The following is a 226,622-nucleotide window of genomic DNA, read 5'->3' as shown; positions in this document are numbered from 1 at the left end:
GGCTGATCGAGGTCGGCAGTTTCCAGCCATGGCGGGCATAGAGGTCCGGAGCGTCAGGGAAATAGCGCGCAATCACGCTGGCCGCGTCCAGTTTCAAGGCCGCGCAGTCTTTTCGTGAAAAGGGTGTCGGCGCAGAGGCGATATAGATTCCAAATCCGAGCTCCGGTGCTTTTGCAAGGGCCGCGACATGCGCTCGGGCTGCATCCTCGACGCTTAGCCGCCGGTTCAGGAATTCATTGGCTTTCAGATTGTCCGGCGGCGGGTCTCTCAGCGTATCATCATCTTCGGGGAAGAAGCGCGAGGTGCGCAGGACAAGGCAGGCAAGGCCCGTATTCAGATGGATGTCCCGGCAGAGATTTTCGGCTGCCAGCTTGGTTGCACCATAGATGTTGCGGGGTGCGAGCGGGGTATGGCGCTCGTCGATCCATACGGCGTGATCGGCCTCTTCTGACCGGATCGCCTGCGAGATCATCAGCGAGGTCGTCGAGGTAAAGACAAACCGGTCGTGGCCTGCTTCCACGGCAGCTTCCAGAAGGTTCAGCGTGCCGGTGACATTGACGTCCACAAAAGCCTGACGGGGGAAGCGCGCAATATCAGGTTTGTGCAGGGCTCCGCCATGAAGGATCGCCTCTATGCCATGTCGTGCCATCACCTGGTCGACAAAGGTGCGGTTGGCGACCGTGCCGATCTCGTGTGTAAAAGGACCGGGCGCAACGTCGAGGCCAACGACCTCATGGCCTTCTGCAGCCAGCATCGGCGCGAGATGACGCCCAAGCCAGCCGGTAGAGCCCGTCAGAAGCAGGCGCATCTGTCGATCATTCCGCCGCCACGACTTCGGTCTGCGCCGCCAGCCACGCATCGATATCCTGCAGTGCTTTCACCGCCTGCGCCTGCTTCTTGGCGCGGCCCTTGGCCTTGCCCTTGAGGCGTTTGCCGGTCTCGGGGTCGGTCTTTGCGACCGTGCCCGGCTCAGGGTCAGGGAAGAGGCCGAAATTGATGTTCATCGGCTGGAAGGTCTGCTTGCCTTCGAGGTGGCCGCCCGTGATGTGCGCGATGAGCGACCCCAGCGCGGTGGTCTCCGGCGGTTGGGTAAGCTCACGCCCAAGCCGTTCAGCCGCTGCAAAGCGTCCGGCCAGCAGCCCCATCGCCGCGCTCTCGACATAGCCTTCCACGCCCGTCACCTGCCCGGCAAAGCGAAGGCGCGGCATCGACTTCATGCGCAGCTGCTCATCCAGCAGCTTGGGCGAGTTCAGGAACGTATTGCGGTGGATACCGCCAAGCCGGGCGAACTGGGCGTTCTCCAGCCCCGGGATCATCCGGAAGATATCGGCCTGCGCGCCGTATTTAAGCTTGGTCTGGAAGCCGACCATGTTCCACAGTGTGCCGAGCGCATTGTCCTGGCGTAGCTGCACCACAGCGTGGGATTTCACATCCGGATCATGCGGATTGGTGAGGCCCACCGGCTTCATCGGCCCGAAGCGCAGCGTTTCGCGCCCGCGTTCCGCCATCACCTCGATCGGCAGGCAGCCCTCGAAATAGGGGGTGTCCTTTTCCCAGTCCTTGAACTCGGTCTTCTCGCCCGCGATCAGCGCGTCGATGAAGGCGTTGTACTGCTCTTCATTCATGGCGCAATTGATGTAAGCCGCCGTGTCGCCGCCGGGTCCGGGCTTGTCATAGCGGCTCTGGCGCCAGGCCTTGTCCATGTCGATGCTGTCGAAATAGACGATCGGCGCGATGGCATCGAAGAAGGCGAGGTCCTCTTCGCCCGTATGCGTGCGGATCGCATCGGCAAGATTCATCGAAGTCAGCGGCCCCGTCGCGATAATCACGCTATCCCAGTCCTCTGGCGGAATGCCGTCGATCTCTTCGCGCACAATGGTGACGTTCGGATGCGCTTCCAGCGTTGCCGTCACATCCTCGGAAAATCCTTCCCGGTCCACCGCGAGTGCGCTGCCAGCGGGAACCTGGTGCTTCCCGCCCTTCGTGATGATGAGGCCGTTCGCGCGGCGCATTTCTTCATGGAGAACGCCGACCGCATTGGACGTGTGATCGTCCGAGCGGAACGAGTTCGAACAGACCAGCTCGGCGAGCTTGTCGGTCTGGTGGGCCTCGGTGCCGCGAGTGCCGCGCATCTCGTGGATAATGACGGGCACGCCCATTTCAGCCGCCTGCCAGGCGGCTTCGGACCCGGCCATGCCGCCGCCAATGATGTGGATCGGTTTGATGCTCATGACCCGCGATGTGGCGCGCCGGGCAAGACCGGTCAACCCATTTAAAGCTTGCAGATCAGCCCGCGATCGGGGCTGACCTCACCTGCAACACTGTCCGCCCACGCCGCGTCGATCGCCTGTTTGCCGGTTACGGTCTCCGGCGTCACGAATTTTCGTGAGACTGGATAGAAAGCCACCATCGCCTCGCGCGTCATCTCGGCCAATGTCTCAGGGCCGAGTGCCTTGGCGCGTTCGGCGGCATAAGTCGGCACAAAGAAGAACTCCGGCTGCGGGCCTTGCAGGTCGTCAGTTGGCGTGCGGTCGCTCTCCCAGTCGGTCATGCCGATCACCATGCTGCGCGTGAGCGCCTTGCCGCAGGCCTTGTGAATGGCAGCCGTCAGGGCAGGGCGCCCGGTGAAGTCGACATAGGCCGCCGGTGCCTCTGGCGATAGCGCGCTGGCCTCATCATAGGTCATGACCGTTGAGTAGAGCCCGGAGGCCTTCACGAAGTCAGCGTTTCCCGGGGATGTGAGACCTATGGTCGTGACACCGGCCTGTTGCAGCCCGTGCGCTGTCGCGAGCGCGGTCTTGGATGACGCGCTGGAGATGATCACTGTCTTCGGCGGCGTTTCCGCGCTCATCAGGCTGTCCACGATCATCCAGCCGGTCATATAGAGCGGCCGGAACAGCATCTGTTCGGCTTCGCGGTCTGCGACGTAGAGGGGATCGGTATGCGTGAAGAGGTAGGTACTGTAGATTGGTGCGAGGTCCTGCCTGTGCGGGGCGCCGTCAGAAAAGCCGGACTTACCCACCCGGACCGGCTGCACCGTCAGCTCGCTTGAGATCGGGAAGTAGCCATAGACACGGCGCCCGACGTCAATACCGTCCACATTGGATGCCGTAATTGTGGCGAAGCCCCAGACTGGCACGCGGCCCCAGGCCGGGTCATCTGCAGGGAAGAAATTCCAGTAATGCATGGGCGGCCCGCCAAAGGTCGCATAGGTCACATTGTTGGCGGTCAGGGCAAAAGCGTCGAGTGTCAGCCTGACCTCTCCCTCGCCGGCGTCTGCATCGCGTGAGACCCATTTGGTGTTGCGGATATTGTCCTTCGAAATCCAGTGCTGGTCGCCCATCCTGTTCCCTCCTGCCTTGGTCGCTTTTTGTGGAGGCTACAGTAAGGCCAGCCCGCGGCATAGTAAGCAGATGGCCGTGAACCCGGGCTGGATTGCGGTTGCCGTTTCGCTAAGAGGGGCGGATGACGACACAAGACAATCCGGATACGACGCTGGACCCCGAAGACTGGGACACCTTTCGCAAACGCGCCCATGCCATGCTGGACCATGCCATCGACAAGATGGAGGGCGCGCGCGAAGGCCGGGTCTGGACGCCGATGCCTGACGCGCTGAAGGCCCGGCTGCAGGAGCCGCTTCCTCCGACAGGTGCGCCCGGAATGCGGGTTGATGAGGCAATCCGCTCCCTGATGCCTTATGGCCCGGGCAACACCCACCCACGCTTCTTCGGCTGGGTTCATGGCTCCGGTACGCCGTCAGACATGATCGCTGAAATCGCAGCGGCGGCCATGAACGTGAATGCAGGCGGGCGCGACCAGGTCGCGCTCTATGTCGAGCGTCAACTGGTGCAATGGGTGCGGCAGCTGTTCGGCTTTCCCGAAACCGCCAGTGGCCTGACTGTCTCCGGTACATCCATGGCCACGATACTTGCCTTGAAAGCCGCCCGCGATGTCGCGCTCGACTTCCGGTCGCGAGAGCAGGGTGTGTCTGGCAGCCAGCTTGTCGCTTATGCCTCCGCCGAAACACACGCCTGCGTGGCCCGCGCTTTCGACATGCTGGGCCTCGGCAGCGATGCCCTGCGCAGGGTCCCGACGGATGACGCGCTGCGCATGTCCACCGATGCGCTCGAGACCGCGATTGGCGAAGATCGCGCCGCCGGGCGTCAGCCTTTCGCACTGGTCGGTACAGCTGGAACCGTCAACACAGGCGCGATTGATCCGCTCAACGCGCTGGCCGACATCGCCACTGAACACGGCTTGTGGTTCCACATCGATGCCGCCTTCGGCGCCAGCGGCATGCTCAGCCCCGTGCTGCGCCCTCGTTTCTCGGGGCTGGAACGTGCCCATTCGGTCGCCTTCGACTTCCACAAATGGATGCACGTGAATTACGATGCGGGGTTTGTCCTGGTCCGTGATGAGGAAGCCCACCGCCGGGCATTCTCGATGCGGCCGGATTATCTGCAGCACAATGAGCGCGGCCTTGCTGCCGGGTTTCCATGGGCCGTCGATTACGGACCGGAACTCTCGCGCGGCTTCCGGGCGCTCAAGGTGTGGGCGCACCTTATGGAGCACGGACCGGAAAAGATCGGCGCCAGCGTGACCCGCAATGTCGAGCAGGTGCGCTATCTCGCGGAGCGCGTGGACGAGGCCCAGGAACTCGAACGCCTGGCACCGGTCGAGACCAGCATCTGCTGTTTCCGTCACACGGCATGGGAAGGGGCAAGCGGTGCCGAGATTGACCGCCTGAATGACGAGATCGTGGTGCGGCTTCAGGAAGAGGGTATCGCTGCGCCTTCGACCACGAGAATAGGCGGGAAGCTCGCCATCCGCGTGAATATCACAAATCACCGAACGCAATTGTCTGATGTCGATATGTTGCTCGAGGAGATACGTCGCTGTGGACGAGACCTTTCGCGTGGAAACCAGAGGTAATGCGGGCACCCTGCTGACAAAGCTGGTCTTTTGGCCGTTGCCGCCTTGGCAGCCAGCCATTACGTCCTCTGCCATGACAAGCTCATTCAACACTTCTCCGGCCGATATTCTGGAAAAACTCATTGATCGTTGCCTCAAGGCAGGGGCGACCGACGCCGATTGCAGCCTGGGCGTTTCGGAAGGCGTCAGCGTCGATGTGCGCGATGGCAAGCTTGAAAATGTCGAGCGCTCCGAGGCACAGGGCATTTCGTTGCGTGTCCTGTTCGGCCAGCGTCAGGCGCACGTCTCGGGTTCGGACCTCTCTGATGAGGCCATCACGGCCATGGCGGAACGCTGTGTGGCGATGGCGAAGGCTGTGCCCGAAGACAAATATGCCGGCCTCGCCCCGGCCGAACTTCTGGCCAAGGACCCGCCGGAACTGGATCTGGAAGGGGATGGCGAAATCCCCCTGGAGAGGTTGGAATCCGACGCGGTTGCGGCGGAGGCAGCGGCGCTGGGGGTCGAGGGCGTCAAGACAGTCGCCGGATGCGGCAATGGCTGGAGCCGGAGCGAGCGCTGGGTGGCGGCCTCGAACGGTTTTGCCTCCTATCTCTCCGGCGGGTCCACAGGTCTCGGCCTTGCCGCCGTGGCCGAGCGTGACGGCGCGATGGAGCGCGACCATGACAGCTGGACCGTCCGCAAGATGGCTGACCGGCCAGGTCCCGATGAGATCGGCCGCACCGCCGGCGAGCGGGCTGTCGCGCGCCTCGGACCGCGCAAGGTGAAGACCCAGAAGGGCGTGGTGCTGTATGACAAGCGCGTCGCCCCCAGCCTGATCGGCGCGTTCCTGGGCGCAATCTCCGGGCCATCTGTCGCGCGGGGCGTGAGCTTCCTCAAGGACCGGCTGGGCGAGAAAGTCTTCGCGCCCGGCACCAACATTGTCGACGACCCCTTCCTCGAAAAGGCGCTCGGCTGCCGCAATCACGACGGCGAAGGGTTGCCGGTGGAGCGCAAGCTGCTGATTGAGGACGGGGTTCTGACCCGTTGGCTGCTCAACATGTCTGCGGCCCGGCAACTCGGCCTGGACCCGAACGGCTTTGCCTCGGGCGGCTTCGGTAATCCGCCAGGCGTTGGCACGTCGAATGTGCATATCGAAGCCGGCGAAATGAGCCCCGCCATGCTCATGAAAGAGGCAGGCAAGGGCTTACTGGTGACAGACATGTTCGGCCCGTCGATTAATCCGAACACCGGCGACTATTCGGTTGGCGTTGCCGGCTTCTGGTTCGAGGATGGCGCTGTGCAGTACCCTGTCGCGGAAGTGACGATCGCTGGCGATCTGCCATCCATGTTTGCCCGGCTCATCCCGGCTTCGGACCTTGAATTCCGCGGCCGCAGGAACTCACCGAGCCTGCTGATTGAGGACATGTCGATTGCTGGCAACTGAGCGCCGCTTTTCAGACCGGACCGAGCTTTTGCGCCAGGTCGCAATCGAAGCCGGCAGTCTGGCGCTCGCCTATTTCGAAAAGGGAACGACGCCCTCCTGGGAGAAGTATCCCGGTCACCCGGTGACAGAAGCGGACATCGAATCCGACAAGCTGATCCGCGACCGGCTGATGACAGCTTACCCCGATTATGGCTGGTTGTCCGAAGAGACCGCCCTGTCGCGACAGACACAGCTGCAGGATGTCGTCTGGTGCGTTGACCCGATCGACGGCACCCGCGCTTTCATGAGCGGCCAGCCCTGGTGGTGCATTGGTGTCGCTGTCATCGAATACGGCCAGCCTGTTGCCGGCGTCGTCCACGCGCCGGTGCTCGGAGAGACCTATGTCGCCGAACGCGGGCGCGGCGCCACGCTCAATGATGAGCCGATCCATGCGAGTTCCTGCGCCCAGGAGGAGGGCTGCCGCATGATTGCCTCCGAATCGATGCTCAACCACCCGGCCTGGAAGCTGCCCTGGCCAGACATGCATCTGGCCCGGCCAAAGCCGAATGCCACATTGCTGCGCATGTGCTGGGTCGCGACCGGCCAGTGGGATGCGACGCTCGCCCTGTGGCGAAAGTCCGACTGGGATCTTGCTGCTGGCAGCATCATCGTCAGCGAGGCCGGCGGCGTAGCCTCGACGCATCTCGGCGAACCCTTTATCTTCAATCGCAGTGAGCCTGCCCAGAGGAGCCTCATTGCGGCTGGAAAGCATCTGCAACCTCTGTTAGTGGAGCGCGTCAAAGGGGTCCGGCTGCCCGATCCGAACTGGACGGTCAGGCCTTATGACAAAACCGAGATTACGGAGCGAAAGCCCATGGCAGACATGCCGGAAGCCAAACAGCTGCTTCACCTCGTCCTTGGTGGCGAACTGAAGGATGTGCGCGGCGTCGAGTTCGAGGATCTCTCGAAGATCGACTTCGTCGGGGCCTTCCCGAACTACAAGGCCGCCTACGACGCATGGAAGAATGCCGCACAGCGCACGGTCGACAATGCCGAGATGCGCTATTTCATCCTGCACGCGCACCGGCTGCTCGATCCGGAAACGGGGTCTCACCATCACGTCTGAGGCGCATGACGCGCCAAAAGGCGCGCGCAGCCTGTGGCGGCTGATCCGGGAACGTTATCTTCCGCACTGGAAGTGGTTCGCGCTAGGCACAACTTGCGCGGCCATCACCTCGGTGGCGGCGGCCTCCTATGGCTATCTCCTGAAGCTTGTCGTCGATGCGCTGGAAGACCTTGCCGGTCCGGCGACCGGCGGCGTGCCAATGTATCTCTGGGGCCTGATCGCGATTATCGGCGCCGCCGCAGCCATCCGCTCGCTGTCGCTTTATGTCATGACGCTGGCCAACAATACCGGCGTGCAACGTGCCATTGTCGATATCCAGACTGACCAGTTCGACGCGCTGACGGGCGGCGACTTTGCCCGGCTGTCAGGGGACCGGTCTGGCGGCTTTGTCTCTCGCTTCATCAATGATGTGAACGCGCTGCGCGATGCCGGCCTGCGGCTTGCCAACAATCTCACCAAGGGCGTGCTGACCGTTATCGGCGTCTTCTTCACCATGCTTATCATGGACTGGAAGCTGACGCTGGTCCTGCTCCTCATCTATCCCATCGCCTTCGCGCCCGTCATTGCGCTTGGTAACAGCGTGCGCAAACGCTCCAAACGGGCGCAGAGCCAGATCGGCGAAGTGACATCGCTGCTGGCGGAAAGCTTCCAGTCGGCACGCGTCGTGAAAGCCTACGGGTTGGAAGACTATCAGCAGGCGCGTGCAAAGCGCGGATTTGTCGAACGCTCACGCCTCTTCCTGAAAGTGCTGACCGACAAGGCGGCTGTCGATCCGATCCTCGAGATCACGGGCGGCATTGCGCTGGTAGGCATCCTCGCGCTCACGGCCTGGCGGATTTCGCAGGGCGATACGTCGCTTGGCAATTTCGTCGGCGTGATCGGCGCGGTCGCCGTCGCGGCCCCGGAGCTGCGCGCGCTCGGTACGTTGAACGCCGTGGCGCAGGAGGGCGGGGCGGCGGCTGACCGTGTGTTCGAGATCCTCGATGCGCCGCCGGCCATCAAGGACCGCTCTGATGCGGTTGAGCTGAAGGCGCCGAAGGGCGGGGTGGAGTTTCGCGATGTCCATTTCGTCTATCCAGATGGCTCGCCGGCCCTGAAGGGGTTAAGCTTTTCGGCCAATCCGGGTGAAACGGTCGCCCTGGTCGGACCGTCAGGGGCCGGAAAATCCACGATTTTCAACCTATTGCTGCGGCTTTATGATCCGCTCTCTGGGTCGGTCGCCGTGGATGGCAACGATATACGCGCCTTTACCGGCGCCAGCCTGCGCCAGTCGACGGCTCTGGTGGCCCAGGAAGCCTTGCTCTTCGACGACACAGTTGCGGCCAATATTGCGCTCGGCCGGATGGGAGCGAGCCGTGACGAGATCAAGGCCGCAGCGAAGGCTGCCAATGCGCATGACTTTATCCTTGCCCTGCCGGGCGGCTATGACGCCATGGCAGGCGAGATGGGACGCAACTTGTCGGGCGGCCAGCGCCAGCGTATCTCGCTCGCCCGCGCCATCCTGCGTGACGCCCCGATCCTGATGCTGGACGAAGCGACCTCGGCACTCGATGCCGAGAGCGAGGCCAAGGTGCAGGCGGCCCTCGGCGAGTTTTCCAGGGACCGCACCACGCTCGTTATCGCCCATCGCCTTTCGACCGTGCGCTCCGCCGATCGCATCGTGGTTATCGAGGATGGCAAGGCCGTTGAAGAAGGCACGCATGCGGAGCTGATGACGGCCGGCGGGGCCTATAAGCGCCTGGTCGAACTCCAGCTGAGCTAGGCTGGGCCCTACGAAGCAGGGGGCCTGGATATTGGGAAAAACAAAATCCATCCCACCCCCTCAAACCTCATGGTCCAATGCAGGCATGCTAACCCTTGAGTGGATCATTGCCGTCCTGAAGACCCTGCCTGTCTGGGCTTGGCCGATCTTCTTCTGGGATGTGCTGGGCATCCTCGCCTGGTGCTCGACGGAGCCATATCCAGAGGGCACGTTGGTGACCCTCGGCGTCACCTGGCGGGGCCGGATCCAGATTACCGCCGTTTACAAGCCGGACCAGCCTGATCCCTGCGACTGGACGCGGCATGCTCCGCGTGCCCCATGGGCCGACCTCGATCCTGCCGTCATCGCCGCTGGCCTCGAGGCATACCGGCAGGTGGGCTGGAAGTGGGCTGTTTCTGGAACGTTTTCGGACTGGGGTCGGACCCTTCCCGGGCCGGGGTTTCTGGACTCCGGCTAGCCGGTTTCTCATGCCGAATTCATCTCACCTGCCGCTGGTCCGCCGGACTCAGCGGCCACTGGTGCTGGCCTATCCGTAGCTTCTCTGCTGGGGCATCTGTTCGGCAGAGGCCTTGATGAATTTTGCGAGTTTTTCAGCGCTTTCCGCACCCTGCACGGCGATCCGGCGCATGGCGATATAGGTCGGAACGCCGCTGATGCCCATCTGCTGGAAGAGCTTCTCTTCCTCGCGCACGGTATCGACATCGGCATCCGACAGAAGCAGCTTCTCGACGATCTCGCGCTCCAGCCCGATCTCTTCGGCGATATCGCAGAGCACATCATGATCGCCAATGTCGCGGGCGTGTTCAAAATAGGCGGAGAAGAGCGCTTCCTTGGCCTCGGCGCCTTTATCCTGTCCTTGCGCCCAGCGTATGAGGCGGTGGGCATCGAAACTGTTCGGACGGTGGTGCAGTTCGCTGAAATTATAGGGGATATCTTCTTCCTGCCCGTACTGGACCAGCGCTTCGCGCATCGCGACCCAGCGGCTGTCTTCGGTCTCGGGGCCGAATTTCTTGGCCATGTAGTCGCGGTAGTTCATGCCGCCTTCTGGAATGTTGGGATCGAGTTCAAAGGGCCGGAAGAGCAGCTCCACCTCGACCTCCGGCACGAGCGCTATCGCGCTCTGGATGCGTCGAAGACCCAGCCAGCACCAGGGGCAGACAGGATCGGAAACCATTTCGATGGTGAGCTTTGTCATGATGGGCTGGCTCCTTGCTAGCATGGCCAGCTGGAACTGGCGCTTGTCATGCGGCGGCAGCGGCCTTTTCAGGCTTTGCCGAGGCCTCTTTCAGGACGCCCCAATAGCCGCGCTTGACCTCCATTTGGGCCGTGATGCCCTTCTTCGCAAGCAACTTGTGGGCCCGCGGCAGGCGGTAACAGGGCAGGTGCATGAACATGTGATGCTCACAGTGATAGTTCACCCAGTAGGGCGCGATCAGCAGCCGCTCCCATCCGCTCGCCAATGTTGTGCGCGCGTGGCGCATCGGATCATTATGGTCCGGCACGACCGCATGCTCCGCAATATTGCGCAGCCGCGTGACCAACTGGTTCCAGGTTGCGAGCGGCAGGAGCCAGAGCACGAAATAGGCCCACCAGTGGCCAGCAAGAGTCAGCGCGGCAAGCATCAGGAGGTTGGTCGCCACGAACGGAATGACGGCTTCACGCGCGGACTGGGCCCGGTTCACCGTCCCTTTGCTTTTCCGGATGCCGAGGCCCAGCGCATTGGCAAACTGGTTGCGGCGCTGCTTCAGGAAGGTCTGGCCCGTCAGGTCGCGAATGATCTTTCGCTTGAGCGAGGTCCGCGTGACAGGAAAGGGAGCAGAGAGGGCAAGATCGGGATCTTCCGGCTGCTGGGCGTATTTATGGTGGGTCAGGTGGTAGCCGCGATAATTTCTCAGATGCGCGCCGACTGGCGCTGCGCAGAGCCACTGGCCAAGAAAGTCGTTGACCTTCCCGTTCGAATTCAGCCCGCCATGGGCCGCTTCGTGCATCAGGATGGCTAGCCCGAGCTGTCGCGCGCCGATAACGGGTATCGCGAGTATGATCAGGACTGGCTGCCAGATCGCTGCGGCCATGGCGAGCGCAATAACAGCCCAGGCATGCAGGACGGTACCGGTTCCAAGCAGGTTCGAACGTTCGCTGACATGATCCCACTCCTCGCGGGAGAAGAGATCGAGCGGACGTATGCGTTTTGCTGCAGGCATAAACGCAATCTACCCGATTGGCGTAGCGTCAGCCAAGCATATTTGCTCAGCCTAAACGATGGCTGCGAGCGTGAACCCGGCGACGAGAATGAGTGCCGCCCAAGCATTCGACTTAAACACCTTCAGCGCCGAGCCCTTGTCCTGGTCAAGCGTGTGCACTTGCCAGATTGCATGGATGAGGAAGGCGATCACTGTGATTGCGCCGATTCGCGTGGCGCCTGTCGCTGCAGCAGCCACAGCAAAACAGGCCGCCGCAAGCAGGAAAAATGAAAAAGCGCCAAGGATGACCCGTTCACCCATCAGACGGGCCGTCGATTTCACACCAATAATGGCATCGTCTTCCTCGTCCTGTATCGCGTAGATCGTGTCATAAGCGACTGTCCAGCATGCAAAGCCGAGGAACAGGACGAGCGTGGCGAACGAAACATGCATGGCGGTCGCTGCGGCGACGAGGACACCCCAGTTGATGGTTGCCCCCAGCCAGGCTTGCGGCCACCAGGTGACCCGTTTCATGAACGGATAGGCGGTGATCAGTGGAATGGCGAGAAGGGCCACAATCTTTGCGTCGAGCGGCAGGCAAAGCCAGGCAAGAAACCCGATAAAGAGCTGGGCACCCAGGAAAATATAGGCGTTGCGCACCGATACATCACCAGATGGCAGGGGGCGGCTAGCGGTCCGCGCTACCTGGGCATCGAATTCCCGGTCGGTGATGTCGTTCCAGGTACAGGCCGCGCCGCGCATCACGACGGCGCCGATCAGAAACAGGAACTGCCACCACAGATCAATCCAGTAGAACCCGGTCGGAATGCGGGTGTACGCGAAGGATGCCAGCGTTGGCAGTAAGACAAGCCACGTCCCGATTGGCCGGTCGAGCCGCGCGAGGGCTGCGTACGGACGGAACCTGTTGGGCAGCGAGATCAGCCATTCTGGAAGTGCGCTGTCAGCCGGCGCTCGGGCTTCCGCGCTGGGCTTTTCCTCGAACTCTGCCTCGATCGGTTCGCTGTTCGCAGAATCGTCTTTGCTCTCTGTCATCCCGCCCCTATAGCGAATTTTGCCCCTCAGGCGATAGATACTGTCTTCCGGTTCACAAATGCCCGGATACCATCGCCAGCAAGTTCGCGGCCATAACCCGATTTTTTCACACCACCTAATGGCAGGCGCGGATCGCTTGCGACCTTTGAATTTACAAAGGTAGATCCCGCTTCAAGATCGCGGACGGCGACCTCGATATCTGCTTTCTCATTGGTGAAAATGGCCGAGCCGAGCCCGAACTCGCTCCGATTGGCCCGCTCAATGGCGTCCGCAAGCGTGGACATCTTCCAAAGCGAAGCGACAGGGCCAAACATCTCTTCCCTGGAGGCGGGGGCCATGTCAGGAGCCCCTTCAAGGACTTGTGGAGCGGTCCACCAGCCTCTCTCTGGGAGTTCAGGTTGTGTGAGCAGTGGCGTCGCGCCGGCAGAAATGGATCGCTCGACTTGATCCTTCAGATCGTCGCGGATGGCTTTCATGGCAAGCGGCCCGATCTTCACGCCATCTTCCATAGGGTCGCCTGTTTTCAGCGCCTTCATGCCTTCGACGAACTTCTCCCGAAAACTGTCATAGATGCCCTCATGGACGAAGAAGCGTTTGGCAGCGATGCATGACTGGCCGGTATTCTGGACCCGCCCGTCAATCGCCGTTTCGACCGCTGCGTCGATATCGGCCGAAGGCATGACGATAAAGGCGTCTGTGCCGCCAAGTTCGAGTACGGTTGGCTTGATCTGTTCTCCCGCTTTCGAAGCCACGGCGCTTCCCGCTGGTCCGGAGCCGGTCAGTGTCGCTGCCTTTACACGGTCATCCTCAATGACGCGGGACACCTTGTCTGAGCCGATCAACAGTGTCTGAAAGCAGCCCTGCGGGAAGCCGGCCTCATGAAAGATTTCTTCGATATTGATGGCGCAGCGCCAGACATTCGATGCGTGCTTTAGCAAACCGACATTGCCCGCCATGAGGGCGGGAGCGGCAAAACGGAAGACCTGCCAAAGAGGGAAGTTCCATGGCATGACGGCAAGAACGGGGCCGATAGGCAGGTGATGGACATAGGCAGACTTGGCGTCGGTCTTGATTGTCTCGTCCGCCAGATAGGCCTCTCCATTCTCTGCATAGTGCCGGCAAACCCATACGCACTTTTCCACTTCGCCAGTCGCCTGAGCCAGTGGTTTGCCCATTTCCTTAACCATTTGCCGGGCGAGCGTTTCCTTACGGTCCTCCAGGACACTCGCGGCGGCACGGAGAAGGTCGGCGCGCTTGTCGAAACTTGTCAGCCGCCAGTGCGTATAAGCCTCGTGGGCCGCCGCCACACGATGTTCGATGTCGACATCATTGTGAGGCTCAAAGGTTTCGATGACTTCTTCATTGGCTGGATTGACCGACTGCACGCTCATGTCTCTCGCCTCTTTTGCTGGCTTAACTCTTGTGAAGGTGAAGCCTATATGGGCTCGATGAGTTCCGCGCCCCGACTTTTTATCGACGCTCCCCTTGCTGAAGGGCAGTCCGTATCGCTCGACGAAAAGCAGGCAAAATACCTGCTCAGGGTCATGAGACTGGAAGACGGCGCACTTCTTCGTGTCTTCAATGGACGCGATGGCGAGTGGCAGGCTCGGCTGATCCATGAAAGCGCCAAGAAGGCATCGCTGGTGCCGGAGGTCTGCACACGCCCACAACTGGAAACGCCTGATATCATGCTTCTGTTTGCACCGCTCAAGAAGACGCGAACAAACTTCGTCGTTGAGAAAGCGTGCGAGTTGGGCGTCCGGCGTATTGTGCCAGTCATGACTGAATTCACTCAAGCTAGCCGGGTGCGCAGTGACCGGCTTCAGGCTGTTGTGATCGAGGCAGCTGAACAGACCGAACGAATGGATATTCCGACGGTTGAGGATGACAGCTCGCTATGGAGAGCACTCGACAGCTGGGATGCATCAGTGCCGCTCTATTATTGCGATGAGGCGGGCGCGGCCGCTCCAATGGCGGACGTATTGGCGAAGGCTGATCCGGCTCGGGCGGGCCTGCTGATCGGGCCGGAAGGGGGCTTCTCGCCAGCTGAACGGGACCGGCTCCGGGCTCTCGACTTTGTGATCCCAGTCACACTCGGCCCTCGCATCCTGCGGGCGGAAACAGCAGTTGTCTCGGCGCTAACACTTTGGCAATCGCTGGTTGGCGACTGGCGCGATGATCCCTATCTGCCAGAAACAGAAAATGGCTAGAGGGCAGCCGGACACATGACGACCCCCACATCCGATATCGACGAAACCGCTCCACGCATCGAATCCAAATCCGAGATGGTGGAGTGGATCGAGGCGGGCTGTACGCCTAAAGTGGACTGGAAAATTGGTACTGAGCACGAGAAGTTCGGCTTCATTCGGGCCGGGCTCAGGCCGCTGCCTTATAATGGTGATGTATCTGTCCAGGCCATGCTTGAGGGGTTACGTGACCGCTTCAATTGGGAGCCCATCATTGAGGGCGGCCATCTGATTGGCCTCAAAAAGGACGGCGCGAGCGTCAGCCTTGAGCCTGGTGGACAGTTCGAACTGTCCGGCGCTCCACTGGAACATATTCACCAGACCTGTAACGAAGTCGGCGACCATCTGCGGGAAGTCCGGGAAATTGCCGATCCGCTTGGTATAGGCTTTCTCGGCATGGGCTCGTCACCGCTGTGGTCGATGGATGAGACCCCGATGATGCCCAAGGGCCGCTACAAGATCATGCGGGATTACATGCTTAAGGTCGGGCGATTGGGGCGCGAGATGATGTTCCGGACCTGCACGGTCCAGGCAAACATGGATTTTGCGACTGAAGCCGATATGGTGAAGAAGTTTCGTGTTTCGCTAGCGTTGCAGCCGGTGGGCACCGCGCTGTTTGCGAATTCGCCTTTTACTGAGGGGCGTACAAACGGCTTCCTGTCCTACCGCTCGCACATCTGGACGGATACGGATCCGGACCGTTCTGGCATGCTCCCCTTCATGTTCGAGGATGGCGCGGGGTTTGAGCGCTATGTCGACTATGCACTCGATGTGCCGATGTACTTTGTCCGTCGTGGCGGCAAGTACCTCGACGCGTCCGGCTTGAGCTTTCGAGACTTTCTGGACGGGAAGCTCGATATCCTGCCAGGCGAGAAGCCGGCGATTGATGATTTCGTCGATCATCTCTCAACGATATTCCCGGAGGTCCGGCTTAAACGCTTCCTCGAAATGCGGGGCTCGGATTCGGGCCCATGGAGCCGACTCTGCGCTTTCTCCGCATTCTGGACGGGCATTCTATATGACGATGCCTCGCTGGATGCGGCGTGGGATCTCGTGAAGGAGTGGTCTGCGCCTGAGCGTGAGGCGGTGCGACAGTCAGTTGGCACACTTGGCCTCAAGACCCCTGTGCCCGGTGGTCGAAACCTGCGCGATATTGCATTGGATGCCCTTGCCATCAGCCGTCAGGGCCTCAAGGCACGAAGCAAATACAATACGGCTGGCGACGATGAATCAGGCTTCCTCTCCGAACTCGACGAAATCGCCTCAAGCGGGCTAACCCCGGCTGACCGGCTCCTGGAGCTGTATTACGGTGAGTGGGGCAGGCGGGTGGAACCGGCCTTTGAGACCTTGGCCTACTAGGGCGCATATTGCGCCAATCCCTGGACAAATGGCACATCCTTGCTTGAGCCGCAGTTATTCGCGTGCTGTTAGTGGCGGCGGGTAAGGCGCGTCGAGTCGTGCCGAAAAGGTTCAGGGAGCACTTATGGGCATTGCAATTTTCGCAATTCTGGTGGCGCTGCCGCCAATCGTTTTCACGATGTGGCAGCTGAGAAAACACCCAAAGGGCCTGTACATTCTATTCTTTGCGGAAATGTGGGAGCGCTTTTCCTATTACGGGATGCGGGCGCTCCTCATCTTCTACTTGACCTGGCATTTCCTCTTCGAAAGCAGCTTCTCGCTAACCTTGTATGGTGCCTATGTAGCACTTGTGTATCTCGGGCCGCTTCTCGGCGGCTGGCTGGCTGACAAGTATATCGGCTTCCGAAAGGCGGTGACGTTCGGTGCCATCCTGCTCGTTGCGGGGCACGGCCTCATGGGCATTCACGGGCCCTCAGCGGACGAGACACTGGTCGTTGACGGAACCGTTTATGAGCTGGAACGCCCTGACTATAGTGAAGCTCGTGAGCGTTTTATCGTAATTGACGGTGAACAGATTGAGATTGACCGATTTGTGCAGCCAGAAGAAGGGTCTACCACGCGCGAAGTGACCTTCGTCGAGAATGGTCAGGAAACGACACTTACGGGCACACTCGAAGAAGAACGCAATCCTCTCTTTGCGACTATCCTGTTTGCTGCTCTCGCGCTCATCGTGGCGGGGGTTGGCTTTCTCAAGCCGAACATCTCAACCTGCGTCGGTGCGCTTTATGACCAAGGCGATCGCCGCCGGGATTCGGGCTTTACCCTTTACTATATGGGGATCAACCTCGGCTCATTCCTGTCGGGCATTTTCTGTGCGCTTGCCGCTGCCCAGTTTGGCTGGTGGGCCGGTTTTGGCCTTGCGGCCGTTGGCATGCTGGCTGGCCTGGTCGTCTTTGTATGGGGCCAGGGCTGGCTCGAAGGCCGCGCCGAGCCTCCGGCTGACGTGGACCTCAAGACCCCCGTCTTTGCCGGCCTGAACCGCGAATGGCTCGTCTATGGGGCCGGCCTTGCATTTGCCGTTGCGGCGTTCTTCCTGCTCCAGATCGCCAGCATCATGACGCTCGTCATGCACGGGGTATTTGCCATCGTGACGCTGGGCATCATCGTATACATGCTGACAAAGCTTGAGGCAGACACGCGAAACGCCATGATTGGCCTTCTGATCCTGACGGTCTCGTCGGTGCTCTTCTGGGCGCTTTTCGACCAGGGACCGACTTCGCTCAACCTGTTTGCCGCTGCTCATGTTGACAATCAGGTCATGGGATCGCCGTTCCCGGCGCCGGTTCTGCAGTCCGCAAATCCGCTTTACATCATGTACTTTGCGCCGCTGATCGCCGTGCTCTGGACCTATCTCGGTAACCGCGGCATTGAGCCGAACAGCTTCATCAAGTTCGGTCTGGCAATGATCCAGATCGGTGCTGGCTTCTTTGTATTGAATTTAGGCATACAGACTGCTGTCCCGGATGCGGACGGGGCGCTCCGGATTTCAGTTCTCTTCATCATGCTGATGTACCTGCTTCACACGACGGGTGAAATCTTCCTTTCGCCGGTGGGCCTGTCGGCTGTGACCAAGCTATCCGCAAAGCAGATTGTCGGCTTCATGATGGGCTACTGGTTCCTTGCCTCGTCCTACGCCAACGTCATCGCGGCGGGTATCGCCCAGGCCACCCAGGTGCCTGAAGGTGCGCCAACGGAACAAAGCCTCGCGGCTTACAATGCGGTCTACCTCCAACTCGGCGGGGCCGCTGTTGGTCTCGGTGTCATTCTACTTGTCGCCAGCCCTTGGCTGCGCAATCTCACCAAACATGCAGAGGGCAGCGATAGCCATAAGGACCGGCGTGGTGAGGTCGATGCATCTGGCGTGACGCTAGAGCGGAACCTGGACTAGCGGCGAGTGGCTTCCAGCGATGAATCCCCGTCTTCATCGATAGGGTCGCACAGGCAGGTCAGCATCAATCCAGCCATTCGGTCCAGAGACGCCGCCCGCTACGATCGTGACATTCTGATATCCCGCTTTGATTAGTCGCTCGCGGGCTTGCCCAGAGAGGTCGCCTGTCCGGCAGATCAGAGCAATGCGCTGGCTCTTGTCCCCGCCTGTGATCCTGTCGACCTGATATATGAAGTCGCTATCATCGACGGACACGGTGTGAGCGGTGACCGGAACGCCGGTCTGTTTCCATTCCTCGGGCGTGCGTACATCGATGAGAAGGCCACCGGTTCGGCGGACCATCAGGTCAGCCTTCGAGACTGGCATTTCCTGTGGCAGTCCCTGAGCAGAAGCTGGCGTTGTGCAAAGCAGAGCCAACGAGCCCACCAGAGCACATATGATCTGACGTTTCATCCGGTACTACATAGCACAGCCAGCCGTTTCCCCAGCACAGCCAATTCGTGTGATGCTTCAGATGCCCTGCATCGATACCTGTGCATCGTTACCCGGCGCCACCAACGGTCAGGGAATCGACCTTCAGCGTGGGCTGCCCGACACCGACCGGGACGGACTGCCCCGCCTTGCCACATGTGCCAATACCGTCATCCATGGCGAAGTCATTGCCAATCATGGAAACCTTGTTGAGGGCTGTCGGGCCGTGACCAATCAAGGTCGCGTTCTTGACCGGCGCGATCACCTTGCCGTCCTCGACAAGATAGGCCTCCGTGCACTGGAAGACGAAATTGCCAGAGGTGATGTCGACTTGACCGCCGCCGAAATCGACCGCCCAGATGCCGCGTTTCATGGATTTGACGATCTCTTCGGGATCATCTTTTCCGCCAAGCATCACAGTGTTTGTCATCCGGGGCATGATGCCGGCGTCATACGATTCGCGCCGACCATTCCCTGTGGGGGCCATACCCATCAGACGGGCGTTCTGGCGATCCTGCATGTAGCCTTTGAGGATGCCGTCTTCGATCAGAACCGTGCGCTGGGTCGGGGTGCCCTCGTCATCGAATGAGAGCGAGCCGCGGCGGGCATCAATCGAGCCATCATCAATAACGGTCACGCCCTTGGCTGCGACCTGCTCGCCGATTCGCCCAGCATAGACCGAGGTCTGTTTGCGGTTGAAGTCACCTTCCAAGCCGTGACCGACGGCTTCGTGGAGGAGGACAGCCGGCCAGCCCGGACCGAGTACGACTTCCATTTCTCCGGCCGGAGCGGGAATCGATTCGAGATTGATTTCTGCCTTGCGAATGGCGCGTTCGGCGAGCTTCTTCCAACGCTCTGGCGCTATCCACTCATCATAGGAAGCCCGACCCCCAGCGCCAGCGCTCGCCGATTCGCGCCGTCCATCTTTCTCGAGTGTCACTGAAACATTCAGACGCACGAGCGGACGCACGTCGTGAAACGTGTCGCCAGCCGGACGCAACACGTCGATTTCCTCGCGGTTGCCAGCAAGGGACACGGAGACTTGGACGACGCGCGGATCCCTGGCCCGCACCCAAGCGTCGATTTCCCCCATCAGCTCGGTTTTTACGCCGAACCCTGGTGCTTCTGTTGGATCAATCGGTGCGTATAGTCGGCGATTGATGGGTTGTGGGCTCAGATCAAGCGATCCTTGATATCCGCGCTTGGCCGCCGCTGCTGTCGTTGCCGCACGCCTGATCGCATCAATGGAAAGCTCGCCGGCATGTGCGTTGCCGCTCGTTTCGCCAGCAATCACTCGCAGGCCGAAGCCTTGGCTGGTGTCGTAAGCGGCGGATTTCAGCCGTCCATCGTCAAAAAGGAACTGTTCGGAGCGCGAACGCTGAACATAGATGTCGCCGTCGTCGGCGCCGTTGCAGGCTTCCGCCAGGATGCTGGTGGCTTCCTGACGGTCAAAGGGAAGTTCGTTCTCAAGCATGAAACTGAGAATGGGACCTCATGCGCAGCGGTGCAAGGCACAAGGCGCTGTGACACTACTGCTTGACCGTGAACCGGTTCAGTTGGCGCTCGGCAAGCTCCCAACCGGGGTTCAGTTCCAAGGCTCTCTGGAAGTCTTGATAGGCTCCCGTCACATCACCGGTATTTTCCCGGGCGATCGCGCGATTGTAATAGGCCGCAAAAATGTCTTCTGAGCCCAGTTCGATCGCGCGGTTGAGCGCGGGCAGGGCGGTCTCGAAATCCTTGAGATAGATATGGGCGGCGCCCTTGTTGAGAAACGCCGCGCCAAGGTCCGGTTTCATCTCAATCGCCTTGGCGTAATCGTCTAGCGCATCTTCATAGTCGCCCTCGCGCATCCGGATGACGCCCCGATTCACATAAGTCGCGGCGCGATTGGGGCGGGTCATGGTTTCTTCCTGAATGGCGCGAGTGCAGGATTCGTCTGCTGTTCGAAATGAGTAGTTGCCGCTCCGAGCGTATTCGTAGCAGTCCTTGGCCAGGCCGCCGCCAACGACAAAAACCTGTGCGGATGCGCTGGCGCCTGCAATTGCCACGACAGCGCCGAGTATGGATATGCGGTGCATTCTGTTTTCTCCAGCAATCAATGTGGAGGTAATATAGCGCGTTTCGCGGTACCGGGCGAATTGGCTGCGACAAATTTGAAAACACTGAGGGCTTGGGTGGACGCCTTGCAAGAGTGTAGTTATGGCAAGCCTCATCTGTTACTTAGGGAGTCGGGTCCGTGCGTTTCATCGTAGCACTTCTCAGCCTTTTGCCCTTCGGCGCACTGGCACATGCCGCGCAGCCGGAAAATGGCGCCTTGAATCTTCAGCCTGCCGCAACCCGCATTATGGAGCGGCTGCATGGCTTTCATACGTATCTTCTCATCATCATAACCGTGATCACGCTGTTTGTTCTTGCGCTGATCATCTGGGCTTGCCTGCGCTACAACAAGCGTTCCAACCCGGTGCCGCGTAAGTTCAGCCACAATACGTTGGTTGAGGTGGTCTGGACAGTTGTTCCCGTTCTGATTCTGGTTGCGATTGCCGGTCCGTCGTTCTCGAACCTGTTCTACCAGGAAAATGAGCCAGACCTTGAGCAGATTGCCCAATCCAGCGATGACAACCCGAACATCTATCCTGAAGCTGCAGAGGCAGGCTGGGTTACGGTCAAGGCACAGGGCAACCAGTGGAACTGGACCTATTCCTTCCCGGACGAGCAGGATGATGCTGGCTATCCCGTCGAGTTCGTCTCTAACCCGCTGCAGCGCGGTCTGAGCTCGGACAATATTGACGCAGCTCGTGGCCCACGCAACCTTGCCGTCGACTATCCGCTCGTGCTGCCTGTGAACCGTTATATCCGCTACCAGACGGCCGCATCTGACGTAATTCACTCCTTCGCGATGCCAGCTTTCGGTATCAAGACTGACGCGGTGCCGGGGCGTCTCAACGAAGGTTGGTTCCTGGTAGAGGAAGAAGGCACCTATTACGGCCAGTGCTCCGAGCTTTGTGGCAAGGATCACGCCTTCATGCCGATTGAGATTCGCGTTGTGAGCCCTGATGCTTACGAGACGTGGATCGAAACGCTGAAAGCTGGCGAGTTCGAGGCAGCCTTTGAAGGACTGCCCGAGCCTCAACAAACTGTTTCAACCGATGAGCCGACGGACGCGACCACGCGCCTCGCCCAGGCCCAGTAATCACCCGAGGATTTTCCGATATGGCTATGGATCAAGTCTCCACCGCCCATGACGATCATGCCCATGATCACAAGCCGGGCTTCTTTGCGCGCTGGTTCCTTTCGACCAACCACAAGGACATCGGTACATTGTACCTGGTGTTCGCGCTATGCGCGGGTATCGTTGGCTATACGCTGTCTGGTCTTATTCGTTGGGAGCTCGCGCAGCCAGGTATTGGCCCGCTCACCGGCCTCATGGAAATGTTTGGCTATCAGGGCGATCAGGCGATCGAGCACGCCAAACACTTCTACAACGTCGTAATCACCTACCACGGCCTGATCATGATCTTCTTCATGGTCATGCCAGCTTTGATCGGCGGTTTCGGCAACTGGTTTGTTCCGCTCATGATCGGTGCACCTGACATGGCCTTCCCGCGGATGAACAATATTTCGTTCTGGCTGACCGTTGCTGCCTTTATCATGGCTTGCGTCTCGATGCTGATCCCGGGCACCGGCCAGTTCCTCGGCTTTGGTGGTGGCTGGGTGCTTTATCCGCCGCTGTCGAGCACGACCGGACATCCCGGACCCTCCATGGACCTTCTCATCCTATCGCTTCACACGGCCGGTATTGCGTCCATCCTTGGTGCCATCAACTTCATCGTGACGATCCTGAATATGCGTGCTCCTGGCATGACGCTGCACAAGATGCCGCTTTTCGCCTGGTCCGTGCTGGTGACGGCTGTCCTGCTCCTGCTTGCGCTTCCGGTGCTGGCCGGTGCGCTGACCATGTTGCTGACCGACCGTAACTTCGGGTCGCAATTCTTCGATCCGTCTGGTGGTGGTGACCCGATTATGTTCCAGCACCTGTTCTGGTTCTTCGGTCATCCGGAAGTCTACATCATGATCCTGCCGGCCTTCGGCATCATCTCGCACATCGTGTCGACCTTTTCGAAGAAGCCCGTCTTCGGCTATCTCGGCATGGCCTACGCCATGGTCTCGATTGGTGCGATCGGCTTCATCGTGTGGGCGCACCACATGTACACTGTCGGGATGCCGTCTGACATGAAGGCCTACTTCGTGGCGGCCACTATGGTCATTGCCGTCCCGACAGGCATCAAGATCTTCTCATGGATCGCGACCATGTGGGGCGGCTCGATCGATTTCGAAGTTCCCATGGTCTGGGCCATCGGCTTCATCTTCCTTTTCACCGTTGGTGGTGTGACGGGTGTTGTCCTTGCCAATGCCGGTATCGACCATGTGCTCCACGACACGTACTACGTGGTCGCGCACTTCCACTATGTGCTGTCGCTGGGCGCCGTTTTCGGTCTGTTTGCGGGCTGGTACTACTGGTTCGAGAAGATGTTTGGCGTGAAGTACAACAAGACGATTGGCTACGCCCACTTCTGGACGATGTTCATCGGGTCGAACCTGCTCTTCTTCCCGCAGCACTTCCTTGGTCTGAACGGCATGCCGCGCCGCTATATCGACTATGCTGACGGCTTTGCGACCTGGCACTTCTGGTCCTCCATCGGTTATGCGGTCACGCTGGTCGCAACGGCAATCTTCTTCATTGGCGTGATTGAAGCTGCGATCCGCCGGCGGAAGGGTGTTGGTAATCCCTGGGGTGAGGGTGCTACCACGCTCGAATGGACGCTGCCTTCGCCGCCGCCCTTCCACCAGTTCAATGAACTGCCCGAAGTGAAGCCTGAGAGCCATCACTAAGGGACGCTGAACGGCGAGTATTTCGGGGGCGGCCCTTTGCGCAGAAGACGCAGAGGGCCGTTTCTGCTCAAGATGACAGGAAAGAACATGTCTTCGACTGACGCATCCAACCTGATTGACACGCAGCCGCGACCAGCGACCGCTGGCGACTATGTGCAGCTCATGAAGCCGCGCATCATGATGCTCGTGGTGTTCACCGCCCTTGCAGGACTCGTGGCGGCCCAGAGCGTCAGCGGTGTTTCCATAAATCCCGTGATGGCAGCGATTGCGACCCTGGCCGTAGCGCTTGGCTCCGGTGCCGCAGGCGCGATTAACATGTGGTACGATGCTGATATCGACGCGGTGATGAAGCGTACATCGACCCGCCCGATCCCGTCAGGCGCGGTTCCGCGTGACGAGGCTCTGGCGATGGGGCTCATCATGTCGGGCGTCTCTGTTCTTCTGATGTGGCTTGCGTCGAACGCCTTGGCTGCCGGCCTGTTAGCCTTGTCGATCGCGTACTATGGCTGGTTCTACACGATGCTCCTGAAACGCCGCACGCCCCAGAACATCGTGGTCGGCGGGGCTGCTGGAGCATTTCCTCCGGTTATTGGCTGGGCGGCGGTGACAGGTACGGCTCCGCTAGACGCCTGGCTTCTCTTCGCGATCATCTTTTTCTGGACACCCCCACATTTCTGGGCGCTCTCGCTCTTGGCCCACAAGGAATACAAGAAAGCGGGCGTGCCCATGCTGCCCGTAACCCATGGCGCAGCGGCGACCCGTAACCAGATCCTTGCCTACACAATCTTTCTGGCGCCGCTCGGCGCTCTGCCTGTGCTGACAGGGCTTGGCGGGATCGTCTATGGCACAGTTGCCGCATTGCTTGGGGCCATCTTCCTTGCGCTAGCCTTTCAGGTCTGGCGCAGTGATGCAGGGGACGAGGGCGCTTCATCAGCGAGCCTGAAACGAGCAAAAGGCCTATTCGGGTTTTCGATCCTTTACCTCTTCATTATGTTTGCGGCGCTCATCGCTGAGCATGGCTTTGGGGCTTACGTCGCTATTCCGGGTGTCGCATGAGCGATAATAACTCACCCCCTCAGCCCGAACCGTTGAGCCCTGAAGCCCGGCGGGCTCGCAAGAAGCGTAACGTTTGGCTGGCGCTCGCGCTATTTGCATTTGTTATTCTGGTGGCGCTTACGACAGTCATTCGACTTGGCGACTCCGATCTTGGTCCTGATGGCGGCTTTTATTGGCGTAATGATCCGGAAAGCAGCAGCCCGCCGATGCCTGACCTTCCTGCCGGCGATGAGGATAAGGTGAACAGCGAAGGAGATGAGCAATGAACAACCGTACGCTCGCTCTCGGCTTTGGAGCCGTCTGCCTGGGTATGCTTGGCCTCGCCTTCGCTTCGAAGCCTCTTTATGACACTTTCTGCCGTGTCACAGGCTTTGGCGGCACTACGCAGATAGCTGAGGCCGCCCCTGAGGACATCCTCGACCGCGATATTACCGTGCGCTTCGACGCCAACGTGATTGATGCGCCGGTACGATTCCGCCCATTGCAGACCAGCATGGATGTCAGCCTCGGAGAACACGGGCTTGCGTTCTATGAGGTGACGAACACTTCATCGAAGGATGTCAGCCTGATGGCCTCCTACAATGTGACGCCACACAAGGCGGGCCTCTACTTCAACAAGCTGGAATGTTTCTGCTTCACAGAGCGGATTGTCAAAGCTGGGGCAACGAAGAAGCTTCCGGTCGTGTTTTTCATCGGGCCGGATATGGACAGGGAGAGCAATATGAATGATGTCCGCACCATCACGCTCTCTTACACTTTCTACGAAACCGACAGTTTCGAAGGTGCGGCGAATTCGGCTGCACTCAACTGAGGTGTTGCGACTCTAAAGCGGCGCAGGCTAAAAGGCGCCAGATTATTGGGACTATTCGAGGGATGCCGGCCCATGGCTCATGATGAAGTTAAACACGATTACCACCTTGTGAACCCGTCGCCCTGGCCGCTGCTGGGCTCGATGAGCATGATCGTACTGGCGCTGGGCGCCGTGACCTACATGAAGGGCCTGTTCGGCATGCCTGAAGGGACCTGGTGGCTTCTGGCACTCGGTTTTGTATCCATCATCTATGTGATGTTTGGCTGGTGGCGCGAAGTCATCAAGGAGGGCCGCGCCGGCGATCATACACCAGTCGTGTCTATCGGCCTTCGCTATGGGATGATTCTCTTCATCGCGTCTGAGGTCATGTTCTTCGTCGCCTGGTTCTGGAGCTTCTTCGAATTCGCTATCTTCCATGGCGTTCGCACTGGTGCCACCTTCGATGCGACGAACCCGCTTTATCAGGAAGCTCTTAGCCGCTTTGCCGAATGGCCGCCAGCCGGTGTCGAAGTTTTCGACCCGTTCCACCTGCCGCTGATGAACACGCTGGTTCTTTTGCTATCGGGCACGACAGTCACAGCTGCTCACCACGCGCTGCAGCATGATAACCGCAAGACTGCGATCCTGATGCTCGCCATCACGATCATTCTCGGCATTTCATTCACCGGCCTTCAGGTACTGGAATATACCCATGCGGGCTTCAGCTATGATGGCACGCTTTATGGCTCGGCCTTCTTCATGGCGACTGGCTTCCATGGCGCCCACGTCGTCATCGGCACGATTTTCCTGACCGTCTGCCTGATCCGCCTGATGTCGGGCGGCATGTCGGCGAAAAAGCATCTCGGCTTTGAATTCGCTGCTTGGTACTGGCACTTCGTGGATGTTGTGTGGCTGTTCCTGTTCGCTTTCGTCTACGTGATCCCGTACATCGTCATGGGTCACTGATCCGAGGTGGCGCGCGACGTCTCTCCCATAACGGCCGGGTTGCGCTGTCGCTGCCCGGCCTGCGGGGAAGGACCGGTTTTCAAGTCCTATCTCGGTCTGGCCCCATATTGCACGGCATGCGGGGCTGACTTTTCAAAGGCTGACTCCGGTGATGGGCCGGCCTTTTTCGTCATGTTCCTGCTTGGCATCCTGATCATGCCACCTGTGCTGCTTGTGCAGGCTGTGTTCCAGCCGCCATTCTGGGTTCATCTGATCCTCTGGACGCCGGTCATTATCGTGCTTGCCCTTATCCTTCTGCGGCCTTTCAAGTCGTTGATGTTCGCGCTCCAATGGAAGAATCACGCGGAAGAAGCGCAGTGGTCTGACAAGGACGAGGAAGGGCAATGAAGTTCCGGCCTATGCCGCTTCTGAGCGTCCTGACGCTCTTGAGCCTTGGCATTTTGATTTATCTCGGCAACTGGCAGTACGGCCGCTATAGCGAAAAGCTAGACAGCGATCCTATAGAAGAGACGCTCTTCAAGCTGGTCCAGGTTGCGCCGGCCACCGACAATTCAGGAATGGCGCAGCAGGTCTATGGCATAATCGATGGCGAAGCCGTTTGGCGCCGATATGTACCGGGGCGTATCAATAATCAGGGCGACGTCGTTCTCATGCTCTGGGATGCCACATCGGGCACAGAACCTGTTCCAATGCCAGTTTCGGAAGCGACTGATGCAGAGCTGACTGCCAATGTCTTTGTACGCAAGGCCAGTAAACAGGGATTTGGCGGCACGAACCAGCCAGAACAAAATATCTGGTACCAATTTGACGGTGCAGCCATGCTCACCAATCTCGGCTACGATCCGCAGTCTGCGCCCCAGGTTGTTGAGCCAGACACCGTAACAATCCGGCTTGCCTCTGACCTCACGCGCTCACGCCAGACCGAGAACCCTTACGCTACTCCTGTGGTTCGAGATCCGTTGCCGCCCGAGCGCCATTTTGGGTATGCGCTGACCTGGTGGGGGCTGGCCCTCGCGCTTATTGGCGTGTACCTCGCCTTCCATCATTCCAGAGGACGGTTGCGCTTCAAGAGGTAGGTCCATGAAATTCATTTCGACGCGCGGTCAGGCCAGTCCGGTCGGCTTTCTCGACGCTTGCCTGTCAGGGCTCGCGCCTGATGGCGGTCTCTATGTGCCGGAGACCTGGCCGAAGATCGCGCCAGCTGGGCCGCATGAACGCTATGTCGATGTCGCAGCGCGCGTAATCGGCGCTTTCGCGGAAGAGGAGATCGACGGAGAGACGCTGCAGCGTATCTGTGTGCGCGCCTACAAGTCTTTTGCTCACCAGTCCGTTGCCCCGCTCGTGCAGTGGGGTCCGGACGCGTTCCTGATGGAGTTGCACCACGGGCCGACGCTCGCCTTCAAGGACATCGCGATGCAGCTGATTGCGGAACTCTTCGATCAAGCGCTATCCCAACGCGGAGAGCGGATGAGTGTCACTTGCGCGACGTCCGGGGATACTGGAGGTGCCGCAGCGGCGGCCTTTGCCGGCGCGACCAATGTCGACCTCTTCATCCTGCATCCGCACGAGCGCATCTCGCCCGTGCAGCGGCTGTTCATGACGACAACGGGGGCAGGTAATGTCCACAACCTTGCCATCGATGAGGATTTCGATGCGTGCCAGGCGATCGTGAAGTCACTCTTTGCCGATAGGGACTTTGTTGCGCGCTCCGGTCTCTCCGGGGTTAACTCTATCAACTGGGCGCGCATTGCTGCCCAGGCCGTCTACTATGCGACGGCTCAGGCTGCACTAGGGACTGATCGGCCGCTTCGCTTTGTGGTTCCCAGCGGGAATATGGGCGATGCGCTTGCTGGCTATGTCGCCGCCTGTTGCGGCGGGCTCGCCGGGTTTGAGGCCATCTGTGCCGTGAATGAAAATGATGCACTGCGGGTCTTGCTGCAGGATGGGAAAATGAGCCGGGCAAGTGCCGTGGCAACGCCAAGCCCAGCCATGGACATCTCCATACCAAGCAACTTCGAGCGTCTTCTCTTCGAAGCGTCGGGCCGTGATGCAGATCTCGTCCGCCAACTCTATGAGCAATTCGCGCAGAGTGGAGATGTGCCGTTACCGGATCGGGTCAAGGGGCCGCTCTCCTGCACAGGGCTTAGTGCTCGCAGTGTCTCCAATTCCGATACGCTGGCTGAAATGAAGCGGGTGTACGGTGAAACCGGCTGGCTTATTTGCCCGCATACTGCGGTCGGAACATCAGTTGCTCGAGCTTTGCCCGAGAGCGATGCCGTGACGGTTGTCCTGGCTACGGCGCACGCGGCCAAATTCCCGGAAACTGTGGAAAAAGCGACGGGCATACGCCCGGATCTCCCGCTTCGTGTTCAAGGCGTGGCGGCGCGCGACGAAGTCTTCGAGCATGTCGCCAATGATGTTTCTGCAGTGCGCGACTACATACGCGCCCGCCAGAGAGCCTAGCGCTCTCGTCAGCTGGGTCTGAACCGTCTAGACTCTTCCCCATGCAGATAGAGTCAGCGGCAACGGTTGGTCATTGGTGGTGGGATCCGGAGATGAAGCGTCTCCGGATTGAACCCGACAAACATGCCGCGCTCGATGATCTCGGTGGGACCTGGACGCTGAATGCGCTCGGGGTGATCCTTGATGGTTTCAGTCGTAGCCGGCTGGAGCGCGCGCTGGACTTTTCCAATGGTGCAAAGCGTGATGTCGCATGCGCGATTGGCCTGTCCAAAGGCGGGGCCGTTCATCTTGTCGGGCATTTCGATGCCAAGGGGGCCGCTTCGGGAGACCTCCTGCAGGATGACCTTTCGGAAGCGTACTCGCATATCCTCGCCCCAGGCCCCGGACTTGATGCGGCATTCCAGCCGATCGTCTCACTCTCAAGCGGACGGATTGCAGGCTTTGAGGCCCTCGCTCGATGGGGCGGAGCGCCTCCAGGGCATCAGTCGGGTGATGTCGGTCTGGCCGATGACGCTCTTGCGCCAAACATGCTCATCCGTGCCAGTGAAGCACTGGGATCGTGGCAAAAGGCCGGACACACGGGCCTGTTCGTCAACGTCAATCTGACTGGTCGTGACCTTGCGCGGGAAGATCTGCCCGGCCTTATAGAGGCGCTGATCTCAGGTCACGGCTTTGAACCCGGTCAGTTGCGTATCGAGCTTACGGAACAGGCGGCCCTCAGGGACGGGCAGGAAGCCATTCGTGTGGCCGAAGCCCTCAAAAAAGCAGGGGCGGGCGTCATTCTCGATGACTTCGGTTCAGGCCATTCGTCCTTTTCCTGGCTGGCTGCCTTGCCGGCAGACGGCTTGAAAATCGATCCCGAACTCACGCGGCAGATCGACTCCGAAAAGGTCCGCGTAATCCTCGAGACGATGACGCTACTGGCATCCCGCTTGAAGATGAGCGCGACGGCGGAAGGTATCGAAAAACTGGAACAGATTGGCCTTCTGCGCACGCTAGGCTTCCATTACGCGCAGGGTTTTGCTTTCTCTCATCCCATATCGGCTGTTGAGGCTGGCAAGCTGCTCAATGTCTCGGACTAGGCGTTGCCGCCGCCAAAGTGCAGGCGCGATGCATCAATTCCCATGAGCTTCAGAGCGCGGCCCCATTTGCTGTCATGCTCGGCGCCATAGACGAGATCGGGGATCGGTTCGCCAACCAGCCAGGCATTTTCCGCGATTTCGGTTTCAAGCTGTCCGGCCCCCCATCCGGCATAACCGAGGGCCATGATTGATTCGCGAGGGGCGTCTCCGGAGGCGATGGCCAGTAAGATGTCGCGGGTCGCTGTCAGGCAGCATCCGTGGCTAATGTCCATCGTTGCGCCCTCGGAGTGAAAATCGTCGCTGTGGACCACAAAACCGCGATCTGTCCCGACAGGGCCACCGCTCAGGACAGCGCTTTCAGGCACGCGGATATCCTGCTCGATCCCGAGCTGTGTCAACAGTTGCGGAAGTGTGAGGTCGTCGATTGGCTTGTTGAGCGCAATGCCCATCGCATAATCCGGCTCATGCGCGCAGACGAGGACGAGCGAGCGGGAAAAGCGGTTATCTCCAATGCCGGGCATCGCGATCAGGAGCTTGCCTGTCAGATCCTGCATCATGGTCTGGATCCTTTCGCCTGACAGACAGGCTGACTCAGGGCCCGGAGATTGGCAAGCGCTCATTGATCATCATGGCTGGCGTGCCTAAGTAGCGAGCAGTCTCAGAGGAGTAATCAATGACAATCAAACAAGGCGAGAAGCTGCCGGATGCGGTCTTCATGGAAATGACGGACAATGGTCCAGAGCCGCGCAAGACCGACGATATCTTCGCCGGCAAGACAGTGGCGCTATTTGCCGTGCCGGGCGCGTTTACACCGACGTGTTCGGCCAAGCACCTTCCGGGCTTTCTAGACAAGGCAGAGACGCTGCATGGCAAGGGCGTCGATGATATCGTCTGCACCTCGGTCAATGATGTGTTCGTGATGAATGCCTGGGGCGAACAGGCCGGTGCCAAGGGCAAGGTTCGCATGCTGGCCGACGGTAATGCCAAATTCGCGGAAGCCTGTGGTCTGGAAATGGACGCAAGCGGCTTCGGTATGGGTGAGCGCTCCAAGCGCTATTCCATGCTGGTCAAGGATGGCGTCGTCGAGCAGATCAATGTCGAGGACGGCGGCGAGTTCAAGGTCTCAAGCGCTGATTATCTTCTCGGACAGATTTAACGCTCCCGGAATCAGCTGAACCACATTAGAACGGCGCATATCGGCATCGGTATGCGCCGTTTTGACTCTCAGTTTTATTGAAAAACGGCAAAATCGTACCGATGTATCTTACAGGTCAGAGGAGGGACCCTGTATGGAGCCATCATTTATCGTCGCCATAATTCTGGCGGTCGCAGGGCTGGTTTTGCTCACCTCGGCGGTGACCGTCGTCGGGCAGGGCTACAATTACACGGTCGAGAATTTCGGCCGTTATACCAAGACCTTAAGTCCAGGACTGCACTTCATCGTCCCTTTCTATCAGCGTGTCGGGCGCAAGATGAACATGATGGAGAGCGTGCTCGACATTCCGACCCAGGAAGTCATTACCAAGGACAATGCGATGGTGTCCTGCGATGCGGTCGTGTTCATCCAGGTCATCGACCCGGTGTCTGCGGCCTATGAAGTCAATAACCTCAAGAATGCGATCGAGAACCTGTCCCTGACGAATATCCGGACGGTGGTCGGTTCGATGGATCTTGATGAGGTCCTGTCAAATCGTGACGAGATCAATGCGCGGCTCCTGTCAGTCGTTGATGCAGCGACCAACCCCTGGGGCGTGAAAGTCACGCGGATCGAGATCGCTGACCTCACACCGCCTGCAGATATTACAGAAGCCATGGCGCGTCAGATGAAGGCCGAGCGCCTCAAGCGGGCTGAAATCCTGACAGCCGAAGGTGACAAGCAGTCGGCGATCCTGAAGGCAGAGGGGCAGAAACAGTCTCAAATTCTTGAAGCTGAAGGCCGCCGCGAAGCCGCCTTCCGCGATGCGGAAGCTCGCGAAAGAGAGGCGGAAGCTGAAGCGAAGGCGACCGCCATGGTGTCGGAGGCCATCGCAAAAGGCGATGTGAATGCCGTCAATTACTTCCTCGGCCAGCAATATGTGATGGCCTTCGAGAAACTGGCGACATCACAGAGCCAGAAGACGGTGATCATCCCTGCCGAGTTCAGCTCCATCCTTGGAACGATTGAGGGTATTCGCGGGCTCACCGAGAGCGCGGCGAGTAATCGCGGCGGGTCGGGCGGTGCCGTGCCGACGACGCGGCCAAGGGAGGATCGGTAATGGAGGCGATGAACGAGCTGCTCTGGCCGCTGACTTTCTGGCACTGGCTGGCGCTTGGGCTGATCCTTCTGTCGATCGAGATGGCCGTGGGCACTTTCGATCTGCTCTGGATCGCTATTGCTGCTGGGATCACAGCGATTTTTGCCGCTATCGCACCAGCCGGTCTGGCCGAATGGCAGGGCCAGCTCATCTTCTTTGCAGTGGCCGCGACGGGGCTTCTCATACTTGGACGAACAGTGTTTGCGGGCATGCGCCGGCTGGCCGGTGACCACCCGACACTGAACCGGAGAATGGCTCGCACAGTTGGCCAGAGAGGCCTTGTCATCGCAGGCTTTTCCGGAGGCTTTGGCCGGGTGAAGCTCGGAGACACGGAATGGTCAGCCGAAACGGTGGATGGCAGTAATCCAGCGGAAGGTACTTCTGTTGTCGTGGAGGACACGGTCGGAAACGTCCTCCGGATTCGTATGGCTTCCTGAGGCAGAGTTTCCGTCAAGAAAGTGTGGGATGGATTGCTCCGGACGGCATTCCGAAAACATTCCAGAAACAGCCCAGTTTCAGCCCACTTTTGGAAAGGGTCGGGCGACCTAGAACAGTGAGCCCTGAGGTGGCGCGTCCGGATCCTTCGGCGTTTTCGGCTCGGGCTTTGGCTTGGACGGTTTTGGTGTTTTCGGTTTTGCCGCCGCTTTCCGGCTTTGAGGCTTCGCGATGCCGGTCGCTTCGGCGCTGATTGAGCCATCGGCGAGTGCAATGTCGAGATGGGCCCCTGCATTGACGGTGCCGGCGTTTTTCACGACATGACCGTCGGCATCCTTCACGATGGCAAAGCCACGCTCCAGGGTCGCCTGATAGGAGAGGGTTTCAAGCAGTTTCGCCTGTGACGCGAATCGCTCTGAATGGTTTTTCACGAGTCGCGTCACTGCCGGGTTGGCTCTGCGAGCGACATCGATCAATTGCTGGCGCTTTCGTCTGGCGTCGATCCGCAAGGGCTCTGGCCTGAAGCGGGCCTCGGTTCGCGTCAACTCGATACGTTTGGATTTAATGGCGCTACCAAGACAGGTGCGCAGACTGTTTTCAAGATAATCCAGCGTCTGGCGCTTCTGGGAGATCAGGGTTTCCAGCCGGGGCAGGCGGGCTGCACGAAGGCGGTCGCGGTCATGGCGAACCATGCGCGACAGGCCATGCGTCATGCTCTGGCCAAGTTCACCGAGGGCGATCAGCAGGTCCTGGCGCACGGGCACCGCGATTTCCGCTGCGCCGGTCGGTGTCGGGGCGCGGGCATCCGAGACATAGTCGATCAGTGTCGTATCGGTCTCGTGACCAACCGCCGAGATCAGCGGAATCCGGCTTTCGAATGCGGCGCGCACGACATTCTCTTCATTGAACGGCCAGAGATCCTCGATCGAGCCACCGCCGCGCCCGACGATCAGCACGTCCGGGCGGTCTTCACCGGTCATGGCATTGAAGCCACGAATACCCGCTTCGATCTGGGCAGCAGCCGTATCGCCCTGGACGAGCGCTGGCCACAGGATGACGCGCACCGGAAAGCGTTCGCGGATGCGGTGCAGGATGTCGCGTATGACGGCGCCGGTCGGGCTGGTCACGACGCCAACGGTACGGGGCAGGTAGGGGAGGCGCTTCTTGTGGCCCTCGTCGAACAGGCCCTCGGCGGCGAACTTCTTCTTGCGCTCTTCGAGCAGCGCCATCAGTGCGCCGGCACCGGCAGGGCGCATGAAGTCAGCGATCATCTGGTAGTTGGAGCGCCCGGCATAAATGGAGAGACGCCCTTCGGCGACGACTTCGAGGCCTTCTTCGGGTTTGAAGGGCAGGCGCTGAACCGAGCCTTTCCACATCACCGTGTTGAGAACAGCCTTCTCGTCCTTGATGTCGGCATACATGTGACCCGAGCGGGCAATCGTTACCCGGCCGAGTTCTCCGCGGACACGGACATGGTCATAGGCCGTCTCGATGGTTCGCTTCAGGTTCGAAGCGAGCTGGGACACCGTGAATTCGGTGACGTTGGAAGGGCTCTCTTCAGACACCGCGACCTACCCCTCGTCAGCCCCGTCATCGCCAGATTGCGAGGCGCTGGCGGTCACTCGCGTTTTCAGGTCGCCGGAGATTCGGGTCATCATGAATGTGCCGGTCCAGTCGGACGGGTCGTCGAAGAACCAGACGCCAGATATCAGGCAGCAGTCGGCATCCGTATCGCCATGGTAGCGCAGCAGGATCGGTTCACCCTCTTCATCGAGCGCAACCTTGGTGAAACGGACATCGAGCCCGTGACGAAAACCATGAATCGTCGCTTCGAATTCGCCATCGAGCGCTTCGGTGCTGAAATTCTCTTCCAGGACCGTTCCGGTGACCTTGCCACCGTCTTCCTTGATCCAGGCGGTGAACATGATCGCCTCGTCTGTCAGGTCATAGGCGTAATAGCCCGTCCAAAGCCCGCTGAGGTCACGGGGGAGGCGGCGTCTCTGAGGATTGTCTGCCATGGGCTCACCTTGCCTTCTCTGACTCCGTATCTTCAAGTGAATTTGCCAGCCATGTCCACTGGCCATTCGAGACCATCAGGCCGGTAAGGCGAGACTGTGGCCGCGTTGCGGTTCATTTCAGGGCTTGATTGCGCCCCCGCCCAAGTCCATCACCCGCTGCATGAAAATTCTCATCCTTGGCTCGGGCGGGCGCGAGCATGCGCTGGCCTGGAAAATCTCGCAGTCACCGCTGGTCGACGAAGTCTATTCCGCGCCGGGCAATCCGGGCATGGACAAGATAGGACCATGCTTCGATCTCGATGTGACGGACCTGATGGCTGTTCAGGAGCTGGCACTTCAGATCATGCCTGACCTGATCATTATCGGGCCGGAAGCCCCGCTCGCTGCAGGCGCCTCCGATGCGCTACGAGCGCGCGGCTTCGATGTGTTCGGGCCGAGCCAGCAGGCCGCGCAGCTCGAGACATCCAAGGGCTTCGCCAAGGACCTGATGCAAAAGTATGGCGTACCGACTGCAGAGTATGGCCGGTTCGACGATCTGACCGAGGCGCTTGAATTCCTCGAGACGATGAACGCGCCTTACGTCATCAAGGCTGACGGCCTGGCCGCCGGCAAGGGCGTCGTGATCGCAGAGACGCTCGAAGAGGCCGAGAACACGGTCGAGGAATTCATGACCGGCAAGTTCGGCGAGGCGTCGAGCGAGATCGTGATCGAGGAGTTTCTGAAAGGCGAGGAAGCCTCAATCTTTGTCATGACGGACGGAGAAGGGGCCATCTACCTGCCCGTCGCGCAGGATCACAAGCGTGTCGGTGACGGCGATGTTGGCCCGAACACTGGCGGCATGGGGGCTTATGCGCCGGCGCCGGTCGTCGATGCCCGCACGCTGGAGCTCGTCCAGGCCACGATTGTCGAGCCGATGCTCTCAGGCATGGCCGAGGATGAGATGCCGTATCAGGGCGTTCTCTATGTCGGCATCATGGTCACTGAAGCCGGTCCGAAAGTGGTCGAGTTCAATGCCCGCTTTGGCGATCCGGAGTGCCAGGTCCTGATGGCGGGGCTGCCGGGGGACATTGTTCCGGCTCTGCTCGTCTGTGCGACGGGTGGGCTGGTCAGCGCGCATGCGGATCTGTGCGAGATGATGGGCCTGTCGGACTTCAAACCGAGCGCCGTGGTGGTCATGGCGGCCAATGGGTATCCCGGCACCGCCGAGAAGGGCACCGTCATCAAGGGCGTGGAGATCGCGAATGCGCTCGATGGCGTCACCGTCTTCCAGGCCGGTACGGATGTGAACGACCAGGGTGAACTTGTCGCCGCAGGCGGGCGCGTGCTTGGCGTGACGGCTGTGGGCGATGACCTCAGGATGGCGATTTCGAAAGCCTATGATGGTGTGGCGGCCATCGAATGGACAGGTGGTTTCTACCGCAAGGATATCGGCCACCGCGTGCTAAAATAAGCGTCATTATTACAGGGCGTGGAAACTTTTTCCGGCAACTGACCGTTCTGTCTTTATGCGCATCAGGCGCAAATGGAGAACAGAATGTCCAATCCGAATGTCGACGTCCTGAATGACGTCACCAAAACGCTGATCGATAGCCAGAAAGGCTATCAGAAAGTGTTCGAAATCGCCGATAAGAGCCACGTCCTGCGAGAGAAATTCCGTTCGCTGGCCGCCGAGCGTCTGGAACTGATTTCGGCGTTTCAGGAGCGTGTAAGCGAGTATGGCGGCGAGCCGGTCACCAAGGGCGGTGTCGGTGGCAGTCTCCACCGCGCCTGGGCGGACTTCACCGCCCTGTTCCAGGATGATGAAAAGGCCGCGCTCGAAGCCGTCGACGACGGCGAAGAGCATCTTGCCGACAAGATCGGCCGCGAACTCGATAATGAAAAGCTTGATGCCTCGACGATCGAGCTTCTCCAGCGGGCGCGTGGTTCGGCTCGTCATGGCGAACGGTTTGCCGATGCCCTGAGCGACCTCAGCGATCGCTGAACCCGCAGCGAAAATAGCGGCGGCCGGGATAATTTCCGGCTGCCGCTATGCGGCGATTTAACCCTGCGAGATGCTTGTTCGCACACGCTGACGCGGTAGGGTGCGCGCAACGAGATGAGACAGGGAGAAGACCCATGGCGGAAGCTGCGGCACAGGAGTTGTACACCGGCACTAAGGACGTTGCCGAAAGCCATAAGTTCAACGAGCAAAATCTCGCTGACTGGATGGAAAAGAACGTCGAGGGCTATGAAGGGCCGCTGACCGTCAAACAGTTCAAGGGCGGGCAATCCAACCCGACCTACAAGCTGTTCACCCCGAACAAGACCTATGTCATGCGCCGCAAGCCGCCGGGCAAGCTGCTGCCCTCGGCCCATGCGGTCGACCGCGAGTTCAAGGTCATCAACGCGCTTTATCCGACAGGTTTCCCGGTCGCCAGACCCTATGGGCTCTGTATGGATGAGGAGGTGATCGGCACGATTTTCTACGTCATGGACAATGTCGACGGCCGCATCCTGTGGGACCAGACGCTACCTGATTATGAGCCGTCCGAGCGCCGCAAGATCTATGAGGCCAAGGTCAAGACGTTCGCTGACCTGCACAACACCGATTACAAGAAGGTCGGCTTGCAGGATTTCGGCAAGGAGGGCGACTATTGTGCGCGCCAGATCCATCGCTGGACGAAGCAGTACAAGGCATCCGAGACGATGCACATCCCGGAGATGGAGCAGCTGATCGACTGGCTGCCGAAGAACCTGCCGGCGAAGGAAGATGTCACCATCGTTCATGGTGACTATCGTCTCGACAACATGGTCCTGCACCCGACCGAGCCGAAGGTCATCGCTGTACTGGACTGGGAGTTGTCGACACTGGGCGACCCGCTGGCCGATTTCTCCTATCACCTGATGAACTGGGTGATGCCGGGCAATGACGAGTCCCGCGGCTCGATTGCCAATATCAAGGATCTCAAGGCCTGGGGCATTCCGACGCTCGAGGAATATGTTGATCTCTACTGCCAGCATACCGGGCGCGATGGCATGCCGGACCTGAACTACTATTTTGCCTATAACGCCTTCCGGCTTGCCGGCATCCTGCAGGGCATCGTCGGGCGGGTGCGCGACGGGACGGCCTCAAACGCGAATGCCGCCGCGAATGCGGAACGTGTTGTGCCGCTGGCGAAGTTTGCTGCTGAGCGCGCGCGCATGGCCGGAATGGAAAGCTAGGGCCATGGCAAAGGTGATCGAGGGTCCGCTTCGCAAGCCTGCGCAGATGCTGCAGGAGCAGTCCTATGACGGGCACTCCTCGCTGCATGATGACAGCCAGGCCGAAAAGCTCGGCATAAAGGCCGGGCCGATCGAGGGGCCAACGCATTTCAGCCAGTTCTCGCCTTACCTGGTCGAGCTGTTCGGCAAGGAGTGGTTCGAGCGCGGCTGCTTCTCGGCGCACTTCCAGACGATGGTGTTCGAAGGCGAGGCGGTTCGGGTTTTCATCGAGCCGAAGTCGGACACATACGCCTATTGCCGTGCTGAAAAGGAGGATGGGACCCCCGTCCTCGAGGCAAGTGCGACGCTCGGACCCGACCATGGCGAGACACTGCTCGAGGCACGAATGGCGAAACTCCGCCCGCCGGGTGACCTCGTCATCCTGTCCGACATGAAAGTCGGGATGACGGGGCCGGAGAACGAGCTTGTCCGCATGGGTCCCGACCAGCATATGGGCAATCTCTATCCCTTCTCGCTGAACGAGAAGCTGGTGAAGATCACTGAGCCAATGGATTGGTATTCAGATGCATCGGCATCTCCATGGGGGCAGGCCATCATTCCCACCGAGATGGTGTCGGTGATCGGTAACTACACGGGCAGCATGGTGAAATGGCCTGTGAAGCGGCCATCGATCGGCCTGTTCGCAGACCTTGAAATCCGTATGATCAACGGACCGCTATTCGTCGGTGAGACCTATCGCTTGAAGCGCGAGATTGTGGCGTTGTCCCAATCGCGCCGTGCTGAGAATTACTGGGTTCGGACAAAATTTTTCGACGAGGCCGGAAGCGATCTCAAGGCTGAGATGCTATTGAATCATGGCGTTATGAAAGCGAGCTACCCGGACTATCCCGAGGAGCAGCTGCCGGCCTGAGCCTTAACCGTCACAACCGGCTTCCTTGTAATCCCTGGCGAAGATGTAGGTCTGGTCGCTGATAGAGACCACCTTGTCTCGAAAGAGCGTGCGGCCCGGCGCCTCCCATGTCTGGTCATAGTCTTCCAGGTGCGTGATGCGATCTCCAAGGAAGCGCTTGAGATGCCCGGAATCGATCATGCCCCAATACTGATTGGGCTTGACGCGACAGGGATAGGCAAGCGCAGCATCCTGCATCCGTTCACTGATGATATCGATGTAGGCCTGGTCAACATACTGGCCTTCAAGATGGCCAGCCATATGATCGCGACCACTCTTGTGCATGGTATATCCCAAATTGTAGCCAAGGCTCGCCATCATGAAGTCAGCCCTGGAGGGTTCGGCCCCCTGTTTAAGCCAGCCAAGCCAGTCTTGGAAGCCCATCATCGCTATTCCGTGTACGGCGATGTGTGCGGTGCGGTGGATTTGTAATTCATCGGCGCCCGGAACAATTACCATGGCGCAAGCCGACATGCACTGGCCGGCGATGAGAATGGGTTCATCGCGCTCATCCAGGATGCGGCTCATCATGCGGGCTGTCGCGACATTGCCGCCCGGGCTGCTGATGACGATCCGTCCCGTTTCCGGCATGGTTGCGAGCTGCATGAATTCTTCGGGAAAGATGGCAGCGTTGTAGCAGATGGCATCATGCTCCCTCAGGAGACTGACCCCCTCGCTTTCCAGGCATGCATTCACTGCCGCATCGATAGAAGGATCAGGTGCGTCATACTCGACTGCTACATCCGTATTGTCGGCATTGGCCGCCGGAGAAACGAAAAGGAGCAGACCAGCGAATAGGGGCCTCAAATTTGCAAGGAGCATTGGAGCTCTCCGTCATTTTTGTGCTTTGGCGATGCAAGGAGTGCGTTTTACGATTGCCGAAAGACGGTCTAAGAACAAGCGAAGAATGTTTGGAGTTTGGTGCATGATCAGGACAGCGCGATTTGCGGCAGCAGCCCTGGTTCCAGTAGCAATGGCGCTGCTTTCTGCGTGCGGTGGGGGCGGGAGCAAGGCAACTGACCCAGGCGGCGAGACTGTATCTACATCCTCCGTGCAATGCGTCGAAATCCCGGATGGATATTATCTGTTCGCGGACGGAAAATTCTCGCCGACACGCGAAGACATGGCGATTGAGCTGCCGCCGGAAGTGACCCAGAAGCAGATTGTCTGGATCAATGAGTTTGAAGACAGAATGATGAATGACGGTTTCCCGTGGCTTCGGCTCGATTCGGTGGACAAGGTTCTCGTTCTCAGCGGTGAGGCCGAAAGCGCGGAAGTGCACGAAGATGCAGTTGCGCGTGTTCGTTCTGAAATCTCAGCAGACAGGGCGCTGGCCGACCGCGACCTCTACATCATTGATGCCATCACTGGCCCGGATACGCCGCGCCAGCCCGGCGCAGTCCTGGCTAGCCTGACGCCAGATCCGGAGGTTGATATCTGCCGGACCAGAGCCGATCAGATCGCGCGGACCGATACCATCGCTTACGTGAATGAGGATACGGGCATAGACGAGGTGAGCCAGCCGCTCCTGAACGCAATTGCCGGCCTGGCCATGATCTGTGAGGCGCATCCGCTCGAGATTGGCGTGCACACCGATGCACGAGGGGCGCAGTCGTTCAACCAGATCCGCTCACAGAAGCGCGCCAATGCGATTGTCGACTATCTGATCGAGCAAGGCGTCTCGCGAGACCGGATGGATGCGGTCGGGTATGGCGAAACCCGCCCGATCGACCCTGCGCAGACAAGCGAGGCCTATGCACTCAACCGTCGGGTTGAGTTCTACTTTCGCGACGAGGCCGACTAGCAGGCCTGCTGCCTAGAACTTGTAGCGCACCGGAATGGATTTGGGCCCGCCGACGAAGTTCGCGCGAATGAAGCTCGGATCGCCCGCTAGCTCGATTGAATTCAGGCGCGAGAAAAGCTCTTCATAGATCGCCTGCATTTCGAGACGGGCGAGGTGCATGCCGAGGCACATATGCCCGCCATGTCCGAACGAGATGATCTTGTTTGGGCTGCGGTCGACGCGGAATTCATACGGGTCGTCGAAGACGTCTTCGTCACGGTTGCCGGAGGGGTAGCAGAGCAGCAGGCTCTCGCCTTTCAGGATCTTGCGGCCGCGCAGTTCATAATCGTCCTGAGCGGTGCGCATGAAGTGCTTCACCGGTGTGGTCCAGCGGATCGCTTCATCCACGGCCGTACGTGACATACCCTTCGGGTCATCCATCATCTTCTTCAGCTGCGCCGGATTGTTCAGCATGCCGAGAACGCCACCGCCGGTCGAGGCGCTGGTTGTGTCATGCCCGGCAGCCGCGACGATGATGTAATAGCTCATCGCTTCCAGCTGGCCGATCGGCTCGCCGTCGACGGTGCCGTTGGCAATGATGGTGGAGACATCGTCTTTCGGGTTGGCGCGCCGGTCTTGTGTGATGTTGGTGAAGTACATGAAGAACTGGGCGAGGGTCTCCTGGATGGAAGACAGGCCCTTGTCGGCATCGCCGCCTTCCGACAGTTCCTTGTCACGCATCAGGTCCGGGTCCTGCGCGCCGAAAATCTCCTGGGTGAGCTTCAGCATCATCGGCTCGTCGGATTCCGGTACGCCGAGGATCTGCATGATCACACGAAGCGGATAGTAGAGCGCGATGTCCTGCTGGAAGTCGCACTCGCCGCCCTTGTCTTCCATCCGGTCCACGAATTCCTTCGCGATCTTGCCGATGGCCTCCTCGCGCGTCTTCACCTTGTGAGGCATGAACCAGTCCTGGGTGAGGTGACGCAGCTTGTAGTGCATCGGGTCATCCAGTTGGACCAGCGTCTTGAGCAGGTGCGGCCCGCCCGTTTGCGCATAGACCTTCTCTTCAGCTTCGGCGTAGGAGAGCATTTCGCGTTCGCCATTGGTGAAGAGCTTGTTCTGCCGGCTCACTTCCATGATGTCGGCATGCTTGGTGACAGCCCAGAAAGGCCTGAAGGCTTCCGGCTCGCACCATGCGACTGGGTCTTCCTTGCGCAGCCGCGCAAACGCGGCATCGAGTTCCGGCATGTGGGCATAGACATCCGGATCCACGATCTTGTCAGCGGTCGCTGCCGCCGCCGCGCTCATCTCGCGCGTGGGATCCTTTTTTGTCTTTGGTGGAACTGCAACTGCGGTATCGGCCATGGGAACCTCCCGTAAAATGACGCATGTCTCATTTTTTACGGATGGTACGGCTCCGCTTGCCTTTGTGAAGCCCTGTCTCAACGTCAGCTTTTGATGCTTTCGGCTTGCGGCTACCTCTATCCCGGCGCGGCTGCCGGGCCTTGATCATCGACCCCAGCTCCGCCTGCAGCTCGCTCGGCAGCACTTCTTCCACGGCGCCGGGATGCAGGTCATCCAGTGCGAAGGGGCCGTAGGAAATGCGGATCAGCCGGTTCACGTCGAGCCCGACCGATTCCAGCGCGCGGCGGACTTCACGTTTCTTGCCTTCCGACAGTTTGACCCGGATCCAGTTATTGGTTCCGGTCTCACGTTCCAGCTCGGCCTTGATCGGTGCGTATCGGACGCCGTCGACCTCAATGCCCTCGGCCAGCGCCTGGAGTTTTTCGGGCGTGACCCTGCCATGGGCTCGGGCGCGGTAGATACGCGGAAACTCATTGGAGGGAAGCTCCAGCGCGCGGGCCAGCTCGCCATCATTGGTGAGCAGCAACAGGCCTTCGGTGGTCAGGTCCAGCCGGCCGACCGTAATGACACGCGGGAGGTGTTTGGGCATCTCGTCGAAGATGGTGCGCCGTCCCGCCGGATCCTCGGTCGTGGTGATCAGGCCGGAGGGTTTGTGATACCGCCACAAGCGCGTCGCATCGGGCGCGCTGATGCGCTTGCCCTTGACCGTGATCGTCTCGGAACCGGTGACCTTGAAGGCCGGCGAGGTCAGCTTGCGGCCGTTGACCGCGATCTCGCCATTTTCGATCATGGTTTCGCAGGCCCGGCGCGAGGCAATGCCGGCGCGCGCAAGCCATTTGGCAATGCGCTCGCCCTCGCTCCAGTCGGCTGGTGGCTTACTGTCTTTTGATCCGGGTTTGCTGGTCCGTCTTGCGGGCCGGGGCGTCTCTCGACGATCCGTCATATGGCTGTCCTCTAGGGGTTCAGTCCTATCTGAAGAACGGGTGAGGCAATTGCAAGGCCGAGGGCGAGTTCCAGCGCGATCCATATAGGAATAAGTCCGGCGTCCCGATTGTCTTTCATGTCGATCAGATAGGAGAGCGCCCGGCCGCAGCCCGCACCAATCCAGGCGGCTGCAACAGGCATGATGGCGAGGACGCCGATAAGCCCGCCCACGCGCAACAGGATGACGAGGGCCGTCATGTGCAGCAGGAAGAGAAGACCGCCATAGGTTGCGCGAAACTCTGAAAAGCCGCCCGGCTTCTCAGGAGTGGGGTCAGGCACAAGCCGAACGACCCCCTGCGCCCATTTCGGGGCGATCAGCGCGCCGAGGCCGATCAGCGCACAGAAGACAAGCGCGAGCGCGGAGATGATGGTGAAGATGGACATTGGTGGTCCTCCCGTATGGTTCTCTTCAGATGGCGCGTTTGTCGGCGCGGTCCAGCCTCAGACGCCGGCATCCTTCCAGGCCGATTTCGGCCAGCGGCGGTGCTGCCAGAACCATTGGCCCGGATTGGCGCGGACTTCAGCCTCGATGAAGGCCGTGATCTTCTTTACGCAATCCTCGACAGCTTCGTCGCCTTTCAAGCCTTCCGCCGATGCGATGGGGTCATGAATGGTGACCCGGAACCGGGCCGGGCCTGTTCGCACCGTCGAGACGGGGATGATTGGAACGCCATACTTCACCGCCAGCCGGGCCGGGCCCGGGGCCGTCATGGCATCGTGGCCGAAGAAGGGGACAGCGAGGCCCTGGTTGAACTTCTGGTCGTTCATCAATGCGACTGACCGGCCCTTGCTCAGCGCGCGCATCAGTTCACGCGTGCCGAGCCCCTTCGGCGCGAGCACGCCAATGCCGTAATCATGGCGGACCTTGTTAATGCGCCTGTCGATGTGCGGGTTGTTGAGGGCGCGATACGTGACGAGACAATCGACAGGCCGTCGGCAGATGACGGCGGCCATGACTTCCCAGTTTGCGAAATGGCCCGAGATGAAGACTGCGCCCTTGCCGGCGGCTTCTACCGCATCCAGCCTCTCAGCGTTCACGACCTCGACCCGATCACCCTCATAAGGATGAATCTTCGGCAGGTGTGGCAGCTCGCCGGCGGTACGCCCGACACTCTCCCATGCCGCCTTTGCGGTCTGTTCAATTTTGTCTTCGTCCCACTCCGGGAAGGCGAGGCGTAGATTGCGTTTTACGGTCTTGCTCTGGCTAAGCATTGGCGCGATGCGTTTGACGATCCACCCTGCCGCATCGGAGGCCCTGTCCGGACCGAGGGCTTTCATCGGCCACCAGTACACGACGTCCCACGCTATCGCTTCCAGCCGCCAGCCGACACGCTGCCAGAAGGTGGAGCGATCATCGATGTCCTTTGGACGGACATATTGTGGCGCGTCTTGCTTGTTCATCAGCCCATTCGGTCTGCCACAGGTGCGAGCACCCGGTCGAGCGCGCTCATATCGGTGAACTCGGCCCGGATGGGAAGGGTGACGATGCCGTCGCGCTGATCCTGACGCAGCCGGACGAAGTCCTTTTCCGTCGTGATGAGCTGGGCAGAATATTTCTTTGCAAGCTCGCGAAGGTATCGGATGTCCCCGTCGGAATAGGTGTGATGGTCGGGGAAGGGGATGGCGTCGAGAGGTTTCGCGCCATGCTCTTCGAGCGTGTCGAAGAATTTCTCCGGGCGACCGATCCCGGCAAAGGCAACATAGTCCATCGCTGGCAAAGGGGCGGTTGGTTTGATCCGGGACCGGATGACCGGCAGAGATGTATTCTGGAGGTCAGCAGGTGTGTTGCCGCTGCCCGTGAGAACCACCGCATCGGCGCGCGCCAGTCCCGCAGCGATGGGTTCGCGCAGCGGGCCTTTCGGGATGACGTGGCCATTGCCGAACCCGGCTTCGCTGTCGACGACGATCAGCGAGATATCCTTGAAGAGGCCGGGGTTCTGGTGGCCGTCATCCATAATGATGAGATCGACCCCTTCGGCGTCCATAGCCTTCCCGGAGGCGGCGCGATCCGCCCCGATCCAGGCCTCGCCGCTTGCCGCCAGCATCAGTGGCTCATCCCCGACATCAGCCGCCGTGTGGGCCTTGATATCGACCTTGAGCGGACCATCCAGTTTTCCGCCATAGCCGCGTGAAAGAGTGGTGATCCGCTTTTCCGGAAAGCGTTTGGCGAGCAAGTCTCGCAAGCCAGCGGCCACGGGGCTCTTGCCTGTTCCACCAGCGGTCAGATTTCCGACGCAGATCACCGGGATGGATAGCTTGAGCGGATCCGCTCTGGCGATCTTCCGCTCGGTGACATGGGCATAGAGCATGGAGAAAGGTGTCAGCAGCAGGCGCGTTAACGGGGCCGCTTCGCGGGAGCGCGGATCGAGGTCGCCATCCCAGAAGCGCGGGGGTCTCATATGCGCGCCTCCTTGCGGAGAAGCGGAAGCAGGGCGTCGACCGTCGCCTCCATGGGCTCTCGGGCAACCGCTTCCATGGACTGGATGACCTCTGCGCTTGGTGGCTCGAAAGGAAAGCCTTCAGCGAGGTCCTGCGGCTTTTCCACGATATTATAGCCGGGGCGCCCGAGCAGATCGCGTTTCGTGTCATCGAAATTGAAGACGTTCGGACCGGTGGCCACAGGCTTTCCGAGCAGGAGGATTTCGATCGGATTGTGGCCGCCGATGCCGGGGGCATGGCCGCCGCCCAAGTAGACGGTGTCAGCCAGCCGCGCGAACAGGCCGACCTCCCCCAGCGTGTCCGCTAGAAGAATGTCTGTCGAGAGATCCAGCGGCTGCTTGAGCGAACGCTGCGAAACGCTGAAACCCCGACTATCCAGCAATCGCATGAGCGAGGCGGCCCGCTCGGGGTGGCGGGGCACGATGATGCAGGCGGGCCTTGGCTGCATGGCGGACAAGGCGTCGAGGACGAAGGCTTCCTCGCCTTCATGCGTGGAGACCGCGACGAGGCAGGGACGCTCACCGATGAAGCTGGCACTGAGGCGGGCCGCCTCGGCGGAGTCATGGTCTGGCGGAGGAAGGGCCGCTTTCAGATTGCCGGGGGTTTCGACCGCTTTGCCGGCAAGGCCTTTCAGGCCCCGGGCCGTCCGGCCATCAGCGGCGAGAATGACATCGAACCGGCCGAAGAGATCATGGCTCAGGCCCGGCCAGCGTCCCCAGCCGGCGAGGCTCTTTTCCGTCATGCGGGCATTGATGAGCGCCGTTGGAATGTGTCGCTTGCGCAGCTGTTTCAGAAGGTTTGGCCAGATCTCGCCTTCAGCGAAAACGGCGAGATCCGGCCGCCAATACTCGATGAAGCGTTTCGCGATGGCGGGTGTATCAATTGGCGCGAACTGGTGGCGGGCCGCGTTTCGGAGGGCTGTGTCTTCAGCGATGGTGCGGGCAATGAGGTCAGCAGCTGTCGCCGTCTGACTTGTGAAGAGATAGTGCAGGCCCCTATGGCGGGTCTGCAGCTCACGTGCGGTTTCAAGCAACAGGCGGGTTTCGCCGATGCTGGCGCCGTGCATCCAGATAAGCTGGCCTTCTGGTCGCGACTCATCTGTGCGGGCAAACCGCTCCTGCGCGCGGCCTTCGATCTCCTTGCCGGCTTTCAGCCGGCGGCGCACGACCAGGCCGAGCAGAGGTTCGGCGGCTGTCGTGGCGACTTCGTAGGCGGTGCGAGCCAGACTCATGCGCGATCCTTAACGGTCTGCGGCGAGTCCGTCAGCCCTTTCGGCCAGTCGGGCTGATCAGCGACTCGGCGCGCTGATGGGCGGCATCGATGGCTTGCTGAGTCTTGGCGATACCATCACCGGCGCTCTCGGACTTGGCAATGAAGAGCGGCTCACCGATCACCATGGCGCCTTTCGAGAAGGGAAGTGGGATCATGAACCGGTCCCAGGTGTCCAGCCGCCAGGCCGGTCTGACGGCCAGGGCATAGGGTATGATGGCTGCACCCGAACGCTGGGCAAGCAGAACCGGGCCGGCCTGTACGTTTTCGGCCGGACCGCGCGGACCATCCGGCGTGATGCAGACAACACTGCCCTTTCTCAGGCGCCGGCTTGTTTCCGCGATGGCGGCCACGCCGCCCTTGTCCTTGCGCTTGCGCTTGTGGGTCGATGAGCCGCGCACCGAGTCGAGCCCAAGATGCTCGATGGCTTTGGCAACGGCTTCTCCATCTCTTGAAAGCGAGATCAGCATGGCCGTCTGGTAGCTCTTGGCTGGCAGCTTCCGCGCGATCTTGCTCCAGATGGCCGGGATAAGAAGGATACGCGAATGCCAGGCGGCGACGATCAGGCCGTGCTCCTGTTTCCAGGCATCCCGAAAACCTGCCTCTCCCTCCACCTGCCAGCGGATGGTCCGCGCGCACACGACCATATAAGCCCAGATGAGGTAACCGAGTGCGGAAGAAACCAGGGGATGGCGCAGGAAGGACTTCATGGAAGGGCGGGTGTAGAGCGCGCGCGAGATTTTCGCAAAGGTGAAACGCGGTGAGACGGTGCTGGGACGCTACCCCGAGCGCGGTCTATCCGAAGCGTGGAGAAGCCAAGGGACGCTACAGCGTTAATTCGTGTGGCTTAGAATCCGATTCACTGAATTGGCGGCTGCCGCCGCAGTCAAAGCCTGGAATCGATCCACCGGATCGATTTTTTCGCGAAGCGAACCGGATTTGAATGGTGGGCGATACTGGGTTCGAACCAGTGACCCCTGCCGTGTGAAGGCAGTGCTCTACCACTGAGCTAATCGCCCGGATACGGGAAAGGCGCGTCATAATTGGCTCGCGCGAAGAGGTCAATCGAGTAGGGCAGCGAGACGTCACAAGGGCTTTACTGCCTTCCGAACGGCATAGCTTTCATTCAATTCCGCATATCTATGTTAGCGCGCAACCTGATTTGTCGGGTTTTGCGGCATTCTGTCGCCCAATCGCGCGACACGTCCGGAATGTCGCCACAATTAAATAATTTCATATGAAACCAGTGGCGTAAACAGTCCCGAACGATGATAGGCATTTATGGCAGACGAAAGAGGCGTGAAAATGAACAGATGTTCAGCATGAATGGTTGTTCATATTCGGAGGTTACTCGAATTTCATCGAGAAGAAACCTTGAGCTTCATGTGAATAAACGTCATTTAAGCTTCACGAACGGCGGCAGTGAATCGCTCGCCACGTAAAAAAAACAGCAAACAGAAGGACAGGCAGAAGCCGGGAGTAAAATGCTCCTAGCAAAAACAATTAGCCTGGAGAGATTGAAATGAAAGACTGGTGCAACAATGAAGGTGCAAAACGCCTTCGCGAAAAAATCCGTGAATACTGGGCCGAGCGTGGCTATGAGGTCGACGTAGACCTCGTGGACGCTGGCTTCGTCCCGGCGATGCGTAGTGCCCGTACGGACCTGCGTTCCAACATGGTCAACGGCATGCCGCGTCGCCGCATCGCCAAGAGCCAGGAAGAACTGCGCACGACATACCGTCCAAACGACGCAGTCGAAGTCGCCTAAGACATTATGGTTCTGATGGCTGCCATGACCTCCTTGTAGGTATTGGGGGTCACCATGTCCGGAAACCCCTCCGGTTCTGGTCCATAACCAAACGTCACGAATACGAAGGGCAGTCCGGCATCCCGGGCTGCCCTTTCGTCTGTCTGGCTGTCACCCACCATGATGGCGCGCCGTTCCATTCCGCCAGCGGCCTTGATTGTCCGGATGATGTGATCGCCATTCGGTTTTTTCTCCGGGACGGCATCAGCGCCTACAATTGCGGAAAATCTTCCGGAGAGGTTGAGCGTGTCGAGGACTGCTTCAGCCAGCTTCTGGGTCTTGTTGGTGCAGACAGCGCAGACGGCGCCGGCTTCAAGCAGGCGGTCAATGGAGGCGACGGCGTCAGGAAAGGGCCGGCTGAGGCGGCAGATATTCTCGCGGTAATGAGCAAGGAACGCTTCCCAGAGGGGCTCGATATCATGATTGGCTTCGTCATCGCCGTTCCAGGTGATGCCCTTGCGGATCATGGCCTTGGCGCCTTCACCGATCATTCCCCGTATCGCGTAAAAAGGAACCGGCGTCAGCCCGGCGCTTTCCAGACTGTGATTGAGAGAGGCATGAAGGTCTGGCGCTGTATCAATCAGGGTCCCGTCCAGATCGAAGACAATCGTCCATCCTGTCATATCTGTGCCTGTCATCGGACCTCCTTAAACCTCTCGCATCGAACCGGCAGATGGTTTAGGCGAGTTTGCGAAGGATAACGAGACGCGATTCATGATGGAAAGAGCCGCTATCATCCTGGCTGCAGGGCAGGGCACACGGATGAAGTCTTCCCTGCCCAAGGTGCTTCACAAGGTGGGCGGGCAGCCCATGCTTGACTGGTCGATCGATCTCGCCCGCAAGGTCGGGTGCTCGAAGATAATCACGGTCATCTCGCCGAATACGCCGGAGCTGAAGGAGCATGCCGAAGCCTCGCTCGGTCATGGCGCGACGGCTGTACAGGATCCGCCACTCGGGACCGGTCATGCGGTCCGGTCTGCAGAGAAGGCGCTGAAAGGGTTCGTCGGGGATGTCATCGTTCTCTATGGCGATACACCACTGATCCCTGCAAGTGCTGTCGAATCGCTGTTCGAGGCCCTTGAGGGCGGCGCTGCCGTGGGCGTTCTCGGATTTCGCGCGGCGGCACCGGGGGCCTATGGCCGCCTGGTCACCAGTAAGGATGGCGACCTTGAAGCCATTGTCGAGGCCAAGGATGCGAGCCCGGACGAACTGGCTATCGACTTCTGCAATTCCGGCGTCATGGCCGTTCGCGCCGAGCGGCTATTCCGGCTGCTCTCCAAGGTCACAAATGACAACCAAAAGGGCGAGTACTATCTCACCGACATTGTGGCGCTTGCTCGCAAGGAAGGATCGACCTGCCGCACCGTGACCTGCGAGGAGCGCGACGTGCAGGGTGTGAACTCACGCAAGGAACTCGCCAAGGCTGAAGCGGCTTTCCAGGACCGGCGTCGCGATGAACTGATGAGCGAGGGCGTGACGATGATCGCGCCCGAGACCGTTTTCTTCGCCCACGACACTATCATCGACAATGATGTCGTGATCGAGCCGAACGTCGTTTTTGGGCCCGGCGTGCATGTCCGCTCAGGCGCACTGATCCGCGCCTTTTCGCATCTTGAAGGTGCGAATGTCGAAGAGAATGCCGAGATCGGCCCTTATGCGCGTCTGAGGCCTGGCGCCTTCATTGGCGAAGGGGCGAAGATCGGTAATTTCGTTGAAGTGAAGAAAACCCGTGTCGGCCCCGGCGCGAAAGCCAATCATCTTGCCTATCTGGGCGATGGGGATGTTGGCGCGAATGCGAATATCGGCGCTGGTACCATCTTCTGCAATTATGACGGCTTCCTCAAATACCAGACCAGGGTCGGCGACAATGCCTTCATCGGGTCGAACAGCGCGCTGGTGGCGCCGGTGAGAATCGGCAATGGGGCCTATGTCGGTTCCGGTTCCGTCATTGTCGAGAATGTGTCGGAGAATGCGCTCGCGATTGGCCGCGGCCGTCAGGTCGAAAAACCGGGCTGGGCAGACGAGTTCAGGACGAAGAAGGCCGCTGAAAAGGCAGCCCGCAAATAGGAGACCCGCGTCATGGCCAATGAGAGAGAGAAAGAGAACGCCGCCATGGCGGCTATCGACTTTGTTGAGGAGGGCATGACGGTTGGTCTCGGTACCGGGTCGACGGCGAAATACTTTGTCGAACTGCTGGCTGAAGAGATCGCGGATGGCCTCATGGTCAAAGGTGTTCCCACCAGCGAAGACACCCGGCGTCTTGCAGAATCGCTCGGTGTACCGCTTCTGCCGATCGACCATGTCGACCGCATACACCTCACAGTCGATGGTGCAGACGAGGTTGATGGCGAGGCCCAGCTGATCAAGGGCGGTGGGGCAGCCCTGCTGCGCGAGAAGATCATCGCGAATGCGAGCGATCTGATGGTGGTGATTGCCGACCCCTCCAAACAGGTCGACATGCTTGGCCAGTTTCCGCTTCCGGTCGAAGTCACGCCGTTCGGCTACACCATCACGGCCAAGAAGGTATTTGACGCGCTTAAAGCTGCCGGGGTCGCCAAGCCGCGCATCGATGTGCGCACGAGCAGCGGGAACAAGCCGGTGATTACCGATGGCGGCAACTACATTCTCGACTGCCATTGTTCAGTGATCCCGAATGCGCCGAAAGCCGCCCGTCTGTTGTCCGATGTGCCGGGCGTTGTGGAGCATGGTCTCTTCATCGGCATGGCGCGCACGGTCATCATCGGTCAGGATGACGGTGCATCGGTGTTTGAATACTAGGCAAAGCCGATCCATATCCCGCCGGAAGATACTGAAACCGGAAGGATATTTTCATGGCTGACCTCGGATACGATTACGACCTGTTTGTCATTGGCGCCGGGTCTGGCGGCGTGCGTGCAGCACGGATCGCGGCCCAGTCCGGAGCAAAGGTCGCCATCGCCGAGGAATTCCGGATCGGTGGCACCTGCGTGATCCGAGGCTGCGTCCCGAAGAAGTTCATGGTGTATGCCAGCGAGTATGGCAGCAAGCTGCAGGAAGCGCGCGACTATGGCTGGGATGTCGAAGCCAAGGGATTCGATTTCCCGGCTTTCATGTCGAAAATGCATGCCGAGGTCGACCGCCTCTCGGGCATCTATCTCCGCAATCTCGCCAATGCCGGCGTCGATGTCTTTGAAGAGCGCGCTGAGATGCAGGATGCCAATACGATCGCCCTCAAGGATAGCGGTAAGACGTTCACCGTCGACAAGATCCTGATCGCGACCGGCGGCACGCCATGGCGGCCAGCCCCTGAGGAGCTTCCGGGGGTCGAGCACACCATCACCTCCAATGAAGTGTTCAATCTGGAGACGCTTCCGAAACACATTGTGATCGCTGGTGGCGGCTACATTGCCTGCGAGTTTGCCCACATCTTTGCCGGGCTCGGCGTCGAGACCTGCCTGGTCTATCGCGGTGACACCGTGCTCAACGGTTTTGACTGGGACGTTCGCACAGCTGTGCATGAAGGCCTGAAAGAAGCGGGCGTGCGCGTCATCACCTCGGCCGTTTTCGACGAGATCAACGAGGTGGATGGCGAAGAATGCCCCTACTGCATCCACCTCAGCAACGGCACCAAACTCAATGCCGATGTGATCCTTATGGCGGTGGGGCGCCGGGCCGCGACCGATGATCTTGGCTGCGACAAGGCGGGCGTGAATCTGAGTGAGAAAGGTTCTGTCATCGTCGATGACGCATCACGCACGAACATTCCGAACGTCTTCGCTGTTGGCGATGTGACAGACCGTATCCAGCTGACGCCCGTCGCCATCCGGGAAGGGCACGCATTTGCGGATACGGTGTTCGGCGACAGGGAATGGAGCTTCGAGCACGACTTCGTTGCTTCAGGTGTCTTCACTCAGCCCGAGGTCGGCACTGTCGGCATGACCGAGGCCGAAGCCCGCAAGGCGCTCGACAAGGTTGATATCTACAAGACCCGCTTCAAGCCGATGAAGCAGGCGCTGCTCGAGGACGGCGAAGAGCGGGTGATGATGAAGCTGGTCGTGAATGGCGAGACCCAGCAGGTGGTCGGCGTCCATATCGTCAGCCCTGAAGCCGCTGAGATGATCCAGATGATCGGGGTCGCCGTGAAGATGGGCGTGACCAAGCAGCAGTTCGATCAGACCTGCGCCGTCCATCCGACCATAGCCGAGGAAATCGTCACGATGCGCCACAAATGGGTACCCGAAACCGAGCCCGCCTGATCAGGCGGCTGTTACCAGGGCGCTCATCTCGGAGGCGACGGCTTTCAGCTGTTCGCGGATGAATTTCAGGCCGCCTCCGCGTCCATTGTGTATGACCAGCGACTTCCAGGGGGCCTGATCAGAGTCCGGTGAGCGCACGTCGAGATGGCCGCTGCGGGGGAGGGCGTGCTGAAGCAGAGCCTCAGACAGCTTGAAACCAGCGCGCTGGTCATAAGCGCCATTACGGGCATCTGCCTCGAAGGCGGACTGTTCGTTTCGCGCGACCTTATTAAACAGGATCGAAAGCTTCGGGCGGGCATCCGGATCGATATGCTCGTTCAGCACCTGATTCAGGAGCTTCACACCGCGCAGGGAATACATGTCCGGGTGCATTGGAGCGATGACGCGATCTGAGGCCTCGAGCGCACAGCGGGTCAGGAACGTCGCGTTCGGATTGGTGTCGAAGACGATGAGGTCATAGTCGCTGCGTAGATGCTCGATCATGCGCTGGAAGTTCGTATTGATGGCCGAGAGCGCAGCAGCATCCGTCGCAAAGGCATACTTCGAGATCTCGAACTGGCCTGAGATCAGATCAAGGACCCCACCCGGCCCATCCTCGGTGAGCACGGGATGAACGATTTCGCTCGCCGCCGGGGTGGGGAAAGGCTCGACTGAGAGCCGGCTCCAGGCCTCAGCCGGTGACGGCACGCCAGCTGCGTGCAGCTTGCTTTTTTCGAACAGGGAAATGACCGAGCGATCATTCGCCGCGCTTTTGTCGGCAGCCTCCATGTCGAAGAAGGTCTGGGTGAGATTGTATTGCGGGTCGAGATCGACCAGCAGGATCCGTCCGCCGAGGGCGGCCTGCCAGGCGCCGAAGACCTGTGACGAGATCGTTGTCTTGCCGACACCGCCCTTGAGGTTCATGACCGAGATGACCGGGCACTTGCGCCTGTAGCGTGCCCGCACTTCTGTAACCAGTTTGTCCAGACCCCCCTCATCCATGAGTGCGTGTTTCAGCGTGTCGGCAAGCTGTTTCTTGAACACGCCGGACAAGCGCGCATTGTCAACGCGAAAGGGAATGATGGTAAGACCGCGGGCGATGCCGCGCTCGATCTGCGCCTGTGCTTCGCGCGACCGGATACTGCTGGCCGAGACAAGCACGATCATCGCAAAAGCCTTGTCGATAGCTTCCGCAATGGCTGTGTGGCTTTCACGGCTTTCCGCACCGGGAGGCTCATACCACGCCTGGATGCCCGCCTTGCGCAGCGCTTCGTGCACTGTAAGCAGGCTGTCGACGTCCTTCGGGCCGTGGACGATGAAAGCGTGGGACATGGGGGAGGCTCCGCTATACTGGGATTTTCCTTGCTGGCCTAAGCCAACCGCGATGATTCCGCCACACAACTGAGCCGCAAAATGTGGTAAAACTTGTGTCGTCTCCCCCATTGTGATTGATACGCGCGCTGGAAGGATGAAGCGATGACCTGGACACCGAACAGCTGGAGAGAAAAGCCAGCAAAGCACATCCCGGAAGATTATCCGGACGCCGCCGCACTTGCGGATGTGGAAGCGCGCCTGAAGGCCTATCCGCCGCTCGTCTTTGCTGGCGAAGTCCGTCGACTGAAGCAGAGCCTCGGCCAGGTTGCGGCCGGTGAAGCCTTCCTGCTCCAGGGCGGTGATTGCGCCGAAAGCTTCAAGGAATTCAGCGCGGACAATATCCGCGATACGCTGCGCGTGATGCTTCAGATGGCGGTCGTGCTGACCTTTGCCGCGTCCAAGCCGGTCGTAAAGGTCGGCCGTCTGGCTGGCCAGTTCGGTAAGCCGCGCTCGTCTCCGACCGAGACGATTGATGGCGAAACGCTGCCGTCCTATCGCGGTGACAATATCAATGGCATGGATTTCTCGCCCGAAGCACGCCTGCCCAATCCGGAGCGCCTGATCCAGGGCTACTCGCAGGCCGCCTCGACGCTGAACCTCGTTCGTGCGTTTACCCAGGGCGGCTATGCCGATCTTGCAAACGTGCATCAGTGGATGCTCGGTTTTGTCGACCGCTCTCCACAGGGTAAGCGCTACGAAGCGCTGGCTGACCGGATCAGCGACGCTCTGTCGTTCATGAACGCCTGCGGCGTCAGCTCGCAAACAGTCCCTCAGATGGCGAAGGTCGATGTCTACACCTCGCATGAAGCGCTGCTGCTTGGCTTCGAGGAAGCGATGACGCGCGTCGATTCCACATCGGGTGACTGGTATGACACCTCAGCCCACATGTTGTGGATCGGCCACCGTACGCGCCAGCTCGACCATGCGCATGTCGAGTTCTGCAAGGGTGTCCGTAACCCGCTCGGCATCAAGTGTGGCCCCGGTATGGAGACCGATGAGCTCCTGCAGCTCATCGAGACGCTGAACCCGAAGGATGAGCCCGGACGGATCACGCTGATTTCGCGCTTCGGCTCCGAAGGCGTGAAGGAAGGCCTGCCGCCGCTTGTGCGCGCCGTCCAGAAAAGTGGGCGGAGTGTCGTCTGGTCCTGTGATCCGATGCACGGCAATACGCTGAAGACCGAAAGCGGCTTCAAGACGCGACCGGTGGATCGCATCCTCTCCGAGGTCAGCCAGTTCATCGACATTGTCTCGTCTGAAGGTAGCTACCCGGGTGGTGTGCATTTCGAGATGACCGGTCAGGACGTGACCGAGTGTATCGGTGGCGCCCAGGCAATTTCGGAAGCCGACCTGTCATCGCGATACCACACTCACTGCGATCCTCGCCTGAATGGCGAACAAGCGCTTGAACTGGCCTTCCTGATCGCAGAGAAGCTCCAGCTCATGAAAGAAGCTGTCAACGCAGAGGCTCGCCAAGCGAGTTGATCTAGGGAGACATCGCCATGCACCGCAGGCGGGTCTGGCCCGCCTGGGCGCGGCCGTCCGACATTGCAGACCTGTTGCGGCTGTCAGGGCCGATTGCCGTCTCGCGCGCCGCGATGATGCTCATGGGCCTGACGGATGTGATCGTGCTCGGCCAGAATGCGCCGAGCGAGCTTCCCTTTGTCCTGAACTCATGGCTACCCATTGGCGTGTCGCTTGGCCTGACAATGGGCCTGCTCATGGGCGTGTCTGTTCTGACAGCCGAACTGGCCGGGATTGGCAAAGGCCCTGAGAGCGGACGCATCTTCCGGCGTGGGATCGGCTTTTCGCTCTGGTTCGGCGCGCTGCTGACCCTGTCCATCATTGTGGTCGTGGGACCGATGTTCCGTGCTCTTGGGTTTGAGGAAAGCATTGCGGCGGGGACGGCTTCTGTATCGCGTATACTCGCGCTGGGCCTGATCGGTCACATGCTGACCCATGTCGCTGGCTCCTATCTCGAAGCCTTGCGCCGCCCGCTTGTCGTGACAGCGATCATGTATGCCGGCGTCATCATCAATCTGATCATCGACCTCGCCGTGGTTGCGGGCTGGTGGGGCATGCCGAAAATGGGCGCTGACGGGGTTGCGATCGCGACCACGGGGACGCGCTGGTTCCTGGTTATCCTGTTCCTGGTCGTGGTCTGGAAATTCACACCGGCCTTCAAGTCCTCACCGGAAGGTCCGCCGGAAGAGAACCGCCGGCAATTCTCGGTCGGTTATGGCATGGCCGTGTCGAATGTCGCCGAGTGGGGCGGGTTCAACTTCACTTTTGTGATCGCGACCTGGATCAGCACCGCCGCAACCACGGTCTATGGCATGTCGATCCATGTGATCGGCTTCTGCTTCATGGCCTATCTCGGCCTCGGCACCGCCACAAGCGTGCGTGTCGCTGAAGCGTATGGACGGAAGAACAGTGATGAAGTGCGTGATGCCTCGAGACTTGGTATCGTGGCTGGCATCATGATCGGCGTCGTGCTTGGCGCGCTCGTCTACACCTTCCAGTCACCGCTCGCCGCGCTGCTCGTAAAGTCGGAGGCCGAAGTGGACGGGGTGTATATCCGTCCGGAGCTTGTTGGCCTTGTCGGTTTCACGGCTTTCGTGATTGTCTTCGATGGGCTTCAAAATGTGGCTTCGATGGCGTTGCGCGCGCAGAATGTGATCTGGCCGCCCACCTTCATTCACCTGGGCTCCTACTTCCTGATCATGATCCCTTCGACCTGGTATTTCGGGCTGGTGCTCGAGCGGGGCGCGATGGGCATGATGGAAGGTGTTCTGATCGCCTCGATCATTGCGGGTGTGCTGCAAACGACGCTGCTTGAAATGAAAGCGGCGCGCCGGTTGAAACCAGCGCGCCGCCCTGCAGTCTAAATTCCCCTCGCGGGAGAGTTTAGTTTTTAGATGTCCTTCAGAGCCGAAGCCGGCTTGAAGGCGCCCGAGGTCTTCTCAGGAATCTGGATGGTTTCACCCGTTGCCGGGTTACGGCCTTCGCGAGCACCACGGGTCTTGGCGTGGAACGTGCCGAAGCCGGCGATCGCCACCTGCTTGCGGCTCTTCACCGCGCCAGAGATGGTGTCGAAAACAGCGTCAACCGCCTTGCCGGCGTCTGCTTGAGACATGCCAGCCGATTCTGCGACGGCCTTTGTAAGTTCACCCTTGTTCATTGGGCTCTCCTTTTAGCTTACGGCGATATCTTGCCGCGATGGTTTTCTACACGATTCGGAGGGGGTAAATAGCCCGAAAACCCAATAACCACGGGCTATTTCAGCAGAATCCACCCTTCTTCAGCGATAATTTTGGGGATAAGCGTGCTTTCGAGCCCTTCCGGAGGTCCGAAAAGCGCGCCGAGTTTGCCCGCTTCGTCCAATCCGTAATAATGGTGGGCGAGGGCACGGACCTGAGCCTGATCAGCAACTTCCCCCGTTTCTGGCCTTGCCGTAACGAGAGATGGATAGACTTCAGCGAAGACGATATCCGTCCCGTCCAGTGCCTCGGCGCCGAGCGCTTCGAACCCCGTTTCGAAAGGCCAGATCGCGGAATTGGGCAGCTGGATTCTAAGTGCCTTTACTGTCGGAATGCCAAGAAGCGACTGGCTGCCGACCGATCCGGCGCCATACAGTTGCCAGACGGATTTCGGTTTTGATTTGTGAGTTTTTCTCACCCATTGTTCGCAGATCCGGTACTCTTCAACGGGCGAAGAGGAGAAGTCTCCCTTGGTGCCGGTCAGGGTGGTGATCTGGTCACGTGCCGGGGCCCCCCAGAACGGGAGCGGCCCCTTTGTCATCGCATAATTCAGGCCGGCGGCTATGGCGAAGCGCGTATTCGAATTGTCCGGCTTCTCTTTCACCTTGCTTGCGAGATGATCGTGAATGGCCTGCCAGGCAGGTTTGCCTGCCGTATCAAGACCGATGGCCTCGGCTGTCCCTGCGGGATAGCCGAGGCTGAAGTCGAAGCCGATCAGCACCTTGTCGCCGCGCGCGGTGAAGCGTTCAGCCAGCCCGGCAATCATCTCTCGCGCCTTAAGGCGTGTGGGAGGATTGGCTGACTGAAAGCGGAATTTCAGCCGTGCGTCCCGGGCAAGCGCACCGACCCAGACGGAATTCGCCCCCTGAGCCGGTTTGCTCGCCGCGCTCCAGTCCACAATGATGTAGGCGTCGAACAGGCGCGCCATTGATCTGCTCCGTTGCGTTGTGAACGGTCAGGCAAGTTTGACGAGCATCTTGCCCTTGTTGCGTCCCTGGAACAGGCCGAGGAATGCTTCGGGGGCGTTCTCAACGCCCTCCATGACCGTTTCTTCGAATTTCATCTGGCCCGACTGGATCCAGCCGGCCATGTCCTGAAGGAACTGCGGTTGCAGATCAACATGCGATGACACGATGAAACCACGCAGCGTGAGCTGCTTCCCGACAACCTGGATGATGTTATAGGGGCCGGGCTGCGGTTCGGTTGCATTATACTGGCTGATCATGCCGCAAATGGCGAAGCGGGCCATTGGCCGTGCGGCTTCGATAGCGGCCTGAAGGTGGTCGCCGCCGACATTGTCGAAATAGACGTCGATCCCTTTTGGGGCTGCTGCCTTCAGTGCGCCAAGCAAGGACTCGTAGCTGTCATGCTTCTTGTAATCGATCACATGATCGGCGCCCAGTTCCTTGACGAGGTTGCATTTTTGGTCGCCACCGGCGGAGCCGATGACGGTGCAGCCTTTGATCTTTGCGATCTGCACGACCGTGGAGCCGACGGCGCCGGCCGCGCCAGAGACGAAGACAGTGTCGCCTTCGGCCAGTTCAGCAACGCGGAGAATACCGGCATAGGCGGTCAGCCCCGGCATGCCGGCCACGCCGAGCAGGGCCGAATCAGGAAGGTTCGTTTTTGGTACCTTGTTGGCCATGACGGCCTGCGGTTCAGCCGTCCAGGCCTCGCGCCAGCCAGCCATGGACGTGACAAGATCACCTTCGGCAAAGTCCGGATGCTTCGAAGCGACTACGGTACCGACTGCGCCGCCTTGCAGCGTCTCGCCGATCTGGAAAGGGGGAACGTAGCTTTCGCGGTCATACATTCGTCCGCGCATGTAGGGATCGACGGACATCCAGCTATTGCGGACCTGGATCTCTCCATCCTTGGGCTCTGGCGCCTCAGCGTCGCGAATGCCAAAGTCGGAAAGCTTCGGCATGCCGACCGGACGGTTGGCGAGTGTCCATTCCTTTGATTGTATTGCTGGCATTATAGGTATCCTCCTGTTTATCGTTGAGCTCACAAATGGAGGAGCCGGGCGCCGGTGTGAAGTCAAACCGGTAAGATTTCGCAAGACTCTTTGATGAACCGGGCTGATGAGGCTGGTTGCGCGGAGCCCCAAAGCGGTGTGATGGGAAGCCAAACTGGAGTGTAGAATGGCGTACCTGAAAACCGGCCTGATCGGCGCTGGCGTGTTCGGCGGCTATCATGCCGGAAAGATTGCGGCCTCAGGCCGAACGGAATTTGCAGGGGTCTTCGATCCCGATACCGACCGCGCAAAAGCGCTGGCGGACAAGCACGCTGCGCCGGTCCTCGAGAGCGAGGCTGCCCTGCATGAGGTATGCGATTCCGTGATCGTGGCGTGTCCAGCGACCTATCATGAGGCAGTCGTCCAGCGCGCCCTGGAGGCTGGGCTTCATGTGCTTGTCGAAAAGCCTCTGGCGCTTTCGGGGGATGCCGCGAAACGTCTCGCAGAGCTTGCCGATGAGAAGGAGCTTGTCCTGCAGGTGGGCCATCAGGAGCGTCTTGTGCTGGCTGCCATGGGCTTCTTCGACATCGACGAGAAGCCGATCTCCATCGAAGCTGTTCGCGAAGGTCCTCCGGCGCCGGATGGCCGGGCAGGGGACGTGTCGGTGATCTGGGATCTCATGATCCACGATCTCGACATGGCCGCGAAGCTTGTTTGTGCGGGCGCCAATGCCAGCGGCGAAGGCCAGGTCCGCCACACTGACCATATAGACGAGGCGGTTGCCGACCTGGACTTCCTGAATGGTGCGACGGCCGTCATCAAGGCGAGCCGGGCCGCCTCCGAGCGCCACCGGGCCATGTCCATCACCTACCCGTCGGGAACGATCTCCATCGACTTCCTGACGCGCAAGGTCGTCAACACGACCCCGCATGCGATCCGGGCGGATGTCTCCGCAGACCTGCCCGATCCACTTGGCGCGGCTGACGAAGCCTTTTTCATCGCCTGCCTTGGCATGCGCGAGACCCCTATTCCTGGCCGGGAAGCTGCCGAAGCGGTGCGGCTTGCCGAGCTCGTCGAACAGACCGCTCTTCAGACGATTGGAGCCTGACCATGGCCGCTGCAGAAAAGATGATCGACCTTCCCGCCGATGCCCCCATCCAGTTCTTTGACCTGAAGGCGCAGCAGGCGACGATCCGCCCTGCACTGGAAAACCGGTGGATCACGATCCTCGACCATGGGCGCTACATTGGCGGGCCGGAAGTGGATGAGTGCGAGCGAAAGCTTTGCGAATTTACCGGTGCGGCAGATGCGGTCGCTGTCGGGTCGGGCACGCAGGCGCTGGTGATGCCGCTGATTGCGCTTGGCTATGGTCACGGTGATGCGGTGTTCATTCCCGGCTTTACCTACAACGCAACGGCGAATGCCGTCCTTCTGGCAGGCGCGACGCCCGTCCTCGTCGATATCGACCCGGCGACCTTCAACATGGACGCGGAAGACCTCGAGCGGAAAATTCAGCGCGTGAAGGGGACCCGCAATCTTCGCGCCCGCGCGGTTATTCCGGTTGATCTCTATGGCCTGCCAGCCGACTACAAGGCGATCCAGGACGTTGCGGATGCGCACGGACTGCGCATCGTTGCAGACGCCGCCCAGTCCTTTGGGGGCAAGCAGGATGGGCAGTGGATCGGAACGCTCGCCGAGATCACGGCGACCAGTTTTTATCCGACCAAGACGCTCGGTGGTTATGGCGATGGCGGGGCCATCCTGGTGCGTGACAAGGAGATGGGCGAGCTGCTGCGGTCGATTCGTTGGCACGGCACAGGCGGCAATCGCAAGGAATCGATCCGGGTCGGAATCAATGGCCGTTGCGATTCGATCCAGTGTGCTGTGGTCGCGGAAAAGCTCGGCATCTTCGAAGGTGAGCGCGAACGCCGGGCCGACGCCGCGAGCGTCTACGACCGGCGGCTCGCAGGCAAGGTCGAGAGCCAGGCATCAAAGCAGGGCGATGAGCATGCGCATGGTCTTTATACGGTGCGTGTGCCGGACCGCGACGCGATCCGGCACACGCTGCAGGAGCAGGGCATTCCGACGGCGATCTATTACGACACGCCAATCCACCAGATGCCGGCTTTCGAACAGTTCGCGCCAGCCCGCGGCCTGCCGGAATGCGAGAAGGCCTCGACCGAGGTGTTGAGCCTGCCGATGCATCCCTATCTTTCCGAAGATCAGGTCCACCGGGTCTGTGACGCCCTTTTGGGGGCTTTGCAGCGCTGAAAACCGGCCTTAAGTCAGCGCCATGACTGATACGCTGAAGATTCTCGCTGCCCAGCTCAATCCGATTGTCGGTGACATCAACGGCAATCTTGAGCTGGCGCGCCGGACATTGCAGGAAGGCGCGGACAAAGCCGCCGATCTCGTCGTCTTCGCGGAGATGTTCATCCTTGGCTACCCGCCAGAGGATCTGGTCCTGAAGCCGAGCGCGGTTGAGGATTGTATGGCTGCGGTGAAGCAGCTGGCGAAAGAAAGCGCAGACCTGCCGGCCTTCATCATCGGGTCGCCTTGGCAGGATGACGGTCTCTTCAACTCGATTATCTACTGCGAGGGTGGTGATATTTCGGCGCGCTACGACAAGCAGGAGCTGCCGAATTACGGTGTCTTTGATGAGCAGCGGCTCTTTGCAAAGGGCCGGTCGCCAGCCTGTGTGGTCGATCTCAAGGGCGTGAAGACCGGGCTCGCCATCTGCGAGGATGTCTGGTTCGAACGCGTGCCGTCTGCGGCCCATGCGGCTGGCGCTGAACTTCTGGTCATTCCGAACGGATCCCCCTGGCGCCGGTCGATCCATGTCGAGCGGGCGGAAGCCTTTGACCGGTGGAGCGACCTCAATCTGCCATACCTCTTCGTCAATCAGGTCGGCGGACAGGACGAACTTGTCTTTGACGGCGGCTCCTATGCGACGAATTCGACGCATGCCGAGCGCTGTGGGCTGGTCGGTCAGTTCGAGAGCGGTACCGAGCTCGTCGAATTCGATCTGGAAACACGAAAGCTAATCCTGAAGGGCAAGGGATGCCGGCTGGATCATGATGGCTGGCATATGGAATACCGCGCCGCGACCCTGGCGCTTTGTGATTATGTCAACAAGAACAGGTTTCCCGGGGTCGTCCTCGGGATGTCGGGCGGGATCGACAGCGCGCTGACGGCGGCGATCGCCGTGGATGCGCTGGGGCCCGATCGGGTCTGGTGTGTAATGATGCCCTCGAAATACACCTCGTCGGAAAGTCTCGAAGACGCCAAGAAATGCGCTGAGGCACTGGGCGTGCGTTACGACATCATCAATATCGCACCTGGGGTGGGCGCCATGGACGAGATGCTGGCCGATGCGTTCGCAGAGACCCAGCCCGGCATCACGGAAGAGAACATCCAGTCCCGCCTGCGCGGGGTGACCCTGATGGCGCTGTCGAACAAGTTCGGACACATGGTCGTTACAACGGGCAACAAGTCCGAAATGGCGGTCGGTTACGCCACGCTCTATGGCGACATGTGCGGGGGCTACAATCCCCTCAAGGATTTCTACAAAACCGAGGTCTTCTCGCTGTCACGCTGGCGCAATGATAACCATCCGCGTGGTGCGCTGGGGCCGGCGGGCGAGGTTATCCCGCAACGGATCATCACCAAACCGCCGTCGGCCGAACTGCGCGAAGACCAGAAGGATGAGGACTCACTGCCTTCCTATGATGTGCTCGACGATATTCTTCGTGGCCTTGTGGACCGGGAAGAGGACATCCGCGATATCATGCAGCGCGGTCATGACGAGGCGACTGTAAAGCGGATCGAGCATCTCTTGTATCTTGCCGAATACAAGCGTAGGCAGGCGCCGCCCGGCGCGAAGGTCGGCGGCAAGAATTTTGGCCGCGACCGGCGCTATCCGATCACGAACCGTTTCAGGGACGATTGATGAGTTCACCCATAGTCCGTTTCGCGCCGTCTCCGACCGGCAAGCTGCATGTCGGCAATGTCCGCACCGCGCTGATCAACTGGCTTTTTGCCAAGGGGCAGGGCGGAACCTTTGTCCTGAGGATCGACGATACCGATACTGAGCGCTCCACACAGGCCTATGAGGACGGGCTGAAGGCCGACCTGACCTGGCTCGGTCTGGTCTGGGACGACACGTTCAACCAGTCGAAGCGCTTCGGCATGTATGACGCCGCAGCCGACAAGCTGCGCGATATGGGCCTGCTTTATGCGTGCTATGAGACGGCCGATGAGCTTGACCGCAAACGCAAGATCGCGCTGTCGCGGGGGCGCCCGCCGGTCTATGACCGGTCAGCGCTGGACTTGTCCGATGAGGACAAGGCAAAACTCGAAGCTGAAGGCCGCAAGCCACACTGGCGTTTCAAACTGTCCGGTGAGCGCGTGGAGTGGACCGACCTGGTGCGTGGGCCACAAGGTATCGACACGTCCAGCGTGTCGGACCCGGTGCTGATCCGTGAAGACGGCTCCTACCTCTACACGTTGCCGTCCGTGGTCGATGATATCGATGCCAAGATCACTCATGTGGTGCGCGGCGAAGATCATGTGACCAATTCCGGCGCCCAGATCGAGATTTTCAAGGCGCTCGGCGGCACGCCACCGGAGATGGCGCATACGCCGTTGCTGGTGGATGCCGAAGGCGGGGCCTTCTCCAAGCGCCTCGGTTCGCTCAGCATGGATACGCTTGAGGCGCGTGGCATCTTCCCCATGGCCATCGTGTCGCTCCTCGCCAAGCTCGGAACAAGCGACAATATCGAGGCGCGAGACGATCTCGGCGTACTGGCGAAGGAATTCGATTTTTCGAAGATCGGCCGTGCGCCCGCGAAGTTCGATGAAAAGGACCTGCTCGCCCTGAATGCGACCCTGATCCACACAACGCCGTTCGATGCGGTCAAGGAGCAGCTCAGCGCGATTGCGCCAGATGCGGCGAATGAGCCCTTCTGGCTGGCGGTGCGCGAGAATTGCCAGACGGTGCATGACGCCAAGGATTTCGCCGATATTGCCTATGGCCAGATCGAGCCTGTGATCGATGCCGAGGATGCGGATTTCATTTCCGAGGCCAACGATCTCCTGCCGGAGGGTGAAATCACGGCAGAGACGTGGAAGGCGTGGACGAGCTCGTTGAAAGAGAAGACCGGACGCAAGGGGCGCGGCCTCTTCATGCCGCTTCGCAAGGCGCTGACCGGCCAGGAGCATGGGCCTGACATGGGCGTCCTGTTGCCGCTCATCGGGCGCAAAGCCGTGGTGCGCCGGCTGTCGAAAGCTTAGCGGTCGAGCACGACCATGCGGTCCCGAAGCGCGGCGATGGCGGCTTCGGGCGTGCCCTCATGGACGAGGGAGGCGCGGAATTCCTCCGGTGTGAACCGGCCTTCAATGATGTGTTCCATCAGTTCGAAGAAGGGCGACCAGAAGCCGTCCTCGTCAAGGAAGGCCATAGGCTTCGCGTGAAGGCCGAGGCGGGCCCAGCTCAGCATCTCGACAGCCTCTTCAAGCGTGCCGATCCCGCCGGGCAGGACGATGAAGGCATCCGACTCGTCAAACATCATCTGCTTGCGTGTGTGCATGTCGTCGACGATGCGGTGTTCGACATCTTCGAAGATGCGTTCTTTCTGAAGCAGGAATTTCGGCATGACGCCGAGCACTTCACCGCCGGCTTCATGGACGGCGCGCGCGCAGGCGCCCATCAGGCCGACGCCGCCGCCGCCATAGACGAGTTTCAGATCCTGCTGCGCCATCGTACGACCGAGCGCCCGGGCGAGCTCCAGATAGTCGGGTTTCACCTGGTTCGATGAACCGCAATAAACGCAGATGGATTTGAGCTTCGCCATTATGTCTTCCTCAGGCATCAACGACCGGCATGTACAGTCTTGCAAGGATTCGTGCCAGTCGCACTCTGTTCGCAAGCTGTGTTTGGCCCCATATGGCGCGAATGAGGTCTATGGCTGGTGAACAGGACAATGACAGGATCGATAGCGCGGATGGCGGGCTGGGTGCCTCCATTGCGCGGATCCTGAAGCTTCTCTGGCGCCCTGAGCTGTCGAAGTGGCGCCCCGTCATGGGGATTGCCCTTGTCCTGACGCTTGGCGCGGCGGTGCTGGAGGTCGCTTCGCCGATCATTCTCGGCGATGCCATCAACAAGGTCGCCGGCCGGGAAGGCGCCGAAGAACAACCGCTGACGGTCGCGCTGGCCTGGATCGCACTCGCAATCGGTTTACGCTTTCTCGCCGCGGCCCTGCCGCAGGCCCGGGACGCCTTGTTCAGCCCGGTCAGTCAGGATGCGCAACGGATCGCCTGTGTCGATGCTTTCGGCCATGCCCAGTCGCTGTCGCTGGCTTTCCACCAGACACGGCGCTCGGGTGCACTGAACCGCGTGATCGAACGCGCCGCGAGCGCCGTCGATTACCTGATCCGGTTCCTGGCTTTCAATATCGGGCCGACGTTCGTGCGCCTCGCGCTGGCCTCCATCGCGCTGGGGGCGGCCTATGACTACCGGCTGGCCCTCATCGCGATCGGGACCGTTGCCATCTACATTGTCGCCACCGTGATCATCACCGAGTGGCGGGTGCGCCAGCGTCGGCGAATGAACAAGGCCGATACCGAGCTGCGCGCCGTCTCCATCGATACGCTAACCAATTTTGAGACCGTGAAGGCCTTTGCCGCCGAAGAGCGGGAAACCAATCGCTATGACGCGGCGATGAAGCGCTACAACACGCGTTATGTCGAGGCGATGCGCAGCATGTACCTTCTTAACGCGGTGCAGGGCTTCATCATGAATGCGGGCCTGCTGGCCGTGCTGGCGCTCTCGGCATGGAATTACAAACAGGGCACGATGGAGGTCGGCGATCTGACGGCCGTGATGCTCGTCCTGCTAAGCCTTTATGCGCCGCTCAATATTCTTGGCTTCGCCTGGCGCGAGATCAAGCAGGGGGCCGTGGACCTCGAGAAACTGCATGGCCTGCTCAGCATGGCGCCAGAGGTCGCTGACAGGCCGGATGCAAAGGCGCTCAAGGCACCGGAAGGGCGCGTCGAATTCCGCGATGTCGATTTCACGCACGATGCGCGGGCCGTGGGCGTTCGCGATATCTCGTTCGAGGTTGAGCCCGGCAAGAAAGTGGCATTTGTGGGCACCTCTGGTGCCGGCAAGTCGACGCTGCTGAAGCTGCTGTTCCGTTTCTATGATGTTGATAAGGGCGCGGTGCTGGTGGATGGGCAGGATGTCCGCGAGCTGACGCAGACCTCGCTGCGCAACGCACTCGGCCTGGTCCCGCAGGATGTGGTGCTTTTCAACGATACGATTCGCGCGAACATTGCCTATGCCCGGCCTGAGGCCAGTCTCGAAGAGCTCGAGGATGCCGCACGCCGTGCACAGCTTCTCCCCTTCATACAAGCTCTCCCGGATGGCTGGGACACACGGGTCGGCGAACGCGGCCTGAAGCTGTCCGGCGGAGAAAAGCAGCGTGTGGGCATTGCGCGGGTCATCCTGGCCGACCCGGCCATTCTGGTCCTGGATGAAGCCACGTCCGCGCTTGATAGCGCGACCGAAGCAGCCGTTCAGGATGCGCTGGATGAAGCGGCGAAAGGGCGGACGACGCTGACAGTCGCTCACCGCCTGTCGACTGTGCAGAACTCTGACGAAATAATCGTTCTTGAAGAAGGGCGTATCGTGGAACGCGGCTCGCATGCTACGCTTTTAAGGGAAGACGGTGCTTATGCGCGCATGTGGGCCAGACAGGCCGCACGCGACGAGCTTGCCGCAGTCGCTGAATAGGAAAACGGAAGGGACAAATGGCCAATCGCAGCAGACCGGTATCGGACAGGACATTCCCCTGGGTCCAGAGCGGCTTTGACCTTGAGGGCATTGTCGGCTTTCTTGCGGCCTGGCTGCTGGGCATACTGCTCGGCATGTTGTGGGGGCCGCTGTTCTGGTTGGCTTTCATCCCGGGCATTGTCCTTCTGTTCGCGACCCGGACGGCTGAGCGGGTAACACCTGAGGACTCTTCGCTGATTGTCACACCCTGCGATGGTGTCGTCGTCTCGGTTGAGGAAGCCGATGCACCGGATGAATTGCGTATGCCCGGCCCGGTCCAGCGCATCCGTATCTCCTCGTCACCCTTCTCATCGAACAATATCCATTCTCCCATTGCCGGCACAGTCGATCATCTCGTTCGGGAAGAAGGCGCGGCAGAAGCATTCGCCGCGATGAAGCCGGACAATGCCAGCCTCGAGCAACTTTTCTTTGCGATCAATGGAGAGCCTGTGCAGGTCGGCCTTCGGATCGCTACTGGCGGGCTCGGGCCGCGCCTGGAGACGCGCACCGATGCAGGTGACCGCGTTGTGGCAGGCAAAACGATTGCGACACGGCGGCTCGGCGGGTGGTGTGATGTCTATCTGCCGCTGGAAGGCAGGGTCATGGTGGAGCCCGGTCGCACGCTGATTGGTGGCGAAACCACGCTCCTTGCGCTTGGCGACCTCGTGGATTCGAGCTTCGAAACACCCGAGCCGGCCTTCGAGGCAGAAGACCCCACGCCCGAGACTGTGCCGCCTGAAGTGGCCGAAGACGTCGAAGAGGACGTGGCAGAAGACGAAGCGCCCCCGACGCCTGAAACGACCCCACCGGAAGTCGCGGAAGAGGTGGAGGACGATATCGATTCGGAGGATCTGGATCCTGACGATCCGCGTCGTAGCGACCCTGCCGAGATGTTCGCGCGCCTGCGGCGTCAGGCGAACAAGATCCATGGTGAGGACGACACCTCAAAGGACGAGTGATCAGCTTTCTTTCGCGTTCATCCAGCGCATTAGTGGCCTGAGGGGTAAGACCCAGGCGATGCCGGCAAAAATGTAGAAGACAAGCTGCAGCCAGTCCGGCGCCTCTGTCAGTCGCGTTCCGATCGTTCCGGCCAGGAAGATCCACACCGCCAGAAAGGCGAGCATGACGAGGCTGGCGATGATCTTGCGCAAGATGGGCTCCTGATGTGGCGAACTGCACATGCGACGCCGTGGCCGCTTGCAGATCGGGACTGGTTCGTCAGATAGGGGCACATGAGGCAAGCCGCAAAAAGTGAAATCGCCGCAGTCTGGATCCGCCGCTGGCTGATCCTGATCGCGCTCATGGTCTATGCCATGATCCTGATTGGCGGGATGACGCGGCTCACCGACTCCGGCCTTTCGATCACCGAATGGGACCCGATCAGCGGTGCGCTGCCGCCACTGGGCGCGGATGCCTGGGCGGAAGAGTTTGCAAAGTACCAGCAGACGGCGGAGTTCCAGCAGCAGAACTACAACATGTCGCTGGCGGAGTTTCAGTACATCTACTGGTGGGAGTGGGGCCACCGGCTATTCGGTCGCCTTATCGGGCTTGTCGCGATTGGTGGTTTTATCTGGTTCCTGGCAAAGGGCTGGCTCGACCGCGCCTTGATGACCCGACTGCTCGCATTGATTGCGCTTGGTGGGCTGCAAGGCGCCATTGGCTGGTGGATGGTGTCCAGCGGTATCGGAGAAACCGATCGGCTCGATGTTGCGCCGTACCGGCTGGCGACGCACTTCGTGCTCGCGCTTGTCATCATCGGATATACCGTCTGGCTCTGGCTTGATCTTGGCAAGAGGGACGGGCTGGCAGCACCTGACGCTTTGCGCCGGGTGTCTGGCGTTCTGCTCGCACTGGTCTTTGTCCAGATGGCGAGCGGTGCGCTGGTGGCAGGTCTTGATGCTGGGCGGACGTATACCGACTGGCCACTCATGGCGGGCGAGCTTGTGCCCTCGCACTATTTTACCGCCGATCTCGGCATTCGTAGCCTTTTTGAAGGACGCGAAGCTACGCAATTCAATCATCGGATTTTCGCCTATGCGATCTGGTTGCTGGCGCTCGGCGCCGTGGCGTGGCGCTGGGGCAAGGAGGGTGTGCGGGAAGTTGCCACCATGGCGACCCTCGTCACGCTTCAGGCGGCGTGGGGCATCCACACGCTCGTGAATGGTGCGCCGCTGGAACTTGCAATTGTGCACCAGGCGCTCGGCGTCGTTGTCTTCATCGCCGCCGTGCGCCTGGTCTGGCTCACTGCCCGATCGCGGACTCCGTCAGCGGTGTCAGTGTAATCTTGCTCGGGTCGACCATGACCACCCGGTGATCGCCCCGTTCGATATCACCGCCCAGAACAATCAGTCCGCCCGGATAGCCTCCACCGCGTGCATCACCTGTCGCGGCGATGGCTTTCGGTTCGCTCGGTACAACGACCGTGATCCCGTCGAGGATCTCGTAGCGTGTCGTCTCGCCACCATCGACACTGACATCAACCATGCCTTCTTCGGTCAGTGTAACAAGTGTCTCACGACCGAGGCGTTTGAGGCCTGCCGCGCCAGCGACAGGCGCATTGAAGGTTTCTGCTTCGTTGGCGATGAAAGTACAGGCTTCAATGGGCTGAGAGACTGATTCCTCGTCGGTCTTCACCCATTCCAGTTCTCCGCCCCGCTCAACCAGCTCGCCAATCTCAAGCACAGCGGGCGCGGCTTCGGTCCAGAAGGCAATTCGTTGCAGTGACGCGTCGCGGTTTTGGGGATCAGCCGCGCAGATACCCGCAAGAGCCGCGCCATCGACACCCTGCAAGTCATACTGGATGGCTTCGGAGAGACCACCGCCGTAAATCCAGGCTTTCATGTCCCCCTGGGCGTCGATGCCGGGATAGACCGTTACAGGGGTACCGGAAATCATCACGTACCGGCCCTGAGCGAGGGCCGTCACGTCATGATTGGAGATTTCCGTGATACGGTCGCCGTCGAAGTCAAAGATTTGCAGTCCGCCGCCGTCATAGGCGACAGCAAAAGTGGACCCGGCGCCACCGGCAATGCCGATGCTGCGAACGGGGAAATCCAGTTCGCGGGTCATCCATACGGCAGGCAGGCTATCGGGTTCGGCTGCCGGTTGCGCAGGGGCTTCCGGCGCTTGTGTTTCGGTGGTCTCTTGCGGTGTTTCTTCAGCCTCTTGCGGACCAGAGCAAGACGCGGCATAGAAAAGCAGGAAACCGGCGATCCCTGCGTTGACAGGGAAGGTCTGCGCGCTTAAACGCGGGCGCTTGAACATATTCCAACACTCCGAATGAGAGGCTCCCGAGGAGCAATGAAGACTTATAACGCACCAGCTGACGTGGAGAACAAGTGGATCGTTATCGATGCGACGGATGTCGTTGTCGGTCGTCTTGCTTCATATGTCGCCAAACGCCTGCGGGGCAAGCACCGTGCTGATTTCACGCCACACATCGATACTGGCGATCACGTTGTAATCGTCAATGCCGAGAAGGCGCGGTTCACCGGTAACAAGCTCCGCGACAAGACCTATTTCCGTCACACCGGCTATCCCGGTGGCATCAAGGAAACGACTGCCGGGAAAATTCTTTCCGGCCGTTTCCCGGAACGTGCCATCGAGCTCGCCGTGAAGCGTATGATGCCGGGTGAAAGCTCGCTGGCGCGCCAGCAGCTCTCCAAGCTGCGCGTTTATGCCGGCGCTGAGCATCCGCATGAAGCCCAGAAACCCGAATCCGTCGACTTCGCGTCGATGAACGGCAAGAATCAGAGAGACGACTGATCCCCATGTCCGATACAGCCAATTCGCTTGAAGACCTGAAATCTGTCACCACCGGCGACACTGCGACTGAAGAAGTTGCGGTTGTCGAGCCGAAGATTGACGAGCATGGCCGCGCCTACGGCACCGGCCGCCGCAAGTCGGCAACGGCTCGTGTCTGGATCAAGCCGGGTACCGGCAAGATCACCGTGAACGGCAAGGACCAGGAGCAGTATTTCGCTCGTCCGGTTCTGCGCATGGTGATCGAGCAGCCGCTCGTTGAAGCCGAACGCCGCACCGAGTTTGACGTGATCTGCACCGTTAAGGGCTCTGGCCTTTCCGGTCAGGCTGGCGCCGTTCGTCACGGTATTGCCCGCGCGCTCGTCAACTACGAGCCGGGCCTGCGCGCTGTTCTGAAGCCGTTCGGTTATCTTACCCGTGACCCGCGTACGGTCGAGCGCAAGAAGTATGGTCGTGCCAAGGCACGCCGCAGCTTCCAGTTCTCGAAGCGCTAAGCCTTCCGGGTATCCGATTGTTCGAGAGGGGCGCTTCTTCCGGGAAGCGCCCTTTTTCTTTGCCCTGAAGCATGAGAAGGGGAGGGCCATGACACAAGAAACCCTGAAAGCGGCCGTGCTCGGCGCGTCCGGCTATACCGGCGCGGAGACAATCCGGCTCCTGAAAAACCATCCTAAGGTGGAGGCAGTCGCTGCAACAGGCAACGCTCTCGCCGGTAAGCGGTTATCAGAGATTTTTCCGCATCTTTCCGGTCCGTATGACCTGGATGTTGTGACCGCAGATGATGTCCGCTGGGATGAGATCGATGTCGCTTTCGGATGCCTGCCGCACGGGACGAGCCAGGACCTGATTGAGACCTTGCCGGGCCATGTGAAGGTGGTCGACCTGTCTGCCGATTATCGCTTCCGCGATGCTGAAGCCTATTCCGCCGCTTACGGACGTGCGCATCTCGCGCCCGAGCGCACCGCCTCGGCGGTCTATGGCTTGAGCGAGCTTTATGCGGACAAGATAAAGGGGGCGAATCTTGTCGCCTGTCCGGGGTGCTATCCGACCGCGGCACTTCTTGTCTTGCTCCCGCTCATGGATCCGGTCGTGATCGACAAGGATACGATTGTCATCGACGCCAAGTCGGGCGCCACGGGGGCTGGCAGGGGGCTCAAGGAGAGCAATCTCTTCTCCGAAGTGACCGAAGGAATCCATCCTTACGGGGTTGGCACGCACCGGCACACACCTGAGATCGAGCAGGAACTGCGCCTGCGTTCGGGCGACGATTCGATCGAAGCGACCTTTACCCCTCATCTCATTCCCATGGCGCGGGGCGAGATGGTGACTTGTCATGTTCGTGGTGATGCCGAGGCAATCCATGCGGCGCTGGTTCAGGCCTATAAGAGCCAGCCCTTCATGAATGTCCTGCCGCTTGGTTCGCCACCCCCGGACACAAGGCATGTGCGTGGCACGAACAATTGCCGGATCGGGGTCTTTCCCGACCGTGCCAAGGGCCGCGTGATCATTTTCGGCGTGATCGATAATCTGGTGAAGGGGTCAAGCGGCCAGGCGATCCAGAATCTCAACCTGATGATGGGCTGGGATCAGGAACTCGGGCTGGACGCGCTGCTTCCGCTCTTTCCCTGAGCCGGTTTTTTCGGTGCAGACTTCTTTACAGCTGGCTTTTTCGCCGCGGTCGTCTTTCTGGAAGCGGTGGTTTTCTTTTTCGGGGCCGCCGCTTTTCTTGTGCCGCTTGACGATGCCTTGCCCTTCGTCGTCGCCTTCTTAGTGGCGGCGGCCTTCTTGGCCGGACCGGTCTGCTTACTGGCTGGGCGGGCTACCTCGGCAGCCGATTTTGTCGTGCGGCTTGGCGTCTTCGACGTTGCGCCTGTCTTTTTCGGCGGTGACGGTTTCCGCTTGGGCGCAGCTTTCGGTTTGGGCTTCGCCTCTGCCGGCGCGGAATAAGTCGTGGCTGGCTTTTCGCCCGCAGCAATCGCCTTCAGCCGCATCTTGACGTAGGTGCCCGGCGCGTCGCCCAGCTTGCGGTCGGGGACAGGCTTTGCATCAATCAGCTCACCTGATTTGGGAGCAAGCCAGTCCAGCCATTCCGGCCACCAGGAGCCTTTTGCTTCTTCGGCACCGGCAATCCAGGCTTCCGGTGTGGCGGGCAGGTCCGGATTGATCCAGTGCTGGTACTTTTCCGCACTCGGGTGATTGACGACACCGGCGATATGGCCCGAGCCGGCCAGTACGAAGTTGACGTCGCCCCCGAATTTGCGGGCACCGCGATAGATCGAATGCCATGGACAGATATGGTCTTCGCGGCTCGCCTGGATGGTCACCGGAATGGTGATATCGCCCATGTCTATCGTATCGCCGAATACCTTGAACTTGCCCTCGGCAAGCTCATTGCGGCCATAGAGCGCGTTCAGGTAGGTGTGATGTGTTTTCGCCGGAATGTTCGTCTGGTCGGCATTCCAGAAGAGCAGGTCGAAGGGGCGGGGCTGCTTGCCGAGCATGTAATTGTCGATGACGTAGCGCCAGACAAGGTCGACCGGTCTCAGCCAGTTGAAGGTTTCGCCCATCAGTTCGCCGGGCATGATGCCATTATTGGCTTCCATGACCTGTTCGATGCTGTGGCGAGAATTCTCGTCAGTGAAGACCATGAGGTCGCCAGCATCGCTGAAATCTGTCTGCGAGGCGAAGTAGGTGGCAGAAGCAATCCGTTTGTCACCTGTCTTGGCCATGTGGCCAAGCGCACTGGTGAGAAGGGTGCCACCTATGCAGTAGCCGACCGTGTTGGTGTCTTCTGACCCGGTCTGGGTGGTGGCTTCATGGACAGCCGCCATGACCCCGTGTTCGATATAGTCGTCCCAGCTGAAATCGCGCGTCACTTCATCGGCCGAACGCCAGGAGACGACAAAGACCGTAATCCCATTGTCGACCAGCCACCGGATCATCGAGTTCTCTTCACGAAGATCCAGGATGTAATACTTGTTGATCCAGGGAGGGAAGATCAGCAGCGGCCGGGAATGAACCTTCTCAGTGGTTGGCTCGAACTGCAGGAGTTCGATGAGCTTGTTGCGATAGACGACCTTGCCGGGGGCTGTCGCGACATTCTTGCCGACTTCGAAAGGCGACTCGTCAGTCTGGCTGATGGAAAGCCGCCCGCGGCCCTTCTTCAAATCGTTTCGCGCGTTGCGCAGACCATCGACAAGACTTTGCCCGCCGGATTCCAGCATTGCCTTGAGCGCAGCCGGATTTGTCGCGAAGAAGTTCGTGGGAGAAAGCGCATCGATTGTCTGGCGCGTATAGAACTGTGCCTTGCGCTTGTCGGCCACGGACATGTCGTCGGCGGAATTAAGCACAGACATCATCCATTCGGCATTCAGCTCATAGGCCTTGCGCATGAATTCGAAGGCCGGGTTGGCAGACCATTCCGGATCCGAAAAACGCTTGTCTCTCGGGGCGCTGATCTCACCTGTCGTGAACTCCTTCCAGAGGTTCACCCACCCCATCCAGAGATCGAGATTGGCCGTCAGCATCGCTGTCGGATTGGTCGCAAGCGACTGGCCCAGTTTGCTGTATGAGTTCAGCAGGCCAAACGGATCGGCCCGATCGGGCACTTCGATGCGATGCGGACGGCTGGTCGCCATCACCTCGGAGATCAACGCCTGGGATTCAGCAGCTGCTTCGGCAAGCGCGATGCCGATCGCCTGAAGCTGTTCTGGCGACTGCTCCGACAGGATCGCATTCAGTGTGCGTTTTTCCCTGTCCTGCATACGTTTCACGCTTTCCATTACCTTAATCTCGCCATTCTACACGAACACATATACGGATGAAACGTTTCAGGAATCATCACTAAGACAGGAAAAATCGACTTATGCGTCTTACTGCGATGCTGCTTTGCGTACTCGGGACGGGATGTGCTGGATCCATGAGCAACATTTCGGATCTCAGGGATGCTGCGCCGGAGTGGTATGAAGCGCGCAAGGTCGAGTTCCAGGGTAGAGGCTATCCAAGTCTTGGTGAGGTTCCGGAAAACACGACCTACAAGTCCAGACAATCCACTCTGTTCAAGACAGGTACGGAACGCGAGGAGATCCGCAAAGCCTTCTTTGCCGATCCGCGGTCCGAGCCGGCCAACCTTACCGCAACAGAGATTTCCGCATGGGGCAGAGAGCTTCGCGAGCGTGTGCAGGCAAATATTCCGCCAGCCGACTTTCTGACCGACCGGGAAATCGCTTTAATGCGCGCACGGTTTGAGCGGCCGCGCGCACGTCGCTAGGCTGCGATAGAAACATCCAGAGTATCAGAGTAGGAGAAAGCCCATGCCGGGCGAGTTTTACAAGATCAGACGTCTGCCCCCCTATGTGTTCGAACAGGTCAACCGCCGCAAGGCGGCACTTCGGGCCGAGGGCGCGGACATTATTGATCTCGGCATGGGCAATCCGGACCTGCCGACCCCCAAGCATATCGTCGACAAGCTTTGCGAAACTGCGCGAAAGCCGGACGTCAATGGCTACTCCGCGTCGCGCGGAATTCCGGGGCTGCGCCGGTCGCTGGTGAATTATTACAAGCGCCGGTTCGATGTCACACTCGACAAGGACCGTGAAGTCATCGTGACGCTTGGCTCCAAGGAGGGCTTTGCAAATCTTGCGCAGGCGATGTCTGCGCCGGGTGATGTCATCCTGGCGCCGGATCCTTCTTATCCGCTGCACTCTTTCGGGTTCATTATCGCTGGTGCCTCGATCCGGGGCGTGCCGGCGCAGACACCTGAACAGTATCTCGCCAATATCGACCACGCGATCCATTACAGCGTGCCACCGCCCACCGCTATGGTGCTCTGCTATCCGTCGAATCCGACGGCAGCCGTCGCCGACCTCGATTTCTACAAGGAAGCGGTGCGGATCGCGAAGAAGCACGATATCTGGATTCTGTCGGATCTGGCTTATAACGAGATTTACTTCGATGACCCGCCCCCCTCGATCCTGCAGGTCAATGGTGCGCGCGATATCGCTGTCGAGACAACGACCATGTCGAAGACTTACTCGATGGCTGGCTGGCGGATCGGTTTCGCGGCCGGTAATGAGCGGCTGATTGCCGCGCTGGGCCGGGTGAAATCCTATCTCGACTATGGCGCTTTCACGCCGATTCAGGTTGCTGCCTGCGCGGCTCTGGATGGGCCACAAGACTGTGTTGAGGAGACGCGGCAGATCTACCGTTCGCGCCGCGACACGCTGATCGAAAGCTTTTCGCGTGCTGGCTGGGATATGCCCGTGCCATCAGCCTCGATGTTCTGCTGGGCGCCCTTACCAGACGCCTGTAAGCATATGGGCAGCGTTGATTTTGCCCTGAAGCTCATCAATGAGGCCAGCGTTGCCGTCGCGCCCGGAGCAGGCTTTGGGGAACGCGGCGACGGATATGTCCGCATTGCCCTTGTGGAAAACGAACAGCGCATCCGGCAGGCAGCCCGTAACATCAAGCGGTTCCTTCAGACGCAGGAAACTGATAGCAGAGGCGCCGTTCATGAGTTGCGTGCTGGAGGTCAAGGGGTTTGAAGACACTGAAATTGGGGGTCGCGGGGCTCGGTCATGTCGGGTGCGGCCTGATCGAACTCGTTCAGAAACAGGAATCGCTCCGCCTGCCTGGCAAGGTAGAGGTCGCCGGTGTGACCGCGCGAAACCGCAATCGCAATCGCCCGGTCTCGACCGACGGCTACACCTGGTTCGATGACGCATCGAAGCTGGCCGCCGATGACAGCATCAATGTCTTCGTCGAGCTGATTGGTGGCTCGGACGGCCCGGCCAAGGTGGCTGTCGAGACAGCGCTCAAATCGGGCAAGGCCGTCATTACAGCCAACAAGGCACTGATCGCCATGCATGGTCAGGAGCTGGCTGAACTTGCGCGTGAGAATGGCGTGGACCTGCTCTTCGAGGCGGCGGTTGCCGGCGGTGTACCGGTTGTTCGGGTGCTTCGCGATTCGCTGGCCGGTGTCGATGTAAAGCGCGTCACGGGCATCCTCAACGGGACGTGCAACTTCCTGCTGAGCGAGATGCTGTCCACGCGGCGGCCCTATGACACGGTTCTGGCTGAAGCACAGCGACTTGGCTATGCAGAGGCCGATCCCACGCTCGACGTTTCGGGCATGGATGCAGCGCACAAGGCGGCTATCCTCGCTGCGATCGCATTCTCCGCTGATCTCGACTTTTCCAAAGTCTCAGTCCGCGGCGTTGACGAGCTGGAATTGCTGGATCTCGACCTTGCCGACCGTCTCGGCCTGCGCATCAAGCTGATCGCTGAAGGCAAGATCACGGATGCCGGTGTTGTCTGCCGTGTCGAACCGCTCGCCATGCCGACCGGGCACCCCCTCGCGCGCGTCAATGGCAGCCTGAATACAGTGCGTGTTGAAGGTGAGCCGCTTGGCGCGGTGACGCTGACTGGACCGGGAGCAGGACCAGGCCCGACGGCGAGCGCTGTCATGGGCGATGTTGCAAAACTCTTCAATCCGATTGCGCGTCCGGCCTTTGGCCGTGCCGAACACCATGATGTCCGAAAATTCGTGTTTGCCGAATCCGATGAGCGCTCTGCCTTCTTCCTGCGCGTTCGGCTGGCAGACCGTGCTGGCGCGCTGGCTGAATTGACGGAAGCGCTTGCGGAAAGCGGTGTCTCGGTCGACAAGCTGCTCCAGGATTCGGCAGATGAGAAAGGCGCGGCGCCTATCGCGATCGTTTCACACGTCTGTTCTCGCCGGGAGATAAAGGATGCGAGCGAGCGTGTACGCGCACTCGATTCAAACGTAGGCTCGCCTCAGATCATGGCGATCGAGGCATCAACAGAATAAGGGAAGCCCGCCGGATATCTCCGGCAGGTCAGGGAATGAAATGACAGAGAGTGTTCTGGTGCCGCATCTTTCCGATGCGATGGTACGTGTTACGGAAATTGCTGCGATTGCCGCGGCCAAACTTGCCGGTAGGGGCGATGAGAAAGCCGCCGATCAGGCAGCGGTCGATGCCATGCGCACGGCGTTCAATAATGTCGACTTCAAGGGACGTATTGTCATTGGTGAAGGCGAGCGCGATGAGGCGCCCATGCTCTATATCGGCGAAGAAGTCGGTACAGGCAGTGGCCCGGAGATCGATATTGCGCTGGATCCTCTTGAGGGTACCACGCTGACGGCAAAGGCCATGGCCAACGCTCTGGCGGTGTTGGCGATTGCGCCGCGCGGCGGCCTGCTGCATGCGCCAGACACATATATGGACAAGATTGCCATCGGTCCGGGCTACCCGGACGGTATCGTCGATCTCGACCAATCGCCTGCTGATAACATCAAGGCGATGGCCGACTTTCTTGGTCGCCCGGTCGAAGCCATGACGGCTTGCGTTCTGGATCGCCCGCGCCACGCCGACATCATTGAGAGTCTGCGAAGCGCCGGTGCGCGTATCAGCCTCATTTCCGATGGGGATGTCGCTGGTGTGATCAACACGACCAATGCGGATACAGGTATCGATCTCTATGTTGGCCAAGGCGGGGCGCCTGAAGGTGTGCTGGCGGCTGCGGCGCTGAAATGTGTCGGTGGCCAGATGCAGGGCCGGCTTGTCTTCCGCAACGATGACGAGAAGGGCCGAGCGCGCCGGGTCGGCGTCGAGGAATTCGACCGAAAATACAATCTTGATGAGCTTGCCAGCAGTGAAACCGTGTTCTGTGCGACCGGGGTGACCAAGGGTGGTCTCGTCGATGGTGTCGTGACACGGCCAGGCGTGACGATCACGGACACGCTGGTCATGAGCTCGGCGGATGGCATGGTGCGCAAGATCACGTCCCGCTACCGTACGGAGTAGTCATGGCTGAAGCGCCGCGACTGTTCGATGTCGACCGGTCGCTGACAGGGCGCTTCTGGTCTCTGTCAGCTGCAGGCGATGATGACCTCAGGCAGTATGCGCTGAAGACAGGTCTGCCGGACCTTATCTGCCGGCTCCTGCTTCTGCGTGGCGTTCCTTGTGAGGCTTCGGCTGGATACCTTGAGCCACGTCTCAAGGACACCTTTCCCGATCCATCGACGTTCAAGGACATGGACAAGGCAGCAGGGCTGCTGCTTGATGCCATCCACGAGAAGCAGAACGTGGTCGTTTTTGCCGATTATGACGTCGATGGCGGGACGTCTTCGGCCTTGCTCACGCGCTACTTCCGGCAATGGGGCCAGGAGATCGGCCTGTATGTGCCTGACAGGCTGCTAGAGGGGTATGGCCCGTCACCAGCTGCGTTCCGGCATCTGAAAGAGCAGGGCGCAGATCTTGTCGTGACGGTGGATTGCGGGGCAGCCGCAACCGAGGCGCTGGATGAAGCGCGCCGGATCGGGCTTCCCGTTATCGTTATCGACCACCATCTGATGGGCAAGGAGCTCCCCGAGACGGCGGCGCTGGTCAACCCAAACCGCTCGGACGATACATCTGGCTATGGCCATCTTGCCGCTGCGGGTGTGGTTTTCGTTTTGCTGGCAGCAATGAACAAGATCGCGCGTGACCGCGGGGTCGCACCAGATGCCGGACTGCCTGATATCCTGCAATGGCTGGATCTCTGTGCGCTTGGCACATTGTGTGACATGTCTCCGCTCGAGAATGCCAACAGGGCCTTTGTCAGGCAGGGGCTAAAGATCATGGCGCGCGGTCAGAATGCGGGCCTTCGTGCGTTGGCTGATATCGCCGGGATCGGGACGATCGAGAGTGTCTATCATGCGACTTTCATGCTGGGGCCGCGGCTCAATGCAGGCGGCCGCGTGGGGGATCCGTGGCTGGCTGCGAAACTGCTTGCCACGGACCACCGCCAGGAGGCTATCGAGCTGGCCGAGCGGCTCGATGGGCTGAACGCGGAGCGGAAGGCCGTCGAGGCCATGATCCTCGAACAGGCGACTGCGCAGGCTGAGCGCCTCCTCGAAGCCAATCCTGATGTCGGCGTGCTGATCGCCTCGGGCGAGGGGTGGCATCCGGGCATTATCGGGATCGTCGCTGGACGGCTCAAGGACCGCTTCCACCTGCCGAGTATCGTTATTGGCTGGGGCGAGGGGCTTGGGCCCGTCGCCAAGGGGTCGGCCCGTTCGGTAAAAGGCGTGAATATCGGAAATGCGATCAGTCAGGCGGCTCGCGAAGGTATGCTGCTGACTGGCGGTGGCCACGCCATGGCTGGTGGCCTCAGCGTTGAGCCCGACAAGATTGGCGCGCTGACCGACTGGATGGTCTCTCATATGGATGCTTTCGCCGAGGAGCGTGCCGAAGCCCTGAGGCTGGAAGTGGATGGCGTCCTCTCGCCGGGCGCAGCATCCATCGAGCTCTGTGACCAGATCGATGCCCTTGGCCCGTTCGGTCAGGGAGCGCCACAGCCTGTCTTCGCCATGCGCGATGTACGACCGCTTTCGCCGCGTATTGTCGGACACAACCATGTTCGCTTCATCGCCGATGATGGCTCGGCCCGCCTGGAGTGTATCTACTGGCGCGCCGCCGATACGGAAGCGGGCCAGGCGATCATGTCCGGGCAGCCGGTCCACCTTGCCGGACGGCTAAAGCAGAATGAGTGGAACGGCCGGCGCCGTGTCCAGTTTGAAGTGGCGGATGCAGCGTCAGCGACATCGAACTGACAAAAACTCGACAGGATGCTGAAACTCGACTTGAACCGTGGAAAAAGCCCCGCTATACGCTCGGCCTCCAACCGGTTGCTCCCTTCGTCTATCGGTTAGGACGCCAGGTTTTCAACCTGGAAAGAGGGGTTCGATTCCCCTAGGGAGTGCCACTTTCATCACAGATTTCACCCAAATGGTGAATCATCCCTCATCGGAGGGATGACTTTCACCATTATCGTTCATATCATCATTTCTACGGGACTGATGGTAGATGAGTGCATTGACTTCTAGAAAAGAACCGCCTGAACCTTCGCCTGTGGTGAGGGTGATCGGGCATATCAAATGGTTTGACGTCGCCAAGGGTTATGGCTTCGTCATCCCGGAATCTGCCGTCGAGGAAGAGATCGACGCGGATGTGATGCTGCACATCTCCTGCTTGCGTAAGTATGGCGAGAGCTATGCCGACGAAGGCGCACGTATCATCTGTGATGCGGTAAGAAGCGACCGGGGCTGGCAGGTCGAGAACATTCTCGAGATGGATCGCCCGAAAGCCATCGTCGCGCGAGAGCAGGGCGACACACCTGAGCCGGAAACGGTCATCGTGAAATGGTTCAACCCAACCAAGGGTTTTGGCTTTGTGAACCGTCCCAACAGCGAAGTTGACATTTTTGTCCATATTTCAGTGTTGCGCCGCGGAGGCATAAGCAGTGTCGAATCCGGTGCCCTGCTGGTCGCCACTGTGGCGGATGGCCCGAAAGGCGAACATGTCGAAACGGCTGTGCTGAAGTCCGATCAGCAGGACTAGTTGCCGGACTTTGCCGTTGGCGCTACACGAAGCTGCATGAAGCAGATCATCACATCCATCGGCGTCGGCCTCCTGCTCGCGCTGAGCCCTATCGCAACCGCGCAGGACCTCGAGACCGGAACGCTCACCATCGAGACTGAGGCCGGACCTCAAACGTTCGACATCGAGATCGCCGATGACCGTGAGGAAATTTCCTACGGGCTCATGAATCGCGAATCGATGCCGGAGAATGCCGGGATGCTGTTCGATTTCGCCCAGCCGCGCGAACCGGCCATGTGGATGAAGAATACGCTCATCCCGCTCGATATGCTGTTCATCACCAGCGACGGCACGATCCAGATGATCGCGCGCAATGCCCAGCCGGGATCTCTCCGCACCATTTCTCCCGGAATGCCGGTCAAGGGCGTACTGGAAATCAATGGCGGGCGGGCAGCCGAGCTCGGTATCAAGCCGGGTGACACGGTCGACCACTCCATTTTCGGGTCAGATGACGGATAAGGGCGAGGAAGAGCGCTCGCCGCCTCCGGGATTTGAGATTTCCCGCTCTCGGGGTCCGTATACAACGCGTAACGGACCTGTATGCCGCGCGACGGCCGAAGGCGATCTGCGCAGTGGCATCTGGGTGCTGGAGCGGCACTGCAACTCCATGGGCTTCATGCATGGTGGCATGGTCAGTTCGTTTGCCGATGGCGCACTTGCCTGGGCGGTCTGGCATGCCACGAGAAAGATGTCCGTCACACTGAAACTGACAACGAGTTTCTTCGGGACGATTCGGCCGGGCGACTGGCTCGAGGCTCATCCGGAAGTGATTTCTGTCGACGATGGGGTGGTTCACGTTGTCGCCGACCTGCTTGTTGATGGCGCAACGGCAGCTGCACGAGCAGATGCGACATTCCGCGTGCTGCGACGGACCGCCAAATAGGGCTTGCCCGCGTGGCTCTGTCTTCATAGAAGGGGCGTCCGATGTCGGAGCGTGGCGCAGCCTGGTAGCGCATCTGGTTTGGGACCAGAGGGTCGGAGGTTCGAATCCTCTCGCTCCGACCATCGGGAAAATGGCTGGCTCAGAGGTTCGGTATGGACGCCCACATCTACAAGCCCCGCAAGAGCGCCATGCAGTCGGGCCGCGGCAAGACGCATGAATGGGTTCTGGAATTCCGGTCAGATGCAGCGCGCAGTGCCGATCCCGTGATGGGCTGGACGAGCATCAACGATACGACAGGCCAGGTGCGGCTTCATTTCGAAACGCGCGAACAGGCCATCGAATATGCCAAACGCGAAAAGCTGACCTTTACGGTCGACGAGCCGAGGGAGCCGAAGCGGCTGGTGAAGTCCTATGCTGAGAACTTCTCCGCCTACCGCAAGCAACCCTGGACGCACTGAAGCGCCCACATTTGGCCCCTTAGCTCAACTGGATAGAGCACCGGACTTCTAATCCGACGGTTACAGGTTCAAGTCCTGTAGGGGTCGCCATTGCGTGCGACCGCGCTATGCTGGCACCTGGGAGGTGCCAGATATGAAATTACCTGAAAAAGGCCAGGACTGGCCGGCCATCAAGGCCATGCTCGAAGAGCGTGGGGCCAGCGATGCCAAGTGGCGCGACGGGAAGACAGCCGTTTATGTCTTCAATGCCGGCGAGGAGGTCGAGCGCGTCCAGAAGGAGGCCTATACGGCCTTCATGTCCGAGAACGGTCTCGGGCCGTTGGCGTTTCCGTCGCTCGCGCAAATGGAGAAGGACGTCATATCGATGGCGCTTGGCCTGCTGCATGGGCCGGAGGGCGCAACCGGAGCGATGACGTCGGGCGGCACCGATTCGATCACCATGGCGGTCAAGACTGCGCGCGACTATGCGCGCAGCAAGGGCAGGGCGAAGCAGAAGGCGAATATCGTTCTCCCGCAGTCGGCTCACCTTGCTTTCGACAAGGCCTGCCATCTCATGGATATCGAAGTTCGCCGGATCCCCCTGAAGCAGGATGGATCTTTTGAAGCCGACCCGGTGACCATGGGTGAGGCGATTGATTCGGACACGATCATGATGGTCGGCTCAGCGCCGAATTTCCCCCATGGCATCATCGACCCGATTGCGGCGCTTGGTGGGGTCGCTGAAGACAAGGACGTCTGGTTGCATGTCGATGCCTGCGTCGGCGGCTATTTCGCGCCCTTTGCGCGGATGAATGGTGAGTCAGTGCCGCCTTTTGACTTCGAGGTGCCGGGCGTAATGTCGATGAGCGCGGACCTGCACAAGTATGGATACGCGGCAAAAGGAGCTTCGACGGTCCTCTTCCGCTCAGAAGAGCTCTATGCCTTCATGCCGTTCGACTTTGCTGGCTGGTCGGGCGCGCCGATGAAGACGCCCACACTTGCCGGGACGCGCCCAGGCGGCGCCATCTCCGCTGCATGGGCCGTGATGAATTATCTCGGTGTCGAAGGGTATCGGCGTCTGCAAGGGCAGGTTTGTGAAACACGAAAGCGCGCGGAATCCGGGTTGCGGGAGATGGGTTTCGAAATCGTCGGTAATCCGATGCTGGGCCTGATGGCATTCCATCATCCCGACCTGAACCCCTTCGCGCTTTATGGTGAGATATACCGGCGCGGCTGGTTCACGTCCGTCACTAAGGAGCCCCCCAGCCTGCACCTCATGCTCTCGCCCAAACATGCCGATGTCATCGACGCTTATCTCTCCGATCTGAAGGATGCTTGCGATGCTGTCAGATCGGGCGATGCGGCCAAGAAACCGAAGGTCGAGGCGCGCTATAGCTGAGGTCGCGACAGGCGGGCTGCAAAAACTTGGCAAAGGGGATTGGACAAGGCGTTTCAGCGGAGCTATGACGCGCGTTCCCCAAGAGGCCTGCCCGGGTAGCTCAGGGGTAGAGCAGCGGATTGAAAATCCGCGTGTCGGTGGTTCAAATCCGCCCCCGGGCACCATTTTTCTTTCTGAGAACAAGGCCTTCGACATCGCGCCTGGGTGCGCTATGTCTGACGTGTCACCAGGCCGCATGCTGCAGAGGCGAATTCTGCAGCTGGAACCCCTAAGATTGGTGAGGTGACATGTTGCCAAGCCCGTGAAAGCGTCCTAACCCGGCGCTTTCGACGGCAAGCGATCCAGGAGTCGCCCTCATGACAGAGATCGAACAGTTTGCGCTCGACTATCTCCCGGTGATCCTTTTCCTCGGGCTGGGTGTGGTGATTTCGCTCCTGTTTATCCTCGGTTCGGCCATTCTGGCCCCATCCGATCCTGATCCGGACAAGAATTCCGCCTATGAGTGCGGCTTCAATGCGTTCGACGATGCGCGCATGAAGTTCGATGTCCGCTTCTATCTCGTCTCGATCCTTTTCATCATCTTTGACCTCGAAGTCGCCTTCCTCTTCCCGTGGGCCGTGAGCTTGGGAACGATTGGTGTCTTCGGGTTCTGGTCCATGGTCCTGTTCCTTACCGTGCTGACCGTGGGCTTCATCTACGAATGGCGCCGTGGGGCGCTGGAGTGGGAATAAAATGGCCGACGATTACAAGCCATACGCACTCGGAGCCGGCCGGTCCGGTGTCGAAGGCGGTCACGATGTCCGCGCTGACGACCCGTTCTTTGCCGGTCTTTCCGACCATCTTGCCGACAAGGGCTTCTTTACCGCCAAGGCAGACGATCTGATCGCCTGGGCCCGGACGGGCTCCCTGATGTGGATGACCTTCGGTCTCGCCTGTTGCGCCGTGGAAATGATGCAGGCCGGCAATCCGCGCTATGATCTCGAGCGGTTTGGTATGGCACCGCGCGGGTCACCGCGCCAGTCGGATGTCATGATCGTGGCCGGGACCCTGACCAACAAGATGGCACCGGCGCTTCGCCGGGTCTATGACCAGATGCCGGAACCGCGCTACGTGGTGTCGATGGGCTCCTGCGCGAATGGCGGCGGCTATTACCACTATTCCTATTCGGTCGTTCGTGGCTGTGACCGCATCGTGCCGGTCGACATCTATGTGCCGGGCTGCCCGCCGACTGCGGAGGCGCTGGTTTACGGCATGCTGCAGCTGCAGAAGAAGATTCGCCGCGAAGGCTCGATCGAGCGCTAATGACGGGACTGACAGAGATGACAGAAGCCCTCAGGGATCTTGGTGAGCATATCAGCGCAGCTGAAGCCTGCGCCGATGTGGTGAAAGGCTATGAGGTTCGCTTCGGCGAGCTGACGATTCATGCAGAACGCGACGGCATCATGAAGCTGGCGCGGTTCCTAAAGGACGACAATCAGTGCGTCTTCGAAACGCTGATCGATATCTGTGGTGTGGACTGGCCGGAGCGCAGCCAGCGGTTTGATGTGGTTTACCACTTCCTGTCCATGCGCCTGAACCAGCGTATCCGTATCAAGATCGAGACGAACGAAGCGACGCCGGTGCCGAGCCTTATCGATCTTCATCCGAGCGCTGACTGGTTCGAGCGTGAGGCATTCGACATGTATGGCATTCGCTTCGCCGGCCATCCGGACCTTCGCCGCATCCTCACTGACTATGGTTTCGAGGGCTATCCGCTACGCAAGGACTTCCCGCTCACCGGCTTCACGCAGGTGCGGTATGACGATCTTGAAAAGCGCGTCATCAATGAACCGGTCGAGCTCGTACAGGAATACCGCAACTTCGATTTCCTCTCGCCGTGGGAGGGCATGACGAAAGAGCTGCCCGGTGATGAAAAAGCCGAGAAGGAGGAGTCCAGCAATGGCTGATACTGCTTATGTTTCGGCGAGCCAGGACGACCGGAAGTTCACGCTGAACTTCGGTCCGCAGCACCCGGCTGCTCACGGTGTTCTGCGCATGGTGATGGACCTCGATGGCGAGGTAGTCGAGCGGATCGACAGCCATATTGGGCTGCTTCACCGCGGCACCGAGAAGCTGCTCGAGTACAAGACCTACCTTCAGGGGCTGCCATACTTCGACCGGCTCGATTACGTCGCGCCGATGAACCAGGAGCATGCCTGGTGTCTTGCGATCGAGCGCCTCCTCGGCATTGAGGTGCCGCGCCGCGCCAGTTTCATTCGGGTCCTGTATTCGGAAATGGGCCGCATCCTGTCGCATATGCTGAACATCACGACGCAGGCGATGGACGTTGGCGCGCTGACCCCGATTACCTGGGGCTTTGAAGAGCGCGAAAAGCTGATGGGCTTCTATGAGCGCGCCTCCGGCTCACGCATGCACTCGGCCTATTTCCGGCCAGGCGGGGTTCACCAGGACCTGCCGCAGGACCTGATCGACGACATCATGGTCTTCTGCGAGGAATTCCCGAAAGCGCTGGCGCATATCGAGGGCCTGCTGTCGGAAAACCGTATCTTCAAGCAGCGTAACGTCGATATCGGCGTGGTCGACGAGAAGACCATCATGGAATGGGGCTTTTCGGGCGTCATGGTTCGCGGCTCAGGCCTTGCCTGGGACCTCCGCCGGTCGCAGCCCTATGAAATCTATGACGAAATTCCGGGCGACGTCTTCGAGGTCGTTGTCGGCAACAATGGCGACAATTACGACCGGTACGTGGTCCGCATGGAAGAAATGCTGATCTCCAATGACATCATGAAATGGTGCATCGAGAATATGCCGGCTGGCGAAGTCCTGCTTGCCGGGACGAAGGTCTCGCCGCCGCGTCGGGGCGACATGAAGCGTTCGATGGAAGCGCTGATCCACCATTTCAAACTCTACACTGAAGGCTTCCACGTTCCGGAAGGCGAAGTTTATGCGGCTGTCGAGGCGCCCAAAGGCGAATTCGGGGTTTATCTCGTGTCCGACGGAAGCAACCGGCCTTACCGCGCCAAGATTCGCGCGCCAGGCTATCCGCACCTCGCGGCCATGGATCATATGTGCAAGGGGCACATGCTGGCAGACGTGTCCGCCATCCTCGGTACGCTCGACATCGTGTTCGGGGAGATCGACCGATGACCTGCGCAGCAATGGACCTAATTTTCGGAGGGGCCGAGTAATGGCACTTCGTCGTTTCGACATCGAGGCTGGTGGCGACAGTTTCGCCTTCAAGCCGGAAACCGAGCCGAATATCGAGTTCTGGCTGGGTAAGTACCCTGAAGACAAGAAGCGTTCGGCTGTCATTCCGCTTCTGTGGCTGGCCCAGAAGGATAATGATGGCTGGCTGTCCGAGCCCGCCATGCGGACGGTCGCCGACCGTCTCGGTATGCCGTATATTCGTGTCTATGAGGTCGCGACCTTCTATACGATGTTCAAGCTCGCACCGGTCGGAAAATACCATGTCCAGCTTTGTGGTACGACACCATGCATGCTGCGCGGCGCCAACGATCTCAAGAAGGTCTGTGAGAAGAAGATCGGCAAGAAGATGGCCGTTACGGACGATCAGCGGCTTTCCTGGGAAGAGGTTGAGTGTCTCGGGGCGTGCGTGAACGCGCCGATGGTCCAGATCAATGATTACTACTACGAAGACCTGACGCCGGAATCGCTTGACGAGATCCTTGGGAAGCTTGGCAATGGTGTCGATGTCGAGCCCGGTAATTTTGTCGACCGGTTGAATAGCGCCCCTGAGGGGGGCGCGACGACGCTCAAGGAAGACACTCTTTACAATGGCAGCCGGAATTCGGTGAAAGGTCTTCCGAACCTGCCAGAGTCCGATGCCGAGGAAGAGCCAAAATCCGAAGCCAAGGGCAAGCCGGACCGCGAAGCTCCGACGAATGTCGATCGCGAAGAGCCGAAGGAAGAAAAGCTTGAGGCGGCCGAAGAGGGTGTCGAGGCCACTCAGGATGCCGAAAAGCAGATCGAAGGTACGCGCCCGGAACCCCTCGAAATCGATGGCAAGCAGGCTGACGACCTTAAGCGTATCAGCGGTGTCGGTCCGAAGAATGAAGACCAACTGAATTCACTGGGCATCCACAAGTTCTCGCAAATTGCGGCATGGACGCCTGAGAATGTTCAGTGGGTTGAAGGCTATCTGTCGTTTCGCGGGCGTATTGAGCGCGAAAACTGGGTTGGCCAGGCGAAGACGCTCGCCGATGGCGGGGAAACAGATTTTTCAAAGCGGGTCGATTCAGGTGATGTCGATTCCAGCCGGGAAGAAGGTGAGGACTGATGCTTCAGGACAAGGACCGCATCTTTACAAATCTCTACGGCACGCATTCACCGGGCCTTGAAGAGGCGAAGAAGCGCGGCGCATGGCACCTTGTGCCGGAAATGCTGCAGCAGACGCCCGAGTGGATTTGCGACCAGATCAAGGCTTCAGGTCTTCGCGGTCGCGGCGGGGCAGGTTTCCCGACCGGCCTGAAGTGGACCTTCATGCCGAAGGAAGTGCGTGATCGTCCGCATTATCTTGTCGTCAACGCCGACGAATCCGAGCCGGGCACGTGCAAGGACCGGGAAATCATGCGCCACGATCCGCACCTGCTGATCGAAGGCTGCATGGTCGCCTCATATGCGATGCGGGCCCATGCCTGCTATGTCTATATCCGCGGCGAGTACATTGCCGAGCGCGAAGCGCTGGAGAAGGCCGTCAAGGAAGCCTATGAGGCGAAACTGATCGGCAAGGACAATGTGAATGGCTGGGATTTCGACCTTTATGTCCATCACGGTGCTGGCGCTTATATTTGTGGCGAGGAAACGGCCCTTCTGGAAAGCCTTGAAGGCAAGAAGGGCCAGCCGCGGCTGAAGCCGCCATTCCCGGCCAATGCCGGACTTTATGGCTGCCCGACAACTGTAAACAATGTCGAGTCAATCGCTGTGGCCCCGACCATCCTTCGCCGTGGCGCGGACTGGTTTGCCGGCTTTGGCCGTCCGAACAATGCCGGCACGAAGCTCTTCTGTGTCTCCGGCCATGTGAACAAGCCGTGTAATGTCGAAGAAGAGATGTCGATTACCTTCAAGGACCTGATCGATACCCATTGCGGCGGCATCAGGGGCGGATGGGACAATCTCAAGGCTGTCATTCCGGGCGGCTCATCGGTGCCGATGGTGCCGGCCGAGCAGATCATGGATGCCTATATGGACTTCGACACGCTGCGTGACCTGAAGTCCGGGCTCGGCACGGCGGCTGTCATCGTCATGGACAAGTCCACAGACCTGGTGCAGGCGATCTCGCGTATTGCCTATTTCTACAAGCACGAAAGCTGCGGCCAGTGCACGCCGTGCCGCGAAGGCACAGGCTGGATGTGGCGCGTGCTGGAACGGATGGCGAAGGGTGAGGCCGATCACAAGGAAATCGACATGCTGCTGGATGTTTCGCAGCAGATCGAGGGCCATACGATTTGTGCGCTCGGTGATGCTGCTGCCTGGCCGGTCCAGGGCCTGATCCGCCATTTCCGCCACGAAATTGAAGACCGTATCACCCGCTACCGTGCGCCGCGCGCGCTGGTTCAGGGCCAGACGGTTGCGGCCGAATAGCAAGACGAGAAGGGCATGAACCTGCTGCGCAACATCCTCACCGCCATCTGGTGCGCCGTGATCATCGGGACGAATGTCTTCGGTCTGATCATGCTTGCGCGCGTGTTCGGAATGGATCTGTTGCAATCGGAGATCACGCTTCTTCCGGCGGTGAAAATGGTGCTGATGACCGGGTTCGGTCTCATGGCGCTGGTTTCAACGAAGTATCTCTGGGCCATGCTGGCTGTTGCAGCATTCGCGATGCTGCTCGGTTTTGCGCACGACGTTCTGGCCCAAAGGGTGTGGCGCCCTTCCACCATGCTGGGCGACCTGTTCGTCATCATCCCGACCTATCTCCTCGCGCGCTGGAACACGGCGGCGCGGAAATCCGATTTCAATCCCGTGAAAGAGTTCTGATTCATGGCTGATGATCTTTTCAAGCTGAACATCGATGGCAAGGATATCGAAGTGCCGAAATCCTACACGCTGATGCAGGCGTGCGAGGAGGCGGGCGCCGAGATTCCGCGCTTCTGCTATCACGAGCGCCTGTCGGTGGCTGGCAATTGCCGCATGTGCCTCGTCCAGTGGAAGGGCGCACCGAAGCCGATCGCGAGCTGTGCCCAGACCGTGGGCGAGATGCGGATGAACCCTGACGGCACGCCGCCGAACATTCTCACCAGCGGTGATTATGTCGAGAAGGCGCGTAATGGCGTCATGGAGTTCCTGCTCATCAACCACCCGCTGGACTGCCCGATCTGCGACCAGGGCGGTGAATGCGACCTGCAGGACCAGGCTATAGCCTATGGCCGGTCTGGCTCGCGCTACTCGCTGAACAAGCGGGCTGTTGAAAACAAGAATATGGGGCCGCTGGTCAAGACGATCATGACGCGCTGCATCCAGTGCACGCGTTGCGTCCGCTTCGCAGCTGAGGTGGCCGGTGTCGAAGAGCTCGGCATGATCTCGCGTGGCGAGGATGCGGAGATCACGACCTATCTGGAAGAGTCGCTGAAATCTGAGCTCTCCGGCAATGTCATCGATCTCTGCCCGGTCGGCGCACTGACCTCCAAGCCTTATGCCTATAATGCGCGGCCCTGGGAGCTGCGGAAGACAGAGTCCATCGATGTCATGGATGCCATGGGGGCAGCTATTCGTGTCGATGCAAAGGGCGCCGGGGTCATGCGCATCATGCCGGTCGTCAATGAAGAGGTGAATGAGGAGTGGATCTCCGACAAGTCGCGCTTCATCTGGGACGGTCTGGCCCGCCAGCGCCTCGACAAGCCTTACATCCGCGAGAATGGCAAGCTGCGCGCTGCCAGCTGGAAGGAAGCGCTTGCGCGCACCGCCGAGCTGCTCGAAGGCCCGGCCGAGAAGATTGGCTTCCTGGCCGGAGACCTGACCGAGGTTGAACAGGCGAAGGCGGCAAAGGACCTTGCCGGCAAGCTCGGTGTGAAATCGCTCGACTGCCGTCCGGCGGGCGCAGCTTATGGTGCCGACGGTGTGCGTGAAAAATATATTCTAAATCCGACGCTTATGGGCATTGAAGAGGCAGATGCGTTGCTTCTCGTCGGGACCAATCCGCGTCTTGAAGCCGCCGTCTGGAACGCTCGCATCCGGAAGGCCTGGCTCTGGAATGAACTCCAGGTCGGTGTCGTCGGTGAGCCCGTCGACCTGACCTACAGCTATGAGCATCTCGGCTCCGGTCCTGCAGACCTTGATGGCTTGCTCGATGGTGACAGTGAGTTTGTAAAGGCATTCAAGGATGCCAAGCGCCCGATGGTGGTGGTTGGTGAGAACGCAATCACTGGCGAACAAGGCCTCGATGTCCTGAACGCCGCTCACCAGATCGCGCTGGATGCTGGAGCAATCAGTGAAGACTGGGCCGGTTTCGGCGTGCTGCACAATGCCGCCGGACGGGTCGGCGCGCTGGATGTAGGCTTTGTACCGGAAGAAGGGGGCGCGGATACGGTTGCCATGCTTTCGGGCGGCGTTGAGACGCTCGTGCTGCTTGGTGGTGATGAGCATGACCTCAGCAATCTTGGCGACACGAAAGTGATCTATGTCGGCCACCATGGTGAGGCGGGCGCCTCGAAGGCGGACGTGATCCTGCCTTGTGCCGCCTATACCGAGATGACGGCGACCTATGTGAACACCGAAGGCCGGGTGCAGATGACGTCTGCCGCCGTCCAGCCCAAGGGCGAGGCTCGCGAGGCATGGGCCATCTTCCGGGCGCTGTCCGATGTCCTTGGAAAGACGCTTCCGTATGATTCGGCTGCCGAACTCAGGGAGCATCTTCGTGAAGAGAATGCGGTGTTTGCAGGCCTCGGTTTCGCCCCAGGAACAGCCGGGCACAAGGTGCTCATGGAAGCGCCGGCGAAGGCCCAGAACCTTGATAAAGCGCGGCCTTTTGGCGCGGTTATCGAGGATTTCTACCTGACCAACCCGATTGCCCGGGCATCGAAGACGATGGCGGAGTGCTCGCTCATGAAGCGCAGCCTTGAAACGCCTGTAGCAGCGGAGTAGGCGAGCGCCATGAGTGCATTCATCCAGGAACATGGACTGCTGTTCGGCTGGCTGACCGTGATCGGTCAGATCCTGCTGTTCACCATTGTCCTGCTGCTGTCGCTGGCCTTCCTCCTGCTAATGGACCGCAAGGTCTGGGCAGCGGTCATGATGCGCAAGGGCCCGAACGTGGTCGGTCCGTTCGGCCTGCTTCAGAGTTTTGCGGACTTCGGCAAGTTCCTGCTCAAGGAAATCATCATTCCGGCAGGGGCCAACAAGACAGTTTTTATTCTGGCGCCGATTTTGTCACTCACATTGGCCTTCGCCGCCTGGGCCGTGATTCCGGTCGCACCAGGCTGGGTCGTGTCGGACCTCAATGTCGGCGTGCTCTATCTCTTCGCGGTGTCGTCTCTCGGTGTCTATGGCATCATCATGGGCGGCTGGGCATCGAACTCGAAGTATCCATTCCTTGGCTCGCTTCGGTCAGCCGCGCAGATGGTGTCCTATGAGGTGTCGATCGGCTTCATCATCATTACGGTGATCCTGCTCGTCGGCTCGATGAACCTGACGAACATCGTGGCCAATCAGGACGGGGGTTTCTGGACGTGGCACGTGTTCAGCTTCAACCACATCCTGCTGTTCCCCGTGATGCTCACCATGTTCGTGATGTTCTTCATCTCGGCGCTGGCAGAAACGAACCGTCCGCCTTTCGATCTTCCGGAAGCCGAGTCGGAACTCGTGGCCGGGTATCAGGTTGAGTATTCCTCGACGCCATACCTGCTCTTCATGATCGGCGAGTATCTGAACATCGTGCTGATGTGCGCGATGATGACGATCCTCTTCCTCGGCGGCTGGCATGGTCCCATCCCGTTTGGTGAGGACTTTGTCGCGAACTTCCCGCTCTGGCTCGTCAATCTCGGACACCTCGCCTGGTTCATGGGCAAGGTCGTCTTCTTCTTTTTCCTTTTCGCCCTCGTGAAGGCGGTGGTGCCGCGCTATCGCTATGACCAGCTGATGCGCCTTGGCTGGAAGATCTTCCTTCCGACCTCGCTGGCTGCTGTCCTGATCGTCTCGGGTTATGTCGTCTATATGGGAGTTCAGGCATGAGCCTCGTCCAGACCATCCGTGGCGCGCTGCTGACCGACTTTCTGAGTGCCTTTGGCCTCGGGCTTCGGGAAATGTTCAAGCGCAAGGCCACCAACAATTATCCGTTCGAAAAGAACCCGCTGAGCCCACGTTTCCGTGGAGAGCATGCGCTGCGCCGCTATCCGAACGGCGAAGAACGCTGCATTGCGTGCAAGCTCTGCGAAGCGATCTGTCCGGCGCAGGCCATCACGATCGATGCCGAGCCGCGTGAAGACGGGTCTCGCCGCACGACGCGGTATGACATTGATATGGTGAAGTGCATCTATTGCGGCTTCTGTCAGGAGGCTTGCCCGGTCGATGCAATCGTCGAAGGGCCAAACTTCGAATTTGCGACGGAAACGCGTGAAGAACTTTACTACGACAAGGAACGTCTGCTTGCGAATGGTGACCGCTGGGAACGGCTGATCGCCCGTAATCTCGAACTCGACGCGCCGTACCGCTAGGGCGGCGTAATCTGGAACTCACGAGGCGGGTGACCGCCTCTCAATTTTTGGGGCTGAACCGGTGGAATTGATCGCCTTCTACATTCTGGCCGCGATTGTCACGGTATCTGCGGTGTGTGTGATTGCCGCGAAGAACCCCGTGCACTCGGTTCTTTGGCTGATCCTGACCTTCTTCACCTCAGCAGGCCTGATGGTGCTGATCGGGGCGGAGTTCCTGGCCATGCTTCTGGTCGTGGTCTATGTCGGCGCCGTCGCCGTGCTGTTCCTGTTTGTGGTCATGATGCTGGACGTCGATTTCGTCGAGCTGAAACAGGGCTTTCTCAGCTACCTGCCATTCGGTGCGCTGATGGGCATCGCCTTTATCGCCGAGATTGCGCTTGCGACCTTCGCGCGCGGAACAGCAGCCAACAGCTTCAATCCGTATCCGGGAGCCGAAAACAATGCCGAGGCGATCGGCCAGGTGATGTACACCGACTATCTGCTGCTGTTCCAGATGTCCGGCCTCATCCTGCTGGTCGCCATGATTGGCGCTATCGTTCTGACGCTGCGCCATCGCCCGCACGTCAAGCGTCAGAGCGTTGCTCACCAGACGGCACGGCGGCGCAAGGACGCTATTCGCCGGATCGACGTCAAATCGGGCGAGGGGCTGTAATCATGGATATCTCCATCAATCACTTTCTCGCCGTTTCGGCGGTGCTGTTCACAGTCGGCGTGGTCGGCATTTTCGTGAACCGCAAGAACATCATCGTCATCCTGATGGCGCTTGAGCTCATCCTCTTGTCGGTGAACATCAACCTGGTCGCCTTTTCGGTGTTCTCCGGAACCATCACCGGCCAGATATTCGCCATGCTGGTGCTGACGGTCGCGGCTGCTGAAGCCGCCGTCGGCCTTGCGATCCTTGTTGTGTACTTCCGCAATCGCGGCGATATCGCCGTCGAGAGCGTCGACCTGATGAAGGGGTAGGGCCAGATGCTACCGGATTACGCACTCCTCTTTATCGTTCTGGGCCCGGGGCTTGCCGCTCTGATCGCTGGCCTGTTCCAGAAATATATTACCGACAGCGGTGCGATGGTGCTGACGACCGGGACGGTCGGGCTTGCCGGCATCCTCTCGGTCGTTCAGCTTTTCATGTTTGCATTTGGTGGCGGCGTTACCGAAGCCGTTCACACGGCCGGGCCGGCTGACGGCGAGCACGGGTCAGCTGCGGTCGCATCCATCCAGCACATCATCACGCTGCTGCCCTGGATTGATGTCGGTCAATTCCAGGCTGACTGGGCAATTCGCGTCGATGCGCTCTCCATTGTCATGATGGCCGTTATTACGGGCGTCTCGGGCCTCGTTCACCTGTATTCCTGGGGCTATATGTCGGAAGATCCGCACCGCGCGCGTTTCTTCTCTTACCTGTCGCTCTTCACGTTCGCGATGCTGATGCTCGTGACGGCCGACAATTTCATCCAGCTCTTCTTCGGCTGGGAAGGCGTGGGTCTTGCCTCCTACCTCCTCATTGGTTTCTGGTACCATAACAAGGCGCCGAACGACGCGGCCATCAAGGCGTTCGTAACTAATCGCGTCGGCGACTTTGGCCTCGCGCTTGGGATCATGGCTGTCTTCGTGGTCTTCGGGTCTGTCGAGTTCGAACCGGTTCTTTCTGCGATCAAGGAGAACGCAACGGTTACGCCACTGGCGCTGGCTGGTGCAGCGCCTATCCAGGAGCTGGTCATTCCGTTCCTTGCCTGGGACGTGCCGGCCCTGGAGATTATCGGCGTCCTGCTCTTTATCGGTGCCATGGGCAAATCGGCCCAGTTTTTCCTCCACGTCTGGCTGCCGGACGCCATGGAAGGCCCGACGCCAGTCTCAGCACTGATCCACGCCGCAACCATGGTGACGGCAGGCGTCTATCTCGTCTGCCTTGTCTCCCCGATTTACGAGTATGCTCCGTGGGCCGCCGGGATGGTGACGATCATTGGTGCCGTGACCGCGCTCTATGCCGCGACGGTTGGCATGGCGCAAAACGACATCAAGCGGGTCATTGCCTATTCGACCTGTTCGCAGCTTGGTTACATGTTCTTTGCGGCGGGCATTGGTGCCTATCAGGCCGCCATGTTCCACCTGTTCACGCACGCTTTCTTCAAGGCTCTGCTCTTCCTTGGTGCCGGCTCGGTCATCCATGGCATGCATCATGAGCAGGACATGCGCCGGATGGGCGGCGTGGCGAAATACATGCCGCTGACCTATGCCGCCATGATGATCGGTACAATTGCGATCATCGGTCTGGGCCTGCCGCACACGCAGCTCGGTTTCGCCGGCTTCTTCTCAAAAGATGCCATTCTGGAAACTGCCTTTGCCGCGACCGAGAACGGCATCACCTTTGCGCAGGTTGCTTTCTGGTTCGGTATTCTCGCTGCACTGCTGACCAGCTTCTATTCATGGCGCCTCATCTACATGACGTTCCACGGCCCGCGCGAAGACTCGATGCCTGCCGATGTCCATGAGGCAGACAGCCATGCAGACGACCATCTCGCTCATGACGATCATGGACATGATCACCATCACGGCGACCCGCATGAATCGCCGCTGGTCATGCTTATTCCGCTCGGACTGTTGTCGCTTGGGGCCATCTTTGCCGGCCTGATCTTCTACGGCTCTTTCGTCGGCCATGATCAGGGGCAGTTCTGGGCCGGAGCGATCTACACGACGGCGGACAATCACCTTCTCGAAGAGAAGTACAATGTACCCGAGTGGGTTTTCTGGGCGCCGCTTTTCGTCACCGTGACCGGCTTCCTGATCGCGACCTTCACCTACCTCTTCAATCGCGGCTTTGGCCGGAAGATTGCGGAGTCGGGCGGCCCGCTTCACAGCCTGTTCGCAAACAAATGGTATTTCGACGAGATCTACAATGCGACGATCATTGCCGGGTCCCGATGGCTGGGCGGCTTCTTCTGGAAGACGGGCGACAAGCGCATCATTGACGGCCTTGGGCCTGACGGCATCACGTCACTCGTACGCTGGGTGTCACGCCGCCAGTCGGCCATGCACACCGGCTATCTCTACCACTATGCATTCGTGATCATCGGCGCAGCCCTCGTGTTCGGCGCGGTGATCTTCTGGCGCGTCGGAGGCGCGGGCTGATGGGCAATTTCCCGATTCTCTCAGCGGTCATCTTCCTGCCGCTCGCTGGCGCCGTGCTGATCATGCTCGTGCGCGCCATGACGGGCAGCCAGGAGAACGATGTCGCGACCGGTAACAAGGCGCTCACAGCAGGCCTCATTTTCTCGGTCGCCACTTTCCTTGCATCGCTTGTCATGCTCGCGAGCTTCGATATGGACGCTGAAGGCTATCAGCTCGTCGAAGAGGTGAGCTGGTTTGCGAATGTGCAGTACAAGCTCGGCATCGACGGCATGTCTCTGATGCTGATCCTGCTTACGACGCTTCTCACGCCGCTCAGCCTGATTGCCTCCTTCGGCTCAGTTAAGGAACGGCTGACCGAATACACGATCGCTTTCCTGGTGCTCGAGACATTCATGATCGGTGTCTTCTGTGCACTCGATCTTGTGGTCTTCTACGTCTTCTTCGAGGCAGGCCTCATCCCGATGTTCATCATCATCGGTGTCTGGGGTGGAGCGGACCGGATCTACGCGTCCTACAAGTTCTTCCTGTACACGCTGCTCGGCTCGCTCTTCATGCTGGCCGCGGTGGTGTTCATGTACCTGCAGGCGGGCACGTCGGATATAACGCAGCTTGAGACGTTTGCTTTTGCGCCGGAGGTGCAGACCTGGCTCTGGCTGGCCTTCTTTGCGTCCTTTGCGGTGAAGCTGCCAATGTGGCCAGTCCACACATGGCTACCGGACGCGCACGTTCAGGCGCCGACGGCGGGCTCGGTTATCCTTGCCGGTGTTCTTCTGAAGATGGGTGGCTATGGCTTCCTGCGTTTCTCGCTGCCGATGTTTCCGGATGCGAGCCAGTTCTTCCAACCGATGATGTTTGCCCTGTCGGTGATTGCCATTGTCTACGCATCGCTGGTTGCCTGGCGCCAGACAGACATGAAGAAGCTGATCGCCTACTCGTCTGTTGCGCATATGGGCTTCGTGACGCTCGGTATCTTCTCTTTCACAGAGGTCGGCGTTCAGGGTGCGATCTTCCAGATGATTTCGCACGGTTTGATCTCGGGCGCGCTCTTCCTCATCGTCGGTGTCGTTTATGACCGGATGCATACGCGTGAGATCGCGGCCTATGGTGGTCTGGTTCACAAGATGCCTGTCTATGCGGCCATCTTCATGCTGTTCTCGATGGCCAATGTCGGCTTGCCGGGCACCAGTGGCTTCGTCGGTGAGATCCTGACCATGACCGGTGCCTTCCAGGCATCGACCTGGGCCGCCGCCGGTGCCGCACTCGGCGTGATCTTCTCGGCTGTCTACATGCTGACGCTCTATCGGCGCACCGTGTTCGGCCAGGTCACGAACCCGGCGCTGGAAGGCATCAAGGACGTATCGGTCAAGGAACTGATTACGTTGGTTCCGCTCCTTATCGGCACGCTGCTGCTCGGCGTGGTGCCCAACCTAGTTTTCGACGTGACGCGCGAGTCGAGCCTGCGCGCGCTGCAGATGATCACCGGAGGATAATCGCCCATGCTGGACTTCGAGGCGATGATTGCGGCCATTGGCCCGGAAATGCTGCTGGCGCTTGCCGGCCTTCTGGGCGTGCTGCTTGGGGCGGTTTTCGGTGACCGCTTCAACAGCCTGTCGTTCAAATTTGGCGCGGCGTCGCTGATTGCTGCGCTTTGTACCGTTCTGCTGAACTGGGAAGGCGGCGAGGCCTTCAATGGACTGGTGACCACGTCGCCTTTCGTGAACTTTGCCAAGGTCGTTAGCTTCGGTGCCGGCGCAGTCACGCTTCTCATGGGTGAGAACTTCCTGAAGCGCCACGAGACGATCCGTTACGAGTACCCGCTGCTGGTGATCTTTGCCTCGATGGGGATGGGTATCATCCTGTCGGCTTCCAACCTGATGACGCTCTATATGGGCATCGAGACGCTCAGCCTGTCCTCCTATGTCCTGGCCGCATTCCACCGCGATTCCATGCGGTCCGCCGAGGCAGGCCTGAAATACTTCGTCCTTGGCGCCCTGGCGTCCGGTATCCTGCTCTATGGCATTTCACTGGTCTACGGCTTTGTCGGCTCGACGAGCTACGCAGCAATCGCAGACGCAGAAGGCGGCATAGGCCTGCTCTTCGGCATGGTGCTGATGATTTCCGGCATGGCCTTCAAGGTCTCGGCCGCGCCCATGCACGTGTGGACCCCCGACGTCTATGAAGGCGCACCAAGCCCGGTTGTGGCTTTCTTCGCCACGGCGCCGAAAATGGCCAGCATGGTGGTTTTCGCGAACCTCATGTTCACGGCCTTTCCGGGCGTCTTCGAAGACTGGCAGATGGTGATCGCCATCATTGCGACGCTCTCGATGATCATCGGTGCCTTCGGGGCGCTCATCCAGAACAATCTCAAGCGTCTGCTCGGCTACTCGTCGATTGCCAATATGGGCTATGCGCTGATCGCGGTCGCAGCCGGTCCGGAATATGGCGCGGCGGCGCTCCTGGTCTTCATGACATCCTACGTCATAGCCTCGATCGGCCTCTTCGGTGGCGTCCTTGCGATGCGGCGCGAAGGCGGCATGGTGGAGAGCATTGATGAACTGGCTGGCCTTGTGCGCCGGCGCACGGGAATGGCGATTGCCCTGACCATTCTGGTGATCTCGGTCGCCGGTTTTCCGCTGGCTGTTGGCTTCCTCGGCAAGCTTCTCATCTTCGAAGCAGGCTGGAACGCAGGCCTTCTGCCGCTCCTGATTGTGCTCGTGCTCAGTTCGGTGCTCGCCTTCGGGTATTATCTCCGCATCATTCTCGTGATGTGGGTGCGTGAGCCGGCAGAGCGCTTCCAGCCTGTGGACGCGATGGTGACGACAGCGATCTATGCAGCTGCTGCAGCCTGTATCGCGCTCTTTATCTTCATTGGGCCGTTTGCGGACTGGGCAACAAGTGCGGCGGCCGGGTTCTATCAGTGACACCTGACGCGCCTGTCCAGTGGCACGAGACGATCGACAGCACGAATGAAGAAGCCCGTCGGCTGGCTCAGGCCCATATGTATGGCCCCCTCTGGATTGCCGCAAAGCAGCAGACAGCTGGACGTGGACGACTCGGGCGCCAATGGCTTTCCCCAGTTGGTAACCTGTTTTGTACGGCCTTGTTTCTTGAACCGGGCGGCGTCGGGCTGGCGACCCGTTTCCCCTTCGCGGCAGGCCTTGCCATCGCCGATGTCTGTGCGACCGTTATTCCAAGCGTCGATGTCAGGCTGAAATGGCCAAATGATGTGCGGGTGGATGGGGCAAAGCTTTGCGGTATCCTTGTCGAAGCCGGTCAGACGGAGCAGGTCGGTGTGTGGGTTGCTGCTGGTATGGGGCTGAACGTCCAGACCGCACCGGAAGGTTCGGGGCAGACGACGACGTCGCTGGCTCGTCTTGGGGCCAATCATGCCGTCACTCCGGAGTTTATTATCGATGCGCTTCGCCCGGCCTTCGCAAGACGGATCACCCAGGCGCGGGAAGACTTTCCCGCCTTGCTGCGCGAGTGGGAAACACTGGCTGAAGGCATGGGCCAGACTGTAGCTGCCGGGCAGGGCGACAAGGCCGTTCGCGGTGTCTTCAAGGGCGTCGCTCCGGATGGCGGGTTGCGGCTTGAATTGCCCGGAGGCGCGGAGCAGATCATAAGAGCGGGCGATGTGGAGCTTGTAAGGGAGGTCGGTGGCGATGCTGCTTGCGATTGATGTCGGCAATACCAACACTGTCTTTGCGTTGCACGATGGCAAAGACTGGGTCGCCATGTGGCGTAGTGCAACGGACCCACGCCGCACCGCCGATGACTTTGTTGTGTGGCTTGGCCCGCTCATGGATATGCGCAAGGTCTCGCTCTACGACATTGATGCGTGCGTGATTTCCTGCGTCGTTCCGCAAGCCCTGTTCAACTTCCGCAATCTCTCGCGGCGGTATTTCGGCGTCGAACCCCTCGTCGTGGGGGAGGAGGGTGTGGAGCTGGGCGTGCCCATCCGTATTCCCCGGCCAGAGCAGGTGGGCGCTGACCGCCTTGTCGCGGCGATCGGGGCTCATATTGCCTATCCGGGACCGCTGATTGTCATTGATAGTGGGACGGCGACGACGCTGGATGTCGTGGGCGCAGATGGCGGATTCGAAGGCGGCATTATCAGTCCGGGCATCAACCTGTCCATGCGTGCGCTTCATGATGCAGCTGCGCAGTTGCCACGCATCGCCATCCAGCGCCCGCAGAAAATAATTGGCGACTCAACCGTGGCCGCAATGCAGACTGGTGTCTTCTGGGGCTATATTGACCTGATCGACGGTCTTGTGCGCCGTGTGAAGGCAGAATACGGCCGGCCGATGACAGTGATTGCGACGGGAGGTGTGGCCTCCCTCTTTGAAGGCGCGAGCGCGACCATAGATCACTACGACCAGAGCCTGATGGAATCGGGCCTGCTTGAAATTTACAGACGCAACAGCAAAGGCTGACATGCCCAATCTGGACACGCCCGAACTCGTCTTCCTGCCGCTTGGTGGATGTGGCGAGATCGGTATGAATTTGAACGCCTATGGCTATGGTCCGTCCGATGATCGGCGCTGGATCCTGGTCGATCTTGGTGTGACTTTTGGAGACGATACAACGCCGGGTATCGACCTTATCTGCGCTGATCCCCAATTCATCGAGGATCATGCAGAGAATATTGATGCGATCTTCCTGACTCACGCCCACGAAGATCATATCGGGGCTGTAGGCCTTCTCTGGCCACGGCTTCGTGCCCCGCTCTATGCGACACCTTTTACGGCGCATCTGGTGGCCGGAAAGCTGGCCGAGAGAGGCTTAGGGCACGTCGACGTGAATGTCGTTCCGCTCGAAGGTCAGGTCGAGGCCGGCCCGTTTACTGTGACGTATGTTACGCTGACGCACTCCATTCCGGAACCGAATGCGCTCGCTATCAAGACCCCGTCGGGCACCATCCTGCATACGGGTGACTGGAAGATCGATCCTGACCCGTTGATTGGCGAAGGTGTCGATGTCGACGGGTTGAAGAAGCTGGGAGACGAGGGCGTTCTCGCCATGGTCTGTGACAGCACCAACGTTTTCGTCGATGGCGAAAGCGGATCCGAAGCGACTGTTCGACACAATCTCATCGAGCTGATTGCAAGCCTCAAGGGGCGGGTAGCCGTTGCAACGTTCGCATCGAATGTTGCGCGGGTGGCGACCGTTATCGAAGCAGCCAAAAAAGCGGATCGCAGCGTTTGTCTGGCGGGTCGCAGCATGCACAAGATTGTCGATGCCGCCCTACAGACCGGGGTGCTGAAGGACCTGCCCGATCTGGTCGATGAGGCAGACGCTGGATCATTCCCCGCGGACAAGATCCTCTATCTCTGCACGGGCAGTCAGGGTGAGGAACGTGCAGCACTTGGGCGGATTTCTGCGGGAACGCACCGAAATCTGTCGCTTGGTGAAGGTGATACGGCTATTTTCTCTTCCCGTGTCATTCCTGGCAACGAGAAGGGCATTTTTGATATGCAGAACGCCCTCGCCGAGCGGGGTGTGCGCATTATTACCGACCGTATGACGCAGGATCCCATTCATGTGTCCGGCCATCCGGCGCGGGACGAGCTGGAGCGCATGTATCAGTGGGTCCGTCCTCGTATTTCCGTGCCCGTTCATGGGGAACGCCGCCACATCATGGAGCATGCGGCCTTCGCGCGAAGCATGCAGGTGCCCGAAGCTGTCACGCCCCGCAACGGCGATATGATCCGGCTCTGGCCCGGCAAGGCAGAGTGTATAGACGTTGTGCCAAACGGTCGTCTCCATCTCGACGGCTCGCGTCTGGTGCCGGCAAATTCTGAGGGCCTCGGTGAACGCATCGCTATTTCAAAGTATGGCTACGTAACAGCCAGCATTACGTTTGATGAGGATGGAAGCATTGCAGACGGGCCTTACCTGACATCTCGGGGGCTTTCCGAAGAGGATGGCAGCCTGGCTGACGAGTCTCTCGATGCTGTCGAGATGGCCTGCGATGAGGCGCTGGACGGTTTGTCACGCCGCAAGCGGCTTGACGATGATACGGTGGAGACGGTTCTGGTAAGAACGATCAGGCGGTCATGCGAGCGCGTATTTGGCCGCAAGCCGCTCGTCGATGTGACGATCATGAGAGTGTGAGGAAACGAAGATGTCGAAGGAATTCAAACTCGGTCCGCTCAACCATGTTGGTGTGGCTGTGCCATCGCTGCCGGAAGCCATCGAGACCTACAGGACCCTGTACGGTGCGACCGATATTACCGACCCTTTCGACATGCCGGCCCAGGGCGTGAAGGTCTGTTTCGTCAACCTTCCGAACAGCCAGATCGAGCTGATCGAGCCTCTGAACGAAGACAGCCCGATCCATAACTTCATCCAGAAGAACCCCAAAGGCGGCCAGCACCATGTCTGCTTTGAGGTTGAGGATATTCACGAAGCGGTCAGTGTCATGAAGGATCGCGGGGCGACTGTGCTGGGCGAGCCCCGCATCGGCGCCCATGGTACGCCCATCGTTTTCGTCCATCCGAAGAATACGAATGGTGTTCTGGTCGAACTGATGGAGACCCCGAAAGGCGATCACTGATGAACCTTGTCGGCGGCATAGTCATTTTTCTTATCTCCTGGTGGATCTGCCTGTTTGTTGTCCTGCCCATCGGCGTGCGGGGGCAGTTTGAAGAGGGCGATGTCGAAGAGGGGACCGAAGAAGGCGCCCCCGCTCGGCATATGATGCCCAAGAAGGCCCTTTGGGCAACGATTGGCGCGGTCATCTGCACGATCATTGCCGGCGTGATTGTGATCCCGCTCCTGCAATACTATGGCCGCTAGGGTCGGCGGGGTGGTCAGTCCGCCTGACATTGCATTCGCGCACTAGCCAATTGGCGTTTCAGCCAATAACACGAGCCAGACCAACAAGCTTGTATCGAGTCTTCAATACCATGCGACTGACGCGCTATTTCCTGCCTGTTTCCAAGGATGTGCCCGCTGATGCGGCGATCGTTTCTCACCAGCTGATGCTCCGGACCGGTATGGTCCGGCAGAATGGGGCTGGCATCTACACGTGGCTGCCGCTTGGTTTCCGTGTCCTGCAGAAGATCGAGCAGATCGTGCGGGAAGAGATGAACCGTGCCGGCGCGATCGAGCTTCTCATGCCGACGATCCAGCAGGCTGAACTCTGGCAGGAAAGCGGTCGTTATGACGATTATGGCAAGGAGATGCTTCGCATCACCGACCGCCATGAGCGGGAAATGCTCTTCGGCCCGACCAATGAAGAGCTGATCACGGATGTCTTCCGCTCTTATGTGAAGAGCTACAAGGCGTTGCCGCTCAATCTCTACCATACTCAATGGAAGTTCCGCGACGAGATCAGGCCGCGCTTCGGTGTGATGCGTGGTCGCGAATTCCTCATGAAGGACGCCTACTCGTTCGACCTGACGGAAGAGGGGGCGCGTGCCAGCTACAACCAGATGTTCTGCGCCTATCTCAACGCATTCGACCGTATGGGCCTGACGGCTATTCCGATGCAGGCCGATACTGGCCCGATTGGTGGCGACCTCAGCCATGAATTTATCATCCTGGCGGACACCGGCGAGAGCGCCGTATTCTGCGACAAGGCCATGCTCGACCTGCCTGCGCCGGGGCTCGATCTCGACTTTGATGGTGACGTCTCCGGTGAGGTTGCGAAGAGAACCGATTTCTACGCGGCGACCGAAGAAAAGCATGATGAAGCCGAGTTCGGTAAAATCCCGACAGACCGGCAGGTTTCTGCGCGTGGTATCGAAGTCGGTCATATTTTCTTCTTCGGCACCAAGTATTCGAAGGCGATGAACGCGACCGTGCAAACCGCTGATGGTGAAACCGTGCCGGTTCAGATGGGCAGCTACGGGATTGGTGTTTCCCGTCTGGTTGGCGGTATCATTGAAGCCTGCCATGACGAGAACGGTATTGTCTGGCCGCAATCGGTAGCGCCTTTTGAAGTGGGCTTGATTTCGATGCGGCCCAAGGATGAGACAGTCGCCAAGGTGGCTGACGATGCCTATGAGGCGCTGCAACAGGCCGGCCTCGACGTATTGTATGACGATACTGAAGAGCGGCCGGGATCCAAATTCAACCGTATGGACCTGATCGGCCTGCCCTGGCAGATCGTGATAGGCCCCCGCGGAATCGAAAATGGCGTTGTCGAGCTCAAAAACCGCAAGAGCGGCGAGAAGACGGAGCTGCCGCTGGCTGAAGCGATTGAGAAAGTGAAGGCTGGCTGATGGCGAAGTCTGCGCCATTCGGCGGGGTCGAACGCGCACTAGCGTGGCGCTATCTGAGGGCGCGCCGGGCCCATGGCGGCGTTTCTCTCATCTCCATCATTTCATTCTTTGGCATCATGCTCGCCGTCATGGCGTTGATCGTGATCATGTCTGTCATGGCCGGTTTCCGGTCCACACTGCTGAATGCGCTTCTGGGCGGACAGGGACATGTCTTCGTGCAGGTAGAGGATTACCCGGCTGGAGATGTCGACGAACTCGCCAAGCGGATCATCGAGCTGCCGGATATCAAAAGCGCCTCGCCCATAATCGAACAGCAGGTTCTGGCGACGTCAGACTATGCTCGCACGGGCGCGCTGGTGCGAGGAATTCGCCCTCAGGACATGGACAAACTTCCCTATCTCGAAGGCGGCCTGGGCGAGGCTGAAGCAGTCGGATGGGGAGAAGGCAAGAATGGCGGTGACGTTGTCATGATCGGCGCCTTCCTGGCGTCTGATCTGCGCATCCGGCCGGGAGACGAGATCAGGCTGATCGCGCCTGAGGGCGTTTCCGGGCCATTCGGGGTGACCCCCCGCAGCAAGACCTACACAGTTGGTGGCACTTTCACGACGGGCAGTGTCGAACTCGACAAGCTGTACGTCCTGATGCCGATGCAGCAGGCGCAGCTCTTCTTCAACAGGAAGGGCCAGTACCAGCTTGTCGATGTGCGTGTTGAAGATCCGATGAGGTCGGAGCTCGCCATGCGGCACATCAATGAGGCCACTAATGGTCAATATTACCTGCAGGACTGGAAGCAGCAGCGCGCATCCTATTTCAATGCGCTGAACGTCGAGCGCGGCATGATGCGGGTCATCATGCTGATCCTGATCACGATTACTGCGCTCAACATCATCACCGGCGTGGTCATGCTGGTGAAGAACAAGACGCGTGATATCGCTATTCTGAGGACGATAGGGGCGACGCGGGGCGCCATCATGCGGATCTTTATCATGATCGGCGCTATTCTTGGCCTGACAGGGGCGCTCATCGGTCTCGGTCTTGGCGTCCTTATCGTCCTTAACATTGATGCCGTAGAAGCTGCGCTAAGCCTGATCATGGGACGTGAAATCTTTGCGGCTGATGTTTACGGCCTTGATGGTCTGCCGGCAGAACTCGATTGGGGTGAGGCGCTGTTCACCACGCTCTGGGCGATGAGCATGTCCATCCTCGTTACGATCTGGCCGGCCTGGAACGCTGCGCGGCTGGACCCTGTCGATGCATTGAGGTTCGAGTGATGAGCGAGCCAGTTCTCGAACTGCGCGGGATTGTCCGCGAATACAGCTCCGGCCCCAACATGCTGAAGGTGCTGGAAGGGGCTGATCTGGTGCTGAACCGTGGGGAGCTTGTCGGGCTTGTCGGACCATCGGGGTCGGGCAAGTCCACGCTGCTTCATACAGCGGGCTTGCTTGAGCGCGCTGAAGGCGGCGAGGTGCTGCTTGACGGAGAATCCGTGCTGCAACTCTCGGATCGTGTCCGCACGCGCCTGCGCCGCGAGAAGCTGGGCTTCGTCTACCAGTTCCACCACCTTCTGCCTGAGTTCGATGCGCGCGATAATGTTGCCATGCCGCTCATGGTGAATGGTGTGAAGCGCAGGCAGGCGCGGCAGAAAGCAGACGAGTTGCTTGCCGAGATGGGGTTGTCGGATCGGGCTGATCACCAGCCTGGCCAACTGTCCGGGGGCGAGCAGCAGCGCGTGGCGATTGCCCGCGCCCTGGTGAATGATCCCAAGCTGGTTATCGCGGATGAACCCACAGGTAATCTCGATCCCACCACGACCGACCGTGTCTTTGCCAGTCTCATCCGTATTGCGCGCAGTGAGGGCGCAGCTGTGCTTGTCGCGACACACAATATGGCGCTCACTCAGCATATGGACCGCGTGCTGACACTCGAAGACGGAAAACTCACAACCTTTACCGGCTGACCCCTTCGACTCAGTCCATCTAGCGGGCATACTCTATTTGTTCCGCTGCAAGAGGTCCCCCTTCACGTGACCGATCCGACATTCATCCATCTGGCTGTCCGTACGAGCTATTCCTTGCTCGAAAGCATGATCACGCCGAAACAGCTGACCGGCTGGGCCGAAGCGAATCGTGCGCCAGCCGTCGCTGTAACGGACCGGAACAATTTGTTCGGAGCGCTGGAAATTTCCGAGATGCTGTCTGGCGCTGGCATCCAGCCGCTCATGGCCTGCTGTTTCGATGTGACGGATGGCGGGCACCAGGAATGGCTGACGCAGGTTTCTGTCTATGCGCAGGATGAGACTGGATATGAGAGGCTCATGGAGCTTTCCTCCTTTGCCTATCTCGAGGCTAAGGATGGCGTCGCGCGCCTGAAGCGGGAACACCTGTTTGAGAAGACTGACGGACTGATCCTGCTTACGGGCGGGTCTCGCGGCGAGGCGGCACAGTATATTCTGAAGGGCAAACAAGCAGAAGCCGAAGCAACGCTCGCCGAGTTTGCCGCTGCGTATCCCGGGCGATGCTACGTAGAGCTGACGCGTCATGGTCTTGCCGATGAAGCGAACAGCGAACCTGGCCTGATTGATGCGGCCTACAAGCTGGGCTTGCCACTCGTGGCAACTCATGACTGCCGCTTTCCGAAGGCGGAAGATGCCAAGGCGCATGACGCCATGATGTGTATCGCGAACGGTGAGTATCTTGGTCAGGATGACCGCAAGCGGGTCTCGCCAGAGCAGTATCTGAAGACAGCCGATGAGATGGCCGCGCTGTTTGAGGACCTTCCCGAAGCCCTCGCCAACACCGTTGAAATCGCGAAACGCTGCGCAGTGCGCGCGCGCAAGCATGCGCCGATCCTTCCGCGCTTTGGCGACGGGTCACGCTCTGAGATTGAGGAGCTGAAGGTCCAGGCGGAGGAAGGGCTTGTCCGTCGTCTTGAGGAAGCGCCGAAGCTTTATGCCGAACGGCACGTCTATGAGGAACGGCTCGCCTACGAGCTTGGGATCATCGAGAAGATGGGTTTTCCCGGCTATTTCCTGATCGTGTCCGACTTCATCAAGTGGGCAAAGGATCACGACATTCCAGTGGGCCCCGGCCGTGGGTCGGGCGCCGGGTCTGTCGTGGCGTGGGTGCTGACGATTACCGACCTCGACCCGCTGCGCTTTGATTTGCTGTTTGAGCGGTTCCTCAACCCCGAACGTGTTTCGATGCCAGACTTCGACATCGACTTCTGTCAGGAGCGGCGTGGTGAGGTCATCCGTTACGTACGTGACAAATACGGCGCGGAAAGTGTTGCAGCAATCATCACCTTCGGCACACTTCAGGCGAAGGCTGTGGTGCGCGATGTCGGCCGTGTGATGCAGATGCCCTATGGCCAGGTCGACAGACTGGCCAAACTCATTCCGTTTAACCCTGCCAACCCGCCGAAGCTTCAGGAAGCGATCGACGAGGAGCCCAAGTTCGACGAGGAGGTCGCTCAGGATCCGCGCGTAGGCGAATTGCTCGAAACGGCTTTGGCTCTTGAGGGGCTTTACCGCAATGCTGGCACGCACGCTGCGGGCGTCGTCATTGGCGACCGCCCCCTGACCGAACTGGTTCCGCTCTACAATGATCCGCGGTCCGACCTGCCGGCCACCCAGTTCAATATGAAATGGGCCGAATCCGCGGGTCTTGTTAAGTTCGATTTCCTCGGCCTGAAGACGCTCACCGTCATCGACCGTGCGCTGAAGTTTATTCGCCGCGACGGTCAGGATGTCGGGCCTGAATGGGCGGCGATGAATGATGAGGCATCCTACGATCTTATGGCCAGCGGCCAGACGCTCGGCGTGTTCCAGCTCGAAGGGCAGGGCATGCGTGATACGCTGCGAAAGGTTCGGCCGCACAACATTGAAGACGTGATCGCCATCATCTCGCTCTACCGGCCGGGCCCGATGGACAACATTCCAGTCTATGTCCAAGGCAAGGAAGATCCATCAAGCATCCGCTACCAGCATCCCGATCTCGAGCCCATCCTCGAGGCCACCTACGGCGTTCCTGTCTATCAGGAGCAGGTCATGCGGATGGCCCAGGAGATTGCGGGTTATTCACTGGGCGAAGCTGACCTTCTGCGCCGCGCCATGGGCAAGAAGAAGGTCGAGGAGATGGTTGCCCAGCGTCAGCGCTTCCTCAAGGGCGCAAAGGAGCTCAAAGGTATCGAGGCGCCCCTTGCCAACGATATCTTCGACACGATGGAGAAGTTCGCCGGCTATGGTTTCAACAAGTCACACGCCGCTGCTTACGCCCTTATCGGCTACCAGACAGCCTATCTGAAGCGACATTTCCCGGTTGAGTTCCTCGCCGCCTCGATGAGCCTCGACATTCACAATACAGACAAGCTCGCTGCCTTTGTGCAGGAGGTGAAGCGCCTCAAAATTGATCTTGTCCAGCCTGACATCAATCGTTCCACGGCGGATTTTGATGTGCAGGATGGGGCGCTTGTCTATGCCCTGGGCGCACTCAAAGGCGTTGGTCTGGAGGCGATGAAACATGTTGAAGAGGAGCGGCGGGCCAACGGACCATTCGAGTCGCTCCATGACTTTGCAGAGCGGGTCGATCCGAAATCAGTGAATAAGAAATGCATCGAGCAGCTGGCGCGCGCCGGAGCGTTTGACAGTCTCGAACCCAACCGTGCTAGCGCGCTGGCGGCTGCGCCTCTGCTGGCAGCGGCGGCTGTCTCGGCGGCGGAAGACCGCGCCGGGGGCCAAGGCGGTCTTTTCGGCGATGCTGAGCCAGCCGTGCGGACAGCTCTGCCGCAGGCCTCTGCGTGGAATGGCCAGCAAAAGCTTGATGAAGAATTTGCGGCGACAGGTTTCTTCCTGAGCGGGCATCCACTTGATGACGTGCTGGACAGTCTGGAAGATGGCCGGATTACGCTATCGGCGGAAATCGGTGATGTCGCGATGGACGGCCGTCCGCTCGAACTGATCGGCGTCGTGCGCCGCCGGGTCGAGAAGATTTCGCGGTCGGGGGGCAAGTTTGCGTTCCTGACCCTGTCGGATCCCACTGGCGAGGTGGAGCTTATGGTCATGCCCGAAGCGCTCGACATGTACAGGCCGATCCTGGAAACAGGCAGCAGCGTTTGCGTTACCGTGAACGTTCGCCGGCAGGATGAGGAAATCCGGCTCAGTGCCAAACAGGTCACGCCGATCGATAAGGCGCGGATCGGTAAAAAGGCCGAAGCGCTGATCGTTCATCTTTCGCGCGGAGCGAACTATGAAGAGATCGCCGCTGTGGCAGACCGTCTGGTCAATGCCCCCGGCGCGGATCGCGGTGCAATCTACCTTGATCTTCCCCTCGATGACGGTCGCATGGTCACCATCAAGCTTCCGAATGTCTACGCAACAGGGCTTGAAGCACTTCGCGCTCTGAAGATGGCGTCCGGCGTTGCCCGTGTCGATACGCGGGCAGCCTGAACAAGAGCGGTTGCGCACAGGCGCAAAAATTGTATAAGCCAGCCCCATCAACCCCCGATGCGCGGGCTATCCGGTGTCTGTCTCAGCAGTTTGAGGCCGATAGCGCCCGTGCCGGTCAACCGGAAAAGGAAAATTAGATATGGCACTGCCTGAATTCTCCATGCGTCAGCTGCTTGAGGCTGGCGTCCACTTTGGTCACCAAACCCACCGCTGGAACCCGAAGATGAAGCCGTATATCTACGGCGATCGTGCGGGCATCCACATCATGGACCTGTCGAAAACGGTTCCGCTGCTTCATCAAGCACTGGTCCAGGTTCGTGACACTGTTGCTCAAGGTGGCCGCGTTCTTTTCGTTGGCACCAAGCGCCAGGCAGCGCAGCCGGTGGCGGAAGCCGCTGAACGCTGCGCTCAGTATTATATGAACCATCGTTGGCTCGGCGGTACGCTGACGAACTGGTCGACAGTTTCGAAATCGATCCGCCGTCTTCGCGAACTCGATGAGACGCTGTCGGATCGTGACGCTTCCGGTCTTACGAAGAAAGAGCTTCTTGTTGTCGAGCGTGAGCGCGACAAACTTGACCGCGCTCTGGGTGGTATTGCCAATATGGGCGGTCTGCCAAGCCTGATGTTCGTGATCGACACGAACAAGGAGCAGATTGCGATCAAGGAAGCCAAGAAGCTCGGCATTCCGGTCGTCGCCGTGATCGATACGAATTGCGATCCGGATGACGTTGATTTCCCGTTCCCGGGCAATGACGATGCTGCGCGCTCGATTTCCATGTACTGCAACCTTGTTGCAGACGCAGTTCTCGATGGTCTGGCGGAGTCGTCGGCTGGTCTTGGTATTGACCTTGGCGAGTCCGAAGACATTGAGGGCCTGACCGAAGCGGATGTTACGGCTGCTGACGAAGCGGCCAGCGAAAGCTCCGGCGAGGACAAGGAAGTCAAGGCCGAAGGCTGAAGTCCAACCACACTTTAAAAGGATCTCTGAGATGGCACAGATCACCGCCGCTCTGGTCAAGGACCTGCGCGACCGCACTGGCGCGGGTATGATGGATGCGAAGAAAGCACTGGTCGAAAACGACGGCGAAATGGAAGCGGCCGTTGATTGGCTGCGGGCCAAGGGCCTGTCGAAAGCCGCCAAGAAGTCGGGCCGCACGGCGGCTGACGGCCTGGTGGCTGCAGTACTTTCCGACGATGGCAAGAAGGGCGCACTCGTAGAGCTGAACGCTGAAACCGACTTCGTTGCCCGCAACGAGAAGTTCCAGTCGGCTCTCGGCCAGATCGCCAATACGGCCCTGGAAACCGATGGGACGCTCGAGGCGCTTCAGGGCGCCAAGGCACCTGCCGGTGACGGCACGGTCAACGACATGATCACTGGTCTTGTTGCCACGATCGGTGAAAACATGACGCTTCGCCGTACAGCCACGATGGAAGCCCCGAACGGCCAGGTTGCTGCGTATGTTCACAGCGCCGAAGCACCAAACATGGGTAAGATCGGCGTTCTGGTGGCTCTTGAAGGCGCCGACGCCGACAAGACCTCCGAAGCTGGCCGCAAGGTCGCTATGCATGTCGCTGCAACAAGCCCGGCGTCTGCCACGACCGCTGATCTCGACCCTGAGCTGGTTGAGCGCGAGCGTCAGGTTCTGACTGACCAGGCCAAGGAAAGCGGCAAGCCGGATAACGTCATCGAGAAGATGATCGAAGGCCGCCTGAAGAAGTTCTACAAGGAAGTCGTTCTTGTGGAGCAGCCTTTCGTGATGAACCCCGACCAGACGGTCGGCCAGTTCCTGGAAGAGCAGGGTACGAAACTCGTCGGATTTGTCCGCTTCACCCTTGGTGAAGGCATCGACAAGGAAGATGACGACTTCGCTGCAGAAGTCGCGTCCATGACATCTGGCTCCTAGGCCGTAGATATTGCACTGAAAGATCCCGGCTGCCCATGACAGGCAGTCGGGAATCCTTTACGAGCAAGTCGGGCGCTGGAGTTGAGATATGCCGGACGGTTCAGATTTTTCTGACAAGCTAGTCTACAAACGGGTTCTGCTGAAACTTTCGGGCGAGGCCCTCATGGGACCGTCAGAGTTTGGCATCCACATGCCGACCTGTTTGAGTTTCGCCGAAGAAATTGCCACTGCAGTGAAGAATACAGGCGTTGAACTGTGTCTCGTAATCGGTGGCGGAAATATTTTTCGCGGTCTTCAAGGGGCTGCGAATGGGATGGAGCGAGCGCAAGCCGACTCCATGGGCATGCTTGCTACTGTCATGAATGCGCTTGCAATGCAGAGCGCGCTTGAGCAGATCGGTGTGCCAACCCGTGTTCAGTCGGCGATCCCGATGGACACGGTTTGCGAACCCTATATCCGCCGCCGCGCCATCCGCCATATGGAGAAGGGCAGGGTGGTCGTTTTTGCCGCTGGTACGGGCAACCCCTATTTTACCACGGATACCGGGGCGGCTCTGCGCGCGGCCGAGATGAATTGCGGGGCCATGTTCAAGGGCACGCAGGTCGACGGTGTATATTCGGCGGACCCCAAAAAAGACGCCACAGCGGAGCGCTACGATCAGCTCGGCTATCAGGAGGTGCTTGCTCGCGACCTGCGGGTCATGGATGCGAGCGCTGTCAGCCTGATGCGCGACACGAATATTCCGATTGTGGTATTTTCCCTGCACAAGAAAGGGGCTCTTCAGGATGTCCTGCTCGGTGAGGGGACATCGACGATTATCTCCTAAAATGCGAGAAGTGCACGAATGAGTTTGAACAAGAAAGATATCGAACGCCGCATGGACGGCGCGATTACCTCACTCCAGTCCGATCTGGGCGGCCTGAGGACGGGACGGGCGTCGCCCAATTTGCTCGATTCCGTGATGGTGCCGGCCTACGGTTCATCCATGCCGCTTAACCAGGTGGGCTCGGTTTCCGTCCTCGATGCCCGCACCCTGGCGGTCAATATCTGGGACAAGTCTGTAGTGGGGGCGGCTGACAAGGCTGTCCGAGAGTCAGGTCTGGGTCTTAACCCGGTTGTCGATGGCAATAATCTGCGGATTCCGATTCCGGTCCTCAACGAGGAACGCCGTACGGAACTGACCAAGGTCGCCGGCAAATATGCTGAGCAGGCACGCGTGGCAGTCCGCAACGTTCGCCGCGATGGTATGGACCAACTCAAGAAAGCTGAAAAGGATGGAGAGATCAGCGAAGACCAAGCGCGCGGTCTTTCTGAGGATGTTCAGAAGCTTACGGACGCACACATTGCTCGTATCGATGAGGTCCTGAAAAATAAAGAAGCGGAGATCATGCAGGTTTGACGCCCCAGCCCGCCTCCTCGGAAGACGCCCAGCCTGAAAAAGGTGGGAGTGTACCTGTTCATGTCGGTATTATCATGGACGGTAATGGGCGCTGGGCGTCACGTAATGGTTTCCCGCGGTCTGTAGGGCATGAGCGCGGCGTGGAAGCGCTGCGTCGGACCGTGCGAGCCGCTCAGAAGTTCGGCCTTCAATACCTGACGGTCTATTCGTTTTCGACAGAGAACTGGCGTCGCCCCGTTTCCGAAGTCAGCGCGCTATTCACCCTGTTGAAAACCTTCGTAAATCGCGACCTGGAGCGCCTCAAGAAAGAGGGCGTTCGAATAAGTGTCTTTGGCACGAGAGAAGGCCTGCCGGACGATATTGCCCAGCTCCTCGATAGAGCCATTCACGAAACCCGTGAAAACACGGCATTCAATCTTGGTATTGCTTTCAATTATGGCGGACGCGAGGAAATCGCGCGGGCGACGCGTCAAGTAGCGGAAGATCTGAAAGCCGGGCGTATTGGTGCCGCCGAGATTGATGAAGCGCTTCTGGCCGGTCATCTCGACACGTCAGGTTTTCCTGATCCGGACCTTATTATCCGCACGGGCGAAGAGCATCGTTTGAGCAACTTTCTTGTCTGGCAAGGCGCTTATGCCGAGCTGGTCTTTATGGATGTCCTCTGGCCCGAGTTCGGAGAGTCCTATCTCGCCGATGCCCTGGATACGTTCGCCTCGCGTGAACGGCGGTTTGGCGGGCTTAAGTCCGGAGCGGCCTGACGTGGTTGAGGCGAAGTCGTCGAGTCACCGGACTAGGGAACTCGCGCTGCGTGTACTTTCGGCAGCTATTCTAATCCCCTTTGCGCTGTTCGTCGTCTCAATAGGAGGTGCTCCGCTCGCTCTAGCCTGCGCGCTCTTTGGGGCGGTGATGGGATATGAGTGGGCCCGTATGACGGCCTCGCCGGTCATGCCACTCATGGCTTTCTTCTGCTTGTTGCCTTCTCTTGCCATGCTGGTAGTGGACTGGACGGTGGCGCTGGCCTTGATGGGCGCCTGCGCCTTGCTGACAGTGCTTTTGCACCCTGCAAGATTGCCTGAGCGCCTGATTGGCGCCCTCGGTATCTGCTACGCGTCCGGCTTGCCCTTGTCTCTGTACCTGCTGCGGGATGGCGACTGGAACGGTCAGGCCGCGGCGCTGATCGTTATGGGGACTGTGTGGGCGTCTGATTCGGGGGCCTATTTTGCCGGCCGCGGCTTTGGGGGCCCGCCGCTTTCACCAAAGGATTCCCCCTCGAAGACCTGGAGTGGTGCACTTGGGGCCATGTTGTGCAGCGGGCTTTGCGGCCTGATCGCGGCAGGCCTGCTCGACGCACCACGCTTGCCCTGGTTATTCGCAGGCTTTTGCATTTCCTTCATCGCCCAGTGGGGGGACCTGTTTGAATCGTCGCTTAAACGGCGTTTCGGCATCAAGGATACCAGCGGCATCGTGCCTGGTCATGGTGGCGTTATGGACCGCGTAGACGGGCTGGGCATGGCCTGCGTCATGGCGGTTGCGCTCCTTTACGCGGCGGGCCCTCTGGTTGACATGTTAGGACTGGAGGTGAGCAGATGACGATCCGGATTTCGATCATGGGATCAACTGGTTCAGTCGGCCGCTCCGCCCTCTCTGTTATCGAGCATGCCAATGCGCTCTCTGATGCACCGGTTTTCGTTGTCGATGCACTGACAGCCCATAGAGACGTGGAATCATTGGCCAAACAGGCTATCGCCTTCGATGCAAAACTCGCCGTTGTTGCGGATGAGAGCCGCTATGAGCAGCTCAAGACCCGGCTGTCAGGCACAGGCATTGAAGTCGCTGCGGGACCAGAAGCCGTCAGTGATGCTGCGTCACGCCCGGTCGACCGTGTGGTCGCTGCGATCGTTGGTATTGCAGGTCTGCGATCAACCTATGAAGCGTTGAAAGCCGGAAACAGTGTGGCGCTGGCCAACAAGGAAAGCATGGTCTGCGCGGGCCCGATCCTTGGCCGCCTGGCGTCTGAAACTGGCGCAGAGATTGTTCCGACGGACTCAGAGCACAATGCAATGTTCCAGGTTATGGAGCGGCGTGAGGATGTCGAACGGCTCGTCCTTACAGCCTCCGGTGGCCCGTTTCTGAACACGCCTCTCGGGCGTCTCCATAGTGTCACGCCGGACGAAGCATGCGATCACCCGCGGTGGTCCATGGGACGCAAGATCTCTGTCGACAGCGCGACCTTCATGAACAAGGCGCTCGAGCTGATTGAGGCGGCCTATCTATTCGACATGCCGCAAGAGCGGATTGATGTGCTTGTTCATCCTCAGTCCATCGTTCATTCGCTAGTGACATATCGGGATGGTTCAGTCCTTGCACAGCTCGGTTCTCCAGATATGAAGACACCGATTGCCCACGCCCTTTCCTGGCCGGAACGCCGCCTGCCGACAGATGTTGCCCGGCTCAACCTGGTTGAGCTTGGCCGGCTCGATTTCGCGGCGGTTGACGATGTCAGGTTTCCCGCGATCAGGCTGGCGCGCCAGGCCCTCGACAGTGGCGCTGGCGCTGCGATCGTCATGAATGCTGCAAATGAGTGCGCGGTCGATGCCTTCCTGGAAGAGCAGTGCGGATTCACTGATATCAGCTGGATTGTCTCGCGCGCGCTGGAAGCGGGCTTGCATTCGACGTCTGCCGCTGGAGAGCCAGCCTGTCTTGATGATGTTATTGCTCTTGATCGGGATGTCAGAACCGTGACTCAGTCGCTGATCGAGAAAGCTGCCTCGCGCACAAGGAGTGAAGTGCAATGATGGACGCTCTTGGCCAGATCCCGATCTTTATTCTCAGCCTTGTTTTCCTGCTCGGTATCGTGGTGGTCATCCATGAGCTCGGCCACTACTTTGCGGGACGTTTCTTCGGGGCCGCTGTAGAATCGTTTTCGGTCGGATTCGGGAAACCGATTTTCGCTCGTACGGATCGCAATGGCACGCGCTGGCGCGTAAACTGGATTCCTCTCGGCGGTTTTGTGAAGTTCGTTGGTGAGCATCAACTGCCAAGCGATGTAGGCAAGGTGGAGGAGGGGCCCAAGGGCAAGCTCTACAATGATATTGGCGTTGGCGGCAGAACAATCATTGCTGCAGCAGGTCCAGCGGCCAATTTCATCCTCGCCTTCTTGCTGTTTTCGATGCTCTTCCTGGTTAATGGCAGCTATGAAAGCCGCGTGGCTGTAATGGGTGTGTTCGAAGGCACACCAGCGCAGCAAGCAGGATTTGAGCCCGGCGATGTCTTTGTCTCCATGGAGGGAAAGCCGATCACCAGTGCTGGTCAGGTGCAGATGATCATCTCCATGTCGAGCAACAGTGAGGTTGAGACCGTCGTTGAGCGTAATTCTGAGCCGATGACACTGACAGTGGTTCCGCAGCCTGAGGTCCGTGAAAATGCTGTTGGGCAGATGCAGAAGATGGGGACCATCGGCGTTCAGATGGCCTCTATGCCCGATACTGGGCGGCACATTCGCTACAACCCCGCTGAAGCGCTATTGAAAGGCGGGGAGCAGACCTGGTCCACGCTGACCATGACGACCGACATGATCAAGCGGATGGTGACGGGCAAGGAGGATCTGAGCACACTCAGCGGGCCTGTTGCGATTGGTGATGTCAGCCGCCGTATCGTCAACCGCACGATGGCGGTGCAGGAGGTATCCGCCTGGGAGAAGATGCAGTCGCTTTTCTGGAACATGATCAGCATCTGCGCGGCGGTCTCTGTAGGAATCGGTTTCTTTAATTTACTTCCATTTCCTGTACTCGACGGTGGCCACATCGTTTTCAATTGCTATGAAGCCATAGCCGGAAAACCGATGCCGGCACGTATTCAGGAAGGTGCGCTTATGGCGGGGATGGTCTTGTTGCTCGGAATGTTCGTGTTCATCACATGGGGCGACGTACTGGAAACGGGACTGTTCAACACTGCTCGTGGCTGATAGCCGAGCTTCACGGTAAATTGAGAGTTTAGATATGCGATCTGCATTCGCTGCATCCCTTATGAGCGTTGTTGCCAGTGTGGCCCTTGCCACGGCCCCGGGGCTAAACCCTGTTGCACACGCGCAAACGGTGAATTCTGGCGAAACGATCCGCACGGTCATCGTGGAAGGTAATCAGCGGATCGAGGACCGCACGATTCAGTCCTATCTGCTCGTTGAGCCAGGTGATCCGTTCGATCCAGACCGCATTGACCTTTCACTGAAGACGCTATTTGCCACCGGTTTGTTTGCGGATGCTTCCTTCGAGAAATCCGGCTCAGACCTGATCGTCCGGGTCGTGGAAAATCCGATCATTAACCGTGTGATCTTCGAGGGTAACGACGCTATCGATGACGAAAAGATGCGCGAGGAAATCGAAGTCGCACCTCGGGGCATCTTCACGGCGGCCCGCGTGCAGTCCGATGTTCAGCGCATTCTCGAACTCTATCGTCAGTCTGGCCGATTCGCAGCCAGCGTTGAGCCTCAATACAAGCCGCTGGAACAAAACCGCGTTGATCTGGTCTTTGTCATCAACGAAGGGCCTGTCACCGGGGTCCGGTCGATCAATTTCATCGGTAACGGAGCTTATTCTGATGGCCGGTTGCGCAGTGAAATCGTCACGCGTCAGTCGCGCTGGTGGCGCTTCTTCAGTTCAAACGACAATTATGACCCGGGACGGCTGGAGTATGACCGGGAGCTTCTGCGCCAATTCTATCAGAATAATGGATATTATGACTTCCGGGTGGTGTCTGCTGTTGCCGATCTGACGCCAGACCAGGAAGACTTCTACATCACCTACACCGTCGATGAAGGTGATCAGTATTATTATGGCGATGTGAAGGTCGAGACAGAGCTCGACAAACTCAACGCCAGTGCGCTGCGCCGGGCGCTTTCGATCCAGGAAGGCAACCTGTTCCGGGGCAACCAGATCGAGAACGCGATCGACACGCTGACCTATGCGGCCGGCGTTGCCGGTTATGCCTTTGTCGATATCACCCCGCAGCTTGATCCTGATCCCGAAACCAACCGGATCAACGTCACTTTTGCGATCGATGAAGGCCCGCGCGTTTATGTCGAGCGTGTCGACATTGTGGGTAATACGGCAACGCTTGACCGGGTCATTCGCCGCGAACTGCGGGTCTCGGAAGGCGATGCGTTTAACCGCGTGCTGCTTGACCGTTCGCGCAACCGGGTTCGCGCCCTTGGCTACTTCAAGAACGTGGAAATCACCGAAAGCCCCGGCTCGCGTCCGGATCGCACGGTGGTCGAGGTGAGTGTCGAGGAACAACCAACAGGCGAGCTTTCCTTTGCGGCGGGTTATTCTTCCGTCGATGCCTTCCTGTTCGATGTCAGCGTCTCCCAGCGCAATCTCAGAGGCCGAGGCCAGACAGTGATTGCGCGGGTTTCCGCGTCGCAACGCCAGCAATATGTGGATTTGCGTTTCCGTGAGCCACGCTTCCTGGACCGGAACCTCGCGGCAGGCATCGATATCTTCTCCACGCGTTCGGATTTTTCCGATGTCGCGTTTGGCGGGTTTGAAACCGATACAATTGGTGCTGGTGTAAACCTAGGCTTTCCCCTGAGCGAGCACACGAATCTGGGCCTTCGTTACCGGCTCCAATCTGACAAGCTGGATCTGGCGGATGTACCAATCGTTATTAATGATGCTGATGGCACGCTGGCATTCCAGACGGTGGTCGATGACAATGGCACGCCGGATGACCCATCGGATGACACTGAAGTCCAGGTGCCAGTTTCACCAAATGCGGACCCTCTGCCGGATGGAACCGCTGTGGTCGATATTTGTGACGCCGAATATATCAATCGCTCAAGAGGATGCCGGAACGAGCGCGCGGAAATTTCGTCCATCATCGGCTATTCCTTCAATTGGGACAGGCGCAATGATCCGATCGAACCAACGGGCGGTTTCGACATGTCGCTCAGCCAGGATTTTGCGGGTGTAGGTGGCGATGTGCAGTTTCTGCGCACCGAAGTTTCCGCAGCGACGTATAAGGGCATTTTCAAAGGCGTGCGGGCCAGTGCCCGCATCTCTGGCGGCCTGATCGAACCAATTGGCGATGATGACGGTATCCGGATCAACAACCGCTTCTTCCGTGGCGGTTCAAGCTTCCGTGGTTTTGACGTTGCCGGCCTCGGACCGCGCCTGATTGAGCGCACGGTGGATTCCGAAGGAAATACCGTTCGGGTGCGGCGTCTGAATGCTTTGGGGGGCAAGGCATATTATCAAGGTACACTCGAAGTGACGGTACCCAACTTCCTGCCTGACGAGTACGGGATCGACACAGCGCTGTTTGTTGAGGCCGGCTCCGTTGGCATGCTTGATGACATCGACATAGATCCGGCTCGGATCATTTCTCCGGAAGGGTCGGAAACGACCACTGTTCGGCTAACGAAAGATGCGATGGGACTGCGGGCTTCGGCCGGTTTGTCTGTGGGCTGGGATTCGCCATTCGGACCGATCCGGTTCGATTTCTCTCAAATTCTACGACAGGAAGAGTATGACCGGACGGAGACATTCCGGTTCAGCACTTCCACTCGCTTCTGAGACGTCCTGAGGAGGATATAATGCAATTCTTGAAAGCTGCTCTAGCATCGTTCGCGATGCTGTTCACGAGCGCCGCCGTCGTTGCGCCGGTGGCGCATGCCCAAGGCACCAATGTTATCGTCATCGACCAGAACCGCATCATGCGCGAAAGCGCGGGCGGCAAGGATATCATTTCGAAGGTAAACGCCATCGAACAGTCCATGTCGGCCGAACTGAAGCCGACCCAGGATTCTCTTGCTTCGGAAGGTCAGTCGCTCGAAGCGAAGACGGCAAACATGTCGATGGATGCCATCACAGCCGATGAAGCATTGAGTTCAGAAGTGCGTGACTATGCGCGCAAGGCTCAGGAGTTCAATCGTAAGCGCAAGATTGCTGCGGCAGAACTACAGGCTACGGAACGCAAGGCATGGAGCGACTTCTTCACGGCCATGCAGCCCGTCTTGCAGGAAGTGGTCACCGAGAAGAACGCTGACATCATGCTGGACCGTTCTGACGCAGTTTACGTGTCTTCTTCGGTCGACGCGACTGATCTCGTCATCAGCAAGATGGATGCGAAAATGCCAACCGTGAACGTCGTGCGTCAGAAAATTCAGGCGCAACCGCAGCAGCAGTAGCATGCCTGTCGACGGCCGGTTCTACGAACTGCTCGGCCCCGTTTCAGTCGCGGAGCTCGCCCGGATTTCCGGGGCCGAGCTTCGCGGCGACAGGGCCGAACTCGTAAGCGGAGTTGGTCCTGCCTCAAGCTCCGGCGATGGCGATCTCTGCTATTATGAGGGCGTCAAGGCGCCACGGGCCGACGAGATCAGTCGACGGGCGACGGCGTGCTTTGTTAAGCCCGACCATGCTGATTCCTTGCCTGAGGGTGTGGTGGCTCTTTGTACACCGTTGCCGCGTCATGCTCATGCAGTCGCTAGTAGAGCCATATTGCGCCAGCGAAGCTGGACCGATCAGGCAGGGCATACCGAAACCAATGTCCATGAAACCGCTCAGGTGGCGCCGAGCGCCGTTATCGGTGCGGGGGCAGCCATTGGCGATCGCAGCGTCATTGGCCCGAACTCGGTGATCGGACCCGGCGTACAGGTCGGGCGTGATTGCGAAATCGGCGCTAATGTTTCCATCCAGTGCGCGCTCCTTGGCAACAATGTCCGGATCTATTCCGGGGCCCGTATCGGTGAGAGCGGATTTGGTGTCATGGGTGGGCCTGATGGCGCTGATGACGCGCCGCAATATGGCCGGGTCATTGTGCAGGATCACGTGACAATCGGTGCCAATACATGTGTTGATCGCGGGGCGTTCGACGATACGATCATCGGTGAACGCACCAAGATCGATAATCTGTGCCAGATTGCACACAACGCCGTTATTGGCCGGAGCGTGGTAATCGCGTCTTTCGGAGGGATTTCGGGATCGGTCATCATTGAAGACGGGGCCATGCTCGGTGGCCGCGCGGGCATTGCCGACCATGTAAAAGTCGGTGAGCGCGCACAGATCGCCGCGTCTTCGGGAGTGTTCCGTGAAGTCCCTGCTGGGGAGACGTGGGGCGGAACGCCGGCCCGACCGATTCGTCAGTGGATGCGCGAAATCGCCTGGCTCCAGAAGCAGATATCGGGGGATAAGAAGGCAAAGTGAGCACGAATATCCATCCCACTGCGATTGTCGAAGCGGGCGCAGAAATCGGAAACGATGTCCGCATCGGGGCTTTTGCCTTTGTAGGAGCGGGTGTGGTGCTGGGCGATGGTTGTCAGATTCACGAGCGCGCGACCGTCAAGGGACAGACAGAGCTGGGTCGCGAGGTCGAGATCTTTCCGAGCGCTGTTGTTGGGGCAGCACCGCAGATCCTTGGCTTCAAGGATGATGGAACGTCTCGCATAACGATTGGTGAAGGCACCGTCCTCCGCGAGCATGTCACCATTCATGGCGGCTCGCCTAAACATGGTGGCCTGACATCAGTCGGGGCGCATTGCCTGATCATGGTGGGCGGGCATGTCGCGCATGACTGTCAGGTTGGCGACAAGTGCGTATTTGCAAACAATGTTGCGCTCGGGGGGCATATTACCGTTGGCGAACAGGTCTGGATGGGCGGTATGTCAGCCGTGCATCAGTTCACCCGTATTGGACGTCATGCATTTGTTGGCGGCGGCGCTATCGTCGTAGCGGATGTCATCCCGTATGGTTCGGTCATCGGAAACCACGCTCATCTGGCCGGTCTGAACATCACCGGCATGAAGCGCCGCGGTTTCAGCCGTCAGTCCATCCACGATCTCCGAGCGGCTTATCGCATGCTGTTTGCCAAGGAAGGAACGTTCAGCGAGCGGGTGGTCGATGCGGAAGAAACCTATGGCGATTGCCCCGAATTGCTGGAGATCATCGAATTCATCCGAGCCAGCAAGAGCCGGGCACTTTGCCTGCCAGAGTAAGGGCTGACATGTCCAAGCTCGGCATCATTTCTGGTCTCGGTAATCTTCCTGTGAGCATCGCGCAGGCGGCGCAGGAGAGTGGGCGCTCTGTCTATGTCATGCGGCTCGCCGGATTTGAGGAAAAGGCACTGCTACAGTTCCCGGGCGAAACGGTCGGCATGGGCCAGCTTGGCCGCCTTATGAAACGCTTCAAGGAAGAAGGATGCGAGGAACTTGTCTTCGCGGGTATCGTCAAACGTCCGAACTTTTCAGATATTAAACTTGATATGCGGGGCGCTCGCCTTCTGCCCAAGGTTCTTGCGGCGGCTCGAAAGGGCGATGATGCGTTGCTGCGGGTCATCCTGGACGATCTCGAAAAGGCCGGTTTCAGGATAATAGGAGCTGAGCAGGCTGCGAGTGAGCTTAAGATGGGGGCTGGTCTGCTGGCCGGACCTGTTCCGGACGATACTGTTCTTGCCGACATGAAGAAGGCTGCGCGCATTGCCTCGGAAATTGGGCGCCTCGATATCGGCCAGGGCTGTGTCGTGGTCGACGGACTCGTTCTGGCGGTCGAGGCGCAAGAAGGAACAGACGGTATGCTGTCCCGTGTGGCCCGTCTCGACCCGGCTCTCAGAGGCACATGCGGCGAGCGCAAGGGTGTTCTGGTGAAGCGTCCCAAGCCCATTCAAGAGAGGCGTATCGATCTTCCAACAATCGGTCCGGCTACCATCAGGTCTGCCTCAGAGGCGGGCCTGGCGGGTATCGGTCTTGAGGAAGGAGGCGCACTCCTTGTCGGACGAGAAAAGATCATTGAACTCTGCGCACAGCATGGGATTTTTGTGTACGGGTTTCCGGCGGGCTGGGACTGATGGCCAGCGTCTATCTGGTTGCAGCGGAGCCATCCGGCGATCTACTGGCGTCAGAGATTATCGAGGCTATTCGGGAAAAGGCACCCGGCACCGAGATTCATGGAATCGGCGGGGAGCATATGGCTGAGGCGGGAATCCGCTCGCCCATCGATACTTCAGAACTGTCGGTCCTCGGCCTGATTGAAGGGTTGAAGATTTACAAACGCGTCATTGAGCTCGCCGACCAGGCTGCAGAAGATATTGTCAGGGCCGATCCGGATGTCGTCGGGCTCGTGGATTCCTGGGGGTACACGCTGAGGGTCGCTCAGCGTGTGCGAGAACGTGCGCCGCATATTCGATTGGTCAAGGTCGTGGGTCCGCAAGTATGGGCGACACGTCCCGGTCGCGCGCAGACGCTTGCGCAAACCGTGGACCACCTTGTTTGTATCCACGCGTTCGAAGCGCCATTCTACGAGCCGTTTGACCTGCCGGTGACAGTGATGGGCAACCCGGCGCTCTCGCGCGGTCATATTGGGGATCGCTCAAGAGGCAGAGAAGCCCTGGGTATAGGTGCGGACGCTCCAATGCTTCTGGTCCTGCCTGGAAGCCGCCGGGGAGAGATCGAGCAGGTCGCGCCTGTGTTGGTCGAGGCAGCTCGCCGAGTGAAATCGGAAGTGCCGCACAGCCGGATCGTCATGCACCCTTCTGCTAATGTCCGCTCGCAGTTTTTGGAGGCATTTCCAGACATCACACAATGGGCGAGCGTATCTCCGCCGAAGGCTGATCGTTATGACATCATGGCATCGGCCGATTATGCGCTGGCCTGTTCGGGGACCGTCACAAGTGAACTAGCCTTGCAATCGACGCCGTTCCTGGTTGGTTACCATACAGGCTGGATCACCTGGGCGCTCGCGCGCTTCCTGCTTTTCAAGCCGACGCATATCACGCTTCTCAATATTGCCGCTGATGACACCCAGGTGGTGCCCGAGTTCGTGCAGACGAAGTTCAAGGCCGGGCCGATCGCAGACACTGCCATTGGGATGCTGAATCACATCGAGGCGCGGGAGACTCAGATAGCTGCCCAAAGAAAAGCTCTCTCCCGCATGGGAGAGAGCCAACTTCCGTCCGCTGAAATAGCCGCAGACGTGCTTCTGTCGAGCGCTTAAGAGCGCTGCGAAACCGGAATGAAGCTGCGCTTGGCTTCGCCGGTATAGATCTGACGCGGCCGCCCGATCCGCTGCGTCGGGTCTTCGATCATCTCGTTGAGTTGAGAGACCCAGCCGACAGTGCGGGCAAGTGCGAAGAGAACCGTGAACATCTCGGTGGGAAAGCCCATCGCATCGAGAATGATGCCGGAATAGAAATCGACATTCGGATAGAGCTTTTTCTCGACAAAGTATTCGTCCTCAAGGGCGATCTTCTCGAGCTCCATGGCCACCTTAAGGACCGGATTGTCGCGAACGCCCAGCTCATCGAGAACGTCGTGCGCCGTCTGCTGCATGACCTTCGCACGCGGGTCGTAGTTTTTGTAAACGCGGTGGCCAAAGCCCATCAGTCGGAATGGATCATCCTTGTCCTTCGCGCGCTCAATGAATTCCGGAATCCTGTCTACTGAACCGATCTCATGCAGCATGTTCAGGCAGGCTTCGTTGGCGCCGCCATGCGCTGGGCCCCAGAGACAAGCTACGCCCGCCGCCACGGCGGCATAAGGATGGGCGCCGGAAGAGCCAGCAAGGCGGACCGTAGACGTTGATGCGTTCTGCTCATGGTCGGCATGCAGGATGAAGAAGCGATCCATCGCTTTTGCGAGGGTGGGGCTGATCTTGTAGTCTTCGGCCGGGACCGAGAAGCACATGCGCAGGAAGTTCTCGGCATAGGAGAGATCATTGCGCGGATTCACGAAAGGCTGACCGATCGAGTATTTGTAGATGCGCGCTGCGAGCGTCGGCATCTTTGCGATCAGACGGATAGAGGCCAGGCGGCGTTCTTCCGGATCGGCACTGTCCATCGAACTCGGGTAGAAGGCAGAAAGGGCGCCGACGGTGCCTGTGAGCATGGCCATAGGATGGCTATCGCGCCGGAATCCCTCGAAGAAGCGGTCCATCTGGGTGTGCAGCAGTGTGTGCTGGGTCACTTCCTTGGCGAAGGCCTTGAATTCTGTCTGCGTCGGCAGCTTGCCATTCAGCAGCAGGTAACAGACCTCGAGATAGCCTGATTGATTGGCAAGCTCATCGATTGGATAGCCGCGGTGAAGCAGGATACCTTCTTCACCGTCAATGAAGGTAATCTGGGATTCGCAACTCGCTGTCGATGTGAAGCCGGGGTCGAGAGTGAAGACACCTGCCTCGCCGTATAGCTTTTTTACATCGACCACATTCGGCCCGTGAGTACCGCTCAGAATTGGGAACTCATAGGTTTTGCCTTCGATCTCGAATTTGGCCGTACCGGCAGGTTTGGTATTGTTGATCATTTCAGCCCTCTTAAACGTGTCCGCTATTCGCTCCCGGCTTCCGCCCGGGCGAGATGAAAATCAATGCGCGCCAGTGTCTCTTCCCGTCCGAGCCAGGCCATGACAGGGGCTAGGTCCGGAGCCGGGAGTCCGCCCGTTAATGCTGCGCGGATGGGTGGTCCGACCTGTCCGAAGGACAGCTCGTGCGCCGAGCAGAAGGACTCCAGTGCTTGCTGCAATGCGGTATCGCTCCATTCAGCAACATTGGCAATGGTTTCACGCAACTGTCCCAGGCGCGTAAGGCTGTCCCCGGACAAGGCCTTCCGAGCCTTCTTGTTGAGATTGTCGGTGTTGGCTGTCCAGAAAAAGCGGAAGGCTTCGGCCAGATCCGGAAGTGTGGCGCCGCGATCCTTCATGTGAGGCAGGGCTGAGCGAATACGTGTTTTTGTATCGTCCGCGAGGCTCTGACCGGCCTTCTCTTCAAGCCAGGGAAGCAGGAGGGCCATCAGCCGGTCATCATCCGCCTGCCGGATGAAGTGCGCATTGACGTCATTTAGTTTCGCAAGGTCCAGCCGCGCAGGGGCCTTGTTGATGGCTTCGAGTGAGAAAAGCTCGATTGCTTCTTCCCGCGTGAAGATTTCCTGGTCTCCATGGCTCCAGCCAAGACGCAGCAGATAGGCCGCCATGGCTTCGGGCAGGTAGCCCATCTCCCGATATGCAGTGGTGCTCAGGGCGCCATGGCGTTTGGAGAGTTTCGCGCCGTCGTCCCCGTGGATCATCGGAACATGTGCATAAACCGGCACATCCCAACTCATGGCCTTGTAGATCGGTATCTGGCGGAACGTGTTACGGAGATGGTCGTCACCGCGAACAACATGCGTCACGCCCATATCGTGATCATCGACCACCACTGCGAGCATGTAAGTCGGGCTACCATCTGCCCTTAGCAGGATGAGGTCGTCGATCTCGCTGGCGCGAACGCGTACATCGCCTTGCACCTTGTCCTGGACAACAATGTCGCCTTCATCGGGTGCGCGCAGGCGAATGGTATAAGACGCATCGGGTGCGGGTGGGGTGCTTCCGTCCCGATAAGGCGATCGGAAGGGGGCGAGAAGACGCTCCGCCTTTTGCTTGAGAGCGGTGCGTGCCTCCTCGGTCAGGTCGTCAGATTTTGACTCGGCGCGGGCTTGCTCGCCCTCCTCGCGCCGTGCCTGAAGTTCTTCTGGCGTGATGTAGCAGCGAAACGCCGCGCCATGCTCAACGAGCGCTTCGGCGACTTCTGCGTGCCGGTCGGCGCGCTGGCTTTGATAGTAAATCTCGCCATCAGCTTCGAGGTCGAGCCATGCCATCCCGTCGAGAATCGCGTCCACGGCTTCCTGCGTAGAGCGCGCCTTGTCGGTATCCTCGATCCGCAAAAGGAATTTTCCCTGGTTGCGGTGTGCGTACAGGTAGTTGAAAAGAGCAGTCCGGGCACCGCCAATATGCAGCATGCCAGTCGGGGAGGGGGCGAAACGGGTAACCACACTCATCTGTCTGACCAGTCCTCCAGTTTTCCGGGCCTTTCTTCTGGCCGCCATCAACACGCTCAATCGCGATCAGGCAAGAGCAAGACTGATGTGGCGCCAGTGGATAGCACGGACAATGGCGCCACGCTGGGTCTCATGCGCGCACCGCTATACGTCGCTCTTGGCATGTGCGCGGGTGCAGCGCTTTACTACTCCCTGACCTTCGAGCCCGCTCTGGGCACCTTGCTGACAGGGTGTTTGGTCGTCCTGCTGGCCGTTTGGTGGGGGCTCAGGCGATGGCCCATGCCCCCATCTGCGCGCATGGCGGCTTTGCTTGTTTGCGGTTCAGCCTGCGGGCTGATCTGCGCAAAGGCCCACACAGACTTTCGAGGGCCGCCCTATGTGACCTCCACGATTGGACCTGTGATGCTGGAGGGGTGGATCAGCGATATTGAGCCAGGGCAGAACGGGGTAAGACTCGTGCTTGATGTTCATGCTGTTTCAGGAGCGTCTTCAGCGACTTTACCCCGCCTCGTCCGCTTGACCCACACCAATCGGCTTGCAGTCGAAACAGGGCGGTTCGTAAGGTGCTGGGCTGTGATCCGCCCACCTCCTCAGCCAGAGTTGCCGGGCGACTATCCCTTTAACCGTCAGGCCTATTTCGAAGGCCTGGATGGCGTAGGATATGTCATGGGACGGTGTCGGGGTGGCGTGTTGGGCGTGGAAAATGACGCCGCTGCGAGAATACGCAACCGTGTCGCCACGACCAGGCGCGGCTTGGCACGCCATGTCAAAGAAGCAGCAGGACAGCGTGCGGGCGGCTTCGCTGCAGCCCTGACGTCAGGCGACCGCAGCTTTATGCCTCAAGCTGACATGGAGGCATTACGCAACTCCGGGCTCGCGCACCTGCTGGCCATATCCGGTCTGCATCTGGGCATTGTGGGTACCCTTGTCTTTTTCGCCATCAAGCGTGGCCTGTCCATGTGGGAGTGGCTGGCGCTGCGTGTGCCTACGCAGAAGCCGGCTGCGGCCTCCGCGATGGCCGCGACGTTCCTGTACATGATCCTCTCGGGCGCGAGCATCTCGACGCAGCGGGCTTTCATCATGGCGAGTGTCGTTTTCCTGGCCATGATACTGGACCGGTCGCCATTCAGTCTGCGCACCTTTGCGCTTGCCATGATCGCTGTCATAATAATGCAGCCTTCCAGCGTGATGACACCGGGGTTCCAGATGTCCTTTGCGGCGACTGGGGCACTGATTGTTACATACGAGGCATGGGCCCGCCGGCAGGCCGAACGCGGAGAGTCCGGCAGGCGCGGCACGGGATTTGTCCTCAAATCCCTGGCGGTTACATCTATCGTAGGTGCCGTGGCGACTGCACCTTTCGCGCTTTATCATTTTGACAGGGTGGCGCCGCTGGGGCTCGCAGCGAATCTGCTTGCAATGCCAATTATAACCTTCCTCAGTGCGCCGTCCGCGGGGCTTGCGCTGGTAAGCCTGCCGTTTGGACTGTCAGATGTATTCTTGCGGCTGTTCGGGTGGTCTCTGGAGCGCGTGCTGGCGATTGCGCACTGGGCTGCTGGCGATGGTGCGGCCGGATTCAGTGTCGGTGCGCAGATGCCTTCCGTGGTTCTGCTAATCCTCATTGCGGGACTAACTGCGGCCTGTCTGGAAACGAATGTGCTGAGGCGTATGGCAAGTGGTGCAGGGGCCTGTATGGCCGCTGTCCTCGTTTGGGCAGCCTCACCAGCAACAATCATGCACTGGTCCTCCTCGGGAGACGTGTACGTCTCTACAGATGATGGATTTCAGAGACTCAACTTCATGGACGGGGAGGGCTTGTCACCTCTGCAATTTGCCGACATCCCAACATCAATAGACTGTGGTGGACAGGATGGGTGCAAAATCGAAAGCAGGGCCGGGACAGTCCTGCTTGGACGGACGGGCTGGTTGAAGTCGCAATGCCAAGAGCGCGCTGCCATCGTCATATCAGACCGGCCCATTTCGGACTCCTGCTGGCCTGGCGCGGTTTTCAGTGATTGGTCCGACATAAAGGCAGGTGGAGCGGTCAGCGTAAAGCGATCTGTCGGGGCGCGGCTAAGCGCGCACCGGCCCCGCTGTGGGAACCGGCCCTGGACGCCATGCCTCGGTGATCGTGAAGATCAGTCGTAACGACGTACCAAGGCGACCAGTCGGCCCTGAACGCGAACCCTGTCCGGACCAAAAATTCGGGTCTCGAAGGCAGGATTGGCCGCTTCGAGGGCAATTGATGCACCCTTTTTGCGGAGCCGCTTGAGCGTCGCCTCTTCCTCATCGATCAGCGCCACGACGATGTCGCCGGTGTTGGCATCCTCGGTACGCTTCAGAATGACCAGATCACCATCAAGAATGCCTGCATCGATCATGGAGTCACCCTTCACTTCGAGCGCGAAGTGATCATCACCCTCGGGAAGATCATCCGGCGGGCGAATCCGGTGGGTCTCGTTCTGGATTGCTTCGATCGGAACACCGGCTGCGATCCGTCCGAGTACCGGAATAGTGTGACGGGCCATGGCCGGCGGGGGAGTCTCGTTGCCAACCACACTCGGGCGAAAGACCTGCCGGCCCTTGGGGGGCGCGGAGGGCGTCGCTGAATCCGGCAGCTTGATAACTTCCAGGGCGCGTGCACGGTTTGCCAGACGCTTGATGAAGCCTCGTTCCTCCAGCGCCGTAATAAGCCTGTGAATGCCGGATTTGGAGGCAAGATTCAGCGCTTCCTTCATCTCGTCAAAGGATGGCGAAACGCCATCCTGTTTGATACGCTCATGAATGAAGAGAAGAAGCTCTCTTTGTTTACTGGTCAGCACGTCGTGCCCTCCAAATCAACCGAATCTGTTCACGCATGTTCTACATGCGTTCTCGTTTCAGGTCAATATCAGGAAGCGTTACGTAAATTTGTGCACTGGCGTGGGCGGTTGGTCGATTTCATCAGACTTTCTCCAATAAGATATCGTCTCGGCCCTGCTTTCCGAAGGCGCTGGATATGATCCGGTGTAGAGATACCACTTTCAGAGATAAGGCTTTTTCCATCTGCCAGGCTGTCAGCCAGACGCTCTGTCGTCGAAAGATCCGTGACCATTCGTTTCAGATCGCGATTGTTTATTCCAACAAGTGAAAAGGGGAGGCGGTTTGCACGTTCCAGTTCTGTTTCGTCGTGGACCTCGACAATGACGTCCATGCCAAGCTCGGTTGCCGCCTGGCCAAGAGCATGCGCCAGCGCGTCATCGACAGCCGACAGAATAACAAGGATTGCATCGGCCCCATAAGCTCGTGCTTCGGCGACCTGGATTTCGTCGATCATGAATTCCTTGCGGAGGATTGGAAGGCTGACGACTGCACGGATAGCTGCAAGGTCGTCCAGTGATCCACCAAAGCTCCTGAAATCGGTCAGGATGGAGAGACAGGCGGCGCCACCCGCCTCGTATTCCCGGGCGATTTCAATCGGGTCAGCGCCGGGCAGGATATCACCAGCCGAGGGTGACTTGCGCTTGAGTTCGCAAATGAGCGCATTGGCCCCCGTGGCCACGATATCATCCATCCGCTGAGCGAAGCCGCGTGGGGTGGGTGCCTCTTTTGCTTTGGCAAGGAGCTCGGGCATCGAGCGCTTTGCCTTCAGGGCTGCAACTTCGTCGCGTTTGTAGTCGATAATTTTATCGAGGGCGGTCGCCATAGGCTAGCTCCGGCCGTGACTGATGTCTGCCAAGGTTGAGAGGGTCTTCAGTGCCTCTCCGGTATCGATTGCATTTGCAGCCATGCCTGCCCCCTTTTCCAGCGTATCTGCAAGCCCAAGAATGTGCAGGCCTGCGGCTGCATTCAGCAGGACAACATCTCGAAATGGCCCGGGCCTGCCTTCAAGCAGCTCGCGAATGGCGGCTGAGTTCTGCTCCGGCGTCCCGCCTTCGAGTGCGGATAAAGGGCTCAGATCGAGACCGGCGTCCGCCGGATTGATTGTCATTTCTATGAGCTTGCCGCCAGAAACTTCAAGCACGCGCGACGGCCCTGAGATGGAAAGCTCGTCTATGCCATCCAGACCATGAACGACCCAAGCTTTCTGCACGCCGAGTTTTAGCAGGGTCTGCGCCATGGGTTCCAGCCAGCGTGGTTCGTAAACGCCGAGAATCTGGTGCGTGGCATTTGCGGGATTGGAAAGTGGGCCGAGCAGATTGAAGATGCTCCTGATGCCGAGGCTGGCGCGAATTGGCGCGACATGGCGCATGGCTGAGTGATGACTGCGGGCAAACAGGAAACCGACGCCAGCGCGCTCGATGCAGGCGGAAAAGGTCCCCGCCGAGATATCAAGTTCGACGCCAAGGGCTTCGAGAACATCTGCTGAGCCGGTCTTGGGTGGCACAGAGCGATTGCCATGCTTGGCAACCCGTCCACCAGCAGCTGCGGTGACAAGGGCGCTCGCCGTAGAGGTGTTCAGCGATGTCCAGGGAAGGCCGCCTGTGCCGCAGGTGTCGAGCAGGGGACCAACAAGGCTGACCGTGCGCGCATGCTCGCGCATGACCTTGGCGCCGGCATAAAGCTCGTTGGATGTTTCGCCGCGGACCGCGAGTCCCATCAGGAAAGCCCCGACCTGTTCTGGTTGAGCACCACCTGAAAGAAGTATGTCGAACGCTGAAACCAGCGTCTCCTGAGGCAGTTCTTCGCTCCGGGCGAGCGCTTTGATCGCTATGGAAAGGGCAGGTGTGGTGGTCATGTCAGGCGGATGAAATTCTCAATCAGTTCGTGGCCGTATTCAGTTTTGATGGATTCCGGATGGAATTGCACGCCATAGACCGGGCGGGTCTTGTGATGGACGGCCATGATCTCACCGTCCTCGGTCCAGGCGTCGGCCACCAGCGTATCAGGAAGCCGATCAGCGGGAATGGCGAGGGAGTGATATCGCACAACGTCATACTGTTCCGGCAGCCCTTCGAAGAGGCCACTCTGCATATTACGAATGCGAGAAATCTTTCCGTGCAGGATGGCCTGCGCGTGAATAACGGGTTCTCCCATAGCATCGCCGATCGACTGGTGTCCGAGGCAGACGCCGAGGATGGGAAGATCATCCGGAGCTGCCTTGATCAAATCGACGCAAATGCCGGCCTCGCGCGGTGTGCAGGGCCCAGGTGAAAGGATAACGCCACTGGGTTTCAGCGCCAGCGCTTCTTCGGCGGTTGTGACATCATTGCGGATGACCTTGGTGCGACCGCCGGCCTGTTCGATGTAATGAACCAGGTTCCAGGTGAAGCTGTCATAGTTATCGACAACAAGGATCATTGATCGAACTCATAGATGGCAGCCATCTCGGCAGCGCGTTTGAGAGCGCCTGCCTTGTGGACGGTTTCATCGTATTCGTATTGCGGCACACTATCGAGTACGACCCCGCCGCCCGCCTGAACATGGATCTGTCCATCCTTCAGGACCGCTGTTCTGAGGGCGATACACGTGTCCATGTCCCCGTTCCAGCCGAAATAGCCAACAGCCCCGCCATAGATGCCACGGCGGGATGTCTCGAGTTCGTCAATGATCTGCATTGCCCGGATTTTTGGTGCGCCGGAGACCGTCCCGGCAGGTAGGCCCGCGAGCAGCGCGTCGACGGCGTCCAGTCCTTCACGCAAATTGCCTTCAACGTGACTGACGATGTGCATGACGTGGCTATAGCGCTCGACGACGAATTGCTCGCTCACTTCAACGCTTCCAAAGGCCGCTACGCGCCCGACATCGTTGCGACCCAGGTCGAGCAGCATGAGGTGCTCGGCACATTCCTTCTCGTCCGCGAGCAGGTCCGCTGCGCGATGCGCATCCTCGACCGGGTCGCCGGAACGTGGGCGTGTGCCTGCAATCGGACGTATCGCCACCCGGCCTTCGCGTAACCGAACCAGGATTTCGGGGCTTGAGCCCACCAGGCGGACATCGCCGAGATTCATGTGGAACATGAAAGCTGAGGGGTTGAGCCGTCTCAAGGCTCGATAAAGGCTGATCGAGTGGCGCTTGAAGGGGGCAGAAAAGCGCTGGCTGGGGACGATCTGAAACGTATCCCCCGCACGCGCATAGTCTACGGCTTTCTCGACCATGTCGAAATAGCGCTTCTTGCTTGTGTTCGATGTGAATGGCAGCGTATCAGCGACCCGATCGCGTGGCGTCACAGGCGCTATCTTCTCAAGCGCTTCCTCGACGGCATCAAGCCGACGTTGAGCTGCCGCTGTGTCGTCGCCATCGGTGCGGCCGACAAGGAGCATTTCCTGATAAAGATGATCGAAAATGATGACGACGCCCGGAATGAGTAACAAGGCGTCGGGCACGTGGAGATCGTCGCGAGCGTTTATTTCCACCGGCTCGACATAGCGGATCATATCATAGCCGACGTAGCCGAAAGCGCCTGACGCCATGGGTGGCAAGCCTTCGACCTCGGTCTCGGCGCGGGCTTTTACCGCGAAGTTGCGTAGCGCTTCAATGGGCTCGCCCTCCACCGGTTGAGCATCGTCGAAGTCCGGCGTGCTGGCTGTCTCAGCCCTGCCGTCGTGGATGCGGAACCATTTCAGAGGATCGACACCGACAAAGGAGTAGCGCCCGAGGCGCTCACCGCCATGAATGGATTCGAACAGGAAAGACCCCGGCGCCTCTGGCCCGAGCTTGAGCATGGCGGAGACCGGCGTCTCGATATCGCCGATCCGCCGCCGAACGATCAGTTGATCCTGTTTCATGTGTCCGGATTTATGCGCGCCTTGTAGGCCTCAAGTGCCTGCGGGTTCACTTCAAGATTTACAGCATCCTGCGCGCTGGCCACGAAAGCTTCGAGCAGATCATTGTTGAGTTGCTGCCTCATCTGGGGCTCGGAAACCGGAGCCAGAGCCCGCAGTTCAGCTGGGGTCGGCCTATCGATCTCGACCAGTTGGACAATGGCAATCTCGTCCTGTTGCTCCGTCGGCGTGACGTGAACATCGCCTTCGCGCTTCAGGGAAAAGACACCTGGCACGAAGGCCGGGGGAATGACTGATGTCTCTGATGCGCGGCGGGTAAATGCCTGATCCGGTGCCTCTGTTGTGGCCCCGTACTGTGCGGCGGCTTCTTCGAGCGTGATTTCACCAGCTTCAAGTTGCTTCTTGATATCCTGAGCCGCGTTGGTCAGGGCCTGCGACTGACGTTGACGTTCAAGTACGGTGCGAAGGTCTTCGCGAAGATCTTCGAGTGGTGGTGTGAAGGCGTCAACGACACGGTCGACACGCAGCATGTAAGCTGACTCGTCCTGGCCAAACCTGGGGGTGCGCCCGCCTTCGGTGAGTTCAAACGCTCGCGACAGAATATCAGGGTTTCGGCGGAGGACAGAGGGGGCCAGCCCTTTCTCGGTAACGCCGCTTCGGTCGACAGGAGCAAAACTCAGAACAGGCGTTCCCATCTGTTCGGCGATCTGTTCCAGGTCGGCACCTGTGCCGATAAGCCCGTCCAACTGACTGATGGAGTCGTAATAAAGTCCAATCGCCTGCTCGCGCGAGACTTCGTCTACAATCTGGTCGCGAACCTCCTCGAACGGAATAGCTTCACCGGGTTCGATCGATTCAAGTCTTGCGACGGTATAGAAATTACCCGTCTGTACCGGTCCGAAAATTCCGCCGGGTTGAGCGGTTGGCCCAAAGACCCTGTCGGCCAGGGATGTGTTCGACATGCTGCTGCGCTTGCCGGTGCGCTCGGCTGAATTTGCAAGCCCGCCAAGGGACGCAGGAGCCGCGCCCCCGGCAATGCGGCCCAGCGCATCGCGCGCTTCCTCTTCTGACTGGAACACAAACTCTGTCCATGTGCGCGTATCCGGCCCCGTGTATTCCTGGCCTTTGACCGCATCATAATACGCTTGCAGGTCGTCTTCAGTGTATTCAGCCTGGCTCATGAAGTCGTCGACGGTCAGGTGAACAAGGCTGATGGCCCGGCGTGGTGGATTGGTCAGGGCCTGCTGCTGTTCTTCGTAGAAGACCGCAATATCTTCGTCGGTCACGGGATCCGGCTCCGGCAGGTTTTCCCGCGACAGAACAAACCAGGAAGCTTTGCGGAGCTCGCCGGAATAAGCCGCCTGCAGGGCGGTGAGTGACAGCGGTGGCTGCAGACCGGCCTGCGCGGTCTGCGTGAGCCAGTTAATCGTCAGGTCCCGGCGCAGGAAGCGCTCGAACATGTCAGGCGTGAAACCGTTCGCTCGCAGGAGCTGGCGGTAGAGTTCCGGGTCGAATGTCCCCGTATCACCCTGAAAGGTTTCGTCATTACGGACGACGTTGACGAGGGCTTCGTCCGTGGCAACCGCGCCGAGGCGGTCGGCATAGGCAACCAGTGCGGTCCGGAAGAGCTCGCGCTGATAAATCTGGTCAACCATACCCTGTTCAGAGGCCTGAGCTTTGCTTAATGCCCGTCCGCGTTCATCAGTCGCGGTTCGCAGTTCGCGTTCCACTTCCTGGTCAAGTTGGGCTTCGGAGAATTTCACATCGCCCGCAGCAGCAAGATTGTTCCCGAGGTTTCCTGAAAACACATCGGTTACGCCCCATGCGCCCATGGCGATGATGATCAGCAGAAACAGGAGGCCTGCGAGCCTCGTGCGAAGCATGTTGCGGATCAGAGTGAGCATTTGAACTTTGCCTCAGGGATTGTCTTGTAACCGACCGAACTGCTTGCTAGGCGAGCGCGCTTGGAGTTGCAAGATGGGGAACGCGGCATGATCAGGCCACTGATTGCTGGAAACTGGAAGATGAATGGCGTGGCAGGAATGCTGGCGGTCATCGAAGAGGTTGTAAATGGGCTGTCTGAGCGCAGCGATGGTGCCGATTGCCTTATCTGCCCGCCAGCCACCCTTCTCGACCGTGCGTCCCGGGCGGCCAGGGGGTCAGCGCTAAAGACAGGCGGGCAGGATTGCCATGCTGAGCCCTCAGGTGCCCACACGGGGGACATCTCAGCGGAGATGATCGCGGATGCCGGTGGCAGTTATGTCATTCTCGGCCATTCTGAACGTCGCGCGGACCATAATGAGTCCAGCGAGATGGTTGCAACGAAAGCAGAAGCTGCCGCTCGCGCAAATCTGACGCCGATCATATGCGTGGGTGAAACTCTGGACGAGCGCGAAGCCGGCCAGACGCTTTCAGTCATTTCCGGACAGATCGACAATTCTATCCCGGAAACTGTGACAGACGCCAGCTTCGTGGTCGCTTATGAGCCTGTCTGGGCCATAGGAACCGGCAAGGTGGCCACGGTCGAACAGGTCGAGGAAGTGCACAATGCAATCCGGAAACAACTGGTCCAGCGCTTTGGTGGCAGTGGCTCAGATGTGAGGATCCTGTATGGCGGCTCAATGAAACCCGGTAATGCGGCGGAGCTTCTGTCACTCGAAAACGTCAACGGCGGTCTTATCGGTGGTGCCAGCTTGAAAGCCCCCGATTTCCTGTCCATTTACGACGCTGGTATCAGCAATTTGTGAGCAACAGGTCTTGGCTGCGGACCCGTAACGTCCTATCCGGCGCCGAACTGACCTTGAAGAGACTTCCATGACCGTCATTCTCGTCATCCATATTCTTGTGAGCATCGTGCTCGTCTGTGTCGTGCTGCTCCAGCGCTCCGAAGGGGGCGCGCTCGGTGTTGGCGGCGGAGGCGGCGGAGGCGGTGGTGGCCTGATGTCGGGCCGCGGGGCAGCAGGTGCCCTTGTTCGTACAACCATAATCTTTGGTGCCATCTTCTTCATTACCAGTCTCGTGCTGACGACGATTTCCAGCCGCGAGGCTGATGACGATCGCTCTGCCATTGAGCGGCAGCTGGATGGAGAAGGCGGTAGCGGTCCTGTCGATATCTTTGATCCGGACGCGCCTTTGCTGGATGATTCGCCATCAACCTCCCTTCCGGGGGAAACTGAGACGATTGAGCCTGTCGCACCTGACACGGAGAGCGACCCGCTTGCTGCAGAGGATCCGGCCGCCGATCCGCTGGCAACAGAAGTTCCCCAACAGGGCGAAAGTGAAGAAGCTGTGGATCAACCGCAGCCTTAGGCAGTAATGCTGCGTTCCGGGCTTGGGGCGATGGCACAGAATCGGGCACACTGATTTTCCATGATCCGCTATATTTTCATTACGGGCGGCGTGGTTTCCTCGCTTGGAAAAGGTATCGCTTCGGCAGCCATGGGCTCGCTCCTGCAGGCGCGTGGCTATAAGGTTCGATTGCGCAAGCTTGATCCTTATCTCAACGTTGATCCCGGAACGATGTCACCGCGCCAGCATGGTGAGGTGTTCGTCACCGATGACGGCGCGGAGACTGATCTCGATCTTGGTCACTATGAACGCTTCACAGGCGTATCGGCGCGCCAGTCAGACAATATCACGACCGGCCGTATTTATCAGGACATCATCGAAAAGGAACGTCGCGGCGATTTCCTCGGTGCAACGATCCAGGTCATTCCGCACGTTACCGATGCCATCAAGGAGTTTGTCCTTTCGGATCCCGGCGAGGGTGTCGACTTTGTACTTTGCGAGATTGGCGGCACGGTTGGTGACATCGAAGGCCTGCCATTTTTCGAAGCGATCCGTCAGCTTGGCCAGGAGCTGGGCTCCGAACGTGCCTGTTTCATCCATTTGACGCTGCTGCCCTATATTCCGGCCGCTGGCGAGATGAAGACCAAGCCGACCCAGCACTCCGTGAAAGAGCTGCGTTCGATTGGTATTCAGCCACAGATTCTGCTTTGCCGCTGTGACCGGCCCATCCCGGAAACAGAAAAGGGCAAGATCGCGAGCTTCTGTAATGTGCGCCCGTCGAGCGTCATCGAGGCGCGCGATGTTGGCCACATCTATGATGTTCCCGCAGCCTATCACGCAGAGGGCCTGGACACTGAAGTGCTTTGGCATTTCCGGATGGAAGATGCACCCAAGCCTGATCTCACACGCTGGAACGAGATCGCTCATACGATCCATAACCCGGACGGCGAGGTCTGCATTGGGCTGGTCGGCAAATATACGGATGTGCCGGACGCTTACAAATCAGTGTCTGAGGCGCTCGTTCATGGCGGGCTCGCCAACAAGGTACGGGTGAAGGTCCGGATGATCGATTCCGAGCAGTTCGATGACGAACATCATCCGCTGGATATCCTCGAGGGCGTCCATGGCGTCCTGCTGCCGGGCGGTTTCGGTGAACGTGGCGCACACGGCAAAATTCGAGCGGCACGCTTTGCTCGAGAGCGAAAGATTCCCTGCTTTGGCATCTGCTACGGCATGCAATTATCCGTGATCGAGACAGCCCGCCATATGGCTGGCCTTAAAGGCGCCTCCACAACAGAATTCGGACCGGCCGCCGAACCTGTTGTCGGCCTCATTGAGGAATGGACGAAGGGCAACGAGAAGATCACTCGCGACGAGAATACCGATAAGGGTGGCACGATGCGTCTAGGCGCTTACCCGGCAATCCTGAAAGAGGGGAGCAAGGTCGCCGAAATCTATGGCTCGAATGAGATTTCGGAGCGCCACCGCCACCGCTATGAGGTGAACCGTGGCTATATCGAGAAGATGGAAGCTGCAGGGGTGACATTCTCCGGCATGTCTCCGGACGGCCTGTTGCCTGAAATCATCGAGCTTGATGACCATCCCTGGTTCATCGGCGTCCAGTTTCACCCGGAACTCAAGTCTCGCCCCTTCGAGCCGCATCCGCTTTTTGCGAGTTTCATCCAGGCGGCGAAAGTGCAGTCACGCCTCGTCTGACGGGTTGCATTCGCGAAAGCCTGTAAGTATACGCGCGGTTTGAATTCACGCGGGGTGATTTGCTCCGCCAGATACTGGAACACGACCATGGCAGTCCCGAAGCGAAAAACGACGCCGTCCAAGCGTGGCATGCGCCGCGCCCACGACAAGCTGAAAGGCAACACCTATATCGAGGATTCCGAATCCGGTGAGCTTCGCCGTCCGCACCATATCGATCTGAAGACCGGTGTGTATCGCGGCCGCCAGGTGCTGGAGCCGAAGGAAGACTTCTAGGTTATCACGCCGGCCTTGCGCCGGTTGTCGATACAGATTACGGACGTGAGCGCCCTCGGATTTCTCCGGGGGCGTTCTCACATGAGCCGCCAAAAGAACAGGAAATCGTCATGAGCGAGATCGTCGACATTTACGCCCGCCAGATTCTCGACAGCCGGGGCAATCCCACCGTCGAGGTTGATGTCACGCTTGAGAATGGCGCCACAGGCCGTGCGGCGGTTCCCTCTGGAGCGTCCACCGGCGCCTATGAAGCTCACGAGCTGCGCGACGGCGAGAAGGCCTATGGCGGCAAGGGCGTCGCAAAAGCGGTCGATGCGGTAAATGGCGAAATCAATGACGAGCTGGTTGGCATCGATGCGACCGAGCAGCGTCTGATTGACGGTCTGATGATCGAGCTCGACGGCACCGAGAACAAGAAACGTCTGGGGGCCAATTCCATTCTTGGTGTTTCGATGGCTGTCGCCAAGGCGGCGGCCGAGAGTTGTGGCCTCCCGCTCTACCGCTATGTCGGTGGCTCTAACGCACGAATTCTGCCGACGCCCATGATGAACATCATCAATGGCGGCGAACATGCGAATAATCCGATCGACATTCAGGAATTCATGATCATGCCGGTCGCTGCCGAAAACATTGCGGAAGCCGTGCAGGTTGGCTCCGAGGTGTTTCAGTCGCTGAAGAAGCTGTTGAACGCCGAAGGTCATAATACAGCGGTGGGTGATGAAGGGGGCTTTGCGCCTGACCTGTCTTCAACAGACGACGCCATCGGCTACATTATGAAGGCCATTGAGAAGGCCGGTTACAAGCCGGAGGAGGAAGTTGTCCTCGCACTCGATGCTGCGTCGACGGAATTCTGCAAGGATGGCAAGTATGTCCTGGCCGGTGAAAACAAGACGCTCGATGCCGAGGGGATGGCGAAGTATCTTGAGGATCTCGTCAATCGCTATCCCATCGTCTCGATCGAAGATGGCATGGCCGAAGATGACTGGGATGGCTGGCGAATTCTGACCGAGGCGATTGGCGACAAGTGCCAGCTGGTTGGCGATGATCTCTTCGTGACCAACCCTGAGCGTCTCGCCATGGGCCTGGAGCGCGGTGCAGCGAATTCCATCCTGGTGAAGGTCAATCAGATCGGCACACTGTCGGAGACACTGGATGCGGTGGAGCTGGCGCAGCGGCATGCTTATACCGCTGTTATGTCCCATCGCTCGGGCGAGACGGAAGATGCAACGATTGCGGACCTCGCCGTCGCGGTGAATTGCGGGCAGATCAAGACCGGGTCGCTGTCGCGCTCAGACCGGCTGGCCAAGTACAACCAGCTCATCCGGATCGAGGAAGAACTCGGCGCCGCAGCGCTTTACGCGGGGCGTGCTCTTATCAACGCCTGAGTCGAGCGTAAGGCTTTGTTTACCAATCTGGATTCTCTTGCTGATTCGCGTTCAGCAGGTGATCCAGATGACCCCGAAATATGCCGCCGCAGCCATGTGCGCGCTGACAGCCTATTTTGCCTATCACGCCTTCGCCGGTGATCAGGGCCTTGGCCACTGGAGCGACATGCAGTCGACCCTGGCAGACAAGCGTCAGGAACTATCAGAGGTCCGGTCGGCAAATGATCAGTTGCGCGCCGACATTGCTCGACTAACGCCGGGAACTGTAGATCCTGACCTTATTGAGGAACTCGCAAGGGACGATCTTGGTTATATATATCCGGATGAAATTGTTCTCATAACGGATCAGTCCGGGACTGCATTTTGACATAGGTGCTAAAACTGGACGTACCCCCATCCGAGGATACATAACGGGGACTTCCAGATAGGGAGGCTCCATGGCGAAGTCGCCGGCGAACAAGAGCAAAAGCTCAAAGACGAAACCCAAGATGAAGCGCGACGAAGCGCTGAAATTCTACCGAGACATGCTTCTCATCCGTCGCTTTGAAGAGCGCGCGGGGCAGCTTTATGGCATGGGCAAGATCGCTGGGTTCTGCCACCTGTATATTGGGCAGGAAGCTGTCGTAACCGGGGTGCAGGCCTGTCTCAAGGAAGGCGACCAGATCGTCACGGGCTACCGCGACCACGGCCATATGTTGGCGTGTGACATGGATCCCAAGGGAGTCATGGCAGAGCTGACGGGGCGCGCCGATGGATATTCCAAGGGCAAAGGCGGCTCCATGCACATGTTCTCCAAAGAGAAGAACTTCTATGGCGGTCATGGCATCGTTGGCGCACAGGTCCCGATTGGGACAGGCATGGCCTTCTCCAACAAGTACCGTGAGACCGACAATATTTGTGTGACCTATTTCGGCGATGGCGCGGCAAATCAGGGACAGGTCTATGAGAGTTTCAATATGGCATCGCTCTGGGACCTTCCGGTCGTCTATGTGATCGAGAACAACCAGTACGCCATGGGTACGAGCGTGGCTCGCGCGTCCGCGGAAACCGAGCTTTTCAAGCGGGGCATCTCCTTCGAGATTGAAGGGGAAGAAGTCGACGGCATGGATGTGTACGCGGTCAAGGAGGCCGGCGAGAAGGCGGTCAAGTATGCCCGGTCCGGAAAAGGGCCGTATATCCTCGAAATGAAGACCTATCGCTATCGCGGGCATTCCATGTCCGACCCGGCGAAGTATCGGAAGCGTGAGGAAGTCGATGACATCCGTACACATCACGACCCGATTGACGGGTTGAAGGCGAGGATTCTGGAAGAAGAATACTCGACCGAGGATGAATTGAAGAAGCTCGACAAGGAGATCAAGGACGTCGTGAAGGATGCGGCAGATTTCTCACTTGATAGTCCTGAGCCGGATCCCGCCGAGCTTTGGACGGATGTGCTGCGTGAAGTGGAGTCAGCCTGATGTCGATTGACGTATTGATGCCGGCCCTCTCGCCCACGATGGAAGAAGGCACACTGTCGAAGTGGCTCAAGAAAGAGGGTGACCAGGTTTCGTCCGGCGATGTCATCGCGGAGATCGAAACCGATAAGGCCACGATGGAAGTCGAAGCCGTGGACGAGGGCACGCTTGCGAAGATCATTGTGCCGGAAGGTACAGAAGGCGTGAAGGTGAATTCGGTCATCGCTCGCCTCGCTGAAGAGGGTGAAGATGCCTCGGCGGTTGATGATGCCCCAGACCCTGCGGGCAATGATGCGAAGGCGGAAGAAACCACGCCTGAAGCCGATGGCGATTCAGATGAAGAGCCGGCTGGTGGTGATGCGGAGGAGGCGGACGAGACGCCCCCTGAACCGTCTGTGTTGACCCTTAAGGACCCGGAGGTGCCGGAAGGGACCTCCTTCGTCGACACCAGTGTTCGCGATGCGCTGCGCGATGCTATGGCGGAAGAGATGCGCCGCGACGATACAGTGTATGTCATGGGTGAGGAGGTCGCTGAATATCAGGGTGCGTACAAAGTGACGCGAGAGCTCCTTCAGGAGTTCGGACCGAAGCGCGTGGTTGATACTCCGATTACGGAGCATGGTTTTGCCGGACTTGGCGTCGGGGCTGCGTTTGGCGGCCTGCGGCCAATTGTGGAATTCATGACGTTCAATTTCGCCATGCAGGCGATTGACCAGATTATCAATTCGGCTGCGAAGACATTGTATATGTCCGGTGGTCAGATGGGCTGTCCGATCGTCTTCCGCGGTCCAAATGGCGCTGCGGCACGTGTGGGCGCACAGCACAGTCAGGATTATTCCTCCTGGTATGCGCACGTGCCTGGCCTGAAAGTGGTGGCACCATATGATGCAGCGGACGCCAAAGGCCTGCTCAAGGCCGCAATCCGCGATCCAAACCCGGTAGTCTTTCTGGAGCACGAGTTACTCTATGGGGAGAGCTTCCCGGTTCCCGATCTCGAGGACTACACGCTCCCGATTGGAAAGGCGCGAATTCGGCGTCCTGGTAGGGATGTCACGCTTGTCGCTCATTCCCGGATGGTCGGCTTTGCGCTCCAGGCGGCTGAAAAGCTCGCGGAAGAAGGTATTGAAGCTGAGGTGATCGACCTTCGGTCACTACGGCCACTCGATACCGATACCGTCGTTGAGAGCGTCAAGAAGACGAACCGGATTGTGACGTGCGAAGAGGGGTGGCGCTTTATGGGTGTCGGCGCAGAAATTTGCGCCACAGTTGTGAACGAGGCTTTCGACTATCTCGATGCACCGCCTGCGCGGGTTCACCAGAAGGATGTGCCGCTTCCGTATGCTGCGAACCTGGAGGCGCTTAGCCTTCCGGGCACGGCAGATATTATCAAGGCTGCAAAAGAGGTGTGCTATGTCGGATAATCAAAATTCGCTGAATGTTCCCGGCAGCATCCCTCCGGATGCGGAGGCTCAGGAATTCGTCCGCTTCTGGATTGCGAACAATACCGATCATGTCAGCCTCAAGGTTGGCCTGGCTGGGGACCCGGCCAAAGAGCCGGCAATGTGGGGCTTCATCCTTGCCGACATTGCAAAACAGGTGACCAAGGTTCTCCGCGAGCAGGATCCTGAAGGGCCGTCGGCTCAGGCTATCATGGAGCAAATCGTGGGTGGTCTTTATGAGCGCCTGAAACATGCGCCTAATCTCTCTGGCACAGTGAACAAGGTTGAGAGCTGATGGCTGTTAATATCACGATGCCAGCTCTGTCGCCGACGATGGAAGAGGGCACGCTTGCGAAGTGGCTCGTAAAGCCGGGTGATACCATTTCTTCCGGAGATGTGATCGCAGAAATCGAGACCGACAAGGCCACGATGGAAGTCGAGGCCGTCGATGAGGGGACTATCGCGAAAATCCTCGTGAACGAAGGCACCGAAGGCGTGAAGGTCAACTCTGTCATTGCGCTTCTTGCGGAAGAGGGAGAAGACCCGGACGCAATCGAGGCGCCGAAGGAAACGGGCACCAGCGCCCCAAAAAAGGAAGAGGCAAAGGCGGAGGATAAGTCCGAGGACCAATCTGCCTTAACCGGATCGGAGCCGAAGAAAGAAGAGGCCAGGTCAGCTCCTACTTCTAAAATCGAGCAGGAACCCAGAGAGGCGCAGGGCAAGGACGTTTCAAAAGAACTCGGCTCGACACCGATGAAGCTTGCTGATGTCGGCGATGGCAAGGACCGTATAAAGGCGAGTCCGCTTGCTAGGCGTCTTGCCAAATTGCGTGGCATCGACCTGTCAGCGCTGAAAGGCTCCGGGCCGCATGGCCGCATCGTGAAGAAGGACGTCGAAAGTGCTGAACCTGGCCAGGCGGCCGCCCAACCGGGTGCCTCGCCGGCTGCGGTTCCCGACGGTCTCATTCTGCCGCAGGTTCTGGACGACCGTGTCTATGCGCCTGACAGCTACGAGTTGAAGCCACTTGATGGCATGCGCAAGACCGTAGCCAAGCGCCTCACGCAGAGCTTCATGCAGGTGCCGCACTTCCCGCTCAATATCGATATCAAACTCGACAAGCTGCTTGCGGCACGGGCCGGGATCAATGAAGCGGCACCGGAAGGCGTCAAGATTTCGGTCAATGACATGCTCATCAAGGCTTCCGCGCTCGCGCTTATGGCTGAGCCGGATTGCAATGCGAGCTTCTCCGACAAAGGCATCGCCTACCACAAGTCGGCGCATATCTCGGTTGCCGTAGCCATTGATGGCGGGTTGATCACGCCGGTCATCTTCGATGCTCAGACCAAAGGTCTGGCCACCATTGCCGCTGAAATGAAAGACCTCGCTACTCGGGCACGTGAGCGCAAGCTCAAGCCACAGGAGTATTCTGGCGGGACGTTTTCCATCTCGAACCTTGGCATGTTTGGCATCAAATCCTTCGGCTCGATCATCAACCAGCCGGAAGGCATGATCCTGTCGGTCGGGGCAGGGGAGAAGCGGGCCGTCGTGAACGCGAAAGACGAGATCGTGCCGGCGACTGTCATGACGGTAACGCTGTCGTGTGACCACCGCGTGATTGGCGGCGCGGAAGGGGCACGCTGGCTACAGGCTTTCAAACAATACGTTGAAAGCCCTGAAAGCATGCTGCTTTGATTTATGGAGGCCAATATGGCTGACTTTGACCTGATCGTTATAGGCTCAGGCCCCGGCGGCTATGTGGCCGCCATCCGCGCCTCACAGCTCGGCATGAAGGTCGCGATCGTCGAACGCGAGTCGCTCGGCGGCATCTGCCTGAACTGGGGCTGCATTCCCACCAAGGCACTGCTGCGCTCGGCGGAAGTGTTGCACCTGGCCAAGAATGCCAAATCCTTCGGTCTCAAGATCGACAAGGCGGACTTTGACCTTCAAGCCGTCGTGAAGCGCTCGCGCGATGTCGCCAAGCAGCTCTCGGGCGGCGTTGGCCACCTGATGAAGAAAAACAAGATCGAGGTGATCATGGGCGAGGCTACCCTCAAGAAGGGCAAGCCTGCGCCGGGCGTGGTCGTGAAGGACAAGGATGGCAAGAGCAAGGAATACCAGGCCAAGCACGTCATGCTTGCCACAGGTGCACGAGCAAGGGCTATTCCGCAGGCAGGTCTGGAGCCGGACGGGAAACTCATCTGGACCTATCGCGATGCGATGGTGCCGGATGTAACCCCAAAGAAACTTCTGGTGATCGGGTCAGGCGCGATCGGGATCGAGTTTGCAAGCTTTTACAATGAGCTTGGCAGCAACGTGACCGTTGTAGAAGCCCTCGACCGGATCCTTCCTGTTGAAGACGAAGAAATTTCTGGCCTGGCGCGCAAGCAGTTCGAGAAGCAGGGGCTCGAATTCCGCGTCGGCGCGCAGGTGAAATCCCTGAAGAAGGACAAGGACAAGGTCACAGCAGAGCTTTCCGTGGGCGGCAAGTCCGAGACAATCGAGGCCGACCGGGCGATTCTCGCCATTGGGATCGTCGGAAATGTCGAGGGACTGGGCCTGGAAGAACTCGGCGCGAAGGTCGAGAAAACGCATGTCGTCGTTGATGGCTTCGGGCGCACGGGCGTTCCTGGCCTCTATGCCATTGGCGACCTGACGGGCCCGCCGTGGCTGGCCCACAAGGCCTCACATGAAGGCGTCGTGTGCGTCGAGGGCATCGCAGGCGGAAATGAAGCGCACGCGTTTGATGCGTCGAACGTGCCGGGGTGCACTTATTCGCATCCTCAGGTCGCGAGTGTGGGGCTGACGGAAACCAAGGCCAAGGAAGCTGGCCACAAGGTTAAGGTTGGCAAGTTCCCCTTCATTGGCAACGGCAAAGCCATTGCGTTGGGCGCCTCCGAGGGACTGGTAAAAACCGTCTTCGACGCAGAGACCGGCGAGCTTCTCGGCGCCCATATGGTTGGTGCGGAAGTGACCGAGTTGATTCAGGGCTATGTCATCGCCCGGGAAGGCGAACTGACGGAGGCCGAACTGATGAACACCATCTTCCCGCACCCCACACTATCGGAAATGATGCACGAATCCGTGCTTTCGGCGTATGGGCGCGTCATTCACATATAGCCGCTTCCGGCTGCTTGACCTTGGAGGCGGTGCCCAGCACTTTCAGAGCATGTCGCCAAGCGTTTCCGCAAAGTTGCCGGACACCTTCCTCTGTGTCGCAGGCGAGATGTTTCTGCCCACCGGGCAGGGGGCATTATGGTGGGAACGGGAAAGGACGCTTGTCGTCTCCGACCTGCACTTCGAAAAAGGTTCGAACTTTGCCGCCCGAGGCCAGCTTCTACCGCCTTATGATACTGGAGCGACACTGGCCTTGGTCGAGGGGCTGGTCGAATCCTATCGCCCAAAGACAGTGATATCACTGGGCGATAGCTTCCACGATCCTCAGGCAGAATACCGGCTCGGAGCCGATGCGGTCACACGGATCCGGCGCCTGACCTCCTCTGTTGAGTGGTATTGGGTGGAGGGCAATCATGACCCCGATCCGCCTGCCCATCTTGGCGGAAAGGGCATGAAGGTTCTGGAGCGCGGGCCTTGCGTTTTTCGTCATGAGCCGACCGGGGAGTCAGGAGAGATTTCGGGTCACCTGCACCCGATTGCCCGAGTAGGCGGCCGGGGAAGAGCACTTCGGCGGAAGTGCTTTGTAACGGATGGCAGTGCTCTGGTGTTGCCGTCACTGGGCACATTTACGGGTGGGCTCAACGTCCTCGACACTGCAATTGCAGGACTTTTCCGAAACGGCGCCATGGTCTTCGCAGTCAATGGATCTAGAGTCCATTTTGTTGAGCGAGCAATGCTCCGACCTGACAGGGCGGTAGCAGGTTCGTCGAGGGCTGTATGGCGGCTCTGACCCCGTATTGATGACGCATCACTGGATGCAGCAAGAAGGACCCCGATTGGTATGGAAAATCTGCAAGATCTCGATCTGAACGCCCTTTGGGCAGAGTACTGGCCCACGATCATGGGGGCGGTGCTCCAAGTCCTGGGCGCGCTTCTCGTCCTTATCATCGGCCTGCGTATCGCGGGCTGGCTCTCCAACCTCGTCAAGAAGCGGACCATGGAGCGTCCCGGCGTCGATCAGACGCTAGCGGGCTTTTTCGCCTCGCTTGTCAGATGGTTCGTGACGGCCGCCGTTATCATTGCGACACTTCAGGTGTTCGGTGTTCAGGCGACCAGCTTTGTCGCCGTGCTTGGCGCTCTTACCTTGGCTATCGGTTTGTCCCTGCAGGGCGCGCTCGGCAATATCGCATCAGGCGTCATGATCATGCTTTTCCGGCCATACAAGGTGGGGGACTTCGTTGAAATCGCAGGCGCTACAGGCACGGTGAAGGACATCAATCTGTTCCAGACCTATCTCTCCACAGTCGACAACGTAAAAATCATCATCCCGAATACAGAGGCGATTGATGGCGTGATCCAGAATTACTCCGGATATACGATGCGCCGTTGCGACATCACGTTCGGCATCGACTATGATGATGATATGGACAAGGCGGTCGGAATCATCCGGTCGCTCGCCGAGGCGGACGAACGTGTCCTGAAAGATCCCGAACCCTTCGTGAAGGTGACCAATCTCGGTGATAGCTCAGTCGATATAACAGCGCGTCTATGGTGCGAGGCCGCTGATCTATGGGACCTGAAGTTCCATATGACCAAGGCGGTGAAGGAAGAGTTCGACAAGCAGGGTATCTCTATTCCCTTCCCGCATCGTACTCTGGTTCAGAAGGGCGCAAGCTAGGCACGGCTCATAAGCCGGCCGGAGGGGGTCAGGGATGGCAGATACGGCGAAGCCGGAAGAGCCTGTCGTAACACCGGTCGGCGAAGCGCCCGTGCGCAACAGCAAGGTACCACGAGCGCCGAAGCGGCCAGTCCTGCCGAGATTGTTCGGTATCAGTGTGTGGGGAGCTGTGAAGCTTCTCGTGACCTGTCTTCTCGTTGGCTTCTTCCTGCTTGCGCTCGAATTCGATCCCGTCGCCGATGATGTGAATGTCCTTGGCGCTCTGGGTGACCTGCTCGGAAATCTGGTGGGGGCCGCCGTCTGGGCGGTCCGGAATTTCTGGAAGCCACTTCTGGCCGGCGCGAGTATCGTTCTGCCGCTTTGGGTCCTGTGGCGCCTTGCCAGCCTGCCATTTCGGAAATAGCGCTTCTCGGACTGAAGAAAACAAAAGGGAAGGACACGCGCAATGGATACGAGCAAGCTGATGTTCCGGTCGAGGCTGATGGATGGCGAGCGCATTCTGGTGACCGGTGGTGGCACTGGGTTGGGCAAGGAGATGGCGGAAGGCTTTCTCAAGCTGGGGGCCGAAGTGCATATTTGCGGGCGGCGTGGCGGCGTGTGCGAGGAAACCGCCGGCGAGCTGATGGAGCGTCATGGCGGAAAGGTTGTGCCTCACGCCTGCGATATCCGGGTCGCCGAAGCCATCACAGATATGAACGATGTCATCTGGGCGAAGCACGGGCCGCTGACCGGTCTCGTCAATAACGCCGCCGGCAACTTCATTTCGCGAACGGAAGACCTTTCTATCAGGGGCTTCGACGCGATCTCGAATATCGTATTCCGCGGCAGCTTCTACATGACCCATGATATTGGCAAGCGCTGGATTGCGAATGGCGATAAGGGGTCGGTGTGCTCCATCCTGACGACGTGGGTGTGGAATGGAGGGCCTTTCGTCGTCCCCTCCGCCATGTCGAAAGCCGCAGTGAACACCATGACGCAATCACTTGCGGTGGAATGGGGCCGTTATGGTTTGCGGTTCAATGCAATTGCGCCGGGGCCGTTTCCGACAGAAGGGATGTCGAAGCGTCTTTCCCCTGACGCTGAAGGTGCCAAGCGCATGGATTCTGGCCAGGCCAATCCCATGGGCCGGGTCGGCGAGATGCACGAGCTGGTCAATCTGGCGGTCTTTCTTATGGCGTCGGGCGCTGAATATGTGAATGGTCAGACGATTGCCATCGACGGAGCGATGTATAATGCCTCTGGCGGCAATTTTTCCATGCTGACGTCCTGGGGTGACGAGGAGTGGCAAGCAGCCCGTGACGCTATTGAGGCGACCAACGCCAAGGATAAGGCGAAGCGTACAGTCTAGGCCGTTTCGGTCTCTTCAGCGAACGTGTCCAGCGGCTCACCATTCCAGTTTGCCTTGGCTATGGCGATCCGCTGTTCAACGTCCTCAGGAACTTTCTGAAGGGCGTGGATTGGTTCGAGCAGAGGCCGTAATCCGCGAAGATTTGCCGTCTGAATGGCGATACCTGGACGTGCATTGAGCTCAAGCAGGGTAGGGCCCTTGTGTTCACAGATGACGATGTCGACACCGACATAGCCGAGTCCGACATGATGGCCGAGACGCGAGGCCAGTTCGAGGATTTCCGGCCAACCCGGGACCTGGAAATCCCGAACGGGGGTTTCGAAGTCGGGATGTAGGTCGATTGCGTCATTGTGTTGAACGCCACGTGTTGTCACGCCAGTGATGAGGTCGATACCCGCGCCAACGCCGCCCTGATGGAGGTTTGCCTTTCCATCGGATTCCGCTGTTGGCAGGCGCAGCATGGCCATCACTGGCACGCCGCGGAATACAATCACGCGCACGTCCGGCACGCCGCCAAACGCGAGTTTGGAGAATGCCGAGTGAGGGACCAGCCGCTCCTCGATCATGACCTGATCGGAGCCATCACCCATCGAAAACATGCCGGAAAGCATATTGTTGAGGTGATACTTGATATCGGACCATGGCATAATCTGGCCATTCATGCGCCGGAGACCGGTCTTTGCAGTCCCGTTGAAGACCATGATGCCGCCTCCGCCCGAACCGCGGGATGGCTTGACCACAAAGGACTTCCGTTTCTGCGCGATCTCTTCGATGAGGTGCACTTCGCCGCCATAACGAATGACGCCATACAGCTCCGGGACAGTCACGCCCGCCTCGATGGCCAGTTTCTTCGTGATCACTTTATCGTCGACAAGGGGATAAAAGCGGCGCGGGTTATAAGCTGCGATGAAGTCCAGATTCCGGCTGTTGATGCCGAGCACGCCAGCTTTGGCCAGCTTCGAGAACGGACCGAACTTCATCAGCGTTCCACCTTTTCACTATCTTCAAGTACCTTGAAGCGGAAAAACTCGGTGACCTTATAGCCCGTATAGCGCCCTAGCATGAGCACGATTGCGAGGACTATGAGCAGGAGCTCCGGGAACACGATCGCGACGTGCTCGATATATTCGTTCGTGAGGATCCAGTAGCCGGGTACTGCGCCAGCCAGGGAGCCTGCGGCCTTCTTCAACGCCTCTGCGGAACCGTCTTCTTCCCAGGTCAGCGACATGCGTTCGATCGTCATTGTGATGATGACAAGCGGGAAAAGGGAGATCGAGAGGCCGGTCTGGAATCCGGACGCTTCGCCGACGAGCGCGATGAACATCATCAGAAAGGTCACAATGATAAGAACGGCAGCAAGTCGAGGTACAAGCAATAGCTGAAGCTGGTTGAAATAGGCTCGTAGCAGCAGACCCACAGAGACGATGCCCACAAACAGCGCCATGCCCGTGAAAAGGGACGTTTCACGGAAGGCGAGTGCGATAAGGATAGGCATGAATGTGCCGAACGCCGGCATACCGATAACCTGTTTCAGCACCACGATGATCAGTGCGCCCAGCGGGATCAGGAGTAGAACCCGGAAAACGAGTTGCAGGTCGATCGGCAGGCTCAGGAGCGAGGTGGCATTGACCCAGGGTGCGAACTCCTCCCCACGCTCCATCGCGCGGAGAAGCTGGCTTTCGAAGTTACGAGCGACGGACCAGGAAACATCCAGCCGGCGAAACCCATCACCATCGACAATGGACGCACCATCATAAACGATTGGCAACGCCCTGGAATTATCCAACGGCTCCGCAGTGCGCGCATTTGCGCTGATCCATTCGCCGTCGAGCCAGTATTCGACCCAGCTTTCCAACGGTGCCTGGCGCGTGTCAGTGTCTAGAATAATGCCTCTCACCAGGCGTGCTGGAGTGCCGGCAGCGTTAAGCATAAAGACCAATCGGTCAGCGGCCGCATCGATCTCGGGCGGTCCGCCTTCAATTATAGTGGTTATACGATCATCGTTGCGATCAGCGCTCAGGCGCGCAAGTTGGGTGATGAAGCTTCTCTCACCGGCAGACTTTTCCAGTGCCTCGGTGAGCACTGAGTCGAGAGCGACCAGGAGAGGCGTAGCATTTTCCTGGATGGCCCGCCGGCGTTCAGACCGGCGATAGTCGGAAATGGCTTCTGGTTCGGCCCTGTTTTCTGGTTGGCCCATCCGCCGGTCTATAGAGACCAGCTTTGCGCGGTAGAAGAGCACCGCACTCCCATCCTGAGCGCGCCGTTCGAAAACCGCACGCCTGCCAGTTTCATCAGTAACGGTTTCAATCCCAAAACCGGAGGCGATGAAGGATTCATCGACGATCGAAAACTGACCCTGCGATTCGGGCAGGGCCAGCCTGAGCTGTACGGGGTCTCCTCGTCCACGGAACGAGACTTTCGACTCAATCGTCCACGTATCCGAATCCAGATCCGGCACGACCGGGAAACCGAGTTGCGTCACCTTGAAGAAGAATACGCCGAGCGCAGTCGCGATCAGAACGCATACGATAATTAACAACTGCGTGCGTTTCACAACCCGACCCCGTTAGACATTATTCCCCGGCCACTTACGCCAAACGATCAATCGTCGCACCGTGGCTTCTTGGTATAGATGTCACTGGAGTCGACAATAATACCCGCACTTTTCAACATGTTTCGCCCAATCAGCGTTTCATAATTGAAATGTGCCCGATCGGCGAGAGTCACCTCATCCTTGATGATACGGCCTCCCAGGCAAAGTTCCAGCTCCACGACCGGGCGATGAACCAGGCCGCCTTTCTTTGTCTTGATTGCTGCCCAGCGAACGATGTCGGTGTCAATTGTACGTTCGTCGCCATCTTCGTTGATCACCTTGAAAATGATCTGGCGGCTTTCATCTTCGTCCTCGAAGTCTTCCTGGTCAGGCTTTTCCATGATCACAGCGTGGATGGATGAGGTAGTCGCACCGGTATCGAGTTTTGCGTCCAGTTCAATATCGAGCCCGACGATGCGCACATGCTCGAGCCAGCCGAGCATGAAATGATCGTCGTCATCGGTGTCGGCCATCGCGGGCGACGCAAAAGTGAGGGCTGCCACCGCTCCGGCAACGAATTGTTTGATCATTGATAACCTCTTGAAGTCTTGCTAGCGGCGCTCCTTCAACACAGGAATTGTGATGAAGCGATGGCAAACACTGCTTCGGCTGATCATGCCTCGGCATATTCCTGAACCAGTTTGTTCACCGCGCCATAGTCGATTTTTCCCGTTCCGAGAACGGGTATCTCCTCGACATGATAGACTTTCCGGGGAACAGAAAGTTCCGAAACGCCGTGCGATTGTGACCATGCGCTGATAGCACCACGATCTGCTCCCTTTGCCGTTGTAAGGAGAATGATCTGCTCGCCCTTGCGTGGATCGGGAATGGCGGCCGCTGCATGCATGTCGTCCGGCCAGATAGCGCTTGCGCAATTCTCGACAACGGCAAGGGAAACCATTTCCCCGCCAATCTTGGCAAATCGTTTCACGCGGCCTCGAATCCAGATGCAGCCATCCTCATCGACAGCCACGATGTCGCCAGTGTCGTGCCAGCCATTCTCCGTTGGCTCGAGAACGCCTGGATTGTCTGGGCGCATATAGCCAAGCATGACATTGGGGCCACGGATCCGCAGCCTGCCACCTTCCGCGATGCCTTCTACGGGCGCGAGTTCATAGTCCATATCCGACATGAGTGTCCCGACAGTGCCTGGCTTGTTCATGGCGGGACTGTTGGCCGCGACCACGGGGGAGGCTTCGGTGGCGCCGTATCCTTCGAGAATTTCGATATCAAACTTGCGTCTTACCAATTGTCGCGTCTCGTCGCGCACCCTCTCAGCGCCGCAGACCGCAAGTCGAATCGTATCCATATCGCCTTCGGCACCTGCGCGAGCATATTGAGAAATGAATGTGTCTGTCGCGAGCAGGATCGTGGCGCCCGAGGTGTGAATCCGCTTGGCAATCTCTCGTGGCTGAAGCGGGGTCGGGTGAAAGACGGCCTTCACGCCAGCGATGATGGGAAGCAGGGCCCCGACCGTCAGTCCGAAACAGTGAAAAGTCGGGAGTGGATTGAAGACGCTGTCCGTCTCCGTGTTGAGGCCGATATGCGCGCGGACCTGTTCAACATTTGCAATGATATTCTGATGGCTCAGCACCACACCTTTCGGTTCGCCTTCCGTGCCGGAGGTGAACAGGATAACGCCCGTCTTTCGATAATCGGGCGAGGAGTAGAACATGCGCGGAAATATGGGCCCCAGTGCGCCCGCCAGCTTGTCGCTCAGGCTCAGCTTCTCGCGGACGTCCTCAAGATAGACGAGCTCCGCTGCATCGCTCAGCTCATCCATTAGCGGCTCGAGATTGCCAAGTTCAACAAAGCGGTGGGCTGTAAGCACTTTCGACACTTCTGCTGCCTTCATGGCAGATTTCAGATTGGCGGCGCCGGCGGTAAAGTTCAGCATCGCAGGAATACGGCCCGCTGCCAGAACACTGAGAAAAGCGATAACGGCGCCCGCCCCTGTCGGGAGCATGATGCCAACGGCTTCTCCACGCTTGGTCTGTTTTTTCAGCGCTGAACCAAGCGCAAAGGCGGCGCGGATGATTTCTTTGTAGGAGAGTTCGCGTTCGTCACCATCGACGATTGCGATCTTGGAGCCGCCGAACTCCTTTGCTGCTCGCAGCACAGCCGAGAAGATATCGATTCTGGTGCGCTTCGGCTTGTAAGGAAGAGGGGACGGAATTGAAGGCATGCGGTGCTCGTCTTCTTGCTTTGGGGGACAAGTCTTGTAGCAGATTGTCACACTCCGTGAACAATTCAAACGTCTTGTAACATTTGAGGAAATGCAGCCATGAGCAGATGCAGCTTGATGAGGCGCCCACATACGTCCATTTATGCGTAATGGTTACGATCATAGACGGAAAACCCACGTTCAGGCATCCGGAGAAGCGCAATCGCCCGGACACTCCTGTCCTGCGCAAGCCAGACTGGATCCGCGTAAAGGCGCCAACCAGCAAGGGCTTTGCTGAAACCCAGGAGATCGTCAGGTCCAAAGGACTAGTGACGGTTTGTCAGGAGGCGGGCTGCCCGAACATCGGTGAGTGCTGGACCAAGAAGCACGCCACAATGATGATTCTGGGCGAAGTCTGCACCCGTGCCTGCTCATTCTGTAATGTCTCCACGGGGCGCCCGGCGCCCGTAGATGCTGATGAGCCAAGGCGTGTGGCAGAAGCCGTCCATGAAATGGGGCTTGAACATGTTGTCATTACTTCTGTCGACCGGGACGATCTGGAAGATGGCGGGGCATTGCACTTTGTGTCGGTCATCAAGGAAATCCGAAAGGCTTCACCAGGCACGACCATCGAGATCCTGACGCCGGACTTCCTTCGCAAGGATGGCTGGGAGAACAGCGTGATCGATGCGGCGCCCGATGTGTTCAACCACAATATCGAGACAGTGCCGAGCCTGTACCTCTCCATCCGCCCGGGTGCGCGCTATTATCATTCCATCCGGCTGCTCGAGCGGGTGAAGCAGCGTGACCCGAACCAGTTCACCAAGTCGGGCCTGATGGTGGGGCTCGGCGAAACGAAGGAAGAGGTCATGCAGGTGATGGATGACATGCGCTCGGCAGGTATCGATTTCCTGACCATAGGCCAATATCTTCAGCCAACTCGCAAGCACGCAGCGGTCGACCGATTTGTCACGCCTGATGAGTTCAAGGCCTATGAGGAAATCGCCCGCTCGAAAGGCTTCCTGATGGTCTCGGCGTCGCCGCTTACGCGCTCAAGCTATCATGCCGGCGAAGATTTCCAGAAGCTCAAGGCGGCCCGCCTCGCAGCGAACGGTTAAGCGTTTTGCCCAGACTGTCGAAGCAAGTGAGAATCCCGCATGCGGCGGATGATGTCTTTGAGCTTGTCTCGGATATCCGTCGCTATCCGGAATTCATAAAATGGATTCGGTCGATGAAGGTTACCGAGCGCCCGGATGATGGTGTCGTTCGCCGTTACCGGGGTGAAGCAGACGTCGGTTTCAAGGGTTTCTCCGAAGCTTTTGCCACGGATGTCTCGGCCAACTCCGAGGCTCGTGAGATCAAGGTCGAACTGGCCCACGGGCCGTTCAAGCGCCTTCGCAATCATTGGAAACTAAAACCTGATGGTGCTGGCGCCACGCATATTGACTTTTTTATCGATTACGAATTCCGCAATCCGGTTCTTGCGCTTCTGGCGCGCGCAAATACGGACCTTGCCGTCAACAAGATCATGAGCGCGTTCAAGGCCGAGGCTGACCGCCGCTTTGGCCACACACACATCTAGGGGATCTGCTTGCGGATCAACTCAAGTGCGGCTTCCAACGTGGCAACGCGTACTTCATGCCGCCCGATATCGCCAAAATAGCAGGCCTCGTGCATGACCGCCTTGTTCTCTCGGGCGCAAGCGATGTGGACTGTGCCCACCGGCTTCATTGGTGTTCCTCCGCCTGGGCCGGCGATCCCTGTGACGGCGATTGCCAGATTGGCCCGGCTGTTCTCAAGGGCGCCTTCGGCCATGAGCCGTGCCACAGCTTCTGACACCGCGCCATAATCAGCAATGATGTCACCGGCTACGCCGAGCATTTCTTCTTTCGAACGGTTCGAGTAGGTGACATAGCCGCGTTCGAAAACGTCAGAGGATCCAGAGAATTCTGTAAACAGTCCAGCCAGGAGACCGCCTGTACAGGACTCAGCTGCCGCGATCTTTACGCGACGGTCGCGTGCTTCATCCAGTGTCAGCAAGCAAAGATTGCGAAGTCGTTCGGGAAACATGAGGTGCCTCTAGCTATTCCGGGACCGGCTTAACATGACAACGGCTTGAGCGGCGATACCTTCGCGACGGCCCGCAAAGCCCAGGCCTTCTGTCGTAGTGGCTTTGATGGAAATGGAGTCGATATCGAGACCGGTGATCTCGCGCGTTCGCTCGCGCATCGTCTGCCGGTGGGGCTTCACCTTTGGAGCTTCGCAGATCAGTGTGATGTCGCAATTGCTGAGCGCCCAGCCTTTTTCGGAAGCCAGCCTTATGGCGTGCTGAAGAAAAACGGCGGAGTCAGCGCCTTTCCACGCTTCATCAGTCGGCGGAAAATGGTCGCCCAGGTCCCCCAGAGCGAGGGCGCCGAAAATTGCATCAGTCAGGGCATGCCAGCCGACATCGGCATCGGAATGGCCGGAAAGCGAATGCGAATGGGGAATGTGCACGCCGCACAGGGTTACGCCATCCCCTTCGACGAGGGCATGAACATCAAAGCCGGACCCGATCTTCATTGTGCCCGGGGCGTCCCCTGCCATAAATTTCTCTACCAATGCGAAGTCATCCTCAAATGTGATCTTGTGTAGCTGTTCTCGTCCTGGCGTCAGCTTGACGCGGGCCCCGAGGGCTTCAACCGCGGCAAGATCATCCACAAAATCCTGCTCACGGTTGGCGAGCGCCTGCCTGATCATACCGGCCCTGAACGCCTGGGGTGTCTGCACCCGGTAGAGCGCCTCGCGCGACACATCGCGCAGCTGCCCTGATTCCTGACGTTTGAGGGCATCTGATACGGGAAGGGCGGGGGCAGCTGCATCAAAATCGCTGAGCGCCTCGATAAGCGCGTCAATCACATCATCAGACAGGCCGGGCCGTGCGGCATCGTGGATCAGAACAATGTCGTCATCGTCAGCCTGGAGCGCTGCAATGCCGTTGAGAACGGATGCTGACCGCGTTGACCCACCCGACGTCACGAGAACATGATCGCCGCCAGGGAGCGACGAAATTGTTTCGCAATTGTCCGGAGGCGCAACGATGACGATCTTTGAAATCCGCTCATGTGCTGCAAACCGATCGGCTGACCATCGGTAAACGGGCTTGCCGGCCAAGGCCTCAAACTGTTTGGGAGTGGTGCGTCCGGTACGGGAACCCGTTCCTGCCGCAACGATGACAGCGAAGATTTTCATGGCACCCTGCCATTAAACCCGCTGATGCATGATGGCCACAGCGATCACAGTTCATGTGCACAAAAGGGGCGCACATCTATTGTGCAATGCAAAATTATGCTTGAAAAACATCGACCATGAGGGTGCACAATAATCAGGCAGAGCGCGTCTGGCTTGCGCCGATGTCGGGCTCGACAGATGCGGCTTTCCGGCGGCAAGCTGTCAGATTCGGCTGCCCTGCCGTGGTTTCGGAAATGGTTGCTGGCGAAACTCTTGTCGCAGCGCGCCCAGATATGGTGCGCCGGACGTGCCGACATGAAGGGCGCGGAAGGTGGATCGTACAACTGGCGGCCCGGCGCCCGGAAGACATGCGCAAGGGGGCCGAACTCCTGACGGAAGCCGGTGTGGACCAGATCGACATCAATATGGGCTGTCCTTCCAGACAGGTGACGGGCGGATCCTCTGGTTCGGCGCTCATGAGAGAGCCTGCCCTTGCAAAGGCGATCATTGATGCCGCGATTGAAGGTGGGCAAGGCACGCCAGTGTCCCTCAAGATGAGACTTGGCTGGGATCGTGAGCAGCTCAATGCACCAGATCTTGCACGCTATGCCGAGCAGGCGGGTATTGTGATGGTGACCGTGCACGGGCGCACACGCTGTCAATTCTACAAGGGTCATGCCGATTGGCAAAGGATTGCCGATACGGTGTCAGCGATCTCTCTTCCGGTGATCGCCAATGGTGATATATGCAGCACGCCTTCAGCGCGTGCGGCGCTTACGCAGTCGGCGGCGTATGGCGTGATGATCGGGCGTGCCGCAATGGGGCGACCCTGGTTGCCCGGGCAGATTGCAGCGGAATTGAGCGGACAGGCTTACGAGGTTCCCAGCCTGTCTGAGCAGCTGGACAGCCTGATCGAGCAGATCGAAGACAGCCAGTCGCTATACGGCAAGACTCTCGGCCTGCGGATCGTGCGCAAGCACATATCAGCTGCGATTGACAAGCTTGATGTTCCTCTGAGCGAAGCTCACCGGCGTCGTGCCCGGTCCATGGCCTGCCAGATTGAGGAGGGGGCCACACTGATCTCAACGCTCTCGGACATTTTTCTGGAACAGAGAGGCGTTGCTGCGTGAACCTGGCTATCAATCTTTCCGACCTGGCGCCGCTTGCGCTCCTGCAGATTGACGATCGGCGGCGTATTGATGCGGCAAACACCGAAGCTCAAATGCTTCTCGGTCATTCGGAAACTGTGCTGCGCGGCCGTGCGCTCAGTGAATTCGTCTATCATGACTCCCCGCTTTTTGACCTGTTGGACCGCGTCTTCGCGCAGGAAGGCGATGTCAGCGCGCACGGGGTCGCGATTTCGGGACCGGGCATGCATGGTAGCCGCACGTTCGACATCAAGCTGAGGCCAGTGCCGCCACAGGGCGTGATCCTCGCGGTCACGGAGGCGGTGTCCCGGGATCCTTCGCACGGTGCTGTTGGCATTTCCGGGTTTGGGCGTATTCTGGGCCATGAGGTCAAGAACCCGCTTGCCGGCATCTCCGGTGCCGCTCAATTGCTGATGCGTAACGCTACCGATGAGCAGGCCTCGCTGTTGAACGTCATTCGCAGCGAGGCAAGCCGTATTGAGCGCCTGGTAACAAGGCTCTCGGCGTTTGAACTCTTTTCCTCGCCGCGGCGCGACAAGTTCAACATCCATGAGCTTCTTGACAAGGTTCTAATGGCTGAAGAGGCTGCCCATGGCGGAAGCATCAAGCTCAAGCGGGCTTATGACCCCTCGCTGCCTGAAATTTTCGGGGATGAAGACCACCTTCATGAGGCCTTCCAGAACATAGTTCGTAATGCCGCAGAAGCCGCTTCTGATGCAGATGGCAATGGCCAGATCATACTACAGACCGCTTTTGAAACAGGGTTCGCTTTCTCCAAGACGCGAAATGCAAGACGCCTGCAACGGGCAATTCGCGTCACGGTCGAAGACAATGGAAAAGGTATTCCGCCGCGCGCGCGCGAGCAGATGTTCGACATGTTTTCCTCCACCAAAGCTGGGGGAAGGGGGCTGGGACTTAGCGTAGTCTCAGAAGTGATTGCTGCGCATGAGGGCCGGATCAAGGTTGAGAGCCGTCCCGGCCAGACGCGCTTTTCAGTATTCCTTCCGATGAAACGGGATAACCATACATGAGTCAGAAGACGATCCTCCTTGCCGAAGATGACGCCAGTATCCGGCTGGTCGTAAACCAGACACTTGTTACCGCCGGGTATCAGGTGCGCGCGACCAGCTCCGCGGATGCTCTGGAACGCTGGATTCGCAATGGCGAGGGCGATGTTGTGGTTACCGACGTCTATCTTGGTGACACTGCGATATTCGAGCTCCTGCCATCGATCAAACTGGCCCGGCCGGATTTGCCCGTCATCGTCATGAGTGGTCAGAATACAATCCTGACAGCTGCATCAGCTGCCCGGCACGGGGTCTTCGACTATCTTCCCAAGCCCTTTGATATTGATCAGCTGACAAGTCTGGTTGGACGAGCCCTGAAGGGGCCACCCAAAAAGGACACCGCCGCCAAGGTGAGCAAGGCTGATGCGGACGCAAGCCTTCCACTCATCGGTCGGTCCGATCCCATGCAGGAAGTCTACCGGATCATATCCCGCGTCATGAATACCGATCTGACGGTCCTGATTGAGGGGGAATCCGGGACAGGCAAGGAGTTGGCTGCCCGCGCGATCCATCAGTTGGGGGCCGGCAAGGACGGCGTTTTCAAGGCGCTTGACCTGGCAGCGATGCCGACAGAACAAATCAGTCGGGACCTCTTTGGTACGCCAGAAGAGCCAGGCCTCGCTTTTCAGGAAGAGGCCACGCTCTATCTGGATGAAATAGGCGATCTGCCCGCAGAGGCTCAAACCCAGCTCGTCAAGCTGATGCGTGAAGCCGGCGGTGCCCGCATCATCGCTTCCACGCGCCAACCCCTCGCCAAGCTGGTCGACGAGGGGAAGTTCCGGGAAGACCTTTTCTACCGGATCAATGTTGTTCGGATCTTCATGCCGCCGCTTCGGCAGCGCAAGGAGGACATTCCGGAGCTTGTTCGAGCGTTCCTGTTGAGAGCGCAGCGCAAGGGCCTCGCCGCCAAGCAGATCGAGCCTTCAGCCATGGACCTTATGATGGCCTACGACTGGCCGGGAAATGTCCGTGAACTCGAAAACCTGATCATGCGGCTGGCGGCTTTGAGTCCGGATGCCGTAATTTCCCAGCGTGATATCGAGCGGGAGCTTCGTGCCGAAGCGCTGAAGGACATTTCGTCCAATACCACCTTCGAAAAAGAGGTCGAGACCTTGCTCCATCGCTATGTCATGGCGGATCTGCTGCAGGCGTCGCCGGACGACAGCAAGATTCATCAGGAAGTGCTCGAACAGGTTGAGCGCCCACTGATTAAGCTGGCACTTTCAGTGACTTCTGGAAACAAGTTGAGAACAGCGGCCTTGCTTGGCGTGAATCGAAACACGCTGCGCGCGCGGATCAATTCCCTTGGTTTGGCAGAGGATTGATTGACCTGACGGCAAACTGTTGCTCTAAATCCTCAGTGTTGCAGCCTGGGCACAGGTGGTCGTGCGAGGGTAAAGTTTGGTCGGGTTCCTGAAGTCGAATAACGCCCAGTCGGGCTGGACTCTCTTCCAGTGGCTTTTTCTGATTGCCGCCTTTCTTGCTGTGACTGTTACCTTTGTTGCCGTCTCGGATATGGATCCGATCGACCCGGTCAGCCGGGATGTCCAGGTTCTCCTTATCCTGAATACCGCGATTATCGGCGTTCTCGCGCTGATTATCATCCAGCGTTACATAGGGACTCGGAACGACAAGAGGGGTGAGGGCGGCGAGCGCCTCGCGCGTCGTTTTCTTCTGCTATTCGGGCTTTCCGCTGCAATCCCGGCTCTGGTCGTGTCTCTTTTTCTCTGGGCTGCAATTTCGCGGGGCTTCGATACATGGTTCGGCGAGCGGATCGTAACACTTGTGGAGCAAACGGCGGCTGTTGCTCAGGAGAATGTCCAGGAGTTCAGTGACGTTCTCGAAGAGGACACACGGCTCATGGCGACGGACGTCAACAATGCTCTTGAAGGACTTACTGAAGACCCCGAGCGCTTCTCCTCCTATCTTGGCATTCAGGCATATGTCCGGAACATGCCCGCAGCCTACGTTATCGACCGTAATGGCATTCCGCTCGCCATTGGTGAAAATGCTGGAGGAAGCGGCTACTTTCGAAAGCCCACGAACGAAATGTTCAATGAAGCGGACGCCGATGAAGTGATCCTGTCGCTTCAGGAGAGCGAGGGCTTCGCGAGTTCACTGATCCGTCTGGACGGTATGGATGACGCCTATCTTTATCTCGCCAAGCCTCTCGATCGTGACGCTTTCGCTCGACTGCGCAGGGCTGAGCAGGCCCTGGAAGAATATAGGGCAGCGCGTCAGTTGAGTTCACGCTCGCAGACGCTCTTTGTCGTGGCCTACGGGCAGATTGTGGCGCTTGTGCTGCTTCTGGCCGTGCGCCTTGCCCTGGAGGCGGCCAGCCGCATCACGGGTCCGATTGGGAGGCTGGCTTATGCCGCCCAATCCGTGCGGGATGGCAATCTGGATGTCCGCGTTCCGTTGCCCAGCAGTAAGGATGAGGTTCGAGCGCTGACACGGTCCTTCAATGTTATGACCGAGCAGCTGGGGGGGCAGCGCTCAGCGCTTATCTCAGCACGCGAGGAGGCAGAAGATCGCCGTCTCTTCCTGGAAACCCTGCTGGAGGAAGTGAGTGCCGGTGTAATCCGTGTAGATGATGAGTTCAGGGTTACACTTGCCAATCCGTCCGCGCAGAAGCTTCTTGGACTCGATGAGCCTTTGGAGGGGCAAGCGCTTAGTCAGGTGGCGCCAGCTTTTGAGCGATATACGGCGGATGCATTATCGACCGGCCATCCAATTGATGCCTCTCTAGACGTGAGTGAAGCAAACGGCCACCGGCATTTCCGGCTGAAGGTGGCGAAGGATACTACTGGCGGTCTTGTTCTGACTTTCGATGACGCGACGCGGCTTGTGAATGCGCAGCGTCAGCTGGCGTGGCGGGATGTCGCTCGCAGGATTGCACACGAAATCCGAAATCCTCTGACGCCCATCCAGTTGTCGGCAGAGCGGTTGAGACGTCGCTACACGAAGTACATCCCTGAAGACGATGTCGTCTTTGAGCGTTGTACCGATACGATTTTACGCCAGGTGAACGACATTGGCCGGATGGTTGAGGAATTCTCAGGCTTTGCTCGTATGCCGAAGCCGACGCTTAAACAGTTCAACCTTGCCTCCCTGCTAGACGAGACAGGCTTCGCCCAGCATGTGGTCAGTCCGGAAATACGGGTTGAAGCCAATCATACGCATACCCCTCTGATCGTGCAGGGGGATGAACGCCTCCTTGCGCAAGCCATAGGGAATATCGTGAAGAATGCGGCCGAAGCGATCGACAGATTGCCACCCGGTGCGGAAACGCACGGACTGATAGAGATCTCGACCGAGGATCTGGGCGACAATGTCGAGATCGTCATCGAGGACAATGGCCCCGGTTTTCCAGAGGCAGCCCGTGACCGCCTTTTGGAGCCCTATGTGACGACGCGCGAAAAGGGAACAGGGCTTGGCCTGGCAATCGTGAACCGGGTGATCATGGATCATGGCGGCTCTATTGCGCTGGAAGGCCGGCCTGACGGACTTCAGGGAGCGCGCGTGAGAATATTGTTGCCCAAACAAAGTGATCTTGTGTCGATGGGTGAAGTAGAGAGTGTGGAGGCCCACTAATGACCAATGACGTTCTCATTGTGGATGATGAACCCGATATTCGCGATCTGATCGCGGGCGTCCTTGAGGATGAAGACTATTCGGTTCGCAGTGCAGCGACTGCCGAGAAAGCGCTTGAAGAGGTCAGGATGCGAGCGCCCGGCCTCGTCATCCTGGATGTCTGGCTGCAGGGCAGTGATATGGATGGTCTGTCGCTGCTGAAGTATCTGAAGTCCATCGACCCGCTTATTCCAGTGATCGTTATCAGCGGTCATGGTAATATTGAAACGGCGGTCGCAGCTATCCGCCGGGGCGCTTATGATTTTATCGAAAAGCCGTTCAAGGCCGACCGGCTGATCCACCTTGTCGAGCGCGCGCTCGAATCCACGGCCCTCAAGCGCGAAAATGCGTCGCTCAAGACAATGCTGGTCAGCAGTGATGACTGGATTGGTTCAAGCGCGGCCGCGACCACCCTGCGAAGCTCGATTGGTAAAGTGGGGCCGACCAATTCCAGGGTGATGATTGTTGGTCCGGCTGGTGCTGGCAAGGAACTTACGGCGCGTCTCATCCACGCCCACTCGAACCGACAAAATGGACCGTTCGTCGTGGTCAGTGCAGCGAATATCGCACCCGACCGGATGGAGCAGGAACTCTTTGGCGAGGAAGATAATGAGGGCCGACCGCGGCGGATAGGTCTGTTCGAGAAGGCTCATGACGGCACCCTACTTCTGGACGAGGTTGCTGACATGCCCCTCGGGACGCAGAACAAGATTTTGAGGGTGCTCACGGAGCAGCGCTTCCAACGCGTAGGCGGCAAGTCAGATGTCCGTGTCGATGTGCGGGTGATGTCCGCTTCGACGAAAGACATCAAGGGTGAGATCGAAGCGAAACGGTTTCGAGAAGACCTGTATTACCGGCTGAATGTGGTGCCTATCAAAGTTCCTTCACTGGCAGAGCGGCGCGATGACATTCCTGCGCTGGTCGAGCACTTCACCGCCAGGATCGCTGACAGTTCAGGGCTCAATGCAAGGCAATTCTCTTCAGAAGCAATCGCTGTTCTTCAATCCATGGATTGGCCGGGCAATGTGCGGCAACTGAAGAACCTCGTCGAACGCATCCTGATCCTGTCGCCGAATGATGCAAAACGCCCCATATCGGTGGATGAGCTGCCGCAGGACCGCCAGGCCTTAAGCGGAGAGCAGGGGCCATCAGCATCTGCCGAACTCGTTGGACTTTCCTTGCGTGATGCTCGCGAGCAGTTTGAGCGGGAATATCTGACGCTTCAGATCACCCGCTTCGATGGCAATATCTCGAGGACAGCCGAGTTCATTGGCATGGAGCGCTCCGCGCTTCATAGAAAATTGAAGGCTCTTGGTGTAAACGCCTCCGCAAATCGTTCGGAAGCCTGATTCATGCACGTAATCATCTGTGGTGCTGGCCGGGTCGGGCAGGGCATTGCCCGTCGTCTGGCCCGTGAGAACCACAATATCATCATGATAGACCAGGATGCGCGCCTGATTGATCTCGTGCAGACTGAACTCGATGTGCGCGGTTTGCAGGGTCATGCCGGGCACCCGGAAGTGCTGAAGGCAGCCGGGGGGGAGACCTGCGATATGATTATCGCAGTGACCTATTCCGACGAGATCAACATGGTGATCTGCCAGGTTGCAGATACGCTTTTCTCTGTTCCCACAAAGATCGCGCGGGTTCGGGCCCAGCAATACATGGAGCCGGGATGGCGCTCGCTCTTTTCCCGGGAGGGGCTGGGCATTGATCTTGTCATCTCGCCAGAGATCGAGGTCGGCGATGCCATCCTGCAACGGTTCAAGACGCCGGGCGCCATGATGAGCGTGAATTTCGGCCGGAGCGACGTTCAGCTCATCGGCCTGGAAGTCCAGGCAGACAGCCCGGTATTGGATACGGCCTTGGATCAGATACAGGATCTCTTTCCCAGTCTGAGGGCTCGGGTCGTTGGTATCAGCCGGGCCGGAACGGTCTTCGCTCCGCGAGGGAACGACCATCTCAAGGTTGGTGATACTGCCTATGTAGCCGTATTGAAGTCTCATGCTCATCGGCTGAACAGCATCTTTAACCGCCCCGAAGCCGAGATGCGCCGGGTTGTTGTCGTGGGTGGCGGCAATGTCGGACTCTATGTGGCGGGTGGCCTTGAAAAGCAGTCAGATGTGCGCGTGAGGGTCATCGAGTTCAGCATTGAGCAGGCTGAGAGAGCGGTTTCCGAGCTCAACCGGACGATTGTGATCCATGGTGACGGCCTGAACAGGACCATCCTTGAAGAAGCAGATGCACCAACTGCCGATCTCGTGATTGCAACCACGCATGACGACAAGGCCAACATCCTGATTTCAAAGCTGGCCAAGCAGATGGGGGCGAAACGATCGCTCGCGCTTGTCAATGCGCCTGAACTGGCGCAGTTGGCCCGAGAGATGGGGGTGGATGCGGTGCTGGATCCGAAAGCCCTGACGGTCTCCAGGATCCTCATGAAGATGCGCAGGGGGCGGATTCTGGCCCTGCAATCGCTGGAAGACGGCGCTGCGGAAATTGCCGAAGGGGTCACGCTTGAAACGTCCCCACTGATTGGCAAGTCAATTGGCTATGATGATCTCCCTAAAGGTATCACGGCCGCGGCGATCCTGCGCGAGAATGAAGTGATTTTTGCTGATCAGGATGTACGCCCGCGGGCAAATGACCATGTGCTCTTGTTTTACGAACAGTCGGCGACGAACAAGGTCGAACAGTTTTTCCGTGTCAGCGCAGATTTCTTCTAGGTAGCCAGCCAAAGAAGGCCGGATTCGAAAACCATGAACTTTGCTGCAATCATACGGATGCTGGCGATGAGCACGCTGTTGTTCTGCGCCGCAATGCTGTTGTGTGCGCTGGCGGCGCTGATCGGCGGGGAAACATCCCAGCTGATGGTGTTCGTGACAACAGCCGTTGTCATGGCGACTGTAGCGATTGCCGCATTTGTGTTGACGGGCGTGCCTCGCCGCAGGGCACAACCGTCGGATGGCCTTGCCTTCATGGTAATGTTCTGGTTTGCGATGCCAATCGTCTGTGCCCCCCCGTTTCTCATGGGTGTCGCAAACGCCAGTATTATTACGGCCGTTCATGAAGCCGTTTCCTGCATCACGACAACAGGGCATTCAGGCTTTTATCCCGACAGGATTGACTGGCCGGCATCGCTTATTCTCTGGAGGGCTATACTCAATCTGTTCGGCGCGATTGCGACGATCACATTCGCGGCCACCGTGTTGGCTGCCCTGAACCTTGACGGTCCGGGAATTCACAGGACCTATCTCTTCAGTCTCTCGGATCGCAGTTTCTTTGATTCGATCCCGCGCGTTCTTCGTATGACGATGATCGTCGCGGCGATCTGCGTGCTGATCGTCTTCGCAATCGAAGTTATCGGGGGCATACCGGGTCACACGGCCCTGCTTGATGCGATTAGCGCGTTTAGCACTGGGCTTGCCGATCCATCAGGGCACCAGCAGGATGTCACACGCGAAGCCCGCTCTATCGGCCTGGTTGTTGGACTTGTTCTTGGGTCCCTTGGTTTGTTTGTTCTGCTTCAGATGGCGACGGGTCATTACCGCAACTGGCTCCGGGACCCCGAGCTCGGCACTTTCGTAGCGGCCATCGCAGGCTTCGCCATTCTCGCAATGATTTGTGGGCTCAGCCTTTTCAACTCACTTGGCTGGGCAATCTCGGCAGTGTCGACCAGCGGCATCGCCCTTGTCTCTCCGGTTTCAACGCATGCATTGCCGCTGGCGTTGCAGCTCGCGCCACCGCTTATCGGCGGGGCCGCCCTCTCGGCGACTGGGGGGATCAAGCTGGCGCGTCTCTACGTGCTCAGCCGGCGTGTCGGGCAGGAATTTCTGCGAATGGGGTACCGCCAGTCACTTCTGACATTCAAATTCCGGCGCCGTATCCAGTCTGACCGCACCATCATGGGTGTCTGGGTTTACCTCGTTGCCTACATCATGGCTTGTGTAGGCGGTCTGATGGTCTTCTCATTTACGGGGTCCGGTTTTGAGGACGCCATATCCAATACGGTCGGTAGTCTGACAAATGCGGGGCACCTGATTGACGTTCGGGATCTTCCGGGGCGCCAACTGACACAAATCTGGCTCATACTCGGGATGATTTTGGGCAGGTTGGAAGTTCTTGCCTTCATTCCGCTTTTAACTGCATCATTTTGGCGGCGTTGAAACTGTCGGGGCTTGCCAAGGTGAGTCAATCCGGATAGCGCCTGCGAAAACGCATAGCGAACAGGCTCAGATCATGTCTTCAGATAAAAAACAAAACTTGCAGGACACGTTCCTGAACGCAGTACGAAAATCGCGGACGCCATTGACCATCTTCCTGGTAAATGGGGTCAAACTGCAAGGCGTCGTTACCTGGTTCGATAACTTCTGTGTACTCCTGCGGGGGGACGGTCGTCCACCACAGCTTGTTTACAAGCATGCCATCTCGACAATTGCGCCCGGCGCGCCGGTGCAACTTTTCGATGAGGAAAACAACACGGAGTCTGATTGACCTCAGATCTTGTTGACCACACACCGCCTGAAGACCGCGCCGGTGTGATTATTCCCTGGACGAGCCCGGCAGAACGTCCGGACCGTGAACGGCTGTCAGAAACAGCGGGTCTGGTTGAGGCGCTCGGATGCAACCTGGCATTCCTTCGTGCCGAGCAGGTTCGCAAACCCAGTGCATCGCATCTTCTTTCGGGCGGGATTCTGGACCGGCTTGCTGCCGATGTTGAAGCCGAAGGATGCACATTGTGCGTTGTTGACGCAGCGCTGAGCCCGGTCCAGCAGCGCAATCTCGAAAAGTCGCTCAATTGCAAGGTCATCGACCGAACGGGACTTATTCTTGAAATTTTTGGTCTTCGCGCGCGCACCAAGGAAGGTAAATTGCAGGTCGAGCTTGCGCGGCTTTCCTATGAGCGCTCACGCTTGGTTCGCACATGGACCCACCTGGAACGGCAGCGTGGTGGTGGAGGCTTCCTCAGCGGTCCGGGCGAGACACAACTCGAGGCCGACCGTCGTATGCTGGACCGGCAGCTGGATTCCCTGAAGTCGGATCTCGAAGAGGTCAAGCGTACTCGTGGCCTGCAGCGCTCAGGACGGCGGAGTGCCGGGTTTCCAGTTATTGCACTCGTTGGTTACACAAATGCGGGAAAGTCCACACTATTCAATCGATTAACCGGCGCGAATGTATTCGCCCGTGATATGCCTTTTGCGACGCTCGATCCGACCATTCGGCGTTTTGATTTGCCGGGCATGGGTGATGCTGCGCTGGTCGATACAGTTGGCTTCATTTCTGATCTTCCGACCCACCTGATCGACAGCTTTCGGGCCACGCTTGAAGAGACACTCGAGGCGGACCTCCTCATACATGTGCGGGACCGCTCCAGTGCGTTTGATGAAGACCGGAAGGCTGAAGTTCTCAAGGTTCTCTCACGGCTGCAGAAGGAAACAGGGAACGCGCTCCCGCCAATCATCGAGGCATGGAACAAGGTCGATCTCCTGCCATGGGACATCCAGGACACGCTTCGTATGTCAGCACGGTCGGGGCTGGGCGAAACGCCAGCAGTGGTCACCTCTGCCCTGACCGGTGATGGCGTGGACGAGCTTCTGGACCTGATCGCTCACTCGATCCGGGAAGAACTGGAAACCTATCGTGTGCAGCTGGAGCCCAAGGACGGGGCCGCCCGAGCATGGTTGCATGAGCATGGTTCCGTTCTCGACGAGACATTTCTGCCTGACGGGACTGTGGAGTTGCTGGTCGGCTTGAGTGCGAAGTATGGCGGGCAGTTCGAAGGGGCTTTCGGCACCATTCCTCTCTTGCCCGCTTCTGAGCCGGAATTCTAGACAGGCTTGATCAGCGCATGACGCTTCTTGCCGGCTGAGAGCTTGATGGCACCATTCTCGCCAATATCCTTCTCATTCAGAACGGCATTCTGGTCGGTCACCGCAATATCATTCACTTTGGCCGCGCCCTGCTTGATCAAGCGCCGTGCTTCCCCGTTGGATTGTGTCAGGCCGGCTTCGGTGAAAGCTGCTGCTGTCAAGAGGCCATCACGCACTGAGGCGAGAGGCACTTCCGCGGTTGGCAGGGCATCATCCGTAGTGCCCGCGCCAAAAACAGCCTCAGCCGCGCGAGCAGCTTCTGCAGCCGCATCTGCACCATGCAGCAGTGTGGTGGCTGCATTTGCAAGGGCCATCTTCGCCTTGTTGATGTCAGCGCCCTGAAGGCGCTCAAGGGCCTGGATCTCTTCGATTGGCAAATCGGTGAAGAGCCGTAGGAAGCGCCCGACATCAGCGTCTTCCGTATTACGCCAGAATTGCCAGTATTCATAAGGGGAGCGACGATCCGCATTCAGCCAGACGGCGCCATCTGCCGTCTTGCCCATCTTTCCGCCTGACGCGGTGGTGATGAGGTGGGCTGTCAGGCCGTAGGAATCGCCACCATCGGCCTTGTGGACGAGATCGACACCGCCGAGGATATTGCCCCACTGGTCTGAGCCGCCAAGCTGCAGCCGGCAATTGTGCCGGCGATAGAGCTCCAGAAAATCGTAGGACTGCAGGAGAAGGTAATTGAACTCGAGGAAGGTGTAAGGTTGCTCACTGGCAAGGCGCCGGGCCACCGTATCCTGCTTGACCATCGTATTGATCGTGAAATGAACGCCGACCTCGCGAAGCACTTCAATATAGCCGAGCTTGTTCAACCAATCATCATTGTTCACCATGATGGCATCGGTTGGACCGTCGCCGAATGTCAGGAAAGGTTCGAATGCTTTGCGAATACCCGCAATATTCGCCTCGATCTGCTCATTGGTGAGAAGCGGGCGGGATTTTTCCTTATCGGTCGGGTCGCCAATCTTCGTCGTGCCGCCGCCCATAAGCACAATGGGCTTTCCGCCACACTGCTGAAGATGACGAAGCATCATGATTTGAAGCAGCGAGCCAACGTGCAGGCTGTCGGCGGTCGCGTCGAATCCGATATAGGCTACGGGTGTGCCAGACACACAGTATTCATCCAGAGCGTCAGGATGTGTAATCTGCTTGGTGAATCCGCGTTCCTCAAGTGTTTGAAGAAACTCAGATTTGAACTGGCTCATCGGCTCGACTCCCTAAACGGAGAGCGCAGCTAGCACGGGAGAGACACAGATTGAACCTACAGAATGAGGAATTTGAGCCGGTATGGGCGGCAGGTTTCATGTCTGGCACTTCCATTGATGCTGTCGATGCAGCGTTGATTCTCACTGATGGCGTAGATGTGTTGGATTTCGGTCCTGTCGCAGAGCAGAAATATGCACCGGATGAGCGCGAAATCCTCAAGCAGGCGGTCGCTGCGGCCCGCGAATGGAACTGGCAAGGGGCGCCGCCCGAACGCGTTTTCAACGACGCAAAAAATGTCCTGACCAGCACGCATGGCGCTGCGTGGGAGATGCTCATGTCTGAGTGGTCAGGGCCAAGCCCGGTTATTGCGGGTGTTCATGGTCAGACGGTTCTACACAGAGCGCCAGGCCGTGGGATGAAAGGGGAGACGCTTCAGCTGGTCGATGCCGGCGCCTTGCGGCGACAATTGGATATCCCATTGGCCTTCGATTTCCGTTCGCATGACGTTTCCGAAGGCGGCAATGGCGCGCCACTGGCGCCAGCTTACCATGCTGCACTCTTGCGCAGGCTCGGCACCGGCGACAGTGCGGCGGTGCTCAATCTCGGCGGCGTTGCCAACATAACTTACAGGAAGAGCGACGGCAGCCTGTACGCTTTTGATACGGGGCCGGCGAATGGTCCTATCGATGAATGGGTCGAAGGACATGGAGCCGGAACACATGATGATGGTGGTCGTCTGGCGGCCGCAGGGCGTGTTAACGAGGGCGCCTTGAGGCAATGGATGGCGCATCCCTGGTTTGATGAAGCGCCCCCGAAGAGCCTCGACAGGTTTGACTTCAACGCCAATCTAGCGCGAGGGCTTTCACTTGAAGATGGCGCGGCAACGCTTACGGCGTTCTCCGCAGAGGCTGTGGCCCATGCGATCCGCGGATTTGAAGACAAGCCGTCCCATATCATCCTGTGCGGAGGAGGACGCCACAATCCTCAGCTGGTGCGAGAACTTAAGCAGCGTTGCGCCTGTGATGTGAAGACGGCTGAGGACGTGGGCTGGCTGGGCGACTCGATCGAAGCTCAGGCATTCGCCTTCCTGGCAGTCAGGACCCTGCGTCGTCTGCCAATCAGTTGGCCTGGCACGACGAGCGTGCGTGAGCCAATGACTGGTGGTGAACTGTTGCCCTAGTCTTCGTCGTCGTCACCATTTTCGCCATCATCATCAGCAGCGTCTTCGTTGGACTTGTCGGTGATGGCGGCCTGCCCACGAACCTTCTTTGTCTCCGCTTCGGCGCGCATCTTCTGCTCGTCCTCAATAAGCCGACGGTCGACATAAGCTTCGCATTTGGAGAGCAGATCGTCCTGTTTGCCGGTGAAGAAGTGGTTGGCGCCGGCGATATTGTCACGTTCGATGACTTCGCCCTTTTGAACGCGCACTTTGGTCAACGCACGCTCAACATCTTTCGGGCCAGAGATCTTGTCGCTTTCCCCGGAGATGATGAGACCGGAGGCGGGGCAGGGGGCCAGGAAAGCGAGATCATAGTGATTGCACGGTGGGGCGATGGCCAGGAAGCCATCGATCTCCGGGCGGCGCATCAGTAGCTGGAGCGTGATCCATGCGCCGAAGGAATAGCCGGCGCACCACACGAAGCGCGGGCTTTCCGTCAGGTTTTCCATATAGTCCAGCACATAGGCGGCATCTTCGAGTTCGCCGACGCCTTGGTCGTAGACGCCCTGGGAGCGGCCGACACCGCGTGTGTTGAAGCGAAGAACCCCAAATCCACGTTTCTCGAACATCTGATAGAGACGGATCGTGATCGGATCCTGCATCGTGCCGCCGGCACGCGGGTGGGGGTGCAGGATCAGCGCGATCGGCGCTCCCTCCTGGGGCGGTTCGGTATAGCGAGCTTCTATACGGCCAGCCGGCCCCGGAATGATGAGTTCTGCCATGGAGGGCGCCTCTTCAGTTTAAGCGATCGAGGAAGTGCGAAGTGGGCGCTTTAGAGGAAAGCGGCAAGGAAATGCAAGTTTTTGTGTAAGAGTGAGGCATGATACCCTAAGTGCCGGTTCATGATCTATGCAGACTACAACGCAACGGCGCCTCTGAGGCCTGAAGCGCGAGAGGCAATGCTCGAAGCGCTAGAGGTCGGCGCGAACCCGTCCAGCGTGCATGGGCCGGGGCGAAGGGCTCGCAAGTTAATGGAAAAGGCGCGGTCTCAGGTCGCCACCGCCCTTCGCGGGCTACCGCAGGATATTGTTTTCACATCGGGCGGCACGGAAGCAATTGCTCTGGCGATCCATGGTGTCGTGCGCAAGCTTGATGCCCGCTGCACGCTCCTCGTTTCTGCGATTGAGCATGAAGCAGCATCCAGGAATGCCGGCCATGCGAGCGCACCGGTCGAGACGGTCTATGTTACCGGGGAAGGGCAGATCGACCTGAATAGCCTGCGTGACCGTCTCGGCCGCTGGGACAGCACGGCGTCCGGAATGCCCGTGCTGGTCCTGATGCTGGCCAACAACGAGACCGGCGTGGTCCAGCCGGTGCAGGAAGCTGCTGCCATGGTCCGCGACGCTGGCGGATTGACAATCTGTGACGGCGTGCAGGGGCTGGGCAAACTCCCGTTGAATGTTTCGCTTCTGGGCGTCGACTACCTCGCGCTTTCCGCGCACAAGGCTGGAGGACCGCAAGGGGCGGGAGCGCTTTGGATGCGTAGTGGCGCACCGCTGCTGCCTTATCTTTTTGGCGGCGGCCAGGAAAGGTCCCTGAGATCCGGAACAGAAAACCTGTCGGGCATCGCTGGTTTTGGCGCTGCAGCCGAAGCGGCAGTGCGTGATCTGTCGAGTATGAAGACTCTGGCCGGCCTGCGCGACGCCATGGAAGACCGGCTGATCTCAGAAGCCGGTGTGACCGTCTTCGGCAAGACTGCGGCTCGGCTCCCCAATACGTCGAATTTCGCCTATGATGGATTTCGGGCCGAGACTCAGGTCATGGCGTTGGATCTGGCCGGAGTGGCCGTCTCGTCAGGGTCGGCGTGCTCCAGTGGCAAGGTCAAAAGATCCATCGTCCTATCTGCGATGGGCGCGCCGGACACCCTTGCGGAATGTGCGATACGCACCAGCTATGGATGGAGGAGTGAGGACTCGGATTTCGAGCGTACGGCAGATGCCTGGCTCGAGGCACTCCGGCGCCGCAACATGAAGGAGACAGCCTGACATGGCTGATGATGTGAAGGTCAAGGAAGGCATTGATGCCGGTACCGTCGCTGCGGCGAAGGCGCTGCAGTCTGAAAACTATTCGGCTGGCTTCAAGACTGACATCGAAACGGAATACGCACCGAAAGGTCTGAATGAGGATGTTATCGCCTTCATTTCTGACAAGAAGGGCGAGCCGCAATGGATGCTGGATTGGCGTCTGAAGGCGTTCGAACGGTGGAAAACGATGAAGGAGCCCGGCTGGGCCAAGGTCCAGTACGAGCAGATCGATTATCAGGACCTTTATTACTACGCCGCACCGAAGCGTGGCGCGAAGTATGAATCGATTGACGATGTTCCGAAGGAAATCCTCGATACCTATGAAAAGCTCGGCATACCGCTTCGTGAGGCAGAGGTCCTGCTTGGCGTGGAAGGGTCTGCCGAGACGGCTGCTGAAGCCCGTGGCGGGGCCAACAGTTCACGCGTTGCCGTAGACGCAGTCTTTGATTCCGTCTCTGTCGCCACAACCTTCCGAAAGGAACTCGAGAAGGCTGGCGTGATCTTCATGTCGATTTCGGAGGCGCTTCGTGAGCATCCCGAACTCGTGAAAAAATATCTCGGTACCGTTGTTCCCCAGTCGGACAATTTCTTTGCGACGCTGAACAGCGCAGTCTTCTCCGATGGGACCTTTGTGTATGTGCCGGAGGGTGTCCGGTGCCCAATGGAACTGTCGACCTATTTCCGGATGAATGCGGAGAATACAGGTCAGTTCGAGCGTACCCTGATCATTGCCGACAAGGGCTCTTATGTTTCTTATCTTGAAGGCTGTACCGCCCCGATGCGTGATGAGAATCAGCTTCACGCGGCGGTTGTGGAACTCGTGGCGCTTGACGATGCTGAGATTAAATATTCCACAGTCCAGAACTGGTGGCCGGGTGACGAGAATGGCAAGGGCGGTATCTACAATTTCGTGACCAAACGCGGCGACTGTCGTGGTGCCCGCTCCAAGATCAGCTGGACACAGGTCGAGACCGGCTCCGCTGTGACCTGGAAGTATCCCTCCTGCATTCTTCGCGGTGACGACAGCACCGGCGAGTTCTATTCGATTGCTGTGACCAATGGGCGCCAGATGGCCGATACGGGTACGAAGATGATCCACCTTGGCAAGCGCACGCGCTCACGGATCATTTCAAAAGGCATTTCAGCTGGCCGGTCGGACAATACCTATCGCGGCCTTGTCCAGGTCCACAAGAAGGCCGATAAGGCGCGTAATTTCACGCAATGTGACTCCCTCCTGATTGGGGGCGATTGCGGCGCGCATACCGTGCCTTATGTCGAGAACCGGCGTGCCGATGCCCAGCTTGAGCATGAGGCGACGACGACGAAACTTTCCGAAGATCAGCTTTTCTATGCTCGCCAGCGTGGCCTGGGCGAGGAGGAAGCTGTTGCGCTTCTGGTGAATGGCTTCGTTCGGGATGTTATGCAGCATCTACCGATGGAATTCGCAGTCGAGGCGCAGAAACTTCTGGAAGTCAGCCTTGAAGGCAGTGTCGGCTAGTGGGTGATACCACGTTCACCGAGTGGCTGGCCGCTTTCAGCAACCGATATGCGGAAAGCGCGCCGGAAAGCCTTGCAGAACTTTTTTCTGAGGATGTCGACTACCACCACACGCCCTTTGAGGCGCCGGTGCGCGGGCAGCATGCCCTGACGCAATTCTTTCGGGACACGCTCGAGCTTCGTCGTGAAACCAGTTTCAAGGCTGAGACTATCCACGAGGACTCCGCTGTGGGCTGGGCCAAGTGGTCCAGCACCTTCACACGCAAGGGGACCGAAGACCCTGTCCGTCAGGAAGGTGTCTTCAAGGTTGTTCTGAATGATGTGGGCGTGTGCGTGGAACTGCATCAGTGGTGGAATTCCCTTGAGCCGGGCCAGGGCGATCTCATGCGTGATTTCGACGCCTGAGACTTCGCGTGTGCGCGCATGCTAGTCTCTCCGCAAGTGATTCCGGGGAGCCGATGATCCGATTTTGTTTCCTGTCCGTTTTGCTGATGGCGGCGTGCACGTCGAATGACGCGTCGCCCCCCTATTACGTCCCCTACGATGGCTATGGGCAGGGGATGGAGACTGTCTCTGCAACCTATGACGTTCAGCGGCAGACTGGAAACACAAGCATCGATATATCGAGCATTGGCTCGGCGCTCGACGAGTTCCTGTCTCCCGCCGGTGACAGCCTCATCCTGCTGCCTAACCGTCTGGACAAATCAAAGCTCGACTATTCCCTGGAGAGCTTGTCGGAGGTGGATGAGTGGCTGAGGGACATCCATACCATCAACAAGCTGCAGGCTGATGAGGGCAGGGCAGGTGAATCGCTGATCAGCGATGGGCGGGGTGATAATTCCGTGATGTTTGCCGGGCTCTATCTCGGTGAGGTCATACGGATGAATTCCAATCTTGGCTGGCAATGGCAGCGCTTTGACCGGTTCATAGCCAACAACCCCTATTTTACCGAGCATTACGGCTACGAGCCAGGCTTCGACTCTTTTGTGCTTGTCGGGCCGCAGGGCGTTGCCACGCCGATCAATACTGCTTTGAAACGGGTCCTGCTCGGTAAGGAAGAAAGCCTTAGGTTCATTGGTGACCTGCTGGTGGAGCCGATTGACCTGGATGCAGCCACTTCAGGCTATAATTTCTACGGCCTCGACGAAATTCGCTGACATCCGGACGATTTCACGCACGTACAGGCTTTGAAATTGCCGTGTGACTCTCTACATCCGCGGCATGTTGAAGCTTGATGATCTGTCCGCCCGCGTGGGTGAGGGCGATGAAGCGAAGACCATTCTGAATGGCCTCTCGCTTGAGGTGCCTGCGGGCGAAGTCCATGCCATCATGGGGCCCAATGGCGCAGGTAAGTCGACCCTCTCCTATGTCCTGACAGGGCGGGAGGGTTATGAAGCCTCTGCTGGCTCCGCTATGCTTGAGGGTGAGGATCTCCTCGCCATGGAGCCCGAGGAGCGCGCGGCGAAAGGTGTTTTCCTGTCCTTCCAATATCCGGTGGAAATTCCGGGTGTGCCTGTCATGACGTTTGTTCGAGCCGCGATGAATGCGCAGCGCAAGGCACGCGGCGAGGATGAGATTTCTGCGCCAGACTTTATCAAGAAGGCGCGTGAAGTAGGTGCCAAGCTGAAGATAGACGCCGACATGCTCAAGCGTCCCGTCAATGTCGGTTTTTCCGGTGGTGAGAAGAAGCGCCTCGAGATCTTCCAGATGATGATGATCGAACCGCGCTTTGCCATTCTGGATGAGACCGATTCTGGCCTCGACATCGACGCTCTGAAAACGGTTGCGGACGGGGTGAATGCGCTTCGCAGTCCTGACCGCGCCATGCTGGTCATCACGCACTACCAACGCCTGCTGGATCATATACGACCGGACAAGGTCCACGTGCTGGCCAAGGGCCGCATCATCAAGACCGGGGGGCCGGAACTGGCCGAACAGCTTGAAAGCGAAGGCTATGACGGGATTCTGGGAGAAGTGCTTTGACGCTCGAAGACGTCAGAAACCAGTTCACGGATCCAACGCCGGCGGACCTCCAGCTGATCGCCAGATATGGCGAGCTGCCTGATGATGCGCGCAGGGCACGGGCATTCGAGGCATTTGCTAAATCCGGCCTTCCCAATCGGCGCATGGAGCAATGGAAGTGGACGGACTTTCGCGCAGGTGCCAGCTCGCTTGAGACATCGTCCGGAAAGGCGAATGTCGAGCTTCCGCTGCCGGATAATGCCTTGCTGTTGCGCTTTGATGGCAAGCGGTGGCATTTGCCGGAAAAGCTTCCGACGGGCCTGAATGTCTTCGAAAAGACCGAGGCGCAAGCACTTGGCAATGCGGAGGAGCTGCCAATGGCGGCGCTTGCTGCGGGGCTGACGGGGCATCCAAAATCAATCGATATTCTCCAAGTCGAGGTCACCGCTTCCATTGAGCAACCGGTTTTTCTGGATTTTGACTTCGCCGGGCGCGAGATGGCTTTTGCCCGCATTGCCTTTGTTGTGCGCCCTCAGGCCCGGATCGATGTCATTGAACAACACCGGGGCGGCGCTGGCCTAAGCTCCACAATTATTGAGTTCGGTCTTCAGAAAGGGGCCCAGGCATCGCGAACGCTGCTTCAAGCTGGCGGGAAAGAAGAGGCCACGGCCGTGACGGCCGCTATAAGTCTGGAAGAAAATGCCCGATTTAAGCAGACCGCGCTGGGTTTTGGTGCCAAGGTCGCCAGGATTGAGACGCGTGTAAGCTATAATGGCCCGAACGCTACGGCGTCCCTCAATGCGGCCTATCTGCCAGCACCAGGGTATCATGTCGATTTCACCAGCAACGTCTGGCACGGCGCAGAATCCTGCACGACCCGACAATTGACAAAGGGCGCTGTCCCCGATGGCGGACGCGGTGTTTTTCAGGGCAAGTTCCATGTGCCCCGAACGGTCGGCCAGCACACGGATGCGGATATGCAGCATAAGGCCCTGCTGCTTGAAGATGGTGCTGAGGTTTTCGCCAAGCCAGAGCTGGAAATCTATGCCGATGACGTCGAATGTGCGCATGGCAATACATCCGGCCAGCTGGACGAGACAGCGCTGTTTTACATGCGTCAACGCGGCATCCCAAAAGCTGAAGCTCGAGCGCTTTTGACCGAAGCCTTCATCGTAGAAGCGTTGGCCACTGCACATGACGCTGTGAAGGACGCGTTGAACGAGGCGTCGCGTAACTTCCTGCGCCGGGAAGGCTAGGTCGCGCCATGTCCCTCGATATCAATCATGTTCGCAGCCAGTTTCCGATCCTTGGTAGGGAAGTGAACGGTGAACCGCTTATCTATTTCGACAATGCGGCGAGCGCCCAGAAGCCGAACGCCGTACTTGATGCGATGAGCGATCAGGCCCGAACGGCCTATGCCAATGTTCATCGTGGGCTGCATACACTCGCCAACGAAACGACCGAAGCCTTTGAGGGAGCACGGTCCACCGTACAGCGGTTCATCAATGCGCCGGCACCGGCGAATATCATCTTTACCAAAGGTGGTACCGAAGCGATCAATCTCGTCGCATCCGGCATCGGTCAGCAGATTGAGCCCGGTGACGAGATTGTCCTGTCGGTCATGGAGCACCACTCCAATATTGTGCCATGGCACTTCCTGCGTGAACGCCATGGCGCGGTGCTGAAATGGGTGCCTCTACTGGAAGACGGCACCCTGGACATGGAGGCCTATGCAGAAGCGCTGACACCACGCACAAAGATTGTCGCCGTGACGCATATGTCGAACGTTCTCGGTACCGTAACTGATGCAGCGAAGATCGTTTCTCTGGCGCATGAGACCGGTGCCCGGGTGCTTCTGGATGGCTGCCAGGCGGGGGTTCATCTCGACGTTGATGTGAGGGCGCTGGGTTGTGATTTCTATGTCCTGACCGGCCACAAGATTTACGGCCCCACAGGCGTTGGCGTGCTTTATGGCACGTCCGAAGCGCTGGATGCCTTGCCACCCTATCAGGGCGGCGGCGAAATGATTGAAATCGTCGAGCAGGACCGCGTGACCTACAATGCGGCTCCTCACAAGTTTGAAGCTGGAACACCACCAATCCTGCAAGCGATAGGGCTCGGTGCCGCAATCGACTGGCTCAACGGGTTCGCGTTTGACCAGGTAATTCAGCATGAAGAGGACCTGCATCAGCGTGCAATTGACGCCCTCGCAACGGTCAATGGACTTAGGGTCCACGGGCAAGCCCCGGGGAAAGGACCTGTTCTCTCCTTCAGTATCGAGGGCATACATCCTCATGACATTGCGCAGCTGCTTGATCGCTACGGCATCGCCGTACGTGCAGGCCACCATTGCGCACAGCCATTGATGACCCATCTAGGAGTTAGTGCTACAGCCCGCGCGAGCTTTGGTATCTACAATACGATGGAAGAGGTGGATGCCTTCATTGAGGCCCTCCTCAAAGCGCGTTCCATGCTGTTATAAGGAGTGAAATGGCTGACGATATGCGACTCCCGGAGACTGCAGACGCCGCGGCGCAAAGCGCGGACGGGGAAGCTACGTCCAAAATTCCGCAGGATGAGCTTAACAGGATCACAGATGATCTGATCGCGGCATTCAAATCGGTTTTCGACCCCGAAATTCCGGTGGATATCTATGAGCTGGGACTGATTTACAAAGTGGACATCGATGACGACCGCAAGGTCGATGTCGATATGACGCTGACAGCGCCCGGTTGCCCCGTTGCGGGCGACATGCCCGGATGGGTCGAGAACGCAGCGCGAGGCGTAAAGGGTGTGGATGATGTTGAAGTCCGCCTCACCTTCGATCCTCCCTGGGATCCTTCGCGTATGTCTGATGAAGCGCGTCTCGCGCTCAACATGCTCTAGTTGACAGATCCCTTAAGGCTTCACATCTCCACATCATGGCCAGACGACCGAAACCAAAACTAATCAGCCTCTCAGACGCTGCTGCGGAGCGTGTGCGGGAGATCATGGAAGATAAAGGTGCCGGCTACCTCCGCGTTGGCGTCAAGAATGGCGGTTGTGCGGGGATGGAATACGTCATGGATTACGTCGAAAAGCCAGAGGAGCTCGACGAAATCGTAGAGGATAATGGCGTAAAGATTGTCGTTGATGCAAAGGCGGTTCTCTTCCTCCTTGGCTCAATCGTCGATTTTGAAACGACGACGCTTCATGAGAAGTTCGTCTTCCGCAATCCCAACCAGACGGATGCTTGCGGCTGCGGCGAAAGTGTTACGATCATGCCGGCGACTGCAGACAGCTGATCTTCTTAGGGCGCCGGCCCGACCGTGATGCCGGGCCGATCACAAGACAGTATTTCACAAAGTTCAGCTTTGTTTGTTCGGATTCGTGACCGGGCAATCATTCGCAAACGCCTTGAATGCCTCGTTTGCCTCCGGCATTGTCACAGAGATTTCGGGCCGCGCAGGCATTTTCCAGGTGACGGTTTCACCTTTTATGGCTGCATTATAGAGTTTTTTGGCCGTAAGCTCTTTATGAGCGATAGCGACCTTGAGGCTCGGGAAATATGTCCAGCCAGCTTTAAAGGGCTCGCTGTCGCCGATCGTCATGGCGATGTCGTGGCTCTTGGAGCGTGATGTTTCCTGCGCCATCATCTCAAGAATATCCCCCGGGACTGTTGTGAGACCAGCGGTAAGGTTCCCGTCAGCACAGTTAAAGAAAACACCATGCTCCTGCTCAGTGCCGGAAGCGATGAGAACAACGTCGTCGTTTTCAAGAGTTTTCGCTGATTGCCATTCATTAGTATCTGCCGCGATGGCAGTTGCGGGCAGGGCGAAAGCAGCGATCGCTGCAGTTACAGCTATGAGACGTGACATAAGGTGTATCCTCCGATTATGAAGGATATTGAATAACAATAATTACATATTGAGTAAAGGTAATTATTTATCGCTGTTCATGCTTTGAGAATCCCGCGCGCCTGCTAACTTAGCTTCGCGCAGCTGCTTTCATGGGATCAGGCAGTAGGGTGGTCGTCTCGACGGATGAACCAGAAGCTTCGACCAGGAGTTTCGTGGACTGCTCTTCAACTGCCGCGGTCAGCATTTGTAGGAAGTCCTCTTTCGTACGTCCTGGCTCAATTGGCGGAAGAAATTCTATCACCGCTGTGCCTGGTGTTTTTTGCAACGCTTCCTGCTTCCAGAAGCACCCCAAATTCGTGGCAACAGGAATGACAGGGACCTGCATCGCCTTCTGCATATGCCAAACGCCGGGCTTATAGCGATAGTGATATCCGGGAGGCGCAAGGTGGCCTTCCGGGTAAATGAGGACTCGCCGGCCTTCCCTGGCGGCCAGCTCCATGCCCTCGGCAAGGGATTTGGCTTTGCGGTCTCCACCGCCACACGTGTCGATAACGATAGCTCCGAGCTTTCGCAGGATGCCACCGACAAAGGGGAAGCGTTCAAGATGATCGCCCGTCACAAAGGCCAGATTGTCAATTTCCGGGTAGATCATGAAGCCATCGCCCCAGCTCTGATGTTTCGCGGCGACGATGAACGGCCCATCGGGAAGACAATCGCGGCCACGAACTTCAAGACGGATCCCGGCCACCCAGCGCAAAGCCAGACGGATCGCCCGCGTATAGGACCGGATCACCGCTGAGGTGGCCGACCGGCCGGGCAAGGCAAGCGTGACAAGCGCCACCAGGACATAGATGACCGAGAGAGCATAGTAGATCCCGGTAAACAGAAGACCTCGCAGCATGAGATGACCACCTATTTCTGATACAGAACGGCCAGGATGGCCCGGGTGAATGCAGGAGCATGAGCTGAAAACGGACCGGGCAGCCTGTTATAGATCTTGTTCTGGGCAGCCTGCATCACGATTCCCAAAGTCATGGCCGTCAGAAGGGCTGGATCTGCTTCAGGTATCTCGCCTGCCGCTATCATGGCTTCAAGGATTCGCTCGAAACGGGTGACGGGATCATTCTCGCGGCGCGTATCATGCGGCAGGAAGCGATTGAGTGACACAAGATGAAACGAGAAGAGGAGCCAGTCTTTATCCGCGAGGGTACAGTAAGCCAGGACAGCTCTGTGAATTCGCTCTTCCACTGTCCCTGGCTGGGAAAGCGCTTCACTCAGCATTTCCCCAAGGCGGTTATGTGTCTCCATGAAAAGGGCAAGAGCCAGCTCGTCTTTTCCCTTATAGTGGCGATAGAGCGCCCCCTCAGAGACGCCTGCCTGATTGGCGATCTGGCGGGTAGTGGCCGCGTCCACACCTTCATCCACGAATAGCTGCAGGGCCGCCCGCTCAATGCGTGGCTTGGCGTTGCGTGATCGTTCTTTGCGCTCTGGTGAATTTGCGGGCATGGCAAGTCTCCTCAGTCGGAATATATATCGCTAATTCGCATATTGCAAGTGAGCGCTTACTAACTAATGGAGTGGGCTAGTATTGCATGGCCCGCTGCAATCGCTCATTGATCGCACTTGTTTGCAATGTATGCCCTCCACAGATATAGGCACGGACCTCAAGTTCCGGGGAGAGAAACTTATGAAGTTCAGATTTGCAGCTGCAGCGTCCGCATTTTTCGGCTCTGCACCTATTGCGTTTGCGCAAGAACAGGGCGGCGCCGGTGGCGGCCTGATGGCGCAGCTCATCTTTTTTGTTCCCCTGATCCTGATCTTCTACTTCCTGCTTATCCGGCCCGCCAATCAGCGCCAGAAAAAGCATAAAGCGATGATCGAGGCGGTCGTGCGGGGCGATACGGTCATTACCTCTGGAGGGCTCATCGGCAAGGTCGCGAAAGTCACGGATCAGGAAATCAGTGTTGATCTGGCTGAAGGGCTCCGGGTGCGGGTCGTCAGGTCCATGATTGCTGATGTGCGCGGAAAGAATGAGCCGGCACCAGCCAACGATTCCAAATCGTCCTGAACCTGACCGGGGACTGCCACCATGCTGAATTTTCCGGGCTGGAAAGTCGCTCTCATTGCCATCGTTCTTCTTTGGGGAGGCCTGCTTGCACTGCCGAATGCGTTCAGTGACGGTTTTCTCGGAATTGAACCGGTCGATACCGGTGCCAACGATGCTCAGTCAGTTGCCCAGTATGAGCAGCAGATGGCGGAGGCCGAGAGTTCCTGGTGGCCCAGCTTTCTTCCCACCAGCAAGGTAAATCTGGGCCTGGACCTGCAAGGCGGTGTCTATCTGCTCACCGAAATTGATCCTGAAGAGGTTGCAGCCAACCGGCTCGAGACGATTCAGGCCGATATTGTGCAGGTGCTCAATCAGCAACCGATCATCAAGCGGCCTCAGCCAGAACAGCAGGGCACCCGCCTTCCGATCACGCTCAATAATGCGGAAGACATGGACGATGCGATCAGGCGCCTGCGGCGGATCAACCCAACAATTGGGGCCGTGGGCGGACAGAAAGTGTTGACCATTGAGCGCAATGGTGAGCGGCAGATTGAGGTTCGGGTTTCCGACGATGCGATGAATGCGCTGGCGTCCGACGCTCAGGAAAAGATGATCGAAATCATCCGCCGGCGACTCGATCCCGATGGGGTCAGTGAAATCGGGATTACGCCTCAGGGCGAGACCCGTATCGTTATCGAAGCGCCCGGCGAGGCAGATCCACGACGCATCAAGGATATCCTGAGCCAAGCTGGTCGCATGACTTTCAATATGGCCAATTCGGATCCGTCTGCGATCCGCGCTGCTCAGGCTGCCCGCCCGCGGCCGGGCTGGGAGCTGCTGGAAGACGACAATGGCATGCCTCTACTGGTTAATCGCACGCCCGTCGTCACAGGCAGTGATATTGCAACCGCCAATCAGGGGCGAGACCCCGATGACAATTCGCCCGCCGTCGATTTCCGCCTTTCGGGTGGCGGCGCTGAGCGGTTTGGCCGCACGACAGCCAATAATCGCGGCGAGGTCTTTGCGATCGTCCTCGATGGACGGGTCATGTCGGCGCCGCGCATCAACGAACCCATCTGGGGTGGAAATGTTCAGATCACTGGCCAGTTCACTATGCAGGAAGCCCAAGACCTGGCCGCAATCATCGAGGCCGGTGAGCTGCCTGCAAAACTGAACTTCATTGAAGAGCGGACGGTGGGCCCGGGCCTCGGGGCTGACTCCATCAAAGCGGGTACACGGGCGAGTATCATTGGGCTTGTTCTCGTGGCCGTCTTCATGATTCTGGCTTACGGACTCGTTGGCGGATTTGCCGTGGGCTCGCTGTTTGCGAATATCGTCCTTATCCTTGGCGCTCTGTCCGGTCTCGGTGCTACGCTAACACTGCCTGGTATCGCCGGGATCGTGCTGACGATCGGTATGGCCGTCGATGCCAACGTGATCGTTTTCGAGCGTATTCGGGAAGAGCAACGGTCCGGCCGGTCTCCGGCCACGGCTGTCATTGCAGGCTATGAGCGCGCCCTTGCGACGATCCTGGACGCGAACATTACAACCTTCATTGCTGCGGCAATCCTTTACATGCTGGGATCGGGCCCGGTGAAGGGCTTTGCTGTTACCCTCGCAATCGGCATCGTCACGTCGGTGTTTACCGCCTTCGTTGTGACGCGTTGGTTCACGGCCATGTGGCTGAAGACCATGAAGCCGCGCCGGCTAGCGATCTGAGGAGAGAAACATGCTTCTGCAATATTGGCCTCAGCGCACGAATCTCAGCTTCATGGCGTTACGCTTTCCGGCGTTCCTGTTCTCCCTGATCCTGATTGCGGCCTCTTTCACACTGATTTTCACGAAGGGCCTGAATTTCGGGATCGACTTTGCGGGCGGCTCCGTCATCGAGATCGAGCAGCCTGAGGGTGTGAATGAGCAGGACGTCCGTCAGGTCGTGGGTGATCTTGGCCTGGGCGAAGTACAGGTCAACGCCGCGCGTGGTACCGGGGTTGATGCCATTGAGGTTATTGTCATCCGGTTTGCGACGCAGGACCCCGAAGATGGCGATCAGGAGTCAGCTCAGCAAACGGCCAATAATGAGGTTCGCTCCGCGCTTGAAGAGGCGTTTCCCGGCGTCAACATTCGAAGCAGTGCCGCGGTTGGCCCTAAAGTTTCCAGCGAACTCTTGCGCAGTGGTCTTATTGCCCTGGGCGTCGCGCTCGCGCTGATGATGCTGTATATTTCGGTACGGTTTCAGTGGAAGTACGCTGTGGGTGCTGTTGCCGCGCTATTTCACGATGTGCTTATCACCATGGGCATGTTTGCGCTGACCCAGTTCGAATTCAATCTTTCTACCATTGCCGCGCTTCTGACGATTGTCGGTTATTCCATGAATGACACTGTGATCGTCTTTGACCGCGTGCGTGAGGAAGCGCGCAAATACAAGAAAATGGAGCCGGCGAAGGTTATCGACCTTGCAATCAACCAGACACTTTCTCGGACCCTTCTGACGTCCGGCACGACATTGCTGGCACTGTTCAGTATTTACCTCTTCGGCGGCACGGTACTCAGCGGGATGAGTTTTGCGCTTATTTTTGGTGTCATCATCGGCACCTACTCCTCGGTCTTCGTAGCGTCCGCTGTGGTGCTGATGCTGGGTCTGGACCAGGGCGAGAAGCAACGACGCGAAGTCGAGGGGTTCCAGGGCGTCTGATCAGAAGGCGAACTGTTCCCGGAGAATGCGCTCATCGAGCGCGTGGCCCGGATCGAAGAGCATCGTAAGCGGCTTGGAGCGATCCTCAAGGACGCTGACATGTGCAATGTCACGGACTTCCTGATTATCGGCTGCGGCTGCAACGGGGCGGCGGTTAGGCTCAACAATCTCAAATTCGACTTTTGCATCATGACGCAGCAGGGCGCCTCTCCAGCGTCGAGGCCGGAATGCGCTAACTGGCGTCAATGCCAGAAGATTGGCCCCGATCGGCATGATCGGGCCGTGGGCCGAGAGATTGTACGCTGTTGAGCCGGCTGGTGTGGCCACCATGATGCCGTCACAGGTGAGCTCGCTCATTCGTTCGCGACCGTCCACCTGTATCCGGAGCTTTGCGCTTTGGGCGGTCTCACGAAACAGCGAGACCTCGTTGATGGCCAGGCGTTCATAGCGCTCCCCATGAACATCGGTTGCGATCATGCGCAGGGGCAGGAGTGTTGCCTTTGACGCCTTGTTGATACGCTCGTAAAGATCCTCCTCATCGAAATCGTTCATGAGGAATCCGACGGTGCCCCGGTTCATTCCGTAGACAGGCTTACGGTCATCAAAACGGCGACGCATGGCTTCCAGCATTGAGCCGTCGCCGCCTAAAGCCACGATAACTTCGGCGTCTTCTTCAGGACACTGGCCATAGCGTTTCGTGAGCCGCTGCAGCGCTTCCTGAGCCTCGGGCCTGCGTGAGGCCCTGAACGAGATCTGAATTTTCATGGCGCCCATGTCAGCCCCGGTATCTTCAGCGTCAAGCTATGAGTTACGTGACACTGGCGTCAGGTACCGGTTTTCCTGTATGCTGGCAAAAGACAAATTTCAGGAGGACCGCATGCCGGACGATATGAAGACGATCACTGTGAAGGACGCCGTTTCGGCAGAGGAGTGGAAAGCCCGGGTCGACTGCGCGATGCTTTATCGTCTCGTAGCCCTGCATGGCTGGGACGACATGATCTTCACACATATCTCCCACCGCGTGCCTGGTCCGGAACATCACTTCCTGATCAATCCTTATGGGATGTTCTTCGACGAGATCACCGCCTCGTCGCTGGTGAAAGTCGATCTCGAAGGCCAGATCGTGATGGACACACCGTATTTCATCAATCCGGCCGGTTTTACGATTCACTCCGCTATCCACGCGAATCGGGAAGACGCAAACGTCGTGATGCACTTGCACACTGACCAGGGCGTCGCTGTCTCAGCACAGAAAGAAGGCCTGCTGCCGGTCTCGCAGACGGCCATGATTGTCCGGGAAGATCTTGCCTATCACGACTATGAAGGCATTGCCTTGGACCTCGACGAACGGGAAAGGCTTGTGGCCGATCTGGGACCGGAAAAGTCAACGATGCTTCTACGTAACCACGGAACGCTGACCTGCGGGACGACCGCCTCCATGGCGTTCACCAAAATGTTCTTCCTGGAACGTGCCTGCAAGATGCAGGTCATGGCGCTTTCCGGAGGCCGCGAGAATGTTCTTGAATGCGGACGTGACATTCAGGAAAAGGTCGCCGGTCAGGGAGGCACCGGAATGGAAACGCTGACAGAAAAACTGATCTGGCCAGGGCTGAAGCGCAAACTTGATCGCGAGCTTCCCGGCTACGATGTGTAATGCAGTCTGACTGCGACATTTGCGGCCTACGCACAAACACCTATGGATACGACTTCGTCCGTTTGCCATATAGCCCGCAACAACGAAGCCCCTTGCAAGGGAACCGAGTGATATGAAGCATATCAAGGCATTCGAGGACGCCCTCTCCACAATTCATGAGGAGGGCCGGTACCGCGTCTTTGTTGACCTCCACCGTCACCGGGGCCGTTTCCCGAAAGCGACTGCGCGGTTTGAAGATGGCGAGCGCGAGATTACCGTTTGGTGCTCGAATGACTATCTCGGCATGGGCCAGGATGCCGATGTCCTTCAGGCCATGCATGATGCGATCGATAGCTTCGGCGCCGGCTCTGGCGGTACTCGTAATATTTCGGGCACGACGCGCTTCCACGTCGATCTTGAGAACGAACTCGCCGAGCTTCATGGCAAGTCGGGCGCCCTGCTGTTCACATCCGGCTATGTCGCCAATGAGGCTACACTTTCGACGCTGGGAAAGATTCTTCCGGGCCTGATCATTTATTCCGATGAGTTGAACCACGCATCGATGATCGAAGGCATTCGCCGCTCCGGTGCAGACCGGCGCATCTTCCGTCATAATGACGTAGAGCATCTGCGCGCATTGATAGAGAATGACGATCCGGATCGTCCCAAGCTCATCGCGTTCGAAAGTGTCTACTCGATGGACGGCGATATCGGTCCCATAGAAGCATATTGCGACCTCGCCGATGAATTCGATGCGCTAACTTATCTCGACGAAGTCCATGCCGTTGGCATGTATGGAGAAGAGGGGGCGGGCGTTGCTCAACGCGACGGTCTGATGGACCGCGTCGATATCATCGAAGGTACGCTCGGCAAGGCCTATGGTGTCATGGGCGGCTACATCGCTGCGCATGAGACGATCATTGACGCAATCCGTTCGATGGCATCGGGCTTCATCTTCACGACGTCTACATGCCCCGTCATGGCCGCTGGCGCACTGCGCAGCATCCGGAAGCTCCGTAGTGACGAAGGCCGCCAACTTCGGGCTGACCATCAGGCGAAAGCCGCCTTGCTCAAGGAGAAGTTCCGTCAGGCAGGGTTGCCCGTCATGGATAGTGTCACGCACATTGTGCCGCTTCTGGTCGGTGATCCTGAAAAGTGCAAGGCGCTCTCCGACACGCTGCTGTTCGACTTTGGAATCTATGTTCAGCCGATCAACTATCCGACAGTGCCGCGGGGCACGGAACGCCTGCGTTTTACCCCCGGGCCGGTACATGACGAAGTGATGATGGATGAGCTTGTGTCGGCTATTCTGGCGGTCTGGAAGCAGCTCGGCCTCGAAGAACAGGCTGCCTAGCCGACTTTTGCACCAGGCTTGCGACCGAGGCCTATTTTCTTGGCGAATTCGGATCGCTTCGCGGCATAGTTCGGGGCGACCATCGGGTAATCCGGTGCAAGTCCCCATTTATCCCGGTATTCGTCCGGAGAGAGCCCGTAGCGATTGCGCAAATAGCGCTTCAGCATTTTCAACTTTCGACCGTCTTCCAGGCAGATGAGAAAATCGGGCGTAACTGACTTGGCTGGGGGCACTGCCGGCTTGCCCGTTGAAACTGATGGCTGAGTGTCACCAGACAGGCTCTGGAGGATTGTGTGCACCTCCCGGATAATCTCTGGAAGCTGCTGCTGTTGCATGGGGTTCTTCGCGACGTACGCCGATACAACTTCAGTCGTAAGCTCCAGCAACAGTTTGTTCTCATCCCCTGCCATAGAATCTAGCCCCCAATACTCAGCGATTTTTGTCCGAAAACCCAGCTTATACAGATATTCATAGCGTCGTCCCGTTTCCTTACTACAGTATTCGGAGTCTTAGAAAAGATGGCTTGTGTCATTGAATCACGGGACATGGTGACGCGTCACCTTGCCGTGTTTGCTCAAGCCACTTAAACCGGCGTCAGAGCTGCTACGAGGAAATTGCATATGCCCGATACGTCTCCCGCGACGCAATTTGACGCTGGACGCTTTTTTACGGCTGGCGTTGAGGATAGTGATCCCGCTCTAGCTGAAGCGATCAGCAAGGAGCAGGAGCGCCAGCAGCATGAAATCGAGCTCATCGCGTCGGAGAATATTGTGTCAAAGGCCGTGCTTGAGGCTCAAGGCTCAATTCTCACGAACAAGTATGCCGAAGGCTATCCGGGCAAGCGCTACTATGGCGGTTGCCAGTTTGTCGACGTTGCCGAGAATCTGGCCATTGATCGTGCAAAAGCGCTGTTCGATTGCGACTTTGCCAACGTTCAGCCGAACTCAGGAAGTCAGGCAAATCAGGCCGTATTTCAGGCGCTGATAAAGCCGGGTGATACGATCTTGGGCATGAGCCTCGATGCTGGCGGCCATCTTACTCACGGCGCAAAGCCGAATCAGTCGGGAAAATGGTTCAACGCCATTCAGTATGGGGTAAGAGAGAGCGATCATCTCATCGACTTTGATCAGGTGCGAGATCTGGCACGAGAGCATAAGCCCAAGCTGATCATTGCCGGCGGGTCGGCCTATCCGCGCCAGATCGACTTCAAGAAATTTCGTGAAATTGCCGACGAGTTTGGCGCCTATTTCCTGGTTGATATGGCCCACTTTGCGGGGCTGGTGGCGGGTGATGTCCATCCCAACCCGCTAGATTATGCCGACGTTGCGACGACCACCACGCACAAGACCCTTCGTGGGCCTCGGGGCGGCATGGTTCTCACGAATGACGAAACCATCGCCAAGAAAGTGAATTCAGCGGTATTCCCGGGGATTCAAGGCGGGCCGTTGATGCACGTTATCGCTGCCAAGGCTGTCGCTTTTGGTGAAGCGCTCACGCCCGAATTCAAGTCTTACGCGGCCCGGGTCGTGGAAAACGCCCGCGCGATGGCCTCCGCCGCCAAGGAGTGTGGTCTGGATCTCGTGTCTGGCGGGACTGACACCCATGTCGCCCTTATCGACTTGAGGCCAAAAGGTGTGACCGGACGAGACGCTGAAAGCGCCCTCGGCCGGGCGTTCATTACCTGTAACAAGAACGGCGTTCCCTTCGATCCAGAGAAGCCCATGGTAACCAGCGGTATCCGCGTCGGATCACCGGCGGGAACGACCCGTGGATTCGGTGAAGCCGAGTTCCGGCAGATTGGTCGCTGGATCGGCGAAATCGTAGATGCCGTTGCCCAGGGCGAATCTGAAGGTGTCGAAGGACGTGTCCGGGAAGAAGTGAAGGCGCTCACCGCACGGTTCCCGATCTACGGTGGTCTGGGGGCATAAGGTGAAGTGTCCGTTTTGCACTGCAGACAACACCGCCGTTAAGGACTCACGTCCAGCCGAAGACAATACGGCCGTACGCCGCCGACGGGCCTGTGAGGTCTGTGGTGGTCGCTTCACGACATTCGAGCGCGTGCAGCTTCGCGAAATCGTTGTCGTCAAGAGAGATGGCAAGCGCGCGCTCTTTGATCGGGACAAGGTTGCCAAGTCGATCACGATAGCGCTGAGAAAGCGTGCTGTGGGGGACGAGAATGTTGAGCGCCTGGTCTCAGGTGTTGTCCGCAAGCTGGAAAGCAGCGGAGAGACTGAGGTGACGTCTGCCGAAATCGGAGATCTCGTTATGGAGTCGCTCAAGACGGTCGACCCTGTCGGCTATGTCCGTTATGCGAGCGTCTACAAGGATTTCAAGGATCCGAGCGACTTTGCCCGCTTCATAGAAACGTCGGCCCTTGAAGAGGGAAACATCGAAGAGTGACCGCCCGTGCGACCGTGACGCTCAAGATCGCGACGTCGCTGGACAGCCGCATTGCGTTGTCCAATGGCGTCAGCCAGTGGATTACAGGGCCGGAGGCGCGCGCGAAGGCTCATGAAATGCGCGCGGCTCATGATGCTGTTCTGGTTGGCGTAGGAACGGTTGTTGCTGATGACCCTCTGCTCACAGCCCGCACGGTTCCTTTGCCAGAGAAGCAGCCTGTCCGAATCGTGGCTGATAGCCGGTTGAGGACCCCTGCCGAATCCAGGCTGGTGCAATCGACGGCCACGGGGCGTGTGGTGATAGCGCATGCCGAGACTGCCACAACACCAGAGGCATCCTATCCCGGGGATCTCCAATTCTGGCCAGTCGGTGACGGTAAGGGGCGGGTATCACCTGCCGAACTGCTGCGCCGCGCTCGGGCGGAGTCACTTGACCGTATCTTCCTGGAAGGTGGCGGTCAGCTCGCGGCCAGCTTTGTCGGGGCAGGGCTGGTGGAGAGGATTGAATGGTTTCGCGCGCCGATCCTCCTGGGAGGAGACGGCATACCAGCGATAGCGCCTTTGGGGCTTAGTTCGATCGATGCTGCAAGTCATTGGACGTTATCCTCAACTGAAGCCGTGGGTGGCGATATTCTTGAAACGTGGCTCAAGGCCTGATCATCGAGTCCGCGTTGACTTTACGTGACTGATTGGCTGAAGCCGTGCCGCTGCCTATATGCCCCGCAGGAGGGTAGAAATGTTTACTGGTCTGGTCACCGATATCGGAACAATCGAAAGCGCAGAAGACCGGAATGGGCTGCGCCGCATGAGAGTCCGTTCCAGCTATCCGGTTGAGGACATATCGATGGGTGCATCCATCATGCACTCGGGCGTGTGCCTGACCGTGGTCGAATTCGGCGAGTGTGACGGCGGTAGCTGGTTCGACGTCGAAGCCGTTCCGGAAACGCTCTCTCGTACAATGCTCGGAAGTGTCGGCAAGGGCGACACGCTCAATCTCGAGCTTTCATTGAAACTTGGTGCCGAGCTTGGTGGACACTTCGTGTTTGGGCACGTCGACGGGCTTGGTGAGGTCGTGGAAATCGCGGATGAAAGCCAAAGCCATCGCGTGACAATCCGCCCGCCGGGTGATCTTGCTCGCTACTTCGCGACCAAGGGCTCTGTCGCGATTGATGGCGTGTCGCTCACCGTGGCACTGGCGCGTGATAATGGGGACTTCGAAGTCGCTATTATTCCGCACACCTGGGAGGTGACAACGCTTGGGCAATTGCAGGTGGGCCGCAGGGTCAATCTTGAGGTGGATATGCTGGCGCGCTACGTGGCGCGGATGATCGGCACCGACATGCCGGGACAGAAGGTAGCCGAATGACCGACGATATCCACGCCGCAATTTCCTCGATCGATGAAATCATCGAGGACGCCCGCAACGGAAGAATGTTCATCCTCGTCGATGCTGAGGATCGCGAGAATGAGGGCGACCTCGTCATCCCTGCGAGTTTTGCCACGCCGGAAGCCGTGAACTTCATGGCCAAGCACGGCCGCGGCCTGATTTGCCTCGCCATGACGCGGGAACGCGCCAAGACACTCAATCTCGACATGATGGCGCGGGATAATCGCGAAAGCATGCAGACTGCATTCACCGTCTCGATCGAGGCGAAGGAAGGCGTGACGACCGGTATTTCGGCCGCCGACCGTGCGCGCACGGTCGGCGTCGCAATCGACCCGACCAAGGACCATCACGATATCGTTTCACCGGGCCACGTATTCCCGCTCGTCGCGCGCGATGGTGGTACACTCGTGCGGGCCGGGCATACCGAGGCAGCGGTCGACATTTCTCGTCTCTCCGGGCTCTTCCCAGCCGGCGTCATCTGCGAAATCATGAATGATGACGGCACAATGGCCCGCCTGCCGGAGCTCGTATCCTTTGCGCAACTCCATGGGCTCAAGATCGGGACAATTGCCGACCTGATCGCCTGGCGCCGCCAGAATGACCGTTATCTGGAGCGGCGTGTCGAAGCGCCTCTGGACAGCGAATATGGGAACGGGTTCAAGTCCGTCGTATTCCGGAATGCTCTGGACAACTCCGAGCACATTGCGATCGTTCATGGCACGATTGATCCCGATGAGACCGTCCTAGTTCGAGTGCATCGAACAGATGTGCTCGCCGACATTCTCGGTGAAAAGGGGCCGAGGGCAAACCTTGTCGAGAGAGCGATGAAGATTATCGCACAATCGGAGCAAGCCGGCGTCGTCGTGTTTGTGAATACGATGCGGCCGAATTCCCTGGCTGCACGTCTCGGCCTGAAGACAAATGACGGGGAAGAATCCCATACGCCGCTGCGGGAATATGGCGTCGGGGCGCAGATTCTCCGTGAGCTCGGCGTCCGCCGAATGGTTTTTCTGTCCGATACCAAGCCGACGCGTGTCGCGGGGCTGGAGGGGTATGGACTGAGTATTGATGGCTGGCAGCCTCTGACAAAGGATAAAGACTAGAATGGCCCACCGGATACTGATCGCGACATCCCGTTATTACGAGCATATCTCCAGGGAGCTCGAAGCCGGCGTGATGGAGGCGCTGGCGGATGAAGATGTCTCGACCGAAGTCATTGAAGTACCGGGGGCCTTTGAGGTGCCGGGCATTATTGCGATGGCCGCGGATAGCGCGCAGTACGATGGCTACATTGCCCTTGGCTGCGTTATTCGGGGAGAGACAAGCCATTACGATTATGTTTGCGGAGAGAGTGCCCGCGGTCTTATGAGTCTTGCGCTCGAACGCCGGCTCGCAATCGGTTATGGGATTCTGACTGTGGAAAATGAGGCGCAGGCCATGGCTCGCGCTGACCGGAAGCAGAAAAACAAGGGCCGTGACGCAGCAGAAGCCTGTCTTGCGATGCTCAAACTACGAAAGAAATTCGTCAGATGATCGAGAGCCAGAAGCTCCCCTTCGAAGTCATTCGCGCGCGCCGGGCCGGTGCGCGTCTTGCGGCTGTTCAGGCGCTCTATCAGATGGAGCAGACCGGGCAGAGCGGCAAGGCAGTCGTGCGGGAATTCATGGAGGACCGTCTCGGTTTTGGACCTGATGAAGAGCCGATCGAGGAGGCCGATCCGGACCTGTTCAAATTTGTCGTAAATGCCGTAATCGAAAACCAGTCAAAGGTCGATGCAGCCATTCTGGCACGTCTTTCGAAAGGCTGGAAACTCTCACGTCTCGACTCCACCACCCGAGCCATCCTTCGTGCAGCTGCCGCTGAGCTGATCGAGCATCAGGAGTTGTCGAACGCCGTGATCCTCGACGAATATGTCTCCCTTGCGCATGATTTCTTCGAGAAATCCGAGGCGAATTTCGTCAATGCGGTCCTGGAAAACGTGGCGAAGGATCTCCGCGCCACGCAATAGCCGGAGGGCGTGGCGTGTCAGAATTCGATTGGATCGACAGATATCTCAAGCCGATTGCAACCAGTCCAGATGCGATGGGGCTGGAAAACGATGTTGGCCTGTTACAGATTCAGGCCGATAGCCCCGCCACGATTGCAACGCTCGATACGCTGGTTGAAGGCGTTCATTTCTTCAAGACTGACCCGCCTGAGACGCTTTCGAAGAAGCTGCTTCGGGTCAATGTCTCGGACATTTTGTGTAAAGGTGCCCGTCCATGCCAGGCGCTTATGTCTATTGCCGTCCCTGCATGGTTCTCCGAGCAGCACTTCCAGCGCTTCTGCACAGGGTTTGGTGAAGACCTGAGTTTCTGGGGCGTCGACCTGATCGGCGGTGACCTTGTTTCAACGCCAGGTCCGCTGGTGATCTCTCTGGCTCTGACGGGAATTGCCGAGAACGGCCCGGTTCTCCGGTCAGGGGCAATGGCAGGGGACGCAATCTATGCCACCGGGCTGGTTGGCGCAGGCCTCTGCGGTTACGAAGACGCCAAAGCCGGAACATCGAGCCGCTATGCTGACCACTTCAGAGTGCCGGATTTGCCGGGTCTGGCCTTGGCGGACCTGGTCTCACGCTTTGCCAGCGCCTCGATTGATATCTCTGATGGCCTTATTGCAGAGGCACAGCATATCAGTCACGCCAGTAACGTCTCCCTGCAGATTGAGCTTGGCCATGTCCCGTGGCCCGAGAGGAATCCGCCCCTGGAGAGGATGCTGGCGCTGGCGACCGGTGGCGACGATTATCAGACACTCCTCACAGTGTCGGACGCGGCAATACAGGAATTCGAAGCGGCAGCAGCCTCAACAAACGTCGGCATGGCCCGAATCGGGACTGTTCTTCAGGGACAGGAGGTCGCTCTATTTCTTCATGGTGATCCAGTCGAGCTTCCTGGTTTTTCCGGATACAGACACCAGAAATAGGCGCTGGAAATTCCACTGGCCTTGAAGCTGCTTGCTTAAAGGCCTCCCTTTTGGCAGTGATTTATCACTAGCAAAAAAGGCTGATCCGCAATTTTGCATACAGAATCAGCCGAAAGGGAGGACGGGCAGTAATGACCCTATGGTTTTGGATTGCACTGGTTGCGGGGATCGCAGCCGTGATATTTGGCTGGCTACAGTCGAATTCCATCATGAAGGCCGATTCCGGTACGGACCGGATGAGAGAGATCGCCGCGGCGATTCAGGAAGGCGCAAACGCTTATCTCAATCGCCAGTACAGGACCATCGCCATGGTTGGCGTTGGTGTCGTGGTGCTTCTGTTCATTGCATTCAGAAGCTGGGAGGTTCCGCTTGGCTTCGTGATTGGTGCCGTACTGTCTGGCGCAGCCGGCTTCATCGGGATGAAAGTCTCTGTGCAGGCGAATGTCCGCACCACTCAGGCTGCGAGCAAAAGCCTCGCGGGGGGGCTGGATATGGCCTTCAAGTCCGGCGCCGTTACCGGCCTGCTGGTCGTAGGTCTCGCGCTGATCGGCGTGGTTGTTTATTACGGCATTCTGACAGGACTTGTCGGGTTCGCTCCGAATGACCGCTCGGTTGTCGATGGTCTCGTTGCGCTCGGTTTCGGCGCTTCGCTTATTTCCATCTTCGCCCGTCTTGGTGGCGGCATCTTCACCAAGGGTGCCGATGTTGGCGGCGACATGGTTGGCAAGGTCGAAGCCGGTATTCCGGAGGATGACCCGCGCAACGCAGCTACGATCGCAGATAATGTCGGTGACAATGTCGGTGATTGCGCCGGTATGGCCGCTGACCTGTTTGAAACCTACGCCGTGACCATCGTTGCGACCATGGTTCTGGGGGCGATCTACTTTGGCGGACTTGGTTATCTCGGATCGATCATGCTGCTGCCCCTGGCGATCTGTGCGGTGTGCATCCTGGCCTCGATTGCGGGGACCTGGTTCGTGAAGCTCGGGAAGGGCTCCACAAACATTATGGGGGCACTCTACAAGGGCCTCATTGCCACCGGCATATTCTCACTCATCGGTCTTGCCATCGCCATCAAGTGGGGCCTGCCGAATGGGTTCGGCGTCCTTGAGGATGCCGCTGCACAGCTTGGCCTGACGGGAGAAGTAACCGGTCTCGACCTGTTCTTCTGTGGCGTTGCGGGGTTGGCCGTTACCGCACTGATCGTTGTGATCACGGAGTATTATACCGGTACGGGCTATCGTCCGGTCCGGTCCGTGGCGAAGTCATCGGAATCGGGCCATGGCACGAACGTCATTCAAGGCTTGGCTGTCTCACTGGAGTCCACGGCGCTGCCAGCCATCACGATCATTGCCGGGATCATTCTGACCTTCAATCTGGCTGGGCTCTACGGCATTGCCATCGCGACCACGACGATGCTCGCACTTGCCGGCATGATCGTGGCGCTCGATGCCTTCGGTCCAGTGACGGACAACGCTGGGGGTATTGCCGAAATGTCTGAGCTTCCGAGCGAAGTGCGTGACACAACGGATGCACTCGACGCGGTTGGTAATACGACCAAGGCTGTGACCAAGGGCTATGCCATCGGGTCAGCGGGGCTCGGCGCTCTGGTGCTGTTCGCTGCCTATAATGAGGATGTGAAATTCTTCAGTGAAAATGCGGAGCCGGGAAGCTTCTTCGCCAATGTCGGTGTCGTGAACTTCTCGATTGCCAATCCTTATGTCGTTGTAGGCCTTCTTTTCGGTGGGCTTCTGCCGTTCCTCTTCGGCGGCATGTCGATGATGGCTGTGGGCCGTGCAGCTCAATCCGTTGTTGAGGAAGTTCGCCGGCAGTTCCGTGAGATGCCGGGGATCATGAAGGGCGAGGTCAAGCCTGATTATACCAAGGCCGTCGATCTTCTGACCAAGGCAGCCATCCGGGAAATGATTATTCCGTCCATGCTGCCCGTGCTGTCGCCGATTGTTCTATTCTGCATTATCTGGCTCATCGCGGGCCCTTCATCGGCACTTGCTGCTGTTGGTGCCATGCTGCTTGGTGTGATCGTGACCGGCCTTTTCGTGGCGATCTCGATGACGTCTGGTGGCGGCGCCTGGGATAATGCGAAAAAGTATATCGAGGATGGCAATCATGGCGGCAAAGGCTCGGAAGCCCACAAGGCTGCCGTGACGGGCGATACTGTTGGTGATCCTTACAAGGATACGGCAGGTCCCGCTGTGAACCCGATGATCAAGATCACGAACATCGTGGCGCTTCTGATGCTGGCGGTCCTGGCGCATATCTGATTTCGCCAGCCAAAGCATAAAAAACGAAGACCCCCGGCCGAAACCGGGGGTCTTTTTTTAGTGTGTCGGGGGAGAAGAGTTGATTTAACGCCGTCCGGTCGGATTGCCTGGTGTGCGTTCATCAGTGGCGGGCAGGGCAACCTGTCCAACCGTCCCGAAGATCTGTTCCCAGAGACCAAGCTCGCGACCGCGTGTCGGCGTTTCGCGCGATGCGTAATTGATCACCTGGCCGTCATCCTGATTATACTTCAGCACCTCATCCACCACGTCCTCATCGCTAAATCGGATCGCCGTCACGGTTCGCGTTGAAATCTTGGGTCGGAAAAAGGCGAAGCGTTCCTGGATTGTCGTGATGTACATCCAGGTGTTGTCGTCAAATACGCTTTCAGTGCTAGGCGAGCCAAGCTGTGCCAGGACGCTGGAACGTGTATCGAGGCCCGGCTCGATATTACTAGGGCTTACTTCGTCGGGCGCGTAGCCATGATAGGCTTTCACAGATGAAATGCAGCCCGTTGTCGTAAGGCAGGCCAGCGCAAGTGTTGCAGCGATGATCGGTTTGCTCATGTGGCTTTCCTTCCTGTTCACTCTCGATTACAGGCCAGATCCTCGGATTGGCAAGTTACGGAGCGCAGAAGTGAGCTGGCTGAAGCGATTCATGCGATCAGATAACAATAAGCTGAGACAGAGCGCCCAGCGGCTTCACCACTCTGTTGTCGAAAAAGCCCGCACGCCTGACTTGTATGGTGAAGGCCTGATACCCGACACGCTGGAAGGCCGGTTCCATGCCATTGCGCTGTATTCGGGGCTTTTGCTGCCTCGGCTTGAGAAGGCCGGTACCGAGGGGCGAGATCTTTCCAGGCTACTTAACGATAAAATTTTTGACTCTTTCGATGCAGCCCTGCGTGAAACCGGGGTCGGGGATGCCTCCATTGCACGCAAGATTCGCAAGATGGGTGAGACCTTCGTTGGAGTTGGCCAAGCAGTCGCTCTTGCGCTCGGTTCGCCTGACCCAGGGAGTGCGCTTACCCAAACAATTGAGAGAAACGCAATTGCGTCAGGTGCCGGAGCTGACAAGATTGCCAAGACGCTTCTCGAGGATGCTGTGGCGCTGTCAGAAGCGACCCATGACGATATTCTGACCGGGCAGCTGCCATGGTGATTGCTAACCCGGAAGCAGCGCGATTGTGTTCGGTGAGTTGCGCACAGCACAGCGGATGCTTAGTTTCCGGCTACCCAGAAGCCGGCAAGAGCAGCTGATGTCCTCGATTACTCTATCGATTGATGCGATGGGCGGCGACGCCGCCCCTGAAGTGGTCATGGAGGGCCTCGAACTCTTTTGCAGGAATCGGTCTGATGTGCATTTCCTCCTGCATGGTCAGCAGGAGAGAATGGCGCCGCTTGTGCAGGCTCACAAACTAACCGGTCAATGCTCCCTGATCGATCATCCCGACGTCGTAAGCATGAGCGCAAAGCCGTCCTCGGCGTTGCGCAAAGGCAAGACGACGAGCATGTGGGGCATGATCGATTCGGTGAAGCAGGGAGACGCGGCCGCTGGCGTTTCTGCCGGCAATACAGGCGCGCTAATGGCGATGGCCATGATGAGTCTGCGCAGGATGTCCGGCGTCCATCGCCCGGCAATGACGGCGCTGTGGCCGACCCTCAAGGGTCGCTCGGTCGTTCTCGATGTCGGTGCCAACCTCGACGCCGACGCCGACCAACTTGTCGAATTCGCCGTGATGGGAGAATCGTATGCCCGGGCTGTGTTCGGAATCGAAAGACCCACTGTTGGGCTCCTGAATATCGGCGCAGAGGACGAGAAGGGCAGGGATGCGGTGAAGTTTGCCGGCGAAATCATGCGGACGCGCGATATCGGCGTCGACTTCAAGGGCTATGTGGAAGGTAACGACATCTCCATGGGCGTGGTCGACATCATTGTTACGGATGGATTCACAGGCAATGTCGCGCTGAAGACCGCCGAAGGCACGGCGCGTCTGGTGTCCCGCTATATCCGGGAGGCTCTTACATCGAGCCTGCTGTCAAAAGCGGGGGCTGCCCTGGCGTCTTCGGGACTGCGCGAATTGAAAACCAAGCTGAATCCCTCCAGCGTGAATGGCGGCGTGCTGCTGGGGCTCAATGGCGTTATCGTCAAAAGTCATGGTGGAACAGATGCGGAGGGCTATGCCACAGCGGTCAAGCTGGCTGCTGATCTTGCAAACAGTCACTATATGGAAGAAGTCTCCTCGGGCTTGAAACGTGTATCCCAACTCGGGATCGCCCCGGAAACGGTTGAGTAATGAAGACCACGAAAAGTTTTATCCGAGGCACGGGAGCCTATTTGCCAAGCCGTGTTTTGTCGAATGAAGATCTCGCCCGCATGGTCGATACGTCCGACGAGTGGATTCAGGAGCGTACAGGCATCAGGCAACGCCACATCGCTGCAGACGGTGAACTGACGTCTGATCTGGCAGTAGAAGCCGCAAAAGATGCTTTGGCCAATGCTGGGATATCCGCCACAGACGTCGACCTGATTGTCCTCGCGACCACAACGCCGGACCAGACTTTTCCAGCAACCGCGACAGCTGTTCAGGCCAAGCTTGGAATCACGACCGGTGCGGCCTTCGACGTCCAGGCAGTCTGCTCCGGTTTCCTGTTTGCCATGGCCACCGCCGATTCCATGCTCCGTCAGGGGCTTTTCAAGACCGCGCTGGTTATCGGCGCTGAGACCTTCACCCGTATCCTCGACTGGTCAGACCGCTCGACGTGCGTGCTTTTCGGCGATGGCAGCGGGGCCGCTGTCCTGCAAGCAGCTGAGGGTGAAGACCATGAGGGCGTGATTGCTCATCACATCCGTACTGACGGCACCAAGAGCAACCTTCTTTATGTTGATGGCGGCGTGTCTTCAACCGGAACGGTCGGACATGTGCGCATGCAAGGCAATCAGGTGTTCCGGCATGCCGTGACGAATATTTCCAGTGCCATCGAACATGTCCTGCAGCAGACCGGACAGACGATTGAAGATGTTGACTGGTTTGTCCCCCATCAGGCCAATCAGCGGATCCTGAACGGTGTTGCCAAACGTCTCGGGCTTGATGAAAGCAAGGTCGTGTCTACGGTGGCGATGCACGGAAACACATCTGCGGCATCAATTCCGCTCGCGCTGCACACGGCAATTAGCGACAAGCGGATCAAAACCGGAGATCTTGTGTTAAGTGAAGCAATGGGCGGCGGCTTTTCGTGGGGTGCCTCTCTCTTCAGGCTGTAATTCTTTCGTTAAGAAATCAGCCGTATCTGTTAACCAGAGGAGCTGATGACGTGACCAGCAAAACCATCACTCGAGTAGAACTTGCCGATGCGATTGTTCGTGAGGTCGGCCTGACCCGTCAGGAGTCTGGCGACATTTTGGATCGAATGCTCGATATGATCGGCAAGAGCCTGGAGCACGAAAGCGAAGTCAAGCTTTCACGTTTCGGGAATTTCGTTGTTCGGAAAAAATCCGCCAGGGCAGGGCGCAACCCCAAGACGGGTGTTGAAGCCAAGATCTCTGCGCGGCGCGTGGTCACGTTCAAGCCCTCTCCAATGCTGAAAAGCAAGGTCGAAACAGAAGATTGACGAGAGAGGAAGTCCCCCATGTCTGCAGCTGCCAAGCGTATCGAAAAGTCCGCCGATGCCTATCGTTCCATTGGTGAGGCGGCTGATGAACTCGGCCTGCAGCCTCATGTCCTGAGATACTGGGAAGGAAAGTTCACCAAATACCTCAAGCCCATGAAGCGTCCGGACGGCCGGCGGATGTTTCGGCCGGAGGACATGGAAGCTCTACGTGCCATTCAGCTTCTCGTTCACGAGCGGGGAATGACCCTCAAGGGCGCTCAGCAGCTGATCAATGAACAGGGGATCGAGAAAGTGTTGGCCGGCCAGGCCATTCTCTCGGCCAACAACTCCGAAGCGCCCTCAACCAGCCCCGCCCGTGAACTGCAGGAAACCATCCGCAGTGCGTTTGGGGCAAGCGAGGGCGGGCTTTCGAAAGATGGCGATTCCAGAGGCCGTCTTGAATCGATGCTGGCTGACCTGGTCGACATAAAAGCACGGCTCGACAAAGCGCGGCTGTCAAAAGCGGCCTGAGGCACAGTCGAGGCGATTGCATTCGCCCGCATGCACGATTAAAGCACACCACGTCGGAGCGTAGCGCAGCCCGGTAGCGCACTTGTCTGGGGGACAAGGGGTCGTGGGTTCGAATCCCGCCGCTCCGACCATCCTTTACCCCTGTGAACGTCAGGCTTCGCCATTCATCAATGCGGAGTGGTAGAGCGTGGCTTTCACCGCCTTTTCCCATCCAGAAATCAGGCGATGGCGGTCCTTGTCAGGGATAGTCGCCGTGAAGCTGCGATCAGCCTGCCACAGTGCTTCCAGAGTTCCGAGATCGGAATAGATGCCAGCTTCGAGCCCGGCGAGAAATGCAGCCCCCCGGGCCGTACTCTCGATGATTTCGGGCCGGTCGATACGGACACTGAGGATATCTGCGAGAAACTGCAGGAACCAATTATTTTCAACCATGCCGCCATCGACGCGAATGGTCTCGACTGAAAGCCCATCTTGTTCAAGACACGCAATCAGATCATGGGTCTGATACGCAACCGACTCCAGCGCCGCACGAGCAATGACATTTCGTCCGGAATTGCGGGCTAGACCGAACAAGGTTCCTCTGGCGCCGGCATCCCAATGTGGCGCTCCGAGCCCAGTGAAGGCCGGCACAAGGTAGACGCCCTCATTCCCCAAAAGAGATGCGGCCAAGGCTTCTGTTTCTTCAGCAGATTCAATGATCTTCAGTTCATCGCGAAGCCATTGGGACACAGCGCCCGCAATAAATATCGATCCTTCCATTGCAAACTGGCGTTGATCTCCGATACGGCATGACACCGTCGTGAGCAGGCCACTCTTGGAATACAGAAGATTGTCGCCGGTGCTTGCCAGCAGGAAGCAACCGGTTCCATAGGTGCTCTTGATCATTCCGGGGCGCCAGCAGGCCTGCCCGAACGCGGCGGCCTGCTGATCACCGGCTACTCCAAGAATTGGCAGGGGGCGCCCAAATATTTCCGGCGCTGTTTCTCCAAAAAAAGCCGCGCTCGGACGGATGTCAGGCAAGACACTTTCAGGGATATCGAGAATGTCGAGCATTCTCTTATCCCAGGTCCCATTGCGGATATCATAAAGCAGGGTGCGGCTGGCGTTTGTTTCGTCTGTGACGTGAACGCGTCCGCCTGTAAGGCGGTATATAAGAAAAGAATCGACTGTCCCGAAAGCGAGTTTGCCCTGATCGGCAAGCGCTCTCGCCCCTTCGACGTTCTCCAGGATCCATGACAGCTTCGTGCCCGAGAAATATGGGTCGATTGTCAGGCCAGTCCGCTCGCTGATTTCCTGCTGAAGGCCCTGTTTGCGAAGAGCGACGCAAGCTGGAGCAGTTCGGCGATCCTGCCAGACGATTGCGTTAGAGACGGGCTTTCCTGTTGTCCTGTCCCAGGCAAGTGTGGTTTCCCGCTGGTTCGTGATGCCGATGCACACCACTTCTCCACCGTTGCTTTGCTCGGCAGCCTTGATGGCCTCTCGAGCCGTTTGAAGTGTTGTTGCCCAGATATCCTCTGGATCATGCTCAACCCATCCGGAAGAGGGGTAATGCTGATTGAACTCGGATTGCGCCGCCCCCACAACACGGCCACGCTCATCGAAGATCAGTGCGCGGCTGGACGTAGTACCTTGGTCAATTGCAAGAATTAGGGAATTTGAAGCCATGGTGGAACCCTAGTGCGATTGATCTGAAACGGCCAGATAGTTGAAATTTGATCTTTCAGGGTGCCTCAGCGTTCACGGTTTTCGGTTAAGCAACTCTCCGAACCCATCGGTTTGGGGAGTTCCGGATGGTTAAATCGCTGCAGGCAAAGAATAGCGACAGCTATTCGATTGCAAGCCTTGTGACACCGGTTGACGTCCCTGAGGAAGAAGCACCGACAATACGGGTCAAGCAACTGGAAACTGTCGGCCGCCTCACGCCTGTCATGGCTATGGCGAACCTGATAAACGCAGCTGTTGTGATCATGTCCTTCTGGGACACCCCGGCCAATCGTCTTCTGGGGATATGGAGCTTCACGCTTCTGGTCGGCACTGTCGTCATGCTGGTCGCCAACATGCGCGCGCGGGCAAAGGCCAGAAAACGCGAACCCGGCCAGGCAATCTCGGCACGCCGGACGCAGCAAAGTATCGATCGATTCACACGGTTTGCGTCGTGTCTGGGGCTGGTTTGGGGGATACTACCCCTATTGATCATGCCCTTCGCTGATCATACCAGCCAGCTTGCAGTTAGCGTTATTATTGCCGGGATGATGTTTGGCGGCGTCATTCTGATCAGCCGTATTCCTGAAGCTGCGCTCGCTTTTCTGATCCCGACAACGATCGGTTTCGTTGTGGGTTTGCAGCTGGGACAAGATCCGCGAAACGATTTTCTCTCAGTGCTCGCCATTGTTTATGCGAGTGTCTTATGGATATCGATCCGCTGGTCGTATCGTCAGTTCGTCGAGCAACATTTGAGTGGCGTGGCGGTCCAGCAGCAGGCGCAACTGATCAGTCTGCTCCTGCGGGACTTTGAAGAGAGTACTTCCGATTGGCTGTGGCAGACTGACACCGATGGTGTCTTTGTCGAAATCCCCATGCCGGCCCTCGGCGATAACGCTACGTTTGAGGCCATGGCAAAAGGCATACGCCTGGACACGCTGTTTGAGGACTCAGATACCAAGCGCACGTTGGTGCGGTGTCTTACTGAGGAGCAGGGCTTTCGCGATCTTGTCATGGAAGTCGATGGCAAAGTAGACACCTGGTGGTCGCTCACGGGCAAGCCGATTTATGATCCAAGCGGCAACTTCCTGGGGTTTCGCGGTGTCGCGTCCGACATCTCTCAGTCAAAAGCGATTGAGGACCGGATTGCCTTCATGGCGCATTATGATCCTCTGACGTCGCTGCCGAACCGCGCATGTCTCCACGAGCACCTGGAAAAAGCATCGCTGAGAGCTGTCGAAGCGGGATGCACTCGCGCGCTGTTGTGGCTCGACCTCGATAATTTCAAGTGGGTTAATGACACTCTCGGCCACCCGGCCGGTGATGAACTCCTGTGTCAGGTTGCGGCCCGCCTGACCCGAAGCGCGCCCCGCGCAGACGTCGTCGCACGTCTGGGCGGGGACGAATTCGCTGTTCTGGTCGAATGCAAAGACCAGGAAGACCTCTTCACGCTCGTGAAGCGCATGAGTGAGCTGCTGAACTCCCCATACGATATCTGGGGGTCAACGGTGCACTGCGGTGCCAGCATAGGCGTGCGTGTCATCGAGCAGCACAATATGGACATCCAGACCCTGCTTAAGCATGCCGATCTTGCGCTCTACCAGGCCAAGGAAGCCGGCAAGCGGACCTGGTGTATGTTTTCGCAGGAACTTGCCGAGCGCGCCCGTCTTCGCCGGGAAACGGAGGTGGACCTTCACCGCGCACTAGAAAACAATGAGCTTCTCATGTTTTTCCAGCCACAGATGTGTGTTCGCACAGGGAAGATCGTCGGCTGCGAGACACTGCTACGGTGGAAACATCCGACCCGTGGCATGATTGGTCCCGGAAACTTCATTCAGCATGCTGAGGACAGCGGCATCATTACGCGCCTGGGCGACTGGGCCCTTCGTGAAGCCTTGAGTGCGGCCCGGCGGCTACCGGATGACATGCGTGTTGCGGTGAACATTTCACCTCTGCAGATCCATAGCTCAAGCCTCCTGACCACGATCATGAATGGTCTTGCGGCAAATCAGATCGAGCCATCGAGGCTCGAACTTGAAATCACGGAATCAGTGTTGATGAGCGACACCGACTTCACGCTTGAACGCTTGCGTCAGTTGAAGGAGGTTGGCCTCCGGATATCGCTGGATGACTTTGGGACAGGATTCTCGTCGCTCAACTATCTGCGGCGTTTCCCTTTCGACAAATTGAAGATCGACAAGAGCTTCGTTGCCGATATCGATCACAGTGATGACAGCAGGGCGATTACGAGAGCTACGCTGCAACTGGCCAAGGCGCTTAACATGACCTGTACAGCCGAAGGCGTCGAAACTGAACTTCAGAAGGAATTCCTGACGGAGATCGGATGCGACGAACTTCAGGGCTACCTCATAAGCCGTCCCCAGCCCCTTGAGCGTCTGGCGCATCTTTTCCCCATCAGGGAGCCTGATGAAGTGCTCTCGTCTGATGATAAAGACCTACATCCTGAGGGCCGGACTGCTTCCGAACGCACAGTGCTCGAAAAGTCCGGACCTAAGCTGGTGACAGGCTAGCAGGCTGAACTACTGTTTCGGCCCGAAAATCGAGCCTAACACCTCCTTGATCACCTCTTCCTCAGTGTCTTCCTCGTCAGCCGTGTCGTCCTCGGCGACAGCCTCGGGGTCATCGGTGGTCTCAACCGTCTCTCCCGTATCCGAAGTAGTGCCTCCACTGGCAGACGTTGTCGGCTCCGGGGATTTCTTCTTCGTAATGGCTTCCGAGACGATTGAGCCGAGACCCCCACCAAGCTTGTCCTTTAACTGACCTGCCGCCTCGTCACGCGCTGCCGCCGCAAGGGCTTGCTGCAAGCCGGACAGGTCCGGACTGATCTTTGGAGAGAGCCAACTTCCCTGAATGCGCAGAGGGACGGGAATACCATTTACCTGCACGGCAGCTGCATCACCTTTCCCACGCTTGTCGATTGCTGGAGTGAGCTTGAGGTCCAGGGTTCGTCCGCCCAGATTGATCTGGCCGGTGCCGGCAACCTCCACAACAGGATTGATGAGTGTCAGAGACTGGACCTGGGCCAATCCGTCTTGAATGTTCAAAGATGTTGAGAAGCTGCTGAAGTCTGTCTCGGCTTGCGGAGAGACGGCTGTTCCCAGTGATGCGATTGAAAGTCCGCCCGACTGCAGGGACTCACGAAGGGAGCCGGCAGAACGAACAAGCTGGCCGAGATTCACGCCTTTGAGCACGCCATTCTGCAGGTCGAGCGAGACCGTTCCATCCAGAGCGTTGACGATCTGGCGCATGCTCGACCCATCCGATGCAATATCGACAGTAAATTCTCCTGCGCCACCCAGCCGATCAAAACCGGACAGTGTGGCCAGGAGTTTGTCGGCCTGCACACTCTGGGCTGACATCTTGAAGTTATAGCGAGGAATGTCGCCGGATACGTCCACAAGACCACGGCCCTGCCAGTCGCCCCCAAATGTCGTGAAACGGTTGAGCGCTGCGGTCAGCTGGCCGTCTTTCAATGTTACGCCAAGATCTGCATTCGACAGAGTGATCGAATTCAGAAGAACCTTGTCGGCTTTCAGTTTCAGCTCTGCATTCACGCTCTTTAGGGCCTCAAGGTCGAGAGGTTCGTCGCTCCAGTCAGAACCGGCATTGCCAGACCCTGAGGGATCTGTCTTCCCGCCCAGGAATGGTGAAAGATCCAGAAGCGGGAGGGCAAGGTTGGCCTCGATTGATGGTTTTGTACCTTGCAGGTCGGCGGCGAGGGTGCCCTGGGCTTCTGCCTTGTCGAGCACATAAGTGCCGTTCTCTATGGTCGGTTTTTTCAGGGTGCCGGTCAGGCGGCCTGCAAGTCGGGCCGTCTTCAGATTATCGCCTTCAGGAAGCATGACGCCCAACTGGGACAGCAGTGTTCGGAGTTGCCCGGACTCGATATTCACGTTGCCACCGAGCGCGCCTGGGTCCCCGAGGCTCAGACCGCCTCGATAGGTTGCTGACAAGTTTGGCCCGTTGGTGCGGGCGTCCAGGCCGGAAAGCTGTAGGCTATCCAGCGGCCCCTGAACGTTGGACTCCACCGAGACTTGCCGAATAGGCTGAAGGATATCCATCGTCAGTCCCAATTGCTGGGTGAGTGTATAGGCATCCCGGATAGCAATGCTCCCGCTTCCGTCGAGCGTGGGAGAGGGGGTCAGGGAAACCGTGCCATCATAATTTACGTTCAAGCCGTCACCGGACAGGACAAGGTCCGCAAAGGCAATCGTCAGGTCAGGCAGTTGGCCTTCAATCGTTCCAGACGTCTTCAGACCGCCAAGCGGCTCGACATTTAATGGCAGGTCGAGCTGGAGAAATCTCGATACTTCTCCGAGTTGAGGCAGATTCGCCGTGAATTGTCCGGACACGGCGACAGGTTCCGTAGTGGTCAACAGGCCATCAAAGCTCAGATTGCCAAGATTTGAACCTAGCTGCGCATCAAGGGATGTCTCGCTACCGTCCATGAGTGACTGTGGAGATGAGAGTGTCAGATTCAGCTCGAACCTTTCACTCTGGAAGAGCCCGTCCGCCCGCAAGTTGAGTGGCTTTTCAGGGGATTTCAGTGAGGCTTCGGCGTCGAGTTCGTTCAGTTCGTAGCGGGTTCCTGCCTGAAGATCCTCATAGACAAGTTTGGCATTGCGCAGACGCGCCTTGTCTATGCTCGTGTTGAGGGAGGTGCCGCCTGCATCTTCGCTTTCGGCAGGCCCCGTATCCGAATTCCCCAGCACCCAATTGACGCGGCCATCCTCAAGCCGTGTCAGCAAGACCGTTGCGTCCTCAAAAGTGATTTCGTCTACCGCCACCCGGCGCGTGAATAGCGGCCAGAGTTGAACGGAGCCCCGAAGCGATCCCGCTGAGATCATGGCGGGCTCGTCAAAGCCCTCGGCATTGGCGACGGATACATTCTCGATCGATGCGGAGATCACCGGAAATATAGAAATACTGGCGTCGCCCTCGACAGTGACATCACGACCCAGAGCCTTGCTTGCCGCCTTTTCTATCTGCGTCTTGTAGACAGAGGAGGGGATGAGAAAGGGGAGGACGGCAATGACCAGGATCAGGAGGCCAAATCCCGCGCCGGCAATCAAAAGAATACGTTTCATGGGGTCCGAACGGTTGTTTCTGAAGTTGGGTGCAGACGTAGCTGCAAGTCATGGCATTCTCATGGCAGTTCCCGCTTGACCACCCCGGCCCGCTTGTCTAATCAGGCGCCTCACCGCGAAATGCGGTGGCCGATCTGTGCGGGTGTAGCTCAGTTGGTTAGAGTGCCGGCCTGTCACGCCGGAGGTCGCGGGTTCGAGCCCCGTCACTCGCGCCATTTCTCCGGAAATGGTAACCGCCAGATCCCTTGAAATCATTGAAAATACTGGAGAATCCTCGGGTTCTCCACGCCTTTTCGCCGGTCGTGCACTACAATTTGCACCACAAAATGCAAACTTTTTGCACTACAAACGGCGATGAAGCATTTCTCACTTGGCACAAAATTTCTAAAGGCTCGCGGCGGCTGGTGGCACTATGTGCGGCGCGTTCCACAACGCTTTAAAGATGTTGACAAGCGCTGCCTGATTCAGGTCGCTCTGCGCACCCAATCCTTAGAAGTCGCCATGATGCGGCGCAATGGCCTCGCGGAAGCAGATGACGCGCTGTGGAGCAGCCTCGCGCTCCAGGCCCAGGATACCGAGCGCTCACGTAGCCGCGCTGCCGCTGAGCGCCATCGTGCCGCAGTTGCCCGTGCGATGGCAGAGGGCTTCGTGTACCGCCCGGTCGAGGAAGTCGCCACCCAGCTAGACATTGAAGAAATTATCGACCGGCTGAGGAAGGTCGATCGCGGCGCTGAGCCCGGCGAAGAGAAGGCTGAAGCGCTCCTTGGCGGTGCGCCCGAGGAAAAGGACCGGACAACCGTTTCGGAAGCCTTCGAACTCTACGTCTCGAAAATCGCCTTCGATGATCAGTACAACAAGTCGGACGCCCAGCGGAAATCGTGGGAGAAGCGCAAACAGGTCTCGATCGACTATTTCATTGAACGGGAAGGAGACATCCCACTGCTGGACATCACGAGAGATGTCGCTACGCGCTACCGAGATTGGTGGCAGTCCCGCATGCTGCCGCAGAAGGATGGCTCGAAACCATTTACGCCAAACACGGTCAATCGCCACATCGGCAACATGCGCTCGCTTTACCTGCGGTACTTCAAGTATCGTGGTCAAACGGATGTCGAAGATCCGTTCCGCGGCTTTTTCTTTGCTGGCAAGTCCAAGGTGAAGCGCGCTTCATTCAGTGACGAGTGGGTGCGAACTAAAATCCTGGCACCGGGCATGTTCGATGAACTTCGGCTCGAGCTGCGTGTGATCATCTACTTGTTGATAGAGACCGGCGCGCGTCTCAGTGAGATCGTCAATCTGCGGCCGGACGATATCCAGCTCGATCATGATATTCCGCACATCATCATCCGGCCGGAACAAAACAGAGAACTCAAAACGAGTGATTCAGAACGCGAAATCCCGCTCGTCGGTGTCGCGCTCCCAGCAATGAAACTTTGCCCCAACGGCTTCGAGCACTATTACGACCGCAATACACTCGTTTCGGCCAATCTCATGAAAGCGTTCAAACAGCGGGAACTCCTGCCCAGCAAGGATCACGTCATCTATTCGCTGCGACATTCCTTCGAGGACCGCATGCTGGAAGGCAATCTCGATTATGGGCTCCGCTGCGCGCTTATGGGTCACAAGAACAACCGGCCGGAATACGGGCAGGGAGGATCATTGAATTTTCGACGTGACCAGCTGCTCAAAATTGCCCATCCATTTCCGGATGGTTTGACAATCTAATGCCCGGATAACCAACCACTGACTGGGAGTATTAGATTTCGATATCAACGAGCGTTTCAACCAGCGCCTCGATAGGTGTGTAGAGGTCGATGGTTTGGTCCTCGGTTTCAACGGTCATGACCAGGCTATATCGCGTCTTGCGATTGGCCCGGCCGAGCGCCTTACGCTCACGCCACCAACCATTCACCGGATAGACCCATAGTGCGTTGCGGGCTGCGAGTTCTGCTGCTGTACCCTGCCAGACGTCGCAGTGAAGTGAGCCCACGGTGATCTGCTGCTCTCCTAACAGCCATCCGCTGTCAGCGGGCGTTGTCGGCTTGGGATCACCATTGCGTCTTTCTTCCAGATTTCGGCGCTTCAGAAAATTAGTTCGAGTCTCACCGGCGCGCTTCAGATCAAATCGCAATCCGAACGATTGGTAGCGAGCCGGATCGATTGCAGAAGAAAAGCTCGGATTGGGTTCAATGAAGTAAGACAGTGTCATTTTCAATCTGACCAGAGCTTCTCCCAGCTCCTCCAAAACCTCGGTTGGCCAGGGCAGGGGATAAATATGCGCCTCGTTGAATTTCACGTCGGATTTGTTCTGTTTGAAAGGCTGGATTTGTTGCTGGGCAATCAATGCCAGATGGCTTTGGGCCGAGGCCAGCGCCCGTTCCAGACTGGGTACGCCATATCCGTAGCGACGAACCAGCTCGGTGCGCCCGGTCTTGTTGTTTGCGTCCAGCTCAGCTCGCATGGGACCTGTCCAGTCGGCGCTGTGCATCATCAAGGCGCGGATTGTTTCTGGCCAATAGTCAGGATGTGAAGCGGCGATCTGAGTTGCCATTCTTGCGCCCTGGGCCGCCGCAGCACTTGTCGCCCAGAATGGTTCAAAAGGCGATTGCGTAACGTCCGCACCCGTCGACAGAAGCGACAGCGATGGCAGGCCTGCCACAGCTTCAGTCTTCGCCGAACTGATCGCACGGTTGCCGGCTTCGAAGACCAATTCCGGCTTCAATGGAGATTTGCGTACGCTCCACAAATAGCTTGAACGGCTATACGGGCTGAGCTCACCAGGATTGGCCCAACTGTCAAAGCCGTCATATCCGTTGTCTTGAATTTCAGTTTTGTCCGTGTACCCGCCAACAGTAATGGCATTCCATGCTTGGGCAGGATCCTCTGCTGGAAAAGCATCAGGCTCTTCGATAGCGTCCACAGCTTCATGGTCGCGGATATTCCCAGCGGACAAGATGAAGAGCCGTCGATTTGGGGTCTCTTCAGGATCTCCGATCATTGCGCCCGCGGCGGACTGGTCAATGGCGGCGCTCCAGGACGTCGCTTCTGCACCGGTGCGATCTCTGTTGGTGACCGCCATGCAGAAGCTGCGGAATGCAGCCTCGGAGTTGTTGATCTCCGCAATCGAGACCGCCGACTGAGTAATAAAGCCATAGGAGTTCGGCGCGTTCGGATCGAACCCGTCTGGAGGAAGAATTTTCACCGACTCCGCTCGGTGTGTGAGGTCTCGTTGAGTGGTGTCCCCCAGCGGTGCGGTGAGATCGCCATGTAGGGCAAGACCGGCCATGCCGGTCCCGTGACCGTGATGATCATCGCTACCCCAGTCGGGGTCGATACTATCGACATGCTCATCGGAAAGAGCGGGTTCAATAAGGGGATGGCCGCGATTGACGCCGGTATCGAGCAGGCAAACGGTTGGTGCATCCCCTGCGGGCCAGACAACGCGTTCGGCATATTCGTCGACCCATGCTCGTTCGTCGCCCTGGATATCTGTCATGAAAAAGCTGGGGCTGTCGCTGGCGCGACGAATTTCTGCAATGCCAAGTGTTCCGAATAGAAGGATTTCGATCGCCACTTGCGTGCCGTGGATCGGAACAACGGTCACGTCAGGAAATCGCAGATAAGTGTCGGGCTCGGCAACGCGGCAATTTATGCGCCTGGCCGCATTGATCACGGCGTCGACTGCATCGTTGAAACACCAGACGCCCCACCACATGGAATCCTGTCGTGATTGGGGGAGCGCTTCAGGGTCATCGCGCCAGAATGTCTCGAATCTGGCTTGGCGAATGTGTTCGATCTGTTCGATCCGGCCAGCATTGGGAGGCTTCTCATCGCCTTCCTTGCCGACGAGATCGCCATAGGCGTATTCTTCGAGTAGTCGGGCGATCACGTCGCGTTTGTCGTCCGGCACAATCAGGGCGACACGCTGGACGCCATTTTCATCGACGCGCACAGCACCCTGGCGGGTCTTCTCGGTGGTTCGGTCGAGTTTGGCGGGACCTGATCTGGGGGCGAGTTCAAATTCGAGTACTACGCCGGTCGGCTCGATGCCCCGTTCCGCGTCTTGCGGACGACTTTTTACCGCTTCCTCAAGAGCCTTTGCATAGTCCTCGATCAGTTGTGGTCCGTGCTCGTCGCGTATGCGCTGTATTCGTTGGCGCTGCCCCCCGCCTTTCGATTTGTAAGCGCGCGACTGTGCCAGACGGGTGATGTCTATGTGCGGCCGAGTAAAACGCGTCACGTTTGCTCTTCATCTGCCGTATGACGTCTATGAAACGCTTCACTCATGACTTGGCGCTCGCGAAGCCTTTTTGTGATATCGGACGTGTTCAGGCTGTTTCGTTCTTCCAGAATGGCGACTTTGACAGCTTCTTCCGTCGCACGCGCAATCTCGGCCTGGCTGAGCCCTTCGGCCGCATTTACGACCGTCTCCCATTTAATGCTCGGATATCGCATTGGCCGGATATGCGATTTCACAACAGCGCGAATTTCTTCCTCGCTTGGCATTGAGAATTCCAGGACTTCATCGAATCGCCGGATAAGGGCACGGTCGAGAAGTTCGCTATGATTGGTTGCCGCTACGATCACGCTATCGACTGCACCGGGTTCTTCCAGGAACAAGAGGAAGGAGTTCAACACACGGCGCATTTCCCCGACATCATTCGAGGCCGCCCGCTTGCCGCCGACAGCATCGAATTCATCAAAGAAATAGACCGCCCGACGCTTGAGGGTTTCGTTGAAGATCAATCGCAGCTTAGCGGCAGTTTCACCCATGAAGCGCGTGATCAGGGAATCCAGGCGGATTATGTAAAATGGCAGGTGCAATTCGCCTGCGAGGGCTTCTGCCGTCAGCGTCTTGCCGGCTCCGGGCGGGCCGACAAAGAGCACTCTGCGATTGGGAGTCTTGCCGTATTCGCGGAGCCAGTCGCGTTTCCTCTGCTGTAGTAGCAATGCATTGAGCCGGGTGGTCAGACCCTCGGATAAGATCACATCTGCAAGCGTGGTTTTGACCTCTCTCAGATCAAGAAGGCCTTCAAGATCTCCACGTGGGGCCGCGAACGGTACCGCCACGGTTGTACGCGTTCCACGCGCTGACCTCGCTTCGTCGACAGCTGCCCGCAGTTCTTCTGCGGTCTTCCTATGACCCTGGCGTGCCTCCGCCGCGGCTACCTGAAGCGCAATCGAATAAAATTGCTCATCGTCGCCGTCGGCACGGCTGCGGAGCATAGCAAGGATTTGCTTGGTATTCGACAATACTCAGGTTCCCTTTTCTACTCGAATAGAGGTCGGGGGATACGCTTGCGATTGTCTTAACGATCTATGATTTCGCTGGCCCCGACATTGTGTTAACCTTCTAAGCGGACTCGCAGCCCCGCGTCGATAGACGTTCGGTCGCGGTTGCTGCAAATCTATTCGTTAAGCTAGTGCGGACAAAAGAACAATACAAGAACGTACTTGGGTTGCACTTAAGGCCAATAAGGTACGCGATATGCATTTTCAGCTATTTTCTCGCGATTCCTGAGGCGGTCGTAGTTCTATGGCCATAGACGCATCATGGCATAGTCGATCAAGCCTCGATTGAAGCCGCTTTTCCCGGCTAGCCCGACTTTCAAGTTCCGCTTCGAGCCGCTCGAAAATCGGCCAGTACTTGTACCCGAACTGATCGACCACACGTGCAGCAATATCAAGGGCTTCCTCGATATCGCTGGTTGTGACGGGCTTGGAACGACCCATGCTTGTTTAGTTCAGCTTCTGCCGGTTCCAGACCAGTACGCCGCTGCCATCCTCTTCTTTCTCGAAAAAGGCAGCCCTCAGGGGCTTCTCGAACCCCGGATCGTCGAGCTTTACCGCGAGGTAGGGCGTCTCGCCGTCCTTGCTTTCCTCGCGCCATGCTGCGCCAAGCTCTGCGCCGCCTGCGAATATCCGGTAGTCGGGTCCGCCTTCGGCCTTCTCGGTCACCGGGACCATCTGGGCTTTCACATTGATCGTCATGGTCCGGATCGTCCCGGTCCATTTGCCATCCTTCTGGCTGAAGGTGCCGATTGTTGCCATTGCTATTCTCCTTTGCTGGCTCTGGCATGAAGGGCCTTGCGGGCCCGCTTGAACCCGGCATCCGAGCTGAGGAACATGTCCAGCATGGCAGGCACCAGGGTTTCCGGCTTCTCTTCCGCGCCATAGGTCTCGGCATAGATCGCCGAATAGTCGGCAAGCGCGGAAGCAAGATCGGGATCCACCGAGATGGTGAGCTTCACCGGAGTCCGATCCGGGAGTTGTCCGATTCGGAGGCTCATCACCGGCCTCCCTCAGAGTAAGGCCGCAGCACGAGATCGCGTGTCACGACCACGCGCACTGGCCAGCCGGGCCGTATACGGATCGTCGGCTGGATGCCGAGATTACGGTCGACGACGCGCTGGCCAGCTTCGGAGACACTGTCCCCGAACCCCCGCCGGATCGCACGTTCGATATCATCATCGTCCGAGCCGAGTTCGGAGCCGATGCCGAGCAGCGTCGCGAGCCCGGCGCCCGCAAAGACGCGGTCCCAGTGATGGTCGGTCCTGTCGGAGACGCCCGCATAGCCCTGCGCATCGGCGGCGGGCTCCGAAATCTGCAGCGAGCTGCCATCTGGCAGGATGATCCGATCCCAGATGAGCAGCGCGCGCTCCTGGCCGAAGGACACTTCCGACTGGTAACGCCCGATCAGGCGCGCGCCTTGAGGGATGAGCAGATGCGAGCCGCTCACCGTGTCATAGACCGGCTGCGTCACCTGCGCGATGACGTTGCCCGGCAGGTCAGAGTTCAGTCCTGTCACGAGAGAGGCCGGGATCAGCGTGCCCGCCATCACCTGATAGGGCGAGACCGGGGTCTCGACATCATGTGGGTTGTAGATGTCACCGTCCCGCTTCTCCGTGGCGAACGCGATCTTTTCCGCCTGGAGGTTCTGATCAGGCGAACCCGCAAAGCCAGGGGCGCCGGCGCCCTGGGCGGCAAGCGCCAGCAATTCCGAGCCGAGACTATTTGGCAGGCCGCTGGCCGAAGACACTGAGCCAGCCAGTGACTGCCGATTGCCGACATCGAAGAACACGCCCGCCTTGCCGGCTGCATCGGCCAGTTTTGCGTCCGCCAGCCTCTGCGTACGAATGGCTTCATCTTCGGCAGAGGGCCGGAAATCATCCGAAGGCGCGACATTCCAGTCAGGCTCAAGACCCCATTCTTCCTCTTCCGCGACGACAGTTCCGCCAAGGTCGCCCGCCATCGGCGCGCCAAGTCTCGGCGTATCACCAGCCGGTTGCCAGTTGAGGTAGGAGTTCGGCAGATCCGCCAGCCCATCCGGCGCGCGCTTGGTCGCCGTATTGTAGAGTTCCTGCCGGTCTGCCGGATCGACCGCCTTTGGCGGATCGAGCGCGATGGAGGCGGCGGCAAAGAGGCCCAGCACGCCCAGACAGGCGCCCGCCATCAGGACCTTGCGGTTGATCCGCGTCACCGGCCGCGGCCGCGCGCGCAGCTTTAGCTCGTCGGCCTGTTTCGGAAAGGGGGCCGGCTCGCTCATCCCTCGCCTCCGAACAGGCTGGCAAGGCCGGAGCGTTGGACCCGCTTGCGGATTCGCACGACGGTCTGCTCCTTCTCACCGATCCGCAGCTCGGCGGCGCGGAAGAGATGATCGACGATGTAGTAAGTGCCGCGCAGGCGATAATTGACGAGTTCGGCGTCGCCCGACGCGCCAAGGATGAAGAGTGGCGGGGCATCCATTGTGGCAAGCCTGGCGGGCATCTGGATGAAGACCTGACGTCCGTCATCGAACACACGCACAGGCCGCCAAATCGGCTTGTCACCCTCAATGACATAATCGAAGTCCAGCCGGTCGACCGCAACGCCCGGCGCAATGGACGCATCCTCACGCACGGAGGCAATCTTGTTGCGGGAAACCAATTCAGCGAGTTCGTCCGCCGGATAGCGCCAGGAGAGGGCCGCCATATAGGTCCCATCAACGCTCTCGAGTTCTAGATGATAAGTCCGCCGGTCGGTCGCAATCATCAGATTGGTGGAAAGGCCTGCTGCGATCGGTTTGACGAGCACATGCGCGCGGGCCGCGCCGCCTGAGCCAGAGGAGGTCTCTCCGACAATCCAGCGCACAGTGTCGCCCGCCGAAACCGAGACCAGCGTTTCGCCGGGCTGTAGCGCAATGTCGGAGACCTGGCCCGGCGCGGCATAGAGCCGGTAGAGCGCCCCTTCGGTGTAGGGATAGACCTGGATCGCATTCACATAGCCATCGACGGAGGGTTCGATCCGGGCCTCGGTCGTGCCCTTGCGGATGGTCTCGGTCGGTGAGGTATAGACGCGCGTCACCGTGCGCTTTGTGCCCTCGACGGGTTTCATCTGGCCGGGCAGAGCAAGTACGGTCGGCGTCTCGACAATCTCGACAGGCCGCTCTGGCACGTCTTCGACGAACGCCGCTTCGACAAAGTCCGTATCCTCGATGACGGGCTCCGGCGGAACGCTCGCGCAGGCCGTGGTCAAGGCAAGGGCGGATACAAGGCTCATTGTACGGATCATTTTGTGTCTCCTGTGACAAGGTCTTCGCCCCAGTTGAGGCTGTGGATGTAAAGGCCGAGGGGATTGGCGCGGAGCGTCTCGGCATCGCGCGGCGGGGAATTCACAATCGTGAAAAGCCCCGTGAACCGTTTGACGCCGGTCAGCGCCCCATTCTCATAGGTCTTCTCAAGCCAGCGGGCCTGGAAGGACTCGTCCGAGACCCGCACAACGCTCACGACGTCGACACTGCGCGAGCGCCGGCCGATCTCGGCGAAGGGATCATTGTCGCGCGCATAATCGCTGAGCGTGATCGCCGCCTTGTCGGTGACATAGTCATAGGCGGCGAGCCAGTTCTGGCGGATGATGACAGGATCGATGGAGAGGCTCCGGACATCGGAGATGAAGTTCGCGAGATGATGTGCGATCTGAGCATCGCTCGGCTCATAGCGTGCAAGCGCCGGCCCGACCGCCTTCACGGCGCCCGTGTCATCGACTTCGACCACATAGGGGGTGACGGTCGATTGCAGGCTCCGCCAGACAAGGGCCGCAGACGCCGCTGCCAGCAGTCCGAGCAGTCCCAGCGCGATCAGCCGCCAGTTCTTGGCCTGGACGCGGGCCGAACCGATCCGTTCGTCCCAGACCTGGCCGGCCTTCTGGTAGGGCGTTTCGGGATGCGGGCTTTGCCCGTAATGGGTGGAGGTGCGCCGGAATGCCATGTGGATCAGTCCTCTTCGTTTCGGAGTTTCGGATTGTCGCCCGCCATGCCGCGATCACCGTCCTTCAGGGCGTGGACAGTGATTGCGCCGGCATGTTGCAGGCGCTGTTCTGTGCGAAGGCGGCGGGCCCAGGCGGGGCTGGCAGAGCCGGCAGACGACGCATCGCCGGACGCCGTTGCCATCGTGCCGCCGGTCGCGGCAAAGGCCGCTTCGCTGCCACGCCGATAGGCATTGCCGACCGACGCGAAGGGCCGTCCTGCCATCCGGCGGAGCGTATCGCCGCCAGCCTGCGCGACACCGGCCATGCCTGCTGCCGCACCGCGCCATCCAGAATGACCGGACGCCATGCGGCCGAGGTCATAGGAAGTGCGGGCGCCGCCGGTCATGGAGGCCCCGGCCTTCACCGCGCCGGATACGCCGCCGAGCGCTGCGCGGCCTGCCGCGACCGTTCCGGTTGTCGCCAGCACGGCACCTGCGCCAACAGCCGCTGTCGTTCCGACCACGGAGCCTGCGCCAAGCTGCGGGGCGCCAGTCACAAGGCCAGAGGCAATGCCGGGGGCGAACACGCCCATCCAGAGAAAGACGATGGAGGCGAGCACCGTACCCATGACTTCAGCCAGCGTCACATCGCCCGGCCCGCCAAAGGCCTCGGTGATCGAAGTGAACAGCGTCGAGCCAATGCCGATCACAATGGCGAGCACCATCAGCTTGATGCCGGAGGTGACGACATTGCCGAGCACGCGTTCAGCGAGGAATGAGGTCTTGTTCCAGAGCGCGAAGGGCACAAGCACGAAGCCCGCGAGCGTCGTCAGCTTGAACTCCAGTATGGCGACGAAGAGCTGCACTGCGAGGACGAAGAAGGCGACGAGAATGATCGCCCAGGCAATCAGCATGACGGCGATCAGGATGAAATTATGGAAGAAGCGGATCGGCCCCAGCATGTCGCCGATCTCTTCGAGAAGCGGCTGCGCCGCCTCGAACCCGACGCCCGCAATATAGCCAGGGCGCATCAGATCCTCAGCCGTCAGCGTCGAGGAGCCCGCCTTCACACCAAGTTCGGCAAAGCTCGCAAAGAGGACGTTCGCCAGGATGGAGAAATTGCCGAGGATGAAAGCAAAGAAGCCGACATAGAGCACCTTCTTGAGGAGCCCCGAGATGACATCGGCATTCTGCGACAGGGCCCAGAACAGGCCAGCCAGCGTGATGTCGATCACGATCAGCGTCGTCGTCAGGTATGCGACATCGCCCGCCAGCAGGCCGAAGCCTGAATCGATGTAGGCAACGAAGGTTTCGAGGAACCGGTCGATGACGCCCATCTCTTCCATGGCGGTCTAGTTCCCGAAAAAGCTTTGCAGGCGCGCGCGGCCGCGCTCGGCTTCTTCAAGCTCGCGCGCCCGGTCGAGCGCTTCGGCGCGGTAATGCGCCGCCATCATGGCTTCCATCTGCATCAGCTGCTGGGCCGACATGGCCTCGATCTGGTTGCCGGCCTGCAGGACCTGGAGATTGCCGGCGGCGGCCTGGCTTTCTTCGACAAGACTGGTCAGCGCGTCGGCGTCGCGTTCATTATCGCGCACCGTCTCGGCGACCATGAGCAGCGTGTGCTTGTGGGCAGGGCATGCAGACGCGCCGTATCGATCTTCCGGCCCTGAATGTTGGAAAGTGACCGAATGATGTCCCCACGCCTGCCAAGAGCCCGAAGCGTCTCCTGCCAACCTTCCTGCATCGCCCAGTGACCGTCCTCCTGCCGTGCCGCAAGTTCGAGTGTCCGAAGAAACCGAAGACGGCGATTAACGACCGCGCCATCGAACCTCGACAATCCGCCAAGTTCACTCTGCGGCGCGTAACGTCCATCACTCAACGAACGCGCAATGTCATGATCGATCGCCGTGAGCGCCTCACGTTCGGCTTCGTTCGACCTCGCAGCTGCCATTTCCCGCAGCCGCCGCTGTCCTAGCTCGCGCGTCACCAGCTCCTGCGCCCGCGCCCGAAATCCCTGCGTGATGTATTTGCGGTCAATCAGCAGCTCGCCATTCCGGGTATTGCCACCCCTGATGACAATATGCACATGAGGTTGGGCCGTGTCGTGATGATTGGCGGCAACCCAGTCGAGGCGGCGGCCGAGATCCTTCTCGACCTGGCTCATGAACTCCCGCGTGAACTGTGTCAGATCCTTCATCTGCTCGGCGTCTTCGGGAGAGACGATCAGCCGGAATTGCCGCCTGTCCTCGTCGGCCCGTTCGTTGAACGCTTTTGCATCGACCTCATCGACACTCCGGTCATAGAGCTTTCCGCGCTCGCCCTCGCGCCCGGCACCTTCTCGGCGGATGTAGGCGACATGCTTTGCAAAGCCCGCCATGCCGGTTGGACCCGCCCGCGCAATATACACCTTCACGATTACGCGCCGGGCCCGCTGGTTTGACCAATGGCGAGCAAGGGCGGCCTGTATTTTTCCACGCCCTGCATGACGCACCGCTCCCGGTGCCAGAGACTGCCGGCCGCGCGTTCCAAGCCGCCCCTTCGCGACGACACGTTTCAGCCGCTTCAGCTGGGTCTTTGCCTTGCCCAGCGACCTGATCTTCCCGAGTCGAGGAACGAAGTCGAAATCGTCGCTCACGGCTCCAAGCGCACTGCGGATTGCAAATCCGTGCACCCGTCTTCCGGCGCCGGGTCACACAAAAAAGGATGTGCAGACAATGGGTTAAGTGTCGCCGGGTGACACTCCCTTAATCTTGCCCTCCGGGACACAGAAGCCATTCCCGTCCCGCTATCTATCGCTTTGACGGTCGCCTGATCCTCAGCCGACCGGTTGCCATAAGTCCATATGGACCTGGCGACGCCAATGATGCGCGCGCCGTCCTGAACGCCGAAGTATCGTCCATCGACTGACAGGGGATGAGAGTTGAGCAGGAAAACGTCGCCGGCTTTGAGGGTCTGACAGCCCTGCCAGACGGGAAGGGCGCTGCCGGACTCGGTTACTTTGAGCGCATCAACAGATGTGATCCCGTTGATGGAGACCTGCGTATCGCATCTGCAAATCTCGTCACCGGATAGGCCCGCAACATGCTTCAACAAGGGCCAGTCGGAGCCAACAATTCCCTCATCGTTCAGCCAATGTCGAACCTCATCCGAGGGCGCAAACGCTACCAGATCGCCTGTCGAAATTCGCGCCGACCGGTCAACAAAGTAAAGGCCCTTGGGCATGCTTTCCGTCCGGTTCCAGATGAAGTCGGACCGGTTGATAATGCTGGCGGAGACCATGAGGCCTAGCCCGCATCCCATGCCTAACAACGCGATTCTACGACTCATCGCGAAGGCCTGTCCCCATGAACCTACGTCCATTGGTGTAAGCGATGATGTCCTTGCCGCGATACCAGACCTTGGCGCCGATCTTGTGATAAACCGGGCCTGTTCCCAGCGAACGCATATTGACCAGGGTCTTCGGTTTGAGGCCGAGATGGTCAGCGGTTTCATCCGTGTTCATCCATTCGGTCGGGGTTGGGAGGTTTGATTTGGGTCGAAGCTCCTCTCCACTTCTATTTGTCTCTGTCATAGCGTTGCTTCTCCTTTCCTCTACGCAACTCGAAGCCCTGACAGACTGCCAACTCATCCTCAGATTAAGAGTGTCTAACTTGCACCACACGCTCGCGACACCCTTGAATCCCCAAAGAAACCTCACGTTAGAATGCAGCGCTGATAGGCGTATCAGCACCTTCGTTGCAGACCCTTTCGGCATGAAAGAAGACCGCTCCGGAGGTGTCTCCGGAGCGGCTTGGCAAGGCTGTGATCTACCCTAGTCGCGCGCGTTCCAGAGAATGACGTGCCGGCCTTTCTTGCCCTTGACCGGGGCGAGGTTTGCGAAAATCCGGCGCGGTCCGATCTGCGGGTCTGCCAGCGTCAGCGAGACATAGTCGCGTCCCGATGCCTTCGACTTGCGCATCCAGCCGCCGCCGATTTCGGTCGAGGTTTCACCGGCATAGATGCGGTAGTCCGGATGTCCTTCTTCGGTCTTTTCTGCATTCTTCTCGATGCGGATTGCGGCAGAGAGGTTCATCATTGCGAGGGTGCCTTCAAAGCCGGACTTGGTCTCGCTGACATATCCGAGTGCGTTTGCCATAGGGGTCTCCTTTTCTTTCCTTGGCGTGTCTCCCGGGGACCCCTTGTCCCCGTCGACGCCGGACCGCCCGGACGGGGGCTGAGCGGCTAGAACCCGATAGGGGCGAAGCGCATGCGGAGCACCGCCTGGGGCGATGAAATTTGCTGCGCGAGGAGCCGCAAAGCGGCGGGGAAATTTCTTCGCCGCAGGCGGTTTCATGGCCGCTCAGTCCGCGTCCAGGTCTTCAAGGCAAAGACGGAAACAAGGGGTCAGTGACACGCTTTTCGGGAAGAAATCAGACCCCTCATCACACGCGTCTCGATTGTCCATCGAGACCTCAAGACGCGCGATTTTTTTGAAGGCATTTTCATGGGTCGCCCAGGTATCGGAGCCACAATCCCCAGCCTCAGAAAGCGGAAAGCCGCCCGGTGACAGGCACCGGGCGGCTCCTCAAGCTGGCTGAACAGGAGACGATTATTCAGGCAGCGTCCTGATGCTCAGGCGTCTCATCGGACGCGTTTTCCGCCCCCGCTTCGAACAGGCTCGCAATCCGTGTCCACGCATCGGCGGGCGGTGATCCGGCCCCGTCGACAAGGCGGGTCGGTGGCACCTGCATCCAGCCCGGTCGCCAGTCAGGATTGGCCTCGCAACCCTCCCCGCTGATCCGGTTCGCAAGCTCCTGTTTCTGCGCCTTGCCCGTCTCGGCGCGGCACGATTCCGCGAGCGACAGGGTCGCAATATCTCCGATCATCGCATTGATGGCGCGCTTGTCCTTCGTGAGATCGAAGAACACATCGTCGGGCTTCCACGCCGCCGAAAGGTCGGTGCCGCAGACATGCAGGACGGCTTCGACAATGCCATTCCCGGCCTCGAGCGCCCGGGCCATGACACTTGCCAGAACCGTCAGGACTTCTTCATCCGACATGGCGAGCAGCGCAGAGAAAAGCTCGCACACGCGGTAGTCGTCGCCGTTCCGGCGAAGGGCCGGATTGACGTTCAGCGCCTTGAACAGGGCGTCAGTCTGAACCTTCTTTTCGGCGAGTGCAGCCACAGATGCCGAGCCTTCGACGCTCGCTTGCGTCTCATCTTTCCGGACGCGAAGCTCGTGAGGACGCACGTCCCAGAGCGCGCTCCCCGCCATCGCATGCGCGACCATCAAGCGGAGAGCAATCGCGGGTGATGTGGCCAAACTCGCCTGAGCAGCAGCGTGGCGATGAAGCAGGATGTATTCCGCAAGCGGGCCGGACATTTCTGGCCGAACGGCTGCCGGAACGGCGTCGCTGTCACCTTTCGAACCCTGTTGCCGCTTACGGGCCTCGGCGGAGGTCAGCTGTCCCTCGTGGAGCTGGACCGTCCCGTCATGGCGGATTTCGATGAAGACCTTTCCGCCATCTTCCTTGGCGCACTGGACATACTCCCAGCGGTGGAAATACGCCCCGCGCTCAAGGCAGATGACATCGCTCCAGCCGTCTTCCTTGTAGGCCTCGACCCGCTCGGCAATCGTGGCGGATTGTGCCTGCCAGAACTGATCCGCATCCGCAAAGACGCCATGCTCGCCAAAGAGGTCGGCAGTGACCTGTCCTTCATAGGCATCAAGATCGAACAAGGCCTTGTCGGTGGTGATCGTGGTCCCGCCCGTTATCCATGCCTTGCACGACCGGCCCATCGGGGCGCGTTCGGTTTCGCTCTGGAAGAGGCGAAGCCATTCGGCCTGCTGTTCTGGCGTCGCAAGCGTAAGCGCGCGGATCGTTTCGCGGTCCAGTTCGTCTTCGGCGTAGAGTTTCCGTATCGGTTCGTCGAGCGAAGCAAGCGCGAGCACACGGCGCACCAGAAGCTCAGTCACTCCGAAGAAGCTGGCTATATCCTCCAGCGCCTTGCCTTCATCGTTGAGGCGCTTGAACGCCTCATATTGCTCCATTTCTGTCGCAGGCAGGCGTCCGACATTTTCGATGACAGATGCCGCAATCGCGGAGGCCGCATCCTTTTCAGTCATGATCGCGCATGGAACGAACGGCACCTCGCCTGTCTCCTTCGCGATTTCTTTGAGCGCAAAAAAACGGCGGCGTCCGGCGATGACGCCATAATATTTGCCTTCGCGGCGAACGAGCAAAGTCTGACGCAATCCGCTCTCCCGGATGGACGGCAGAATGTCGGATACGTCCGGCTTCTTGCGCCCATGCCGCATATTGAGTTTGGAAATCCGAAGCTCGTCGAGCGGGATGTGTTTGAGGTCGGGCTGTGCCATGGAGGTCTCCTTTTCTGGCGGGTAAAGCGAGAGACCCAGCGCCCACGCGGGGCCTCTCCAGTTGATCTTGGTGAAGGGAAAGCCGTCCGCGTCCCGGCTTGGTTGGGGGTCGGTCTCGCCCCAGTCATAATCGCGGATCGTGATCAGCGGCGCGCGGCCCTCGACCCAGATTTCGGCGACCTGGGCCTCGGCAATGACGAGCGTCATGCGCGGCCTTGGGCCAAGCAATTCAGTGACGGTGCGGGCAACGCTCATGTCGAAGCCCAGCCCGTCACGGTCGCAGCAAGCCGGGCCGCAGCGGCGCGGCCTGCGTCCAGCGCCTCGGATAACAGCTCGTTCGCAACAGTGGTGAGGTAGCAATTGTCCGTGCCGGGATAATTACACTCGACGCCCCAGAGGCTGGCGGCGTGGTGATCCAGTTCGATTCCGTCGCGCTCGACCGAAAGCACGATCCCGCAATAGAACCACTCGCCCTTGCGCCATGCTTCCATCACGGCTTCGGCCTTGGCCTGCGCCTCGGCGAAGCGCTGGCGGAATCCGTTTCCCGGCCCAATAAAACCGGGCGCGTCCTTGTAGAGCGAGGGCCAGAATCCGTCCTGCCGCTGGTCCGGCGCGTCGGGGCAATCGTCGGCAACAATCCGGGCCGTGACCGTGAAGCCCTCGGCTTCGCAGCTGATCGTATCGCCTTCGCAGGCGTAGGTGTTGAAGTGCTGGGTGAAGGTCATGGCGTTCAACGCGTCCAGAAAACGTGAACGTCTTCGAACCCTGTCTCGAACACCATGATGTCGCCATTCAGCTCCATGTCGCGGGCGAGCGCTGACCAGTCGATATAGTATTCGAGGGCTGCGGGGATTTCCGTCCCGGTGTCGCGGTGGAGTTCTTCGGCGAAGTCTGCCCGGCTCGAAAAGCAGCCTGCGTAATCGTCGAAAGCCGCCACGGCCTGCTCAAGGTCGTCGCCAAAATGGCGATGGACCAGCGCGCCGAGCCTGCCATGTTCGGCAATAAAATCGGCCAGATTACAGACTGTCCCGAAGCTCGCATATTCGGAAAGCTGCGCGCCTTCGAAGCCTTCATAGTCATGGATCGCCCACTCTTCGGCGTCCGGCAGCGGCGACGTCACCAACATGGCGCGAACCTCGGCCATCACCTCATCAGGTGTCGTCGCGTCGATCCAGCGCCCGTGCAGGCAGCCATTATTGTAGGCGGCAAGGCAGGCCACATAGATACGGGGCCGGTCTGGAGATGTGGGTGCAGCGTCTGCCGCAAGGGGGGCTGAAGGTTGCGGTGTGGTCATGGCGTCAGTCTCGTCTCCCCGCCCAAATGTCCCTCCCGCATCAGGCGGGGGTGGGCGGCGAGAAGGCCGGCAGGCCGGACCCATTAGCCGGTTGCGCAAGGCGGAAAGGTAGGACGCTGAGACCACTTCCAGACGCCTTCAGCCCCGTCGCCTTGCGCAAGCGGCGGGTCCGGGCAGACCGGTCGTCCGCCCACCTTCGTCTGATTGGGGGACTGTCCTGGACGCCGGGCGGACGGTTGCAGGCCGCGGGACGCGCCAACCGAGCCGAATCCCGCAAGACAGACTATATGAGCCTACACATCCGCACCTATCGCGAGCAGGACCGCGACGCTGTGATTGCGCTATGGGAACGCTGCGCCCTGACGCGGCCGTGGAACGATCCGTCGGCCGATATCGATCTGTGTGTGCGTAGCCGCGAAGCGACGCTGATGGTGGGTTACAGGGAGGATGATCTGATCGCGTCAGTTATGGTCGGGCATGACGGGCACCGGGGATGGATCTACTATCTCGCCGTCGAACCGGAGCGACAGGGTCATGGTCATGGCCGCGAAATGATGGCCGAAGCCGAGCTGTGGCTCGCAAGCCGGAATGTCGGAAAAGTCCAGTTGATGGTCCGCATCGGCAATGCCGATGCCGAAGCCTTCTACGGGGCGCTCGGTTATGAAGCCCAGGATGTGACCGTATTCGGGAAATGGCTGAACGACCCGAACACCCCCTGAGCCAGCGGCCTCATAATGCTCATGCAGGCCGAGCAGCCTCCGACCCCTCTGCTTGTCAGTGGGAAGTATCCGTCTTCGTCAAGTCCGGCTTGGAACCCAGTTTCGGCTATC

220 protein-coding genes and 7 tRNA genes (1 of these 227 running past the window's edge) are annotated in these 226,622 nt (G+C 58.8%); 155 read left to right on the top strand and 72 right to left on the bottom strand.

Features of this window, described 5'->3' with window-relative positions; all coding sequences use genetic code 11:
- The 3 genes in view from Q1K29_RS06430 to Q1K29_RS06420 are tightly spaced (at most 41 nt apart) and all read right to left on the bottom strand, a layout consistent with a single transcriptional unit that may run on beyond the window.
- Nucleotides 1-808, bottom strand: partial view of an NAD(P)-dependent oxidoreductase gene (locus tag Q1K29_RS06430; protein ID WP_300392177.1) — the 5' portion only. It extends 167 nt beyond the left edge of the window; 808 of the gene's 975 nt are visible here — the first part of the coding sequence; its start codon is at nt 806-808; the stop codon falls past the left edge of the window.
- Between the two features lie 7 nt (nt 809-815).
- Nucleotides 816-2,231, bottom strand: a complete 1,416-nt coding sequence (gene trmFO, locus Q1K29_RS06425) for a methylenetetrahydrofolate--tRNA-(uracil(54)-C(5))-methyltransferase (FADH(2)-oxidizing) TrmFO (protein ID WP_300392174.1) — start codon at nt 2,229-2,231, stop codon at nt 816-818.
- 41 nt (nt 2,232-2,272) lie between these two features.
- Nucleotides 2,273-3,343, bottom strand: coding sequence for a DUF2855 family protein (locus tag Q1K29_RS06420; RefSeq protein WP_300392171.1), 1,071 nt, complete (start codon nt 3,341-3,343; stop codon nt 2,273-2,275).
- 122 nt (nt 3,344-3,465) lie between these two features.
- On the opposite strand from Q1K29_RS06420, the gene Q1K29_RS06415 reads away from it, so the two are divergent.
- The 5 genes from Q1K29_RS06415 (at nt 3,466) to Q1K29_RS06395 (ending at nt 9,679) form a co-directional block, all read left to right on the top strand.
- On the top strand, nt 3,466-4,932 hold the full coding sequence (locus tag Q1K29_RS06415) for a pyridoxal-dependent decarboxylase (RefSeq protein WP_300392168.1): 1,467 nt from the start codon (nt 3,466-3,468) through the stop codon (nt 4,930-4,932).
- A 73-nt stretch (nt 4,933-5,005) separates the two neighbouring features.
- The gene (locus Q1K29_RS06410; protein ID WP_300392166.1) at nt 5,006-6,355 is read left to right on the top strand and encodes a TldD/PmbA family protein; all 1,350 of its coding nucleotides are present in this window, start codon (nt 5,006-5,008) and stop codon (nt 6,353-6,355) included.
- The gene (locus tag Q1K29_RS06405; RefSeq protein WP_300392163.1) at nt 6,342-7,460 is read left to right on the top strand and encodes an inositol monophosphatase family protein; all 1,119 of its coding nucleotides are present in this window, start codon (nt 6,342-6,344) and stop codon (nt 7,458-7,460) included. The genes Q1K29_RS06410 and Q1K29_RS06405 overlap by 14 nt, the downstream gene beginning before the upstream one ends.
- The gene (locus tag Q1K29_RS06400) at nt 7,384-9,222 is read left to right on the top strand and encodes an ABC transporter ATP-binding protein (RefSeq protein WP_300392160.1); all 1,839 of its coding nucleotides are present in this window, start codon (nt 7,384-7,386) and stop codon (nt 9,220-9,222) included. Before Q1K29_RS06405 ends, Q1K29_RS06400 begins: the two co-directional genes overlap by 77 nt.
- An 85-nt stretch (nt 9,223-9,307) precedes the next feature.
- Nucleotides 9,308-9,679 carry a hypothetical protein gene (locus Q1K29_RS06395; RefSeq protein ID WP_300392157.1) on the top strand — a complete coding sequence of 124 codons (372 nt, stop codon included), beginning with the start codon at nt 9,308-9,310 and terminating at the stop codon, nt 9,677-9,679.
- A 69-nt stretch (nt 9,680-9,748) separates the two neighbouring features.
- Here Q1K29_RS06395 and Q1K29_RS06390 read toward each other — a convergent pair whose 3' ends face one another.
- From Q1K29_RS06390 to Q1K29_RS06375, 4 genes are read right to left on the bottom strand one after another with little or no spacing between them, the layout of a single operon-like run.
- Complete coding sequence (locus tag Q1K29_RS06390) at nt 9,749-10,417, bottom strand: DsbA family oxidoreductase (protein WP_300392154.1); 669 nt, start codon at nt 10,415-10,417, stop codon at nt 9,749-9,751.
- A gap of 46 nt (nt 10,418-10,463) precedes the next feature.
- Nucleotides 10,464-11,423: a fatty acid desaturase family protein gene (locus tag Q1K29_RS06385; protein ID WP_300392151.1), complete on the bottom strand. Its 960-nt coding sequence runs from the start codon at nt 11,421-11,423 to the stop codon at nt 10,464-10,466.
- 51 nt (nt 11,424-11,474) lie between these two features.
- Nucleotides 11,475-12,455: a 4-hydroxybenzoate octaprenyltransferase gene (locus tag Q1K29_RS06380; RefSeq protein ID WP_300392148.1), complete on the bottom strand. Its 981-nt coding sequence runs from the start codon at nt 12,453-12,455 to the stop codon at nt 11,475-11,477.
- 26 nt (nt 12,456-12,481) lie between these two features.
- Nucleotides 12,482-13,846, bottom strand: a complete 1,365-nt coding sequence (locus tag Q1K29_RS06375) for an NAD-dependent succinate-semialdehyde dehydrogenase (RefSeq protein WP_300392145.1) — start codon at nt 13,844-13,846, stop codon at nt 12,482-12,484.
- 57 nt (nt 13,847-13,903) lie between these two features.
- Between Q1K29_RS06375 and Q1K29_RS06370 the strand changes: the two genes are divergently transcribed.
- The 3 genes from Q1K29_RS06370 to Q1K29_RS06360 all read left to right on the top strand — a co-directional run bounded on the left by Q1K29_RS06370 (nt 13,904) and on the right by Q1K29_RS06360 (nt 18,008).
- Nucleotides 13,904-14,665, top strand: coding sequence for a 16S rRNA (uracil(1498)-N(3))-methyltransferase (locus Q1K29_RS06370; RefSeq protein ID WP_300392142.1), 762 nt, complete (start codon nt 13,904-13,906; stop codon nt 14,663-14,665).
- 15 nt (nt 14,666-14,680) lie between these two features.
- Entirely contained in the window at nt 14,681-16,060 is a 1,380-nt protein-coding gene (locus Q1K29_RS06365) for a glutamate--cysteine ligase (protein WP_300392139.1), read from the top strand.
- A 124-nt stretch (nt 16,061-16,184) separates the two neighbouring features.
- The gene (locus tag Q1K29_RS06360; protein WP_300392136.1) at nt 16,185-18,008 is read left to right on the top strand and encodes a peptide MFS transporter; all 1,824 of its coding nucleotides are present in this window, start codon (nt 16,185-16,187) and stop codon (nt 18,006-18,008) included.
- Nucleotides 18,009-18,041: 33 nt separating this feature from the next.
- Here Q1K29_RS06360 and Q1K29_RS06355 read toward each other — a convergent pair whose 3' ends face one another.
- From Q1K29_RS06355 to Q1K29_RS06345, 3 genes are all read right to left on the bottom strand, one after another.
- On the bottom strand, nt 18,042-18,374 hold the full coding sequence (locus tag Q1K29_RS06355) for a rhodanese-like domain-containing protein (protein WP_300392133.1): 333 nt from the start codon (nt 18,372-18,374) through the stop codon (nt 18,042-18,044).
- A 175-nt stretch (nt 18,375-18,549) separates the two neighbouring features.
- Entirely contained in the window at nt 18,550-19,953 is a 1,404-nt protein-coding gene (tldD, locus tag Q1K29_RS06350) for a metalloprotease TldD (RefSeq protein WP_300392130.1), read from the bottom strand.
- A 55-nt stretch (nt 19,954-20,008) separates the two neighbouring features.
- Entirely contained in the window at nt 20,009-20,557 is a 549-nt protein-coding gene (locus tag Q1K29_RS06345) for a tetratricopeptide repeat protein (RefSeq protein ID WP_300392127.1), read from the bottom strand.
- Between the two features lie 158 nt (nt 20,558-20,715).
- Here Q1K29_RS06345 and coxB point away from each other — a divergent pair, with 158 nt between their 5' ends.
- The 10 genes from coxB to Q1K29_RS06295 all read left to right on the top strand — a co-directional run bounded on the left by coxB (nt 20,716) and on the right by Q1K29_RS06295 (nt 29,726).
- Nucleotides 20,716-21,669 (top strand): cytochrome c oxidase subunit II, encoded by a 954-nt coding sequence (gene coxB, locus Q1K29_RS06340; RefSeq protein WP_300392125.1) that lies wholly within the window; start codon nt 20,716-20,718, stop codon nt 21,667-21,669.
- A gap of 26 nt (nt 21,670-21,695) precedes the next feature.
- Nucleotides 21,696-23,369 carry a cytochrome c oxidase subunit I gene (gene ctaD / locus Q1K29_RS06335; protein WP_366524175.1) on the top strand — a complete coding sequence of 558 codons (1,674 nt, stop codon included), beginning with the start codon at nt 21,696-21,698 and terminating at the stop codon, nt 23,367-23,369.
- 87 nt (nt 23,370-23,456) lie between these two features.
- On the top strand, nt 23,457-24,425 hold the full coding sequence (locus Q1K29_RS06330; RefSeq protein ID WP_300392119.1) for a heme o synthase: 969 nt from the start codon (nt 23,457-23,459) through the stop codon (nt 24,423-24,425).
- A complete protein-coding gene (locus tag Q1K29_RS06325) occupies nt 24,422-24,691 on the top strand; it encodes a hypothetical protein (protein WP_300392117.1) in 270 nt (89 codons plus the stop codon). The genes Q1K29_RS06330 and Q1K29_RS06325 overlap by 4 nt, the downstream gene beginning before the upstream one ends.
- Entirely contained in the window at nt 24,688-25,236 is a 549-nt protein-coding gene (locus Q1K29_RS06320; RefSeq protein ID WP_300392115.1) for a cytochrome c oxidase assembly protein, read from the top strand. Before Q1K29_RS06325 ends, Q1K29_RS06320 begins: the two co-directional genes overlap by 4 nt.
- Nucleotides 25,237-25,308: 72 nt before the next feature.
- Nucleotides 25,309-26,181: a cytochrome c oxidase subunit 3 gene (locus tag Q1K29_RS06315; protein WP_300392113.1), complete on the top strand. Its 873-nt coding sequence runs from the start codon at nt 25,309-25,311 to the stop codon at nt 26,179-26,181.
- Between the two features lie 6 nt (nt 26,182-26,187).
- The gene (locus Q1K29_RS06310; protein WP_300392111.1) at nt 26,188-26,568 is read left to right on the top strand and encodes a DUF983 domain-containing protein; all 381 of its coding nucleotides are present in this window, start codon (nt 26,188-26,190) and stop codon (nt 26,566-26,568) included.
- Nucleotides 26,569-26,579: 11 nt separating this feature from the next.
- Nucleotides 26,580-27,257, top strand: coding sequence for an SURF1 family cytochrome oxidase biogenesis protein (locus tag Q1K29_RS06305; RefSeq protein ID WP_300392109.1), 678 nt, complete (start codon nt 26,580-26,582; stop codon nt 27,255-27,257).
- Between the two features lie 4 nt (nt 27,258-27,261).
- Nucleotides 27,262-28,644 (top strand): threonine synthase, encoded by a 1,383-nt coding sequence (gene thrC / locus Q1K29_RS06300; RefSeq protein ID WP_300392108.1) that lies wholly within the window; start codon nt 27,262-27,264, stop codon nt 28,642-28,644.
- Nucleotides 28,645-28,685: 41 nt separating this feature from the next.
- Nucleotides 28,686-29,726 (top strand): EAL domain-containing protein, encoded by a 1,041-nt coding sequence (locus tag Q1K29_RS06295; RefSeq protein WP_300392107.1) that lies wholly within the window; start codon nt 28,686-28,688, stop codon nt 29,724-29,726.
- Here Q1K29_RS06295 and Q1K29_RS06290 read toward each other — a convergent pair.
- Nucleotides 29,723-30,283: a YqgE/AlgH family protein gene (locus Q1K29_RS06290; protein WP_300392106.1), complete on the bottom strand. Its 561-nt coding sequence runs from the start codon at nt 30,281-30,283 to the stop codon at nt 29,723-29,725. The two genes, Q1K29_RS06295 and Q1K29_RS06290, sit on opposite strands and share 4 nt — an antisense overlap.
- 116 nt (nt 30,284-30,399) lie before the next feature.
- On the opposite strand from Q1K29_RS06290, the gene Q1K29_RS06285 reads away from it, so the two are divergent.
- From Q1K29_RS06285 to Q1K29_RS06275, 3 genes are all read left to right on the top strand, one after another.
- Nucleotides 30,400-30,882 carry a peroxiredoxin gene (locus Q1K29_RS06285; protein WP_300392105.1) on the top strand — a complete coding sequence of 161 codons (483 nt, stop codon included), beginning with the start codon at nt 30,400-30,402 and terminating at the stop codon, nt 30,880-30,882.
- Nucleotides 30,883-31,015: 133 nt separating this feature from the next.
- The gene (locus tag Q1K29_RS06280; protein WP_300392104.1) at nt 31,016-31,981 is read left to right on the top strand and encodes an SPFH domain-containing protein; all 966 of its coding nucleotides are present in this window, start codon (nt 31,016-31,018) and stop codon (nt 31,979-31,981) included.
- Nucleotides 31,981-32,457: an NfeD family protein gene (locus Q1K29_RS06275; RefSeq protein ID WP_300392103.1), complete on the top strand. Its 477-nt coding sequence runs from the start codon at nt 31,981-31,983 to the stop codon at nt 32,455-32,457. The genes Q1K29_RS06280 and Q1K29_RS06275 overlap by 1 nt, the downstream gene beginning before the upstream one ends.
- Before the next feature lie 108 nt (nt 32,458-32,565).
- Here the strand turns inward: Q1K29_RS06275 and xseA are convergent, their stop codons facing one another.
- Nucleotides 32,566-34,020, bottom strand: coding sequence for an exodeoxyribonuclease VII large subunit (gene xseA / locus Q1K29_RS06270; RefSeq protein WP_300392102.1), 1,455 nt, complete (start codon nt 34,018-34,020; stop codon nt 32,566-32,568).
- Nucleotides 34,021-34,026: 6 nt separating this feature from the next.
- Entirely contained in the window at nt 34,027-34,473 is a 447-nt protein-coding gene (locus Q1K29_RS06265) for a hypothetical protein (RefSeq protein WP_300392101.1), read from the bottom strand.
- Nucleotides 34,474-34,633: 160 nt separating this feature from the next.
- Between Q1K29_RS06265 and purD the strand changes: the two genes are divergently transcribed.
- The 4 genes from purD to Q1K29_RS06245 all read left to right on the top strand — a co-directional run bounded on the left by purD (nt 34,634) and on the right by Q1K29_RS06245 (nt 38,584).
- Entirely contained in the window at nt 34,634-35,923 is a 1,290-nt protein-coding gene (purD, locus tag Q1K29_RS06260) for a phosphoribosylamine--glycine ligase (RefSeq protein ID WP_300392100.1), read from the top strand.
- Nucleotides 35,924-36,007: 84 nt separating this feature from the next.
- Complete coding sequence (locus Q1K29_RS06255; protein WP_300392099.1) at nt 36,008-36,454, top strand: PA2169 family four-helix-bundle protein; 447 nt, start codon at nt 36,008-36,010, stop codon at nt 36,452-36,454.
- A 134-nt stretch (nt 36,455-36,588) separates the two neighbouring features.
- A complete protein-coding gene (locus Q1K29_RS06250) occupies nt 36,589-37,674 on the top strand; it encodes a phosphotransferase family protein (RefSeq protein WP_300392098.1) in 1,086 nt (361 codons plus the stop codon).
- 4 nt (nt 37,675-37,678) lie between these two features.
- A complete protein-coding gene (locus Q1K29_RS06245) occupies nt 37,679-38,584 on the top strand; it encodes a hypothetical protein (protein WP_300392097.1) in 906 nt (301 codons plus the stop codon).
- Nucleotides 38,585-38,587: 3 nt separating this feature from the next.
- On the opposite strand, the gene Q1K29_RS06240 is transcribed toward Q1K29_RS06245, so the two are convergent.
- A complete protein-coding gene (locus Q1K29_RS06240) occupies nt 38,588-39,445 on the bottom strand; it encodes a hypothetical protein (RefSeq protein ID WP_300392096.1) in 858 nt (285 codons plus the stop codon).
- 103 nt (nt 39,446-39,548) lie between these two features.
- On the opposite strand from Q1K29_RS06240, the gene Q1K29_RS06235 reads away from it, so the two are divergent.
- Nucleotides 39,549-40,427, top strand: coding sequence for an OmpA family protein (locus Q1K29_RS06235; RefSeq protein WP_300392095.1), 879 nt, complete (start codon nt 39,549-39,551; stop codon nt 40,425-40,427).
- Nucleotides 40,428-40,439: 12 nt separating this feature from the next.
- Here the strand turns inward: Q1K29_RS06235 and Q1K29_RS06230 are convergent, their stop codons facing one another.
- The 8 genes from Q1K29_RS06230 to Q1K29_RS06195 all read right to left on the bottom strand — a co-directional run bounded on the left by Q1K29_RS06230 (nt 40,440) and on the right by Q1K29_RS06195 (nt 47,485).
- The gene (locus Q1K29_RS06230; RefSeq protein WP_300392094.1) at nt 40,440-41,774 is read right to left on the bottom strand and encodes a cytochrome P450; all 1,335 of its coding nucleotides are present in this window, start codon (nt 41,772-41,774) and stop codon (nt 40,440-40,442) included.
- Nucleotides 41,775-41,802: 28 nt separating this feature from the next.
- Complete coding sequence (locus tag Q1K29_RS06225) at nt 41,803-42,717, bottom strand: pseudouridine synthase (protein ID WP_300392093.1); 915 nt, start codon at nt 42,715-42,717, stop codon at nt 41,803-41,805.
- An 11-nt stretch (nt 42,718-42,728) separates the two neighbouring features.
- On the bottom strand, nt 42,729-43,142 hold the full coding sequence (locus Q1K29_RS06220; protein WP_300392092.1) for a hypothetical protein: 414 nt from the start codon (nt 43,140-43,142) through the stop codon (nt 42,729-42,731).
- A gap of 57 nt (nt 43,143-43,199) precedes the next feature.
- Nucleotides 43,200-44,159 carry a lysophospholipid acyltransferase family protein gene (locus Q1K29_RS06215; protein ID WP_300392091.1) on the bottom strand — a complete coding sequence of 320 codons (960 nt, stop codon included), beginning with the start codon at nt 44,157-44,159 and terminating at the stop codon, nt 43,200-43,202.
- Nucleotides 44,159-45,157 (bottom strand): tetraacyldisaccharide 4'-kinase, encoded by a 999-nt coding sequence (lpxK, locus tag Q1K29_RS06210; RefSeq protein WP_300392090.1) that lies wholly within the window; start codon nt 45,155-45,157, stop codon nt 44,159-44,161. The genes Q1K29_RS06215 and lpxK overlap by 1 nt, the downstream gene beginning before the upstream one ends.
- Nucleotides 45,154-46,428, bottom strand: a complete 1,275-nt coding sequence (locus Q1K29_RS06205) for a glycosyltransferase N-terminal domain-containing protein (protein WP_300392089.1) — start codon at nt 46,426-46,428, stop codon at nt 45,154-45,156. Before Q1K29_RS06205 ends, lpxK begins: the two co-directional genes overlap by 4 nt.
- A 31-nt stretch (nt 46,429-46,459) precedes the next feature.
- Nucleotides 46,460-47,176 (bottom strand): lysophospholipid acyltransferase family protein, encoded by a 717-nt coding sequence (locus Q1K29_RS06200; protein ID WP_300392088.1) that lies wholly within the window; start codon nt 47,174-47,176, stop codon nt 46,460-46,462.
- A gap of 234 nt (nt 47,177-47,410) precedes the next feature.
- A tRNA-Val gene (locus Q1K29_RS06195) sits at nt 47,411-47,485 on the bottom strand.
- A 503-nt stretch (nt 47,486-47,988) separates the two neighbouring features.
- On the opposite strand from Q1K29_RS06195, the gene Q1K29_RS06190 reads away from it, so the two are divergent.
- Entirely contained in the window at nt 47,989-48,234 is a 246-nt protein-coding gene (locus Q1K29_RS06190; RefSeq protein WP_300392087.1) for a hypothetical protein, read from the top strand.
- Here Q1K29_RS06190 and Q1K29_RS06185 read toward each other — a convergent pair.
- The gene (locus Q1K29_RS06185) at nt 48,231-48,911 is read right to left on the bottom strand and encodes an HAD-IA family hydrolase (protein WP_300392086.1); all 681 of its coding nucleotides are present in this window, start codon (nt 48,909-48,911) and stop codon (nt 48,231-48,233) included. The two genes, Q1K29_RS06190 and Q1K29_RS06185, sit on opposite strands and share 4 nt — an antisense overlap.
- A gap of 76 nt (nt 48,912-48,987) precedes the next feature.
- On the opposite strand from Q1K29_RS06185, the gene glmU reads away from it, so the two are divergent.
- Genes glmU through gor form a run of 3 tightly spaced genes read left to right on the top strand, consistent with a single transcriptional unit; the run spans nt 48,988 to nt 52,508 of the window.
- Complete coding sequence (gene glmU, locus Q1K29_RS06180; protein ID WP_300392085.1) at nt 48,988-50,340, top strand: bifunctional UDP-N-acetylglucosamine diphosphorylase/glucosamine-1-phosphate N-acetyltransferase GlmU; 1,353 nt, start codon at nt 48,988-48,990, stop codon at nt 50,338-50,340.
- 12 nt (nt 50,341-50,352) lie between these two features.
- Nucleotides 50,353-51,051 carry a ribose-5-phosphate isomerase RpiA gene (gene rpiA, locus Q1K29_RS06175; protein ID WP_300392084.1) on the top strand — a complete coding sequence of 233 codons (699 nt, stop codon included), beginning with the start codon at nt 50,353-50,355 and terminating at the stop codon, nt 51,049-51,051.
- A 53-nt stretch (nt 51,052-51,104) separates the two neighbouring features.
- Nucleotides 51,105-52,508, top strand: a complete 1,404-nt coding sequence (gene gor, locus Q1K29_RS06170; protein ID WP_300392083.1) for a glutathione-disulfide reductase — start codon at nt 51,105-51,107, stop codon at nt 52,506-52,508.
- On the opposite strand, the gene Q1K29_RS06165 is transcribed toward gor, so the two are convergent.
- A complete protein-coding gene (locus tag Q1K29_RS06165) occupies nt 52,509-53,819 on the bottom strand; it encodes an AAA family ATPase (protein ID WP_300392082.1) in 1,311 nt (436 codons plus the stop codon).
- Between the two features lie 144 nt (nt 53,820-53,963).
- Here Q1K29_RS06165 and Q1K29_RS06160 point away from each other — a divergent pair, with 144 nt between their 5' ends.
- Together Q1K29_RS06160 and Q1K29_RS06155 are read left to right on the top strand one after the other, a co-directional pair.
- Complete coding sequence (locus Q1K29_RS06160) at nt 53,964-55,343, top strand: class II 3-deoxy-7-phosphoheptulonate synthase (RefSeq protein ID WP_300392081.1); 1,380 nt, start codon at nt 53,964-53,966, stop codon at nt 55,341-55,343.
- Nucleotides 55,344-55,360: 17 nt separating this feature from the next.
- Complete coding sequence (locus Q1K29_RS06155) at nt 55,361-56,746, top strand: MATE family efflux transporter (RefSeq protein WP_300392080.1); 1,386 nt, start codon at nt 55,361-55,363, stop codon at nt 56,744-56,746.
- A 26-nt stretch (nt 56,747-56,772) separates the two neighbouring features.
- Here the strand turns inward: Q1K29_RS06155 and Q1K29_RS06150 are convergent, their stop codons facing one another.
- The 3 genes from Q1K29_RS06150 to Q1K29_RS06140 all read right to left on the bottom strand — a co-directional run bounded on the left by Q1K29_RS06150 (nt 56,773) and on the right by Q1K29_RS06140 (nt 59,096).
- On the bottom strand, nt 56,773-57,039 hold the full coding sequence (locus Q1K29_RS06150) for an HU family DNA-binding protein (RefSeq protein WP_084393670.1): 267 nt from the start codon (nt 57,037-57,039) through the stop codon (nt 56,773-56,775).
- 95 nt (nt 57,040-57,134) lie between these two features.
- A complete protein-coding gene (locus Q1K29_RS06145; RefSeq protein ID WP_300392079.1) occupies nt 57,135-58,046 on the bottom strand; it encodes a hypothetical protein in 912 nt (303 codons plus the stop codon).
- Between the two features lie 27 nt (nt 58,047-58,073).
- Nucleotides 58,074-59,096, bottom strand: a complete 1,023-nt coding sequence (locus tag Q1K29_RS06140; protein ID WP_300392078.1) for an NADP-dependent oxidoreductase — start codon at nt 59,094-59,096, stop codon at nt 58,074-58,076.
- A 166-nt stretch (nt 59,097-59,262) separates the two neighbouring features.
- Between Q1K29_RS06140 and Q1K29_RS06135 the strand changes: the two genes are divergently transcribed.
- Genes Q1K29_RS06135 through gltX (Q1K29_RS06120) form a run of 4 tightly spaced genes read left to right on the top strand, consistent with a single transcriptional unit; the run spans nt 59,263 to nt 64,367 of the window.
- Nucleotides 59,263-60,183 (top strand): Gfo/Idh/MocA family oxidoreductase, encoded by a 921-nt coding sequence (locus tag Q1K29_RS06135; RefSeq protein WP_300392077.1) that lies wholly within the window; start codon nt 59,263-59,265, stop codon nt 60,181-60,183.
- A 2-nt stretch (nt 60,184-60,185) separates the two neighbouring features.
- Nucleotides 60,186-61,346, top strand: coding sequence for a DegT/DnrJ/EryC1/StrS family aminotransferase (locus tag Q1K29_RS06130; protein ID WP_300392076.1), 1,161 nt, complete (start codon nt 60,186-60,188; stop codon nt 61,344-61,346).
- A 22-nt stretch (nt 61,347-61,368) separates the two neighbouring features.
- Entirely contained in the window at nt 61,369-63,024 is a 1,656-nt protein-coding gene (locus Q1K29_RS06125; protein ID WP_300392075.1) for an NAD+ synthase, read from the top strand.
- The gene (gene gltX / locus Q1K29_RS06120) at nt 63,024-64,367 is read left to right on the top strand and encodes a glutamate--tRNA ligase (protein WP_300392074.1); all 1,344 of its coding nucleotides are present in this window, start codon (nt 63,024-63,026) and stop codon (nt 64,365-64,367) included. The genes Q1K29_RS06125 and gltX (Q1K29_RS06120) overlap by 1 nt, the downstream gene beginning before the upstream one ends.
- Here the strand turns inward: gltX (Q1K29_RS06120) and Q1K29_RS06115 are convergent.
- Complete coding sequence (locus tag Q1K29_RS06115; protein ID WP_300392073.1) at nt 64,364-64,927, bottom strand: TIGR00730 family Rossman fold protein; 564 nt, start codon at nt 64,925-64,927, stop codon at nt 64,364-64,366. The two genes, gltX (Q1K29_RS06120) and Q1K29_RS06115, sit on opposite strands and share 4 nt — an antisense overlap.
- A gap of 110 nt (nt 64,928-65,037) precedes the next feature.
- Here Q1K29_RS06115 and Q1K29_RS06110 point away from each other — a divergent pair, with 110 nt between their 5' ends.
- Nucleotides 65,038-66,867 (top strand): ABC transporter ATP-binding protein/permease, encoded by a 1,830-nt coding sequence (locus tag Q1K29_RS06110; protein ID WP_300392072.1) that lies wholly within the window; start codon nt 65,038-65,040, stop codon nt 66,865-66,867.
- Nucleotides 66,868-66,884: 17 nt separating this feature from the next.
- The gene (locus Q1K29_RS06105) at nt 66,885-67,865 is read left to right on the top strand and encodes a phosphatidylserine decarboxylase (RefSeq protein ID WP_300392071.1); all 981 of its coding nucleotides are present in this window, start codon (nt 66,885-66,887) and stop codon (nt 67,863-67,865) included.
- Here Q1K29_RS06105 and Q1K29_RS06100 read toward each other — a convergent pair whose 3' ends face one another.
- Nucleotides 67,866-68,057: a DUF2842 domain-containing protein gene (locus Q1K29_RS06100; RefSeq protein ID WP_300392070.1), complete on the bottom strand. Its 192-nt coding sequence runs from the start codon at nt 68,055-68,057 to the stop codon at nt 67,866-67,868. It abuts the gene before it with no gap.
- A gap of 81 nt (nt 68,058-68,138) precedes the next feature.
- Here Q1K29_RS06100 and Q1K29_RS06095 point away from each other — a divergent pair, with 81 nt between their 5' ends.
- Entirely contained in the window at nt 68,139-69,188 is a 1,050-nt protein-coding gene (locus tag Q1K29_RS06095) for a COX15/CtaA family protein (RefSeq protein ID WP_300392069.1), read from the top strand.
- On the opposite strand, the gene Q1K29_RS06090 is transcribed toward Q1K29_RS06095, so the two are convergent.
- Nucleotides 69,148-70,170 carry a hypothetical protein gene (locus tag Q1K29_RS06090; protein WP_300392068.1) on the bottom strand — a complete coding sequence of 341 codons (1,023 nt, stop codon included), beginning with the start codon at nt 70,168-70,170 and terminating at the stop codon, nt 69,148-69,150. The genes Q1K29_RS06095 and Q1K29_RS06090 overlap by 41 nt on opposite strands.
- 36 nt (nt 70,171-70,206) lie before the next feature.
- Here Q1K29_RS06090 and rplM point away from each other — a divergent pair, with 36 nt between their 5' ends.
- The 3 genes from rplM to argC all read left to right on the top strand — a co-directional run bounded on the left by rplM (nt 70,207) and on the right by argC (nt 72,294).
- On the top strand, nt 70,207-70,671 hold the full coding sequence (gene rplM, locus Q1K29_RS06085; protein ID WP_300392067.1) for a 50S ribosomal protein L13: 465 nt from the start codon (nt 70,207-70,209) through the stop codon (nt 70,669-70,671).
- 5 nt (nt 70,672-70,676) lie between these two features.
- Nucleotides 70,677-71,162, top strand: coding sequence for a 30S ribosomal protein S9 (rpsI, locus tag Q1K29_RS06080; RefSeq protein ID WP_300392066.1), 486 nt, complete (start codon nt 70,677-70,679; stop codon nt 71,160-71,162).
- A gap of 88 nt (nt 71,163-71,250) precedes the next feature.
- Nucleotides 71,251-72,294 carry an N-acetyl-gamma-glutamyl-phosphate reductase gene (argC, locus tag Q1K29_RS06075; RefSeq protein WP_300392065.1) on the top strand — a complete coding sequence of 348 codons (1,044 nt, stop codon included), beginning with the start codon at nt 71,251-71,253 and terminating at the stop codon, nt 72,292-72,294.
- Here the strand turns inward: argC and phaC are convergent.
- The gene (gene phaC, locus Q1K29_RS06070) at nt 72,252-74,429 is read right to left on the bottom strand and encodes a class I poly(R)-hydroxyalkanoic acid synthase (protein ID WP_300392849.1); all 2,178 of its coding nucleotides are present in this window, start codon (nt 74,427-74,429) and stop codon (nt 72,252-72,254) included. The two genes, argC and phaC, sit on opposite strands and share 43 nt — an antisense overlap.
- Before the next feature lie 155 nt (nt 74,430-74,584).
- Between phaC and Q1K29_RS06065 the strand changes: the two genes are divergently transcribed.
- The 52 genes from Q1K29_RS06065 (at nt 74,585) to lpxB (ending at nt 124,579) form a co-directional block, all read left to right on the top strand.
- Nucleotides 74,585-74,935, top strand: coding sequence for a hypothetical protein (locus tag Q1K29_RS06065; protein WP_300392064.1), 351 nt, complete (start codon nt 74,585-74,587; stop codon nt 74,933-74,935).
- A gap of 43 nt (nt 74,936-74,978) precedes the next feature.
- Nucleotides 74,979-76,208: an LL-diaminopimelate aminotransferase gene (locus Q1K29_RS06060; RefSeq protein WP_300392063.1), complete on the top strand. Its 1,230-nt coding sequence runs from the start codon at nt 74,979-74,981 to the stop codon at nt 76,206-76,208.
- On the top strand, nt 76,205-77,491 hold the full coding sequence (locus tag Q1K29_RS06055; RefSeq protein WP_300392062.1) for a homoserine dehydrogenase: 1,287 nt from the start codon (nt 76,205-76,207) through the stop codon (nt 77,489-77,491). Before Q1K29_RS06060 ends, Q1K29_RS06055 begins: the two co-directional genes overlap by 4 nt.
- 40 nt (nt 77,492-77,531) lie before the next feature.
- Complete coding sequence (gene glpX / locus Q1K29_RS06050; protein ID WP_300392061.1) at nt 77,532-78,488, top strand: class II fructose-bisphosphatase; 957 nt, start codon at nt 77,532-77,534, stop codon at nt 78,486-78,488.
- A 2-nt stretch (nt 78,489-78,490) separates the two neighbouring features.
- Nucleotides 78,491-80,278 carry a single-stranded-DNA-specific exonuclease RecJ gene (gene recJ, locus Q1K29_RS06045; RefSeq protein WP_300392060.1) on the top strand — a complete coding sequence of 596 codons (1,788 nt, stop codon included), beginning with the start codon at nt 78,491-78,493 and terminating at the stop codon, nt 80,276-80,278.
- 77 nt (nt 80,279-80,355) lie between these two features.
- A tRNA-Glu gene (locus tag Q1K29_RS06040) sits at nt 80,356-80,430 on the top strand.
- Between the two features lie 101 nt (nt 80,431-80,531).
- A complete protein-coding gene (locus Q1K29_RS06035) occupies nt 80,532-81,065 on the top strand; it encodes a cold-shock protein (protein ID WP_300392059.1) in 534 nt (177 codons plus the stop codon).
- A 36-nt stretch (nt 81,066-81,101) separates the two neighbouring features.
- Nucleotides 81,102-81,563 (top strand): DUF192 domain-containing protein, encoded by a 462-nt coding sequence (locus tag Q1K29_RS06030; RefSeq protein WP_300392058.1) that lies wholly within the window; start codon nt 81,102-81,104, stop codon nt 81,561-81,563.
- A complete protein-coding gene (locus tag Q1K29_RS06025; protein ID WP_300392057.1) occupies nt 81,553-81,987 on the top strand; it encodes a PaaI family thioesterase in 435 nt (144 codons plus the stop codon). The genes Q1K29_RS06030 and Q1K29_RS06025 overlap by 11 nt, the downstream gene beginning before the upstream one ends.
- A gap of 45 nt (nt 81,988-82,032) precedes the next feature.
- Nucleotides 82,033-82,109: transfer RNA gene (locus Q1K29_RS06020), tRNA-Pro, on the top strand.
- Nucleotides 82,110-82,139: 30 nt separating this feature from the next.
- Nucleotides 82,140-82,445: an ETC complex I subunit gene (locus tag Q1K29_RS06015; protein WP_300392056.1), complete on the top strand. Its 306-nt coding sequence runs from the start codon at nt 82,140-82,142 to the stop codon at nt 82,443-82,445.
- A 13-nt stretch (nt 82,446-82,458) separates the two neighbouring features.
- Nucleotides 82,459-82,535, top strand: a tRNA-Arg gene (locus Q1K29_RS06010).
- Nucleotides 82,536-82,578: 43 nt separating this feature from the next.
- On the top strand, nt 82,579-83,823 hold the full coding sequence (locus Q1K29_RS06005) for an aspartate aminotransferase family protein (protein WP_300392055.1): 1,245 nt from the start codon (nt 82,579-82,581) through the stop codon (nt 83,821-83,823).
- 89 nt (nt 83,824-83,912) lie between these two features.
- A tRNA-Phe gene (locus Q1K29_RS06000) sits at nt 83,913-83,987 on the top strand.
- 201 nt (nt 83,988-84,188) lie between these two features.
- Complete coding sequence (locus tag Q1K29_RS05995; RefSeq protein ID WP_350213436.1) at nt 84,189-84,554, top strand: NADH-quinone oxidoreductase subunit A; 366 nt, start codon at nt 84,189-84,191, stop codon at nt 84,552-84,554.
- 1 nt (nt 84,555) lies between these two features.
- The gene (locus Q1K29_RS05990; RefSeq protein WP_300392053.1) at nt 84,556-85,125 is read left to right on the top strand and encodes an NADH-quinone oxidoreductase subunit B; all 570 of its coding nucleotides are present in this window, start codon (nt 84,556-84,558) and stop codon (nt 85,123-85,125) included.
- Nucleotides 85,126-85,142: 17 nt separating this feature from the next.
- Nucleotides 85,143-85,769 carry an NADH-quinone oxidoreductase subunit C gene (locus tag Q1K29_RS05985; RefSeq protein WP_350212823.1) on the top strand — a complete coding sequence of 209 codons (627 nt, stop codon included), beginning with the start codon at nt 85,143-85,145 and terminating at the stop codon, nt 85,767-85,769.
- Nucleotides 85,762-86,970 carry an NADH-quinone oxidoreductase subunit D gene (locus Q1K29_RS05980; RefSeq protein ID WP_300392051.1) on the top strand — a complete coding sequence of 403 codons (1,209 nt, stop codon included), beginning with the start codon at nt 85,762-85,764 and terminating at the stop codon, nt 86,968-86,970. Before Q1K29_RS05985 ends, Q1K29_RS05980 begins: the two co-directional genes overlap by 8 nt.
- 40 nt (nt 86,971-87,010) lie before the next feature.
- Nucleotides 87,011-88,120, top strand: a complete 1,110-nt coding sequence (gene nuoE / locus Q1K29_RS05975; protein WP_300392050.1) for an NADH-quinone oxidoreductase subunit NuoE — start codon at nt 87,011-87,013, stop codon at nt 88,118-88,120.
- Entirely contained in the window at nt 88,120-89,424 is a 1,305-nt protein-coding gene (gene nuoF, locus Q1K29_RS05970) for an NADH-quinone oxidoreductase subunit NuoF (RefSeq protein ID WP_300392049.1), read from the top strand. The genes nuoE and nuoF overlap by 1 nt, the downstream gene beginning before the upstream one ends.
- Nucleotides 89,425-89,439: 15 nt before the next feature.
- Nucleotides 89,440-89,820, top strand: coding sequence for a hypothetical protein (locus tag Q1K29_RS05965; RefSeq protein WP_300392048.1), 381 nt, complete (start codon nt 89,440-89,442; stop codon nt 89,818-89,820).
- Nucleotides 89,821-89,823: 3 nt separating this feature from the next.
- Nucleotides 89,824-91,923: an NADH-quinone oxidoreductase subunit NuoG gene (nuoG, locus tag Q1K29_RS05960; protein ID WP_300392047.1), complete on the top strand. Its 2,100-nt coding sequence runs from the start codon at nt 89,824-89,826 to the stop codon at nt 91,921-91,923.
- A gap of 9 nt (nt 91,924-91,932) precedes the next feature.
- Nucleotides 91,933-93,009: an NADH-quinone oxidoreductase subunit NuoH gene (gene nuoH / locus Q1K29_RS05955; RefSeq protein WP_300392046.1), complete on the top strand. Its 1,077-nt coding sequence runs from the start codon at nt 91,933-91,935 to the stop codon at nt 93,007-93,009.
- A complete protein-coding gene (gene nuoI / locus Q1K29_RS05950; RefSeq protein WP_300392045.1) occupies nt 93,006-93,491 on the top strand; it encodes an NADH-quinone oxidoreductase subunit NuoI in 486 nt (161 codons plus the stop codon). The genes nuoH and nuoI overlap by 4 nt, the downstream gene beginning before the upstream one ends.
- A gap of 61 nt (nt 93,492-93,552) precedes the next feature.
- On the top strand, nt 93,553-94,143 hold the full coding sequence (locus Q1K29_RS05945; RefSeq protein ID WP_300392044.1) for an NADH-quinone oxidoreductase subunit J: 591 nt from the start codon (nt 93,553-93,555) through the stop codon (nt 94,141-94,143).
- 2 nt (nt 94,144-94,145) lie between these two features.
- A complete protein-coding gene (gene nuoK / locus Q1K29_RS05940; protein WP_300392043.1) occupies nt 94,146-94,454 on the top strand; it encodes an NADH-quinone oxidoreductase subunit NuoK in 309 nt (102 codons plus the stop codon).
- A 6-nt stretch (nt 94,455-94,460) separates the two neighbouring features.
- Nucleotides 94,461-96,620, top strand: coding sequence for an NADH-quinone oxidoreductase subunit L (nuoL, locus tag Q1K29_RS05935; RefSeq protein ID WP_300392042.1), 2,160 nt, complete (start codon nt 94,461-94,463; stop codon nt 96,618-96,620).
- A complete protein-coding gene (locus Q1K29_RS05930) occupies nt 96,620-98,110 on the top strand; it encodes an NADH-quinone oxidoreductase subunit M (RefSeq protein WP_300392041.1) in 1,491 nt (496 codons plus the stop codon). Before nuoL ends, Q1K29_RS05930 begins: the two co-directional genes overlap by 1 nt.
- 6 nt (nt 98,111-98,116) lie before the next feature.
- Nucleotides 98,117-99,541: an NADH-quinone oxidoreductase subunit N gene (locus Q1K29_RS05925; protein ID WP_300392040.1), complete on the top strand. Its 1,425-nt coding sequence runs from the start codon at nt 98,117-98,119 to the stop codon at nt 99,539-99,541.
- Nucleotides 99,538-100,299 carry a biotin--[acetyl-CoA-carboxylase] ligase gene (locus tag Q1K29_RS05920; RefSeq protein WP_300392039.1) on the top strand — a complete coding sequence of 254 codons (762 nt, stop codon included), beginning with the start codon at nt 99,538-99,540 and terminating at the stop codon, nt 100,297-100,299. The genes Q1K29_RS05925 and Q1K29_RS05920 overlap by 4 nt, the downstream gene beginning before the upstream one ends.
- Nucleotides 100,283-101,056, top strand: coding sequence for a type III pantothenate kinase (locus Q1K29_RS05915; RefSeq protein ID WP_300392038.1), 774 nt, complete (start codon nt 100,283-100,285; stop codon nt 101,054-101,056). The genes Q1K29_RS05920 and Q1K29_RS05915 overlap by 17 nt, the downstream gene beginning before the upstream one ends.
- A 1-nt stretch (nt 101,057) precedes the next feature.
- On the top strand, nt 101,058-102,737 hold the full coding sequence (locus tag Q1K29_RS05910; protein WP_300392037.1) for a ribonuclease J: 1,680 nt from the start codon (nt 101,058-101,060) through the stop codon (nt 102,735-102,737).
- Nucleotides 102,738-102,747: 10 nt separating this feature from the next.
- On the top strand, nt 102,748-103,179 hold the full coding sequence (gene mce / locus Q1K29_RS05905; RefSeq protein WP_300392036.1) for a methylmalonyl-CoA epimerase: 432 nt from the start codon (nt 102,748-102,750) through the stop codon (nt 103,177-103,179).
- Nucleotides 103,179-103,421, top strand: coding sequence for a DUF1467 family protein (locus Q1K29_RS05900; RefSeq protein WP_300392035.1), 243 nt, complete (start codon nt 103,179-103,181; stop codon nt 103,419-103,421). The genes mce and Q1K29_RS05900 overlap by 1 nt, the downstream gene beginning before the upstream one ends.
- Nucleotides 103,422-103,531: 110 nt before the next feature.
- Entirely contained in the window at nt 103,532-104,851 is a 1,320-nt protein-coding gene (proS, locus tag Q1K29_RS05895; RefSeq protein ID WP_300392034.1) for a proline--tRNA ligase, read from the top strand.
- The gene (locus Q1K29_RS05890; RefSeq protein ID WP_300392033.1) at nt 104,851-106,122 is read left to right on the top strand and encodes a lipoprotein-releasing ABC transporter permease subunit; all 1,272 of its coding nucleotides are present in this window, start codon (nt 104,851-104,853) and stop codon (nt 106,120-106,122) included. Before proS ends, Q1K29_RS05890 begins: the two co-directional genes overlap by 1 nt.
- Nucleotides 106,122-106,808, top strand: coding sequence for an ABC transporter ATP-binding protein (locus Q1K29_RS05885; protein ID WP_300392032.1), 687 nt, complete (start codon nt 106,122-106,124; stop codon nt 106,806-106,808). The genes Q1K29_RS05890 and Q1K29_RS05885 overlap by 1 nt, the downstream gene beginning before the upstream one ends.
- 66 nt (nt 106,809-106,874) lie before the next feature.
- A complete protein-coding gene (gene dnaE / locus Q1K29_RS05880; protein ID WP_300392031.1) occupies nt 106,875-110,294 on the top strand; it encodes a DNA polymerase III subunit alpha in 3,420 nt (1,139 codons plus the stop codon).
- A 139-nt stretch (nt 110,295-110,433) separates the two neighbouring features.
- Complete coding sequence (rpsB, locus tag Q1K29_RS05875; protein ID WP_350212856.1) at nt 110,434-111,255, top strand: 30S ribosomal protein S2; 822 nt, start codon at nt 110,434-110,436, stop codon at nt 111,253-111,255.
- A gap of 31 nt (nt 111,256-111,286) precedes the next feature.
- On the top strand, nt 111,287-112,201 hold the full coding sequence (gene tsf, locus Q1K29_RS05870; RefSeq protein ID WP_300392030.1) for a translation elongation factor Ts: 915 nt from the start codon (nt 111,287-111,289) through the stop codon (nt 112,199-112,201).
- Nucleotides 112,202-112,289: 88 nt separating this feature from the next.
- Nucleotides 112,290-113,027 carry a UMP kinase gene (gene pyrH / locus Q1K29_RS05865; protein ID WP_300392029.1) on the top strand — a complete coding sequence of 246 codons (738 nt, stop codon included), beginning with the start codon at nt 112,290-112,292 and terminating at the stop codon, nt 113,025-113,027.
- Nucleotides 113,028-113,045: 18 nt separating this feature from the next.
- On the top strand, nt 113,046-113,600 hold the full coding sequence (gene frr / locus Q1K29_RS05860) for a ribosome recycling factor (RefSeq protein WP_300392028.1): 555 nt from the start codon (nt 113,046-113,048) through the stop codon (nt 113,598-113,600).
- A complete protein-coding gene (gene uppS / locus Q1K29_RS05855) occupies nt 113,597-114,358 on the top strand; it encodes a polyprenyl diphosphate synthase (protein ID WP_300392027.1) in 762 nt (253 codons plus the stop codon). Before frr ends, uppS begins: the two co-directional genes overlap by 4 nt.
- Nucleotides 114,255-115,190: a phosphatidate cytidylyltransferase gene (locus Q1K29_RS05850; RefSeq protein WP_366524174.1), complete on the top strand. Its 936-nt coding sequence runs from the start codon at nt 114,255-114,257 to the stop codon at nt 115,188-115,190. The genes uppS and Q1K29_RS05850 overlap by 104 nt, the downstream gene beginning before the upstream one ends.
- A complete protein-coding gene (gene dxr / locus Q1K29_RS05845; protein ID WP_300392025.1) occupies nt 115,187-116,395 on the top strand; it encodes a 1-deoxy-D-xylulose-5-phosphate reductoisomerase in 1,209 nt (402 codons plus the stop codon). Before Q1K29_RS05850 ends, dxr begins: the two co-directional genes overlap by 4 nt.
- Nucleotides 116,392-117,564 (top strand): M50 family metallopeptidase, encoded by a 1,173-nt coding sequence (locus Q1K29_RS05840; RefSeq protein ID WP_300392024.1) that lies wholly within the window; start codon nt 116,392-116,394, stop codon nt 117,562-117,564. Before dxr ends, Q1K29_RS05840 begins: the two co-directional genes overlap by 4 nt.
- A 34-nt stretch (nt 117,565-117,598) precedes the next feature.
- Entirely contained in the window at nt 117,599-120,169 is a 2,571-nt protein-coding gene (gene bamA, locus Q1K29_RS05835; RefSeq protein ID WP_300392023.1) for an outer membrane protein assembly factor BamA, read from the top strand.
- A gap of 20 nt (nt 120,170-120,189) precedes the next feature.
- Nucleotides 120,190-120,783: an OmpH family outer membrane protein gene (locus Q1K29_RS05830; RefSeq protein WP_300392022.1), complete on the top strand. Its 594-nt coding sequence runs from the start codon at nt 120,190-120,192 to the stop codon at nt 120,781-120,783.
- Nucleotide 120,784: 1 nt separating this feature from the next.
- Complete coding sequence (gene lpxD / locus Q1K29_RS05825; protein ID WP_300392021.1) at nt 120,785-121,798, top strand: UDP-3-O-(3-hydroxymyristoyl)glucosamine N-acyltransferase; 1,014 nt, start codon at nt 120,785-120,787, stop codon at nt 121,796-121,798.
- The gene (gene lpxA / locus Q1K29_RS05820) at nt 121,795-122,586 is read left to right on the top strand and encodes an acyl-ACP--UDP-N-acetylglucosamine O-acyltransferase (RefSeq protein WP_300392020.1); all 792 of its coding nucleotides are present in this window, start codon (nt 121,795-121,797) and stop codon (nt 122,584-122,586) included. The genes lpxD and lpxA overlap by 4 nt, the downstream gene beginning before the upstream one ends.
- 8 nt (nt 122,587-122,594) lie before the next feature.
- Nucleotides 122,595-123,434: a UDP-2,3-diacylglucosamine diphosphatase LpxI gene (gene lpxI, locus Q1K29_RS05815; RefSeq protein ID WP_300392019.1), complete on the top strand. Its 840-nt coding sequence runs from the start codon at nt 122,595-122,597 to the stop codon at nt 123,432-123,434.
- Nucleotides 123,434-124,579: a lipid-A-disaccharide synthase gene (gene lpxB / locus Q1K29_RS05810; RefSeq protein ID WP_300392018.1), complete on the top strand. Its 1,146-nt coding sequence runs from the start codon at nt 123,434-123,436 to the stop codon at nt 124,577-124,579. Before lpxI ends, lpxB begins: the two co-directional genes overlap by 1 nt.
- Here lpxB and gltA read toward each other — a convergent pair.
- Together gltA and gltX (Q1K29_RS05800) are read right to left on the bottom strand one after the other, a co-directional pair.
- On the bottom strand, nt 124,576-125,883 hold the full coding sequence (gltA, locus tag Q1K29_RS05805; protein WP_300392017.1) for a citrate synthase: 1,308 nt from the start codon (nt 125,881-125,883) through the stop codon (nt 124,576-124,578). The genes lpxB and gltA overlap by 4 nt on opposite strands.
- A 23-nt stretch (nt 125,884-125,906) precedes the next feature.
- Complete coding sequence (gene gltX, locus Q1K29_RS05800) at nt 125,907-127,391, bottom strand: glutamate--tRNA ligase (RefSeq protein ID WP_300392016.1); 1,485 nt, start codon at nt 127,389-127,391, stop codon at nt 125,907-125,909.
- Between gltX (Q1K29_RS05800) and Q1K29_RS05795 the strand changes: the two genes are divergently transcribed.
- Nucleotides 127,344-129,539, top strand: a complete 2,196-nt coding sequence (locus tag Q1K29_RS05795; protein WP_366524169.1) for a ComEC/Rec2 family competence protein — start codon at nt 127,344-127,346, stop codon at nt 129,537-129,539. The two genes, gltX (Q1K29_RS05800) and Q1K29_RS05795, sit on opposite strands and share 48 nt — an antisense overlap.
- Here the strand turns inward: Q1K29_RS05795 and lexA are convergent.
- The 6 genes from lexA to Q1K29_RS05765 all read right to left on the bottom strand — a co-directional run bounded on the left by lexA (nt 129,530) and on the right by Q1K29_RS05765 (nt 135,999).
- On the bottom strand, nt 129,530-130,213 hold the full coding sequence (gene lexA / locus Q1K29_RS05790) for a transcriptional repressor LexA (RefSeq protein WP_300392015.1): 684 nt from the start codon (nt 130,211-130,213) through the stop codon (nt 129,530-129,532). The genes Q1K29_RS05795 and lexA overlap by 10 nt on opposite strands.
- Nucleotides 130,214-130,281: 68 nt before the next feature.
- A complete protein-coding gene (gene trpC, locus Q1K29_RS05785) occupies nt 130,282-131,076 on the bottom strand; it encodes an indole-3-glycerol phosphate synthase TrpC (RefSeq protein ID WP_300392014.1) in 795 nt (264 codons plus the stop codon).
- 3 nt (nt 131,077-131,079) lie between these two features.
- Nucleotides 131,080-132,108, bottom strand: coding sequence for an anthranilate phosphoribosyltransferase (gene trpD / locus Q1K29_RS05780; RefSeq protein WP_300392013.1), 1,029 nt, complete (start codon nt 132,106-132,108; stop codon nt 131,080-131,082).
- Nucleotides 132,105-132,671 carry an aminodeoxychorismate/anthranilate synthase component II gene (locus tag Q1K29_RS05775; protein ID WP_300392012.1) on the bottom strand — a complete coding sequence of 189 codons (567 nt, stop codon included), beginning with the start codon at nt 132,669-132,671 and terminating at the stop codon, nt 132,105-132,107. Before Q1K29_RS05775 ends, trpD begins: the two co-directional genes overlap by 4 nt.
- Nucleotides 132,668-134,098: an anthranilate synthase component I gene (gene trpE, locus Q1K29_RS05770; protein ID WP_300392011.1), complete on the bottom strand. Its 1,431-nt coding sequence runs from the start codon at nt 134,096-134,098 to the stop codon at nt 132,668-132,670. Before trpE ends, Q1K29_RS05775 begins: the two co-directional genes overlap by 4 nt.
- On the bottom strand, nt 134,095-135,999 hold the full coding sequence (locus Q1K29_RS05765; protein ID WP_300392010.1) for a SurA N-terminal domain-containing protein: 1,905 nt from the start codon (nt 135,997-135,999) through the stop codon (nt 134,095-134,097). The genes trpE and Q1K29_RS05765 overlap by 4 nt, the downstream gene beginning before the upstream one ends.
- A gap of 87 nt (nt 136,000-136,086) precedes the next feature.
- Here Q1K29_RS05765 and tpiA point away from each other — a divergent pair, with 87 nt between their 5' ends.
- From tpiA to Q1K29_RS05690, 15 genes are all read left to right on the top strand, one after another.
- On the top strand, nt 136,087-136,842 hold the full coding sequence (tpiA, locus tag Q1K29_RS05760) for a triose-phosphate isomerase (protein WP_300392009.1): 756 nt from the start codon (nt 136,087-136,089) through the stop codon (nt 136,840-136,842).
- Between the two features lie 67 nt (nt 136,843-136,909).
- Nucleotides 136,910-137,404 carry a preprotein translocase subunit SecG gene (gene secG, locus Q1K29_RS05755; RefSeq protein ID WP_300392008.1) on the top strand — a complete coding sequence of 165 codons (495 nt, stop codon included), beginning with the start codon at nt 136,910-136,912 and terminating at the stop codon, nt 137,402-137,404.
- 60 nt (nt 137,405-137,464) lie between these two features.
- Nucleotides 137,465-139,099: a CTP synthase gene (locus tag Q1K29_RS05750; RefSeq protein WP_300392007.1), complete on the top strand. Its 1,635-nt coding sequence runs from the start codon at nt 137,465-137,467 to the stop codon at nt 139,097-139,099.
- An 87-nt stretch (nt 139,100-139,186) separates the two neighbouring features.
- A complete protein-coding gene (gene rpmF / locus Q1K29_RS05745; protein WP_300392006.1) occupies nt 139,187-139,372 on the top strand; it encodes a 50S ribosomal protein L32 in 186 nt (61 codons plus the stop codon).
- 110 nt (nt 139,373-139,482) lie between these two features.
- A complete protein-coding gene (gene eno, locus Q1K29_RS05740; RefSeq protein WP_300392005.1) occupies nt 139,483-140,757 on the top strand; it encodes a phosphopyruvate hydratase in 1,275 nt (424 codons plus the stop codon).
- Nucleotides 140,758-140,824: 67 nt separating this feature from the next.
- Complete coding sequence (locus tag Q1K29_RS05735; RefSeq protein WP_300392004.1) at nt 140,825-141,124, top strand: septum formation initiator family protein; 300 nt, start codon at nt 140,825-140,827, stop codon at nt 141,122-141,124.
- Nucleotides 141,125-141,194: 70 nt separating this feature from the next.
- Nucleotides 141,195-142,217: a pyruvate dehydrogenase (acetyl-transferring) E1 component subunit alpha gene (gene pdhA, locus Q1K29_RS05730; RefSeq protein ID WP_300392003.1), complete on the top strand. Its 1,023-nt coding sequence runs from the start codon at nt 141,195-141,197 to the stop codon at nt 142,215-142,217.
- A complete protein-coding gene (locus tag Q1K29_RS05725; RefSeq protein WP_300392002.1) occupies nt 142,217-143,635 on the top strand; it encodes a pyruvate dehydrogenase complex E1 component subunit beta in 1,419 nt (472 codons plus the stop codon). The genes pdhA and Q1K29_RS05725 overlap by 1 nt, the downstream gene beginning before the upstream one ends.
- Entirely contained in the window at nt 143,625-143,948 is a 324-nt protein-coding gene (locus tag Q1K29_RS05720) for a DUF5076 domain-containing protein (protein WP_300392001.1), read from the top strand. Before Q1K29_RS05725 ends, Q1K29_RS05720 begins: the two co-directional genes overlap by 11 nt.
- Nucleotides 143,948-145,345 (top strand): pyruvate dehydrogenase complex dihydrolipoamide acetyltransferase, encoded by a 1,398-nt coding sequence (locus tag Q1K29_RS05715; RefSeq protein ID WP_300392000.1) that lies wholly within the window; start codon nt 143,948-143,950, stop codon nt 145,343-145,345. The genes Q1K29_RS05720 and Q1K29_RS05715 overlap by 1 nt, the downstream gene beginning before the upstream one ends.
- 15 nt (nt 145,346-145,360) lie before the next feature.
- Nucleotides 145,361-146,770 (top strand): dihydrolipoyl dehydrogenase, encoded by a 1,410-nt coding sequence (gene lpdA, locus Q1K29_RS05710; RefSeq protein ID WP_300391999.1) that lies wholly within the window; start codon nt 145,361-145,363, stop codon nt 146,768-146,770.
- Nucleotides 146,748-147,557, top strand: coding sequence for a ligase-associated DNA damage response endonuclease PdeM (gene pdeM, locus Q1K29_RS05705; RefSeq protein WP_366524168.1), 810 nt, complete (start codon nt 146,748-146,750; stop codon nt 147,555-147,557). The genes lpdA and pdeM overlap by 23 nt, the downstream gene beginning before the upstream one ends.
- A gap of 51 nt (nt 147,558-147,608) precedes the next feature.
- On the top strand, nt 147,609-148,445 hold the full coding sequence (locus Q1K29_RS05700; RefSeq protein WP_300391997.1) for a mechanosensitive ion channel domain-containing protein: 837 nt from the start codon (nt 147,609-147,611) through the stop codon (nt 148,443-148,445).
- A 34-nt stretch (nt 148,446-148,479) separates the two neighbouring features.
- On the top strand, nt 148,480-148,848 hold the full coding sequence (locus Q1K29_RS05695; RefSeq protein ID WP_300391996.1) for a hypothetical protein: 369 nt from the start codon (nt 148,480-148,482) through the stop codon (nt 148,846-148,848).
- 42 nt (nt 148,849-148,890) lie between these two features.
- Nucleotides 148,891-149,793 (top strand): SDR family oxidoreductase, encoded by a 903-nt coding sequence (locus tag Q1K29_RS05690; protein WP_300391995.1) that lies wholly within the window; start codon nt 148,891-148,893, stop codon nt 149,791-149,793.
- On the opposite strand, the gene Q1K29_RS05685 is transcribed toward Q1K29_RS05690, so the two are convergent.
- The 4 genes from Q1K29_RS05685 to Q1K29_RS05670 all read right to left on the bottom strand — a co-directional run bounded on the left by Q1K29_RS05685 (nt 149,790) and on the right by Q1K29_RS05670 (nt 154,571).
- Complete coding sequence (locus tag Q1K29_RS05685) at nt 149,790-150,773, bottom strand: alpha-L-glutamate ligase-like protein (protein ID WP_300391994.1); 984 nt, start codon at nt 150,771-150,773, stop codon at nt 149,790-149,792. The two genes, Q1K29_RS05690 and Q1K29_RS05685, sit on opposite strands and share 4 nt — an antisense overlap.
- Nucleotides 150,773-152,347 (bottom strand): UUP1 family membrane protein, encoded by a 1,575-nt coding sequence (locus tag Q1K29_RS05680; protein WP_300391993.1) that lies wholly within the window; start codon nt 152,345-152,347, stop codon nt 150,773-150,775. Before Q1K29_RS05680 ends, Q1K29_RS05685 begins: the two co-directional genes overlap by 1 nt.
- Before the next feature lie 47 nt (nt 152,348-152,394).
- Nucleotides 152,395-152,916, bottom strand: a complete 522-nt coding sequence (locus Q1K29_RS05675) for a RimK/LysX family protein (protein ID WP_300391992.1) — start codon at nt 152,914-152,916, stop codon at nt 152,395-152,397.
- Nucleotides 152,917-152,999: 83 nt separating this feature from the next.
- On the bottom strand, nt 153,000-154,571 hold the full coding sequence (locus Q1K29_RS05670) for an AMP-binding protein (protein WP_300391991.1): 1,572 nt from the start codon (nt 154,569-154,571) through the stop codon (nt 153,000-153,002).
- Between the two features lie 149 nt (nt 154,572-154,720).
- Here Q1K29_RS05670 and lipA point away from each other — a divergent pair, with 149 nt between their 5' ends.
- Both lipA and Q1K29_RS05660 read left to right on the top strand, forming a co-directional pair.
- A complete protein-coding gene (gene lipA, locus Q1K29_RS05665; RefSeq protein ID WP_300391990.1) occupies nt 154,721-155,668 on the top strand; it encodes a lipoyl synthase in 948 nt (315 codons plus the stop codon).
- A gap of 26 nt (nt 155,669-155,694) precedes the next feature.
- Nucleotides 155,695-156,132, top strand: coding sequence for a type II toxin-antitoxin system RatA family toxin (locus Q1K29_RS05660; protein ID WP_300391989.1), 438 nt, complete (start codon nt 155,695-155,697; stop codon nt 156,130-156,132).
- Here the strand turns inward: Q1K29_RS05660 and Q1K29_RS05655 are convergent.
- Both Q1K29_RS05655 and Q1K29_RS05650 read right to left on the bottom strand, forming a co-directional pair.
- Complete coding sequence (locus Q1K29_RS05655) at nt 156,129-156,620, bottom strand: CinA family protein (RefSeq protein ID WP_300391988.1); 492 nt, start codon at nt 156,618-156,620, stop codon at nt 156,129-156,131. The genes Q1K29_RS05660 and Q1K29_RS05655 overlap by 4 nt on opposite strands.
- 9 nt (nt 156,621-156,629) lie before the next feature.
- On the bottom strand, nt 156,630-157,781 hold the full coding sequence (locus Q1K29_RS05650; protein ID WP_300391987.1) for a bifunctional 2-C-methyl-D-erythritol 4-phosphate cytidylyltransferase/2-C-methyl-D-erythritol 2,4-cyclodiphosphate synthase: 1,152 nt from the start codon (nt 157,779-157,781) through the stop codon (nt 156,630-156,632).
- Between the two features lie 116 nt (nt 157,782-157,897).
- On the opposite strand from Q1K29_RS05650, the gene Q1K29_RS05645 reads away from it, so the two are divergent.
- The 9 genes from Q1K29_RS05645 to hflX all read left to right on the top strand — a co-directional run bounded on the left by Q1K29_RS05645 (nt 157,898) and on the right by hflX (nt 169,439).
- Nucleotides 157,898-158,890 (top strand): tRNA-dihydrouridine synthase, encoded by a 993-nt coding sequence (locus Q1K29_RS05645; RefSeq protein ID WP_300391986.1) that lies wholly within the window; start codon nt 157,898-157,900, stop codon nt 158,888-158,890.
- On the top strand, nt 158,887-159,939 hold the full coding sequence (locus Q1K29_RS05640; protein ID WP_300391985.1) for an ATP-binding protein: 1,053 nt from the start codon (nt 158,887-158,889) through the stop codon (nt 159,937-159,939). The genes Q1K29_RS05645 and Q1K29_RS05640 overlap by 4 nt, the downstream gene beginning before the upstream one ends.
- Nucleotides 159,936-161,300 carry a sigma 54-interacting transcriptional regulator gene (locus tag Q1K29_RS05635; protein WP_300391984.1) on the top strand — a complete coding sequence of 455 codons (1,365 nt, stop codon included), beginning with the start codon at nt 159,936-159,938 and terminating at the stop codon, nt 161,298-161,300. The genes Q1K29_RS05640 and Q1K29_RS05635 overlap by 4 nt, the downstream gene beginning before the upstream one ends.
- A gap of 76 nt (nt 161,301-161,376) precedes the next feature.
- Nucleotides 161,377-163,569, top strand: a complete 2,193-nt coding sequence (locus Q1K29_RS05630) for a PAS domain-containing sensor histidine kinase (protein ID WP_300391983.1) — start codon at nt 161,377-161,379, stop codon at nt 163,567-163,569.
- Nucleotides 163,569-164,957 (top strand): sigma-54 dependent transcriptional regulator, encoded by a 1,389-nt coding sequence (locus Q1K29_RS05625; RefSeq protein ID WP_300391982.1) that lies wholly within the window; start codon nt 163,569-163,571, stop codon nt 164,955-164,957. The genes Q1K29_RS05630 and Q1K29_RS05625 overlap by 1 nt, the downstream gene beginning before the upstream one ends.
- Before the next feature lie 3 nt (nt 164,958-164,960).
- Entirely contained in the window at nt 164,961-166,334 is a 1,374-nt protein-coding gene (gene trkA, locus Q1K29_RS05620) for a Trk system potassium transporter TrkA (protein WP_300391981.1), read from the top strand.
- Between the two features lie 33 nt (nt 166,335-166,367).
- Nucleotides 166,368-167,774: a hypothetical protein gene (locus Q1K29_RS05615; protein WP_300391980.1), complete on the top strand. Its 1,407-nt coding sequence runs from the start codon at nt 166,368-166,370 to the stop codon at nt 167,772-167,774.
- Between the two features lie 73 nt (nt 167,775-167,847).
- Nucleotides 167,848-168,102, top strand: coding sequence for an RNA chaperone Hfq (gene hfq, locus Q1K29_RS05610; RefSeq protein WP_300391979.1), 255 nt, complete (start codon nt 167,848-167,850; stop codon nt 168,100-168,102).
- A complete protein-coding gene (gene hflX, locus Q1K29_RS05605) occupies nt 168,099-169,439 on the top strand; it encodes a GTPase HflX (protein ID WP_300391978.1) in 1,341 nt (446 codons plus the stop codon). Before hfq ends, hflX begins: the two co-directional genes overlap by 4 nt.
- Here hflX and tyrS read toward each other — a convergent pair.
- Nucleotides 169,436-170,689, bottom strand: a complete 1,254-nt coding sequence (gene tyrS / locus Q1K29_RS05600; protein WP_300391977.1) for a tyrosine--tRNA ligase — start codon at nt 170,687-170,689, stop codon at nt 169,436-169,438. The genes hflX and tyrS overlap by 4 nt on opposite strands.
- A gap of 50 nt (nt 170,690-170,739) precedes the next feature.
- Between tyrS and Q1K29_RS05595 the strand changes: the two genes are divergently transcribed.
- Nucleotides 170,740-171,870, top strand: coding sequence for an anhydro-N-acetylmuramic acid kinase (locus Q1K29_RS05595; protein ID WP_300391976.1), 1,131 nt, complete (start codon nt 170,740-170,742; stop codon nt 171,868-171,870).
- Here Q1K29_RS05595 and Q1K29_RS05590 read toward each other — a convergent pair.
- Nucleotides 171,867-172,631 (bottom strand): alpha/beta hydrolase, encoded by a 765-nt coding sequence (locus tag Q1K29_RS05590; protein ID WP_300391975.1) that lies wholly within the window; start codon nt 172,629-172,631, stop codon nt 171,867-171,869. The genes Q1K29_RS05595 and Q1K29_RS05590 overlap by 4 nt on opposite strands.
- Nucleotides 172,632-172,751: 120 nt before the next feature.
- Between Q1K29_RS05590 and Q1K29_RS05585 the strand changes: the two genes are divergently transcribed.
- The 9 genes from Q1K29_RS05585 to Q1K29_RS05545 all read left to right on the top strand — a co-directional run bounded on the left by Q1K29_RS05585 (nt 172,752) and on the right by Q1K29_RS05545 (nt 180,676).
- Nucleotides 172,752-173,894 (top strand): cysteine desulfurase family protein, encoded by a 1,143-nt coding sequence (locus Q1K29_RS05585; RefSeq protein ID WP_300391974.1) that lies wholly within the window; start codon nt 172,752-172,754, stop codon nt 173,892-173,894.
- A gap of 1 nt (nt 173,895) precedes the next feature.
- A complete protein-coding gene (gene sufB, locus Q1K29_RS05580) occupies nt 173,896-175,431 on the top strand; it encodes a Fe-S cluster assembly protein SufB (RefSeq protein ID WP_300391973.1) in 1,536 nt (511 codons plus the stop codon).
- A complete protein-coding gene (locus Q1K29_RS05575) occupies nt 175,431-175,835 on the top strand; it encodes a nuclear transport factor 2 family protein (RefSeq protein ID WP_300391972.1) in 405 nt (134 codons plus the stop codon). The genes sufB and Q1K29_RS05575 overlap by 1 nt, the downstream gene beginning before the upstream one ends.
- 53 nt (nt 175,836-175,888) lie before the next feature.
- Nucleotides 175,889-176,587, top strand: a complete 699-nt coding sequence (locus Q1K29_RS05570) for a hypothetical protein (protein ID WP_300391971.1) — start codon at nt 175,889-175,891, stop codon at nt 176,585-176,587.
- A 64-nt stretch (nt 176,588-176,651) separates the two neighbouring features.
- A complete protein-coding gene (sufC, locus tag Q1K29_RS05565; RefSeq protein ID WP_300392841.1) occupies nt 176,652-177,413 on the top strand; it encodes a Fe-S cluster assembly ATPase SufC in 762 nt (253 codons plus the stop codon).
- Complete coding sequence (locus Q1K29_RS05560) at nt 177,410-178,648, top strand: SufD family Fe-S cluster assembly protein (protein ID WP_300391970.1); 1,239 nt, start codon at nt 177,410-177,412, stop codon at nt 178,646-178,648. The genes sufC and Q1K29_RS05560 overlap by 4 nt, the downstream gene beginning before the upstream one ends.
- A gap of 8 nt (nt 178,649-178,656) precedes the next feature.
- A complete protein-coding gene (locus tag Q1K29_RS05555; RefSeq protein WP_300391969.1) occupies nt 178,657-179,874 on the top strand; it encodes a cysteine desulfurase in 1,218 nt (405 codons plus the stop codon).
- A gap of 8 nt (nt 179,875-179,882) precedes the next feature.
- Nucleotides 179,883-180,278 (top strand): SUF system Fe-S cluster assembly protein, encoded by a 396-nt coding sequence (locus Q1K29_RS05550; RefSeq protein ID WP_300391968.1) that lies wholly within the window; start codon nt 179,883-179,885, stop codon nt 180,276-180,278.
- 35 nt (nt 180,279-180,313) lie between these two features.
- Nucleotides 180,314-180,676, top strand: a complete 363-nt coding sequence (locus Q1K29_RS05545; RefSeq protein WP_300391967.1) for an iron-sulfur cluster assembly accessory protein — start codon at nt 180,314-180,316, stop codon at nt 180,674-180,676.
- A gap of 63 nt (nt 180,677-180,739) precedes the next feature.
- Here the strand turns inward: Q1K29_RS05545 and Q1K29_RS05540 are convergent, their stop codons facing one another.
- The 3 genes from Q1K29_RS05540 to Q1K29_RS05530 all read right to left on the bottom strand — a co-directional run bounded on the left by Q1K29_RS05540 (nt 180,740) and on the right by Q1K29_RS05530 (nt 182,737).
- Nucleotides 180,740-181,249: a hypothetical protein gene (locus Q1K29_RS05540; protein WP_300391966.1), complete on the bottom strand. Its 510-nt coding sequence runs from the start codon at nt 181,247-181,249 to the stop codon at nt 180,740-180,742.
- 109 nt (nt 181,250-181,358) lie between these two features.
- Nucleotides 181,359-182,132, bottom strand: coding sequence for a 1-acyl-sn-glycerol-3-phosphate acyltransferase (locus Q1K29_RS05535; protein ID WP_300391965.1), 774 nt, complete (start codon nt 182,130-182,132; stop codon nt 181,359-181,361).
- 11 nt (nt 182,133-182,143) lie between these two features.
- Entirely contained in the window at nt 182,144-182,737 is a 594-nt protein-coding gene (locus Q1K29_RS05530) for a TetR/AcrR family transcriptional regulator (RefSeq protein WP_300391964.1), read from the bottom strand.
- 82 nt (nt 182,738-182,819) lie between these two features.
- On the opposite strand from Q1K29_RS05530, the gene yajC reads away from it, so the two are divergent.
- Genes yajC through secF form a run of 3 tightly spaced genes read left to right on the top strand, consistent with a single transcriptional unit; the run spans nt 182,820 to nt 185,973 of the window.
- Nucleotides 182,820-183,299, top strand: a complete 480-nt coding sequence (gene yajC / locus Q1K29_RS05525) for a preprotein translocase subunit YajC (RefSeq protein WP_300391963.1) — start codon at nt 182,820-182,822, stop codon at nt 183,297-183,299.
- A 21-nt stretch (nt 183,300-183,320) separates the two neighbouring features.
- The gene (gene secD, locus Q1K29_RS05520; protein WP_300391962.1) at nt 183,321-184,997 is read left to right on the top strand and encodes a protein translocase subunit SecD; all 1,677 of its coding nucleotides are present in this window, start codon (nt 183,321-183,323) and stop codon (nt 184,995-184,997) included.
- Between the two features lie 10 nt (nt 184,998-185,007).
- Entirely contained in the window at nt 185,008-185,973 is a 966-nt protein-coding gene (secF, locus tag Q1K29_RS05515) for a protein translocase subunit SecF (protein ID WP_300391961.1), read from the top strand.
- On the opposite strand, the gene Q1K29_RS05510 is transcribed toward secF, so the two are convergent.
- Nucleotides 185,974-186,738 (bottom strand): NAD kinase, encoded by a 765-nt coding sequence (locus Q1K29_RS05510; RefSeq protein WP_300391960.1) that lies wholly within the window; start codon nt 186,736-186,738, stop codon nt 185,974-185,976.
- Between the two features lie 112 nt (nt 186,739-186,850).
- Between Q1K29_RS05510 and Q1K29_RS05505 the strand changes: the two genes are divergently transcribed.
- Both Q1K29_RS05505 and hemA read left to right on the top strand, forming a co-directional pair.
- Complete coding sequence (locus Q1K29_RS05505; RefSeq protein WP_300391959.1) at nt 186,851-187,627, top strand: class II aldolase/adducin family protein; 777 nt, start codon at nt 186,851-186,853, stop codon at nt 187,625-187,627.
- Nucleotides 187,628-187,739: 112 nt separating this feature from the next.
- Entirely contained in the window at nt 187,740-188,960 is a 1,221-nt protein-coding gene (hemA, locus tag Q1K29_RS05500) for a 5-aminolevulinate synthase (RefSeq protein WP_300391958.1), read from the top strand.
- On the opposite strand, the gene Q1K29_RS05495 is transcribed toward hemA, so the two are convergent.
- The gene (locus tag Q1K29_RS05495) at nt 188,957-189,370 is read right to left on the bottom strand and encodes a MucR family transcriptional regulator (RefSeq protein ID WP_300391957.1); all 414 of its coding nucleotides are present in this window, start codon (nt 189,368-189,370) and stop codon (nt 188,957-188,959) included. The genes hemA and Q1K29_RS05495 overlap by 4 nt on opposite strands.
- Before the next feature lie 210 nt (nt 189,371-189,580).
- Here Q1K29_RS05495 and glyA point away from each other — a divergent pair, with 210 nt between their 5' ends.
- The 9 genes from glyA to Q1K29_RS05450 all read left to right on the top strand — a co-directional run bounded on the left by glyA (nt 189,581) and on the right by Q1K29_RS05450 (nt 197,987).
- Nucleotides 189,581-190,888: a serine hydroxymethyltransferase gene (glyA, locus tag Q1K29_RS05490; RefSeq protein WP_300391956.1), complete on the top strand. Its 1,308-nt coding sequence runs from the start codon at nt 189,581-189,583 to the stop codon at nt 190,886-190,888.
- Between the two features lies 1 nt (nt 190,889).
- Entirely contained in the window at nt 190,890-191,360 is a 471-nt protein-coding gene (nrdR, locus tag Q1K29_RS05485) for a transcriptional regulator NrdR (RefSeq protein ID WP_300391955.1), read from the top strand.
- Complete coding sequence (locus Q1K29_RS05480) at nt 191,357-192,016, top strand: RibD family protein (RefSeq protein ID WP_300391954.1); 660 nt, start codon at nt 191,357-191,359, stop codon at nt 192,014-192,016. The genes nrdR and Q1K29_RS05480 overlap by 4 nt, the downstream gene beginning before the upstream one ends.
- Before the next feature lie 79 nt (nt 192,017-192,095).
- Complete coding sequence (locus tag Q1K29_RS05475; protein WP_300391953.1) at nt 192,096-192,725, top strand: riboflavin synthase; 630 nt, start codon at nt 192,096-192,098, stop codon at nt 192,723-192,725.
- A complete protein-coding gene (gene ribB / locus Q1K29_RS05470) occupies nt 192,722-193,849 on the top strand; it encodes a 3,4-dihydroxy-2-butanone-4-phosphate synthase (protein ID WP_300391952.1) in 1,128 nt (375 codons plus the stop codon). The genes Q1K29_RS05475 and ribB overlap by 4 nt, the downstream gene beginning before the upstream one ends.
- A 1-nt stretch (nt 193,850) precedes the next feature.
- Nucleotides 193,851-194,279, top strand: a complete 429-nt coding sequence (ribH, locus tag Q1K29_RS05465; RefSeq protein WP_300391951.1) for a 6,7-dimethyl-8-ribityllumazine synthase — start codon at nt 193,851-193,853, stop codon at nt 194,277-194,279.
- Nucleotides 194,276-194,752 (top strand): transcription antitermination factor NusB, encoded by a 477-nt coding sequence (nusB, locus tag Q1K29_RS05460; RefSeq protein WP_300391950.1) that lies wholly within the window; start codon nt 194,276-194,278, stop codon nt 194,750-194,752. Before ribH ends, nusB begins: the two co-directional genes overlap by 4 nt.
- A gap of 14 nt (nt 194,753-194,766) precedes the next feature.
- Nucleotides 194,767-195,705 carry a thiamine-phosphate kinase gene (thiL, locus tag Q1K29_RS05455; RefSeq protein ID WP_300391949.1) on the top strand — a complete coding sequence of 313 codons (939 nt, stop codon included), beginning with the start codon at nt 194,767-194,769 and terminating at the stop codon, nt 195,703-195,705.
- 131 nt (nt 195,706-195,836) lie between these two features.
- Nucleotides 195,837-197,987, top strand: coding sequence for a sodium-translocating pyrophosphatase (locus tag Q1K29_RS05450; RefSeq protein WP_300391948.1), 2,151 nt, complete (start codon nt 195,837-195,839; stop codon nt 197,985-197,987).
- Between the two features lie 84 nt (nt 197,988-198,071).
- On the opposite strand, the gene bamE is transcribed toward Q1K29_RS05450, so the two are convergent.
- Entirely contained in the window at nt 198,072-198,551 is a 480-nt protein-coding gene (gene bamE, locus Q1K29_RS05445; RefSeq protein ID WP_300391947.1) for an outer membrane protein assembly factor BamE, read from the bottom strand.
- Between the two features lie 70 nt (nt 198,552-198,621).
- On the opposite strand from bamE, the gene Q1K29_RS05440 reads away from it, so the two are divergent.
- The 6 genes from Q1K29_RS05440 to Q1K29_RS05415 all read left to right on the top strand — a co-directional run bounded on the left by Q1K29_RS05440 (nt 198,622) and on the right by Q1K29_RS05415 (nt 202,237).
- Complete coding sequence (locus tag Q1K29_RS05440; RefSeq protein ID WP_300391946.1) at nt 198,622-199,146, top strand: ubiquinol-cytochrome C chaperone family protein; 525 nt, start codon at nt 198,622-198,624, stop codon at nt 199,144-199,146.
- Nucleotides 199,147-199,243: 97 nt separating this feature from the next.
- Entirely contained in the window at nt 199,244-200,281 is a 1,038-nt protein-coding gene (gene plsX, locus Q1K29_RS05435; RefSeq protein WP_300391945.1) for a phosphate acyltransferase PlsX, read from the top strand.
- Complete coding sequence (locus tag Q1K29_RS05430; protein WP_300391944.1) at nt 200,281-201,249, top strand: beta-ketoacyl-ACP synthase III; 969 nt, start codon at nt 200,281-200,283, stop codon at nt 201,247-201,249. The genes plsX and Q1K29_RS05430 overlap by 1 nt, the downstream gene beginning before the upstream one ends.
- 50 nt (nt 201,250-201,299) lie before the next feature.
- Complete coding sequence (locus tag Q1K29_RS05425) at nt 201,300-201,596, top strand: integration host factor subunit alpha (RefSeq protein WP_300391943.1); 297 nt, start codon at nt 201,300-201,302, stop codon at nt 201,594-201,596.
- A gap of 18 nt (nt 201,597-201,614) precedes the next feature.
- Nucleotides 201,615-202,106, top strand: coding sequence for a MerR family transcriptional regulator (locus Q1K29_RS05420; RefSeq protein ID WP_300391942.1), 492 nt, complete (start codon nt 201,615-201,617; stop codon nt 202,104-202,106).
- A gap of 54 nt (nt 202,107-202,160) precedes the next feature.
- Nucleotides 202,161-202,237 (top strand) — tRNA-Pro (locus tag Q1K29_RS05415).
- Between the two features lie 19 nt (nt 202,238-202,256).
- On the opposite strand, the gene glpK is transcribed toward Q1K29_RS05415, so the two are convergent.
- Nucleotides 202,257-203,771: a glycerol kinase GlpK gene (glpK, locus tag Q1K29_RS05410; RefSeq protein ID WP_300391941.1), complete on the bottom strand. Its 1,515-nt coding sequence runs from the start codon at nt 203,769-203,771 to the stop codon at nt 202,257-202,259.
- A gap of 302 nt (nt 203,772-204,073) precedes the next feature.
- Here glpK and Q1K29_RS05405 point away from each other — a divergent pair, with 302 nt between their 5' ends.
- Complete coding sequence (locus tag Q1K29_RS05405) at nt 204,074-206,338, top strand: EAL domain-containing protein (RefSeq protein WP_300392838.1); 2,265 nt, start codon at nt 204,074-204,076, stop codon at nt 206,336-206,338.
- A 9-nt stretch (nt 206,339-206,347) separates the two neighbouring features.
- Here the strand turns inward: Q1K29_RS05405 and Q1K29_RS05400 are convergent, their stop codons facing one another.
- On the bottom strand, nt 206,348-208,915 hold the full coding sequence (locus Q1K29_RS05400; RefSeq protein ID WP_300391940.1) for an AsmA family protein: 2,568 nt from the start codon (nt 208,913-208,915) through the stop codon (nt 206,348-206,350).
- A 138-nt stretch (nt 208,916-209,053) separates the two neighbouring features.
- Here Q1K29_RS05400 and Q1K29_RS05395 point away from each other — a divergent pair.
- A tRNA-Asp gene (locus Q1K29_RS05395) sits at nt 209,054-209,130 on the top strand.
- A gap of 139 nt (nt 209,131-209,269) precedes the next feature.
- A complete protein-coding gene (locus Q1K29_RS05390) occupies nt 209,270-210,640 on the top strand; it encodes a site-specific integrase (RefSeq protein WP_242517515.1) in 1,371 nt (456 codons plus the stop codon).
- Between the two features lie 31 nt (nt 210,641-210,671).
- On the opposite strand, the gene Q1K29_RS05385 is transcribed toward Q1K29_RS05390, so the two are convergent.
- The 17 genes from Q1K29_RS05385 to Q1K29_RS05305 all read right to left on the bottom strand — a co-directional run bounded on the left by Q1K29_RS05385 (nt 210,672) and on the right by Q1K29_RS05305 (nt 225,792).
- Nucleotides 210,672-213,155, bottom strand: coding sequence for a S8 family peptidase (locus Q1K29_RS05385; RefSeq protein ID WP_206992901.1), 2,484 nt, complete (start codon nt 213,153-213,155; stop codon nt 210,672-210,674).
- Nucleotides 213,152-214,168, bottom strand: a complete 1,017-nt coding sequence (locus Q1K29_RS05380; protein WP_300391938.1) for an ATP-binding protein — start codon at nt 214,166-214,168, stop codon at nt 213,152-213,154. The genes Q1K29_RS05385 and Q1K29_RS05380 overlap by 4 nt, the downstream gene beginning before the upstream one ends.
- Before the next feature lie 243 nt (nt 214,169-214,411).
- The gene (locus tag Q1K29_RS05375; protein WP_300391937.1) at nt 214,412-214,648 is read right to left on the bottom strand and encodes a hypothetical protein; all 237 of its coding nucleotides are present in this window, start codon (nt 214,646-214,648) and stop codon (nt 214,412-214,414) included.
- A 6-nt stretch (nt 214,649-214,654) separates the two neighbouring features.
- Entirely contained in the window at nt 214,655-214,966 is a 312-nt protein-coding gene (locus Q1K29_RS05370; RefSeq protein WP_013301538.1) for a DUF736 domain-containing protein, read from the bottom strand.
- Nucleotides 214,967-214,968: 2 nt separating this feature from the next.
- Entirely contained in the window at nt 214,969-215,205 is a 237-nt protein-coding gene (locus tag Q1K29_RS05365; protein WP_300391936.1) for a DUF2274 domain-containing protein, read from the bottom strand.
- Nucleotides 215,205-216,461, bottom strand: coding sequence for a TrbI/VirB10 family protein (locus Q1K29_RS05360; RefSeq protein ID WP_300391935.1), 1,257 nt, complete (start codon nt 216,459-216,461; stop codon nt 215,205-215,207). Before Q1K29_RS05360 ends, Q1K29_RS05365 begins: the two co-directional genes overlap by 1 nt.
- On the bottom strand, nt 216,458-217,465 hold the full coding sequence (gene trbG, locus Q1K29_RS05355) for a P-type conjugative transfer protein TrbG (protein ID WP_300391934.1): 1,008 nt from the start codon (nt 217,463-217,465) through the stop codon (nt 216,458-216,460). Before trbG ends, Q1K29_RS05360 begins: the two co-directional genes overlap by 4 nt.
- Nucleotides 217,462-218,160, bottom strand: a complete 699-nt coding sequence (gene trbF, locus Q1K29_RS05350; RefSeq protein ID WP_300391933.1) for a conjugal transfer protein TrbF — start codon at nt 218,158-218,160, stop codon at nt 217,462-217,464. Before trbF ends, trbG begins: the two co-directional genes overlap by 4 nt.
- A 5-nt stretch (nt 218,161-218,165) precedes the next feature.
- Nucleotides 218,166-219,485 carry a P-type conjugative transfer protein TrbL gene (gene trbL / locus Q1K29_RS05345; RefSeq protein WP_300391932.1) on the bottom strand — a complete coding sequence of 440 codons (1,320 nt, stop codon included), beginning with the start codon at nt 219,483-219,485 and terminating at the stop codon, nt 218,166-218,168.
- Between the two features lie 6 nt (nt 219,486-219,491).
- Nucleotides 219,492-219,749: a hypothetical protein gene (locus Q1K29_RS05340; RefSeq protein WP_300391931.1), complete on the bottom strand. Its 258-nt coding sequence runs from the start codon at nt 219,747-219,749 to the stop codon at nt 219,492-219,494.
- Nucleotides 219,701-220,774 (bottom strand): DUF3363 domain-containing protein, encoded by a 1,074-nt coding sequence (locus Q1K29_RS05335; RefSeq protein WP_300391930.1) that lies wholly within the window; start codon nt 220,772-220,774, stop codon nt 219,701-219,703. Before Q1K29_RS05335 ends, Q1K29_RS05340 begins: the two co-directional genes overlap by 49 nt.
- The gene (locus Q1K29_RS05330) at nt 220,771-221,466 is read right to left on the bottom strand and encodes a S26 family signal peptidase (protein ID WP_366524173.1); all 696 of its coding nucleotides are present in this window, start codon (nt 221,464-221,466) and stop codon (nt 220,771-220,773) included. Before Q1K29_RS05330 ends, Q1K29_RS05335 begins: the two co-directional genes overlap by 4 nt.
- Nucleotides 221,456-221,710 carry a helix-turn-helix domain-containing protein gene (locus Q1K29_RS05325; RefSeq protein ID WP_013301514.1) on the bottom strand — a complete coding sequence of 85 codons (255 nt, stop codon included), beginning with the start codon at nt 221,708-221,710 and terminating at the stop codon, nt 221,456-221,458. The genes Q1K29_RS05330 and Q1K29_RS05325 overlap by 11 nt, the downstream gene beginning before the upstream one ends.
- A gap of 240 nt (nt 221,711-221,950) precedes the next feature.
- Nucleotides 221,951-222,274, bottom strand: coding sequence for a DUF736 domain-containing protein (locus Q1K29_RS05320; protein WP_013301513.1), 324 nt, complete (start codon nt 222,272-222,274; stop codon nt 221,951-221,953).
- 457 nt (nt 222,275-222,731) lie between these two features.
- On the bottom strand, nt 222,732-224,753 hold the full coding sequence (locus Q1K29_RS05315; protein ID WP_300391929.1) for a ParB/RepB/Spo0J family partition protein: 2,022 nt from the start codon (nt 224,751-224,753) through the stop codon (nt 222,732-222,734).
- A complete protein-coding gene (locus tag Q1K29_RS05310; RefSeq protein WP_084391399.1) occupies nt 224,750-225,223 on the bottom strand; it encodes a hypothetical protein in 474 nt (157 codons plus the stop codon). Before Q1K29_RS05310 ends, Q1K29_RS05315 begins: the two co-directional genes overlap by 4 nt.
- 5 nt (nt 225,224-225,228) lie before the next feature.
- Nucleotides 225,229-225,792: an antirestriction protein ArdA gene (locus tag Q1K29_RS05305; protein ID WP_084391400.1), complete on the bottom strand. Its 564-nt coding sequence runs from the start codon at nt 225,790-225,792 to the stop codon at nt 225,229-225,231.
- Between the two features lie 287 nt (nt 225,793-226,079).
- Between Q1K29_RS05305 and Q1K29_RS05300 the strand changes: the two genes are divergently transcribed.
- On the top strand, nt 226,080-226,511 hold the full coding sequence (locus tag Q1K29_RS05300; protein ID WP_084397230.1) for a GNAT family acetyltransferase: 432 nt from the start codon (nt 226,080-226,082) through the stop codon (nt 226,509-226,511).
- Nucleotides 226,512-226,622: the final 111 nt, after the last annotated feature.

The organism is Henriciella sp. (assembly GCF_029937755.1).
Lineage (GTDB): Bacteria > Pseudomonadota > Alphaproteobacteria > Caulobacterales > Hyphomonadaceae > Henriciella.
This window is presented reverse-complemented; position numbering and strand designations above follow the sequence as displayed.

Excerpts from the sequence above, each read along its gene's own strand:
- trmFO (WP_300392174.1), bottom strand. The coding sequence starts at position 2,231 with ATGAGCATCAAACCGATCCACATCATTGGCGGCGGCATGGCCGGGTCC.
- Q1K29_RS06420 (WP_300392171.1), bottom strand. The coding sequence starts at position 3,343 with ATGGGCGACCAGCACTGGATTTCGAAGGACAATATCCGCAACACCAAA.
- Q1K29_RS06415 (WP_300392168.1), top strand. The coding sequence starts at position 3,466 with ATGACGACACAAGACAATCCGGATACGACGCTGGACCCCGAAGACTGG.
- Q1K29_RS06410 (WP_300392166.1), top strand. The coding sequence starts at position 5,006 with ATGACAAGCTCATTCAACACTTCTCCGGCCGATATTCTGGAAAAACTC.
- Q1K29_RS06400 (WP_300392160.1), top strand. The coding sequence starts at position 7,384 with ATGCCGAGATGCGCTATTTCATCCTGCACGCGCACCGGCTGCTCGATC.
- Q1K29_RS06395 (WP_300392157.1), top strand. The coding sequence starts at position 9,308 with ATGCTAACCCTTGAGTGGATCATTGCCGTCCTGAAGACCCTGCCTGTC.
- Q1K29_RS06390 (WP_300392154.1), bottom strand. The coding sequence starts at position 10,417 with ATGACAAAGCTCACCATCGAAATGGTTTCCGATCCTGTCTGCCCCTGG.
- Q1K29_RS06385 (WP_300392151.1), bottom strand. The coding sequence starts at position 11,423 with ATGCCTGCAGCAAAACGCATACGTCCGCTCGATCTCTTCTCCCGCGAG.
- Q1K29_RS06380 (WP_300392148.1), bottom strand. The coding sequence starts at position 12,455 with ATGACAGAGAGCAAAGACGATTCTGCGAACAGCGAACCGATCGAGGCA.
- Q1K29_RS06375 (WP_300392145.1), bottom strand. The coding sequence starts at position 13,846 with ATGAGCGTGCAGTCGGTCAATCCAGCCAATGAAGAAGTCATCGAAACC.
- Q1K29_RS06370 (WP_300392142.1), top strand. The coding sequence starts at position 13,904 with ATGAGTTCCGCGCCCCGACTTTTTATCGACGCTCCCCTTGCTGAAGGG.
- Q1K29_RS06365 (WP_300392139.1), top strand. The coding sequence starts at position 14,681 with ATGACGACCCCCACATCCGATATCGACGAAACCGCTCCACGCATCGAA.
- Q1K29_RS06360 (WP_300392136.1), top strand. The coding sequence starts at position 16,185 with ATGGGCATTGCAATTTTCGCAATTCTGGTGGCGCTGCCGCCAATCGTT.
- Q1K29_RS06355 (WP_300392133.1), bottom strand. The coding sequence starts at position 18,374 with ATGCCAGTCTCGAAGGCTGACCTGATGGTCCGCCGAACCGGTGGCCTT.
- tldD (WP_300392130.1), bottom strand. The coding sequence starts at position 19,953 with ATGCTTGAGAACGAACTTCCCTTTGACCGTCAGGAAGCCACCAGCATC.
- Q1K29_RS06345 (WP_300392127.1), bottom strand. The coding sequence starts at position 20,557 with ATGCACCGCATATCCATACTCGGCGCTGTCGTGGCAATTGCAGGCGCC.
- ctaD (WP_366524175.1), top strand. The coding sequence starts at position 21,696 with ATGGATCAAGTCTCCACCGCCCATGACGATCATGCCCATGATCACAAG.
- Q1K29_RS06330 (WP_300392119.1), top strand. The coding sequence starts at position 23,457 with ATGTCTTCGACTGACGCATCCAACCTGATTGACACGCAGCCGCGACCA.
- Q1K29_RS06325 (WP_300392117.1), top strand. The coding sequence starts at position 24,422 with ATGAGCGATAATAACTCACCCCCTCAGCCCGAACCGTTGAGCCCTGAA.
- Q1K29_RS06320 (WP_300392115.1), top strand. The coding sequence starts at position 24,688 with ATGAACAACCGTACGCTCGCTCTCGGCTTTGGAGCCGTCTGCCTGGGT.
- Q1K29_RS06315 (WP_300392113.1), top strand. The coding sequence starts at position 25,309 with ATGGCTCATGATGAAGTTAAACACGATTACCACCTTGTGAACCCGTCG.
- Q1K29_RS06305 (WP_300392109.1), top strand. The coding sequence starts at position 26,580 with ATGCCGCTTCTGAGCGTCCTGACGCTCTTGAGCCTTGGCATTTTGATT.
- thrC (WP_300392108.1), top strand. The coding sequence starts at position 27,262 with ATGAAATTCATTTCGACGCGCGGTCAGGCCAGTCCGGTCGGCTTTCTC.
- Q1K29_RS06295 (WP_300392107.1), top strand. The coding sequence starts at position 28,686 with ATGCAGATAGAGTCAGCGGCAACGGTTGGTCATTGGTGGTGGGATCCG.
- Q1K29_RS06290 (WP_300392106.1), bottom strand. The coding sequence starts at position 30,283 with ATGATGCAGGATCTGACAGGCAAGCTCCTGATCGCGATGCCCGGCATT.
- Q1K29_RS06285 (WP_300392105.1), top strand. The coding sequence starts at position 30,400 with ATGACAATCAAACAAGGCGAGAAGCTGCCGGATGCGGTCTTCATGGAA.
- Q1K29_RS06280 (WP_300392104.1), top strand. The coding sequence starts at position 31,016 with ATGGAGCCATCATTTATCGTCGCCATAATTCTGGCGGTCGCAGGGCTG.
- Q1K29_RS06275 (WP_300392103.1), top strand. The coding sequence starts at position 31,981 with ATGGAGGCGATGAACGAGCTGCTCTGGCCGCTGACTTTCTGGCACTGG.
- Q1K29_RS06265 (WP_300392101.1), bottom strand. The coding sequence starts at position 34,473 with ATGGCAGACAATCCTCAGAGACGCCGCCTCCCCCGTGACCTCAGCGGG.
- purD (WP_300392100.1), top strand. The coding sequence starts at position 34,634 with ATGAAAATTCTCATCCTTGGCTCGGGCGGGCGCGAGCATGCGCTGGCC.
- Q1K29_RS06255 (WP_300392099.1), top strand. The coding sequence starts at position 36,008 with ATGTCCAATCCGAATGTCGACGTCCTGAATGACGTCACCAAAACGCTG.
- Q1K29_RS06250 (WP_300392098.1), top strand. The coding sequence starts at position 36,589 with ATGGCGGAAGCTGCGGCACAGGAGTTGTACACCGGCACTAAGGACGTT.
- Q1K29_RS06245 (WP_300392097.1), top strand. The coding sequence starts at position 37,679 with ATGGCAAAGGTGATCGAGGGTCCGCTTCGCAAGCCTGCGCAGATGCTG.
- Q1K29_RS06240 (WP_300392096.1), bottom strand. The coding sequence starts at position 39,445 with ATGCTCCTTGCAAATTTGAGGCCCCTATTCGCTGGTCTGCTCCTTTTC.
- Q1K29_RS06235 (WP_300392095.1), top strand. The coding sequence starts at position 39,549 with ATGATCAGGACAGCGCGATTTGCGGCAGCAGCCCTGGTTCCAGTAGCA.
- Q1K29_RS06230 (WP_300392094.1), bottom strand. The coding sequence starts at position 41,774 with ATGGCCGATACCGCAGTTGCAGTTCCACCAAAGACAAAAAAGGATCCC.
- Q1K29_RS06225 (WP_300392093.1), bottom strand. The coding sequence starts at position 42,717 with ATGACGGATCGTCGAGAGACGCCCCGGCCCGCAAGACGGACCAGCAAA.
- Q1K29_RS06220 (WP_300392092.1), bottom strand. The coding sequence starts at position 43,142 with ATGTCCATCTTCACCATCATCTCCGCGCTCGCGCTTGTCTTCTGTGCG.
- Q1K29_RS06215 (WP_300392091.1), bottom strand. The coding sequence starts at position 44,159 with ATGAACAAGCAAGACGCGCCACAATATGTCCGTCCAAAGGACATCGAT.
- lpxK (WP_300392090.1), bottom strand. The coding sequence starts at position 45,157 with ATGAGACCCCCGCGCTTCTGGGATGGCGACCTCGATCCGCGCTCCCGC.
- Q1K29_RS06205 (WP_300392089.1), bottom strand. The coding sequence starts at position 46,428 with ATGAGTCTGGCTCGCACCGCCTACGAAGTCGCCACGACAGCCGCCGAA.
- Q1K29_RS06200 (WP_300392088.1), bottom strand. The coding sequence starts at position 47,176 with ATGAAGTCCTTCCTGCGCCATCCCCTGGTTTCTTCCGCACTCGGTTAC.
- Q1K29_RS06190 (WP_300392087.1), top strand. The coding sequence starts at position 47,989 with ATGAAAGACTGGTGCAACAATGAAGGTGCAAAACGCCTTCGCGAAAAA.
- Q1K29_RS06185 (WP_300392086.1), bottom strand. The coding sequence starts at position 48,911 with ATGACAGGCACAGATATGACAGGATGGACGATTGTCTTCGATCTGGAC.
- glmU (WP_300392085.1), top strand. The coding sequence starts at position 48,988 with ATGATGGAAAGAGCCGCTATCATCCTGGCTGCAGGGCAGGGCACACGG.
- rpiA (WP_300392084.1), top strand. The coding sequence starts at position 50,353 with ATGGCCAATGAGAGAGAGAAAGAGAACGCCGCCATGGCGGCTATCGAC.
- gor (WP_300392083.1), top strand. The coding sequence starts at position 51,105 with ATGGCTGACCTCGGATACGATTACGACCTGTTTGTCATTGGCGCCGGG.
- Q1K29_RS06165 (WP_300392082.1), bottom strand. The coding sequence starts at position 53,819 with ATGTCCCACGCTTTCATCGTCCACGGCCCGAAGGACGTCGACAGCCTG.
- Q1K29_RS06160 (WP_300392081.1), top strand. The coding sequence starts at position 53,964 with ATGACCTGGACACCGAACAGCTGGAGAGAAAAGCCAGCAAAGCACATC.
- Q1K29_RS06155 (WP_300392080.1), top strand. The coding sequence starts at position 55,361 with ATGCACCGCAGGCGGGTCTGGCCCGCCTGGGCGCGGCCGTCCGACATT.
- Q1K29_RS06150 (WP_084393670.1), bottom strand. The coding sequence starts at position 57,039 with ATGAACAAGGGTGAACTTACAAAGGCCGTCGCAGAATCGGCTGGCATG.
- Q1K29_RS06145 (WP_300392079.1), bottom strand. The coding sequence starts at position 58,046 with ATGGCGCGCCTGTTCGACGCCTACATCATTGTGGACTGGAGCGCGGCG.
- Q1K29_RS06140 (WP_300392078.1), bottom strand. The coding sequence starts at position 59,096 with ATGCCAGCAATACAATCAAAGGAATGGACACTCGCCAACCGTCCGGTC.
- Q1K29_RS06135 (WP_300392077.1), top strand. The coding sequence starts at position 59,263 with ATGGCGTACCTGAAAACCGGCCTGATCGGCGCTGGCGTGTTCGGCGGC.
- Q1K29_RS06130 (WP_300392076.1), top strand. The coding sequence starts at position 60,186 with ATGGCCGCTGCAGAAAAGATGATCGACCTTCCCGCCGATGCCCCCATC.
- Q1K29_RS06125 (WP_300392075.1), top strand. The coding sequence starts at position 61,369 with ATGACTGATACGCTGAAGATTCTCGCTGCCCAGCTCAATCCGATTGTC.
- gltX (WP_300392074.1), top strand. The coding sequence starts at position 63,024 with ATGAGTTCACCCATAGTCCGTTTCGCGCCGTCTCCGACCGGCAAGCTG.
- Q1K29_RS06115 (WP_300392073.1), bottom strand. The coding sequence starts at position 64,927 with ATGGCGAAGCTCAAATCCATCTGCGTTTATTGCGGTTCATCGAACCAG.
- Q1K29_RS06110 (WP_300392072.1), top strand. The coding sequence starts at position 65,038 with ATGGCTGGTGAACAGGACAATGACAGGATCGATAGCGCGGATGGCGGG.
- Q1K29_RS06105 (WP_300392071.1), top strand. The coding sequence starts at position 66,885 with ATGGCCAATCGCAGCAGACCGGTATCGGACAGGACATTCCCCTGGGTC.
- Q1K29_RS06095 (WP_300392069.1), top strand. The coding sequence starts at position 68,139 with ATGAGGCAAGCCGCAAAAAGTGAAATCGCCGCAGTCTGGATCCGCCGC.
- Q1K29_RS06090 (WP_300392068.1), bottom strand. The coding sequence starts at position 70,170 with ATGTTCAAGCGCCCGCGTTTAAGCGCGCAGACCTTCCCTGTCAACGCA.
- rplM (WP_300392067.1), top strand. The coding sequence starts at position 70,207 with ATGAAGACTTATAACGCACCAGCTGACGTGGAGAACAAGTGGATCGTT.
- rpsI (WP_300392066.1), top strand. The coding sequence starts at position 70,677 with ATGTCCGATACAGCCAATTCGCTTGAAGACCTGAAATCTGTCACCACC.
- argC (WP_300392065.1), top strand. The coding sequence starts at position 71,251 with ATGACACAAGAAACCCTGAAAGCGGCCGTGCTCGGCGCGTCCGGCTAT.
- phaC (WP_300392849.1), bottom strand. The coding sequence starts at position 74,429 with ATGCAGGACAGGGAAAAACGCACACTGAATGCGATCCTGTCGGAGCAG.
- Q1K29_RS06065 (WP_300392064.1), top strand. The coding sequence starts at position 74,585 with ATGAGCAACATTTCGGATCTCAGGGATGCTGCGCCGGAGTGGTATGAA.
- Q1K29_RS06060 (WP_300392063.1), top strand. The coding sequence starts at position 74,979 with ATGCCGGGCGAGTTTTACAAGATCAGACGTCTGCCCCCCTATGTGTTC.
- glpX (WP_300392061.1), top strand. The coding sequence starts at position 77,532 with ATGACAGAGAGTGTTCTGGTGCCGCATCTTTCCGATGCGATGGTACGT.
- recJ (WP_300392060.1), top strand. The coding sequence starts at position 78,491 with ATGGCTGAAGCGCCGCGACTGTTCGATGTCGACCGGTCGCTGACAGGG.
- Q1K29_RS06035 (WP_300392059.1), top strand. The coding sequence starts at position 80,532 with ATGAGTGCATTGACTTCTAGAAAAGAACCGCCTGAACCTTCGCCTGTG.
- Q1K29_RS06030 (WP_300392058.1), top strand. The coding sequence starts at position 81,102 with ATGAAGCAGATCATCACATCCATCGGCGTCGGCCTCCTGCTCGCGCTG.
- Q1K29_RS06025 (WP_300392057.1), top strand. The coding sequence starts at position 81,553 with ATGACGGATAAGGGCGAGGAAGAGCGCTCGCCGCCTCCGGGATTTGAG.
- Q1K29_RS06015 (WP_300392056.1), top strand. The coding sequence starts at position 82,140 with ATGGACGCCCACATCTACAAGCCCCGCAAGAGCGCCATGCAGTCGGGC.
- Q1K29_RS06005 (WP_300392055.1), top strand. The coding sequence starts at position 82,579 with ATGAAATTACCTGAAAAAGGCCAGGACTGGCCGGCCATCAAGGCCATG.
- Q1K29_RS05990 (WP_300392053.1), top strand. The coding sequence starts at position 84,556 with ATGGCCGACGATTACAAGCCATACGCACTCGGAGCCGGCCGGTCCGGT.
- Q1K29_RS05985 (WP_350212823.1), top strand. The coding sequence starts at position 85,143 with ATGACAGAAGCCCTCAGGGATCTTGGTGAGCATATCAGCGCAGCTGAA.
- Q1K29_RS05980 (WP_300392051.1), top strand. The coding sequence starts at position 85,762 with ATGGCTGATACTGCTTATGTTTCGGCGAGCCAGGACGACCGGAAGTTC.
- nuoE (WP_300392050.1), top strand. The coding sequence starts at position 87,011 with ATGGCACTTCGTCGTTTCGACATCGAGGCTGGTGGCGACAGTTTCGCC.
- nuoF (WP_300392049.1), top strand. The coding sequence starts at position 88,120 with ATGCTTCAGGACAAGGACCGCATCTTTACAAATCTCTACGGCACGCAT.
- Q1K29_RS05965 (WP_300392048.1), top strand. The coding sequence starts at position 89,440 with ATGAACCTGCTGCGCAACATCCTCACCGCCATCTGGTGCGCCGTGATC.
- nuoG (WP_300392047.1), top strand. The coding sequence starts at position 89,824 with ATGGCTGATGATCTTTTCAAGCTGAACATCGATGGCAAGGATATCGAA.
- nuoH (WP_300392046.1), top strand. The coding sequence starts at position 91,933 with ATGAGTGCATTCATCCAGGAACATGGACTGCTGTTCGGCTGGCTGACC.
- nuoI (WP_300392045.1), top strand. The coding sequence starts at position 93,006 with ATGAGCCTCGTCCAGACCATCCGTGGCGCGCTGCTGACCGACTTTCTG.
- nuoK (WP_300392043.1), top strand. The coding sequence starts at position 94,146 with ATGGATATCTCCATCAATCACTTTCTCGCCGTTTCGGCGGTGCTGTTC.
- nuoL (WP_300392042.1), top strand. The coding sequence starts at position 94,461 with ATGCTACCGGATTACGCACTCCTCTTTATCGTTCTGGGCCCGGGGCTT.
- Q1K29_RS05930 (WP_300392041.1), top strand. The coding sequence starts at position 96,620 with ATGGGCAATTTCCCGATTCTCTCAGCGGTCATCTTCCTGCCGCTCGCT.
- Q1K29_RS05925 (WP_300392040.1), top strand. The coding sequence starts at position 98,117 with ATGCTGGACTTCGAGGCGATGATTGCGGCCATTGGCCCGGAAATGCTG.
- Q1K29_RS05915 (WP_300392038.1), top strand. The coding sequence starts at position 100,283 with ATGCTGCTTGCGATTGATGTCGGCAATACCAACACTGTCTTTGCGTTG.
- Q1K29_RS05910 (WP_300392037.1), top strand. The coding sequence starts at position 101,058 with ATGCCCAATCTGGACACGCCCGAACTCGTCTTCCTGCCGCTTGGTGGA.
- mce (WP_300392036.1), top strand. The coding sequence starts at position 102,748 with ATGTCGAAGGAATTCAAACTCGGTCCGCTCAACCATGTTGGTGTGGCT.
- Q1K29_RS05900 (WP_300392035.1), top strand. The coding sequence starts at position 103,179 with ATGAACCTTGTCGGCGGCATAGTCATTTTTCTTATCTCCTGGTGGATC.
- proS (WP_300392034.1), top strand. The coding sequence starts at position 103,532 with ATGCGACTGACGCGCTATTTCCTGCCTGTTTCCAAGGATGTGCCCGCT.
- Q1K29_RS05890 (WP_300392033.1), top strand. The coding sequence starts at position 104,851 with ATGGCGAAGTCTGCGCCATTCGGCGGGGTCGAACGCGCACTAGCGTGG.
- Q1K29_RS05885 (WP_300392032.1), top strand. The coding sequence starts at position 106,122 with ATGAGCGAGCCAGTTCTCGAACTGCGCGGGATTGTCCGCGAATACAGC.
- rpsB (WP_350212856.1), top strand. The coding sequence starts at position 110,434 with ATGGCACTGCCTGAATTCTCCATGCGTCAGCTGCTTGAGGCTGGCGTC.
- tsf (WP_300392030.1), top strand. The coding sequence starts at position 111,287 with ATGGCACAGATCACCGCCGCTCTGGTCAAGGACCTGCGCGACCGCACT.
- pyrH (WP_300392029.1), top strand. The coding sequence starts at position 112,290 with ATGCCGGACGGTTCAGATTTTTCTGACAAGCTAGTCTACAAACGGGTT.
- frr (WP_300392028.1), top strand. The coding sequence starts at position 113,046 with ATGAGTTTGAACAAGAAAGATATCGAACGCCGCATGGACGGCGCGATT.
- Q1K29_RS05850 (WP_366524174.1), top strand. The coding sequence starts at position 114,255 with ATGTCCTCTGGCCCGAGTTCGGAGAGTCCTATCTCGCCGATGCCCTGG.
- dxr (WP_300392025.1), top strand. The coding sequence starts at position 115,187 with ATGACGATCCGGATTTCGATCATGGGATCAACTGGTTCAGTCGGCCGC.
- Q1K29_RS05840 (WP_300392024.1), top strand. The coding sequence starts at position 116,392 with ATGATGGACGCTCTTGGCCAGATCCCGATCTTTATTCTCAGCCTTGTT.
- bamA (WP_300392023.1), top strand. The coding sequence starts at position 117,599 with ATGCGATCTGCATTCGCTGCATCCCTTATGAGCGTTGTTGCCAGTGTG.
- Q1K29_RS05830 (WP_300392022.1), top strand. The coding sequence starts at position 120,190 with ATGCAATTCTTGAAAGCTGCTCTAGCATCGTTCGCGATGCTGTTCACG.
- lpxD (WP_300392021.1), top strand. The coding sequence starts at position 120,785 with ATGCCTGTCGACGGCCGGTTCTACGAACTGCTCGGCCCCGTTTCAGTC.
- lpxI (WP_300392019.1), top strand. The coding sequence starts at position 122,595 with ATGTCCAAGCTCGGCATCATTTCTGGTCTCGGTAATCTTCCTGTGAGC.
- lpxB (WP_300392018.1), top strand. The coding sequence starts at position 123,434 with ATGGCCAGCGTCTATCTGGTTGCAGCGGAGCCATCCGGCGATCTACTG.
- gltA (WP_300392017.1), bottom strand. The coding sequence starts at position 125,883 with ATGATCAACAATACCAAACCTGCCGGTACGGCCAAATTCGAGATCGAA.
- Q1K29_RS05795 (WP_366524169.1), top strand. The coding sequence starts at position 127,344 with ATGCAGCATGCCAGTCGGGGAGGGGGCGAAACGGGTAACCACACTCAT.
- gltX (WP_300392016.1), bottom strand. The coding sequence starts at position 127,391 with ATGAGTGTGGTTACCCGTTTCGCCCCCTCCCCGACTGGCATGCTGCAT.
- trpC (WP_300392014.1), bottom strand. The coding sequence starts at position 131,076 with ATGGCGACCGCCCTCGATAAAATTATCGACTACAAACGCGACGAAGTT.
- trpD (WP_300392013.1), bottom strand. The coding sequence starts at position 132,108 with ATGACCACCACACCTGCCCTTTCCATAGCGATCAAAGCGCTCGCCCGG.
- Q1K29_RS05775 (WP_300392012.1), bottom strand. The coding sequence starts at position 132,671 with ATGATCCTTGTTGTCGATAACTATGACAGCTTCACCTGGAACCTGGTT.
- trpE (WP_300392011.1), bottom strand. The coding sequence starts at position 134,098 with ATGAAACAGGATCAACTGATCGTTCGGCGGCGGATCGGCGATATCGAG.
- Q1K29_RS05765 (WP_300392010.1), bottom strand. The coding sequence starts at position 135,999 with ATGCTCACTCTGATCCGCAACATGCTTCGCACGAGGCTCGCAGGCCTC.
- tpiA (WP_300392009.1), top strand. The coding sequence starts at position 136,087 with ATGATCAGGCCACTGATTGCTGGAAACTGGAAGATGAATGGCGTGGCA.
- secG (WP_300392008.1), top strand. The coding sequence starts at position 136,910 with ATGACCGTCATTCTCGTCATCCATATTCTTGTGAGCATCGTGCTCGTC.
- Q1K29_RS05750 (WP_300392007.1), top strand. The coding sequence starts at position 137,465 with ATGATCCGCTATATTTTCATTACGGGCGGCGTGGTTTCCTCGCTTGGA.
- rpmF (WP_300392006.1), top strand. The coding sequence starts at position 139,187 with ATGGCAGTCCCGAAGCGAAAAACGACGCCGTCCAAGCGTGGCATGCGC.
- eno (WP_300392005.1), top strand. The coding sequence starts at position 139,483 with ATGAGCGAGATCGTCGACATTTACGCCCGCCAGATTCTCGACAGCCGG.
- Q1K29_RS05735 (WP_300392004.1), top strand. The coding sequence starts at position 140,825 with ATGACCCCGAAATATGCCGCCGCAGCCATGTGCGCGCTGACAGCCTAT.
- pdhA (WP_300392003.1), top strand. The coding sequence starts at position 141,195 with ATGGCGAAGTCGCCGGCGAACAAGAGCAAAAGCTCAAAGACGAAACCC.
- Q1K29_RS05725 (WP_300392002.1), top strand. The coding sequence starts at position 142,217 with ATGTCGATTGACGTATTGATGCCGGCCCTCTCGCCCACGATGGAAGAA.
- Q1K29_RS05720 (WP_300392001.1), top strand. The coding sequence starts at position 143,625 with ATGTCGGATAATCAAAATTCGCTGAATGTTCCCGGCAGCATCCCTCCG.
- Q1K29_RS05715 (WP_300392000.1), top strand. The coding sequence starts at position 143,948 with ATGGCTGTTAATATCACGATGCCAGCTCTGTCGCCGACGATGGAAGAG.
- lpdA (WP_300391999.1), top strand. The coding sequence starts at position 145,361 with ATGGCTGACTTTGACCTGATCGTTATAGGCTCAGGCCCCGGCGGCTAT.
- pdeM (WP_366524168.1), top strand. The coding sequence starts at position 146,748 with ATGGGCGCGTCATTCACATATAGCCGCTTCCGGCTGCTTGACCTTGGA.
- Q1K29_RS05700 (WP_300391997.1), top strand. The coding sequence starts at position 147,609 with ATGGAAAATCTGCAAGATCTCGATCTGAACGCCCTTTGGGCAGAGTAC.
- Q1K29_RS05695 (WP_300391996.1), top strand. The coding sequence starts at position 148,480 with ATGGCAGATACGGCGAAGCCGGAAGAGCCTGTCGTAACACCGGTCGGC.
- Q1K29_RS05690 (WP_300391995.1), top strand. The coding sequence starts at position 148,891 with ATGGATACGAGCAAGCTGATGTTCCGGTCGAGGCTGATGGATGGCGAG.
- Q1K29_RS05685 (WP_300391994.1), bottom strand. The coding sequence starts at position 150,773 with ATGAAGTTCGGTCCGTTCTCGAAGCTGGCCAAAGCTGGCGTGCTCGGC.
- Q1K29_RS05675 (WP_300391992.1), bottom strand. The coding sequence starts at position 152,916 with ATGATCAAACAATTCGTTGCCGGAGCGGTGGCAGCCCTCACTTTTGCG.
- Q1K29_RS05670 (WP_300391991.1), bottom strand. The coding sequence starts at position 154,571 with ATGCCTTCAATTCCGTCCCCTCTTCCTTACAAGCCGAAGCGCACCAGA.
- lipA (WP_300391990.1), top strand. The coding sequence starts at position 154,721 with ATGGTTACGATCATAGACGGAAAACCCACGTTCAGGCATCCGGAGAAG.
- Q1K29_RS05655 (WP_300391988.1), bottom strand. The coding sequence starts at position 156,620 with ATGTTTCCCGAACGACTTCGCAATCTTTGCTTGCTGACACTGGATGAA.
- Q1K29_RS05650 (WP_300391987.1), bottom strand. The coding sequence starts at position 157,781 with ATGAAAATCTTCGCTGTCATCGTTGCGGCAGGAACGGGTTCCCGTACC.
- Q1K29_RS05645 (WP_300391986.1), top strand. The coding sequence starts at position 157,898 with ATGAGGGTGCACAATAATCAGGCAGAGCGCGTCTGGCTTGCGCCGATG.
- Q1K29_RS05635 (WP_300391984.1), top strand. The coding sequence starts at position 159,936 with ATGAGTCAGAAGACGATCCTCCTTGCCGAAGATGACGCCAGTATCCGG.
- Q1K29_RS05625 (WP_300391982.1), top strand. The coding sequence starts at position 163,569 with ATGACCAATGACGTTCTCATTGTGGATGATGAACCCGATATTCGCGAT.
- trkA (WP_300391981.1), top strand. The coding sequence starts at position 164,961 with ATGCACGTAATCATCTGTGGTGCTGGCCGGGTCGGGCAGGGCATTGCC.
- Q1K29_RS05615 (WP_300391980.1), top strand. The coding sequence starts at position 166,368 with ATGAACTTTGCTGCAATCATACGGATGCTGGCGATGAGCACGCTGTTG.
- hfq (WP_300391979.1), top strand. The coding sequence starts at position 167,848 with ATGTCTTCAGATAAAAAACAAAACTTGCAGGACACGTTCCTGAACGCA.
- tyrS (WP_300391977.1), bottom strand. The coding sequence starts at position 170,689 with ATGAGCCAGTTCAAATCTGAGTTTCTTCAAACACTTGAGGAACGCGGA.
- Q1K29_RS05590 (WP_300391975.1), bottom strand. The coding sequence starts at position 172,631 with ATGGCAGAACTCATCATTCCGGGGCCGGCTGGCCGTATAGAAGCTCGC.
- Q1K29_RS05585 (WP_300391974.1), top strand. The coding sequence starts at position 172,752 with ATGATCTATGCAGACTACAACGCAACGGCGCCTCTGAGGCCTGAAGCG.
- sufB (WP_300391973.1), top strand. The coding sequence starts at position 173,896 with ATGGCTGATGATGTGAAGGTCAAGGAAGGCATTGATGCCGGTACCGTC.
- Q1K29_RS05570 (WP_300391971.1), top strand. The coding sequence starts at position 175,889 with ATGATCCGATTTTGTTTCCTGTCCGTTTTGCTGATGGCGGCGTGCACG.
- sufC (WP_300392841.1), top strand. The coding sequence starts at position 176,652 with ATGTTGAAGCTTGATGATCTGTCCGCCCGCGTGGGTGAGGGCGATGAA.
- Q1K29_RS05555 (WP_300391969.1), top strand. The coding sequence starts at position 178,657 with ATGTCCCTCGATATCAATCATGTTCGCAGCCAGTTTCCGATCCTTGGT.
- Q1K29_RS05550 (WP_300391968.1), top strand. The coding sequence starts at position 179,883 with ATGGCTGACGATATGCGACTCCCGGAGACTGCAGACGCCGCGGCGCAA.
- Q1K29_RS05545 (WP_300391967.1), top strand. The coding sequence starts at position 180,314 with ATGGCCAGACGACCGAAACCAAAACTAATCAGCCTCTCAGACGCTGCT.
- Q1K29_RS05540 (WP_300391966.1), bottom strand. The coding sequence starts at position 181,249 with ATGTCACGTCTCATAGCTGTAACTGCAGCGATCGCTGCTTTCGCCCTG.
- Q1K29_RS05535 (WP_300391965.1), bottom strand. The coding sequence starts at position 182,132 with ATGCTGCGAGGTCTTCTGTTTACCGGGATCTACTATGCTCTCTCGGTC.
- Q1K29_RS05530 (WP_300391964.1), bottom strand. The coding sequence starts at position 182,737 with ATGCCCGCAAATTCACCAGAGCGCAAAGAACGATCACGCAACGCCAAG.
- secD (WP_300391962.1), top strand. The coding sequence starts at position 183,321 with ATGCTGAATTTTCCGGGCTGGAAAGTCGCTCTCATTGCCATCGTTCTT.
- secF (WP_300391961.1), top strand. The coding sequence starts at position 185,008 with ATGCTTCTGCAATATTGGCCTCAGCGCACGAATCTCAGCTTCATGGCG.
- Q1K29_RS05510 (WP_300391960.1), bottom strand. The coding sequence starts at position 186,738 with ATGAAAATTCAGATCTCGTTCAGGGCCTCACGCAGGCCCGAGGCTCAG.
- Q1K29_RS05505 (WP_300391959.1), top strand. The coding sequence starts at position 186,851 with ATGCCGGACGATATGAAGACGATCACTGTGAAGGACGCCGTTTCGGCA.
- hemA (WP_300391958.1), top strand. The coding sequence starts at position 187,740 with ATGAAGCATATCAAGGCATTCGAGGACGCCCTCTCCACAATTCATGAG.
- Q1K29_RS05495 (WP_300391957.1), bottom strand. The coding sequence starts at position 189,370 with ATGGCAGGGGATGAGAACAAACTGTTGCTGGAGCTTACGACTGAAGTT.
- glyA (WP_300391956.1), top strand. The coding sequence starts at position 189,581 with ATGCCCGATACGTCTCCCGCGACGCAATTTGACGCTGGACGCTTTTTT.
- Q1K29_RS05475 (WP_300391953.1), top strand. The coding sequence starts at position 192,096 with ATGTTTACTGGTCTGGTCACCGATATCGGAACAATCGAAAGCGCAGAA.
- ribB (WP_300391952.1), top strand. The coding sequence starts at position 192,722 with ATGACCGACGATATCCACGCCGCAATTTCCTCGATCGATGAAATCATC.
- ribH (WP_300391951.1), top strand. The coding sequence starts at position 193,851 with ATGGCCCACCGGATACTGATCGCGACATCCCGTTATTACGAGCATATC.
- nusB (WP_300391950.1), top strand. The coding sequence starts at position 194,276 with ATGATCGAGAGCCAGAAGCTCCCCTTCGAAGTCATTCGCGCGCGCCGG.
- Q1K29_RS05450 (WP_300391948.1), top strand. The coding sequence starts at position 195,837 with ATGACCCTATGGTTTTGGATTGCACTGGTTGCGGGGATCGCAGCCGTG.
- bamE (WP_300391947.1), bottom strand. The coding sequence starts at position 198,551 with ATGAGCAAACCGATCATCGCTGCAACACTTGCGCTGGCCTGCCTTACG.
- plsX (WP_300391945.1), top strand. The coding sequence starts at position 199,244 with ATGTCCTCGATTACTCTATCGATTGATGCGATGGGCGGCGACGCCGCC.
- Q1K29_RS05430 (WP_300391944.1), top strand. The coding sequence starts at position 200,281 with ATGAAGACCACGAAAAGTTTTATCCGAGGCACGGGAGCCTATTTGCCA.
- Q1K29_RS05420 (WP_300391942.1), top strand. The coding sequence starts at position 201,615 with ATGTCTGCAGCTGCCAAGCGTATCGAAAAGTCCGCCGATGCCTATCGT.
- glpK (WP_300391941.1), bottom strand. The coding sequence starts at position 203,771 with ATGGCTTCAAATTCCCTAATTCTTGCAATTGACCAAGGTACTACGTCC.
- Q1K29_RS05405 (WP_300392838.1), top strand. The coding sequence starts at position 204,074 with ATGTCCTTCTGGGACACCCCGGCCAATCGTCTTCTGGGGATATGGAGC.
- Q1K29_RS05400 (WP_300391940.1), bottom strand. The coding sequence starts at position 208,915 with ATGAAACGTATTCTTTTGATTGCCGGCGCGGGATTTGGCCTCCTGATC.
- Q1K29_RS05390 (WP_242517515.1), top strand. The coding sequence starts at position 209,270 with ATGAAGCATTTCTCACTTGGCACAAAATTTCTAAAGGCTCGCGGCGGC.
- Q1K29_RS05375 (WP_300391937.1), bottom strand. The coding sequence starts at position 214,648 with ATGGGTCGTTCCAAGCCCGTCACAACCAGCGATATCGAGGAAGCCCTT.
- Q1K29_RS05370 (WP_013301538.1), bottom strand. The coding sequence starts at position 214,966 with ATGGCAACAATCGGCACCTTCAGCCAGAAGGATGGCAAATGGACCGGG.
- Q1K29_RS05365 (WP_300391936.1), bottom strand. The coding sequence starts at position 215,205 with ATGAGCCTCCGAATCGGACAACTCCCGGATCGGACTCCGGTGAAGCTC.
- Q1K29_RS05360 (WP_300391935.1), bottom strand. The coding sequence starts at position 216,461 with ATGAGCGAGCCGGCCCCCTTTCCGAAACAGGCCGACGAGCTAAAGCTG.
- trbG (WP_300391934.1), bottom strand. The coding sequence starts at position 217,465 with ATGATCCGTACAATGAGCCTTGTATCCGCCCTTGCCTTGACCACGGCC.
- trbF (WP_300391933.1), bottom strand. The coding sequence starts at position 218,160 with ATGGCATTCCGGCGCACCTCCACCCATTACGGGCAAAGCCCGCATCCC.
- trbL (WP_300391932.1), bottom strand. The coding sequence starts at position 219,485 with ATGGAAGAGATGGGCGTCATCGACCGGTTCCTCGAAACCTTCGTTGCC.
- Q1K29_RS05340 (WP_300391931.1), bottom strand. The coding sequence starts at position 219,749 with ATGGTCGCCGAGACGGTGCGCGATAATGAACGCGACGCCGACGCGCTG.
- Q1K29_RS05330 (WP_366524173.1), bottom strand. The coding sequence starts at position 221,466 with ATGAGTCGTAGAATCGCGTTGTTAGGCATGGGATGCGGGCTAGGCCTC.
- Q1K29_RS05325 (WP_013301514.1), bottom strand. The coding sequence starts at position 221,710 with ATGACAGAGACAAATAGAAGTGGAGAGGAGCTTCGACCCAAATCAAAC.
- Q1K29_RS05320 (WP_013301513.1), bottom strand. The coding sequence starts at position 222,274 with ATGGCAAACGCACTCGGATATGTCAGCGAGACCAAGTCCGGCTTTGAA.
- Q1K29_RS05315 (WP_300391929.1), bottom strand. The coding sequence starts at position 224,753 with ATGAGCGTTGCCCGCACCGTCACTGAATTGCTTGGCCCAAGGCCGCGC.
- Q1K29_RS05310 (WP_084391399.1), bottom strand. The coding sequence starts at position 225,223 with ATGACCTTCACCCAGCACTTCAACACCTACGCCTGCGAAGGCGATACG.
- Q1K29_RS05305 (WP_084391400.1), bottom strand. The coding sequence starts at position 225,792 with ATGACCACACCGCAACCTTCAGCCCCCCTTGCGGCAGACGCTGCACCC.
- Q1K29_RS05300 (WP_084397230.1), top strand. The coding sequence starts at position 226,080 with ATGAGCCTACACATCCGCACCTATCGCGAGCAGGACCGCGACGCTGTG.